The sequence below is a fragment of the Nocardioides sp. Root190 genome (assembly GCF_001428565.1).
In the GTDB taxonomy this organism is placed as follows: domain Bacteria; phylum Actinomycetota; class Actinomycetes; order Propionibacteriales; family Nocardioidaceae; genus Nocardioides.
Genome location: NZ_LMIA01000007.1, coordinates 168,926 through 396,748, shown reverse-complemented (window position 1 = coordinate 396,748; position 227,823 = coordinate 168,926). Strand labels below are relative to the sequence as shown.

Below are 227,823 nucleotides of genomic sequence, written 5' to 3'. Positions count from 1 at the left end.
CGACCACGTCGTCGTCGGACTCGCCGGTCGCACCGGTGGAGCCACCGGCGGCGGCGGCGTCCGCCTCGGCAGCGGCGTACATCGCGGCGCCCATCTTCTGGCTGGACTCACCGAGCTTGGTGATCGCAGCGGTCAGGGCGTCGGCCTCGGCCTCCGCGTCGGCGAGCACGGTCTTGAGCTCCTCGACGTCAGCAGCGACCTCGGCGTTGACCTCGTCCGGGAGCTTGTCGCCGTTGTCGGCCAGGAACTTCTCGGTCGTGTAGACGAGCTGCTCGCCCTGGTTGCGGACCTCGACGGCCTCGCGACGCTTGGCGTCCTCCTCGGCGTACTGCTCGGCCTCCTTGACCATGCGGTCGATGTCGTCCTTGGACAGCGCGCTGCCGCCGGAGATCGTCATCGACTGCTCGCGACCGGACGCCTGGTCCTTGGCGGAGACGTGCACGATGCCGTTGGCGTCGATGTCGAAGGTGACCTCGATCTTCGGGACCCCGCGCGGAGCCGGCGGGAGGCCGGTCAGCTCGAAGTTGCCCAGGCCCTGGTTCTGCGACCACATCTGGCGCTCGCCCTGGGCGACCTTGATCTCGACCGACGGCTGGTTGTCGTCGGCGGTGGTGAAGATCTCCGAACGCTTGGTCGGGATCGTGGTGTTGCGCTCGATCAGGGTGGTCATGACGCCGCCCTTGGTCTCGATGCCGAGGGAGAGCGGGGTGACGTCGAGGAGCAGCACGTCCTTGACCTCACCGGCGAGGACACCGGCCTGCAGGGCTGCGCCGACGGCGACGACCTCGTCCGGGTTGACGCCCTTGTTGGGCTCCTTGCCGCCGAGCATCTCCTTGACCAGCTCGGTGACGGCCGGCATGCGGGTCGAGCCGCCGACGAGGACCACGTGGTCGATCGCGGAGAGGGCCATCCCGCCGTCCTTGAGGACGTTCTGGAAGGGCGCCTTGGTGCGCTCGAGCAGGCTCGCGGTCAGCCGCTGGAACTCCGAACGGGTCAGCCGCTCCTCGAAGTGCAGCGGGCCGTTCTCGCCGTGGGTGATGTAGGGCAGGTGCACCGTGGTGTCGCTGGAGGACGACAGCTCGATCTTCGCCTTCTCCGCGGCCTCCTGGAGGCGCTGGGCGGCGATCTTGTCGGCGGCCAGGTCGACGCCGTTGGCGTCCTTGAACTTCTTGACCATCCACTCGACGACGGCGTTGTCCCAGTCGTCGCCACCGAGGTGGTTGTCACCGCTGGTGGCCTTGACCTCGACGACACCCTCGCCGATCTCGAGCAGGGACACGTCGAACGTGCCGCCACCGAGGTCGTAGACGAGGATCGTCTGGTCGTCGCCCTTGTCGAGGCCGTAGGCCAGCGCGGCGGCGGTCGGCTCGTTGACGATCCGGTCGACCTTCAGGCCGGCGATCTCGCCCGCCTCCTTGGTCGCCTGACGCTGCGCGTCGGAGAAGTACGCCGGGACGGTGATCACCGCGTTGGTGACCGTCTCGCCGAGGTAGGCCTCCGCGTCGCGCTTGAGCTTCTGCAGGATGAACGCCGAGATCTGCTGCGGCGTGAAGTCCTTGTCGACGGGGTCGCCGACGTGCTGGGTCCAGTCGGTGCCCATGTGGCGCTTGACGGACCGGATGGTGCGATCGACGTTGGTGACGGCCTGGCGCTTGGCGACCTCACCGACGAGCACCTCACCGCTCTTCGCGAAGGCGACGACGGACGGCGTGGTCCGGGCCCCTTCCGCGTTGGCGATGACCGTGGGCTCGCCGCCCTCGAGGACCGCGACGACGCTGTTCGTCGTACCGAGGTCGATGCCGACAGCTCGTGCCATGTGTATTTCCTCCGTGTTGATTGCTGTGCTCAGCTCGGCTGTGCTCAGGTGGTGGTTCAAGTTAGTTGAGCCGGATGGGCTCAAGTCTGACACAGGACACAACGGCAACGGCCCACCGGGTGTTCCCGGTGGGCCGAAGGAAGTTCTGGTGGAGCCGGATCAGCCGACCTGGACCCGGATCTCGTTGCTGACCGTGCCACTGTCGCGGTCGATCACCCGGAACCGGTTGACCCCGCTGACGCCGGTGAAGACGTAGCTGCTGAAGGTGCCGTTGGTGACGCCGACACTGGCCGGGAAGTCCGCCCACGCACCGTCCTGCCAGCGCTGGAGCCAGAGGATCGCGCCCTCGCCACCCGGGTAGACGCCGCTGAAGTAGATCCGCTCGCCGGAGCTCACCGACGAGTCGACGGCCTGGAGGGAGATGTCCCCCGCGTCCGGCGACTCGCTCTCCTCCGGGTCCTCCGACTCCTCCGACTCCTCGTCACTGGCGTCGTCGCTGGCGCCGTCGCTCGCGTCGGTGCTCTCGGCGTCCGGGTCCTCGGTGTTCAGCGTGATGAGCGGACCGCTGGACACCGCGGTCTCGACCGGGGTCGGCAGCACCATCGAGTCGCGCACGGTCGCCTCACCCGCAGCCGAACCCTCGGAGTCACCGAACCCGAGGACCTTGGATCCCATCAACGCCACGACCGCGAGGATCAGTCCGACACCGAGCCCCACGCCCACGAGCGCGACCAGACCGTTGAGAACGGGGCGTTCGGGCCGGGGGGCGTTGGGGTCACTCACCCCGCCATTGTCCTCCGAGGGGTGGGCAAATCAGAAACCGCGTGTCCAGACGACCTCTTCGTGCAGCTTGCGCGAGCGCCAGCCGGCGTCCGTGCGCACGAACGAGTGACGGTAGCGGCCACCGACCTCCACGATCCGCTCGCCGCCCTTGCCGTCCGCGATCCGCATCGGGTTGTCGAAGTACGCCGTCACCTCGGCCGCGTCGCCGCCCTCGGCGAACTCGAAGGCGACCTGGCCCACGGAGTGGAGCCGGTGCTGCGAGAACCCGGGAAGCGCCTCGGCCAGCCAGGCCTTGACGACCGGGTAGGTGTCGACGACTCCCCCGCTCTCGGTGTAGTCGATGTGCGCGTCGGGGGTGAAGACGGTGTCGAGACGGTCGAAGTCCCCCTCGTCGACGGCGAGGGTGTAGCGGGTGATCGCGTCGGTGATCTCGGCGCGGTCGCTCAGCTCCTGCAGGTCCATGTGTGCTCCTCAGCGGGGTTCCAGGACGACGACCGGGATCTCGCGGTCGGTCCAGGACTGGTAGTTGTCGAAGTCGGCGTAGAGCTCGACCAGGCGCGGCCAGAGCGCGGCGCGCTCCGTGGCATCGGCGATCCGGGCCCGCACGGCACGGCCGCGCTCACGCGGCAGGTCGACGGAGGTGTCGGGGTGCGCGACGAGGTTGTGGAACCACTGCGGGTTCTTCGGCAGACCGCCCTGCGAGGCGACGACCACCAGGCGTGGACCGTCCGGCAGGTAGAGCAGCGGCGTCGTGAACTCCTGGCCGCTCTTGCGCCCGACATGGTCGAGGAGCAGCACCGGCACGGGCTTCTTCCACCCGGCGCCGATCCGCCACTTCGCGCCGATCCGGCCGTTGGTCAGCTTGAAGAGCCGCACGTTCGCCTTGGCGCCGTACTTGATGATCTTCGCGACGATCGGCTTGTCGAGCCCCTCGGGCTTCTCCTTGGGAAGTGCGGCCATGGGACACACTCTGGCAGAAACCTAGAACACGTTCTAGTGTTGCGGGATGCGCTTCTCCTTCGCCGAGGGCATGACCCACGCCGACTACTACGCCCCCCTTGCCCAGGCCTGCGAGGCCACGGGCTACACCTCGATGACGATCGCGGACAGCCTGATCTATCCGCAGGAGTCCGACTCGAAGTACCCCTACACCGACACCGGGGACCGTGAGTTCCTGCTCGGCAAGGAGTTCATCGAGACGTTCATCATGTGCGCGCACCTGTTCGCGGTGACCTCGACGCTCCGGCTCACGCCGTTCGTGCTCAAGCTGCCGGTGCGTCCGCCGGTGCTCGTGGCCAAGCAGGCCTCGTCCCTCGCGTTCCTCTCCGGCAACCGGCTGGGGCTCGGCGTGGGCCTCTCGCCCTGGCCCGAGGACTTCGCCGCGCTGGGCGTGCCGTGGGAGAAGCGCGGCAAGCGGATGGATGAGTGCATGGACATCCTCAGCGGCCTGACCCAGCCGGGCGAGGAGCCGACCTTCTTCGGCTACCAGGGCGAGTTCTTCCAGATCGAGCCGCTCCAGCAGTGCCCCGCGCCGACCGAGAAGATCCCGCTGCTCGTCGGCGGCCACTCGGACGCCGCACTGCGGCGCGCCGTACGCAAGGGCGACGGCTGGATGCACGCCGGTGGCGACGGCGAGGAGCTCGACCGGCTGCTGACCCGCCTCGCCGAGATCCGCGCCGAGGAGGGGGACACCCGCGACGACTTCGAGGTGCACGTGATCTCGTACGACGCCTACACGACCGACGGCATCAAGCGGCTCGAGGACAAGGGCGTCACCGACTGCATCGTCGGCTTCCGCGTCCCCTACATCAAGGGTCCGGACACCGAGCCGCTCGAGACCAAGATCAAGCACATCGAGCAGTACGCCGAGAGCATCATCGCGAAGGTCAACGGCTGATGTCGGAGTCGCTCGGCCTCACCAAGCCGCTCCAGGACGCCATCGCAGAGGCGGAGGAGCTGATCGCCAACGCTCCGTTCATCCGGACCGAGGCAGACCGCCTGGAGGGCTACGACTACCTCTCCGGCCGGATCCGGATGGCGCTGCAGACGGCGTTCGACTACGACCTCGAGCAGCCGCTCTTCATCAACCCGACGCACCAGTTCTCGCGCCAGGGCCTCGACAACCCGGACGCCGTCTACTTCCACGCCTACCTGCGCGAGGGCGTCGAGTACGTCGTCCGCGGGCGCCGCGGCACGTCGGCGGACCTGTCCTTCCAGGTGATGGGCGGGACCTACAGTGCCGACTCGGCGGCGACCTCGCTGATGGCCTTCGACGAGCGCGAGCTGTCGGTCGATGCCGACGGTCACTTCGAGTTCACCTACGTCGCCGAGCCGGGCGCGAAGACCCTGATCGTGCGCGAGGTCTTCAACGACTGGGACACCGAGCTGCGCGGCACGCTGAGCATCGAGCGCACCGACACGATCGGCAAGGCCCGCCGGCCGTTGTCGGCCGAGACCCTGCGGAAGAAGTACGACGTCGCCGCCCGGTCGCTGACCGGATCGATCCAGACCTGGTTCGCCTTCCCCCAGTTCTTCCAGTACAAGGAACCGGTCAACACCCTGACCGCTCCCGCTTCCACCCCCGGGGGACTCTCCTCGCAGTTCTCCTCGATCGGGCACTACGAGCTCGGCGAGGACGAGGCGATGGTCGTCACCGTCCCGCGCTGCGACGACGCGACCTACCAGGCGATCCAGATCGGCTCGGACTGGTACGCCTCGACCGACTACGAGACCCACCAGACCTCGCTCACCAAGGCCCAGGCGAGCACCGACGACGACGGCCTCATGCGCTTCGTCATCTCCGAGCGCCCGCCCGGCCCCGACGGTGCTCCCGTCGCCAACTGGCTGGAGACCACGGGGCACCGCACCGGGCCGATCATGCTGCGCTGGCAGCAGCTCACCCGCGACCTCACCGCGGCCGACGGGCCGGTCCTCGAGATCGTCCCGGTCGCCGAGGTCGCCTCCCGCGTGCCGGGGCTGGTCGGGCTCACCGAGGAGCAGTACGCCGAGCGGATCGCTGCGCGCCAGCGGGCGGTCGCGCGCCGGATGATCTCCTGAACGAGTTGTCCACAGGCCACGGGTGCTCGGATCCGCGATCGGCCCTTCGGGGGTGATGCTTGGTCCATGTCTCGGGCCGGTGACACACTCGACGAATGGAGGCTGACGCGATGGCGACACTCTTGGAAGCGCACACCGGGGAATGGACCTCGGCGGACCTCGACCTGCTGCCCGACCACTGGAAGGTCGAGCTGCTCGACGGGACGCTCATCGTGAACGCCCAGGCGATGCCCGGCCACATCGTCGCGGCTCGCCGCCTCGTCCGGCTCCTCGAGGACTCGCTGGGCGAGGACCACGAGCTGCTGCCCGAGGTGATGGTCGATCTCGCAGGGGCCCACTTCGCCCCTGACATCGCCGTTGCCCACCGCGACCGCATCGACTGGAACGCGACGGAGCAGGATCCCGCCACCTTTGCGCTGGTCGTCGAGGTCGCCTCCCCCAGCACCGCTGCGTTCGATCGCACCATCAAGGCCGAGCGGTACGCCGCCGCGGGCATCCCCGGGTACTGGCGTGTCGAGCTCGACCCGATCACCGTGATCGCCCACGCCCTGCGCGGGCGCACCTACGCCGAGCTCGGCCGGTGGGGCGCGGGCGAGACGGTCGAGGTCGACGAGCCGGTGCGTGTCTCGTTCGACCCCGCCGTCCTGCTGCCCTGAGAGACGGCCTGTCTCAGGCGGGGATCCAGTCGAAGGAGTCCGGGTTCGGACCCTGGCGACCGTCCTCGCCCTTGTCGAGTGCAGCCAGGGTGGCGACCTCGTCGGCGCCGAGCGCGAAGTCGAAGACGTCGAAGTTCTCGGCAAGCCGCGCCTTGCTCAGCGACTTCGGGAAGACGATGTCGCCCCGGTCCAGCGCCCAGCGCAGGAGCACCTGGGCAGGTGTCCTGCCGTGGCGCTCCGCGAGCGCGACGACAGCGGGATCGGTCAGCTCGCCGCCGCCCTGCCCCAGCGGCGACCACGCCTCGACCACCGCGCCGTGGCGGACGGTCGCGGCCCGGGCCGCCTCGTTGGCGAAGTAGGGGTGCGCCTCGATCTGGTTGACCGCCGGTACGACACCGGTCGCCGCGACGACCCGGTCGATGTGCTCCGGCTGGAAGTTGGAGACGCCGACCGAGGTGGCCAGGCCCTCCTCGCGCAGCTCGAGCAGCGCCTCCCAGGTCGCGACGAAGTCGCCGTCGTACTGCGTGGGCAGCGGCCAGTGGATGAGGAGCAGGTCGACCCGGTCGAGCCCCAGCTTGTCGAGCGAGACCCGCGCGGAGTCCTTGGCGTCGGCGGGGCGGTGCCGGTTGTTGTTGACCTTCGTGGTCACGTAGAGGTCCCCGCGAGCGAGTCCGGAGGCAGCGATGGCCGCGCCGACGCCCTCCTCGTTGCCGTACATCTGGGCGGTGTCGACGTGGCGGTAGCCGATCTCGAAGGCCTCGGACACCACGCGCTCGGTGTCACCGGCCGGGACCTGCCAGACCCCGAGGCCGAACTGGGGGATGGTCGTCGCGTCGTTGAGGTCGATCGTGGGAGTGCTCATGAGCAATTGCAACGACCTCGGACGCTGACTATTCCGTGATCCCCACAACGGGAGGGAACCGACGGCGCCCTGTCCACCGTCGTAGGGTCATGCGGATCGTTGCGTGCACCATCCTCGCCCTCGTCCTGACCGCGTGCGGCCACGACGACAGCAGCGCCCCGGACGGCGACCCGGACCCGTCGGCGGCCGAGGCGTCGGTGACCGCGACGACATCGCACGGCAGCACGTGGAAGGGCGGGCCGCCGCCGTTCCGGATCCAGTACGACGGCAAGGAGCTCGAGCTCTCCGCGTACACCTACTGCTACGGCAACGCCTGTGTCGACGGCGTCATCCAGGAGCCCATCGACATCGGGTCGGCGGCCGAGCTGCGCGTGTTCGTACCAGTGCCGGAGTTCGACCTCTCCGTGCACCTGCGCGAAGCATCCGGATCGACCGCCGACCCGTGCCACGGGCGGGGCTTCGCCGCGCCTGTCGAGGACCTGGGCGGCGGTTGGTACCTCCTGCGACCGTTCGGCCCGGCCGGCTCGTACGACGTCGACCTCTTCGCAAGCGGCGGTGGCGACATGGCGGGCATCCTGCGCTGGACCACTCCCGTCGACGGCCCCCACCCGACCCCGTCGGCCCGACTGGCCCTGATCGCCGACCACGACGGACAGCCCGACAGCTACGGGCTCGAGCTCTCGATCGACGACCTCGAGTCCGCGCCGGCCAACGCGACGGCGAGCATCGAGGTGATCGCGGGCAACGGCCGCTCGCTGAGGATCGCCACCAAGCGAGCGCAGGACGGCTGCCAGCCAGCCGACTCGGTGCGCTTCGACGGCCCCGAGTCAATGGCGAAGCAGGCATCGAGACTGGGCGACTTCCCGTTCCGGACCACGGTGACCCTGATCCTGGACGGCGTCGTGCACACCGCCACGGCCATCTACCCCGACGACGAGATCGCGGGCAGCGAGCCGAGCGTGAGCCTCGACTTCCAGCCGGCGCTACCGGCTTGGGAATGACCGGATTCAGACAGACCCTTCCCCAAAACTGAAACACGTTCTAGTCTGTCCGGCATGGTGGATCTGCTGACCGACAAGGTCGTCGTGCTCTCCGGTGTCGGACCCGGCCTCGGCCGCTCCCTGGGCGAGGAGGCCGCCAAGATGGGCGCCGACCTGGTGCTCGTGAGCCGCACCCCGAAGCGGCTGGAGAAGATGGCCGAGGTCGTGCGCTCCCACGGGCGCCGCGCCCTCGTCGTCCCCATGGACATCACCGACGAGGACCAGCGCAAGGCACTGGTCGAGACCGCGCTCGCGGAGTTCGGCAAGGTCGACTGCCTGATCAACAACGCCTTCGGCATCCCGCCGATGGACCCGATCAGCACCCTCGAGCTCGAGGGCCTGCGCGCAGCCAACGAGACCAACGTCTTCGCCCCGCTGCGGCTCTCGGCGCTCTTCGCCGACGCCCTCGCCGAGACCGCTGACAAGCCCGGCGGCTCGATCATCATGGTCAACTCCTGCGTCGTCTACAGCAGCCAGCCGGAGTACTCCGGCTACAAGCTCTCCAAGGGCACCCTCAAGCACCTCGCCTCCTCGCTCGCCACCGAGCTCGGCCCGCGCGGCATCCGGGTCAACAGCGTCGCGCCGTCCTACATCTACGAGGACGTCAACAAGGCGTACTTCGACTGGATCGCCAGCGAGTCGGGTCGCACGCACGAGGAGGTGTACGCCGAGAAGGCGGCGCCGACCGACCTCAAGCGCCTCGCCACCCCCGAGGAGGTCGCCCGGGCGACCCTGTTCCTCGCCTCCGACCTCGCGGGGGTCGTGACCGGTCAGATGCTCAACGTCGACTGCGGCGAGTTCCATGTCGACTGAGCGGGAGCGCGCCGACGTCGGCACCTTCGAGGACATCTGCGCCGCCGCGACGCGCACCACGGGCCTGACCGACTTCGGCTTCGCCGACGCGCCCGGCAACGAGGAGGCCTTCCGGATCCTCGTGCAGGACCTCGGGTCCGCCGAGGCCGGCCTGACCGGTGTCGGCAACTACTTCATGCGCTCCCAGGTCAAGAGCGCCCTCGTCGCGCGGCTGCTGACCCAGGCGCGCTTCACCGAGTTCCCGCAGCACGCCGACGTCGTCATCGAGCGGCCGATCTTCGTGCTCGGCCTCCCCCGCACGGGCACCACGGCACTGAGCCGGCTCCTGTGCGCGGACCCGGCCAACCAGGGCCTGGAGATGTGGCTGACCGAGTTCCCGCAGCCCCGCCCGCCGCGCGCGACGTGGGAGGACGACCCGATCTTCAACGCGATGCAGGCGGCCTTCCGCGAGCACCACGTCACGAACCCCGAGTTCATGGGCATCCACTACTCCGACGCGACCGAGCCCGAGGAGTGCTGGCGCGTCCTGCGCCAGACCGGCAAGTCGATCGGCTTCGAGTCGCTCGCCCACCTGCCGGCGTACTCCAGCTGGCTGGCCACCCAGGGCTGGACCGACGCCTACGAACGGCACCGGCAGAACCTGCAGCTGATCGGGCTCAACGACACCGACCGCCGCTGGGTCCTCAAGAACCCGTCGCACCTGATCGCGCTCGACGCGCTCATGGAGGTCTATCCCGACGCGCTCGTGGTGATGACCCAGCGCGAGCCGGTCACCTCGGTCGCGTCCGCCTGTTCCCTGTCCGCCGAGGCCACCGCCGGCCACTCCACGACCTTCGTCGGCGAGACCCTGGGCCGCGACCAGCTCGGACACCTGACCCGGCAGTGGCACGCGTTCTGGCAGGCGCGGGAGAAGTACGACGCCAGCCAGTTCTTCGACGTCGACTATCGCGACTTCGTCACGAACCCGGTCGGCACCGTCGGCTCGATCTACGACGCCTTCGGCATCGACTGGAGCCAGCAGGCGCAGGACGCCGTGCACCACCTCGACGACGAGTCACGCAAGGGACCGCGTCGACCGTCGCACTCCTACGACCTGTCCGACTACGGCATCACCGAGGCGCAGGTCCACGAAGCGTTCGCGCGCTGACGGGAACCTCGCGAGGCCCTACGCGGGGGCGTCGGCAAGACAGAGGCAGAACGGGTGGCCCGCGGGGTCGAGGAACACCCGGAAGGACGTGCCCGGCTGGTGCTCGTGACGGGTGGCACCGAGGGCGATGACAGCGGCCTCTCCCTCGTCCAGGTCGTCCACGTCGACGTCGAGGTGCAGCTGCTGCGGGACGTCCTGCCCGGGCCACTCGGGTGCGCGGTAGTCGTCGATGCGCTGGAAGTGGAGGTAGTGGTCTCCCGAGAAGACGGTGGCCCAGGTGCCGTCGGGATCGGACTTCGCCGTCCAGCCGAGGAGTGCGGCGTAGAACTCCGCCATCCGGGTCGTGTCGGGGCAGTCGAAGACGAACTGGGGATTGCGTGCGATGGCCATGACCCGACGCTAGACGGCACCACCGACAGTCCTGCCGACCTCGATCCAGCGGTTCAGTGCCGCCACCATCTCGCGCGGCTCGTCCGCCCAGATCGACAGCGACGTTGCCTCGACCGGGCCCTTGCTCGTGCTGACCGTGAGCGGGTGCGTGAGCCGGACGAGCACGTTGACCCGGTCGTTGACCGGCATCTGCACGTCGATGCCGTCCGCGGTCGTCCGGGGCTGGAGCGAGCGCAGTCCCCCGTCGACATCACGGTTGTCGGTGCGGGCCGAGGCGATCTGGTCGCGTGGGACGTCGAGCCGGGCGAACTTCCCGAACCGCAGCACCAGCTCCTGGTCGCCGACGAGGTGGGGGTAGACCTTGATGCTGGCCAGCAGGCCGAGCATCCAGACCAGTCCCCAGATGCCGATCACGAGCAGGGCGATGCGTACCCCGTGCCACGGCACCAGCACGTGGGCGAGCGGGAGCTCGCACACCGACCCGAAGATCCACAGCCAGAGGACGGGGGTGACGAGCCGGCTGTAGCCCCAGGCGTCAGCACCCTCCGGCACCGCCGGTCGGCGTCCGACCCAGCGCCCGAGGGCGATGTAGAGCTGCACCTCGAGCACGACGAAGCGCCACCCGAGGCGGGCCGAGCGACGTACCACGCTCACCCCCACTCCTCCTCGAGGCGGCGGCGCAGGCGGTCGACGACACCGTCGAGCGTGCGGCGGAAGTCGCGCAGCTGTCGCTCGGAGAGTCCGCCGAACAGGACGTCGTGCATCTCGGCGTGACCGGCCACCATGGTGGCGAGCAGGGCCGCGCCCGCATCAGTGAGGGTGACCAGGACCGCGCGGCGATCCGTCGGGTGCGGGGCCCGGGCCACGTGCCCGCTCGCGACCAGGCCGTCGACCAGGCCGGTCACGTTGCGAGGCGTCACCGCGAGCGCGTCCGCGAGCACCCGCTGCGTCACCGGCCCACCACGCAGGACCCACAGCAGGTGAGCACGCGCCTCGGTCAGGCCGTCGCGCTCGAAGGACACCTGCATGTCGCGGTTCAGCAGGCTCACCAGCTCGAGGACACGGTCGAGGGCCGTGGGCTCACCGGTCTGCGCATCCGTCATGTCGTGAACATACTTCACAATGTTGTCACTTCTCGATATCGATCGTGCTCCGCACGAACGTGCAGGCGATCGAGGCGGCCGTCCACAGGCCGATGAGCCCGTTGTTTCAGACGTCGGCGACCGCACACGCTGCGGACATGACCTCAGCCGAGAACCCCGTCGACCAGCCGCTGCTCCCCACCCACGACCTCACCGTCGTCGTCCCACGCCAGTGGGTCACCCGGCGGGCTCCCGAGCGCGGCATCGCGGTCACCGCCCGCGCCCGGACCGTCCCCGCGAGCGGTTTCCCACCCGGCCTCGTGCTCCAGACGGCACCCCGTGCCGACGACCCGGTCGAGACCCTCCGCTCGCAGCTCACCGACCTGGAGGTGGAGGACTCCGACGCCTTCGACCTCGAAGGACGCCCGGTCACCTACCTCCGGTTCTCCCACCGGGTCGGCGTGAGCGACGTGATGTGCGAGCAGTGGCGCTGGGTCGTGGACGGAGCGGCGGTGACCCTCACCGCGTCGATGGCGCGCGACGACTACGCCGACTACTGCGACGTGTTCGAGGAGGTCGCGGCGAGTGTCGAGTTCAGGCCCGTACGACGCGCCGCGTGACCCGGACCCGGGCGCCCCGACGCGGGACGCTGGTGATGTTGCGGACCCGCGGCACGTCCGAGCCGACCGACGCGACGTCGTACCTGCTGAAGACCTGGCGCAGCACCTCGACGCCCTCCATCAGCGAGAAGCCGGCACCGATGCAGCGCCGGACCCCGCCGCCGAAGGGGATCCACACGTTCAGCGCCGGCACGTCGCCCGAGGAGGCGAGGAAGCGCTCCGGCCGGAAGACGTCCGGGTCGGGGAAGTTGTCCTCCTGCTGGTGGCTCAGGATGATCGAGGGCCCCACGGTGGCACCGACGGGAAGGTCCCAGCCGCCGACCGTGGTCGGCTCCATCAGCGTGCGCACCACCATCGGGATGATCGGGTGCAGACGCATCGACTCCTTGAACACCGCCTCCAGCCACGCGTCGTCGCCCTCGTCCACCGCCCGCTGCGTGCGGGCGAGCAGGTCAGGGCTGCGACCGATCTCGATCAGGGCCCAGGACAGTGCCGAGGCGGTCGTCTCGTGACCGGCCAGCAACAGGGTGACCAGCTGGTCGCGCAGCTCGGTGTCGTCCAGGCCGCTGTCCGGGTCCTCCGGGTCGGTCGCAGCGAGCAGCCGGGACAGGACGTCGGTGCGGCTTTCCAGGTCGGTCGCCGCCCGGCGCTCGCGGATCTCGGCGTACATCAGGCGGTCCAGGTCCACCTGGTTCTCGACGGTACGACGCCAGGGACCCATCTTCTGCAGGCGCGGGTACGCCCAGCCCAGCAGGATCGCGGGGTTGATGTCGACCGTGTGGTTGACGGCCGGACGCAGCCGGGCCAGGCGCTCCTCGTCGGTCACGCCGAAGACGACCCGGAGGATCACCTCCAGGGTGAGCGCGTTCATCCGCTCGAGCGAGCGGAAGGTCTCCCCCGCGCGCCAGCCCTCGACCTCGGCGCCGGCGACGTCGCCGACCAGCACCCGGTAGCCACGCAGGGCATGGCCGAGGAAGGCCGGCATCAACAGCTTGCGGGCGCGGTGGTGCTCACCACCGTCCTGCAGCAGCAGCGAGTGCTCGCCCATGATCGGCCCCAGGATCGCGTTGCCCTTGCCCGCGTGGAAGACAGCGGGGTCGCCCGCGAAGATCTCCTTGGTCACCTCGGGGCGGGCGAAGAGGACCAGCGGACGGTTGCCCGGGATCAGGTTGACCGTGAAGGCGTCGCCGTAGCGACGCTGCAGCCACGGGTGGAACTGGTGGCGGAACCTCATCAACGCCACGGTCTGCAGCAGCGCGGGCCACTTCGGCCCCGGCGGCAACGAGTCCATCGGGATGGGCGGCAGGCCACGACCGCCGAGCACGCTGGAGTTCCGGAACCTGCGCAGGGTGAGGTCGCGGGTGTCAGCCACCCGGTCCGCTTCGATGGTCACGACCCCGACGCTACGCCTCGCCCGAGCCCGCGACAGCCTCCCAGGGTAGGAGATCGGCGGGCCCGGTCCCGGCCCTCACCGACCTCACCCCTGGGGCAGGAGGTCGTCGCGGTGCGCGATCGCCGCCGCCTCGGTCCGACTCGCGGCACCGAGCTTCCCGAGGATGTTCGAGACGTGGACGCTGACCGTCTTGGTGCTGATGAACAGCTGCTTGCCGATCTCGCCGTTGGAGCGCCCCTCGGCGACGAGGGTCAGGATCTCGACCTCGCGAGCGGTCAACGCCGCAGCGCCTGCCTCAGCGGGCGCCCCGTGCCGCGACGACGCCGGGCGGACCTCCGGGACGCGGGGGTCGAGGGCGTCGAGGAGGACCAGGGCCGGCGCAGCGAGGCGGTCAGCGATCGCGCGTGCCGCATCGGCCTCCTCCCGGGCCCGGGCCGGATCGCCGGTGAGCCGCAGGATCTGGGAGTGCGCAGCGCGCACCCGCGCCTCCTCGGGGACGTGCCCGAACTTCGTGGCGGCATCGACCGTCGTCGCCCAGGCCGCGAGCAGCTCCTCCCGGTCGTTCGCGCCGGTGCCGGCGAGCCAGCGCACCCGCAGGTGCTCAGCGGTGAGCCGGACGTCCCAGAACCGACCCTCCGGACCCCACGGTCCGCCGTTCTCGCGGAACCACGCGACCACGGTGTCCCCGTCGGCCCGCAGTCGCTCGGCGCGCTCGGCCAACGACCTGCGCTCAGCAGCGCTCGCGGCCGGCAGCGCCCGGGCGATCGCGCCGAGGGTCTGGGCGGCGAGGCGGATCCGCGCCGCGAAGCGCTCCTGCCAGATCCGGGAGACCACCTCGACGACGTCGTCGTAGACCGCGATCGCCGCGGTCGCCTCACCCCGCGCGCCCAGGAGCTCGATCTCGACACCGGCGCTGTGGACGGCCACACCGCCCTCGTCGGCCCAGAGGGTCCGCAGACGGCGTACCCGGTCGATCACGTCCTCGCCGCGCGCTCCGAGCACCGCGAGGCGGACCGGCTCGACGATGCCGCGCGGGATGACCGGGCCGGACACGTCGTCGACGACGTCGGTCAGCCGGAGCACGTCGTCCCACTCGCCGAGGAGGTGCTGCACCAGGGTGAGCTGCCAGCGGGACTCGATGATGTACGGCGCCCACGGGAGCCCCGCGCGCTGCCCGCAGTCGACGCTGGAGCGGAACCAGCGGGTCGCGGCCTCCCACTCCCCCGAGTCCTGGTGCGAGCGGCCCAGCAGGAACCGGCCCCGGACCTCGGCCTGGAAGGCGCCCGCTTCCGCGGCCCGCTCGACGGCTGTCTCCAGGGCTGCGCGCAGGGCTTCCTGCTCGGAGCCGTCGACCCGCTTGACCCGCAGGCTGCTCAACGTGGTGACGACCTCGGAGACGAGCACCGGCATCGCCAGCCGCTCCGCCAGTCCGAGGGCCTCGGTGGCGAACCCCTCGGCCTCGTCCTCACGACTCAGGTTGGCCAGGACCCGGGCATGGGTGGCGAGGACCTTCGCCCGCAGCGGGCTCTCCCCCTCGGGCGCCAGCGCCACTGCCTCCGCCGACACCGCACCGGGGTCGAGGTCGGTCTCGATGATGCAGAGGAGGTAGGCGTGCTCGCTCAGCAGGCGGGCCCGTGCCGTTGCCGGGGCATCCGCCGGCAGCCTGTCGACCTGGTGGGCGAGCAGGTGGGCGGCGCGCAGGGTGTCGCCGCCAGTGGTCAACGCAGTCGCCGCCTTCACGACCAGCTTGGCGTGGTCGAGACCGAGACGTTGCGCCCGCTCGGGGTCCTCGAGCAGCTCCAGGGCCTGCTCGTAGTGGTGCGCGGCTTCGTCGGGTCCACCGACGGCCATCGCCTCGTCGCCCGCCTCGACGCTGGCCGACAGGGCACGATCGAGGTCGTTGCCGCGCCGGGCGTGGTAGGCGAGCTCGGCGGCCGTGCCGAGCGCCGAACCGTCGAGCAGGGCCGCGACGAACCGCGCGTGGAGCCGCACCCGCTCGCCGGGCAGGAGGTCGTCGTACACCGCCTCGCCGAGCAACGCATGACGGAAGGCATAGCGGTGTCCGCTGGCCTCGAGCACGTTCATCTCGATGGCCTGGCGCACCCCGGCCTCGAACTCGTCGACGGGCAGGTCCGCGGTCGCGGCGAGCAGGTCGTGGGAGATCCGCCGGCCCGCGACGCAGCCGACGCGCACCACGTGCCGAGCGTGGTCGGAGAGCCGGTCCAGGCGCACCAGCAGGAGGTCGGCGAGGTCGCCGGGCACGTCGTCGTCGGCCCCCGGGTCGGAGGCGACGAGCTCCTCGACGAAGAAGGCATTGCCCTCCGCGCGGCTGACGATCCGGTTGACGGAGCGCTCGTCGAGGGCGTCCGGGGACAGCTCGTCGACCAGGGCGCGCACCGCTGCCTCCTGGAGAGGTCCGAGCGCGAGCCGACCGACCTGGGGCAGCCGGGACCACTCGGCGACCTGGCGCCGCAACGGGTGGCGCCGGTGGAGGTCGTCGGAGCGGTAGGACCCCACGATGGCCACCGGCCGCGCGAAGGCCCGGGTGAACAGGAACCCGAGCATCTCGCGGGTCGACTGGTCGGCCCAGTGCAGGTCCTCGACGATCAGCAGGACCGGCGCCTCGGTCGCGGCCGTCTCGAGCAGCGCGTGGACCGCGACGAAGGTGTCGCCCCGATCGGTCGCGTGGCCGGGTTCGCCGGAGCCGTCGTCGCCGACGAGGCGGGTACGCCGTCCGGGCTGCAGCCGGGTCAGGGCCGGGTGGACCGCCGCGACGGCCTCGACGAGCTCCGGGTGCTCGTTGCCCAGCCGGCCGAGCACCTCGCTGAAGGGGAGATAGGGCAGTGCGCTGTCCCCGAAGTCGAGACAGTGGCCGGCGAGCACCTGCCAGCCCTCGGCGAGGGCGTGGTCGCGCAACGCACGCAGCAGGCGGGTCTTGCCCACGCCGGCGTCGCCCGAGAGCAGGACCGAGCGGTGGGCCGTGCCGGACCCCGCCGCGCTGATGGCGTCGGCGAGCACGGAGGTCGCCTCGGCGAGCTCGGTGTCGCGCCCGACCATGGTCAGGCTGCTGTGTGCGGGCACGGGCACCATCATGGCGCCCCGCGCCGACAGGGTGGTCACGTCCGAGGGGTCGGTCAGCGCGCGTGCCGCTCGATGGTCGGGTCGGCAGCGGCGAGCCGACGCAGCCAGGACGCCCTGGTGCGGCCCGCCCGGCTGGCGGCGATGCCGAGCATGGCGCGCTGACGACGGTAGGAGTTCTCTGCGTTGAAGAAGTAGTCATTGCTCATGACGTCGAGACTCGTCGTCTGAGGTAGGCACCCACATCGGGCAGCTGCCCTAGGTCGACCCCCCGCCTACCTCATTCCCCCGTCGGCACCGGGTGGAATGATCGCGGGGTGGAGTTCGCCGAGGTCGTCCGTCGCCGCCGGATGACGCGCGCCTACACGGCCGACCCCGTGGACCCCGCCGTGATCGAGCAGGCGCTCGACCTGGCGACCCGGGCGCCGAGCGCCGGCCACTCGCAGGGCTGGGCGTTCCTCGTGCTCGACACCCCCGAGAGCGTCCGCGGTTTCTGGACGGCCCAGAGCGACGCCGCCGCCGAGGGCGGCTCCCCGGACCGCTGGCTGGCGGGGATGATGAGCGCCCCCGTGGTGATCGTCCCGTGCAGCCGCCGCGCGGCCTACCTCGACCGCTACGCCGAGCCCGACAAGACCCGCGCCGGCCTCACCGACCACGACGCCTCCCGGTGGGCGATGCCCTACTGGCACCTCGACACCGCGATGGCCTCCCTGCTGATCCTGCAGTCGGTCACCGACGCGGGCCTCGGTGGCTGCTTCTTCGGACTCGTCCCCGGCAGGGTCGACGCCGTGAAGGCCGTCCTCGGACTGGTCGACTCCGCGACCGACGAGGCGCCCCACCCGATCGGCGCGATCACGGTCGGCCACCCGGCGCCCCGTTCCGAGGGAGCCCGCGGATCGGCGAGCCGCCGGCGTCGTACTCCGTGGGAAGAGGTGGCCCACCGGGGTCACTGGGGCGCGGGCTGGTCCGGCACCGACTCGTCCGGCACGGGCGGGGAGGTCTGACCGGATGCGGCCGAGCTCCACCATCACCCACCTGTCCCCCGACGAGCTGCGCGGCAACCAGGAGGTCCTGCCCCGCGTCGCTCTCCTGTTGCGGCCCTACCGCAGCAAGATCGCACTGGTGCTCGTGGCCGTCGTGGCGGCCGCGGCGCTGCAGTCCGTCGTCCCGTTCCTGACCCGCGCGGTCTTCGACGACGCGCTGTTCCCGCTCGACGGCGGCGACCCGCGCCTGCACCTCTTGGCCTGGCTGGTCGCCGGGATGTGCCTGATCCCCGTCGTCACCGCGCTGATCGGGATCGGCCAGAACTGGCTGACCTCCACGGTCGGGAACTCCGCGATGGCCGACCTTCGTGGCGATCTCTTCGAGCACCTGCAGAAGATGGAGCTCGCGTTCTTCACCGCGACCAAGACCGGTGCGATCCAGTCGCGGCTGGCCAACGACGTCGCGGGCGTGCGCACGGTCCTGACCGACACGGCGACCTCGATGGTGCAGAACTCCGTCACCGTGGCCGCCGCGTTCGTCTCGATGCTCGTGCTGTCGTGGCAGCTGACGATCCTGACCCTGATCGTGATGCCGCTGTTCGTCTTCCTCCAGCTGCGGGTCGGCCGACGTCGCCAGCGTCTGGCGCGGCGCACCCAGGAGTCGCTGTCGGAGATGACGGCGATCACCGAGGAAGCCCTGTCGGTGAGCGGGATCCTGCTCGCCAAGGTGTTCAACCGGTCCGAGTCGGAGGTCGAGCGCTACCGCCGGGCCAACGTCCGCCAGACCCGGCTCCAGGTCGAGCAGGCGATGACCGGCCGGACCTTCTTCGCCGTCGTGCAGACGTTCTTCGCGATCACGCCTGCCCTGATCTACCTCGTCGCCGGCTGGATCATCACCGGCTCGGCGCCGGTCGGGGAGGACGCCCTGACCGCGGGCACCCTGGTCGCGTTCACCACCCTGCAGGGCCGGCTCCAGATGCCGCTGCTCCAGCTGATGCGGGTGTCCCTCGACGTGCAGACCTCGCTCGCGCTGTTCCGCCGGATCTTCGAGTACCTCGACCTCGAGCCCGCGATCACCGAGCGACCCGGCGCCGTCGCCCTCGACGCCGACGGGCTGCGCGGCCGGGTGGAGTTCCGCGACGTCCGGTTCCGCTACCCCGAGCTGCGCTCGCTGTCCGGCGCGGCCGACCGGGACCGCTTCGGTGAGTCCGGCGTGCGCATCGACGACCCCGACGGCGCGGAGCGCACCCTGGGGCCGACCTGGGCACTCGACGGCGTCTCCCTCGTGGTCGAGCCCGGTCAGCTCGCCGCGATCGTGGGGCCCTCGGGCAGCGGGAAGACGACGGCGACGTACCTCGTCCCGCGCTTCTACGACGTCACCGAGGGCGCCGTCCTCATCGACGGGCACGACGTACGCGACCTGACGCAGTCATCGCTGGCCGACGCGGTCGGCATGGTCACCCAGGAGCCCTACCTCTTCCACGGGACGATCCGCGACAACATCGCCTACGCCCGGCCCGACGCGACCGCCGAGCAGATCGAGCAGGCCGCCCGCGACGCCAACATCCACGATCGGATCATGGGCTTTCCCGAGGGCTACGAGACGATCACCGGCGAGCGTGGCTACCGCCTCTCCGGCGGCGAGAAGCAGCGGCTCGCGATCGCCCGGGTGCTGCTGAAGGACCCCCCGATCCTGATCCTCGACGAGGCCACCTCGGCCCTCGACAACGAGACCGAGCGCCTGGTCCAGGAGGCCCTCGAGCGTGCCACCCGTGCCCGCACCACCATCGCGATCGCGCACCGTCTCTCCACGATCCGCTCCGCCGACGTCATCTTCGGCCTCGAGGACGGACGCCTCGTCGAGCACGGCACCCATGACGACCTGATCCGCGCCGGCGGCCTCTACAAGCGTTTGTACGACGAGCAGTTCTCCCGCGAGCCCCACGGCCGCCCCCACTGCGACGACCGCCGGGCCGACGTCCCCCTCTGACCCCGATGTGCGGTAGTCCCGGGTCAAAAGCACCGGGACACGCCGGTTGAGGGTGCTTTTGACCCGGGACTACCGCAAACCGGACCGCAACCAGGCGGACTGATCACCCGATCCGATACCTCAGGAACCTCTGTCGTTGGAGCTCGGACAACCCGCGCCGGGCGACGACGGTTCCCGTCGAGACCCACCAGCGCGGCGGCTCCACGACCCAGGAGCGAGGGCCAGCACGAAGCGCAGCCCGCTGATGGGCGGCGTACAGCCGGGCGAGGAAGTCGCCGGGCCGGTCCCCCGACAGCCAGCGCACCATCTCCACACCGTGGTCGGCGAAGACCTCGTCGCGCGTACGGTCGGCGCGCCGTTGATCCCGGCCGAGATGGACCACCCCGTCGTAGTCGGCCGCGACCCCGGCCGCCACGTCGATCAGGTCAGGGGTGCCGAGGTGCCGGCCCTCGTGGTCGAACAGCGGGAGGTTGCACCGCGGCCGGGCACCCTCGATCCCGGCCTGCCACAGGAGACGCATCGAGACCTCGCGGGGCGACCAGGCGTTCTCGTCGGCCAGCGCGAGCGCCTCCCGTGCCTGCGGCACCCCCGTCCACGAGGACTGGTGCGAGATGACCTCGCTGACCTCGGCGATGGACACCAGATCGGAGTACGCCGCCATGTCGAGCGCCACGACCGCCTCCCGCAACGAGTCGGCGCGCCGCATCAGGAAGGCGACCGTCCATGCCGGCACCGTCACGGGCACTCCGTCGACGACCGCGATGTTGTCGGGATGGGTCCCCTCGCCGCAGACGACGAACCCCGGCTGCGCCTTGACGTCCCGGGTGCTGATCAGGAGCTCGACCGGAAGCGCATTGCCTGCCGCATCCACGCCGCCGAACCACGCCCCGCCCCACCAGTGCAGTGCAGCCCAGCCGGTGATGGCCTGTCCCTCGGGCACGACGACCGAGGCCTCGACGATGCGTTGGTCTGCAGACTCACCGTCCACCGAGGTCGGCGTGTAGAAGCCGAAGCTCGACCGCCGGTAGTTCCGGCGGTTCCGGGCCGCGCTCCTGGTCGGGCCGTGCTGCCCCGTCGGGTCCAGACGGGCTGGTCGCACCAGCCCCGGTCTCGGCTCCTCCCACTGCACCATGCCCGGAAGGTTGCGTCGGACCGGTCACTCCTCGACACCCACCGAGAAACCGCCTGTGCAAGGACCACGTCGTCCACAGCCTTGGCGCACTCAGGTGGCTCCGCCCGCGGTAGTCCCGGGTCAAAAGCACCCGGAAACCGCGTGTCGCGGTGCTTTTGACCCGGGACTACCGCAGACGGTCAGGGTTCGATGAGTCCCGCGCGGATGGCATAACGGGTCAGCTGGGTGCGGTCGCTCATGCCGAGGCGGGCGAGGATGTTGGCGCGGTGGCTCTCGACGGTCTTGAGGCTGATCGACAGCAGCCGGGCGATCTCCTTGGACGAGCGGCCCTCGGCAATGAGCTTGAGCACCTCGTCCTCGCGGGGGGTCAGTACGGCGGGTGGGAGCCTCTCGCCCCGCGCGAGTCGGTCGAGGTAGTCGCGCACGAGCGCCCCCATCGCCCCCGGGTAGGCGAAGGCCTCGCCGCGCATGGCCGCCCGGCAGGCCTCGACGAGGTCCTCGTCGACGACGGACTTCAGTACGTAGCCGCTCGCGCCGAGCTTGAGGGCCTCGAAGAAGTACTGCTCGTTGTCGTACATCGACAGCATCAGGATCCGCGGTGGGTCGCGGCGGCGGTTGATCTCGCGCGCCGCCTGGAGCCCGGTCAGCACCGGCATCGCGATGTCGAGCACGACCAGGTCCACCTCGGTCTCGCGCAGCAGCGCCACCGCCTCCGCACCGTCGGCGGCCTCGGCGACGACCTGGAGGTCGGGTTGCTGCTCGAGGATCAGGCGGACCCCGCGTCGTACGAGCGCATGGTCGTCGGCCAGCAGGATCCGGATCACGCGCCCAGCCCCTGCCCGGGCAGGCCCGTCGGCACCCGCAGTCGTACGACGGTGCCGTGACCGCCCGACGAGACGATCTCGACCGAACCGCCCACGAGACCGGCCCGGTCTCGCATCCCGCTCACCCCGGCACCGGCCCGCACGGCTCCGTCGAACCCGATCCCGTCGTCCTCGATCTCCAGCTGCAGCTCGCCGCCCACGCGGAGGAGCGACAGGCCGACGCGGGTGGCGCGGGCATGCCGCACGACGTTCGTCAGCGCCTCCTGGGCGACCCGGTAGACCACGAGCTCCGTGTCGTGCGGCAGCTCGGGCAGCCCCGGCGCGAAGGTGCGCCGGACCACGGGTCCGCCATGGGCGGCCACGTCGGTCGCGAGTGCCGCGAGCGCGGCCTGCAGGCCGAGGTCGTCGAGGACTCCGGGACGCAGCTCGCGGGCGACCCGTCGTACGTCGTCCAGACCGGCACGGGCGCTCTCTCGCAACAGGTCGAGCTCGGCCGCGAGCTCGGCGGGCGCACGGTCGGCGACCTGCTTCAGCCCGAGCAGCACCACCGTCAGGCTCTGGCCCACCTGGTCGTGCAGCTCCCGCGCGATCCGGTGCCGCTCGGCCTCCTGCGCCGCGAGGGCCTTGGCGTTGCTCGTCGACCGCTCCGTCTCCAGCCGGTCGATCATCGCGTGATAGCTCCGGACCAGCCTGCTCCCCGCCCCGTCGCCGCCCGGGTCGCCGTCGCCGAGCCGGGCGACGGTGCCGTCGATCGGCGCGGTTCCCATCGCCCGGATCACCCGGTCGACGGGCGCGAGCGCGGTGTGGAGCAGGAAGGCGTTGGCGGCGAGGACGACGGCCAGCCCCACGACGAGGACGAGCACTTCGGACACCACGACCCTGGCGGAGATCCGCGCCGGGGACAGCACGAGGACGAGCGTGCCCGCCAGCAGGACGGCCCCGTTGATGAGGCAGACCTTCCAGTACAGGGAGGAGGTGGACAGGCGCACCCCCACACCTTCCCCGACCGGGGGCGCCGGGACCAGCGAACAGGCCCCGTCCGGCCACAAATGGGTGGAGGACCCCATACGCCCGCGGCGGGGCAGCGCCTTGACTTGAGGCATGCCCCGATGGACCGAACTGCGCCGCGCACTGGCCCGTGCCGTGACGACCGGAGGGACCCACGGCCACGTCACCGAGGCCGTGACGGTTCCCCTGGCCGTCCGCGGTCGTACGACGGACGGCGCCGACCTCCGCCTGCTGGTGGACGTGACCCTCGCACCGGATGCGCCCGCCGCCGGGCCCGATCTCGAGCGCATCGCGCAGGCACTCGTGCCTCCCGCCGTACGACGCTGGGTCGGCCAGCACGAGCTCGACCGCCTGCAGGCCGCACTGCCCACGGCGCGTGCCGGGCTCGAGGCCTCGGTGCAGCCCGAGATCGAGGCCCTCGGCGCGCGCCTCCTGCGGCTCGACGTCGTCGCCGTCGAGCACCTCCTCACCTCGCCCTCCGCCGAGCCGGACCACGGTGATGCGGAGTGAGCGACAACGGAATCCTCGAGGTGGCGGTGTCCGCCGGGATGATCTGCGCGGCCATCGGCTTCGCCGTCGGACTCGCGATCGGCCGCGGCCGCCAGCCCCGCTGGGCCGAGAAGGGCTCCTTCGTCCACAAGGTCTCGATCGGGTTCGCGACCCTCGACCGGATGGACGCCGTCCTGCTCCGCTTCGAGGTGGAGGAGGACTCGCGCCTGGCCGGTGTCGAGATCGGCGAGCTCCGGATGCCTCCCGGATCCGCGGTGTCGCTGGTGACACGCGGTCCGGTGGCTTTGGTCCCCGAGGAGCGCACCACGCTGCGTGTCGGCGACCAGGTCCTGGCCGTCGCCGCGCGTGGTCAGGTCGGAGAGGTCGAGGACCGCCTGCGGTCGGTGAGCCTGCACGGCCGCCTCGCCGGCTGGTACGAGCGACTCGACCCGGGCACCGCCGCCGAGACCCACCTCCCCCAGCGGAGGGCCGGGTGATCCTCACCTCCGCAGCCCTCTCGGTCTTCATCGTCAGCTACGCACTGATCGCGACCGAGCGGATCCACCGGGTCGCGGCCGCCCTCGGCGGTGTGGCCGCGATGGTCGTGATCGGCCTGGTCGATGCGAAGTCCGCCTTCTTCGACCACCACACCGGCATCGACTGGAACGTCATCTTCCTGCTGTTCGGGATGATGATCATCGTCGGCGTCCTCAAGCAGACCGGGCTCTTCGAGTTCCTCGCCCTCTGGGCGGCCCTCAAGTCCGGCGGAGATCCCTACCGCCTGCTGGTACTGCTGGTCCTGATCAGTGCGACGGTGGCGCCGATCCTCGACAACGTCACCTGCGTCCTGCTCGTCGCACCGGTCACCCTCTCGGTCTGCCGCCAGCTGGGACTGCCCTCGGCGCCGTACCTCATCTCGCTGATCCTCGCCTCCAACATCGGCGGTACCGCGACGCTCATCGGCGACCCGCCCAACATCATCATCGGCAGCCGGGCCAACCTGAGCTTCACCGACTTCCTCGTGCACTCGCTGCCGCTCACCGTGATCCTGCTGGCGCTGTTCGTGGTGATGGCGCGGTGGCTGTTCCGCAAGGACCTGACCGGTTCGATCGACGTCGGCAACACCCTCGGCGACCTGCGCCCGGTCGATGCGATCACGAACATGCGGATGCTGGTGCGCTGCCTGATCGTGCTCGGCCTGGTGATGGTCGCCTTCAGCCTCCACACCGTGCTCCACATCGATCCGTCGATGGTCGCGATGATGGGCGCCGGCGCGACGGTGCTGGTCTCACGCACCGAGCCGGAGGAGTTCCTGGAGGAGGTCGAGTGGGGCACCCTCGCCTTCTTCATGGCGTTGTTCGTGCTCGTCGGCGCACTGGTCCAGGTCGGGGTGATCGGCAAGATCGGCGAGGTCGCGGCCGAGGCCCTCGGCGATCGGGAGTTCCTCGCCTCGACGGTGCTGCTGTTCGGCTCCGGACTCGTCGGCGCCTTCGTCGACAACATCCCCTACACGACGGCGACCGTGCCGGTCGTGGAGGAGATGGTCGCGGCCAGCTCGTCCAGCGGCGCCGACAGTCCCCTGTGGTGGTCGTTCGTCTTCGGCGCCGACCTCGGCGGCAACGCGACAGCAGTCGCCGCCGGTGCCAACGTGGTCGTGCTCGGCATCGCGGCCAAGGCCGGCGAGCCGATCAGCTTCTGGCAGTTCACCAAGTACGGCGTCGTGGTCACCATCGCGACCCTGCTCGTCGCCTGGGGCTACGTCTACCTCCGCTACTTCGGCCTGTCCTGATCGCTCCCGGCCCCGGCAACCGGGCAACTGGGCGTCCCGGGCGTCAGCCCAGCCCGAGGATCCGGACGCACTCCAGCGCGACGTACAGCTCGGCGGCGTCGACCGGCCGCGCGAGGTCGCGACCGGTGACCTCCTCCAGCCGGCGTACGCGGTAGCGCACCGTGTTGCGGTGCACGTGGAGGGCCTGGGCGGCGGTCGAGGTCGAGCCACCCGCGGCGAGCCAGGCCCGCGCGGTGTCGATCATCACCACGCGGTCCTCGGGCGGCAGCGCCAGGACCGGCCCGAGCACGGCGTGCACGAGCACCCGCGCCTGGTCCGGGCTGCTCGCGAGGAGCACGGCGAGCGGGTCGGCGCCGAACCGACCGACCGCGACCGCGCTCGGTGACAGCGCGACACAGGCCACGCGAGCCTGCCGGAGCGCCTCCTGGATCTCGTCGAGCCGCGGGACGACGGCGCTCACCCCGACCCGCGCCCTGGCCAGCCCGGCCAGGACCTCGACGAGCTGGTCGACCCCGAAGCCGAGCCGCATCGCGACGACACCCTCCTGGTGGTCGTGGTCCAGGCGCCAGGCCGAGCGGACATTGGTACGCCGGAGCACGCGTTCGACGTCGGCGAGCCCCTCGGTGCCGGGCGTCGGCGACTCGGCCGACACCACGACGTACTCCGTCGCGCGCCCGAGGTCGAGCATCCCGGCGGCCTCGCCGACATGGGCGGTCGCGTCGGCGTCGCCGTCGAGCAGCGCGCCCACGAGCACCGCTCGCATCTGGCCGTCGCGGCGCACCCGATCGGCGAGCGCACGTCGGTAGGCGTCGGTCACGTCGGCGGCGAGCTGGTCGCTCACCGCCCAGATGTCGGCGGCCGCAAGGAGGAGGACGTCCCGGGCCTCGGGCTCGGCGCGCTCGACCAGCACCTCCCAGATGAAGCGGGACCCGACCCGGAACGCCTGGAGCACGGTCGCGTAGGGAACGCCCTGCTCGGCGCGGGCCGTGCCGGTCTCGGTCGGGGTGTCGCCGGCCTGCACGTCACCGGCCAGGGTCCCGAGGATGTAGCGGGCGTTGACGGTGCAGGAGGCGATGAGGTCCTCGAAGCTGACGAGGTCACCCTCGTCGTACCCCGGGATCTCCGAGCGGATCCGCGTGGCCATCGCGGCACCGAGCTGCCCGGCCTCGGGCAACAGCCGCGCGCTGAGCTTGCGCACCTCGGCGGCGACGTCGGGACCCTCCACGTCCTGCAGGGTATCGGCGGACGGACATCCTCTGTCCGCCAGCGGATCGCGCACTGGGCTGCGTGCCAGAATCGATGGATGGCGCAGTCCGAGGAGGAGCCGGAACGGCCCACGCCTGAGCAGGAGCGGGCAGCCGCGCGCGCCCGGATCGAGCACCAGCAGACCTGGGTCGACCTGCAGGTCCGCCAGGCGATGGAGCGGGGCGAGTTCGACAACCTCGCGGGCGCCGGCCAACCGATCGAGGGGCTCGGCGGGACCCACGACCCGGACTGGTGGCTGAAGCGCCTGGTCGAGCGCGAGCGGATCGCCGTGCTCCCGCCGGCGCTCCAGCTCCGCAAGGACGACGCCCAGCTCGACGAGCACCTCGACACCCTGGTCTCCGAACGCGAGGCCCGCGCGTTCGTCGAGGACTTCAACGCCCGCGTCATCCGCGCCCGCTACACACCGGTGGACGGGCCGCCCCTGATCACCATGCCGCGCGACGTCGAGGCCAGCATCCGGGCCTGGCGCGAACGGCAGGCCGCGCGGCGCGCGAGCAGACGGATCGCCGCGACCGACGCGGCCCGCGCGGCCGATTCCGGGACGCCCGTACGACGTCGCTGGTGGCGCCGCGCCCGCTGAGACGTCTCGGCGAGACATCCGTCATACCGAAGCACGTGACTCGCCGGTAAGTTGTCGGGACGTGAGCCACAAGAGCGCCAAGGACTTCTTCCGCCCGCTGGCCGTGGGCGCGCCCGCCCCGGTCCGTGAGATCCCCGCCCGGCCGAGCCGCGCGATCCACTTCTTCGATCCGAGCAACGAGAAGATGGCGGCCAAGATCCCCGCCATGATCGGCACGGTCGACGTGCTCCTCGGCAACCTCGAGGACGCCGTCAAGGCCGACAACAAGGTCGCCGCCCGCGAGGGCCTGGTGCGGATCGCCCAGTCGACGGACTTCGGCCCCACGCAGCTGTGGACGCGGATCAACTCGCTCGACAGCCCGTGGGTGCTCGACGACCTCACCACGCTGGTGCCGGCGATCGGCGACAAGCTCGACGTCATCATGGTGCCGAAGGTGCAGGGCGCCGAGGACATCCACTACATCGACCGACTGCTCGCCCAGCTCGAGGCGAAGGCCGGCATCACCAAGCCGATCCTCGTCCACGCGATCCTGGAGACCGCTCGTGGCGTGGCCAACGTGGAGGAGATCTGCGGTGCGTCGCCGCGCATGCAGGGCCTCTCGCTCGGCCCGGCCGACCTCGCGGCCGACCGCAAGATGAAGACGACGCGCGTCGGCGGCGGCCACCCCGGCTACCTCGTGCGCCAGGACCCGCCCCGCGACGCGGAGGGCAACAGCCAGATCGACGCCCAGCGCGCGATCTTCCAGCAGGACCTGTGGCACTACACGATCGCCAAGATGGTCGACGCCTGCGCGACGCACGGGATCTACCCGTACTACGGCCCGTTCGGCGACATCGCCGACGTCGTCGCGTGCGAGGACCAGTTCCGCAACGCGTTCCTGCTCGGCTGCGTCGGCACCTGGTCGCTGCACCCGAAGCAGATCGCTATCGCCAACCGGGTCTTCTCCCCCAGCGTCGAGGACATCGCCCACGCACGCCGGGTCGTGGCCGCGATGGGCGACGGAACGGGCGCGGTCATGATCGACGGGAAGATGGAGGACGACGCCTCCCTGAAGCAGTGCCTCGTGCTCGTCGCCCTCGCCGAGCAGCTCGCGGCGATCGACCCCGAGCTCAAGGCCACCTACGACGCCATCGAGACCCAGGAGGCCTGAGCCATGTCCACCGAGAGCACCTTCAAGCCCCTGCGCTCCGTCCTCTACATGCCCAGCTCCAACGAGCGGGCGCTGGAGAAGGCGAAGACGATCGCGGCCGACGCGATCATCTTCGACCTCGAGGACGCCGTCGCACCCGACGCGAAGCCCGCCGCCCGGGCCGCCGCCGCTGCCGCCGTCGAGTCCGGTGAGTACGGCAACCGCCACCTCATCATCCGGACCAACGGCATCGGCACCGAGTGGCACGACGCCGACATCGCCGCCGCGGCCGCCGCCGGCCCCGACGTCGTACTCGTCCCCAAGGTCAACTCCGCCGAGGAGGTCCTCCAGCTGGTCGCGGCCCTGGAGGCCGCTGGCGCACCCGAGAAGACCACCCTCTGGGCGATGGTCGAGACCCCGATCGGCATGCTCAACGCCCTGTCGATCGCCACCGCCTCGCCGCGCCTGACCGGCTTCGTGATGGGCACCAACGACCTCGTCAAGGAGCTGTACGCCGAGCACGTCCCCGGCCGCCAGCCCGTGCTCACCGGCCTGGGCCTCGCCCTGCTCGCCGCCCGCGCGGCCGGGATCGTGATCATCGACGGCGTCTACAACGACGTGAAGAACATCGACGGCTTCCTCGCAGAGGTCGAGCAGGGCCGCCAGATGGGCTTCGACGGCAAGACCCTGATCCACCCCGGCCAGGTCGAGGGAGCCAACGAGGGCTTCGCGCCCGACGAGTCGGCGGTCCAGGACGCCCGCGGCCTGATCCAGGCCTGGGAGGACGGCAAGGGCTCCGGCGTGGTGACCTACAACAACAAGATGGTCGAGAGCCTCCACGTCGAGTCCGCGGAGCGCACCCTGGCGATCCACGAGGCCATCCAGGGGTTGCAGGGCTGAGGGAGTGTCGTGGTCCGGGCAGCCCGCCTGAGACGATGAGCGGTGTGGACAGCGACACCCGCACCTACCGCACCGGCGACCGCGAGGTCGTGCTCGACCTGACCCGGGACGCGGCGGCGTACGTCGCCGAGCGGGGCGACGGGTTGCTGCACGTCTTCGTCCCGCACGCCACCGCCGGCATCGCGATCCTCGAGACCGGCGCAGGAAGTGACGACGACCTGCTGGCCGCGCTCGCCGACCTGCTTCCGGCCGACGACCGGTGGCGGCACCGCCACGGCAGCCCGGGCCACGGCCGTTCCCACGTGATGCCGGCCCTGGTGCCGCCGTACGCCACCGTGCCCGTGCTCGACGGTCGCCTTGCCCTCGGCACCTGGCAGAGCATCTGCCTGGTCGACCTGAACGTCGACAACGACGTGCGTGAGGTGCGGTTCAGCTTCCTCGCCGGCTGATCCGCTGCGCCTACTGGCCGTCCGCCCGGTCCGGCGTCTGGCCGCTCTCCCGTCGGGTGCCCTCCGGGTCGTCGACCCGCTCGTCGGACTCCTCGAGGATGGCCTCGGCCTGCGCCTCGGGATCGGCGCTGCCCGCCGCGACCTCCTCGGGCAACAGCCCGGCCCGCTCCGCGACCCGGTCGTCCTGCGGTGTCTCGCTCATGGGTACGCCGTACCCGCGGCCGGGGCGCTCAGACCTCGCCCTCGCCCCGGTGGGACGGGCAGTCGGGGTTGGTGCAGGTGCGCGCGTCGACGGTCGGGTCACCGCCCCCGACGACGCCGCCCTCGGGCCCGACGGGCGAGCCCCCCTCGTCGATCGACTCGGCCCAGCGCGCCTCGAGTCGCACCTCGGCCCCACAGGTCCGGCAGGGCTTGTCGTCGAAGTACATGTCGGCCTCCTTCGCCTCGCGTCGGCAGTACCCCGCGGCCACCCCGGGAGCCCCCTTCGCCGAGCCCGGGGTCCGCTCGCGTCCAACGACTGACGGGGGCCGCCCCTCAGCCGCGCCGGCGTGGTGCGCGCACCACGCCGGCGAGGATGTCCACGGCGTCACGGTCACGCACCCCGAGCGCGCGCACGCGCTCGACGTACTCGATCGCAGCCTCTCGCGCCGCCCGCTCCACCCCGGACCCGGTGACGAAGCTGCCCGCGCGACCGCGGGTCTCGATCAGACCCGTCGCCTCGAGCTCGCGGTAGGCACGGGCGGCGGTATTCACGGCGACACCGAGGTCCTGGGCGAGGCGCCGGACGGTCGGGAGCCGGTCGCCCGCCCTGAGCTCATTGCGGTCGATCTGTGCGGCGAGCTGGGAGCGGATCTGCTCGTACGGCGGCGCGGGCGCCTGCGGGTCGAGGACGATCATCGGGCTGCAGCGGCGGGCATGGCGCCGCCCACTTCGACCCACTCGTCGCGGGTCAGGTCGGGCCAGAGCCTGCGCCTGAAGTGCAGGCGACCCGCGTGAGTCACGACGATCGCGATGATCGGCGTGAAGGTCAGGGGCAGCAACCACAACGAGACGGAATCGGCGACCGGTAGCAACCCGTGCGCATAGGAGAGAAGGAAGGCAAGGGCCATTGACTGGAACTGCACCATCTGCCGAAGGCGCTCGACACGCCACGCATCCTGCAGGTAGAGGTGCGCGGCGTCGGATGCGGGCAACGGACGCGGGATGATGGCAACGGAAAAGACCGGGAGGAGCAGGCCAAGCGCGAGGCCTGCCGAGCCCGCGCCGAACACGAACCAAGCTCTCTCGATGTCGCCGACATCTCGCCGGACCGCATCCGCGCCGATGACCGCCGCGCCGAGCGCCAGCACAGGTCCGGCACCGAGGACGACCAGGCCTGTGGCGGACAGGTAGTCGCGAAGTCGGACCGTCCTGCTCCGCGCGACAGCTAGGGTCTCAGGAGGGGGCGTGAAGTCACGACCCGCCTGTCTTACTCGCAGTGCGGCGGCAACACCTGTGACGACGGAGATTGATGCCCACGACACCGTGAGGGCATCGGCGAAGAGTCGCGCAACCGCGTACGCCACCACACCTACGGTGAGCGCCGCAACACCAACGCGATAGTCCGCACGATGGGCGCGATTCACCGCCTCGACCTCGGCAGGCGCGATCCAGAGTCGGTAATCGCGAGCGAACCGGTTCCCGGACGCCACCAGACGACGCTTCGACGGCGCATCGGCCATCACGAAGAACGTCACGAAGAGAGTCACACACGTGACCTCGAACCAGATCTGCCCCATGCGCAAGATGCTACATAAATTAATTGTGTCGCAACCCAAAAGTCCTCAACGCAAGGCCACTGTCGGCGCTCTCCCCCACCATGTCCCCATGGACCCGCGGCACCGACTCGAGCAGCAACGCGACCAGACCCTGCGCCGCCTGGCCGACCTGACCGACGACTTCGACGCGGTGGTCGCGGCCTCCCGCGACACCAACGCCGACGACGAGCACGATCCCGAGGGCGCGACCATCGCCTTCGAGCGCTCGCAGGTCGACGCGTTGGTCCGCCAGGCCCGCCACCACCTCACCGAGATCGATGATGCGTTGGCCCGCCTCGAGGCGGGGACCTACGGGACCTGTGAGTCCTGCGGGCAGCCGATCGCGGCGGCGCGCCTGGAGGCCCGGCCAGCGGCCCGCACGTGCGTTCCCTGCACGACTACACGGCGCGCCTGAGACCTACTTCCTGTCCGATGCCTGCGCTGGCTCAGCCCACGAGCGTCTCGAGTGCGTCCGCCACGGCGACCTGGTGGGCGGCGTACGGGTGCAGTGGCGCGCCGGGCTCCTCGGGTTGCACGCCGGCGACCCACGGGTCGGCGGCGCAGGCGTCGTGTCCCTCGCTCGCGGCCCACATGTCGACGTACTCCACGCCTGCTGTGACAGCCCCGCGCCGCAGCGCGTCGGCCAGACGTCGGTTGACGTCGTGGACGAACACGACCTCGGCCCTGCTCATCGGGAGGCGGTCGCAGGTCCCTGCAGCCGGCACCAGCTGGGGGTAGCCGACAACGATCACCTGCGCCTTCGGTGCGCGCTTGCGGATCGCGGCCACCGAGCGCTCCGTCTGTACGGCGAGGGCGTCGAACCCACGCACCAGGCGGTCCTCGGCGAAGCGACCCTGCGCGAGGCAGAGCTGGTCGGTGGCGATCCCCGCGAACCCCGCACAGCTGCGGACCAGCGACCCGAAGAGCCCGTCGTCGTTGGCACCGATGCTCAGCGTCACCAGCCCGGTCCGGGCGTCGATCGCGTCGAGCTGCGGCGGCAGGCCGCGGTCCGGCGAGCCCTGGACCGCCCTCAGGTCGGCACTGGTCGCTCCCACGCAGCTCACGTCGACCAGGTCGAGGTCGAGCCGTTCGGCCAGCAGGTGCGGGTAGTTGCCGTCGGTGCGCAGGCAGTCCGCCGGGCCGCTGGCCTCGCCGACGCCGGGGGCTGCGGTGAACGAGTCCCCCAGCGCGACGTAGCGCGGCCCCGATGGCGGCGCCGGCTCGGAGGAAGGAGCGGCCGGGTCCGTCGTACCCACCGACTCAGCTGGTACGACGCCCGGCGACCCGTCCGACGAGGAGCACCCGGCCATGGCCACCAGCGCCACCAGGCCGGTCACGAGACGACGTACCGGCCTCCTCATTCAGGAGCCCAGAGAAGCGCCCGGGGCCGACACCAGCGCCTGCAGCTCCTCGACGACGGCCTCCTGGCCCGCGGCGTACGGGTGGTAGGCGATCCCGGCCTCCTGCGGCCTCACGCCCGCCACCCAGGGGTCCTCGCTGCAGATGTCGTGGCCCTCGGTGGCCGTCCACATGTCGAGGAACTCGGCCTTGGCCTCCTTGGCGGCCTCGGCCTGTGCCTTGTCGAACTGCTCCATCACGCCACGAGCGAAGGGATAGTCACCCTCGCCCAGGGGAAGGGCAGCGCAGGCACCGTCGGCGGGGATGATCTGGGGGTAGCCGATCACGACGATGCGGGCCTTCGGCGCCTTGTCGAGGACCGCGGCGACCGTCGCGACGATCGCGTCGGTCACGCCGTCGAAGACCTTCTTGAGCGCCGTGGGGTGCTTGCGGGCGAGGTCGGAGCACGGCGCACCGGTCGGGTCCTTGGCCCCGAGACGCACGCAGTTGAGGACCAGGCTCCCGTACACGTCACCGTCGTTGCCGCCGATGCTCAGCGTGACCAGGGCAGTGTCCTTGCGGATCGCGTCGAGCTGCGGAGGAACCTTGTCGCCGAGGGCGGTCTGCTCCTCGGTCATGTTCTCGGTCTTCGCGCCGCCGCAGCTCACGTCGACCAGGTCGAGGTCCATCTCCTCGGCCAGCAGGTGCGGGTAGTTGCCGATCGTCTGCTGACAGCCGGGCACGAAGGTGGGCGTGCCGAGTCCGGGACCCGAGGTGTTCGAGTCGCCGAGCGCGACGTAGGTGTCACCGGTCTCGATGACCCGGTCGCGGTTGGAGCTGGCGTCGGCCTTGATCTGCTTCTTCGTGCTGCAGCTGCCGGCCACCACCAGCAGCACGAGCAGGGCCAGGGACAGAGCGGTCACCGAACGCCACGTCTTCATCCGGATTCCTCCTCCACACCGAGCGCAAGGGTCAGGGCGAGGACGCTATCGGGGTCGTCCAAACGATCGCCGAACAGGTCCCGAAGTTGAGTCATCCTGTAGCGGACGGTCTGCGGGTGGACGAACAGCGCCGCGGCCATGTCGTCGCGCCGACCCTGGTGGAGCAGCCATGCCCGCAGGGTCTGGCGCAGCTTCGCAGCCGTCGCGGGCCGCAGCTCGTCGAGCGGCGCCAGCACGACCGACCGCAGGTCGGCGAGCGCGTCGGGGTCGGCAGTCAGCACCAGCCGCGGAAGGTGGAGCTCGGTGTCGCCGCTCAGGCCCAGCGCACGGGCCCGCAGCGCACGGTCGTACGACGCCCGCACGTCGAGCCACGGACGGGCCGGGCCGACGAGGGCATCACGGTCGCGCACCGCCCGCAGCAGCGTCGCTCGGCGCCGGTCGTGTGCGTCGGGCACCATCATCAGCGCCGCGCCGTCGAGCTCCGGGACGTCGGTCGTCAGCAGGGTGCCCCGGCGCAGGGTCTGCAGGACCGTGCCGGCCTGGTACTCCGGAACGATGACCACGGTGAGGGTGGTCGGGGGCGACCACTCGGCGCGCTCGGCCGAGGCGAGCACGGTCGCCTCGGGGGCGCCGGCGAGCAGGTGACGCGCGAGTCGCTCCGACATCCGCTGCCGGATCCGGCCCTCGCTGGCCGATTCGTCGCGGTGTCCCGCGACGCTCGCCGCGGAGAGCTCGTCGATGTAGGCGAAGACGAGCTCGGCGAAGGAGGCCATCGTCGCCGGATCGATGCCCTGCTCGACGGCCTTGGCCGACAGGTGCTGCCAGGAGACCCGCGCGCCGATCCGGTACGCCGAGAGCAGTGCGTCGGTCGTACGGCCGCTGCGGACCTCCCCGCGCCCCAGCTGGTAGGCGCCGTCGACGGCAGAAGCCCGCGGCGCCAGTGCGTCCGGTCCGCGGCGATCGCTGACGAGGGAGAGGAATCCACCGAGCGCGACCTGCACGGCGCCCCGGATGGTGCGGCCCATGGGGCCGCTGAAGGCGTCCTCGTACGGCGGGACCTCGCGAATGATCTGGTCGACCACGTCATCGGCGACGGCAGCCAGCTCCCCGCGGATCGCAGCGACCGTCGCGGGCGGCAGCAGGGCACTGCCCACCGACTGCGACCGCCTCGTGTCCCGACCCGACATGGCTCTCTTTTACTCTCTGCGAACAAAAACACCTGGAAGATTCACCGACTGTGGTCATGAGTTTAGCGCGCGATGTTGGGAGTCTTGATGGTGTGAGCACGACGACCGAAACGCCCCGCACAGGAGCCCGCAGCGGCCGCCTGACCTCGGGGCTGCGCAACCTCCTCGACTCCGCGGTCACCCCCCTGACCGTTGACGACCTGCTCGACCACTTCGCCCCGCTGCGCACCGGGGCGGCAGCCGGCCTGCAGGGCCGGATCGTGTCGGTCGAGTCCGAGACCGCTGACGCGGCGACCATCGTCATCAAGCCGGGCCGCGACTGGGCCGGTCACATCCCCGGCCAGTACGTCCGGGTCGGTGTCGACGTCAACGGCATCCGCCTGTGGCGCACCTACTCGCTGACCCACGGCCCGCGCCGCGACGGCCGGATCTCCATCACCGTGAAGGCGATCCCCGGCGGCGCCGTCTCACAGCACCTCGTGCGCAACGCGCGCGCCGGTCAGATGCTGCACCTCGCGCAGGCCGAGGGCGACTTCGTGCTGACGCCGGCCCGGGCGGGCCGCCGACAGAAGCTGCTGCTGGTCACCGCCGGCTCCGGCATCACGCCCGTCATCGGCATGCTGCGCAACCTCTACTCCCGCAACGAGTCCGCCCGTGATGCAGCCGTCGCCGCCTTCGACATCGTGCTCGTGCACTCGGCGATGAAGCGTGACGAGGTCATCTTCGGCGCCGAGCTCCGCGCCCACGCCGAGGCGGGGCGCCTGCGCCTCGTCGAGCGGCACACCGACACCGACGGCCTCCTCACGATCGCCGACCTCGAGGCCGAGGTCGCCGACCTGGCCGAGCGCACGGCGTACGCCTGCGGTCCGGCAGGCCTGCTCGACACCCTCGAGGAGTTCTACGCCGAGCGGCGCCTGACCCTGCACACCGAGCGCTTCCGCGCCGCCGTCGTCGACGTGGAGGCCGAGGGTGGCACGCTGACCTTCGGCGGCCCGAGCGACCGGGTCGTGGAGACCGACGGCTCCGTGCCCATCCTCGACGCCGCCGAGTCGGCGGGCGTCCTGATGCCGAGCGGCTGCCGGATGGGCATCTGCATGGGTTGCGTGCTGCCGATGACCTCAGGCGCCGTCCGCGACCTGCGCACCGGCGACCTCACCGTCGCCGTCCCCGGTGAGACCAACCCGGGCGGCGTACCCATCCAGACCTGCATCAGCGCCGCTGCCGGCGACTGCCACATCGACCACTGACCCTCCTCGACCGCCCCCTCGACGAAAGGCTGACGATGACCACGATCACGAAGAAGCCCGCGAACCCGATCGCCCACCTGAGCCCCGAGCAGATCGAGGCGCTCGGCGCCGAGCTCGACGCCATCCGCGACGAGGTCATCGAGACCCGCGGCGACCGCGACGCGGCCTACATCCGCAAGGTCGTCGACGTGCAGCGCAAGCTGGAGCTCGGCAGCCGCGCCGTGCTGCTGGCCAGCATCTTCCCGCCCGCCTGGATCCTGGGCACCGCCGGCCTGAGCGTCGCGAAGATCCTCGAGAACATGGAAATCGGGCACAACGTCATGCACGGCCAGTGGGACTGGATGCGCGACCCGAAGATCCACTCGACGACCTGGGAGTGGGACAACGCCACCCCCTCGGAGGCCTGGAAGCACTCGCACAACCAGGTGCACCACACGCACACCAACATCATCGGCAAGGACAACGACCTCGGCTACGGCATCATGCGCGTCGACGAGGAGCAGCGCTGGTACCCCCTCTACCTCGCCCAGCCGCTGTGGAACTTCATCAACGCCTGCCTCTTCGAGTACGGCATCGCGGCCTACGACCTCGAGCTCGGACGCAACCTGTCCAAGCCGAAGGACAAGCGCCCCGAGTCCTTCACGAAGGGCGTGAAGGACACGCTGAAGAAGATCCGCAAGCAGGCCACGAAGGACTACCTCGTCAACCCGGCGCTGTCGATCCCGACCGGCTCCTTCCTCCCGACCCTTGCCGCCAACGTCACGGCCAACGTCGTCCGCAACCTCTGGTCGCACTCGGTCATCATGTGCGGCCACTTCCCCGAGGGCGTCGAGACCTTCGAGCTGAAGTCGATCCCCGACAACGAGACCCGCGGTGAGTGGTACCTGCGCCAGATGCTCGGCTCGGCCAACTTCTCCGGGTCGACCGCACTGCACATCATGAGCGGCAACCTGTCCCACCAGATCGAGCACCACCTCTTCCCCGACCTCCCGAGCAACCGCTACGCCGAGGTCGCGCCGAAGGTGAAGGCCGTCTTCGACAAGTACGAGCTCACCTACCTGACCCGCCCCTTCGTCCCGCAGGTGGCCAGTGCCTGGCACAAGGTGATCCGCCTGTCCTTCCCCAACGGCTGGCTCGAGACCACCACGCCCACGAACCTGCCGACCCAGCTGGTCGCGCTCTACAAGATCACCACCGCCGACAAGCGCAAGCGTCGCGTGATGCTGAAGCTGCTCGAGCGCAAGGCCAAGCAGGAGTACGCCGAGGCTGCCTGATCCGGGCCGAGCTCGACTGAGCGGGGCTGAACCATCCCGCGGGATGTCATGCGATGCGGCTGCCCCGGCAGCCAGATCGCATGACATCCGACGGTTACCGACGGGTAGCATGCTCCCCATGAGCAACGTGACCTGCACGATCACCGACGGCATCGCCCACGTCCAGCTGGTCCGGCCGGACAAGCTCAACGCGCTGACGCTGGACGTCCTCGACGACCTGGTCGCGACGGCGAACCGGCTGCGCAGGGACAAGTCCCTGCGCGCGGTGATCATCAGCGGCCAGGGGGACGCGTTCTGCGCGGGCCTCGACTTCGCGTCGGTCATGCGCAACCCGGGTGGACTGGTGAAGGCGTTCGTCCCGCGTCCGCTCCGGGGCACCAACACCTTCCAGGAAGCCCCGTGGGCCTTCCGCCGGATCCCGGTGCCGGTGATCGCGGCCGTGCACGGGCACTGCCTGGGCGGCGGACTCCAGATCGCACTGGCCGCTGACTTCCGGATCGCGACGCCGGACTCGCGGTGGTCGGTGCTCGAGGGCAAGTGGGGCCTGATCCCCGACATGTCGGGCGTCCAGGCGCTCAAGGAGCTCGTCGGGATCGACCAGGCGAAGCTGCTGACGATGAGCGCCGAGGTGTTCGACGGCTCCCGCGCCAAGGAGCTCGGCCTGGTCACCCGCCTCGACAACGACCCGCTCACCGGTGCCCTCGCGCTGGCCAACGAGCTGTCGCGCAAGTCCCCCGACGCCGTCGCGGCGGCGAAGCGCCTCTTCAACGACACGTGGAACGCCTCCCCGCGCAGGACCTTCGCGCGCGAGCGGATCGAGCAGGCCCACCTGCTCGTCGCGCGCAACACGAAGGCGGCCCGCGAGGCGGCGTTCAAGAAGGCCGAAGCGGTGTACGGCCCGCGGGGCCGCTAGCCGGACCGGCGTCCGAAGAAACGGGACCACCAGCCGCCCGTTTGGTGCGGCGGGTACGCCGAGTGCGGCGGGTACGGCGACGACCCGCGCAGCAGGCCCTCGGGGTCACGCGCGATCCGGACGAATTCCTTGAGGAACGTGTCGACCTGCGCGATCGCGTAGCCCTCGCGGAGTCGGACCACCGGCAGATGGCTCTCCGCGACGGCCTTCTGCACGTCGCCGCCACTCGCCCCGATCACCACGAGGGAGTCCAGGAGGTCGTCGACGGCTGCCATGTCATAGCCCTCGCGGATGCGTACGGGAGTGAACCGGACCGCGGAGACATGGGCGTTGAAGGCGGCGAAGACAGCGGGGTCCATGGCGCCGACCCTACGGCTCACGACGGAAAGCCTCACCAGAATTCTCCTCCGGGGTCGTATCTGGCCGATCTGGTTCGTGGTCCCAGTGACGACACACCACGAGCCGACGAGGAGACCGGGCCATGTGGACCACCACCCCGAACCAGCACCACCTCAGCCACGACCTGCCGTGCCCGGCGTGCGGCCACGCGGTGCACACCTTCCTGGCGTGCAGCGACACCTGCGACTGCGAGCCCACCGTGATGCCGGGGACCTTCGCCGCCTGACGTGCGGAACGGCGAGCCTCAGAGGGTCTCCAGCGCATGCCGCATCAGCGTGAGCGCGATGACCAGTGCCACGGCTGCGCCGGCGCCGGTGATGGCGGCCGCCAGCTTCGGCCGACGCGCGTGGAGGTAGTCGCGCAGCGTCGCGACGGTCCCGATCCCGACCCAGCACAGGCCGAGGAACTCCTCGTGCCGCACCAGGTAGACCAGTCCGAGCAGCACCGAGGACGCGGGCACGAACCACAGCCACGACTCCGTCTTGCGCACCACTGCCATGGCGTCACGGTAGGGACCAACGTCCGCGGTGACCCGGGATCGGCGCGGGAGTGTCCGATCGGTCAGCGCCGATCCTCAGAATCAACCGGTCCGACCTGACCGTCCGTCTGTTCCGGAGGCGCACTCGCCTCGTCCTGGTGCTGACGGCGCCGCCTGATCTCGGCACGCGCGAGCACGAACGCGACCACGACCGGCACGACGTACTTCGCGGAGTCGGCGAGCGGCTCCACCCACCCCGGCAGCGCCACGTCCGGCCACGGGATGTCCGGCCAGGGGATGCTCGGCCACGGGATGCTCGGCAGGTCGGGCCACGGAATGCGCGGCAGGTCCGGCCACGGGATCCGGTCGGCCAGGCGCACGAGCAGGGCGATCAGGACGATGGGTACGACGACGCCGGCCGCGGCACCGCCGGTCTGCAGCATCGTGTGGCGCGTCGGGTGGGCCACCGCGGCGTCGAGATGGCGGGCCGCCGGCGAACCAGGTTCCGGCATCAGCTCGGTGCCGCCCAGGAGCTCGTCCTCGCCGAGCAGGTTCGCCCGGCGCGGAGCACCGAACCAGGAGGTCCGTACGACGACCCGGCCGAGGCCTTCGGCACTCAGTGACGCCTTCTGGTCGGCGACCTTGGCGGTCGCGACCTCCTCGCCGTCGACGTACCAGGTCGCCCTCGGAAGGAGGCCGGCGCTCAGCTCCACCCGGTGGGCGCGCTCCTCGACCCGCCCTTCCCACACCTGGACCGGCGGCTTCGTCTCTGGCATGCCTCCACGTTAGGAAGCCGGACCCGTCACGGCATCCTGCCCGGGTAGCGACTCCCCCGACCTTGGTAGGGGTCCTCAGGGGTACCGCAGGTCGACGGTCTCCTCGCTGATCTCCCACAGCACGCGAGAGGCGTTCTCGTCACGGGCCAGCTTGCTGCGCCCGACGATGCGCGGCGAACCGGACATCTGACCCGGCCCGCTGGGGCCGACGAAGGTGTTGCCGGGCAGGTCGTCGGTCGCGGCCATCAGGGAGGGCCAGGCGCCGGCCGCCGCAGACTGGGACACCGCCCTGACCCCGGCATCGAGGATCGTGGCGATGCCGCCTGCCGAGCGGCCGTACTGCCCGTTAGCGGCGAGGTGCGTGCCCGCGAACCCGGGGTGCGCGGCGAGGGCGTGCACCGGCAGGTTCGCCACCCGCAGGCGACGGTCGAGCTCGGCGGTGAAGTACAGGTTGGCCAGCTTCGACTGCCCGTAGACCTTCCACTTGCTGTAGCGGCCGTGCTGCTCGCGCGGGTCGCCGAGCGGCGCCTTGCCGGCGAAGTTGTGGAAGATCGACGACACGTTCACGACCCGCCCGCCATCGCTCTTCGCCAGTTGCGGCAGCAGCAGGCCGGTCAGCAGGAACGGCCCGAAGTGGTTCGTCGCCATCTGCAGGTCGAGGCCGTCGGCCGTGCGGGAGTACGACGTGCCCATCACCCCGGCGTTGTTGATCAGGACGTCGATCGGCCCGATCTGCTCGGCAGCCGTGGCGGCCGAGCGCACTGACGCGAGACTGGCCAGGTCGAGGTGCAGCGCCTCGAGCGCGGCACCCGGCACCTCGGCGCGGATCGCCCCGACGGTCTCCTCGACCTTCGCCGGGGTGCGCCCGGCCAGGACGACCCGGGCACCGTGGCGAGCGAGCTCGAGGGCGGTGTGGTGGCCGAGTCCGCCGAGCGTCGGACCGGTGAGCACGATCGTGCGGCCGGTCTGGTCCGGCAGGTCGGCGACGTTCCACTTCTCGGACATCAGGATCCCCTACGGAGCTACGGAGTGGTGGCGAGCTGGTCGACGATGCGGCGACCGAGGTCCTCGTCGCCCGAGACGACGACGGCGCCCGGCGCGGCCGCGCGGCGGCCGCCGGCGAGGACGATGAAGCTCTCGCGGTCCATCGCGACGCGCACGGTCGGGTCACTCGGCGTGACCTCGGCCCGACGGCCGCGACCGTCCGGTCCGATCTCGACCGTGATCGGGGGGCTGCCCTCGACCTCCAGGACGGCGGTCGTGCCCGCAGGCGGGCCGACCTTCTTGCCGACCACGAACCCGAACGCCTCCACGAGGTAGTCGGCCGTGTGTCGGGCACCCGGGGAGTCCAGGCCACCCGGCCGGTCCACCGCGCGCCGGATGTCCTGCTCGTGCATCCACACGTCGAGCGGACGGTTGCGCAACAGGGTGCGGGTGTTCCAGCCGATCATGCCGAACAGCCCGGGCGCGGGGGCCGCACCGTCGGTCGGCGGGTCCGCCTGCAGGGCGGCGTACCGCCGGGCGGTGACCTCGCGGATCTCCTCGACGATCGAGGCGGGCTCGCGCTCGCGCCGGGTGATCACGCCGATCTCGGTGAACTGACCCATCGGACTGGTGATGTGCGGGGCCTCGCCGACCTCGGCCGACTCGTCCGGGCCTCCGGCCAGCAGCGACTCGAGGTGGGCGGTGTGCGAGGCGACTGCCTTCACGTCCCAGCCCGCGAGGTCGGTGGGCCTGGCCCAGTCCTCCGGGGCGAGGTCCTCGAGCAGGACGAGGAAGTCCTGGATCGAGGTCCACCACGCGTCGACGTACCCGCTCAGCAGCTCACTGTCGCTCACCCGGCCGATGCTAGCGATCCTGGCCCGCTCGCGTGGGAGTCCTACGAGGCGGACACCTCGATGTGGTCGTAGGTCGCGGTGATCTCGTCGTAGCCGCGGCACTCGAGGTCCTCGGAGTTGCCGTTGCTGATGCTGCCGTCGCTGTAGCAGCTGATCTCGGCGACCTCCACGTCGTCGGCGGCGACGAAGGTGAAGGACAGGGAGACGTACTTGCTCGACCCGTCCTCGCGCTCGTTGGTCGCCGTCAGTCCGGTCACCGAGTGGCCGCTGTAGTTGTCGGCCGGCGGCTGGACGGACCAGCCCTCGGCGTACTCCACGCCGTCGATCTCGAACGCCTCGCCCATCTCCACGGTGATCGGGTTGTCGCGTCCACCGACCCGGTCGGCGTCCCACTCGTTGACCGAGTCCTCGACATTGCCGGCGATCCAGAAGATCAGCGCGATGATGCCGCCGCAGAACAGCAGCACCACCAGGATGATCGCCGCGACGATGATGGCGATCGCCTTGCCCGCGCCGCCACTGCTCGGCGGCTGCTGGAACGGCGGCTGGTAGGGCTGCTGACCGTAGGGCTGGCCGTACGGCGGCTGCTGCTGGTACGGCGCGCCGGACCCGCTGGCGTAGGGGTTCGGCGGCTGGGCAACCGGCGGCTGGGCGACCGGCCACTGCTGACCCTGCGGCTGCTGGGGAGGAACCGGCGGCCGCTGCGGGGCGTGCTGGGTGGGCTGCTGGTCGGGCGGTGGCTGCGTCACGGCACCTTCCTACCCCGTGCGGCCGGGCGTGAACCAGTCGCCGCTGCTGCCGGAAAGGCCGAACGGCCGCCCCGCGTGCGGGACGGCCGTTCGGGTCGCTCGGGACGACTCAGCTCGAGGAGCTCAGAAGGACGCCTCGTCGAGGTCCATGATCGCGAGGTTGGTGCCCTCGGCGATCCGGAGCTCGGCGGAGAGGCGCGGCAGGTTGAGCTGCGCGAACCACTGCGCAGCAGCGACCTTGCCCTCGTAGTAGGCCTTGTCCGCACCCGCGTCGCCGGCCAGCTTGCCCAGCGCCACCTCGGCGCCGCGGAGCAGCAGCCAGGAGCAGACCACGTCGCCGAGCGCCATGAGCACACGGGAGGTGTTGAGTCCGACCTTGTAGATGTTGCGGATGTCGTCCTGTGCCGACATGAGGTCGTTGATCATCAGGCCGACCAGCGCCTCGGCGTCGGCGAGGGCCGTTGCGAGGAGCTCACGCTCGGTCTTGAGCCGGCCGTTGCCGGCCTCGGACTCGATGAACGACTTGATCTCGGTCGCGATCTGGCCCAGTGCCTTGCCCTGGTCCTTGACGATCTTGCGGAAGAAGAAGTCCTGGCCCTGGATCGCGGTCGTGCCTTCGTACAGGGTGTCGATCTTGGCGTCGCGGACGTACTGCTCGATCGGGTACTCCTGCAGGAAGCCCGAACCACCGAAGGTCTGCAGCGACTCCGTGCCCAGCAGCACCCACGAACGCTCCGAGCCGTAGCCCTTGACGATCGGGAGCAGCAGGTCGTTGACCGCCTCGGCCAGCTCGTCGCGCTCGCCGGCGGCCTTCGCGATCTGGATCTTGTCCTGCCAGGTGGAGGTGTAGATGACCAGCGACCGCATCGCCTCGGCGAACGACTTCTGGGTCATCAGCGAGCGACGCACGTCGGGGTGGTGCGTGATCGTCACGCGCGGCGCGGCCTTGTCACCGGACTGGGTGAGGTCGGCACCCTGGACCCGCTCCTTGGCGTAGTCGAGCGCGTTGAGGTAGCCGGTCGACAGCGTCGCGATGGCCTTCGTGCCGACCATCATGCGGGCGTTCTCGATGACGTCGAACATCTGGCGGATGCCGTCGTGGACCTCGCCGAGCAGCCAGCCCTGGGCGGCCTCGCCGCCACCGACCTGGGAGTCGCCGAAGGTGAGCTCGCAGGTGTTGGACACCTTGATGCCCATCTTGTGCTCGACGTTGGTGACGTAGACGCCGTTGCGCGCGCCGGTCAGCTCACCGCTCTGGTGGTCGAAGTGGAACTTCGGGACGAGGAAGAGCGAGAGGCCCTTCGTGCCCGGACCACCGATGCCCTCGACGCCCTTCGGGCGGGCGAGGACCAGGTGCATGATGTTCTCCTGCAGGTCCGACTCGGCGCTGGTGATGAAGCGCTTGACGCCGGTGATGTTCCAGGAGCCGTCCTCGTTGGGCGTGGCGAACGTCTTGCCCGCGCCCACGTCGGAGCCCGCGTCGGGCTCGGTGAGGACCATCGTGGCGCCCCACATGCGCTCGACCATGATCTCGGCGATGCGGACGTCGCGCTCCACGCCGTTGGCGTTCTTGAACACGACCGAGCCCATCGACGGACCGGTGCAGTACATCCAGATCGGCGCCTGCGCGCCGAGCACCATCTCGCCGGTGGACCACACGAGGGACGGCGGCGCGGTGGTGCCACCGATCTCCTCGGGCAGGCCGAGTCCCCAGAAGCCGGACTCCATCCAGGCGTCGTAGGACTTCTTGAAGGACGCCGGAACCGGCGCCGTGTTCGTCGCGGGGTCGAAGACCGGCGGGTTCCGGTCGGCGTCGACGTACGACGCCGCCAGGTCCTCGCGGGCGATGCGTTCGATCTCGGAGAGGACCTCGCGGGCGGTGTCCGCGTCCATCTCCTCGTAGAGACCCGTACCCAGGTAGTCCTGCACGTTGAAGAGCTCGAAGAGGTTGAACTCGATGTCGCGCAGGTTGCTCTTGTAGTGGCTCACTGTCCCAACCGTTCTCGTCCGGGTGAAGTGACAAGGGTTACTTGTCAGTAACTTAATCGTACGGGGTGCGCTAGCAGCCTGCAAGCAGAACCCGACAACGAATGCCTCACACCTCCCCGTGGCACCGCGCCCGGCAACGCGGATCACGTCCATGACGGGTAGGTCGAGTGATTCGATCGAACTATCTGAGACACTTGCGACATGCGCGTCTCCGCGAAGTCCGACTACGCCCTGCGCGCCCTCATCGCGATGACTGGGCGCTCCGACGGCCGCGCCGTGAGCGCCGAGGAGCTCGGCCGGCTCCAGGACATCCCGCACGGCTTCCTCCAGGCGATCCTCGCCGACCTGCGCCGAGCCGGGATCGTGATGTCCCAGCGCGGCCAGTCCGGCGGATGGCGGATGGCCCGCGAGGCCGAGACCGTGTCGGTCGCCGACGTGATCCGCGCCGTCGACGGCCCGCTCGTCTCCGTCTACGGCCTGCGCCCCGAGGCCGTCGCCTACAACGAGTCCGCCGAGGTCCTCCAGCACGTCTGGATCGCCGCCCGCCGCGCCCTGCGCGAGGTCTTCGAGGACGTGACCATCCAGCAGCTGGCCGACGGCAAGCTCCCCGAGGCCGTCACCTCCCGCACCGCCGACGAAGACGCCTGGCAGCCTCACTGAGCTCCACGGTGCGAGCGCGCCGACCGTCTGGGACCCCCGCCTGACTTCGGGTGGACAGCTCAGACACGCACTGAGCGCACCGATCCACGGGACAACGGCCGTGCACCCCATCGGGGTGCGTTGGCGCAGGATGCGCCGGAGGCCTTGTTGCCAGGGAAGGTGACGTCGTGGCAGTTCGCCGTGTGGTCGTTGCGCTCGCACTCGGGGTCGCGGTCGTCGTACCGTCCGCGATGACGCAGTTCTCCGACGCTCCCGTCCAGGAGGAGCGCTGCCCCACCGGCGACACCCTGGGCTGGGTGCTGCCGGGGGCCTGCGAACACGTGGACGAGGCGCCGGCGGGGGTCGATCCCACCGAGCCGGTCACCACCGCCGAGCTCCGCTCGCGCGACGGCGGCAGTGCCGGGGCCTGGGCGGCCGCTGAGGACCTCGGCGTCCCCGCACCGGTCCAGGCAGCCGTCGCCAGCCCGGCCGTGGCCTGCGACGGCGACGGCACGTCGGGCTTCCGCACCCAGGCGATGTACGTCGTCGAGGCGGGCAGGACCAACCGGTTCGCCGCCCTGCAGTCGAGCTTCCAGCTGTGGGCCGCCGGCGTCGACGACGTCGTCAACCGGTCCGCTGCGCTCACCGGGGGCGTACGACGGGTCCGCTACGTCACCGACACGGCGGGCGGGAGCTGCGTGGCCAAGGTCCTCAACGTGACCGTGCCGGCGGGCTCGATGTCGTCCTTCAACGCCACCATCTCTGCCGTCCAGGCCCTCGGCCACACGGCAGCAAACCGCAAGTACCTCATGTGGACCGACGCGAGCGTGCTGTGCGGCATCGCGTCGATGTACCCCAACGACGGGCAGAGCCAGGGCAACCCGAACAACGGCAGCTACGCGCAGTACGCCCGGATCGACAGCGGGTGCTGGGGATTCGGCGACGGTGCCGCGCAGCACTCGGTCGAGGCGCACGAGCTGGTGCACACCTTCGGCGGGGTGATGAGCACGGCGCCGCACGGAACCCGCGCCGGTCACTGCTGGGACGAGTCGGACACCATGTGCTACGCCGACGGCGGCGGCTTCGCGATGCAGCAGATCTGCGTGCCACAGCGGGAGTACCTGCTCGACTGCAACAACGACGACTACTTCTCGACCTACCCCGACCCGGGCAGCTGGCTCGACGGCCACTGGAACGCGGCGGACTCGCGCTTCCTGATCGGTGGCGGCGACGGCTCCGGCGGGGGCAGCCTCGGCACACCGACCGTCCTCGGCGCCACGATCGCGGTCAACAATCCGGCCGTGCCGGGCCTGGCCACCCAGGCCTCCGTCGCACCGTCCCTGCCGTCGGGACGCACCGTCACCACCGTGGCGTGGAAGAGCGCCCGCAAGGACTGTTCCTTCTCCGCTCCCACGCAGCTGCAGACCGACGTCGTCTGCAATGCCGGCGCGGCGACTGCCACCACGGTCACCGTGACCCTGACCGACTCGACCGGGGCGACCCGCTCGGTGACCAGTCCGCTGACCTTCGCCACGGGCACGGCCCGAGCGGTGAGCATCAGCCTCGGCGCAGCCGGCCAGTCGCCGGCCGACGGAGGTACGGCGGCCGTCTGCACGGGCGCGTCCTTCCCGCTGACCGCGACGGTCGTGGACTCCGCCAGCGGCCAGCCCGTCAAGGGACTGACGACCTCCCTGACCAAGCAGACAGCGACGATGACCGCCCCGGCGAGCGCCGGCTCGGCCGTGACCGCGACGAGCGGCGTCGCGACCGTGTCACAGACGGCGACGACCAGCACGACGTACCGCGCCCGGACCGCCGCCGGCACGGTCTATGCCGCCGCAGGCCCTGTCGCCCTCGTGGCCGCACCGTCGAGGTGCACCACCTCGGTGGGCGCCGGGGTCAACCTCGACGAGCTCTACCACGCCGACCCGGTGACGGTGTCGGGCACCCTCTCCGCCACGATCGGCGCGACGACGGTCGTCCCGGCCGGCGTGAGCCTCGCGGTCCGCCTCACCACCCCGGCGGGCAAGGTGCTCACCCTGGGCTCGACGAAGACCACCGCCGACGGCAGCTACAGCGTGGTCGTGAAGCCGACCGCGAGCGGAACCGTCACCGTCGTGCTGGCCGCCGGCACGGCGTACACCGGAGCAACGGCGTCGGCCGGCGCGATCACGGTCGCCGTCCCCGCGACGCTGATCACTGGAGCCGTCGACAGGACCGCCGTGGCCCACGGACAGACCGTCGTGGTGAGCGGCACCCTTCGCCGGGACGCCGGCGGAAATGTCACGCCACTGGGCAGCAGGTCCGTGGCCCTCACGGTGACACCGGCAGGTGGCACAGCAGTGCGCGTGGGGTCCGCCACCACCAAGGCGGACGGGACGTTCAGCGCCTCCGTGGCACTGAAGGTGAGCGGCACCCTCGCCGTTGCGTACGCCGGGACGACTGGCCAACCGGCCGCCCGCACCGACGTCGGAGCCGTCACCGCGGCGACATGGAGCACGGCCGTGACGGCCTCGGCCTCCACCTCGAGCGTGGCCCCGGGCGGCTTCGTCACCCTCACCGGCTCCGCGACGCGGACCTGGAACGGGAGCACCGTTCCCGCGGCCGGCCTGCGGCTCAAGGTCACCTTCCGCGCGACCGGCAGCAGCACCACGGCCGTCGTCTCCTCGGCCACGACCACCACCAGCGGGACGTTCACCGCGCGGGTCTACCCGAAGGCGAGCGGCACCTGGACCGTCACGCTCAGCGACATCGCCGGGTACGCGCCCGCGTCGTCGGCGGCACTCCCGGTGTCCGTCAGCTGAGCCCCGGGACGGCCGCTGCTGTCAGGCAGCTGCGCCGAGCTTGCGCTTGAGCTTGCGGCGCTTGCGGTCGAGCTCCTCGAGGCGCACCTCGAGGGAGGCGTTGCGGCGAGCCAGGCGCTCCAGCTCACGCAGCGCGTCCGGCAGGGACTGGAAGACCGCGGCCGACTGGGGGACGTCGTCGAGGCGCAGCGACGACGTACCGAAGCCGACGAGCTTGCCGAACGCCTTCCATGCGTCCCGCGGCTCCATGCCGTCGGACTGCAGGACGTGCAGCCGCTCGGGCTTGCGGACGGCTGCGGACCAGCGGGCGATCGTGTCGGTCTCGTCATCGAGCCCGGTCGTGATCACCACGTTGACCTGATGGCCGACGAGGGCGTCGACCAGGAGCGCGATCTGCTCGGGGCTGGCGGAGGCGAGCAGGGGCTGGCTGAACACCAGGTCAGCCTTCGCCTTCTGCGCACGGCGGACCATGCGGGTCCACTGGCCCTCGACGTCGGAGCGCTTGATCCCCCAGTCCTTGTGGCTGCGCGTCATCTCCACGGCCGCACGGAAGCTCTCCGCCGAGGTCTGCGCGATGGAGGAGACACCGAGCTCGACCAGCGCCTGATGGTGATGGGCGAGCGCGGGCTCGATCACGTCGGCCACGCCCGCCATGCCGACGTGGATCCACACCTTGTGCTTCTTGGCCATGGCACGACGGTCGCAGCCTCGGGTGAGCGGAGCATGAACGCCCGGCGACGGGGCTTGTAACTACGTGTTCGTGTACCTACCCGGGTGCTGTGACCTGTGGACATCGACATGGACACGTAGTTACATGTTCGGGCTAGAACGTGTTCTAGATTTGGCCTACGCTGACCGCATGATCTCCTCCGACGCGATCGTGTGGAACGCCGCGAACGACCCGCACCCGGCCCGCGCCGCCTCCCAGCGCTCCTACTCCGCCGTCGCCAAGGGCGACCTCGCCGAGTGGCTCACGGTGTACGCCGAGGACGCGCTCCTCGAGGACCCGGTCGGCCCGTCGATGTTCGACCCGGAGGGCAAGGGCCACCGCGGCCACGCAGGGATCTCCGCGTTCTGGGAGAAGGCGATCGCACCCATCGGCACCTTCGAGTTCACCATCACCGACTCGTTCGCGAACCCCGGCAGCAACACCTGCGCCAACATCGGCCGGATCCGCACCGCCTTCGCGGACGGCTCGCACACCACCACCGACCTGATCATGGTCTACGTCGTCGATGACGAGGGCCGCGTGACGTCGATGAAGGCGTTCTGGGAGCCGGACCGGACCATGGCGAGCTTCACCTCGGCCTCCTGAGCCGCCCTACGCTGAGCCGTCCTACGCTGGGCCGATGACCGCCCTGCGCGAGGAGTACGTCGCCACCCCGCTCGGGCGGATCCGCCTGCAGGTCGGCGGCACCGGCCCGGTGATGGTGTTCTGGCCGAGCCTGCTGATGACCGGCGACCTCTGGTCCGGCCAGGCCCGACACTTCGCCCCGACCCACCGGGTGGTCCTCGTCGACCCGCCCGGCCACGGCGGCAGTGAGCGACTCGTCGCGCCCTTCACCTTCCGCGACTGCGCGGACACGATCGCCGCGATCCTCGACGCACTCGACGCGCCGGATGCCGACATCGTCGGGAACTCCTGGGGCGGCATGATCGGCGCGACCTTCGCTGCGTCGTACCCCGAACGGGTGCGGCACGCGATCCTGATGAACGCGACCGCGTCGCCGGCCGGTCGACGGCAACGCCTCGAGTTCGGCGCCCTGCTCGCCCTCGCGAAACTGCGCGGTGGCGTCCGTCCGCCCCTGACCTCGCGCGTGCTCGCGGCGTTCCTCGGTCCGACCACCTTCGCCAACCGCCCTGAGGTCGTGGCATCCGTGCGTCGCAGCGTCGAGTCCGTCGACATCTCCTCGGGCGCGCACGCTGTGCGCAGCGTCGTCCCCCGCCGCCCCGACCAGAGGGCCCTGCTCGCCCGGGTGAGCGCGCCGACACTCGTCGTCGCGGGCCGTGAGGACGCGACCTTCCCGGTGGCCGAGACGCGCGCGATGGCGGAGGCGATCCCGGGCGCGGAGCTCGTGGTCCTCGAAGGCGTCGCCCACCTCGCAGCGATGGAGGACCCGGCGCAGGTGAACGCGTTGATCGCCGACTTCATCAGCTGATCGCCGAAAAGGACTGGCGCCGGTTCGTAGGGTTGATCGACGTGGAACCCCTCACCGAAGCGCAGGTACGCGCGTCCTTCGTCAACTGCTCCAAGGGCGAGGCGAAAAGGCTCACCGTGCCCCGCGAGCTCGCGAACCACCCCTGGGACGATCTCGACTTCCTCGGCTGGCGTGACCCACAGTCGAAGGTCCGCGGCTACCTCGTCGCGATCCGCGACGGTGCGCCGTACGGCATCGTGCTGCGCGCCACCGACGGGTCTTCCGGAACGCCGCGCAAGAACCTCTGCACCCTCTGCCTCACCCCGCACGGTCCGGGCGGCGTGGCCCTGCTGGTCGCACCGCGCGCCGGCAAGGCCGGCCAGAACGGCGACTCCGTCGGCACCTACCTCTGCGCGGACCTGCAGTGCTCGTCGTACGTCCGGGGCAAGCGGGTCTCGGACGCAGGCCGGCTGCCCGAGTCCCTCAGTACCGAGCAGCGGATCGAGCGGCTGGCGACGAACCTCGCGACCTTCCTGGCGCGCGTGGGCTGAACCGGTCCGCGCGGCTGCCAGGATCAGGACGTCGCGTTGTTGATCCAGTTGACCAACGGGCGCAGCCGCCGCCAGTCCTCGCGGATCTCGCCGAGCAGGTCAGCGGTGTGCACGACCGGCTCGAAGCCGTAGGACCGCATGCCCAGCACCGTCTTCATCCGCAGGAGCTCGATCCGCGGGTGCTCCTTGTCGTAGCCGCGCGGCACGGTCTTGAGCCGCTCCCCCGCGATCTCGAACCCGCCCCGCTCCAGGTCGCGCAGGATCCGCTGCAGCGCCTTGCCCGTCTTCTCCTCGGCCATCGCCTCACGCATCGCTGCCAGGCGTTCGCCGCTGGCCTCGTAGACGCCAGCACCGACGCGCACGCCGGGCGCCGCCACCTCGACGTACCACCCCGTCGCCGGGCCGAGACCGACGAAGGCACCCTGGTGCGTCTTGTACGGCGTCTTGTCCTTGGCGAAGCGGACGTCGCGGTACGGGCGGAACACCTTCGCAGCGCCGAACTCCGGGGCGAGCGCATCGGTCAGCGCCACCATCGGCGCCTTCACGTGCTCGTCGTAGGTGGCCTTGTTGGCGTCCCAGAAGGACTTGGTGTTGTCCATCTCGAGGTCGTCATAGAAGTCGAGGGCGGCGACAGGAAACCCGGTGAACTCCACCAGAGGAGCCTACGGCGGGCGCATACTGCCGAGATGGACGGACCACCCGACGCCGACTTCTGGGCCGCGATGTTCGATGCCGTCGCGGACGACTACGACCAGTCGGGCGTCCCCTTCTTCGCCACCATCGCCGAAGGCCTGGTGGAGCGCCTGGCACCGACCCCCGGCGAGCACGTCCTCGACGTGGGCTCGGGGCGCGGCGCTGCCACGCTGCGTCTCGCCGAGCGGGTCGGACCGTCGGGCCGCGTGCGCGCGGTCGACGTGTCGAGCCGGATGGTCGCGCTGCTGCAGGAGGTCACCGCCGATCGCGGCCTGGCGCACGTCACCGTGTCGCGCGGCGATGCCGCGGCACCACCCGAAGGCCCCTACGACGTCGTCTGCGCCTCGCTGCTGCTGTTCTTCCTGCCCGACCCGGTCCAGGGCCTGGCCGCCTGGCGTGCGCAGCTGACGTCCGGTGGGCGGATCGGCATCTCTTCGTTCGCCCCGTGGCCGGCAGGGCTGGAGTCCGTCACCGACGTGCTCGACTCGTACCGGCCGACGGACGTCCCCAGCACGGCGCAGATGCCGCCCGCCTTCGCGACCGACGAAGCCGTCGAGGGCCTCTTCCGCTCGGCCGGGTTGTCCGGGGTGCGCACCGAGCGCGCGACGTACGACGTCCCGTTCACCGACGTGCACCAGTGGCGGGCGTGGTCGATGGGGACGGCACTTCGTGGACTGTGGATGCACGTGCCGCCCGCGAAGGTCGGCGAGGCACTCGAACGGGTCGACGCCGTCCTCACCGCCGCGGACCACCGCCTACCTGTCGACATCCGCTACACGCTCGCCGACACCTGAGGCACCGAAGCGAAGACCCGCTCGCGCCCCGACCACCACAGCCGTCTTGCCGCCAGACCAACCAGCCCCACACCCAAGCCAACCGCGGCGCGGCAGCGCACTCCAGATCGAGAGCGGATGACGAGATTCGAACTCGCGACATTCAGCTTGGGAAGCTGACGCTCTACCAACTGAGCTACATCCGCATGCCCGGTCTCCCGAGCGTGGAGGATGCTACCCGATGGGCGCGAGGGTCGGACGCTTCGGCTCCACCCCGTCCCCGGAGGAGCGGCCGGTGACGCGGCGGTGCACCCAGGGCGCGAGGTGGGCGCGGGCCCAGGCCAGGTCTGCGGCGCGTTGTTCGCGTGCCGAGAGCACTGGCGCAGCCACCGGATCGATGGGCTGGAGATCGTGGGCGACGCCGAGGGCGTCGAGGGCGGCGATCGCGATCGACTGGTGGCCGACGGCGTTGAGATGGAGTCGGTCCTCGTCCATGACCTCGGCGACCTTCCAGCCGCGCATCCGCCACATGTCGACGAGGGTCGCGCCGCGCTTCTCGGCAATCTCGCGAGCCCATTCGTTGAAGATCGCGGTCCGCCCGCGGATGACCTTCATGACGCCGCTGTCGCCGGTGTCGGCGATCGTGAACATCACCACGTGGGCGCCGCTGTCGGCCAGGCGGCCGATCGCCTCGTCGTACGACGCGGCGAGGGCGTCGAGATCGACCTTCGGGCGCAGCACGTCGTTGCCGCCGCCGTGGATGGACACGAGGTCGGGGGCGAGAGCCAGTGCCGCATCGACCTGCTGGTCGATGATGGCGGGCAGCTTGCGGCCCCGGATCGCGAGGTTGGCGTAGCCGAAGTCGTGGCCGGCGGCGCGTGCATCGACCGCGAGACCCTCCGCCGCCCGGTCAGCCCATCCCCGCAGGCCGCCCGGACGTGCGAGGTCGGGGTCACCGACCCCTTCGGTGAACGAGTCGCCCAGGGCGACGTACTTGCTGAAGGTCATTGCCTCATTGTGCGCCCGTGATCCGGGCCACGCAGTGCCGGGAGGCAGGACTGCGGCTAGGGTGCCGGACGTGCTGCTGAGCGACAGGGACATCACCGCCGAGATCGACGCCGGACGAATTGCCCTCGACCCCTATGACGGGTCGATGCTCCAGCCGTCGTCGGTGGACGTGCGACTCGACCGGTTCTTCCGGGTGTTCGACAACCACAAGTACCCGTCGATCGATCCGGCTGCGGACCAGTCCGACCTGACCCGCGTGGTGGAGCCGGAGGGCGACGAGCCCTTCATCCTGCACCCGGGCGAGTTCGTGCTCGGGTCGACGTACGAGGTCGTCAGCCTGCCCGACGACATCGCCGCTCGTGTCGAGGGCAAGTCGTCACTGGGTCGCCTCGGCCTGCTCACCCACGCCACGGCCGGCTTCGTGGACCCGGGGTTCTCGGGGCACGTCACGCTGGAGCTCGCCAATGTCGCGACGCTGCCGATCAAGCTGTACCCCGGCATGAAGATCGGCCAGTTCTGCTTCTTCCGCCTGTCCTCGCCGAGCGAGCACCCGTACGGCTCGGAGAAGTACGGCTCGCGCTACCAGGGCCAGCGGGGACCGACGCCGTCGCGCTCGTTCCAGAACTTCCACCGCACCGACATCTGACTAGTCAGGCTCTTCCTGCGCTTGTTCATTAGGTTAGCCTGACCTCATGACCGTCGAGCAGAACGAGTACATCGCGGCGCTTCCCATGATCCTCAGCGAGGTCGAGGTCGCGTCGGTGGCGCGGGTCTCCCCCTCCTTCGTGCGGATCGAGCTCAGCGGCCCGGTGCTGGCCGAGTTCGGCACGCCGGGTCCGGTGTTCGACCAGCGGATCAAGATCGTCTTCCCGAACGCCTCCGGCACCCTGCCGTCGTTCGCCGACGCGGACGAGTCCTGGTGGACCACCTGGATCGAGATCCCCGAGGACGAGCGCGGCTCGATGCGGACCTACACGGTGCGCGACGTCGTCGGCGAGGGGACCGACACCCGCCTGGTCGTCGACATCGTGGTCCACGAGTCCGACCCCCACCACACCGACGACACCGACCCGCTCGACGGCGCGGGCAACCGCTGGGCGCTCCAGGCCCAGGTCGGACAGCGCCTGATCGTCATGGCACCCCGCCGCGGCCACGAGTACGGCGGCATCGAGTGGGCACCCGGCCCGGCCAGTCGACTGCTCCTCGTCGGCGACGAGACCGCTGCGCCCGCGATCCGCGGCGTCCTGCGCGACCTCCCGGCGGACGCGACCGGCGCAGCCTTCCTCGAGGTGCCGCTCGACGCGGACGTGCTGGACGACGTCGCCGTACCTCCCGGCGTGGAACTGACCTGGCTGCCCCGCAACGGCGGCGCCCGCGGCGAGGACCTCCACGCCGCCGTCCTCGCGCACCTCACCGGCACCGTCCCGACGGAGAAGATCTCCGTGGCCGACGACGAGATCGACCCCGACCTGTGGGAGACGCCGGTCTACTCCTCCTCCGGCGAGGACCTCGCCGAGGCGACGGACGTGCCGACCGAGGGCGCACCGTACGCCGGCCTCTACGCCTGGATCGCCGGTGAGTCCAAGGTCGTGACCGGCCTGCGACGCAAGCTGGTCAACGACCTCGGCCTGGACCGCAAGCAGGTCGCGTTCATGGGGTACTGGCGCGAGGGCGTCTCGATGCGCTCGTAGCCGCGCCCTCCGCGCCCCACTCCAGCTCGGCTGGCCCGCTCAGAGGTGGTCGGTGGGACGTCGACCCGGACGCGCGGCCTTGACGCGCGCGACGAGGCGGCGACGGCTGGCGCGGCGGATGCGGTCATCGACGTCCTGGCGCACGCGTTGCTCACTCAGCATCTCGAACATGGCTCCTCCTCTCGCTCTCTGATGGCTCTCTGTCGGCCTCAGGCCGGGGCGAGCGCGATGTCACCCGAGACCGTGGTGACCCGCAGTTCGACGTGGTCGGCACCCGGCTCGGGCTGGCCGACGGATGGCAGGGTCGAGGAGACCCGGCCGGTCACGGTGGAGATGTCGGTCCACACCGCGATGCCGGCGGGGACGCCGACGATCACGTTGCCGGAGGCACCCTTGGCGCTGATCCGTCCGCGCCGTGCGCGCCGCACGGCCACCGAACCGGAGCCGGAGGTGCTGGCGACGTCGTCCTCGGACTCGAGGATCTCCAGGTCGCCGGAGCCCGTCTTCACCACGACCGGCCGGGCGGCGTACCCGATCCGGACGCTGCCGGAGCCGGTCGAGATCGACGCGGCACCCGATGAGGACTGCACCGAGACCGCCCCCGAGCCGCTGCGGATCCGCAGGTCGCCCGCGACCGCGCCGAGGGCCACGTCGCCGGAACCGGTGTCGATCACGGCACTGTCCCCGACCCGCTCGACACGCACGCCGGCGGAACCGCACTTGACCCGGACGGTTGCGACCTGACCGACGACGTCGACGTCGGCGCTGCCGGACTTGAGGACGAGGTGGCTGCCGTCGGGCACCTCGACCTCGATGTCGAGGGACTGGTTGCCCCCGAAGAAGCCGGTGCGCCACTTGGGCGCGATCACGCTGATCCGCTCACCGTCCTGGACGACCGTGACCTCCTCGGCGCGCGCGCCGGAGACCCGGACGGTGGTGGTGGCGCCTGCCGTGGCAGGAGCGGTGGCCGTGACGGCGATCCGGCCGGAGCCGTTCTCGACGTACAGGTGGACCGGAGCAGGCGTCGCGAAGGAGCGGCCCTGCGGATCGATGATGGTGGTGCGGCCCGTGCTGTCGGGGTCGGTCTCGTGGTTCATGTCGCGCTCCTCGCGGGGGTGGGTTCAGAGCCAGCCGGTCATGCGGCGGTTGCCGCGCTTGCCGCCGAACGGGAAGTCGCCGCCGAACGGGATGCTCGAGAGGTCGACGTCGATGTGGATGGCCTGGTCGCTCGTCGCGCTGCGGATCAGGTTGACCAGCCAGGTGTTGAGCGACTGACCGGCCTGCGCGGCCGCGTCGTCGGCGCGCGTCTTGAGCGACTCGGGCAGTCGCAGGCTGACCCGCGAGACACCCTCGTCCTCCTCGGCGGGCGGCGCCGGCGGCAGCGGTGGCGCAGGCGGGCTGGGCGGGTGCGGCGGCGCCGGCATGCCCACGTCGACGACGAAGGCCAGGTCGCGTCCGTCGAGCCGGACGTCCACGCCACCCGTCGCCATGGCCGCAGTGATCTCGGCAGCCGCTTGGCTGATCGCCTCCATGACAGCGAGCCGGACCGAGGGGTCCAGCGCGTAGCCGAGCCGGTCCGCGACCTGGCGGGCCTCGGGGCCGGCACTGTCCGCGGCGGCCAGGAGGTCGCGGCGGAGGCTGTCGACGTACGGCGTGATGTCCATGTGCATCACGATGACATCATCGTGATGTCAAATCAACCCCGCGTGGCGTCATTGCGACGCCAGAGCCACCAGCCGCGCCGCGTAGATCGTCCCGGTCTCGTCGATCCACAACTCCACGACCGCACCGTCCCCGCACCCGGTGACCCCCTCGACCTGGAGGCGTACGACATCGTCGGCAACGTCGAAGCGAGCCGGCAACGCCCGTTCGGCGGCGCTCGTCCACGCGCAGACGACCGCGCCCGCTGCCGCCACCATCGGCCGCTTCTCCTGGAGAACCGCGGCGACCGGGTCGATCCCGCAATCAGGGAAACCGAGGCCCGAACAGCCTGACCACCCGCTCCGGCTCGACGGGTTCTCGTTCCAGGGCGGGGCGAAGCCGGGCACGAAGTTGCGGACGCGGTCGGCGAAGTCCGGCGGCGTCGAACCGGTGCGAGCCCAATCCAGAAACCGCTCGGCCGACGCCCGCCGGGCGGGGGTGGGCGCGACCTGCGGCACGGGCACGTCGCCGGCGTCCTCGTGCAGGCTCATCGCGATGGCATCGATCAGCCCCCGTTCGTCGACCGACCACCAGAGCCCCACCCCCGGACAGGCCGTCACGCCGGCCCCGACCGTCATGACGTTCCCGCCCTGCACTCCGCCGCAGTCCACAGCCGACGAGCTCAGCACACGCGCGCCGACGACCTGACCGTCGAGGCGCCACGTGCGGGTCGCGAGCTCGCGCAGCAGCGCAGGAGCGGCATGGCACTCCTCGTCGCAGACCGTCCAGGCATCCGCCTCCGGGTCAGCCAGTGCGGACCCGTCCGTGCTGACCCTGGGTCCGCCGGCGATCGACAGCTCCACCCGGGCGGCCAGCGGCGGCGGCGCACCGAGGCCGCGGGCGAACCGGAGGAGCTCCCACGACTGCGTGCGGTGGCCGACGGCGCACAACCCAGCAGGCGGTGCGGTGGTCACCAGGATCGTGGCCGGCTGGTCGGACGGCAGGGGCGCGCCGGGCGCCGGGTCGGTCATCGCGACCAGCCCGGGCGGCGCGCAGGACGGCTCCGCCTCGATGGCGACGTGCTCGATGCGGCGGGCGTCGAGGTCGGCCTTCGCAGCCGCCCGATCGAGGCCGAGGTACGACGGCATCTGGTCCTGTGCGAACACGTGCTCCTGCTCGACCGGATCGCCGGCGGGCCGCGGCGCAGGCGCGGGCGTCTGCCCTGCCTGGCGGGAGAGCGCCCAGGCCGAACCGGCGACGATCAGCACCAGCACCGCTGCCACCACGGCGAGCCAGCGCGCAGCGGTCGGGCCGTCCGGCTCGGGCAGTCCGGTGAGTCGGAGCGGAGCGTCGTCGGCGACCTCGATCGTCGCCCCCGCGAGGCCCAACAGCCGGCGCGCCTCGGTCTCCACGATGCCCTCGATGTCCTCGCTCATGACGTCTCCTCCGCGGCGACCAGGGGCGCCAGTGCCTGCAAGGCGCGAGACGTCCGCGACTTCACCGTCCCGGGCGCCACGCCCAGGACCCGCGCGGTCTCCCGCTCACCCAGGTCGGCGAAGTAGCGCAGCACGAGCACCTCCCGGTGGTCCGGGCTCATCGTGGCGAGCGCACGGCGCACGGCCACGCCCTCGACCCAGGCCGCTTCGACTCCGGCCACCTCGACTCCGACCCCCTCGGGCAGGTCGTCGGTCGGCAGCTCGCCGTTCCAGCGACGCTTGCGGGCGTCGTACAGCGTCGTCACGAGGACCCGGTGCACGTAGGCGTCGGGCTCGTCGGCCGCGCTCACCCGGCGCCAGGACCGGTAGCACTTCAGCAGCGCGCTCTGGACGATGTCCTCGGCGTCGGCCGCAGGACAGCCCAGCAGGACGACGGTCCGCACCAGACGCGGACGCCGCTGGGCGACGTACGTGCTGAAGTCCATCGGGCTCCTCGGTTCGGTCTCACCCAGTGTGACCGGCGAGGGGCGCCGAAAGGTTCCGATCACGCCAGGCCGAGGACCTCCGTCGAGCGCTCCCGCATCTCGATCTTGCGGATCTTGCCCGTCACCGTCATCGGGAACTCCTCCACGATCATCACGTAGCGGGGGATCTTGTAGTGCGCGAGCCGGCCGTCGGCGAACTCCTTGACCCTCACCGCGTCGAGCGGTGCCGCGCCTGCGCGCATCCGGATCCAGGCGCACAGCTCCTCGCCGTACTTCGGGTCCGGCACGCCGACGACCTGGACGTCCTCGACGTCGGGGTGGGCGTAGAGGAACTCCTCGATCTCGCGGGGGTAGATGTTCTCCCCGCCCCGGATGACCATGTCCTTGATGCGGCCCACGACGAGGCAGTAGCCGTCGTCCCGCATCACCGCGAGGTCGCCGGTGTGCATCCAGCCGTCGCCGTCGACGGCCTCGGCCGTCTTCTCGGGGTCCGACCAGTAGCCGAGCATCACCGAGTAGCCACGCGTGCAGAACTCCCCCGTCACACCGCGCGGCAGGGTCTCGCCCGTCAGCGGGTCAACGATCTTGATCTCGACGTGCGGCGCGGCCCGACCGATGGTCGCAGTGCGGCGGTCGAGGTCGTCGTCGGCCCGCGTCTGGCAGCTCACCGGACTGGTCTCGGTCATGCCGTAGGCGATCGACACCTCGCCCATGTGCATGTCGTCCACGCACCTCTTCATCACCTCGACCGGGCAGATCGACCCGGCCATGATCCCGGTGCGCAGGGTGGAGAGGTCGTACGACGCGAAGTCGGCCGCGCTCTGCATCGCGATGAACATGGTCGGCACGCCGTACACCGCCGTGCAGCGCTCCTCCTGGACCGCGCGGAGCGTGATCGACGGATCGAAGCCGGGCGCGGGGATGACCATCGTGGCGCCGTGGGTGACGCACCCGAGGTTGGCCATCACCATCCCGAAGCAGTGGTAGAAGGGCACCGGGATGCAGAGCCGGTCGGTCTCGGAGAAGCCGATCAGCTCGGTCACGAAGAAGCCGTTGTTCAAGATGTTGCGGTGGCTCAGCGTCGCGCCCTTGGGGAAGCCGGTGGTGCCACTCGTGTACTGGATGTTGATCGGGTCCTCGGGCTCCAACGTCGCCTGTCGCTCGCCGAGGGCGTCCTCCGCAAGACCTGCACCCGCCTCGATCAGTGCCGCCCAGTCGGAGCTGTCGACGTAGACAGTGCGTTCGAGACCGGGCACCTCTCCGGCAGCGACGACCTCCTCGACCATCGCGCGGTAGTCGCTGGTCCTGAACCGGGTGGCGGCGAGCAGGAGGCGCAGACCCGACTGGTTCACGGCGTAGGCCAGCTCGTGGGTGCGGTACGACGGATTGACGTTGACCAGGACAGCGCCGGCCTTGGCTGCGGCAAACTGCACGATCGTCCACTCGGCACAGTTCGGCGCCCACATGCCGACCCGGTCCCCCGCAGCGATGCCGGCGGCGATCAGGCCGCGGGCGACGTCATCGACCGCGCGGTCGAACTCGCGCCAGGTCCATCGCCGCCCACTGGCGACCTCGACCAACGCCTCGCGCTCGGGCCAGCGCGCGACCGTGCGTTCCAGGTTGGCACCGATGGTCTCGTCCAGCAGTGGCGTGGTGGTCTCGCCCGCGGCGTAGGACAGCTCCGTCATGGGTCCATCGTGCCTCGCGGGTGAGCGGGGTCACAGCCCCCTTAAGGAGGGGGCGGGAAGCGCAGGAAGCCCCCTCCGCCGTGACGGAAGGGGCTCCTGCGGTGACGCGACTCAGAGGTCGAAGAGGGACTCCGCGGCGTTGATGTCCACGTCGGTGCTCGGCTGGTGGGCCTCGCCCGAGTACGACGCGGGAGCGGCCGCCTTCGCGGGCGCCTCCGGCTCGGGCTCGGCAGCAGGCTCAGGCTCGGGCTCGGCGGCTGCATCCGGCTCCGCAGCAGGCTCCGGCTCCGCAGCAGGCTCCGCAGCCTCGGGCTCCGGCGTGGCAGCCTCAGGCTCCGCGGCAGCAGGCGCAGCAGCGGGGCGCTCGACCGCGGCCGACTCCGGGGCGGCGAGGTCGAACAGCGAGCCCATCGCATTGATGTCGACGTCCGTGTGCGGCGCGCTTGCGGCACCCGACGCGGCGGAAGCGGCGGGCTCGGCCGACTCCGTCGCCTCGGCAGGCTCCGCCGGCTCGGCCGACTCGCTCTCGGCCACGGGCTCGGGAGCAGGCTCCTGCGCCGGCGCCGAGGCGTCGGCGAGCTTGGCGGCCTCATCGGCCACCCTGGCAGCCTCCTCGGCGACCTTGGCAGCGTCGTCGGCCACCTTCTTCGCCTCGGCGGCGACCGCGCTGGCGTCATCGTTCGACGCGGCGGGCCCGGGCTCCGGTGCAGCCTCGGGGGCAGCCTTCGGAGCGGGGGCAGGTGCCTCTGGCGCAGCCAGGTCGAAGAGGGATCCGCCCGCGTTCAGGTCCACCGCAGGCCGCCTTCGGGGCCTCCGCCTTCGGGGCCTCCGCCTTCGGGGCCTCCGCCTTCGGGGCCTCCGCCTTCGGGGCCTCCGCCTTCGGGGCCTCCGCCTTCGGGGCCTCCGCGGGTGCCTCGAGGTCGAACAGCGACCCACCGCCGCTCAGGTCCGCCGTCGGCGCGGGCGCAGCGGGCTCGGCCTTCGCCGCCGGCTCTTCCGCAGGCTTCTCCGCTGCAGGCTCCTCGGCTGCCTTCGCGGCAGGCTTCGGCGCCTCGGGGGCCGGGGTGTCGAACAGCGAGCCGCCGCCATCGAACAGCGAGCCACCCGACGTGTCCGGCTTCTCCGCAGCCTTCTCAGCCGGCTTCTCCGCCGACTTCTCGGCAGGCGCCGGGGAGTCGAAGAGCGAGCTGGAGTCGTCGAAGAGCGAGCCACCCTCGGCCGGCGCCGCCTTGGACTCCGCCGCCCCGGACTCCGCCGGCTCGGCCTTCTCCGCAGGAGCAGCCTTCGCCTCGGTCGGGCTGTCGAACATGGAGCCGGGGTCGTCGAACATCGAGGAGCCGCCCGAGGCCTTGGCGGCCGGACCGGCGTCCTCGGTCGCGACGACGGTGTCCTCGGTGATCGTGACGTCGCCCTGCTCGGGCTCGGCCTTCGTCTCGACGGACTGCTTCGCAGCGTCCTTCGCGGCGGGCGCGGCCTTCTTCGCCTGCGCGGGCGCTCCGGCACCGGGGGCCAGCTTGGTGGCCTGCACGCCCTTGACCGAGGCGAGCAGCATCTGCGCGACGTCGAGGACCTCGACCTCCTCGCGGGCGTCGCCGTCGGCCTGCATCTTGGTGAGGCCGTCGGAGAGCATCACCCGGCAGAACGGGCAGCCGACCGCGATCTGGTCGGCCTCGGTGCCGACCGCTTCCGCGGTGCGGTTGAGGTTGATCCGCTCACCGATGTTCTCCTCCATCCACATGCGTGCGCCACCGGCGCCGCAGCAGAAGGACTTCTCCTTGTTGCGCTCCATCTCGGCGAACTCGGCGCCGGGAAGGATCTCCAGGAGGTCGCGCGGCGGCGTGTAGACCTGGTTGTGACGACCGAGGAAGCACGGGTCGTGGTAGGTCACCTTGCGCGCGTGGGCGCCGGCACCCTGGTCGACCGGGGTCAGCTTTCCCTCCCGCACGAGGCGGTTCAGGAGCTGCGTGTGGTGGATGACCTCGAGCTCGATACCGAGGTCGCGGTACTCGTTGCGCAGGGTGTTCATGCAGTGCGGGCAGGTGGAGACGACCTTCTTGGCCTTCGCCTCGGTCAGGGTCTCGATGTTCTGCTGGGCCAGGCCCTGGAAGACGAACTCGTTGCCCGCCCGGCGAGCGGAGTCACCGGTGCAGGTCTCGCCGTTGCCGAGCACACCGAAGGAGACGCCGGCCAGGTCGAGCAGCTCGGCGACCGCGCGGGTGGTCTTCTTCGCACGGTCCTCGTAGGCACCGGCGCAGCCGACCCAGAACAGCCAGTCGACGGACTCGAGGTCCTCGATCTGGTCACCGACGACCTTGACCTCGAAGGGCAGGTCCTTGGCCCAGTCGAGCCGCGCCGTGGCGGACATGTTCCACGGGTTGCCCTTGTTCTCCAGGCCCTTGAACAGGCCGTTGAGCTCGGAGGGGAAGTTCGACTCGACCAGCACCTGGTAGCGGCGCATGTCGACGAAGTGGTCGACGTGCTCGATGTCGACGGGGCACTGCTGGACGCACGCACCGCAGTTCGTGCAACCCCACAGGGCGTCCTCGTCGATGACGAAGTCGGCGCCCTCCGGGTTGTAGAAGTAGTCGAGCACCCCGTCGGACTGGTCGTGCTCGGTCTTGCCGACCAGGGCGCGCGGCTCGGCGCCACCGGCGACGGCGAAAGCCTCTTCGCGCAGCGCCATCATCATCAGCTTGGGCGAGAGCGGCTTCTCGGTGTTCCAGGCGGGGCACTGGGACTGGCAGCGACCGCACTCGGTGCAGGTGGTGAAGTCGAGCAGGTCCTTCCAGGAGAAGTCCCAGATGGAGCCGGCGCCGAGGACGGCGTCCTCGTCGAGGTCGTCGATGTCGTCGAGGGTGATCGGCTTGCCACCGGAGGTCAGCGGCTTGACGGCGCCGAGCGCAGTGCCGCCGTCCTCCTCGCGCTTGAACCAGATGTTGAACCAGGCAGTGAAGCGGTGCCAGGCAACGCCCATGGTGAGGTTGCTGGAGATCACCATCAGCCAGATCATCGCCGAGGTGATCTTGATCATCGCGATGAAGAAGATGATGTTCTCGAGGGTCCCGATCGAGTCCTCGCCCGTCGGGAAGAGGCGGGCGAAGAACTGCGAGACGGGGAAGTGGAAGGCGTCGGCGTGCTCGGCGGCCTCGCCGCCGTGGGCCTTGGCGAGGTTGTACTCCGCACCGCGGATGAAGAGGATCGCGGAGCTCTCCAGGAGGACCATGCCCTCGACGAAGTACGCCTGCCACATGGTCGATCCGAAGAACCGGCTCTGGCGACCGTTGGCGGAGGGACGGTTCCGGACCCGGTAGATGATCAGCGGGATGATCGCGATCGTGCCGAGCAGGCCGAGCAGCTCGGCGACCCACTCGTAGATCCACCACTTCCCGAGGACCGGGATCGTCCACTCGGGGTCGAAGAGCTGCGGGAACGCGGCCGCGACGGCGGTGGAGAGTGCGATGAACGCAGCGAAGGCGAACCAGTGCAGGATGCCGACCCAGGTCCACTGGAGCATGCGCGTGTGGAGGAACGTCTCCTTGAGCATCGTCACCGTGCGACCCACCGGGTTGCCGGTGCGGCCGGGCGCCGGCTGCCCCTTCCGGAAGACGCCGAGCATCGCGACGACAGCGCGAGCGGTGAGGGCGATGGCGATGACCGAGATGGTCAGCGAAACCACGATCGCAACGATCTGCATTGGCGACATCTCCACTCGTCTGCAGGTTCAGGGTGCGCACACACGAATGCGCGGGCCGAGCCTAGGGCCAAGGTCCGGGTCAGCGAACCAAAGGCAAGCCTTACCGATTCCTGGACCAGAGGTCCGACTCCGTGAGCCTACCGGCAGGTAACTTCGATTGGGGGGTGATCAATCCCTCAGCCGATGCCCGTCTCAGGAGATGCGCAGTGCCGTGACCTTGCCCGCCGCGTTGAACGTGACCCGCACCGGAACCCTGGTCCGGGTCGAGGTCTTCGCACAGAACGTGTACGACGTCCCGAGCCGCTCGTAGGGCTGGCCCACCGCCCGCAGCACGGCCTGGGTGCTCATGCCGGTCCGGATGAGCCCGGTCACCGTCGAGGTGGCCTTGCGCAGCTTGGGGTTGCGGCACGAGTCGGCCTTGACGCCGTACGAGCGCTCCCACATCTGCAGGTAGGCCTCGGCGCCACGCGCCATGTCCTCGACGATCCGGACACCGTCGCCCTTGCGCTGGGCCTCGGCGACCTTGCGCAGGTCCTCGACCCAGTCGGGGTAGAGGCCGTACTGCGCGACGCCGTCGACGTTGATGTCCCAGGTGCGCTGCCCGGCCTTCTGCCTGTCGATGCGGACGCCGCCGAGGCCCGTGAAGGGGTACCTGACCGGGTTCGCGACGTCGGCTCCGCGCGGGTTGCCCTGGGCGCCGAGGCCGTTGATGTCGGCGCCGAAACCGAAGCCGAAGTAGTAGCGCGGGTCGGCCCAGCCCAGGTGGCGACGCCACTTCTGGACGAAACCGGTCGAGTCGCCGGCGTACGGCGTGATGAAGCCACCCGCCTGGTAGATCCGCGGATAGGTGTCGGGCGTGGACCAGGAGTGGCTCGAGATGACGCCGGGGTAGCGCAGGTCCTCGATGACGTCCATCGACGCAGCCCGGGCCTTCACCGACAGGTGGTCGGGGTCGAAGACCATGTTGCGCTCGGCGAGGGCTTCGATCGTGTGCACGCCGAGCTCGGTGAGTCCGCGGCGGTTGCAGTGGGCGGGCGGGCCGTAGAGGGGGACCGCCGGCAGCAGGCCGAGCACCTTGCCGATCGCGCCGAAGAGCGCGTCCTGCTGGCCCGCACCGAGATCGGGCAGCACCGCGAGCTGCGGGTTGTCGGCGGACTCGCCGTCGGCCGGCTCGCAGTGCTCCATCGCCCAGAAGGAGCCCGTCTCCAGGAAGTTCGCAGCGTTGACCAGCGGGCCGATCGCACCCGAGTCACCGGCGACACCGGCCAGCGCGTTGTCGAACTTGTTGACCAGCTCCATCTGACGCACGCCGAGCGCGTGCATCTCGTCGAGGTTGGCGTCGATCTCCGCCTTGGTGCAGGCGGGATAGTCCTTGCCGAGCAGCTTCTTGTACGTGCAGCCGAACGGGATCGAGGTCTCGATCCCCATCACCACGGCCATCTTGCCGCTGTTGATCACGCGTCGCGCCTCGAACGGATCCTCCACGATCCGGTAGAAACCCTTGCCCGGGCCACCGAACTGCGCGTCGATGTAGTCCTGCATCACCCGCATGTCCTTGGCCTGCAGCCGGATCGAGTCCATGTCGTCGCAGGAGTTCCGCTTGAGCGGATAGATCTGGCAGAGCTTGTTGTTCTCGACCAACAGGTTCACGAACAGGCGCTGGCCACCACGCCATGCGCGCTCCAGCCACCGGTAGTAGGTGCCCTCGTGGGTCAGCGACTCGGGAGCCGGCCAGTCCTTGAAGGTCGGCCAGCCGACCGGGTCGTGCGAAGCCTCGCCCGACAGGGCTGCCTCGAGCAGCGCTCCCTTGCCCTGGGTGAACGTGTGGTCGGGGCAGTCGACGAGCGCGTACGGCGCGCCGTACGCGTGCCACGGCCGGCCGCAGTGGACGCTGCCACCGAGGAACTCGAAGGCCATGCCGTGGGTGTGGGCGTCGACGAAGCCACGCACCTCCTGGTAGGTCGTCTCGCCGGCGAACGGGTCGCCGGTGACGTTGACCTGGGCCTCGGGGTACGACGGGCAGCCGGTCGCGACGCGCAGGGCGAAGGTCGTCCCGGCTCCCTTGACGAGCTTGCCGCCGACGACGGTCAACGCCTTGCCGGACCCGACGTCGAACCGGAAGCCGCCCGTGGCGACCCGCGCCGTCCAGTCCGCAGCAGCACTCGCCCTGGCGACGGCCTTGACCGTGCCGTTGCCCTGGAGGGCGAGCTGACCCTCGGGCGTGTGCAGGAGGTAGCCGCCCAGCCGGGTCGCCTTGAAGTAGTAGGGACCGAAGGCCCCGGTCGGCGCCTTCAGCGTGTAGCAACCGCCCGCCATCGCGTAGCGGTGGGCGGGGACGGACGTACGGACTGGATAGGGGCGCGCGGTGCGCAGGGGCGGGTCGGCCAGCGCCCGCTGCGAGTTCACGTAGCTCTCGGAGGCAGTGCGCTGCACCGCCGAGGTGGGGTCGACGACGTCGTCACCGACGGCGAGTCCGCGGGAGACGTCGTTCTTGGTGGCGGGGTCGTTGTGGTCGTGCGGCGGGAGCAGTGAGTCGTCGTGCGGGAGACCGCGGTCGGCCTTCTGCTGTTCCGCGGCCGCAGCCAGGCTCGGCGTACCAGCGCCGGCGCCACCACCCGGAAGGAGCGCGGCCACGCCGAGGATCGACAGGGCCGTGACGACGGCCAGCCCGATCCGTCGCGAGGTCCCGGTGTCCTGCAGTCTCTCCACGCCAACCTCCAGAGCAAGTGATCCCGGTCACTCAACGAGCGAGTCGGGCGAGGGTAACACCGGAAAGTGAGCAGTGTTCACATTCGTTCGCCGGGCATGATGACCGCACACCCCGGGAAGGAACCGACGATGACCCGCACCACTCGCGCACCCCGCCTCCTGACGGCGGCCGGAAGTGCCGCCCTCGCCCTGGCGCTGGCCGCGTGCGGCAACGACGGCGACCCCCGGTCCGACCGCGACGACGAGCCGACCCCGACGCCCACGGTGACCAGCACCCCGACCACCCCTGCCGACGGCGGGGAGTACGCCCTCGCCCGCAGCGAGACCCGTGAGGACTCGGTCTACCCGCAGATCGGCGACCCGCTCGTCGACGCCCTGCACTACGACCTCGACCTGACCTGGGACCCCGAGAAGGACGAGCTGACCGGCCGGCAGACGCTGACGTTCCGGGCCACGGGCGACGCCACCGCGATCCCGCTGGACTTCAACGAGCAGCTCGCCATCTCCGAGCTGACGGTCGACGGCGCCGAGGCCGGCCACCAGATCGACGGCACCCAGTTGAGCATCGCGCACCCGATCACGAAGGACCGTGAGTACGAGCTCGCGATCACCTACGCCGGAACCCCGGCGCCCGCGCCCGCCCCGAGCACCCGCTCGGACTTCACCCAGGGCGTCGGCTGGAGCATCACCGACGAGCACGAGACCTGGACCTTGCAGGAGCCCTACGGCGCGTTCACGTGGTACGCCGTCAACGACCAGCCCGCCGACAAGGCGTTCTACGACTTCGCCCTCACCGTCCCCTCCCCCTGGTCCGGCGTGGCCAACGGCCAGCTCACCGACACCACGGAGAAGGCCGGCTCGACGACGACCACCTGGCACCTCGCGGAGCCCGCGTCGTCGTACCTCGTCACGGTGGCCTTCGGGGACTTCCAGCACACGGACCTGGAGTCCAGCAGCGGCGTCCCGCTGCAGGTGTGGACCGACGCCGACGGCGGCGCGCTGCCCGGCCAGACGAACTACCTGCCCGAGGCCGTCGACTGGGTCGAGAACGTGCTCGGGCCCTACCCGTTCGACTCGCTGGGCATCCTCGTCGTCGACAACGACAGCGGCATGGAGACCCAGACCATGATCACCCTCGGCAACACGTCCTACAGCCTCTCGGCCGGGACGATCGTGCACGAGGTCGCGCACCACTGGTACGGCGACACCGTCACCCCCGCCGACTGGTCCGACGTGTGGATGAACGAAGGAATGGCGATGTACCTCCAGGGCATGTGGGAGGCCGAGCAGGAGGGCATCGAGGTCGCGGAGAAGATGGACCAGTGGGCCTCCTTCGAGACCCAGCTGCGGGCCGGCGCGGGTCCGCCCGCGACCTTCGACCCGAAGCAGTTCGGCGACGGCAACATCTACTACGGCCCCGCCCTGATGTGGCAGGAGCTGCGGGAGAAGCTCGGCGACGACGACTTCTTCAAGGTGCTGCGCGAGTGGCCGGCCTCGCAGGAGAACGGCACCGCCGACCGCACCGAGTACTGGGACTGGATCGAGAAGACCACCGGCGCGGAGCTCTCCCAGTTCTTCGACGCCTGGCTGCTGGGCAAGGAGACGCCCGCACGCTGAGCGACTTTGCCGAGCACCCCTTCCGCCGAGAATGAAACACGTTCTACTCTCGTCGGATGCGTCTCCGCTCCCTGGCCGCCGTCGCGGCTGCCGGCGTCCTCACCCTGACCCTTGGCACCGCGACGCCGACGGTCGCGGCCGACGACGGCGACTCCAGCAGCACCGGCACCACCAGCGGCTTCGCGCTGCCCGGCCTGCCCGCACTGCCGACCGTCCCGGGACTCCCGATCCCGCCGTTGCCGACCGACCTGCTGGTGCCCCGGTTCACCGGAGCCGCGGTCACGCCCCAACCCCTGCCCGCGCCGCCCGTGCCGCAGAACCCGTTCCTGGCGCCGAACGGCCGCAGCAGCATGCACAACGACGCCTACAGCACCGATGCGTACGCCGTCTCCGGCCCGACCGGTCGCGCACTGACGATGCGCACGGCGTCGTACGGCATCCGGGAGTGCGCCACGATGGCGTTCGACTCCCGCGGCCGGATCGTCGGACTGTGCGGCGGTCTCGAGGGCTTCACGATGATGGTCATCGACCCGGTGACGCTGCGCGCACTCTCCCAGCTCCAGCTGTCGGCGCGTGACTTCAGCAAGTCCGCCAACCCGTTCACCGACATCTGCGGTGGCACCTACTTCTTCCTCGACGGCCAGGACCGTGCCTACGCGACGACCACGGAGTCGGCCATTGCCGAGGTCCAGGTCACCTCTGACGGCAAGCTCGCGAAGGGGCGCACCTGGCCGCTCGCCTCGCACCTCGCCGACGGCGACTGCCTCGTCGCGACGGGTGTGGACTGGTCGGGCCGGCTCTGGTGGTTCAGCCAGCAGGGCACCGTCGGCACCCTCGACCGGGCGAGCGGGACGGTGCACGCCCTCGACCTCCCGGAGGGCGAGGGCATCTTCAACTCGGTCTCCACCGACGAGACCGGTGGCGTCTACTTCGTCTCGACCCACCAGTCCTACCGGCTCGACGCCGCCGCCGACGGCACCCCCGAGATCACCTGGGCGATCCCCTACGACCGCGGGACCGGGGTCAAGCCCGGGATGCTCTCGCAGGGCTCCGGCACGTCCCCGACCCTGATCGGCGAGCGCTGGATCGGGATCGCCGACAACGCCGAGCCGCAGAGCCACGTCATCGTCTACGACCGGCGCAAGGGCGTGCCCGACGCCGAGCGCGAGCACTGCTCGGTGCCGGTCCTGCGGAGTGGCGCGAGCACCACGGAGAACAGCCTCGTCGCCGCCGGCAACTCGCTGATCATCGAGAACAACCACGGGTACGCCGGCGTCCAGTCGACCCTGCTCGGCAGGTCGACGACGCCCGGCGTCTCGCGGGTGATGATCGAGCCCGACGGGTGCCACGTGGCGTGGACCAACCCGACCGTCGCACCGACCTCGGTACCGAAGGCCTCGCTCGGCAACGGGCTCGTCTACGTGTACTCCAAGCCGCCGCGCAAGGACCTCCTCGACGCCTGGTACGTCACCGCGATCGACATCCGCACCGGCGAGACCGCGTGGAGCCGTCTCACCGGGACCGGCATCCAGTGGAACAACCACTACGCGGCGATCTACCTCGGTCCGGACGGTTCCTTGTACGTCGCCACGATCCTCGGACTGATCCGGCTCGCCGACGGCTGAGGCCACCAGAGACAGGCAGCAACGGCGGCGAGGACGTCGTCGCGGTGCTCCGGACGGCGCCACCCCTCGACGCCGTGACGCTCGACGATCCGGTGCGCCGCGCAGGTGGCGCTCGTGTCGTCGAGGCCGGCCTGCTGCTGCAACGCTCGCGCCACCCGCGCCTCCGGACCGAGGTCGTCGGACGCCCCGCCGCCGGCCAGCACGCCCCCGACGCCCACGACGACGACGGCCGCCACCGCGACGCCCGCGACCAGGCGCCGACGACCCCGACGGCCCCCAGGTGGGACCGACCGGCGCCCGGTCCCCCACGAGCGCAGCCCGTCGCGGAGCTCGTCGGCCGACCTCGCAGCACCCACCACAGCGGCGAGCTCCCGGCCGACGCCGTCGGCCAGCACCGAACCGAGCAGCCGACCGAGAGCAACGACGTCCGCGGCCATCTCACCGGCGCTCCAGGCGTCCGCGATCCCGAAGTCGGCGAGCTGGGCGACGGTGTCGGTGCCGCGGTGGCGGAGCAGCACGTTGGACGCCTTGATGTCGCGATGCACCAGACCCGCGCGGTGCGCCGCGGCCAGCCCGTCCGCGACCTGCGCGACGAGGTCGGCGGCGAACCCCGGCTCGAGCGGGCCGTGGCGCCGCACGAACCGGCCCAGGTCGCCGTCGGGCACGAGCTGGGTGACGATGTGGAGTCGGCCGTCCACCTCGCCGTGCGAGAAGACCTGGACGACGTGCGGCGAGTCGAGCGACGCCTGCGCCCGGGCCTCGCGGACGAACCGCTCGCGCATCTGCGGGTCGTCGGCGAGCGCGGGCGTGATCACCTTGAGCGCGACGTGGCGATCGAGCGTGGTGTCGACGGCGTCGTACACGGCGCCCATGCCGCCCTGCCCGAGGCGACGCACGATCCGGTAGGGACCGAGCAGGTCGCCCGGTGCGGGCGGGTCACGACGATCTGGGGCGGGCACGTCCTCGTTTGTACCCGCAGCGCGCCGAGCCCGGGAGGTCTGTCCCCAGCCCGCTCAGAACAGCAGGGCCGAGCCCGGGTCGCTCACGATGCCCGCGACGTCGGTGAGGAACTGCGAGCCCGTCGCACCGTCGATGTGACGGTGGTCGAAGGACAGCGACAGCGTCATCACCTGGCGCGGGACGACCTGGTCCCCCACCACCCACGGCTGCGACTTGATCGCGCCCAGGCAGAGGATTGCCGACTCCCCCGGGTTGATGATCGGGGCGCCGCCGTCGACGCCGAGCACGCCGATGTTGGTGATCGTGAACGAGCCGCCGCTGAGGTCTGCGGGCTGCGTGCGGCCCACGCGGGCGGTGTCGGCGAGGGTCTCCAGCGCCTGGGCCAGCTCGACCAGGGAGAGGTCGTGGGCTCCCTTGATGTTCGGGACGATCAGGCCGCGGGGGGTCGCGGCCGCGATGCCGAGGTTGACGTAGTGCTTGACCACGACCTCCTGGGCCGCCTCGTCCCAGGTCGAGTTGACGAGGGGAGTACGCCGCATCGCGAGAACGCAGGCCCTCGCCACGACGAGCAGCGGGCTCACCTTGATCCCGGCGAACTCCCGCCGCTCCTTGAAGCGGGCGACCAGCTCCACGGTGGCCGTCGCGTCGACGGTCAGCCACTCGCTGACATGGGGCGCCGTGCTCATCGAGGCGACCATCGCGGCCGCCATCTGCTTGCGCACGCCCCTGATCGGCTCGCGGGTCTCCAGCTCGCCCGCCCGCGGCGCGGCCACGGGGGCGGTCCGCTCGATGATCGGGGAGGCGGCAGCGAGCACGTCGTCGCGGCTGACCGTCCCGTCCGGCCCGGTCGGGATCACGCTCGCCAGGTCGATCCCGAGGTCGCGGGCCAGACGGCGGACCAAGGGCTTGGCGAGGGCGCGACCGACCCGGGGGTCCGGGAAGGGCTGCCGCGCGGCCGGCTGGACCGGCGGTGCCAGCGGCGCCGACCGGACCTCGCCCTTGCGGGTCCGCCGCCGCAGGGTGCGCTGCTTGGGGCCGTAGCCGACCAGCGTCGCCTGGCCGGTGGGCGGGATGTTGGTGTCGATGATCTCCGGGCCGGTCCGCGGGGCGTCCGCGTCGTCGACCGGCTCGACCGGCTCGATGGGCGCTGCGGGCGCTGCGGGCGCGGTGGCGCCGGCGTCACCGATCCGAATGATCGGCGTGCCGACCTGGACCGTGTCACCTTCGGCGACGAGGAGCGCGAGGACCTCACCGGCGTACGGCGAGGGCAGCTCGACGATCGACTTGGCGGTCTCGATCTCGACGATGACGTCGTTGACGGCGACCGCATCGCCCACCGCGACCCGCCAGGCCACGATGTCGGCCTCGGTCAGGCCTTCGCCCGCGTCGGGGAGCTTGAACTCGTTGGCAGTCTGCACTGTCATGGCGGTGCTCCTCAGAACCCGACGGTCCGGTCGACGGCGTCCAGCACCCGGTCCAGGTCGGGGAGGTAGGCCTCCTCGATCCGGGAGGGCGGATAGGGGGTGTCGTAGCCGCCGACGCGGAGCACCGGGGCCTCGAGCGAGTGGAAGCACTCCTCGGTGACCCGGGCAGCGATCTCGGCGCCCATGCCCAGCGTCATGTGGGCCTCGTGCACGACGACGAGGCGACCGGTGCGACGTACGGACTCGTGGACGGGGCCGAGGTCGAGCGGCGAGAGGGTGCGCAGGTCGATCACCTCGATCGAACGCCCCTCCTCGGCTGCGACCGCAGCAGCGTCCAGGCAGGTCGAGACCGTGGGTCCGTAGCCGACCAGGGTGGCGTCGGACCCGGTGCGGACGACCTGCGACTTCCACAGCGGCGGGGGTGTCGCAGCCTCGTCGACGTCGGCCTTGGCCGAGTAGTAGAGCCGCTTGGGCTCGAGGAAGATCACCGGGTCGTCGGAGGCGATGGCCTGCTGGATCATCGTGTAGGCATCGGCAGGGTTGGAGCACGCGACGACCTTGAGGCCGGGCGTGTGGACGAACTGCGCCTCGGGCGACTCGCTGTGGTGCTCGACCGCGCCGATGCCGCCACCGAACGGAATCCGGATGACGATCGGCATCTTGATCCGGCCCTGGCTGCGGAAGTGCAGCTTGGCGACCTGGCACACGATCTGGTCGTAGGCGGGGTAGACGAAACCGTCGAACTGGATCTCCACGACCGGCCGGTAGCCACGCATCGCCAGACCCACGGCGGTGCCGACGATGCCGGACTCCGCGAGCGGGGTGTCGATGACGCGGTCGTCGCCGAAGTCCTTCTGCAGACCGTCGGTGATCCGGAAGACACCGCCGAGCGTGCCGACGTCCTCCCCCATCACCAGGACCTTGTCGTCGTCCTCCATCGCCCGGCGCAGGCCGTTGTTGAGCGCCTTGGCCATCGTCATGGTGGTCATCAGTGGACCTCCTCGAACGACGCGACGTGGGCGTCGTACGACGCCTGCTGGGCCACGAGCTCTTCGGTCTGCTCGGCGTGGACGAGATCGAAGATTCCACGGGGTTGCGGATCGGGCAGCGCCTTGCACTCGCGTCGCATCCGCTCGCCGAGCTCGTCGGCCTCCGCAGCGACCTCCTCGAAGAACGCCTCGTCGGCCAGGCCCTCGCGACGCAGGTGGGCCTCCACCCGCGTGATCGGGTCCTTGAGGCGCCACTGCTCGACCTCTTCGGCGTGCCGGTAGCGGGTCGGGTCGTCGGTGGTCGTGTGCGCGCCCATCCGGTAGGTGAACGCCTCCACGAGGATGGGCCCCTGGCCCTCGCGAGCATGCCTGAGGGCCGCCTGCATGACGGAGTACGTCGCCAGCACGTCGTTGCCGTCGACGCGGACGCCCGGGAAGCCGAAGCCCTGCGAACGTCGGTAGAGCGGGATCCGCGACTGGCGCTCGATCGGCTCCGAGATCGCCCACTGGTTGTTCTGGCAGAAGAACACGACCGGCGCGTTGTAGGACGCCGCGAACACGAAGGCCTCGCTGACGTCGCCCTGCGAGGAGGCACCGTCCCCGAAGTGCGCGACGACGGCGGTGTCGCGGGTCGGGTCGCCGGTGCCGACGGCACCGTCGCGCTGGACCCCCATGGCGTAGCCGGTGGCGTGCAGCGTCTGCGCGCCGATCACCACCGTGTAGAGGTTGAAGTTGTGCTCGGCCGGGTCCCAGCCACCATGGTCGACGCCGCGGTACATGCTGAGCAGCTGCACCGGATCGATGTCGCGGCACCAGGCGACCCCGTGCTCGCGATAGGTCGGGAAGACATAGTCCTGCGGCAGGAGCGCGCGACCCGCACCGATCTGCGCCGCCTCCTGCCCCAGCGACTGGACCCACAGGCCGAGCTCGCCGTGACGCTGCAGCGCGGTCGCCTCGATGTCGAGGCGTCGCACGAGGGTCATGTCGCGGTAGAAGCCGCGGACCTGCTCGGCGGAGAACTCGAGGTCGAAGCCCGGGTGGTGGACCCGCTCCCCCTCGGGGGTCAACAGCTGGACGAGCTCCGGATCGGCGTCGAGATCAGGAGCAGGGCCGAAAACGGGGTCAGTCATTGCCACTCCTAGGTCCGTGGCGACAGGGTCGCCGTGCCACGGGTCGGGGGTAGGTCGGCGGCCCGACTGTAACCACAAGGATGGGTGGCGTCAGGCGGAACGACGATTCCCTTCACGATACGCGTCACAGCGTCCGTGTGACGAGGACTTCGCCCCCCGCGGCTCACTCCGCGTAGGCACCGTGATCCTCGTCGTGGACGTACTCGCGACGCGGCCAGAAGGACCCGGCGAGGAGCACCAGACCGACCGGGAGAGCCAGCAGGAATCCCCGGGAGTACGGCGCCAACGACCCGAGCACCGCATCGAGCATGATCCGCACGAGCTCCTGGTTGGCCACCTCCGCGCGGTCCGCGGCCGCCTCGGCGAGCGGATCCGCGGCCAGCAGCAGGACGCCGCCTGCCAGGGCCACACCGAGCATCGCCAGACCGGCGGTGCGGACCCGGCCTCGCCACCCGACGGCGATCAGCAGCGCCAGGGCGACCAGGCCGGCCCAGACGACCGGCAGCCACTGCGCCACCTCGTGGGCGGAGCGGTAGGTCGGTCCGGCCTCGACGATCTTCGCTCGCTCGACGACCGGGACCTGGAGCGGGATCCGCGGCAGCAGACCCACGGGGATGCCTCGGTCCTCGAGCTCGAGGAGGATCTGGGCGACCAGCGGGCTGGCGTCCACGGTGAGCGAGCCGTCGGTGGGTGCGTCAGGGTCCTCCAGCAGCGCGAGGGCGTCACGGTGGACGTCCTCGTTGGCCTGACGCCAGAAGGTCGGGAACTCGGGGCTCTCGACGACCTGGGTGGCCGCGAGCTGCGCCCAGTCCGACACGGCACTGGGCAGCCCCACCGGGGAGTACCTCTCGAGCGCGGTCACCGACGCCGCTGCGGCGGCGTCGGCCATGACCTGTCGCACCCCCGCGTCGTCCGCGAGCGGAGCGATCGCGTCGAGGTACTCCTGCCGGTCATCGACACGGCCGGTGAGCCACGTCGTCCCGATGGCGAAGGGGGCGAGGATCGTGGCGACGATGACCAGCAGGAGTGCGGAGGACGACCTCACCGGCCGAGGGTCACTCGTCGCCGCCGGTGAACTCGACCTTCCAGTCGCCGTCCTCCTTGACGAGGTCCAGGGTGCCCTCGTCGGTGTTCTCGACGTCGCTGTCGTCACCGTCGCAGTCGGTGATGACGTCCTTGTCGCCGGTGAACTTGGTGGTGACCTCGTAGTCGGCGGTCGCCGTGTCGCCGTCCTCCTTGACGTCCTTCACCTCGACCTCGTAGTCGAAGTCGCCCTTCACGTCGTCGAAGGTCTTGTCGCACGAGTCGTTGTCGGACAGCTTGTCGTCCGTCTCGTCGTCGTACTCCTTCTGCTGCTCGTCGGCGTAGGCGTCGCAGTCCTTCGCGTCGGCGTTCTCCAGCAGCGACTCCCGCGAGTCCTTGGCGAGCAGCTCGCACTGCGCACTGAAGTCGGGGTCGAAGAAGTTCTGGGCCGCGAGGTACTCCTTGGCGACCGCCTCGGGGCTGTTGCCGCCCACGACCTTGAGCAGCACCACGACCAGGATCACCGCGATGATCACGACGGCGAGCAGGCCACCGATGATCGCGAACAGCTTGCCCTTGCCCTTGCCGCCGCCCGAGCCCGAGCCCTGACCGCCGTACGGCGGCTGGCCGTAGCCGCCACCCCCGCCGTAGGGCTGCTGCTGGCCGTAGCCCGGCTGTCCGGCCGGCTGGCCGTAGACGGGCTGGCCTGCGGGCTGACCCCACCCCTGCTGGCCCGGCTGTTGACCCGGCTGCTGCTGCGGCTGGCCGCCCTGAGGCTGGCCGCCCTGAGGCTGGCCGTAACCAGCCTGCGCGCCACCGGGGTTGAAGTCGGCCGCACGGTTCGGGGCGACGACCGTCGCCTGGTCACCGGGCACCGGCGAGGCCGGGGCTGCCGGGGCTGCCGGGGTTCCGCCGGCCGGGGGCTGGGTGTGCTCGGTCCACTGCGTGCCGTCCCACCAGCGCTGACCTCCCTGGCCGTCGGGGTACCACCCGGGAGGGGTCGTGGGCTGGTTCGGGTCAGACATGGGCAACTCCCTGGTCGCGCGAGTGGACTTCTCGTTCCGGAATGGCCCGCATCATTCCACGCTGGGCACGTTTCATGCCTCGGTGGCGCAGGTTGTGCGGCGCATCGTCAACCAGCGCCAACCAGCGTCAACCGGCGTCGACGCCGGCGACGCGCCAGGCGCCGTCGACGTCGACGAGCTCCACGGTTCCGCGGTCGAGTGCCCCACCGCCCTGCCAGAGCGCGTCGAAGCCCTCTCGGTCCGGGCCGTCGTACCTGAACTCGATGAGGTACTCCACCCGGGCACGCCCGTCGTCGTCGTTGACCGTCTGGACGGTGATGTCGATGTCGGTGTCGTCGGCGAAGTCGAGGAAGCCACCCTCACCGCTGGCCTCCTCGGCCGCGTCGGCGAAGGCCGCGCAGTCCGCGAACGGGTACCCGGCGAAGAGGTCGGCCCGCCGCCACTCCTTGGTGGCGAGGTCGCACTCCGTTCGCCAGTCGCCGTTCCAGCTCGACGCGAGGTAGTCCTCCGCGACCTCTGCCGGACCGGGGGCGCGCAAGGAGAGGACGGAGACCACGGCAGCGACCAGTGCCGTCAGCACGCCCAGCAGGACGGCTCCGACCAGCCATCGGCGACCGGGCCCGCTCACCTCAACCTCTCCGGGCCAGCCCGGCCACGAAGTCGAGCTTGTCGAGCACGGGATCAGGGATCACGAACGGGTAGACGTCGGCCTTGCCCATCGAACGGTTGATCTGGTTGAGCGCGACCGACAGCGGGACCCACACGGCGAGGACCAGGTCGCGGAACACGCTGAACGCCGACACGTCGACCGTGCCCAGGCCGTAGGCCGACGCGGTCTCACACGTGTCGCTGATGTGGAGGTAGTGCGCGAAGGTCTCCGCGAAGTCCTCGAACGGGTGCATCGTCGCGTAGGTCGTGATGTAGGAGTCCTCCCACCCCGACGGCGGCCCCTGCGAGTAGTGGCGGTCGATCTCGGCCTGGTAGTCGGCCGTCTCGTCGCCGAAGAGCTCCCGGCAGCGCGCGAGCAGGTCGGGGTCGGCCGGGGTGACCAGCTGGGACTGCAGGTAGTGCCCGACCTCGTGCCGGAGGTGGCCGAGCAGCGTCCGGTACGGCTCGCCGAGCTCCTGGCGGATCCGCTCGCGTCGCGCGTCGTCGGTCTCGGCGAGGTCGATCGTGATCACCCCGTCGGCGTGGCCGATCACGACGTCCTCACCGGCGGCCTCGCTGCTCGAGCGCATGTCGAAGACCAGTCCGGTGATGTCGAACCCGAGGGTGTCCAGCTCCACGACCAGGTGCCGCTTGGCCGATTCGGCCGCGGGGAACTGCGCCATGCCCACCAGGTCGGTCGCCGCCGGGCGGATCCGGGTGAGGTCGCACGCCTCGCACTGCTCGCCCTCGATGGCCGCGAGCCAGGTGCAGCCCGAGAGGTTGAGGTTGACGCAGACGTGCCACACCAGACCGGCGAGGTCGACGTACTGGCCCTCGGGGTCGACGGGAACGATGTCGCGCTCACCCCGCGAGAAACCGAGGGCGGTGCCACAGGAAACGCAGAGGGAGTTGTCGAAGAACAGGGGGCTGTCGCACAGGCGACAGGAGAAGGAACGCACCGAGTCGGACCGGCCCGCTCAGTTGTTCGCCGTGATGAGCCACACGAGCACGACGACCGCGATCAGCGCGAACGTCGTGATCAGGCCCATGACCAGACCGATGGTCCGGGTGGCCGACGCCGGGGGCGGCGGCAGGCCCGGTCCGCGGAAGCCGCCTCCCGGAGCGCCGTACTGCGGCGGGCCGCCGGGAACCGGTCCGGGAGCGCCACCCCCGAGGTAGGCGGGCGGAGGAGCAGCCTGCCCGTAGGGCGGCGGCTGCTGAGGCGGGACACCGTACGGCGGCTGGCTCATGGGCCCAGCCTAGGAGCCGAGGGGGTACGGCGTCGACAGATCCGTCACGGAGGTCGGGGCGACCCCCGATGGATGAGGTGCGAGGTCGCGCAGCGACCGAGCCTCGAAACCTCTGTCCCCGGTGCAACCACCTGCCGTCCCCAACGCCCCGCTGCGGCCCGTTCCTCCACAACCCGCTCGCATCGTAGGTCGTTGTGTCGGCCCTCCGTGATCCAATACGGGTATGAACAGGGGCGTGCTCGACGACATGACCAGGACCGACGTCCTGGCCTACGTCGAGACCTGCCACACCACGAGGTTGCAGGCCGAGCGGGACCTGCTCGCTGCCGCCCACCGGTGGGCCGTGCTGCACCACCCCGATCGCCACCAGAACCTGTCCCTGCGCGCCCGGGAGCGTGCCGTGCCCGCAGGAGCACCCGGGACCCCGCCGATCACCGAGTACGCCCCATCCGCATTCGGCGCCCGGATCCAGACCTCCCCCTACGGTGCGAAACGCCTGATCGCCGACGCCGTCGACATCCATCACCGCCTCCCACGACTGGCCGAGGGGTTGAAGGCCGGCACCACCCGGGCCGGACACGCGAGGCATGTTGCCGAAGCGACCCGCGAGCTCAGTGCCGACGAGGCCGCGTGGGTCGATGCCGAGGTCGTCGAGTCCGCCGACGGCCGCCTGGCGTGGAAACGCTTCGAAGCCCTCGTCGAGGGCAAGGTCGCCGCGGCAGCCCCCGAGCTCGCCAAGGCCAAGGAGAAGGCCTCGGCGCTCGAGTGCGGGATCCGGATGCGCCGGGTCAACAAGCACGGCATCGGCACCCTCATCATCCGTGAGCACATCGCATCCCTGCTCGGCTCCATCGGTGGCATCGATGCCGTCGCCCGGGCCTTGGAGGCCACGATGCCGGGTGTCGGCAAGGCCGAACGACAACTGGCCGCGTTCGCCCTGTTGACCAACCCCGACGCCCACCCCGATCTTCACGAACACGTGGACCTCGACGCCGGCCCCGTGAAGCCGAAGGTCAAGTTCACCCTGCACCTCACCCCCGACTCCCAGATCGCGCGGATGGAGGGCCACGGGCCCGTGAGCATCGCGTGGGTGAAGCACCTCATCGAACACATCGCCGGACAGGTCAAGGTCGCCCCCGTCATCAACCCCGCCAACCACGCGCCGGTGGATGCCTACGAGATCCCCGCCGCGATGCGCGAAGCCGTGCACGTGATGCACGGCGGCGACGTGTTCCCCTACGCCGCGAACACCACCCGCAAGGTCGATCTGGACCACACCATCGCCTACGCCCAGGGCGGACCCACCGCGGTCGGGAACCTCGCCCCGATGACCAGGGCCCATCACCGGATCAAGACCCACCACACCGAGGAAGACCGACAAGGCCAACGAACCGGCTGGGAGCTTCGACAACCCTTCCCCGGGATCCTCGTCTGGCGAGATCCCTACGGGGCCCACTACCTCATCGATCACAGCGGCACCCGACAGCTCACCAGCAACATGACCCCGTCCGGCGGCCACGAGCTCTCACCCGCAGAGATCTACACCACCCAGTTCATCGTCAAGTACCTCGCCGCCTGAACCCGCGGGCCGCCGAGCGTCAATGCGCGCTGACATGCCGATTGGCGCGCGGTCGAGCTGATGAGTCCTGGTCAGGGATCACGCGGGGCGTGCCCGTGCGGACGGACTGGCTCGCCGACACACTGCAGCGACCATTCGTCGGACCTGTCGGCGCTGCTCAGTAGCCAGAAGCGTTGAATCAAGCCCTCGGCAACGGTCACGGCGTCGGTGAATGCGTCGTCATCACGCGACTTCTGCACCGTGATGTAGCAGTCGGACGTCGGTAACTCGTTTCCACTTCCAGACCCGGCCAAAACTGACTCGACCAAACAGCCCGACCGGCCGATAGTGAACCCATGAACTCCGCGCCCACCTTCCCAGAGCAACGTCTCTATGACGTCGCCTCCCGGTGGATTTCCAACAGCGCCGCAGTCCTTCGCGTGTCCGACGGCACCACCGTCACGGCGACAGCCGAACTCATTGAAGTCGCCACCCATTGCCTCGTCGCCGGACTCGACAGCCCCACCCTCCGGGTACTTGCCGGACTCGACCCCGAACTCCGCAACGACGAGATCCGGCCAATCCTCGACTCGGCACTGTCCGAACTCGCCATACCGACCCCGAACTCCATCGAGCCATGGCGACAATTGGCAAGCGGTGGCCAGACCTACTCACGTCAGCCCACCGACACCATCCGTTTCGAGATCCAACCTGCCGACGGATCCGTCGGCGGACATGAGGTTCTCGTCCATGTCAACGACACCGAGATGACCTCCATGGGTGCCGGGATGGGCATGGATCCATTCGAGATCCTGATCCCAACCAACCGACTTGTGGCTATGGCCGAACCGACCCGGACGCCGATTGCGCGCTGCGACTGCGGGGTCTACGGATGCGGTTCCACCGACGTCACGATCGTCCGTGTCGGCGATGTCGTTCACTGGGAATGGCACATCGAGGTCCCAATGGGCCACGGCGTCACCTTTCCGGCAGACCTCTACGACGCCGAGGTCGCACGAATCGCAGCCGACCACTCGTGGGAACGACCTGAAGACACCACCGCACGAACGATCCTCGAAGCCATCAACCACGCCGCTCTGGCCGAACACGGACTCAAGGTCAGCTGGGCAGCCAGGCACCACGAGAACCACGACCTCTTCGGCATTGCCCTCTGGTACGGCAGTGGGGAGTACCCGAATGACGTCGGCTACCAGATCTTCCTGCGAGTTCCATGGCAGAACCGCAGCGCCCAACAAGTCGCCGAGGACGTGGCAGGCATCTTCGCGCTCCCACCCGAGAAATGGCCGGTCACCTTCCACAGCACCAAGCCGGGCATCACGACACCCCCGCCCATGGCTGGCGGTCGGTGGAAACGAGAGGTTCTCTAGTACATGCCGCTGTCGGAGCGGAATCCCCGACCATGCCGCTGGCGGGGCGGAGCGCCCGACTCTGCCGCGGAGCGCGCGGTCCATGCCGACCTTCGGGCTTCGGCCGCCGTACCGGTCACGGCTGGTAGACGAACCGGAAGCGATGGTCGGTGTGCTCGGCGAGAGCACGGACCAGACGGGCGGCCTCGGCGTCGAGCTCGGGGCTCTGCAGTCCGTCAGAGGACGTGCGACCCCACCGGACGATGTCAGCGGCGAGATCCTCGCTGATGCCCCACTCCGCGACGAGCTCGTCACCGTCGTTGAAGATCAGGCCGTCGGGACCCCACAGGGGGACGTCGACCGAGATCTCGGCCATGAAGCGGATCAAGGAGCCGTCGCGCGGACCTTCCCAGGACGCGTCGTCGTCGTCCGGTCGCGACCCGTCCGGCGGGAAGGCGAACCAGCCGCCCGTCTGGCCGTCGGGCGACAGCATCCGGTCCGGGAGGTCTTCGCTCATGACGTCATTCCATCACTGCCGCGACGGCCCGCACCTCACCCAGCGACGATCGGCGCGACGTCGACAGAGACGTCGAGGAGCGAGGTCTTCGCCTCGGTGAAGATGACGCCCTTCAGCGGCGGGACGTCGCCGTAGTCACGACCCCAGGCGAGGGTGACGTAGCGGTCGTTCTGCCACTGGTCGTTGGTCGGGTCGAGAGCGAGCCACTCCTCGCCCCCGAGCCAGACCGCCACCCAGGCGTGGGAGGCGTCGGCACCGACCACGCGCTCCTTGCCCGGCGGCGGCTCGGTCGCGAGGTAGCCGCTGACGTAGCGCGCGGCCAGCCCGTGGCCGCGCAGCGCGGACAACGTGAAGTGGGCGAAGTCCTGGCAGACCCCCGCACGCTTGGCGAGGATCTCCGGCACCGTGGAGGTGACCGTGGTGGCCGTGGCGTCGTAGTCGAAGTCCGCGTGGATGCGGTGCATCAGGTCGGTCACGGCCTCGCCGACCGGGCGGCCGGGAGTGAGGGAGCCGGCGGCGTAGTCGCGCGCTCCGCCGTGGAGCGGGACCGCCGCGCTGGCCAGGGCGAAGTCCGAGGCCCGCCAGGCGCCGGGAGCGCCGGGATGGACGAGCGGACGGACGTCCTCCCACGGGCGGGCCGCCGCCGTCTCGTCGATCGTCGGGAGGACGACGTCGACCTCGCCACCCCCGACCACGACGAGCTCGGTGTGGGGCGCGGTCACCTGGAAGTAGGTGACCGTGTTGCCGTAGTAGTCCTCGTCCCGGGTCAGGTCGCCGGGCGTCGGGGTCACCGCGACGTCGTACCCCGTCACCTGCTGCCACGGCAGCGCGCGCGGGACGAGGTGGCCGATGCCGAGGCTGTCGGTGACGTCGTCGTCATAGGTGTACGTCGTGCGGTGCTCCACCCGGTAGCGCGTCACAGCGACATCTCCGGCTCCGTGACGCTCGGCAGCACGCCGAAGCTGCGCGGGCGCGGTCCCGTCGCGAAGTGCTGCGCCCGGATCGCCTCGGCGAGCCGTTCGAGCTGAGCCCCGACGTCGTCGAGGAAGGCCATCAGGTGGGGGCGTTCCACGCCGCCGATGGCGACCAGGACCGACACGTCGGTCGCCTCGACCTCGGCGACCAGGTCGTCGAGGAGCCGCTCGGGGCGGGTCGATCCGGTCGACCCCTGCTGGGCCGCGAGGTGCTCGCGCAGCCGGTGCAGGCTGAACACGAGGGAGCGCGGGTTCTCGGGGTCCTTGAGGAGCAGGTCGAGAACGCCGGCGGGGCGCACGTAGTCGCGGTAGCGGCGGCGGTGGGTCACCGAGCTCTCGGCGGCGGTCAGGACCGCGGCGAGGACGTCCCGGTCGACGTCGAGCCCGCGACGCTCGCCGGTCAGCCGGAGCAGGTGGCAGACCTGGAGGCTCCGCTCGAGGTGCCGCCCGGCACCGGCCATGTGCCAGCCCGCGTCGCGGATCATGCTCGCCGTGACGCCCTGGAGCGCGAGGATGCCGGTGAGCATCCGCCCCGCGGACTCGGCGATCTGATGACTGTGGCTCGACTGCTCGAGCACCGCCGTCGCTCGCTCGACCGAGCCCATCGCACGCCACACGTCGGCGGACAGCTGGTCCCGGACCCCGGTCAGGGCATCGCGCAGACCGGCCATCGAGTGAGCCGCCGAACCGGTCCGGTCCTCGTCGAGCAGCACCGAGCGCAGGTCGAGGTCGTCGTCGTCCTCGGCACGCCCCGCGAGGCGGTGGACCGCCGACATCAGCACCTCGAGGCTGACGCCACCCGTGGAGCCGGGGCGGGAGCGGTAGTCGGTCACCAGGACGTGGGCCGTGAGGACCAGGCGCAGCATGTCCTCGGCACGCTCGGCGTAGCGGCCGAACCAGAACATGTCGTCCAGGACGCGCGGCACCGTCGCCGGCAGCGAGCGCACGGCCGTCATCGGCATCACGTCGTGGAGGCCCTGGTCGGGCTGCGACGCATCGTCCTTGAGGACCCACACGTCCTTGCTGGCCAGGGTCCGGTCACCCTCGCGGACGCTCGCGAGACCACCGAGGAGGGGCCGGTACGCCGACCCGTAGCGCAGGGTGAAGGTCCGCAGCGACACGTCGGCCGGTCGGGCCGTGCGTCCGCGCCACGTGGGCGACTGGGACAGCACGATCCGCTGCTGGCCGACGAAGGCGTGCGGGCGGGCCCGCACGGTCAGCCGGATCCGTTCGGGCGAGGCACCGGCGAGGGTGAGGTCGGACCCGTCGATCGAGCGCACCACCAGCTCGTCGAGGTGAGAGAGGACGTGGTCGAGGCTGTCGGGATCCCCGCACCACCAGGTCGACACCGAGGGCAGCCGCAGCGGCTCGCCGAGCAGGTGCTCGCAGGCAGCGGGCAGGAAGGGCATCAGGCCGGGGTTCTCGAGCACGGCGGCGCCGAGTCCGTTGACCACCCGGACCCGTCCACGGCGTACGGCCTCGGCGAGACCGGCCACGCCCAGCTGGGAGTCGCCGCGCAGCTCGAGCGGATCACTCCAGGCCGCGTCGACCCGGCGGAGGATGACGTCGACACGCTCCAGCCGCTGGGGTGTCTTCATCAGCACCCAGCCGTCGCGCACGGTCAGGTCGCTGCCCTGCACCAGCGGGAAGCCGAGGTTGCTGGCGATCGCCGCCTGGTCGTAGTAGGTCTCCGAGTGCAGACCCGGGCTGAGGACGACGACCCGCGGGTCCGGCAGGTCGCCGGTCGCGGACTGGAGGAGCGCGGAGCGCAGCGCCCAGAGGTACGGCGCCATCCGGTGCAGGTCGGCCTCGCGGTACAGCTCCGGCATCACCCGGCTCAGCACGCGCCGGTTCTCCAGCGCGTAGCCGAGCCCGGAGGGGGCCTGGGTGCGGTCGCCCAGGACCTTCCAGGAGCCGTCGGCGTCACGACCGAGGTCGGTGGCCGACAGCACCAGCGGGCGCGGGTCGGTCGCGGACGTACGGGCCACGATCCGCGCGAACCCCTTGTGCCCCAGGACCACCGGCGGCGGCACGATGCCCTCGGCGAGCAGGGTCTGCTCGCCGTACAGGTCGGCGAGCACGGCGTTGAGGAGCTCTGCGCGCTGGGCGAGACCGACCTCGAGGTGCTTCCAGGACGCGGCGTCGACGACCAGGGGCACCGGGTCGAGGCGCCAGCGACCGGGCCGTTCACCGGGACGCGAGTAGGTGACGCCGTCGTCCTCGAGGAAACGGGCGATCTCATCGGCCACCCGCCGCATGTCGTCGGCATCGATCCGGGTGGCGACCTCGGCGAGCCGCTTCCAGGGCGCGCGCAGCGAACCGTCCGGACCGACCACCTCGTCGTACCGGCTCGCGACGTCGTCGTCACCACCGCCGTCCCCGGTGCCAGCCGTCAGCGTCGGCTGGTTGAGTCCTGCGGCATAGTCCCGCAGCACCGTCACGGGCCGCTCCGGTGAACCCGGCGCAGGTCGAGGGTGTGCGGGTACTCGGTGGAGGCCAGCTCGCGGGCCGCCACCCGCAGGGCCGCGACGTCGACGGTTCCGGCGGTGTTCCGGCCGGACTCGAAGCGCGCCGCGCGGCGGGCCTCGGCCGCCTGGGCGTTGACGGGCGGGTGGTCGTAGCTGCGGCCACCGGGGTGGACGACGTGGTACGTCGCACCGCCCAGGCTCACACCCGAGGCGAGATCGACGACGTCGAAGGTGAGCGGCGAGTCGACCGGGATCGACGGGTGCAACCCCGACCACGGCTGCCAGGCCTTGTAGCGCACTCCGCCGTAGAAGGCGTCGGACGCCGGACCGGCGTCGAGGGCGGTGAGAGGCACGGGAACACCTTGGCACGTGACGAGGTGGCGGGCCGGGTCGATTCCACGGACCGTCACCTGGATCCGCTCGACCGACGAGTCGACGTACCGTGCCGTGCCGCTGCCGGTCGCCTCCTCGCCGAGGACGTGCCACGGCTCGACGCCCTGGCGCAGCTCCATGCTGATCCCGCGGCCCGCGCCCGGGCCGTCGGCGATCTGGGCGAAGCCGATCCGCGGGAACCGGAACTCGGTGAACGGCGCCAGCCAGGCGGCGTCGAAGTCGATGCCGGCGTCCTGGAGGTCGGCGACCACGGCCTCGATGTCGGCGATCGTTCCCTGGGGCAGCAGGAAGTCCTCGTGCAACCGGGTGCCCCAGCGGACCAGGGGCGCGGTCGACGGGTCGATCGGGTTCTCCCAGAACATCGCGACCAGGCTGCGGACCAGCAGGGCCTGCACCAGCGCCATCTGCGGGTGCGGCGGCATCTCGAAGCCGCGCAGCTCGAGCAGGCCGAGCCGGCCGCGGGTGGAGTCGGGGCTGTAGAGCTTGTCGATGCAGAACTCGGCGCGGTGGGTGTTGCCGGTCAGGTCGGTCAGCAGGTGCCGGAGCGCACGGTCCACCAGCCACGGGCGGGGCTCGTCGCCGTCGGCGACAAGCCTGGCCACCTCCGCGCACGCGATCTCCATCTCGTAGACCGCCTCCGGGCGGCCCTCGTCGAAGCGCGGCGCCTGGCTGGTGGGGCCGATGAACCGACCGGAGAAGAGGTAGGACAACGACGGGTGCCGCTGCCAGTAGGTGATCAGGCTGACCAGGAGGTCGGGCCGCCGCAGCATCGGGCTGTCGATCGGCTGACGACCACCGAGCGTGAGGTGGTTGCCGCCGCCCGTTCCCGTGTGGAGGCCGTCCAGGTCGAACTTCTCCGTCGAGAGCTGGGCGTGCCGCGCCTCGGAGTGGAGGGTGGTGGTGAGCTCGCGCAGCTCGGACCACGAGCCGCTGGGCTGGACGTTGACCTCGATCACGCCCGGATCCGGCGTCACGGAGAGCTGGACCAGACGCGGGTCCGGCGGCGGCTGGTAGCCCTCGAGCACGACGGGGACGCCGACGGCGGCCGCCGCGGTCTCGACGAGGTACAGCAGGTCGACGTAGTCCTCGAACCGGGTCGTGGGCGGCAGGAAGACGTGGACGTGGCCGTCCCGCTCCTCGAAGGCGAGCGCCGTGCGGTCCTGCTCCTCGGGGTCCACGAGGCTGACCGGAGGGATGCCGGGAGTGGCCGGCTCGCCCGCCTCGAGGTACGACGGCTGGGCGGGCGCCGCCGCGTCGACCCAGGCGATCGAGTCGAGCGGCAGGCGCAGGCCGACCGCACTGGTTCCGGGCGTCAGCACCAGCCGTCCCCGACGCAGGGACCACACCGGGCTGGTCCAGCCCTCCTCACCGGTGGTGAGCGGCAGCACCCAGCCGGTCGGGGTGAGGACCTCGGCGTCAAGGCGTGCGACGAGGGCCTCGTCAGGCTCTCCGGTCTCCTCGCTGCCCGGACGCCTCCCCGACGGCTTGCGGATGCGGTCCGCCAGGGCGGCGAAGGAGTCCTCGTAGGCGGCGCGGAGCTGGTCGGCGGGCAGGCCCAGCAGTCGGGTGGTCTCGGCGCCGAGCGCCTCGGCCCGCCGACCTGTCGTCTCGTCCGCCGGGCCGTCAGCAGTGGCCCACGGGTCGGCCAGCAGCGCGGGGTCCCGCCACAGCGCCTCCTTGTCGGCACGCCACTGCAACGAGATCGCCCACCTGGGCAGCGGTTCGCCCGGGTACCACTTGCCCTGGCCCCGGTGCACGACCCCGCCGTCGGCGTACAACACGCGCAGCCGGTCGGCGAGGACCGTCGCCAGCGCCCTCTTCTCCTCGCCGTCCGCGTCGGTGTTCCACTGCGGGGTGGAGGCGTCCTCGCGGGACACGAAGGTCGGCTCGCCACCCATCGTCAGCCGCACGTCGCCGGCCTCGAGCAGCTTGTCGACCGCCTCCCCCACCTCGTCGATGTGCGCCCACTGCGTCGGCGTGTAGGGCGCGGTCACCCGGGGGTCCTCGTGGACGCGGGTCACGGAGTTGCTGAAGCCGAAGGTGACCTCGACCGGCTCGGTCGCGCCCTCGATCGGCGCCGCCGAGCTCGGGTGCGGGGTGGCGGAGAGCGGGATGTGTCCCTCGCCCGCGAACAACGCGCTGGTCGGGTCCATCCCCACCCAGCCGGCGCCGGGCAGGAACACCTCGGTCCAGGCGTGCAGGTCGGTGAAGTCCTCGGTCGGCCCGGTGGGACCGGCGACGCCCTCGGTCGCATAGGCGTCCGGGGCCAGCTGGACGAGGTAGCCGGAGACGAACCGCGCCGCGAGTCCGTACTGGCGCAGCAGGCTCACCAGCAGCCACGCCGAGTCGCGGCAGGACCCGATGCCGAGAGCGAGCGTCTGGTCCGGCGTCTGCACGCCCGGCTCCATCCGGACCGAGTAGGCGACGTCGCGGTGGACGGCGCTGTTGAGGTCCGCGAGGAAGTCGACCGTGGGTACGCCGTCGGCCGGCAGCGCCGGCAGTGCCTGACGCCAGGTCGCGGCGGCAGCGGAGTCGTCGACGGGACGCAGGTAGGGCGACAGGTCGGCCGCGACCTGTGCGTCGTACGCGAACGGCACCCGCTCGGCGTACTCCTCGATGAAGAAGTCGAAGGGGTTGATGACCATCAGGTCGGCGACCAGACCGACCGTGATGTCGAGCCTGGTCACCTTCTCCGGGAACACCAGGCGGGCCAGCCAGTTGCCGAACGGGTCCTGCTGCCAGTTGACGAAGTGGTTCGCCGGCTCGACCGTCAGCGAGTAGGCCTCGATCGGTGTTCGGCAGTGCGGCGCAGGTCGAAGTCGTACGACGTGCGGGCCGACCGCGACCGGCTCGGCGAAGTCGTACGTCGTGCGGTGCTCCAGTGCAACCTTGATCGACATGCCGCCAGCCTAGAGAGCGGTCGTTTCGAGGAGGTCACACCGCGTGGTCGGCGGCTCTCACTCGGTGCCGTTGATGCGCCAGGTTCCGTCTTCCTTGACCAGCGTGAACGTGCCGTCCTCGGTGGAGCCGGCGACGGTGATCTCGACCGGGACGACGGCGGTGCCGGCGGCCTCGTCGATGTCGGGGGTGCCCACCTCGTAGGTCAGCTCGCTCGCGAACGGGGTCACCTCCGCCGGGTCGCAGTTGCCCTCCTCGGCGATGTAGGCCTCCGTCACCAGGTCCTCCGCCGTGGCGCAGTCACCGTTGACGAAGGACTCCATGAAGGCCTCGGTCACCGACTTCGGGTCGTTCGCGACCGCGTCGGCAGTGCTGGAGCCGCCCGGCGAGGGCACGTCGGTCGATCCGGTGCTGGGGGCGTCCGTCGTGGCGTCCGTCGGGAGGTCGGTCGCGCTCGGCTCGGAGGAGGCGTCGTGGTCGATGGCGTACGACGCCACCAGCCAGGCGCCGTCGACCTGCTCGAGGTTGAAGACGTAGTCCTCGCCGGTGCCCTGGTTGTCGAAGCGCACGGGGACGGTCGCCTCGGCGCCGTCGACGCTGGGGTCGCCGACCTCGGCGTCCACGTCACCGGTCGACAGGAGGCGGAACTCCGCCGACGAGCACGGGTCGGCGGCCTGGGCCGCGTCGGTCATGAACGTCTTGGCCTTGTCGCAGTCGTCGTCCTCGGCCGCGTCGATCAAGCCCTCGACGACCTCGTCGGGCGCGGCGCCGCTGGCGCTGGTGCCCGGGTCGTCGGCGTCCTTGTCGCCGTCCTCGTCGTCGCCGCCGGTCAGCACCAGCACGAGTCCGACGATGATGCCGACGAGCGCGAGCACGCCGGCGATGCCCAGGCCGATCCACAGGCCCTTGCCCTTGCCATCGGGGCCACCGGGGCCACCGACAGGCGTGCCGTACGGCGGGGTTCCGGGGGGACCGGACGGCGGCGCGCCCGGGGGCGGGAAGCCCGGCGGGCCGGGCGGCGGACCGGGCGGGGGCGGGAAGTTCGGCGGGACGGAGCCGTAGGGCTGGTTCGGGTCACTCATGGCTGCACCTCTTCGATGGAGTCGGAGAACCAGGCGTCCCAGCCGGCGGAGTCCGAGGGGAACTCCGAGGGAACACCGTCGCTCGGGAACGAGGTCGGGAACTCCGTGACGGACGACGGGAGGTCGGGCATCGTCGGCAGGTCGGTCGACGTCGGGAAGTCGGACGGGTCGACGGTGGGAACCTCGAGGGACGACTCGGGCGTGCTCGGTGTCGGGGCGTCCGACGGGCTGGTGGTCTCCTCGGTGGCGCCCTTCGTGGGCTCCTCCTCGTCGCTGCCGCCGGTCAGGACCAGGACGCCGGCGACGACGACCCCGATCAGCAGGAGCACGCCGACGACGGCGATCGCGATCCGCAGGCCCTTGCCGCCGCCGACCTTCAGCTGCGACTCGCCGGGGTCCGACGATGGGGTCGCTGGCTGGTCGGGGGTGGGACCGGACACCGGGTCTCCTGGGGAACGTGCGGGCGGGGATCGCGCCTACCGTAGCCGCTGACCGGCACCCTCGAGGGCACGGCCGCCGGATGGGTCAGGCAGCCGCCGTACCTGGAGCCACGACCAGGCCGCCGGACAGCACGTCGAGGTCACGACCGACCGTCAGGTCGAGGGGGTTGGTCAGGCAGCGGATCGAGCCGCCGCCCAGGTGGAACTCGGACACCTCGACCAGCACGACGTCGAAGCCGAGGGCGTCGAGCCAGTTCCGGACGCGACGCGGGCAGTCGGGCATCACGACGGTCCGGCCGACCACGACCGAGTTCGCGCACCAGCTGCCCAGGGCCTCCTCCTCGCTGAGGATCACCGGCTGCGGAACCAGGTCGAGCAGCGCCGTCGCTGACTCGTCGTCGAAGGCCGACGGGCAGACCAGCGCGTGGTCGTCGTCGAGCGGGCAGAAGGCCAGGTCGAGGTGGTACATCCCGGGATGCACGATCCGCAGCCCCCGCACCTGCACGCCGAGGTCGTCGGCGAGGTGCTTGAGGGCGAGCTCGTCGGTGCGCGGACCGTGGCCGACCACCAGGTCCCCACGGAAGGGGAAGGCGTCCCCGGCCTCGAAGTGCGCGCCGATCCCGTCGCGGCCGACGTACGACGGCGCGAAGCCCTGACCCTCGAACCAGGCTCGGGCGGCCGGGGTCTCGATCCGGCGCTGGGGGTAGCGCATGTGGGACAGCAGGACCGAGCGCCGGCCGGGTCCGGTCCACTCGGGTCGGAGCGCGACCAGCCCGAGGTTCATCGCGTAGACCATGTCGGGGGCGTCCGGCAGGGCCGGGATGACCTCCACGGTGGCACCGAGGCCCACCAGCGTGCCTCGCAGGGTCTCCCACTGGTCCCGGGCCCGCGCGGGGTCCGGCTGCACCGCGGGATCCATGTGGGGATTGATGGCGTAGTCGATCCGGTACGCCGACGGGTCCACCATCGCGTAGCGCCATCCCCACTCCAGCGTGCCCTGCACCATCGGCCCCTCCGTCGTCCACCGTCGCACGTCCCGATCGGCTGATTGTCAGACAATCTGACAGTGTCGAGAATAGCGGGTGGTCCGCTCGCGGTCACCCCGGGCGGCAGAATGGGCCCATGCCCGCCACCCCGACCGGCCCCAAGGCCCGCTTCGCCACGCTCAGCGTCGAGCACGCCTCGACCGTGTCGCGGGTGGCCGCCGAGCTGCGGCGGGCCGTCTTCGAGGGCGAGCTGGAGAGCGGCACCCCCCTGCGCGAACTGGCCCTCGCCGAGTCGCTCGGCGTCTCACGACCCACGGTGCGCGAGGCGCTGACCGTGCTGGTCGCCGAGGGCCTGGCGACCCGCGAGCCCAATCGTGGGGTCAGCGTCGCGACCCCCCGAGCGGACTCCGTGCGCGACGTCTGCCGGGCACGGTGGGTCCTCGAGGGCGCCGGCGTGCAGGCATGGACCGCCGCCGACGACGTACGACGCCAGCGGGTCCGCGCCACGCTCGAGGCCTACACGGAGGCGGTCCGCGGCGGCAAGGCGTCCTACGAGGAGCTCAACGAGCGGCACCTCGCCTTCCACGTCTCCCTCGTCGAGCTGACCGGCAGTGCCCGGCTGGTCCACATGGCCGAGGCCCTGATGGACGAGCTCAAGCTGGCGCTCGCCCAGGTCGACCGGCTCAGCCGCAACGCGCACGACGAGGCCGAGGCCCACGAAGGCCTGGTCGCCCTGCTCGAGGCGGGCGAGATCGACGGCCGCCACGGCGCCTACACGTTCCTGCGCAGGCACATCGACGACGCCGAGATCGAGATCATCGAGGCCCTCGGCCTGGAGTGACTGCCCGGGTGACGGATCGGCGCAGTCGTGCCGTGACCTGCCAGACTGAGCGCATGCTGGCCTTCCTCTCCCGCTGGGGCATCACCGCGGCCGCGCTGGCCGTGGCCGCGCAACTGATCGACGGCATCCGTTTCGAGGGCGTCAGGGACGGCGCCGCCGAGATCCAGGACAAGTTCATCCCGCTGATGCTGGTGGCGCTCATCTCGTGCGCGATCACGGCGTTCGTGAAGCCGATCCTGACGTTGCTCTCGATCCCCTTCATCCTGGTCACCCTCGGCCTGTTCCTGCTGGTGCTCAACGCACTGCTGCTGCGGCTCACCGCGTGGCTCGCCGATGGCGTCGACCTCGGATTCCACGTCGACGGGTTCTGGCCGGCCGTCGGGGGCGCGATCATCATCAGTGTCACGACCTGGATCCTCGACGCCTTCGTCGGCGTCGAGGACGAGTGACGACAGCACCCGCACCCCGCACGCCGGGGCGCTACCGGGTCGCCGTCGTCTGCCTCGGCAACATCTGCCGCTCCCCGATGGCCGACGTGGTGCTCAACGCCAGCGTCGCCGACGCCGGTCTCGACGACGTCGTCACGGTCGTGAGTGCGGGGACCGGCGGCTGGCACGCCGGCGACGGGATGGATCCTCGGGCGGCCCGCCTGCTGAGCGACGAGGGGTACGACGCCAGCCGGCACCGCGCCCAACAGGTGCAGGCGACCTGGCTCGAGGAGTACGACCTCGTGCTCGCCATGGACCGGGAGAACCTCCGCGACCTGCGGGAGCTCGGCGCGGCGGATCCGGAGCGGCTGCGGCTGTTCCGGGACTTCGATCCGGAGTCGCCCGGCGACGTACCCGACCCCTACTACGGCGGGGACGCAGGCTTCCGCGACGTCCTCGACATGGTCGAGCGCACCTCGTCCGCGCTGGTCGACCAGATCGCCCCTCTCGTCAGTTCCTGACAACGCCGGGCCGCCTTCTTTGTGAGGGCAGACGTGGCCCGCCGCGCGGGGGCGGCCTAGATTTACTAGGACGTCCTACTAATCTGGAGGGACGAGCAACGACGGGAGAGCGCAATGACGGACATCGCACGCGTGGGCGTGGTCGGCGGCGGACTGATGGGATCGGGCATCGCAGAGGTCTGCGCGCGCGCCGGCAAGGACGTGATCGTCGCGGAGTCCTCCGCAGCGGCAGCCGAAGCAGCACGCCATCGGCTCGAGGCCTCCCTCAAGCGCGCCGAGAGCCGCGGCAAGATCGATTCCGCCGAGGAGGTGCTGGCCCGGATCCGGGTCGTCGACGACCTCACCGCCCTCGCCGACCGCGACCTGGTCGTCGAGGCCATCCTGGAGGACGAGGACGCCAAGACCGCACTGTTCCGTCAGCTCGACCAGATCGTCACGAGCCCGGACGCGATCCTCGCCTCCAACACGTCCTCGATCCCGATCATGAAGCTCGCCGTCGCCACCCAGCGGCCCAGCCACGTGCTCGGCATCCACTTCTTCAACCCGGTGCCGGTGCTCAAGCTGGTCGAGCTCGTCCCGTCCCTGATGACCGCCGACGCGACCACCGAGCGCTCGCGCAGCTTCGTCCAGGACGACCTCGGCAAGCACGCGATCGACTGCCAGGACCGCGCCGGCTTCGTCGTGAACGCCCTGCTGATCCCGTTCATCCTCTCCGCGATCCGGATGCTCGAGTCCGGCTTCGCCACCGCCGAGGACATCGACCAGGGCTTCGTGCTCGGCGCCGCCCACCCGCAGGGCCCGCTCGCGCTCGCCGACCTGATCGGTCTCGACACCACCCGCGCGATCGCGGAGTCGCTCTACGAAGAATTCAAGGAGCCGCTGTACACCGCTCCCCCGCTACTCAACCGTATGGTCGAGGCCGGCCTGCTCGGCCGCAAGACCGGGCGCGGGTTCCACACCTACGCCTGACCGGGTCGCCCCGGCTCGCCCCGGGCTGGGCGCGAGCTCAGTCCGGGAAGTCGCCCGATGCCTTGCGCACGTTGCGCAGCAGGTCGTAGGTCTCGGCCTGCTGCCCGTCGTCGAGGCCGGTGATCGCGAAGTCGATCGCCGCGACCGCCTTGGTCGCCTTGCGCACCGTGGAGCGTCCGGCCGGCGTCAGCCGGGCGAGGGTACGACGACGGTCCTCCTCGTCGGCCACCCGCTCGACGAATCCCTGCGCCTCCAGTCGGTCGATGGCACTGGTGACCGAGGTGGGGTGGACCATCAGTCGCTCGCCGATCTTGCTCAGCGGCAGCGAGCCGCGCTTGCTGAAGAGCAGCAGCACGAGGACCTCGTAGCGCGAGAAGGTCAGGGCGAAGGGCTTCAGGGCGCCGTCGAGAGCTCCGATCATGAGCTGCTGGACACGCATCACCGAGGTGGCCAGACGCATCGACGTGGCGTCGCCGAAGTGTTCCTCCCAGTGGTCGCCGGCGCGCTCGATCGGGTCGAACGGCAAGCGGGGGGCGGGCATGGGGAGGACCCTACCGCTTCCCATATTTACTAGGACGTCCTATTATCGGAAGTCCGAAGACCATGGAAGGCCATCGCATGTCCGACAGCACCTTGCACGTTCCGCAGCACCCGGTCCGCTTCGTGACCGCGTCCAGCCTGTTCGACGGGCACGACGCGTCGATCAACATCATGCGGCGGATCCTGCAGAGCCAGGGCGCCGAGGTCATCCACCTCGGCCACAACCGCTCCGTCCAGGAGGTCGTCGACGCGGCGATCGAGGAGGACGTGCAGGGCGTGGCGGTGTCGTCGTACCAGGGCGGCCACGTGGAGTACTTCGAGTACCTCGTCGAGTCGCTCCGCGAGCGCGGCGCCGGGCACATCAAGGTGTACGGCGGCGGTGGCGGCGTGATCGTCCACGAGGAGATCGAGCGCCTCGCCACGAGCGGCGTCAAGATCTTCTCGCCCGAGGACGGCGTCGAGCTCGGCCTCGTCGGCATGATCAACTCGATGATCCAGGCGTGCGACGTCGACCCGTGGTCGCTCGGCAGCGTCGAGGCCGACGCCGTCGTGTCCGGCGACCGGTTCTCGCTCGCCCGTGCGATCAGCGGCGCCGAGTCCGGTCAGCTGCCCGCCGCGATGATGGCCCGCATCAAGGAGGTCGCGACCGGCCGCACCGTTCCGGTGCTCGGCATCACCGGCACCGGTGGCTCCGGCAAGTCGAGCCTCACCGACGAGCTGGTCCGCCGCTTCCGCATCGACCAGTCCGACAAGCTCCGTGTGGCCGTCATCGCGGTCGACCCGACCCGTCGCCGCGGTGGTGGCGCACTGCTCGGCGACCGGATCCGGATGAACTCCCTCGACGGCGACCGTGCGTTCTTCCGCAGCCTGGCCACCCGCGGCGCCCACGAGCTGCCCGAGCACCTGACCGACGTCATCGACGTCGTCAAGGCGGCCGGGTTCGACCTGGTCATCGTGGAGACCCCCGGCATCGGCCAGGGCGACGCGGCGATCGTGCCCTTCGTCGACGTGAGCATGTACGTCATGACGCCGGAGTTCGGCGCGGCCTCCCAGCTCGAGAAGATCGACATGCTCGACTTCGCCGACCTGGTCGCGATCAACAAGTTCGAGCGCCGCGGCGCGATGGACGCCCTGCGTGACGTCGGGCGCCAGATGGTGCGCAACCGCGAGGCGTTCGGCAAGAAGCCCGAGGACATGCCGGTCTTCGGCACCTCGGCCGCCCACTTCAACGACGACGGCGTGACTGCTCTCTACCAGGAGCTCGCCACGCAGCTCACCGCTCGCGGACTGGTGATGGACGAGGGCGCTCTTCCCCGGGTCGAGGTGCGCCACTCGACCGAGGCCGGCCACATCGTGCCGCCCAACCGGGTCCGCTACCTCGCCGAGATCGCCGACGCCGTCCGCACCTACCACCAGGACACCGACCGCCTCTCCGAGGCAGCGGTCCGTCTGCAGCGCCTCGAGTACGTCCAGGGCGAGGTCGTCTCCTCGGACCTCGACGAGCTGGTGCAGGGCGCCCGTGCAGCGCTCCCGACCGAGGTCGTCGACCAGATCGAGCGCTGGCCCGACGTGGTCGCGTCCTACGAGGGCGACGAGCAGGTCGTCACCGTGCGCGACCGCGAGATCCACACGGCCCTGACGCGGGAGTCGCTCTCCGGCAACAAGATCCGCCGCGTCGCGCTGCCGCGCTACACCGACCACGGCGAGCTCGTGAAGTACTGGCGCAACGAGAACCTGCCCGGCTACTTCCCCTTCACCGCAGGCGTGTTCCCGTTCAAGCGTGACGGAGAGGACCCGGCCCGGATGTTCGCCGGGGAGGGCGACCCGTTCCGCACCAACCGACGTTTCAAGGTGCTCTCCGAGCACGCCGACGCGACCCGTCTCTCGACGGCGTTCGACTCGGTCACGCTCTACGGCCGCGACCCGGACCCGCGCCCCGACATCTACGGCAAGGTCGGCACCTCCGGTGTGTCCGTCGCGACGCTGGACGACATGAAGGCGCTGTTCGACGGCTTCGACCTGGTCGCCCCGTCGACGTCGGTGTCCCTGACGATCAACGGCCCGGCCCCGACTGTGCTCGCGTTCTTCCTCAACACCGCGATCGACCAGCAGGTCGAGGCGTTCGTCGAGCGCGAGGACCGCCAGCCCTCGGTCTCCGAGCTCAACGAGATCAAGGCATTCGCGCTCGCCAACGTCCGCGGCACCGTGCAGGCCGACATCCTCAAGGAGGACCAGGGCCAGAACACCGCCCTGTTCTCCACGGAGTTCTCGCTGCGGATGATGGGCGACATCCAGCAGTACTTCATCGACAATGCGGTGCAGAACTTCTACTCGGTGTCGATCTCCGGCTATCACATCGCCGAGGCCGGGGCGAACCCCATCAGCCAGCTCGCCTTCACCCTGAGCAACGGCTTCACCTACGTCGAGTCGTACCTCGCGCGTGGCATGGACATCAACGAGTTCGCACCCAACCTGTCGTTCTTCTTCTCCAACGGCATGGACCCGGAGTACTCCGTGCTCGGCCGCGTCGCCCGCCGCATCTGGGCGATCACGATGCGCGACAAGTACGGCGCCAACGAGCGTTCGCAGAAGCTGAAGTACCACGTCCAGACCTCCGGACGGTCCCTGCACGCGCAGGAGATGGACTTCAACGACATCCGCACCACGCTCCAGGCGCTCATCGCGATCTACGACAACGCGAACTCGCTGCACACCAACGCGTACGACGAAGCGGTCACCACCCCGACCGAGGAGTCGGTGCGCCGGGCGCTCGCGATCCAGCTGATCATCAACCGCGAGTGGGGTCTCGCGATGAACGAGAACCCCCTGCAGGGCTCCTACATCATCGACGAGCTCACGGACATGGTCGAGGCGGCCGTGCTCACCGAGTTCGACCGGATCTCGGAGCGCGGCGGGGTGCTCGGCGCGATGGAGACCGGCTACCAGCGCGGCCGGATCCAGGACGAGTCGATGCTCTACGAGCACCGCAAGCACGACGGCTCGCTGCCCATCATCGGCGTCAACACCTTCCGCAAGCCTGCCGTCGAGGACGAGGAGCCGCAGTCGATCGAGCTCGCCCGGGCGACCGAGAGCGAGAAGGAGTCGCAGCTGACGCGGGTCCGTGACTACCAGGTGGACCACCAGAACGACGCGACCCGGGCGATCGCTGCGCTCAAGGACGCGGCCGTTCACGGCGAGAACGTCTTCGCCGTCCTGATGGACGCCGCCCGGGTCTGCTCGCTGGGCCAGATCACCGAGGCCTTCTTCGAGGTCGGCGGCCAGTACCGGAGAAATGTCTGAGATCGATGTCGAAGACCGGTCCGCCCGTTCGACGTAGGTTCGGAACCACTCACCTACAAGAACGAGAAGGACTGATCGAGATGCCGCGTTTCATGGGATTCGTACGCATGGAAGAGGGACAGGGCAACCCGCCGCAGGCGCTCTTCGACGCCATGGACAACTACATCGGGGAGCAGGCGCAGAACGGCCACTTCCTCGACGGAGGCGGACTGTTCGGCCTCGAGGACGCCGTGAACTTCGTGGTCCGCAAGGGCGAGGTCACCCGCGTCGACGGCCCCTACGCCGAGGCCAGGGAGGCCGTCGGCGGCTGGGCGCTGCTGCAGTACGACACCCTCGAGGAGGCGATCGCCGGCCAGCAGGAGTTCGCCGACCTCCACGCCAAGCACTGGCCCGAGTGCTCCATGGTCGCCAGCCTGCGCCAGGTCCCCGACGAGGGTCCCACCCCAGCCGACTCCTGACCGCGCGCGAAGTGCGCGGGTTTCTCCGCCGAAGTGGCAGGATTTCTCCGTCGAGGTGCGGCAGATGTCCCGCCCCCGAGGAGCATCCTGCGCACCTCGATGGAGAAAACCTCGCACTTCGCGCCCCCTAGGCTTGGCCGCATGGCCGATGTCACGACCGCCGACGCGATCACCGCCACCTGGCGGCTCGAGTCGGCCCGCCTCGTCGGAGCCCTGGCCCGGATGACCCGGGACGTGGAGCTCGCCGAGGACCTCGCGCAGGACGCGCTGGTCGCCGCCCTGGAGAGCTGGCCGACCAGCGGCGTGCCCGGGAACCCGGGCGCCTGGCTGATGACGACCGCCAAGCGCCGCGCCGTCGACACGTTCCGCCGCGCCGCGACGCTGCGGCGCAAGACCGAGGAGCTCGGCCACGCCGCGGAGGAGGTGAGCGCGATGCCCGACCTGGACTCGCAGGTCGACCACATCGAGGACGACGTCCTGCGGCTGGTCTTCCTCTGCTGCCACCCGGCCCTGACGCCGGAGTCGCGCGCCGCCCTCACCCTGCGCCTGGTCGGGGGCCTGACCACACCCGAGATCGCACGCGGCTTCCTGGTGCCCGACGCCACCATGGGACAGCGGATCTCACGGGCCAAGCGCACCCTCGTCGACGCCGGGGCCCAGCTGGAGCTCCCGACGGGCGAGGAGCGCACGCAGCGGCTCGACGACGTGATGGCGGTGGTCTACCTCGTCTTCACGGAGGGGTACGTCGCCACGGCGGGTGACGACTGGAGTCGACCCGACCTCGCGATGGAGGCCATCCGGCTCGCCCGGCTGCTGGCCGACGTCGCCCCCGACGAGCCGGAGGTCCACGGCCTCCAGGCGCTGCTCGAGCTGCAGGCCTCCCGCCTGCCCGCGCGCACCGACGCCGACGGCGAACCGGTCCTGCTCGACGACCAGGACCGCTCCCGCTGGGACGCCCTGCTCATCCGGAGGGGGCTCGCAGCGCTGACGCGGGCCGAGGAGCTCGCCCGCAGGGGCCTCCCGGTGGGTCGGTACTACCTGCAGGCGGCGATCGCGGCGGAGCACGCACGGTCCGCGAGCGCGGCGGCCACCGACTGGACCCGCATCGCGCGCTGGTACGACGTCCTCGCGACCGCTGCTCCCGGCCCCGTGGTGGAGGTCAACCGTGCCGTGGCCCACGGCCGGGCCGGAGGACCGGAGGCGGGCCTGGCAGTCCTCGACGCGATCGAGCCCGGCGCGCTGCGCGACTCACCGCTGGTGCCGAGCGTCCGTGGTGACCTGCTCGAGCGGGCGGGGCGCCACGAGGCGGCCGCGGATCAGTTCCGGACGGCCGCGGCTCGCTCACGCAACGCCAGCGAGGTCCGCCTCCTCGAGCGACGGGCTGCCGACAACCTGCGTCGCGACGGGTGAGAGCACCCAGTTGACGACGCCGGCGGCCAGCACGACCACAGCGGCACCGAACGGGACGAGGAGAGCCGCTCCGGTCCCGAACCGGTCCGCCAGCGTGCCGGTGACCACGGAGGCCGCTGCCTGCCCCACGATGACGGCCGAGCCGAGCATCGTCATGACCGTGGCGGAGCGACCGAACGGGCTGCGCATCGCGCCGAGGCTGTACTGGGTGACCATCGTGGGCCCGACGCCGATCCCGATCACGAGCAGCAGCGCGCACATCCCGGCCACGGAGTCGACCAGCGGGAGCACGGCGGTGCCGACGACCAGGACGCCGGCGAAGACCAGCCAGCGGGCCCGGAGGCTGAAGGCCGAGGGGAAGAACGCGACGCCCAGGGCGAAGGCGGCCGAGCCGATGCCCATCACGCCGTACACGAGGCCTGCACCCTCGGGGTTGCCGTGCCCACCCATGAAGGCGGTGAGCGAGGTCAGCATCGACCCGAAGAACAGGCCGACGCCGAGGATCCCCGCCACCACGACGACCAGCGCCGGGCGGCCGAGGTCCCGTACGGGTGCCGGCGCGAGCGCCTGGCCCCGGACGGAGCGCACGGCGACGGCGGTGGGGTGCAGGGCGAAGGCCGAGACGAACACGAGGGTGACGACTGCCGCGGCGGCCACGGGCGCCCACGGGTCCACGGCGGTGCCGAGGAGGCCGACGATGAACGGGCCGATGATGAACACCATCTCGTCGGCAGCCGACTCGTAGGCCATCGTCGCGTCGAAGGTGCGCTCGCGGCGGGCCGGGGAGATCCGGGCGGCGATGATCTCGACCAGGCGACTGCGCGACATGGGCGCGATCTGCGGCGCCGTGGCGCCGACCAGGAAGGCCACGGCGAGCACCGCGGCGGTCGGCAGCGGGCTGTAGACGACCCAGGCCATCAGGCCGAGGGCCGAGGTGGACGCGACGCCGGCGACCAGCAGCACCGGCCGCTGGCCGAACCGGTCGGCGGCCGCACCCAGCAGCGGCCCGAAGCAGGCGGCGCCGAGACCGACCATCGCGGAGTTGAGGCCACCCAGCGCCAGCGAGTCGCGCGCGGCCACGACGAGGGTGAGCACGCCCACGACCATCATCGCGTAGGGCAGTCGCGCCACCAGCGCGATGGGGAAGTACGTCGGTCCGGTCGCGTGCCGCAGTGTCGGCGCGTGGTCGGGCGCGTGAGCGATCAGCTGATCAGCCATGTCCTCGGTCCAGGGGTCAGGTGCCGCCTTGGACCACCGGTGGATCGACCGGCGCGAGGTAGTTGCACAGAAGCAATTCGTCGCCTCCATCGTACGACGCACGGACGGCACCGAACCAATTGCTGCCGACTGTCGATACCCTCCCAGCCATGAGCACGCAGCCGACGTACGACCAGCTCGCCACCCTCCCCGCCTTCGCGGTCCAGCCGGTGCCGACCGCGTTCGAGGACAGCAACGGCTTCCTCAACGTCCGGCACTACCTGGGCATCGGCAGCGAGGGACTCGACGAGTCCCTGCACGACATCGGCATCCCCTTCAACTGGCCGATCGTCAGTGGCTTCGCCTGCCTGTCCGCCGAGCACCACCTGACCTACCTGCACGAGCTGCGGACCGGCGACCAGATGTCGGTCCGGGTCCGCCTGGTCGGGCTGTCCGACCGCGCAGCCCACGCGGTGGTCTACGTCCTGGACGACACCAACCAGCGGATCGCCTGCGTCTTCGAGGAGATCTTCCTCTGCGTGAAGCTCGAGGACCGCAAGACCGCTCCGTGGCCCGCCGACGTGGCCGGTGGCCTGGAGCGACGCGTCGCCGAGCACGACGCGCTCGACTGGAAGCCCGCACTCTCCGGGAGCCTCGCGCTCCGCTGAGCGAGACGGTCGCGCGCTCCCGGGCCGGGCTCACTCCCGCTCGACGAGGATCCTGATGCTCGGGAGCAGCGCAAGGCCGTTGACGACGACGGAGAACACCAGCAGGGCCACCGCCCATGTCTCGTGGCCGGCGTCGGCCAGCGCGAGGACGGCGAGCGCGAAGACAGCGACTTTCGCCACCTCACGCACGGGCGTGCTCCCGTAGCGCGCCTTCGGTGAGGCGAACAGGAACCACACCGTCATCGCGACCACCGGCAGCAGCCACACCAGCAACCACCGGGGGTCGTGCTGCCACCCCCACACACCGAACGCCGCCATCGCCAGCAGCTCGTCGACGAACACCAGAGCAAGTACGCACCACCCGAAGATCGCGTTCACCGGTCCGATCATGCCGGTCCGACCCGGGCGTGGCTACGGTGTCGCCATGGCGCTGCACGACGATCTCGGCGATCCGGTCCCCCTGACGGCGCCTCCCCGGCGGATCGTCTCGCTGGTGCCCTCGATCACCGAGGCGCTCGCCACCGACGTCGCCGACCGGCTCGTCGGCGCGACCGACTGGTGCACCCACCCGGCCGGTCTGGACGTCGCGCGCGTGCGCGGCACCAAGAACCCCGACCTCGCTGCGCTGCGGGCCCTGGCGCCGGACCTGGTGGTCGCCAACAAGGAGGAGAACCGCTCGCTCGACGTACGCCGCCTGCGCGAGTCGGGCGTCGCGGTCTGGGTCACCGACATCGAGACGGTCCCCCAGTCCCTCGACTCCCTCGACCGCTTGTACGCCGTCGCCCTCGAACACCCGCAGCCCGGCTGGCTCGCCCGGGCCCGGGAGCGGTGGTCCGGCCCGCCGGCACAGGAGCGCGGCCGCGTCGCCGTCCCCATCTGGCGCGACCCGTGGATGGTCGTCGGCCCGCGGACCTACACCGGCGACCTGCTGCGCCGACTGGGCTGGGTCAACGCCCACGACCACGGCGAGGACCGCTACCCCGCGGTCGACCTCGCCGACCTGGACCGCAGCGACCTCGACCTGGTGCTGCTGCCCGACGAGCCGTACGTCTTCACCGCCGACGACGGCCCCGAGGCCTTCACCCGGGTCCCGACGCGACTCGTGTCCGGACGGCTGCTGACCTGGTACGGCCCGGCGATGGTCGAGGCGTACGACGTCCTGTCATCCTGACCGCATCAGTTCCTGAGCACCTCGCCAGACGCTGCCTCGCACGGTGTCGTGCGAGTCACACGCCGCGACACCGATCTGTAACCACTCAGCAGGATTGTCGAAACCTCACCACCTCACAGTTGAGTCATGAAGAAGACGACCTCTCCTGAGACCCAGACCGGCCGTCACCTCACGTCCGTCGACACCCACCGTGTCGCCGCCGTCGAGGATGCCGCCGCTCTCGCCATCGCCCGCCGTGCCGCTCTCCGTGACCGACACGCCCAGAGCCTGACCCGGCTCATGCACCAGCGCAGTGACCTGCGCGGCGTGAACTCGCTCGCTGACTTCGTCGACGACTCCGTCCGCTGGACGGCCTGACCCCCCAGAAAGGCAAACGGTTGCTCCCGGATCCCCGGGAGCAACCGTTTCGCTGTCGTGGGGCTACTTGCGACGGCGGGCCGTCCCGAACATTCCCCGGGCGATCTCGGCGGCCGCGGTGCGCATGAACTGCTTGAACGCCGAGGACTTCACGACGTCGCTGACCACACCACCGACACCGCCACCGTCGTCCTTGCGGACCCCGGAACCGGACGACTTCGGGCCGGACCGGGGCTTCTCGGCCGCCTTCGTCCCGGCCGCCTCGGCGTCGGCCCTGGCGCCCTCCTCGAGCTTCTTGGCCAACATCTCCCGGGCGGACTCGCGGTCGACGACCTCGGAGTAGGTCGCATGGCGGGGGCTGGCCTTGACGGTCGCCTCCATCGACTCGGGACTGCTCGGGGCCATCAACGACTCGGGAGCCCGCAGCCGGGTCCACGCGACCGGGGTGGGCGCGCCCTTCTCCCCCATCACCGTCACGATCGCCTCGCCGATGCCGAGCGTCGTGATGACCTCGCCGAGGTCGTCGTACGCGCTCTTGGGGTAGGTGTTCACAGTGGCCTTGAGGGCCTTGGCGTCGTTCGGGGTGTGGGCGCGCAGCTGGTGCTGGATGCGGGAGCCGAGCTGCGCCAGGACGGCGTCGGGTACGTCGGTCGGGCTCTGCGTCACGAAGAAGACGCCGACGCCCTTGGAGCGGATCAGCCGGACCGTCTGGGCGATCTGGTCCAGGAACGGCTTGGACGCGTCGTTGAAGAGCAGGTGCGCCTCGTCGAAGAAGAAGACCAGCTTCGGCTTGTCGACGTCGCCGATCTCCGGCAGGTCGTGGAACAGGTCCGCGAGCAGCCACATCAGGAAGGTCGAGAAGATCGCCGGGCGGTCCTGCAGGTTCGGCAGCTCGACGAGGTTGATCAGCCCCCGGCCGTCCGCCGCGAGCTGGAGCAGGTCGGCGGAGTTGAACTCGGGCTCGCCGAAGAACGCGTCGGCACCCTGGTCGGAGAACGCGATGAGCTCGCGCAGGATCACGCCCGCGGTGGCGGCCGACAGGCCACCGAGCTCCTTGAGCTCCGGCTTGCCCTCGTCGCTCGTGAGGTGCTGGACGACGGCACGGAGGTCGGGCAGGTCGAGCAGCGGCAGGCCGTGCTTGTCGGCGTAGTGGAACACCAGGCCCAGGCTCGACTCCTGGGTGTCGTTGAGCCCGAGCACCCGGCTGAGCAGGACCGGCCCGAAGGACGTCACGGTCACCCGGATCGGGATGCCGATGCCCTCGCCCCCGAGGGCGTAGTACTCGACGGGGAAGGCCGTCGCGGTCCAGGCCTGGCCCACGGACTTCGTCCGGGCGAGCAACTTGTCGCTGGCCTCGCCCGCCGTTGCCAGCCCGGACAGGTCGCCCTTGATGTCGGCGGCGAAGACCGGGACTCCGGCGGCGCTCAGCTGCTCGGCGAGGAGCTGGAGGGTCTTGGTCTTGCCGGTGCCGGTCGCTCCGGCGACGAGGCCGTGCCGGTTGAGCATGCCCAACGGGATCCGGATCGTGCTGCCGGTCAGGCTGTCCGGGCCGGCCATCAGTCCGCCCAGCTCGAGCGCGGCTCCCTCGAAGGCGTAGCCGGGAGCGATGGCCTGCTCGATGGGGTTGGGGGCTTCGGGGGTCTCGGCGGCCTCGGGGGCGGGCGTCTCCGGTGCGGGCGTCGGCTCCTGCGTCATGTCAGGAACTCTAAGCGGAACGCGGCGACGCACGTCAGACCCGTAGACTCCGAAGCCGTGATCTTCAAGCGTGTGGGGGTCGGGCGTCCCTACCCCGACCACGGCCTCACCTCCCGGGGGTGGGCAGCCGTGCCCCCACGCCAGGTCAGGCTCGACGACCTGGTCACGACCAAGGACACCCTGCAGCTCTCCTCACTGCTCGACGAGGACTCGACCTTCTTCGGTGACCTCTTCGCCCACGTGGTGTTGTGGAGAGACGACTACTACCTGGAGGACGGGCTGCACCGCGCCCTGCGCGCGGCCCTGCAGCAACGCAACGTCCTCCATGCCCGCGTGATCCGGATGGAAGGCTGACCTGCAGTGGAGCTCGACGTCAGGCAAGGCGGGCGCTCGGCGATGACCCTCGCCGTGCTCGCAGTGATCTTCCTCGCCGGCATCACCTGGGCGTGGTCGCGGGTGACCGAGCCCTTCCCCGAGAAGGTCGAGGCGGCCCCCTGCACGGACACGCTGATCCGGGAGGGTGAGGACGTCGCCCCGCCGCAGGTGATGGTCACCGTCCTCAACGCCGGCGGCGCCAACGGCCTGGCCAGCAAGACGATGGACCAGCTCGTCGGCTTCGGGTTCGGCGAGGGCGACACCGGCAACGGGCCCGCCAACTCCGGACCGGTCTCCGCCCAGGTCTGGGCGAAGGACCCCGGTGACCCGGCGGCGATCCTGCTGGCGTCCTACCTCGGCACGGACGTGGACATCGTCGACCAGGGCTCGGGCTACCCCGGCGTCACCATCGTCGTCGGCAAGCGCTTCAAGGGTGCGGTCGAGGGTCGCGAGACGGTCACCTCGCAGACGGACAGCTACGTCTGCACCCCGCCGCTCAGCAGCACCCCCGACGACCTGGGCTGAGCCCACGACCCGAGCAGACCACCCGAGCCGGGTCAGCCCGACGTGTCCTCGCCGAGCCACTGCGCGAGCCGGCCGCCCGCACTGACCTGGCGCAACCGCTGCTCGGTGGCCTCGCGGTGCTTGCGGGGCGTGACGATGATCAGGTCGTCGCCGTGGCGCAGGACGGTACGACGCTCGGGCACCTTGGCCTGGCCGTCCCGCACGATCATCGACACGTTCGCGCCCGGCGGCAGTCGGAGCTCGCCAACCTCCACGCCGTGCATCTGGGACGCCGGGCTGATGGTGATCTGCAGCAGGTCGGCGGCGACCCGCTCGAGCGGGGCCGCCTCGACCTCGATCCCCCGGGGTTCGGAGCGCCGGGCCACCCGCAGCACCCGGGCTGCGAAGGGCAGCGTCGGACCGGTGAGCAGGGTGTCGAGCACGACGAGCACGAAGACGATGTCGAACAGGCGCCCGGCCCCGTCGACACCCTCTGCCAGCGGGATGGTGGCGAGCACGATGGGGACCGCCCCGCGCAGCCCGGCCCACGAGAGGAAGCCGAGCTCGTTCCACGGCATGGGTCTGACCACCGAGCTGATCACAACCGACAGCGGTCGGGCGACGATGGTGAGCAGGCAGCCGGCGGCGATCGCGATCCCGACGGTCGCCCAGTCCAGCCGGCCGGGCGAGAGCAGCAGGCCGAGCATGACGAACAGCCCGATCTGGGCCAGCCAGGCCAGTCCCTCCACGAACGAGCGGGTGGTGGCGCGGTGCGGGAGGTCGGCGTTGCCCAGGATCAGCGCGGCGACGTAGACCGCGGCGAACCCGCTGCCGTGCACGGCCGCGGCGCCGCCGTACGCGATCAGGGTCAGGCAGAGGACCGCGATGGGGTACAGGCCGGACGAGGGCAGTGCGACGCGGCGCATGACCCAGGCACCGCCGAGACCCGCCGCGAAGCCGAAGGCGATGCCGACGACCAGCTCGTAGACGACGATGCCGGTGGTGCCGAGGAAGCCGTGCTCGCCGACGGCGCCCGAGGCGACGAGCGTGACCAGGACGACGGTGGGCGCGTCGTTGAGACCGGATTCGGCCTCGAGGGCGCCGGTGACACGTTTCGGCAGCGGGACGACCCGCAGGACCGAGAAGACGGCGGCGGCATCGGTGGGCGAGCAGATCGCGCCGAGGAGGATCGCCAGCTCCCACGACAGCCCGAGCAGGTAGTGCCCGCCGACGGCCATGACGGCCACCGAGACGACCACGCCGACGGTCGCCAGCGAGACCCCCATCCGCATCGCCGGACGCGCGTCGCGCCAGTTCGTCGTGAGCCCACCCTCGGCCAGGATGATCGCGAGCGCGCCGAACCCGATGGCGTGGGCCAGCTCCGCGTCGTCGAAGCCGATGCCGAACCCGGACTCGCCGAGCACGACCCCCATGAGCAGGTAGACCAGCAGGCTGGGGAGGCCGACGCCGGACGACAGACGCACCGCGAGGACGGCGAGAAATGTGACTGCGGCGCCGATCAGCAGGAAGGAATCGAGCTGGTGGACGTCGAAGGTCAAAGGTCACTCGGCTTTCGTCGGGTGGCGGGTACGTAGTCTATCGGTAGAACATGTTCTAAATTGATTCCATGAGTTCAACGCCCCAGGCCGGTCTGACCATTCCCGACGTGCTGCCGGCCAGCGCCCTGACGCCCGACACGGAGCACTTCGACGTCGTCGTCGCCGGCTTCGGGATCGCCGGCGGATGCGCCGCCCTCGAGGCCGCCCGCGCGGGTGCCCGGGTCCTGCTGCTCGAGCGGGCTGCCGTCCACGGCGGCACCTCCTCGATGTCCGGAGGTCACTTCTACCTCGGCGGAGGCACCGCGGTGCAGACCGCCACCGGGCACGAGGACTCGGTCGAGGCGATGGTCGGCTACCTGATGGCCAGCACCAAGGAGCCCGACGAGGTGAAGATCCGCGCCTACTGCGAGGGCTCGGTCGCCCACTTCGACTGGCTCGAGGAGCTCGGCTTCGAGTTCGAGCGGTCCTACTTCCCGGGCAAGGCCGTGATCCAGCCCGGCACCGAGGGCCTGATGTTCACCGGCAACGAGAAGGTCTGGCCCTTCCGCGACGAGGTCGCCCCCGCGCCGCGCGGTCACAAGGTGCCCGTCCCCGGCGACACCGAGGGCACCCGGATCGTGATGGACCTGCTTCGCGAGCAGGTCGAGAAGGCCGGCGTCGAGGTGCGCTACGAGACAGGCATGACCAACCTCGTCGTCGACGCCGACGCAGGGTCCGGGCGGGTCGTGGGCGTCGCGTGGAAGTCCTTCGAGAAGACCGGACTGGTCCGCACCGACGGTGTCGTCATCGCCGCGGGCGGCTTCGTGATGAACGCCGACATGGTCGAGCGCTACACCCCGGCACTGGGCGACAAGCAGCTCTTCACCCTCGGCTCGACCTATGACGACGGCCTGGGCATCCGCCTCGGCGAGTCCGTCGGAGCGGCCCTGGAGCACATGGACGAGCCGTTCATCACGGCGCCGTTCTACCCGCCGTCCTCGCGGTGCAAGGGGATCATCGTCAACAAGGACGGTCAGCGCTTCGTGGCCGAGGACAGCTACCACGCACGGACGTCGTACGAGGTCCTGCGCCAGGCCGACTCGACGGCGTACCTCATCGTCGACAGCGAGCACCTCGGCGAGGACCACATGCCGCTCGTGCCCCTCAAGGACGGCTACGAGACGATCGAGGAGATGGAGGCCGGTCTCGGCGTGCCCGCCGGATCACTGGTCGCCACCGTCGGGCGCTACAACGAGTACGCCGCCCGCGGCGAGGACCCCGACCTCCACAAGCACCCCGACTGGATCGCCCCGCAGGACCAGGGGCCGTGGGCCGTGCTGGACCTCTCGCTCGGCGTCGCGATCTATGCCGGGTTCACGATCGGCGGCATGGCGACCACCGTCGACGGCGAGGTCAGGCGCGAGGACGGCACCGTCGTCCCCGGCCTGTACGCCGCCGGCGCGTGCGCCTCCAACATCGCCCAGGACGGCGCGGGCTACTGCTCGGGCACCCAGCTCGGCGAGGGCTCGTTCTTCGGCCGCCGGGCCGGGCTCCACGCCGCTGCGCACGCCGCTGCCCACGCCGCTGGCTGACAGGATGGGCGCGTGATCGACCGCTTCGCCGCCGCGTCCCGCGCAGACGTCCCACCGTTCCACGTGATGGACCTGCTGGCGGGCGCGGCGGAGCGGCAGCGGACCCACGGCGACCTGCTCAACCTCGTCGCCGGACAGCCCAGCACGGGCGCTCCGGCTACGGTGACGGCTGAGGCGATCCGGCTGCTGGGCTCCGGGGACCCGCTCGGCTACACGACCTCGATCGGCATCGTCGAGCTGCGTGAGGCCATCGCTGGCCACTACCGCCGGTGGTACGACATCGAGGTGTCGGCTGCCGACGTCGTCGTCACGACCGGCTCCAGCGGAGGGTTCCTGCTGGCCTTCCTGGCCGCCTTCGACGCGGGCGCCCGGGTGGCGATCGCGCGCCCCGGCTACCCCTGCTACCGCAACGTCCTGGCGGCCCTCGGCTGCGAGGTCGTGGAGATCGCGACCGGCCCGGACGCCCGCTTCCAGCCGACGGTCGACCAGCTCACGGAGGCCCACGCCCGCTCCCCGATCGACGGCCTCGTGGTCGCGAGCCCGGCCAACCCGACCGGCACGATGCTCTCGCCCGAGGAGCTGGCCGCGATCGCGCGATGGTGCGAGGAGAACGGCGTCCAGCTGGTCTCCGACGAGATCTACCACGGCATCCAGTACGCCGGCGCCCGCGCCAGCAGCGCCTGGGAGACCTCGCGGGAGGCGGTCGTGTTCGGGTCCTTCTCGAAGTACTTCTCGATGACCGGCTGGCGCCTGGGCTGGATGCTCGCCCCCGAGCGGCTCCGGCGCCCGGTCGACGTGCTGACCGGCAACTTCAGCATCTGCCCGCCCGTGCTCGCCCAGCACGCCGCGATCGCAGCCTTCGACGACACCGCCTACGCCGAGCTCGACGCGCACGTCGAGCGCTACGCCCTCAACCGCAGCCTGCTGCTGGAGGGGCTCCCCCGGCTGGGGATCACCCGGCTCGCGCCCGCCGACGGCGCGTTCTACGCGTACGCCGACGTCGCGCACCTGACCAGTGACTCGATGGCCTTCGCCCGGGACCTGCTGGCACGCACCGGCGTCGCCGTGGCCACCGGCATCGACTTCGACACCGAGGACGGCGGCCACTTCGTGCGGTTCAGCTTCGCGGGCGCGACCGAGGACATCGTGCGCGCCCTCGACCGCCTCGACGGCGCGCTCTGACCTCGACGGGTCGCCGGACTCCCGGCTACTGCAGTCCGGCCGGGCAGGTCGTCGGCGGCGTCGCGGTGTAGGCGCACGCCGAGAAGCTGGGTAGCGCCGGCAGGACCTCGGGGAGCCGCACCTGCAGCCGTGGGTCGTCGAGCACGGCGAGCTGCGCGTCCACGGAGAGATCGCTCAACCCGATGAGCACCTCGGCGTCGGGATCGTCGTCGAGGCCGTTGACCGACTCCCCGATGCTGATGTCCGGACGGCCGGTCGCCGCGTCCCCCGGGATCCAGACGTAGTGCGTCCCCCCGCCGTCGTAGGTGTAGACCTGTTCGTAGGCCGTCTGCCCGGACGGGGTCGTGAGGACCTCGCAGAAGTCGGTCGAGGACACGTCGCAGGCCGGGGGCGTACGGACGGCCTCGTAGTCCGGAGCGACGTGCTCGACGTAGACCCAGTAGCTGTGGTCGCCGCTGGTGCTCCGCACCTCCCACTGGGTGGCGCCGAGGCGGTCGGGGCCGACGAGGTCGCGAGGCTGGTCGGCGGCCAGGTTGCCGGGCTCCACACTCCAGCTGTGGGCCAGGACGGGGCTGAGCGTCGCGCCGCTCGGGAACAGGTCGGTGGCCACGGCGACGAGGTCGGCATCGACCTGGTCCGGGTCGAGCGAGGCCGACACGTCCTCGCTGGGCGAGGACGACCCGCTCGACGAGGACGACCCGGAGGGATCCGCGGCAGCGTCGGACCCGTCGGGCTCGTCGTCGCTGCCGGCGAGCAGCAGGGCGGTGAGCCCACCACCCACCAGGACGGCCAGGGCCACGACGACGGCGACCGCGACCGCGATGGTGCGGCCGCTCCCGCCGCCCGACGTGGGCGGCTGGCCGTAGGGCGCCTGGGGTGGGTACTGCGGCGGGCACTGCTGCCCGTACTGCCCCGGTTGCGGGTACCGCGGCGGGGCCACCGGCGGCGGGACGTACGGCGGCGGGGCCGCCGCGGGAGGCGGTGGGCCCATCATCGTCGGTACAGCTGACGCGGGCGGCGGACCGTTCCCGTCCGGAGCGAGCGGCCGACCCTGCGGGGCCATCTGCGTGAGGTCCGGTTCGCCGGACTCGGCGGGCTCGACGGGGTCGGTCGGCTCAGGCATGGCCGATCATGGCACGCTGGACGTGGAGGACTCACGGGTTTGCAGGTTTGGACCGTCCACATCGGGGAAGGGCGCGAGACATGTACGGCGACACCGAACTGATCCGGCGCCGTGTCTCGGAGCTGCGGGACCAGGGTGCCGACGTCCGCGCCCTCGCCGACCAGCTGGTGGCGCGGGTCGAGGGCCTGGGCTGGGCCGGCCGGGCAGGCGAGGCGATGCAGGAGCGGGTCAGCGCACGGGCCGGCCACCTCCGCACGGCCGCCGACCAGCACGTCGCGGCCGCCGACGCACTCGCCGACCACGCCGAGGCCGTCGACGGCGCCGTCGAGGAGATCGCAGCGATCGAGGGACGGACCACCGCACGGATCGCCGACGCGCGCACCCGGGTCCGCGCGATCGAGGCGCGCAACGAAGGCGCCGACGGGGTGCAGGTCACCCCCGACCCGGCGGACGAGGCGCTCCTCGCCTTCGTCCCGCCGCCACCGGCCCACCGTGACTGGCTGACCGTCGAGATCCCCGGACCGGAGCGCTGATCGCACCGTGCCCCTCGTCGACCTCACCGCCGTCGCCGTGCGCTCCGCCGCCGCGGCAGCGCCCCGTGCCCCGCTCGACGCCGCGCCCCGCAGGATCGGGCTGACCCTGTCCGAGCTGCAGCACGCCGCCGCACTCGTCGGGAACGCCCCGCTGCCGTTCGACATCGCCCCGCCCGCGGCCACCGATGCCCTGCAGTCGCGGCTCGGCACCAGTCCCGCCACCACGGAGGACCAGGCCTACCGCGCCGTCATCGCCGCCCTGCACGATCCCGCCGACGCGCTCGAGCGCCGCGGACTGGTCGTCGACGGCGTCCTCGACGCCGGTCTCGCCGGCGCCGTCGGCCTGCTGGCCTCACCCCGGACCGCCCTGGACGTCGACGTCCGCATGGATGGCGTGCAGGCCAAGGTGTGGCACCGCCACGACGGTGGCGCGGTCGCCTCCCTCTCCACCGTCGACGGCATCGTCTTCGAGCTGGGCTGGTTCGCCGTGGATGCCTGGGCCGGGGAGCTCGCCCGCCTCGCCGCTCCGTCCGAGGACGTCACCCTCGGCACCTCCGCCGTGCCGTCGTACGTCGACCTGCCCTTCGAGCTCGCCGACACCGCGGCCGAGGCCAACCGCGTCGGCCGTGGCGACCTCCTGCCCGTCCTGGCCTCTCGGCACTCCGGCGCCGTCCGCGGCGCGCAGGGCGTCCTGTCCGACGACGCCGTCGCCCGGGTGCTGACCGCGCTGTCGGGCGAGGCCCAGGGCCGGTTGCGCGCACTGGTCGCCGACGTGTCCGGCGCGAGCGTCGACACCGTCGGCGTCGTCTCGTGGACGCTGCTCGCCGACGGCTGGCGGGTGCTGCGGCCCCACGACGAGGACGGCGTGCTGCGCCTGGAGATCCGCGCAGTGACGCCCGCCGACCTCGCCGCCGCACTCGCCCCGGTCCTGGAGGGGGCCCGATGAGCACCGGGGAAGGCACCGGGGACAGCACCGGGGACAGCGCCGACGAGGTGGTGGCCGCGGCCGCCGCCGAGCGACGCGAGCTGCCGGCGACGGCGGTCCAGGCCGCCGACATCGCCGACAAGTACGACCAGATGCTGCGCCTGGCCGACCTCTTCGACGACGCCGGTGCGCAGATGCGGGAGTGGGCCACACTGGGCCGCGACGTGCTGACCGACCCGGAGGTGGTCGCCTCCACGCCGCTCTCCGCGACGACCTGGGCCACCGCCGAGGAGGAGCTGCGCGGCCTCACGACCGGCCGCGACGGTCTGCTCAACCGGTCGATCGAGCTCGATGCCGATGCCCTCGTGCTGCGCGCGACGGTGCTCACCTACCGCTGGATCGACGAGCTGCAGGCTGCGGCGTACCAGACCCTCGGCACGATCGCCGGCAAGGCGATCGGCTACCTCGCACCCCAGGTCAGCCTCGGTGGCGCGATCGTCGCTGCCGGCCTGATCGAGACCGACAGCCTGGACCGCGACGGCGTCGCGGCCTACCTGGGCGAGCTCGCCGAGGCGAACCCTGACCTGATGGAGCACGTCACCACCGGTGGCGGACTGCTCGACAGCCTGCAGATGCGCGGCCTGCTGACGGCCGGCGTGCTCTCCGGCGACGGCGGCCACGCGGCGCGGGCCGGTGGCCTGAGGGCCGCGGGCATCACCCCCCTCGGCGACGACTGGGGAGCGGCCCTGCGCGACGTCGCGGTCGACCTGCCCGGCCCCACCGCCGCCCGGGAACCCACCCCGCCAGGCGTGCGCGAGCAGGCCGATGCCCCGTCTGGGCTCGGCGACCTGATGGAGATCCTCACCGCCGACGCGCGGGAGCCCGTGCGGGTCCTGCGGGTCGCGCCGGGCCGGCTCCTCGCGTTCCTCACCGGCGTCGCCACACCCGCCCCGGCGACCGGCCGGCTCCGGCTGGTGTCCGGCGATCCGTCGGCCCACGCCGCCGTCGTGGTCCGCGCGCTCGAGGCGGCCGTTGCCGCCGAGGGCGAACCGGACACCCGGGTGATGCTCATCGGACGCGGCCACGGCGGAGCGGCCGCCATCGAGATCGCCGGCCGGTCCGACCTGCAGGGCTTCGTCGTGGACCAGGTCGTGACCGCCCATGCGCCGTCCGCCCAGGTGCCCGTGCTGCCCGCGCACGTCCAGGTGCTCTCGCTGGAGGACCGCAGCGACCCGGTCGCGCTGCTCGGCTCCCTGATCAACGCGACCACCCTCAACCGCCTCACCGTCGTGTACGACGCCGGGGCGGATCCGGGACTCCACTCCCTCGTCGCCGGCGGTCGCACGGCGGACGTGGCCGACCACCCCGACCTGGTGGCGGCACTGGCCCGCTGGCAGGAGCTGGGCTACCTGCGCGCGTCGGCCTGATCGCGCTCGGCCCCCGGGAGACCGGAGAGCCGGACGACGCCGCCGAGGACGCACGCTGCGATCGGGACGAGCGGGAGGTACCAGAGGATCACGCCGTCGCGCGCGATCCCGAGGTAGGCGAGCGCACCCAGACCGGCGCACACACCGACCATCGCGAGCACCGGGCGCACCGCTGACGGAGCGGGCCGCGGGTCGGGAGCCGGCGACTCGAAGCGGCCGACGACCGCCACCGCGCCGGCGGTCAGCAGGGCGAGCACGAGGACGTACACCGGTCGGGTCGCCCACCACCCGGCGGTGTCCGGCACCGGGTGCAGGCCGAAGCCGTCGAGCGCCATCGAGCCTGCGACGAGGACGCCGAGCATGGTCAGGTGCCACAGGTAGATGCTCATGATCCGGGCGTTGACGAGCACCGTGGCGATCCAAATCCGGCGTCGGGCGACGAGCCGCTGGAGCAGCGGCTCGAGGGTGAGCACGACACCGGCCTGCATCAGCCCGAGGAACCCCTGGGTGACCCGGGTCGGGAACGCGTTGTCGATCTCGTCGGTACTGACGCCGACCATCGAGACGGCGTACGGACCACGCACCGTCAGCAGGTAGAGCGCACCGAGACCGACGACGAACAGGGCGACCCGACGCGCCACCGGAGCCAGCTGTCCGTCGAGCCAGGCGTAGCCGAGCATGTGCACGGTGCTCCACACGACGAGGTAGTTCAGGAAGCCGACCACCACGAGGTCCCGGCTGACGCTGACCCAGTCGACCAGGCCGCCGAGGGCGAGACCGGCGCCGATCGAGGTCCAGCCGAAGCGCTCCCACGCACGCAGGGTGAGCGGGGCGAGGGCCACCACGACGACGTACGCCGCCATGAACCACGTGGGAACGAGCGAGGCGCGGCTGGCGATGCGGAGCAGGTCGGAGTCGACACCGGCGGCGTGTGCCGTGGGCGCGAGGACGGCCCAGAACACCATCAGCGGGAGCACCGGCAGCACGAGTCGGCGCAGGCGCGCCCGCAGCCAGCCGCCGTACTCCTCACCGCGACGGCGCGCCGAGCGCCACGACAGAGCGTTGGAGTAGCCGCCCACGAGGAAGAAGACCGGCATCACCTGCAGCACCCACGTCAGCGGCTGGGTCCACGACGCCAGGTCGAGCAGGTCGCCGCGGTGCAGCGCGCCGTCGCCGTCGATGTGGACGGCCGCCATCAGCCAGTGGCCGAGGACCACGACCAGGATCGCGCTCGCCCGCAGCAGGTCGACGACCCGGTTGCGCTCGGCCGGGGTGTCATCGGCGAGGGAGGTGGCGCGGGGCAGCAGGCCGGCAGTGGAGCTCATGCAAGCGATCCTCGTCACTCATGAGGCGGCGTACCCGGGTGCACGTACTCAGATCTGTCGGGATTTGCTTGACAAAAGGGGGGTCAATGTATGCAACATGTTGTTGCGCTAACAAAGCGCATGCTCCGAATTTCGATGATGAAACGGATCGAGGACCCCATGACCGCCACCGCAGACCGCACCGCCGAGACCTTCCCGGAGACCCTTCCGGAGACCAGTGGGCTCAGCTACCAGGACACCCTGCGGGTGCTGTCGGAGGCCTCGGTGCACCAGCACTTCGACGCATTCCTCGACATCGCCTGGGACAGCCCCGAGTTCGAGGTCGTGCCGAACGACCCGCGCTGGGTGCTCCCGTCGATCGACTCCCTCGGCGGCACCGACTGGTACCAGTCGCTGCCCGTGGAGCGCCAGATCGAGATCGGCCAGTACCGCCTCGCCAACATCATGAAGGTCGGCCTCCAGTTCGAGCAGGTGCTGATCGGCGGCATCATGAGCCACCTCATCGGGATGGGCAACAACCGTGCCGAGTTCCGCTACTCGACGCACGAGGTCACCGAGGAGTGCCACCACACCCAGATGTTCCAGGAGGGTGTGAACCGGATCGGCGTGGACGTCAAGGGCGGCCCGAAGTGGTTCGTGAAGATCGCTCCCCTGCTCTGCCTGGCCGGCGGCCCGCTCCCCAACGTCTTCTTCTTCGGCATCCTCGCCGGCGAGGAGCCGATCGACTACCTGCAGAAGTCCGTGCTCCGCTCGGGCCACGACATGCACCCGATCATCGAGCGCGTGATGCAGATCCACGTCGCCGAGGAGGCGCGCCACATCGGCTTCGCGCACTCCTACCTGATCGAGCGCTCCAAGGACTACGGCCGGATCCAGCGCTTCGGCCTGTCGCTGGCCTTCCCCGTCATCATGCGCGCGCTGTGCGACGTGATCATGAAGCCCAGCCGCGAGATGCAGAAGGACCTGGGCATCCCGCGGTCCGTCATGCGCGAGGTCTACTGGAAGAGCCCGCAGTCGCAGAAGCTGCTGCGCGACACCTTCGGTGACGTGCGCATGCTGGCCGACGAGCTCGGCCTGATGAACAAGGTCTCGCGCCGGATCTGGCGCGCGCTCGGCATCGACGGCACCGCGTCGCGGTTCCGCAGCGAGCCGAAGTCCGCCGCGGTCTGACGACCGCGCGACCTCACCGATCCCATGGCCTACGTCGTCACGCAGTCCTGCTGCGCCGACGCCTCGTGCGTCGTCGCCTGTCCGGTCAACTGCATCCACCCCGCGCCGGGCGAGCCCGGCTTCGGCACCACCGAGATGGTCTACGTCGACGCCAACTCGTGCGTCGGTTGTGGTGCGTGCGCGACGGCCTGCCCGGTCGGCGCGATGGTGCCCGACGCGGCCCTGACCACCCGGCAGCTGCCGTTCGTGGAGCTGAACGCGTCCTACTACGACGCCTTCCCGCACGCCGACCGCACGCCCGTCGCCCTCGTGCCCGAGCAGCGCCGGCTGACCCGCCCCGGTCCGTTCCGGGTCGCGGTCATCGGCGCCGGCCCGGCCGGCCTCTACACGGCCGACGAGCTGCTCAAGCACCCCGAGGTCGCGGCGGTCGACGTCTACGACCGGCTCCGCACGCCGTACGGCCTGGTCCGGCACGGCGTCGCTCCGGACCACGCGTCGACCAAGCTGGTCACCCGGCTCTTCGAGGCGATCGAACGGCAGCCACGCTTCCGCTACTTCCTCGGCGCGAAGGTCGGCAGCGACGTGGCCGGCGAGGTGAGCCTCGCCGACCTCCGCGCCGGCTACCACGCCGTCGTGTACGCCGTGGGTGCGTCCTCGGACCGCTCGCTCGACATCCCCGGCGAGGACCTCGGTGGCTCGGTCGCAGCGACGGCACTCGTCGGTTGGTACAACGGCCACCCCGACCAGCAGGAGCTCGACGTCCCGCTCCAGCACGAGCGCGCGGTCGTCGTCGGCAACGGCAACGTCGCCCTCGACGTGGCCCGGATCCTGACCCGACCCCTCGACGTCCTCGAGCGCACGGACCTCGCGCCCGGCCCGCTCGAAGCGCTCCGCTCCAGCACCCTGCGCGAGGTGGTCGTCCTCGGCCGCCGCGGACCCGCCCAGGCAGCCTTCACCGTCCCCGAGCTCATCGGCCTGGCGGCGCTCGACGACGTCGACGTGGTCGTCGAGGCCGACCCGGAGCACCTCACCGGCACCGACCAGCGCACGCAGCTCCTGCGCGAGATCGCCGAGCGCCCTGCGTCCGGGGACCCGAGCCGTCGCCGGATCGTGCTCAGCTTCGCCGTCTCCCCCGTCGAGGTGCTCGGTGTCGACGGTCGGGTCAGCGGCGTGCGGGTCGCGCGCAACCGACTGGTCGAGACCGACGGTCAGATCCGCGCCGAGGCCACCGACGAAGTCTTCACCCTCGATGCCGGCCTGGTCATCCGCTCCATCGGCCACCGCGGCCTGCCCGTCGCGGACCTGCCCTTCGACGAGCGGACCGGCACCGTCCCCCACCACGAGGGTCGGGTCGAGCCCGGCGTGTACGTCGTGGGCTGGATCAAGCGCGGCCCGGTCGGTTTCATCGGCACCAACAAGACCTGTGCGCAGGAGACCGTCGAGACCCTCCTCGACGACCTCGACGCCGGCCTGCCCGAGCCCACCGACACGGCCGACGCGGCGGCCCGGCTGGTTCGCAGCCGCTGCCCGGAGGTCACCGACCTGTCGGGCTGGCAACGCCTCGACGCCGCGGAGCGCGAGCAGGGCGCGGCCCTGGGACGACCGCGCGCGAAGATCACCGACCCGGCGACCCAGCTGGCGGTCTCCACGACGCCGGTGAGCCCCCGCCGACGTGGTCTGCTTCGGCGTACGGTGTCGCTGACGTCGTGACGATCCGAGGGGGTTTGGCCATGGTGGCACCGAAGGGTGAGAGCACCGACGGCCGGAAACGGCGCTGGCAGCAGCACAACGCGGAGCGTCGCCAGTCGGTGATCGATGCCGCCCTCGTCGTCCTCACCCGCGACCTGGCACCCGGCGACGAGCTCAGCGTCCAGCAGATCGCCGACGAGGCCTCCGTGCACCGGACCGTGCTCTACCGCTACTTCGAGGACCGCACTGACCTCGACCTCGCCATCCAGCGCGAGATCTGCCAGCAGGCCGGTGAGGTCCTCCTCGCGACCGTGACCCTGGAGGGCACGCCGCGCCAGATCGTGGAGCGCGTGATCCGCGCCTACGTCGGCTGGGCGGTCGACAACATCGCCCTGATGCGCTTCGCCGAGCGCGACGTCGCAGGTGCTCCGACCAAGCCGCTGGACGACGCCATCGGTCAGATCGCCGAGCAGATCGAGCTCGTGATCGGCGGGTTCCTGGCGATCCTCGAGGCCGAGGTCACCGACGACGACCGCGACAGCCTGACCCCGTGGGTGTTCCTGCTCGTCGGAGGCGCGATGGCCGCCGTACGCAACTGGAGCTCGCGCACTCCCCTGCGGCCCGCTGCACCCGTCTTCACCCAGCTCCTCGCCGACGTCACCTGGCACCAGGTCGAGGGACTCGCCGCCACCCGCAACATCGAGGTGCCCGACCTGCCGGTCGAGCAGCTCCTGAACCTGAAGGAAGCACCATGAGCGACGCCACCAACGCGACCCCCGAGCACCTCGACCTGCTGGTCATCGGCGCCGGGCTCTCGGGCATCGACGCCGCCTACCACTTCTCCAAGGCCTTCCCGCAGAAGTCGTACGCCGTCCTCGAGATGCGCGGCTCCCTCGGCGGGACCTGGGACCTGTTCCGCTACCCCGGCATCCGCTCGGACTCCGACATGCACACGCTCGGCTTCGGCTGGAAGCCGTGGAAGGGCGCGAAGGCGATCGTCGACGGGCCCGACATCCTCGACTACCTCAAGGAAGCGGCCGCCGAGAACGGCATCGACCGCCACATCCGCCACCACCACAAGCTGGTGCACGCCGCGTTCTCCACCGAGGACGCCCGCTGGACGGTGACCGTCGAGCGCACCGACACCGGTGAGACGACCGAGCTCACGGCGAGCTTCCTCTGGTCGACCTCCGGCTACTACCGCTACGACGAGGGCTTCACCCCCGACTTCCCGGGCGTCGCCGACTACGAGGGCCAGCTGGTCCACCCGCAGCACTGGCCCGAGGACCTCGACTACGAGGGCAAGCGCGTCGTGGTCATCGGCTCCGGTGCCACCGCCGTCACCCTGATCCCCGCGCTCGCCAGCTCCGGCGCCGGTCACGTCACGATGCTGCAGCGCACGCCGTCGTACATCATCAGCCAGCCGACGTACGACAAGATCTCGGCGCGGATGTACCAGACGATGCCGGACAAGCTCGCGCAGAAGATCGTGCGCACCCGCTACCTGACGAGCCGGATCGCGTTCTACGAGTTCTGCCAGGCACGGCCGAAGGAGTCGCGCGCGCTGCTGCGCAAGCTGCTCGAGCGCCAGCTGCCGAAGGACGTGAAGTTCGACGACCACTTCAAGCCGCCGTACGACCCGTGGGACCAGCGACTGTGCGCCGTCCCCGGCGGCGACCTCTTCAAGGCCCTGCGCCACCACACCGTCGACATCGTGACCGACCACATCGACCGGTTCACCCCCAAGGGCATCCTGCTGACGTCCGGCCAGGAGCTCGAGGCCGACATCGTCGTCACCGCGACCGGGCTCAACCTGCAGATCTTCGGCGGCGCGACGCTGTCGGTCGACGGTGTCGAGAAGGCGCCGGCCGACACGATGGCCTACAAGGGCCTGATGCTCAGCGACATCCCGAACTTCGCGTTCATCATCGGCTACACGAACGCGTCCTGGACGCTGAAGGCCGACCTGGTGTGCGAGTACGTGGTGAAGCTGATCGCGCACATGGACCGCACCGGCACCCGGACCGTCGTCCCCCGCCGCGACCCCGCCATCACCGAGGAGCCCTTCCTCGACTTCGAGGCCGGCTACGTCATGCGCTCGATCAACGCACTGCCCAAGCAGGGCTCAGAGTTCCCGTGGCGGCTGAAGATGAACTACTTCAAGGACGTGCTGGTGTTCCGCAAGCCGGTCGAGGACAAGGCGTTGGAGTTCAGCAAGTAGGCCGTCCCGCCCGTTGGTCGAGGAGGCCGCCCGCGGCCGTCTCGTCCGTTGGTCGAGGAGGCCGCCCGCGGCCGTCTCGAGACCCGGCAGGAAGGTGCACCGGAGCCGGACGTCTCGAGACGGTCGCTGCGCGACCTCCTCGACGAACGAAGGGCTCACCACGCAAGGTCGTGCACGAACTCGCTCAGCTGCGTCAGGTTCCGACACTCGATCATCTGCACGATCTGGCTGTACGTCGGCGCAGCGGAGTCGCCGGTGCCCCAGTTGCGCTCGTGCTCGGGGTTGAGCCAGAACGCCCTCTTCACCGAACCCGCCAGCTGGCGCAGGGTGTCGTCGTGGAGGTCGCTGTAGTTCGAGCGCGCGTCGCCGAGGATCAGCAGCGTGGTCTTCGGGGTGAGGGCGTCGGCGTGGAGGTCGGCGAACTTCGTGAAGGCCCGGCCGTAGTTGGTGCGTCCCCACAGGGCGGCGTGCGAGGTGGAGGCGGCGAGGTCGGCGAGCACGTCGACGGGGTCGGCGCCGGGACGGAAGTGGCCGGTCACCTCGTGGACGTGGTCGATGAAGGTGAAGGCCCGCATGCTCTGGAAGACCTCGCGCAACGCGAAGACGAGGAGCAAGGTGAACTGGGCGAAGTTGGCGACCGAGCCACTCACGTCGCAGAGCACGACCAGGTCGGTGCGGTGCGGCCGCTTGGGGCGGTGATGGGTGGTCATGGGGACTCCGCCGGTCGCCATGGAGGCGCGGACGGTACGCCGGAAGTCGAGCGGCGCCGTGCGCGCGTGGCGTGAGTGCTGCTCCTTCGCCAGCCGGGTCGCGAGGCGACGGGCGAGCGGGAAGATCTCCTTGCGCATCTCGTCGAGGTCGGTACGACGCGCGGACATGAAGGCGAGCTTGTCGATACTGGGCCGGATCGCGACGTCGGCGACGTGGTCGGGCCCCTTCTCCTCGGCGATGCGGCGACGGGCGTCGTCCTCGACCATCGTGGTGAAGCCGCCGATGCGGCGGTTGGCCATCCGGCGGGCGTCCTCCTCCTCGACGCCCTCGGACATCAGCCCGGCGACGAGCCGGTCGATGAGCTCCTGGGGCGCGACCCGCTGCAGGGCGGTGTAGGCCGACCAGGACGACAGTCCGGGGCCGCGGCCGGGCATCGCACCGAAGACGCCGACCATCTCGGCGGCCAACCGGCGCAGCTCGGCGTCGTCCATCTCCTGCGCCTCGAGCATCTCGGCCAGGCGGTCACGGAAGTCCGACAGGGCGGCGGCGTTGTCGCGGACGTGCTCGCCCCCACCGTCAGCGGCACCCTCAGCCGCACCGTCCAGCCCCAGCGCCCGGGTGCCGTCGCCCACCATCGGCGGGAAGTAGACGTCGAAGAGCGAGTTGAACGTCGTACGCTGCGCCTGCTTCTTGACCATCGTCGCCGCGAACACGTCGCGCACGGTGGCGCGATCGCCCCACTGCACCGCACCGAGGGCGGCGAGCGAGTCGATGTCCTCGGCGAGCGACACCGACAGGCCGGCCCCGCGCAGCGCCTCGACGAACGCGAGGTGGCGGTCCAGCAGGCCGGAGCGGTCGATGTCATTCATCGAGGTCTCAAGCCCGGGCGAGCTTGAGCTCCTTGATCGCTCGCTCGTGGTCGGACTGGTGCTTGAGCACGGCACCGAGGGTACGAGCGATCGCGACCTCGTCGAGGTCGCGGATCTCGAGCGCGATCAGGGTGCGTGCCCAGTCGACGGACTCCGCGATCGACGGCGCCTTCTTCAGCTCCAGCTCGCGCATCCGGGCGACGGTCGTGACGACCTGCTCGGCGATGCGGTCGTCCAGACCGGGCACCTGCTGCTGGAGGATCTGGCGCTCGCGGTGCGCGTCCGGGTAGTCGAGGTGGAGGTAGAGGCAGCGTCGCTTGACGGCCTCGGAGAGCTCACGGCTGGCGTTGGAGGTGAGGACGACGAAGGGACGCCGGGTCGCCTCGACGGTGCCGAGCTCGGGGATCGTCACCTGGAAGTCGCTGAGCACCTCGAGGAGCAGGCCCTCGACCTCGATGTCGGTCTTGTCGACCTCGTCGATCAGCAGCACCGTGGGCTCGTCGCGACGGATCGCCGTGAGGAGCGGCCGGGTCAGCAGGAACTCCTCGGTGAAGATGTCGTCGTGGGTGGCGTTCCAGTCCTGACCACCGTTGTTGGCGGCGTTCGACGCCTGGATGCGCAGCAGCTGCTTCTTGTAGTTCCACTCGTACAACGCGCGGGCCTCGTCGAGACCCTCGTAGCACTGGAGCCGCACCAGCTCGGCACCCGTGGACCGGGCGACGGCCTTGGCGAGCTCGGTCTTGCCGACACCGGCCGGGCCCTCCAGCAGCAGCGGCTTCTCGAGCGCGCCGGCGAGATAGGTGGTGGTCGCCGTCGGGCTGTCCGTGAGGTAGCCCGTCGCGCCGAGGCGGGTCGCGACGTCGGCAGGTGAGTCGAACCAGGTCATGGCCCGATTGTGCCGGTACACCGCTCGGAAGGCGTCGGCCGGGCGTGGATCACATCCTCTGGTCGTGACCCCGGCGGCGTCCGGTCGTTGAGTTCGACAACGGGCACTGTCCGACCAACCGCACCATTCGACGCACCTGGGGGGCTGCTCATGACTGATCTCGCTGCGCCTCCGCGGTGGCTCCGGGTGGCCGTCCAGTCCGTTCGTACGGCGACCACGGTCGGTGCGCTGACCCTCCTGGTCGGCTTCGGCGCGGTCAACATGATCGCCGCACCCCAGCCGCCCGCCAGCGCCGACCGACTCGGCATGTCCTCGGGACCGCTCGATGCGATGATGCAGCAGAACCGCTGCTCGCTGACCGGGTTCGACCGCACGGTGATCCCGAGCACGGCCATCGTCCGCACCCCTGAGGGTGCCACCGAGCTGGTCTCCTTCGACCGCGGCTGGGCCGTCTTCAGCGGCGAGGTCGCCGGTGAGCTGGTCGCCGTCTGCCTCGGCCCGGAGAAGACGCACACCGTCTCCGCACCCTGAGCCTGCGGCTCAGCCCTCGAGCACGTCCGCCGGCGCGGTGGCCGCGACGAGCATCCGACGCAGCACCTTGCCCGTGGCATTGCGCGGCAGGTCCTCGACGAGCCACACCTCGCGCGGAACCTCGTGGCGTGCCAGCTGGTCGCGGACCAGTGACCTGAGCTCCTCCGGGTCCGGGCTCGCCCCGGGACGGGGCACGACGACGGCCCGCAGGCGCTGACCGAACTCCTCGTCCGGCACACCCACGACCACCACCTCGTCGACTCCGGCGTGGGTGGCGAGCACGTCCTCGACCCGCGACGGCACGACGTTCTCGCCCCCGGAGACGATCATGTCGTCCTCGCGACCGACCACGTGGAGCAGGCCGTGCTGGTCGACGTGCCCGATGTCGCCGGTGGAGACGTAGCCGTCCACGACCTCCTTGCCGGAGCCGTCGGAATAGCCCGTGAAGCTGAGCGCGCTGCGCACGAACAGCACGCCGTCCTCGCCCGGGCGCACCCGACGGCGGTCCGCGTCGAGCACCCGGACCCTCGTCGCGACCGGCGGACGGCCGACGCAGCCGGGCGCGAGCGCCAGGTCGGCCGGACTCGCCACCGCTGCCACCCCGACCTCGGTCGAGCCGTAGAGGTTGTGGAGGACGTCGCCGACCCGGTCACGGGTACGACGGCACAGGTCCGCGGACAGCGCCGCTCCGCCGACGTACACCCGACGTAGGCTGGCGAGGTCCTCGTCGTCGCTCTCCACGGCGAGGATCCGGTGCAGCATCGTCGGGACGAGGACCAGCACCTCGGCACGGGTGTCGCGGATGACCTGCACGACGCGGGCGGCGTCGAAGCGACCGGGGAGCACGATCCGGCAGCCGGCGGACAGGGCGAGACAGATCTGCGAGAGTCCCGTGCCGTGGAAGAAGGGCGCTGCCATCAGCACGGTCGCCCGGCGCGGGAACGGCAGGCGGTCGATCACCTGCGCGGTCTGCAGCGGGCTGACCCGTGGTCGCGGCGCGCCTTTCGGCACTCCGGTGGTGCCGCTGGTCAGCACCACGAGGCCACCCGACTTCTCGGGGAACGGCGGTGCATGGCGCGGTCCCTCCGCCACCCACCGGACCAGTGAGGTGGTGGCGCCGTCGAGGTCGTCCGCCGGGTCGAGCGCGTCGGCGAGCACGCGGGTGAGCGCTGCCCGCTCGGCAACCGGGACCGCCAGGGCAGCTGCGACGACGGGGCCGAACTCACGGTCGTGCACCACCACGTCGACCCCCTCGCGCTCCAGCACCGCGCCGAGCTGGGGGGCGGCGGAGCCGGTGTTGAGCAGCACCGCGCGGGCGCCGGCGTACCCGCACGCCGCCAGGGCCTGGACCGCCTGGGCGTGGTCACGGCAGAGCAGTCCGACGACCAGGGTGCCCCGGACACCGGGGCGGGCGGCGGCGAGGCGGCGCAGCCCGTGCGCCTGTGCCGCAGCACCGTCGTCGAGCTGGCGATAGGTCATCTCGCCGAGCACGTCCTGGATGGCGACCGCGTCAGGAGTACGACGCCGCGCGATCCGGATCGCAGCGGTCACCGGCCCGAAGCGCAGGGTCTCGCGGCTCGCACGCAGGGCACGGTCGGGCCGGGTCAGCTCGACCAGTCCCTCCCGGTGCAGCACCCGCAGCGCGCCGACGACGTCCCCCACAGCACCGACAGCGCCGACGGCACCCACAGCGCCCCTGGCGCCCAGCCGGGCGATCATCGACCGCTCCACTGGGGGGTGCGCTTCTCGGCGAAGGCGGCGACGCCTTCGCGGGCATCGTCGGAGAGGACGACGGGGCTGGCCAGCTCGCTCTGTCGGGCGAAGCCCTCCTCGAGCGTCCAGCCCGGGGCGGCCTCGACGATCTGCTTGCCGACCGCCACCGAGAGTGGGGCGTTCGCGGCGATCCGGCGGGCGAGGTCGAGCGCGGCGTCGAGCGTCGCGCCGGGCGCGACGACCGCATTGACGAGACCGAGCTCGGCGAGCCGGGTGGCCGGAAGCGGGTCCGCGACGAGCGCGAGCTCCAGCGCGATCGGGCGCGGCAGGCGGGTGGCGGTCCGCCACAGTCCACCGGCCGCGGCGAGCAACCCACGCTTGGCCTCGGGCAGCCCGAAGACGGCATCGTCCGCAGCGACGACGAGGTCGGCGCAGAGGACGAGCTCGAAGCCGCCCGCGAGAGCGGCGCCCTCCACCGCGGCGATCGTCGGCTTCGTCGGCGGCTCGGCCGTGAGGCCGAGCGGACCGCGCCGGTCCGTTACCGGGATCTCGCCGCGGTGCGCGCCGGAGAGGTCCATGCCGGAGCAGAACGTCCCACCCGCCCCGGTGAGCACGATGACGCGGACGGTCGGGTCTGCCTCGGCGTCGTCGATCGCCCGCTCCAGGGCCAGGGCCGTGGGCCGGTCGATCGCGTTGCGCACGTGCGGCCGGTCGAGGGTCACGACGAGGATGTCGCTTCCGTCGCGGTGGGTGCGCACGGTCGCCGACGGCGGGGCGGGCAGCGCAAGCGGCCCCTCCCCGGCATCGGGTACGACGACGAGTCGCTCACCGTCCAGACGCACCCGGCGTCGTACGGGATCGGAGGCGGTGAGCGCGGTGATCTCGTCGGCGTCCTCCCTGCGCAGCAGCACCCGGTGCCCGTCGTCGGTGAGCACGAAGAGCAGCAGGGCCTCGGGGTCACCGTGGCGGTCGTAGGGCACGGTGAAGGCCTCGACCACTCCCTCGCCGTGCAGGGCCGTGCCGACCGGGCGGCCGGGGGGTCGGTCGAAGGCCGGCTTGAGGTGGGCGAAGGGCCGCGTCGGCGGAGTCGCGGAGTAGACGCCGAGGGCGTGCTTGGTGGCGTACCAGCCGAGCGAGCTGGACAGCCCGTACTCCTCGGGTCGCTCGCGCAGCTGCTCGACCACGGTGGCGACGGCGTGCAGGCCGTAGTTGTTGCCCGGGCCGCCCGCGGAGGTCAGCCCACCGGTGACGGACAGCGGACGCTCGGGGTCCTGCCAGGGCAGCCCGAGCGCCTGCGCACCGAGCTGGACGGCGGCGGGGAAGCAGGAGTAGAGGTCGATCGGCCCCAGGTCGGCCGTCGTGATCCCCGCATGGTCGAGGACGGCCGCGCCGGCGGCGGCGATGGCGGGCGAGCTCGCCAGGTCGGCACGCTCGGAGACGAACCACTCGTCGGTCGCGGCGGCGCCGGCGTGCAGGAACACCCACTTGTCCTGCGGCACTCCGGCGGCGTGCGCGGCGGCGACACTGGTCACGATCACGCCGGCGGCGAGGTCGACCTGGAGGTTGGCGCACATCAGCTTCGTGTACGGCTCGCTCACCCGCCGGTTCTCGGGCGTCGGCGTCGCGATCTCCCCGGAGGTGCGTGCGGTCGGGTCCCAGGCGTACGGGTTCTCGGCCGCGACGGCCGAGCTGCGCGCCCACAGGTCCGCGATCGCGGCGCCGTGCTCGACGATCTCACGCCCGGACGCGGCCCGCAGTGCCGACTCGAGCAGGGCGTAGACGTAGATCGGCGCACCCAGCCCGATGCTGGTCTCCGCCTCGTTGTTGGCCGGGCGGTCCACGCCGATCACCCGGTCGGGCACGGCGTCGTCGGCCTGCCGGGTCCACTCCGGCTCCCGGCCGACCCGCTGGAGGGCGGCGACGGTGGAGCCCGCCTCGGCGCCGCTGACCAGCACCACCTGGGCGGCACCATCGGCGACCTGCTGGGCGGCCTCGTTGACGGCGAGCTGGGCGCCGTCGCCGCCGTACGGCGAGGTCTGCAGGGTGCTCGCCGCGGAGGCACCGACGAGCTCGGCGACCGCACCGGCCTGGTCGCCGTAGGTCCACGAGGCGCTCGGTACGGCGGCGACGAGGTCGGCGACAGCCAGCAGGTCGAGGGTCCCGCCGGCATCCGCGGCGGCCTCACGGAGTGCCTGCGCGGCCAGCCGCGCGGGCTCGGCGGGGTCGGTCAGGTCGGGGTCGCGCACGACGACCTGGCCGACACCGACGACGACCGGCGTGGAGGGCGCCAGCAGGACCCCGGTGCGCTCGTGGAGGACCGGCTCGTCCGGGACCCGCAGGCGCGTGGCTCCGCCGGTGCCCTCGAGCAGTGCGGCCAGGGAGGCGAGGGACTCGGTGAGTGCGATCTGGACGCTGCGGACGGCGGTCAGACCGATCGGTCCGCGAACAGGCGCCCCGTCGAGCGCGCCGTCGAGGCGCACGGCCGTGCCGCCGACGGTCGGCTGGAGGGTGCACCACAGGCCGACGGTGATGCCCATCGGCCCGGTGCCGCGCAGCTCGAAGCCGTCCGGCCCGGCCGCGACGACGGTCCAGCGCGCCTGGGCGGGGATGTCCATGAGGCTGATCTGCTGGACGAACTCCGCGCCGGCCTCGATCCGCTCGGGCCGCTCCCCGCGCCAGGACAGGTGCAGGCTCAGCCACTCGTGGGTGCGTCCGAGATCGAGCACCAGGTCGGCGACCGCCGCGGGGTCGGCGGCCAGCAGTCGCTGTCCGCTGACGTGGCGCGGGTAGCCGGCGACGCCGGACGGGACGGGGAGGTCCACGTCGGCGGGCGCGGCCTCCGGGCCGGGTCGCAGGCGTCGTACGGCGTCCTGGGCGGTGACCTGCGCCGTTCGGGCGAGCACCGGGGCCAGCGTGCGGGCGGTACGGACGGTGCGCTGGAGGCGGGAGGTCGGCATCGGAACTACTTTCCGTCTGATCGGACTGTTTTGTCCAGCATGGCTCATCACCTTCGGCCGCGCAAGCGATCGGCGCCCGGCCGGGCCCTAGGGTGACGCCATGCCCGGGCCCCGACGTACGCAGCAGGAACGGTCCTCGACGACCCGCGCCCTGCTGCTCGAGGCCGCGTTCGCCTGCCTGCTCGACGGCGGCTACTCCGCGACCACGGTGGGCGCGGTCCAGCAACGGGCCGGGGTGGCCCGCGGGACGTTGCTGCACCACTTCCCCACCCGCAGCTCGCTGATGGCCGGCGTGGTCGAGGACGTCGTCGAGCGACGCCTCGGCCTGCTGACCGCGAGCACGACGGACGCCGCCGTGCCGTGGGACGACCTGGTCGACCGCATCTGGCTGGAGCTGCAGGGGCCGGCCTACGCCGTGACCCTCGAGCTCTGGGTCGCCGCCCGCACCGACGACGACCTGCGTCAGGCCCTGTTGCCGCTCCAGGACCGGATCTTCCTCACGGTGCACCGCGGTGTGACCGCCCTGGTCGGCGAGGACAACCCCCGCGCGCCGCTGCTCGTCCAATTCACGATCGACCTGCTGACCGGCGCCCACCTGGCGGGCCTCCTGCAACGACGTGCCGGCACCGACCTGGTCGTGGATGCGTGGAAGCAGGCGTTGCGGTCGCTCGCGCAGGGGTGAACGTCGGCGGCTGGGTGGTCTCCGCGCCGGGCTGGTCCGCTGCAACACGCTGTCCACCCGACTACCTGACACCTGCCGTCGCCAGACCCGTGCTGCAACGGCGTGGTGGATACGCCAACCGGCGGGTGGTCGGGCGAACAGCGTGTTGCATCACCGCTCGGCGAGCCGATCTCAGCTCGCGAGCGCCTCGCCGAGGAACCTCAGCACGCCCGGCGCGATCCGGCGCCAGTAGCCGCTGTCGTGGTCGCCGAGCTCGAGACGCCCGGCCGGGCGACGTGCGAATCCCTCGACGTAGTCGCGGCACGTCGCGAAGAACGGGTCGCCCTTGCCGCAGTCGACCCGCACCGCGATCCCGTCGAGCTCGTCCTGTCGGCCCAGGACGGTGACCTGCTCGAAGTCGGAGGCGTCGTCGTAGGCGCCGGGCGCGGTGTCGGCGTACCGGTGCCACAGCGCGGGTGACATCGCCGCCACCGCGGCGACCCGGTCCGGGCCGAGCCGCGAGGCGAGGTGGAGGGCACCGAAGCCGCCCATCGACCAGCCCGTGAACGCGACCCGACTGGTGTCGAGCCCGCTCTCCTCCAGGCGCGGCAGGAGCTCGTCCACGACCATCGTCGCGGCCCGGTCACCGTCGGAGCGGTCGTGCCAGTACGACTCGTCGCCGTCGACGCTCGCGATCGCGAACGGCGGCACCCCGCGCGCCACGGCATCGGCGAGGAAGCGGTCGAGTGCGAGACGGGTACGTCGGAAGGCGGCCGTGTGGTCCTGGCCCCGACCGTGCAGGACGACCACGACGGGCAGGCCCGCGGGGGCGCCGGCGGGTCGGGCGAGCGCCCAGCCCACCCGCCGGCCCCGCGCCTGGGACCGGAAGGCCCGCCACTCGACGGTGGCGGGCTCCACGTCGGGCGCCTCGGCCTCGCCGCCGTCGAGCCCGAGGTGGTGGTAGGCGGACGACCGGCCCGGCAACACCTCGAGCTGGATGCCTGTGGCGACTGCGCCGCCCGCGGCCGCCGTACCTCCGCCCGCCCACAGCAGCGCGCGCCGGGACATCTTCTTCATGCAGCGATCCTCTCGTCCCCGGTGGGACGCGCGAGGGGCGGCCGAGGTTGTCAGCCCTGGGGAACGCCGCAGGTCCGGTCGATCTCGTCGGCCGCGTCCCGCACCTCGGCCATCAGGTCCTCGCTGCTGACGTAGGTCGTGACGTCGTCGAGGAAGTCGACCAGCTGGCCCGCCGGGTCGGAGAGCTCCGGTGCACCCTCGGAGACGACCTGGAACAGGCCCTGCTGGGTGGCCTCACGCTCGGCAACGGCGATGGCGTCCGTGCCGTCGGCGTGTGCGAGCGCCTGATCGACCAGACCGTCCTCACCGACGAGCAGCGCACAGTCCTTGGCCAGCGGATCGGAGTCGGCTGAGACCTCGTCGCGAGCAGGCTCCTCCTCGCTTCCACAACCCGTGGCGGCGAGCGCGATGCCCAGCACGAGCAGGGCACCCGCACCCTTCGTCGACGACCGCTTGGCAACCCGAAGAGCATTGCGCACCATGTGAATCAGTCCCATCCGTGAGTACGGCCAGCGGCAAGGGGGCCTGCTGGCCGGGAACCTCGAGGCTGTCAGCCGACGGGGGCGCGGCCGAGAGCACCGCTACTCAGCTCGGGCGGTGAGAACGCGGAAGCCCCCGCCGGGCTTGCGCTCGGCGGGGGCTCTCACGTTCAGCTGGCGGTGGCGGAGGGATTTGAACCCTCGGTGGACTTGCGCCCACAAACGCTTTCGAGGCGTTCTCCTTAGGCCGCTCGGACACGCCACCGCCGGGAACCTTACCGGAGCGGCGCGAGCCGCCGAAATCCGGCGCAGGCCCCGGTGGTGACGCTCGCCGGACGCCTGTGATCAGCCGTTGTTGCGCGGGTGGACCGGGCGCACGAGCGGCTCGTAGGCCAGGCCGCTGGTGACACCGGTGGCCGTGTAGATCGCGGTGATCTCGCCGCCGTACAGGAACGACCCGCCGCCGGCCTCGGCAACGACGACCTCGACCTTGTGGGTGCCCTTCGGGGCAGGGAAGGTCGCGGTGACCGCGCCCGACTCTCCTTCGCCGCTGCCGACGTAGCTCAGGCTCCGGCCGGCCACGTCGAGGATCTTGCCGTCGACGCTGGCAGCCAGCGCCCCCTCTCCGTCGCAGAACCGGTGAACCTTTACCGTTAGCGAGCGAGGCGAGCGTGCCGGCCCGGCGCCACGAGCGTTGCGTTGGTGCTGCCGGCGGCCGTCCACACCATGGAGAGCTCGGCGCCGTAGAGGACGAAGTCGAAGTCCCCGAGCTCGGCGGCATTGACGGCGTACAACTCCACCTTGTGGGCGCCGGCAGCGACCGGGACGACGGTGGTGAGGGCGCCGTTGGCGCTGGACCCGGAGGTCAGGTCGAGGGCGTGGACGATGTCGACCCGCTTGTCGTCGACGAAGAGCGCGAACAGCAGGTCGTCGACACCGGCGATCTCTGCGTCGTCTCCCGCATCGATGGTCGCGTTGATCTGCAGGAAGCCCTTGCCCGTCGTGACGGAGCGGGCGACGGCGGTGGTGGCGTTGGTGAAGCCGTAGGCGTCGTTCTCCACGGCAGCCCACATCCGGGCCTCGTCGGCGATGTCGGCTCCGGTGATGCCGGCCGTCCTGACGTCGGCACCGGTGATCGTTCCAGTGGCGATGTCGGCACCCGTGATGGTGCCGTCCTTGATCTGCTTGCCGGTGATCAGGGCGCCGGCGACGGCGCCGCCGGTCGTCCCCAGCAGGACGACGAGGACCAGGAGCGCGAGGCTGAGGGGGTTGATGGCGCCGGCGAACCGGCGGTTGTGCGTGGTGGACAAGGGGTTCCCTTCGAAGACGAGCAAAGCCCGAACCGTAGTTGTGGTCCGCCGACTTGTCAGAGGGTTCACCGAAAACTGTCCGATCGACCGAAGGTCGATGGAGACGCCGGCGATGCAACGTCGTTGCAACGTTGCGCGAGCATCGTCGGAGGACACGAGACGCTGGTCACACGGGGGACGACGTTGTCTACTGGACTCATGACGTACGAGCCCGCATCGATGCGGGCGGAGGTTGCCGCCTCCTGGGAGCGATCGGCAGCAGCTGGCGTTGACGTCGCTCAGACCGAGACACCTCTTGCCCTCGACGTCCCCGACCTGCGCGGGCAGCGCGAGGCCCACCCGTTGGCGCGGGTCTTCCCGCTGCTGGACGACGTGCTCGGCCGCGAGGTGCGCGACTGCGACGCGGTCATGGCGCTCGCGGATGCCGAGGGCACGCTGCTCTGGGTGTGCGGCAACACCGACAACCTTCGTCGCGCGGAGAGGATCGGCTTCGTCGAGGGCAGCAACTGGGACGAGCGCCTGGCCGGCACCAACGCGCCCGGTCTCGCCCTCGCCACCGGCCGCGACGCGTTCATCACCCGTGACGAGCACTTCCGCTCCTCGGTGCGCTCGTGGAGCTGTGCGGCGACGCCGATCCACGACCCCGGCACCAGCCAGATCCTCGGCGTCCTGGACGTCACCGGGGGCGACTCGCTCGTCGTACCCCAGACAATGGCGATGGTCCGCGCCGCAGCGCGCCTCGCCGAGGCGGAACTGGCCCGCCTGACCCCACCCCCGCAGCCGACCGGCGACCGGGCCACCGGTCTCCGGCTGCTGCTGGAGCTGCTCGGCCACAACGAAGCCCTGATCACCATCGACGACGGGCGCGGCAGGCTCAGCCGACTGCGACTGTCGCGACGCCACAGCGAGATCGTCGCGCTGCTCGCCTCCTCCCCGGGTGGGCTGACCGGCGACGAGCTCGCCGTCCTGCTCTACGAGGAGGACGGCGGAACGTCCACGCTGCGAGCCGAGCTCAACCGCCTGCGCGGCCTGCTCGGCGAGGAGCTGCTCGCGTCGCGGCCCTACCGGCTCACCGCCCCCGTCACCGGCGACTGGCTCGCCGTCGAGGCCCAGCTCGCAGCCGGGGACGTGCGTTCGGCGATGCGGGGGTACGGCGGACCGGTGCTGCCCAGGTCCACGGCACCCGGCGTCACCCGGCTCCGCGAATCGCTCGCCGCATCGATCCGGCAGGCGCTGCTGCGCTCCGGCGCGGCCGAGCTGATGTCGGCCTGGACCCGGTCGGGCTGGGGCCGCGACGACTACGACATGTGGTTGGCCCAGCAGGCCGTCGTACCCGTGTCGTCGCCGATGCGGGCGCTCGTGGACGGGCAGATCGCCCGGCTCGACGCGGAGCTGGCGTAGGGCACAAGCGCACAAGGTGTTGCGGTTTGGGACCAAACCGCAACATTTTGGCCCGCGCACGTGCGGTTTGTGACCAAACCGCATGGCTGGGGACTCGCGCAACCAACCTGCAACGTCTCGCTTCGTAGCGTCGTGATCGCCGTCACATCGCGGCGTCCACGACAAGCACTGGAGCACTCATGACCGTCTACGCAGCACCGGGACAGCCCGACTCCCTCGTCACCGTCGACAGCCGCTACGGCCACTACATCGGAGGCCAGTGGGTCGCACCGGTCAAGGGCGACTACTTCGAGAACATCTCGCCGATCAACGGCAAGCCGTTCACCGAGATCGCCCGCGGCACCGAGGAGGACGTCGAGGCTGCCCTCGACGCCGCCCACGCTGCCGCTCCGTCGTGGGGCAAGACCTCCACGACGGAGCGGTCCAACATCCTGCTCAAGATCGCCGACGTGATGGAGGCGAACCTCACCGCGATCGCCGTGGCCGAGACGTGGGAGAACGGCAAGCCGGTCCGCGAGACCCTGGCCGCCGACATCCCCCTCGCCATCGACCACTTCCGCTACTTCGCCGGCGCGCTGCGTGCCCAGGAGGGCTCGATCGGCGAGATCGACGAGAACACCATCGCCTACCACTTCCACGAGCCGCTGGGTGTCGTCGCGCAGATCATCCCGTGGAACTTCCCGATCCTGATGGCCGTGTGGAAGCTCGCTCCGGCCCTGGCCGCTGGCAACGCGGTCGTGCTCAAACCCGCCGAGCAGACCCCGTGGTCGATCCTCAAGCTCATCGAGCTGATCGGCGACCTGCTCCCCGCCGGCGTACTCAACATCGTCAACGGCTTCGGAGTGGAGGCGGGCAAGCCCCTCGCCTCGTCCTCACGGATCGCGAAGGTCGCCTTCACCGGTGAGACCACCACCGGCCGCCTGATCATGCAGTACGCCAGCCAGAACATCATCCCGGTCACCCTGGAACTCGGCGGCAAGAGCCCGAACATCTTCTTCGAGTCCGTCGCCAACGAGCGCGACGCGTTCTACGACAAGTCCCTCGAGGGCTTCGCGATGTTCGCCCTCAACCAGGGCGAGGTCTGCACCTGCCCGTCGCGTGCCCTCGTGCAGCGCAGCATCTACTCCGAGTTCGTGCACGACGCCGTTGCACGGGTGGAGGCGATCAAGCAGGGCAACCCGCTCGACGACACCACGATGATCGGCGCTCAGGCCTCCAACGACCAGCTCGAGAAGATCCTGTCCTACATCGAGATCGGCAAGGCCGAGGGCGCCAAGGTACTCACCGGTGGCGAGCGCGCGATCCTCGAGGGCGACCTCGCAGGCGGGTACTACGTGCAGCCGACCGTCTTCGAGGGCGACAACTCGATGCGGATCTTCCAGGAGGAGATCTTCGGACCCGTCGTCTCGCTGACCGCCTTCGACGACGAGGCCGACGCCCTCAAGATCGCCAACGACACGCTCTACGGCCTGGGCGCCGGTGTGTGGTCGCGCGACGGGTCGCAGGCCTTCCGCGCCGGCAAGGAGATCCAGGCCGGACGGGTGTGGACGAACAACTATCACGCCTACCCCGCGCACGCCGCGTTCGGCGGCTACAAGCAGTCGGGCATCGGCCGCGAGAACCACAAGATGATGCTCGACCACTACCAGCAGACCAAGAACCTGCTGGTCTCCTACAGCCCCGACGCACTCGGGTTCTTCTGAGCCGTGGAAGGGGCGCATCGAGCGCCAGTACGTCGAATGGCGAGCAACGATCCAGGAGATGCGATGAACGACGTACCGGCCCGGGTCGAGGTGACCGGTGAGGCCGCGGAACTGATCCGCGGCCTCACCGAGGCACACGGCCCGGTCATGTTCCACCAGTCCGGCGGGTGCTGCGACGGGTCCGCGCCGATGTGCTACCCGGACGGCGAGTTCCTGCTCGGTGGCGCCGACGTCCACCTGGGTGACCTCGACGTCGGGCTCGAGCGCGACGTACCCGTGTGGATGTCGAAGGCGCAGTTCGAGTACTGGTCGCACACCCACCTCACCATCGACGTGGTGAAGGGCCGCGGTGCGGGCTTCTCGCTCGAGGCGCCGCACGGCGTACGGTTCCTGATCCGCTCGCGCCTGTTCACCGACGACGAGGCCGCGGCCGTCGCGCCGGTGACCACCGGATGATCGCCCGGGAGCTGGCGATGCTCGTACGGGACGTGACGTCGTGGGCGGTACGACGGTCCTCCGTACGGCGGACCTCGGTCCGGCACGATTCGGGCGCGGCGGGCAGCGGCGCAGCAGCGATGTAACACGCTGTTCGCGGCACCACCCGACCGTTGCCGTCTGTCACACGCCGTCCCAGCGCCTGATTTCGTACGGGAACCGTCAGGTGGTCAGGTGGACAGCGTGTTGCAGCGCGCTCACGCAACCACCTACCGCTGGCCGATCTCGTGGATCCACAACGCATTGGTCGAGCCGGGCACTCCGGGCGGGCTGCCGGCGACGATCACCACGAGGTCGCCCTCGAGCACCCGGCCGCTGCGGAGCAGCTCGTGGTCGACCTGGGTGACCATGTCGTCGGTGTCGACGGGGGGTGCGGTCGTGTAGGCCTCGACGCCCCAGCTCAGCGCGAGCTGGGAGCGGACCTGCGGGTCGGGGGTGAAGGCGAGGGTGGGGATCCGGCTGCGCAGGCGCGCGACCCGGCGGGCCGAGTCGCCGGACTGGGTGAAGGCGACGACGTACTTCGCGCCGACCCGGGCGGCGACCTCCTCGGCGGCCTTGGTGATCACGCCACCGCGGGTGTGCGGGTCCCAGGTGATGCGGCCGAAACGGCCGAAGGTGTCGTCGACGAGGGCGTTGTGCTCGGTCGAGGCGATGATCCGCGCCATCGTCTCGACGGTCGTGATCGGGTGGGCGCCGACGCTGGTCTCGCCGGACAGCATCACGGCGTCCGCGCCGTCGAGGACGGCGTTGGCGACGTCGCTGGTCTCGGCGCGGGTCGGCGCCGGGTTGGTGATCATCGACTCGAGCATCTGGGTGGCCACGATGACCGGGCGGGCGGCGCGGCGGGCGGCGACGATGATCTGCTTCTGCAGGAACGGCACCTCCTCCAGCGGGCACTCCACGCCGAGGTCGCCGCGCGCGACCATCACGCCGTCGAACGCCTCGACGATGGCGTCGAGGTTGGCGATCGCCTGGGGCTTCTCGATCTTCGCGATGACCGGGACCGAGATCCCCTCCTCACGCATGATCGCGCGCACGTCCTCCGCGTCGGCGGCGTCGCGCACGAAGCTGAGCGCCACGACGTCGACGCCGAGGTGCAGCGCGAAGCGCAGGTCCGCGGCGTCCTTCTCGGACAGTGCGGGCACGGACACGGCCACGCCGGGCAGGTTGATGCCCTTGTGGTCGCTGACCGGTCCGCCGACGAGCACCTCGGTGATCACGTCGGTCTCGCTCACCTCGACGACGCGCAGGCGCACCTTGCCGTCGTCGATGAGCACGGGGTCGCCGGTCCTCACGTCGCCCGGGAGGCCGACGTACGACGTCGCGCAGGCCTCGCCGTCGCCGCTGATGTCGCGGGTGGTGATCGTCCACCGCTGCCCGCGGCGCAGGACGACGGGGCCGTCGGCGAAGCGGCGCAGCCGGATCTTCGGGCCCTGCAGGTCGGCCAGCACGGCGACCGCGTGACCGCTGGCCTCGGCGGCGTCACGGACGCGGCGGTAGACCTCGGCATGGTCGTCCTGGGTGCCGTGGCTCATGTTGAGACGGGCGACGTCCATGCCGGCGTCGACCAGGGCCTGGATCTTGGCCTCGGACGCGGTCGCAGGCCCGAGCGTGCACACCACCTTCGCGCGGCGCCCGCGCGGGAGCGCCGTGCGCTCGATGATCGGGTCGGGACGGTTGAGCAGGCCAGTCATGGGCGGGGCTCCTGGATGCGCAGCGTGGCGGACGAAGTGATGCGGAACACTCTATTGGATCGATCCAATAGAACTGAATCGCCACTCGATCCGATGGCGATAGGTCTCCCCCGGCCGCAGTACGGCGCTCGGCCAGCCGGGATGGTGAGGCGAGTCCGGGTGGAGCTGCGGCTCCAGCGCGATCCCCGCACAGCGCCCGAGCGGCACCCCGTCCCGGTCGACCTCCGAGCCGTCGAAACCGTCCGCGGTGAAGACCTGCAGGCCCGGCTGGTCGCTCCATATCTCGACCCGGGTCCGCGTGCCCGGAGCCTCCAGCGTCACGTGCCGCTGCCACCCCGAGCCGTCGGGGGCGAAGTCGTGGTCGAGGCCGCCGATGTCCCCGACCCGGACCGGCGTACGGAGGTCGAAGCGAGTGCCCTCGACGGACGCGAGGTCGCCGGTCGGGATCGCCACCTCGTCGACCGGAAGGTAGGAGCCGGCGGGCACCTGCACGACGTGGTCGTCGACCGGGCCGGCGCCGTGCAGGTTGAGGTAGACGTGGCTGGTCAGGTTGACGAGCGTCGGAGCGGTCGTGGTCGCGGTGAGCTCGAGGACGACGCAGTGCTCCGCGACGTCGTACGACGCTCGCGCGGTCACCTCCCCCGGGTAGCCCGCGTCCCCCGCCGGGCTGACCAGCTCGAAGGTCGCCGACGTCGCGGTGCGCTCGACCAGGGTCCAGGCACGCGTGTGGAACCCCTCGGGACCACCGTGGAGGTGGTGGCCGCGGTCGTTGAGCGGCAGCTCGTGCTCGATCCCGTCGAGCTCGAAGCGGCCGCGCGCGATCCGGTTGGCGTAGCGCCCGACGACGCTGCCGACGTACAGGCGCGACGCCCGGACGGCGGCACCGTCGGCCAGACCGAGCGCGACGTCCCGCCGCACGCCGTCGCCACCGGTCACGACGAGGCGCTGGACCGTCGCCCCCACCTCGAGCAGGTGCAGCTCCGGCCCCGGCGCACCGCCGAGGACGATCGCTCCGGGATCGGTCACCAGCGTGGGTGGATCGCGTCCCGCAGGCTGCGGTCGTAGATCGCGCGCACTCCGTCGAGGAACTCCTCGGGGAGCGGCGCGAGGACCCCGGCCGCGGCGTTCGCGGTGGCCTGGTCGACGTTGCGGGCACCGGGGATGACCGTCGTGACGCCGGACTGCTGCCAGCACCACGCGATCGCTGCCGCGGCGGGCGGGACCGAGCCGCCGAGGGTGTCGCGCACCAGCGCGGTGAACTCCGCAGCGGCGGCGACGCCGGTGCCGTAGTCCACACCCGAGAAGGTCTCGCCGACGTCGAAGGCGCTGCCGTCGCGGTTGTAGTTGCGGTGGTCGTCGGCCGCGAAGACGGTCGACTCGTCGTACCTCCCGGAGAGCAGGCCCGACGCCAGCGGGACGCGCGCGATGATGGCGACGTCGGCGGCCGCTGCCGCGGGGAGCACGTCGTCCAGCGGCTTGAGCCGGAAGCCGTTGAGGATGATCTGCACGGACTGCACGCCCGGTCGGCTGATCGCCGACAGCGCCTGTGCGCAGGTCTCGACGCTGACGCCGTACGCAGCGATGACGCCGTCGGCAACGAGCCCGTCGAGCGCGTCGTAGGTAGCGTCCGCGTCGATCACGTCCGAGGGCGGACAGTGGAGCTGGACCAGGTCGATCCGGTCGACGCCGAGGTTGCTGCGGGAGCGGTCCAGCCAGCTGCGGAAGTTGGCGGGCGAGTAGTTGGCGGCGACCTGGTCCAGTCGGCGACCCATCTTGGTCGCGACCGTGAACCCCGCGTCGGGATGGGCGGCGAGGAAGCCGCCGACGATCTGCTCGCTGCGGCCGTCGCCGTAGACGTCGGCGGTGTCGTAGAAGGTCACACCGCCTTCCGCCGAGGCCTCGAGGACGGCGCGCGCGTCCGACTCACTGACCGCCCCCCAGTCGGCGCCGAGCTGCCAGGTGCCGAGTCCGACGACGGAGACGTCACGACCGGTGGTGCCGAAGCTGCGCTGTTCCATGGGGGTCCTTCCGGGGATGCGGGTGGTTGTCAGGTGCGCGAGCGCGCCAGGCGCGCGTCGATCGCGGCGGGGCTGAGGACCTGGTCGAGCGCGTGGGTCGCGCAACCGACCAGACCGGCGCGGTCGCCGTACGTCGCGGGCAGGAACTGCAGCTCGCGGGTGGCCAGCGCGGATGCGCGCGCATAGACGGCCTCGCGTACGCCGGCGGCGTACACGTCGTAGGCAGCGGCCATGTCCCCGCCCAGGACGACGGCCTGGGGGTTGAGCAGGTTGATCGCGACGGCGAGCAGCTCGCCGACCTGACGTCCGCTCTCGCGCAACAGCTGCTTGGCCTCGGCGTCGCCGACGAGTGCCTGCGCGACGAGGTCGCGGATGTGCTCGACGGTGCGCCCCTCCTCACGCAGCCGCGCGACCAGGGCCCATCCGGCGGCGAGCGTCTCGAGGCAACCGACGTCGCCGCAGCGGCAGGGGCGACCGACCGCCTCCGGGACCTTGGTGTGCCCCAGGTCCCCGGCGCCACCCCGGGAGCCGCTGATGATCCGGCCGTCGGCGATGACGCCCAGGCCGATGCCGGTGGAGGCCTTGACCACGAGGACGTCGCGCACCGAGGACGCGTGACCGAGGAACTCCGAGCGGGCCATGGCGTCGGCGTCGTTGGCGAGGAAGAGGGGGGCCGCAGCGATCCCGTCGAGGTACGGCGCGAGGGGCACGCCGTCCCAGCCGGCCATCACCGGCGTGTCGACACTGACGCCCCGCTCGGGGTCCACGACGCCCGGCAACGAGACGCCGATGCCCAACACCGGCGGCAGGTCGGGGGTCAGCAACGTGCGCAGGTGCTCGGCGACGCCGGGCATGACGTCGTCGGGTCCGGCGCCGATCTCGTGGTCGACCGCCGACGCCGACAGCTCCGTGCCGCCGAGGTCGTAGATCGCGACCTGCGACCGCGATCGTCCGATGGCCGCCGTGAGCACGATCCCGGCCAGGTGGTTGACGACCAGGCTGCCCGCCGGTCGGCCACCCGTGGACGCGAGCTCGGCCCCGAGCAGGACCAGTCCGGACTCGGCAAGGGCATTGACCCGGGCGACCACGGCGGTGCGGGAAAGACCCGTGACGGCGCGCAGGTCGGAGCGGGTCGCGGCCCGGCCGGACCGGAGCAGCGCGAGCAGGTCACCGGCGGTGGCGGACTCCCGCACCACGGGCGGAACACGCACCTCGGCCATGGTCGGGGATCATAACTCCTTCGACTTCGATCTCAAAAAGACCTAAGTAGTGCTTCCGGTGAGCATCATTCCGCACTATCCTCGGGGAACGTGACCGCATCTCCGCCCGACCTCGCCCTCCCGGCCTGTGACTTCACCGTCTTCGGCGGCACCGGTGACCTGGCCCTCCGCAAGCTCCTGCCCGGGCTCTACCAGCGCGAGCGGCAGCGTCAGCTGCACCAGGACACCCGGATCATCGGCGTCTCCCGGCACGACCTCGACGACGCGGGCTACCGCCACCTGGTCACCGAGGCGCTCTTCGACCACGTCCCCGAGGACCACCTCGAGGCGGGTGCGGTCCACCGGCTCACCAGCCGCCTGCACCACGTCTCGCTCGACGCACACTCCCCCGAGGACTGGGACCTGCTGCACGGGTTGCTCAAGGAGCAACGGGGCGAGACCCGCGAGAGCGGCGAGGACGCCACCCGGATCTTCTACCTCGCCGTCGCCTCCGACCTGTTCGGACCGATCTGCGACCGTCTCGACGAGCTCGGCCTCGTCACGGCCGACAGCCGGGTGGTCCTCGAGAAGCCCATCGGGTCCGACCTCGCGTCCTCGCGGGTCGTCAACGACGCGGTCGGGCAGGTGTTCGAGGAGGGCCAGATCTTCCGGATCGACCACTACCTCGGCAAGGAGAGCGTGCAGAACCTCCTCGTCACCCGCTTCGCGAACATCTTCCTCGAGCCGATCTGGAACTCCCGCTGGGTCGACCACGTCCAGATCACCGTCTCCGAGACCCTCGGCGTCGCCGGCCGTGGGGAGTACTACGACCGGGCCGGCGCGATGCGCGACATGATCCAGAACCACCTGCTCCAGATGCTCTGCCTCGTCGCGATGGAACCGCCGACCTATGTCGGCGGTGACCCCGTCCGCGACGAGAAGCTCAAGGTCCTGCGCGCACTGACCCCGCTCACCGGCGTCGACGTCGACCGCAACACCGTGCGCGGCCAGTACACGACGTACGGCGAGGAGGTCGGGCACCCGAGCACGACCGAGACCTACGTCGCGCTCCGCGCCGAGGTGCAGAACTGGCGGTGGGCGGGCGTGCCGTTCTACCTGCGCACCGGCAAGCGGATGGCCCGCCAGGAGTCGACGATCGAGATCGTCTTCAAGGAGCCGCCCCACGCGATGTTCCCGCACAGCGAGGGCATCACCACCCCCAACCGGCTGACCGTGCGGATGCAGCCCGACGAGGGCATGCAGCTGCACCTGACCGCCAAGCACCCCGGCCCCGGTGGCATCCGGCTGCACCCCGCCTCGCTCGACCTCAGCTATGCCGACGCGTTCGACGAGCGCAGCCCCGACCCCTACGAGCGCCTGCTGATGGACGTCATGCGCGGCATCCCGACGCTGTTCATGCGCCGCGACGAGGTCGAGGCCGCCTGGACCTGGGTCGAGCCCATCCTCGAGCGGTGGCGCGACACCGGCATGGAACCGGTCCGTTACCACCCCGGCACCCACGGGCCCGCCGCAGCGACGAGGCTGCTGGCCAGGGATCGCCGCACCTGGCAGGAGAACGCCTGATGACCACCACTCCACTCCATCCGGTGCTGGCCGACGTCACCCGTCGACTCACCGAGCGCAGCGCCGCCACCCGCACGGCGTACCTCACGCGCACCCGGGCGGCCGCGGTGCGTGGACCCGCCCGCGGCCGCCTGGCGTGCGCCAACCTCGCGCACGGCTTCGCCGCCTCCGAGGGCAGCGAGAAGGCCGAGCTCGCGCGCGGCCAGAAGCCCAACATCGCGATCGTGACGAGCTACAACGACATGCTCTCCGCGCACCAGCCGTACGTCGACTACCCGCCCGTCCTCAAGGACACGGTCATCCGCACGGGCGGACTCGCCCAGGTCGCGGGCGGCGTGCCCGCGATGTGCGACGGCGTCACGCAGGGCCGCGACGGCATGCAGCTCTCGCTCTACAGCCGCGACGTGATCGCGATGTCGACGGCAATCGCGCTCTCCCACGACATGTTCGACGGCGCCCTGCTGCTGGGTGTCTGCGACAAGATCGTGCCCGGCCTGCTGATCGGCGCCCTGTCCTTCGGTCACCTGCCGTCGGTCTGGGTGCCCGCCGGCCCGATGGAGTCCGGCCTGCCGAACAAGGAGAAGGCCCGGGTCCGGCAGCTGTTCGCCGAGGGCAAGGTCGGTCGCGAGGAGCTGCTCGAGGCCGAGTCGGCGTCGTACCACTCGCGCGGCACGTGCACCTTCTACGGCACCGCCAACTCCAACCAGCTGCTGATGGAGGTGCTCGGCCTCCACCTCCCGGGCTCGTCCTTCGTCAACCCCGGGACGCCGCTGCGCGACGCCCTCACCCGCGAGGCAGCTGCTGTCGCCGTACGCCGCACGACGCAGTACGACGACGCGCCGGGCCTCGGCGAGATGGTCGACGAGAAGGCGATCCTCAACGCGTGCGTGGCGCTGCTCGCCAGCGGCGGCTCCACCAACCACACCCTCCACCTCGTCGCGATCGCCCGTGCCGCGGGCATCCTGCTCACCTGGGACGACCTCGCGGAGCTCTCCGCCGTCGTCCCGCTGATCGCCCGGATCTACCCCAACGGCGCGGCCGACGTGAACCATTTCCACGCCGCCGGTGGCATCGGGTTCCTGATCCGCACGCTCCTGGACTCCGGGCTGCTGCACGAGGACGTCGAGACGATCCTCGGGCACGGCCTGCGCCGCTACACCGAGGAGCCCGTGCTGGTGGACGGTGCCGTGACCTGGCGTCCCGGCACGCCGAGCAGCCTGGACCTCGACGTGCTCCGGCCGGCGACCGATCCGTTCTCCACCGACGGCGGCCTCAAGGTCGTCCGGGGCCTGCTCGGCATCGGCGTCGTGAAGACCTCGGCCGTCGCCGTGGAGCACCGCACCGTCTCCGCACCGGCCCGGGTCTTCGACGACCAGCACGACTTCCTGGCCGCCTTCGCAGCCGGCGAGCTCGACGGCATCGACCTGGTCGCGGTCATCCGCTACCAGGGCCCGGCGGCCAACGGCATGCCCGAGCTCCACAAGCTCACCCCTGCACTGGGCGTCCTGCAGGACCGCGGCCAGAAGGTCGCGATCGTCACCGACGGGCGGATGTCCGGTGCCTCCGGCAAGGTCCCAGCCGCCATCCACGTCACGCCGGAGGCCGCCCTCGGCGGACCGCTCTCCCGCGTCCGCGACGGCGACCTGATCACCCTCGACGCCGATGCCGGGACACTCGAGATCGAGGCCGACCTGGCGCACCGTACGCCGACGGGCGCAGCCCCCTCGGGCCAGGACTTCGCCGGCACCGGACGCGAGCTCTTCGCGGCCTTCCGCGCCACCGTCGGTCCTGCCGACGAGGGCGCCTCGATCTTCCCCGTACTCACCCCGACCGACGCGGAGACCTCCCTTGTCCACACCTGAGTCCCCGTCCCGGTTCGACAGCGTCCTCGACGCGGTCCCGGTCATGCCCGTCGTCGTCATCGACGACCTCACCACCGCCGTCCCGGTCGCCCGGGCACTGGTCGACGGCGGCCTGCCCGCCATCGAGCTGACGCTGCGCACCCCGGTCGCCCTCGACGCGTTGCGGGCCATCGCGGAGGAGGTCCCGGAGATCCTGCTCGGCGCCGGCACCATCACCACCCCGGCGCAGGCCGAGGCAGCCGTCGAGGCAGGTGCCCGGTTCCTCGTCTCCCCGGGCGCCACCCCGAGCCTGCTCGCCGCGATGGCCGGGACGGGTGTGCCCTTCCTGGCCGGCACCTCGACGGTCTCGGAGGTGCTCGCGGTGCTCGAGGCGGGGTTGACCGAGATGAAGTTCTTCCCGGCGGAGGCGGCCGGCGGGGCGCCGTACCTCAGGTCCGTGGCCGGCCCGCTCCCCCAGGCCCGCTTCTGCCCGACCGGCGGGATCACGCCGCAGTCCGCCCCCGGCTACCTCGCCCTGCCCAACGTGGGCTGCGTCGGCGGCTCGTGGCTCACGCCCGCCGATGCCCTCGCGGCCGGCGACTGGGAGCGGGTCACCAAGCTGGCGGCGGAGGCCGCCGCGCTGCGCTGATCCCTCAGCAGGCAGCCGTCAGCCGCGACGGCCGAGCAGGGCCAGCAGCTCCACCAGTGGTGCCCCAACTCATCGGCCCCGCGCGCGGTAGTCCCGGGTCAAAAGCACCGCGACACGCCGGTGAGCGGGTGCTTTTGACCCGGGACTATCCCCGCTGGGAGGTGAAGAAGGAGTCGAGGAGGGCGGCGGACTCCTCGGCCAGGATCCCGGCGACGACCTCGGGACGGTGGTTGAGGCGACGGTCACGGACGACGTCCCACAGCGAGCCGACGGCACCGGCCTTCTCGTCCCAGGCGCCGAAGACGACCCGCTCGACGCGCGACAGCACCGCGGCGCCGGCGCACATGGTGCACGGCTCGAGGGTGACGACGAGGGTGCAGCCGGCCAGGCGCCACTCACCGCGGGCCGTGGCCGCGGCGCGCAGCGCGACGACCTCCGCATGTCCTGTCGGATCTCCGTCACGCTCGCGGACGTTGCGGCCCGTACCGATGACGGTGCCGTCGGGATCGAGGACCACCGCGCCGATCGGTACGTCGCCCGTCCCCAACGCAGCGCGCGCCTCGTCCAGCGCGGCCCGCATCGGGCCGAGCCAGTCGGTCGCTCCGCTCACGCCGAGGTGAGACCGACGACGTCGTCGAAGAGCTCGCCGAAGCCCAGTCCGCGCGCGACCTCGGACAGCATCTCGTCGGGGTACAACTCGTCGTCGTCCATGATCTCGGCGAGGGACATCGCGTCGACGCCGAGGTCGCTGAGCAGCTCCAGGTCGCCGCCGGGCTCGGCGTCGTCCTCGTCCTCCACGCCGGGCAGACCGAGGTGCTCCACGACCGAGGCCGCGATCTCCCACTCGGTCGCCGCGCTCACGTCGGACAGCATCACCCTGGTCTGCTGGCCCGAGACCCGGACCACGACGAAGAAGTCCTCCTCCACCGCGACCAGGCCGACCGCGCCGCCGTCGCCGGGGAAACGGCGCAGCGCCGTGGCGAGCGTCTCGACGTCCACCGCGTGGTCGGGGGTGAGCTCCGCGACCTGCCAGACGCCCTCCTCGCGGTAGGCGGCCAGAGCGAAGTCGACTGATTCGATGGCAGGGCTGACCGCGGACATGCAGCAAGCGTGACACGCCTTGCCCCGTGGGGCCAGCGCATAAGGTTCTCCCATGCAGACGCTCGTCGTGGACCACCCGCTCGTCGCCCACAAGCTCACCGTGCTGAGGGACGAGAACACCGACTCCCCGACGTTCCGATCCCTCACCGACGAGCTGGTCACCCTCCTCGCCTACGAGGCCACCCGCGACGTCCGGGTCGAGCCCTGCGACATCGTCACCCCCGTCGCGCCCACCACCGGGATCCGGCTCGCGTCGCCCCGCCCGCTGGTCGTCCCGATCCTGCGCGCCGGGCTCGGCATGCTCGACGGGATGATGCGTCTGCTCCCGACCGCCGAGGTCGGCTTCCTGGGGATGGTCCGCAACGAGGAGACCCTCGAGGCGTCGACGTACGCCGAGCGGTTGCCCGACGACCTGTCCGGGCGCCAGTGCTACGTGCTGGACCCGATGCTCGCGACCGGTGGCACGCTCGCCGCGGCGATCCGCTTCCTCGTCGACCGGGGCGCCGACCACATCACCGCCGTCTGCCTGCTGGCCGCACCGGAGGGTTGCGCGCGGCTGGCCGAGGAGCTCTCCGACCTCGCCATCCCGGTCACGATCGTGACCGCTGCGATGGACGAGCGGCTCAACGAGCAGGGCTACATCGTCCCCGGCCTGGGCGACGCGGGCGACCGCCTGTACGGCATCGCGGGCTGAGCACCAGCCCGAGTCAAGGCCGACCCCGGCCCCACCCTGGCCCCACCCCGGCCCGAATTGGATCGATCGATCTTGGGCTACGCCCGCCCAGTAGACGTAGGTCACACGTAAGACGAGGCCGTGAAGCGGTGAGGTCTGTGTAGTTTGACCAGCGCTGTGCCCACGCTGGGCACTTGTTCACGAACGGCTGGAGGCTCCGTGCTCATCGGTATCCCCCGCGAGTCCAAAACGGGTGAAACGCTCGTTGCGGCGACCGCCAAGACGGTATCCCAACTGACCAATCTCGGCTACGACGTCATCGTCGAGTCCGGTGCCGGCGTCCACGCCGACCAGCCGGACCAGGTGTTCGTCGATGCCGGGGTCCGGGTGGGGTCGAGCGAGGAGGTGTGGGCCGCTGACGTCGTCGTCAAGGTCAACGCCCCCTCCGAGGAGGAGATCGGCCGGCTCCGCCAGGGCGCCACGATCATCTCCATGATGGCTCCCGGGCGCAGCCCCGAGCTGCTCGAGAAGCTCGAGGGCGCCGGTGTCACGGCGCTCGCCATGGACGCGGTGCCGCGGATCTCGCGCGCCCAGTCGATGGACGTGCTGTCCTCGATGGCCAACGTCGCGGGCTACCGCGCCGTGGTCGAGTCGGCGCACGAGTTCGGCCGCATGTTCACCGGGCAGGTGACCGCGGCCGGCAAGATCCCCCCGGCACGAGTGTTCGTCGTGGGTGCCGGTGTCGCCGGCCTCGCCGCGATCGGTGCGGCGTCCGCGATGGGTGCGGTCGTGCGCGCCTTCGACGTACGCCCCGAGGTCGCCGAGCAGGTCGAGTCGATGGGCGCCCAGTTCGTGCACGTCGAGATGGAGCAGGAGGTCTCCTCCGACGGCTACGCCAAGGAGATGTCCGAGGCCCAGGTCGCCGCGACCGCCGCGATGTACGACGAGGAGGCGCGTGCCGCCGACATCGTCATCACCACCGCGCTGATCCCCGGACGCCCGGCACCGAAGCTGCTGTCCGCCGAGACCGTCGCGGGCATGGCGAACGGCTCGGTCATCGTCGACATGGCAGCGGCCAACGGCGGCAACGCCGCCGGCACCGTCACCGACGAGAGGATCGTGACCGACAACGGTGTCACGATCCTCGGCTACACCGACCTCGCCGGCCGCCTCGCGGCCCAGACGTCGCAGCTCTACGGCACCAACATCGTCAACCTGCTCAAGCTGCTGACCCCCGAGAAGGACGGCAACCTCGCCCTGGACTTCGACGACGTCGTCCAGCGCGGCATCACCGTCGTCAAGGACGGGGAGTCGACCTGGCCGCCGCCCGCCGTGCAGGTCTCGGCCGCTCCCGCCGCGGCTGCGCCGGCTGCTGCCCCCGTCGCGGAGCCGAAGGCCCCGATGACCGCCGGAACGAAGGTCGGCCTCGTGCTCGGCGCGATCGGCCTGTTCTGGCTGGTCAACGCCCTCGCCCCGACCGACGACCTGCGCCGTCACTTCACGGTCCTGATGCTGTCGATCGTGATCGGCTACTACGTCATCGGCAAGGTCGCGCACGCGCTGCACACGCCGCTGATGTCGGTGACGAACGCGATCTCCGGAGTGGTGGTCGTGGGTGCACTGGTCCAGGTCGCCAGCGACGACAAGCTCATCGTCGGCCTGTCCGCGGCGGCGATCCTGCTCGCGTCCATCAACATCTTCGGTGGCTTCGCGGTCACCCGGCGCATGCTCGCCATGTTCAGCAAGGGAGCCTGAGCCATGGACATCATCTCCATCACCGGTGCGGCGTACATCGTCGCCGCGCTGCTGTTCATCCTGTCGCTGGCCGGACTGTCCCGGCACGAGTCGGCCAAGAGCGGCCTGACCTACGGCATGGTCGGCATGGGCGTGGCCCTCGTCGCGACCATCGCCCAGACCGTCGACGTCAGTGAGTACGTCGAGGACCGCAGCATGATCATCGCCCTGCTGCTCCTCGCCGTCTTCGCCGGAGCGGCGATCGGCCTGTGGCGCGCCCGGATCGTCGAGATGACCGGGATGCCCGAGCTCATCGCGCTGCTGCACTCGTTCGTGGGTCTGGCCGCCGTCCTGATCGGCGTCAACGGTCACCTCGCGGGCTCGCACTACTCGCTCGACAGCCTCAACAACATCCACGAGGCCGAGGTCTCGATCGGCATCTTCATCGGTGCGGTCACCTTCACCGGCTCGATCGTTGCCAACCTCAAGCTGTCCGCGAAGATCAGCTCCTCCCCGCTGATGCTGCCGGGCAAGAACCTCATCAACGTCGGTTCGCTGGTGCTGTTCGTGATCCTCACCGTCGTGTACGTCGCGGTCGACCCCGGCACCGGCCAGGACATCGTCCTCGCGATCCTGACCCTGCTGGCGCTCGCGCTCGGTTGGCACCTCGTCGCCTCCATCGGTGGCGGCGACATGCCGGTCGTGGTGTCGATGCTCAACAGCTACTCCGGTTGGGCCGCGGCCGCCTCGGGCTTCCTGCTCGGCAACGACCTGCTCATCGTCACCGGTGCGCTCGTCGGTTCCTCGGGTGCCTACCTGTCCTACATCATGTGCAAGGCGATGAACCGTTCGTTCATCTCCGTCATCGCGGGCGGGTTCGGCATCGCTGCCCCTGCCGGCGAGGACAAGGACTACGGCGAGCACCGCGAGATCCAGGCCGACGCCGTGGCCGAGCTCCTCGCGGGCGCGTCCTCGGTCATCATCACGCCGGGCTACGGCATGGCCGTCGCGCAGGCGCAGTACCCCGTCGCCGACCTCACCGCGAAGCTGCGCGCCAAGGGTGTCGAGGTCCGCTTCGGCATCCACCCCGTCGCGGGTCGCCTCCCGGGCCACATGAACGTCCTGCTCGCCGAGGCCAAGCTGCCCTACGACATCGTGCTCGAGATGGACGAGATCAACGACGACTTCGCCTCCACCGACGTCGTCCTGGTCATCGGCGCCAACGACACCGTCAACCCCGCCGCCAACGATGACCCCAGCTCCCCGATCGCCGGCATGCCGGTGCTCGAGGTCTGGAACGCCAAGGACGTCATCGTGTTCAAGCGCTCCATGGCGGCCGGCTACGCCGGTGTCCAGAACCCGCTGTTCTTCCGGGAGAACAGCCAGATGCTGTTCGGCGACGCGAAGGACCGCGTCGAGGACATCGTCCGAGCCCTGGGCTGAGCGAGGAACGAGCTCAGGCCAGGACCAGCGAGGAGGTTGAGGAGGCCCGCGGCTGAGGTACGAAGCCGCGACGGCCGTCTCGAAACCTACGAGCCCTGGGCTGAGCGAGGAACGAGCTCAACCGGAGCCCTGGGCTGAGCGAGGAACGAGCTCAACCGGAGCCCTGGGCTGAGCGAGGAACGAGCTCAACCGGAGCCCTGGGCTGAGCGAGGAACGTCATACGACGGAGGGCCGGGACCGCTGCGGCGGGACCGGCCTTTCGTCGTACAGGGCGAGACGGCAACGTCGCCGCAGCGTCCTCGCACCTACCGTCAAGGCAACCGCACCCGACTCGCGAAGGAACCACCCATGCGTCTCCTCCTGATGGGCCCGCCCGGCGCCGGCAAGGGCACCCAGTCCGCCGCACTCGCCGCCCGCTTCGACATCCCGGCGATCGCGACGGGTGACATCTTCCGCGCACAGGTCGCCGCGCAGACGCCGCTCGGCATCACGGCGCAGGGCTACATGGACCGCGGCGAGTACGTCGCCGACGAGGTCACCAACGCCATGGTCGCGGTGCGTCTGGCCGAGCCCGACTGCGCCGACGGCTTCCTGCTCGACGGCTACCCGCGCACGGTCGAGCAGGTCGCCGAGCTCGACACCATGCTCGCGACGGCCGATTCCACGCTCGACTCCGTCGTGGTGCTCACCGTCGACACCGACGAGCTGGTCGGACGACTCCTGCGCCGCGCCGAGATCGAGGGCCGTGCCGACGACACCGAGCCGGTGATCCGTCGCCGCCAGGAGGTGTACGCCGAGCAGACCGCTCCGCTCGTCGAGCTGTACGACGCCCGCAGCCTGGTCCGCGAGGTCGACGGCACGGGCACGGTCGAGGAGATCGGTGCGCGGATCGACGAGGTCCTCTCGCGCCCGGTCGTCTGAACCGACCTGTCCCTCAGAGGACCACGGACGCCAGCGTCTCGTACCTGGGCGTACGACGGGCGCCCTCACCCAGGTGCGAGGCGATGACCTCGACCGACTCGATCGTCCACTCCGGTCCGGTGTAGCCGTCGAAGAGCCGCACCCAGCTGGTCATCTCCACGAATCGGCCTCCCGTGCGGGCAACGGTCACGTGCGGGCGGAAGCGCTGGCCGTCGACCTCGATGCCACTGGCGACGGCGGCGTTGCGCGAGCGCAGCGCCAGCGTCTCGAGCAGGTCGACGCCCTCGCCGACGACCCCCGCAGCGAGCACACGCGCCTCGGCGACGTTGGGGAACACCAGGGATCCCGCCAGCGCCAGCGTGGCCGGGGCCAGTCCGTCGAAGGACTCGGCCAGCCGGTCGACGTACCCGTCGATCCGGCCGGAGGCCGCCGAGCCCATGAAGGCCAGGGTGAGGTGGAGGTGCTCGGGACGGGTCCAGCGGAACTCGGCGGAGTCCCGGCGCGGCTCGAGGAACGTCTCGAGGTGCTCGACGGCGTCCGGGGACGGGACGACGGCAGCGAAGACCCGCATCAGACCCGGGACCCGACCAGCTGGCCGATGCCGTGGGTGACCGCCATGGCGAGCAGTCCACCGAGGACGTTGCGCACGACCGCGAGCCGGGCCGACGCATAGCCGAACCTCGCGCTCCCCCAGCCGGTCACCACCAGCGCCAGGACCACGGCGAGCACCGTGACCGGCACGCGGAGGTCCGCCGTCACCAGCAGGATCGTGAGCAGCGGCAGGGCCGCGCCGAGGGTGAAGGAGATCATCGAGGCGAAGGCGGCGTTCCACGGGTTGGTGAGGTCGTCGGGGTCGATGCCCAGCTCGACCTCGGCGTGTGCCGCGAGGGCGTCCTTCTCGGTGAGCTGCCGGGCGACCTCGAGCGCGAGGTCGGGCTCGAGCCCCTTGTCGACGTACAGGCCGGCGAGCTCGGCGAGCTCGTCCTCGGGGTCCTCGCGCAGCTCGCGCCGCTCCTTGGCGAGCAACGCCTCCTCGGAGTCGCGTTGGGTGCTGACCGAGACGTACTCGCCTGCGCCCATGCTCATCGCGCCTGCAGCCAGTCCGGCGACACCGGCGATCAGGATCGCCGTGCGATCGGTGGTCGCGCCGGCGACACCGAGCACGATGCCGGCGGTCGAGACGATGCCGTCGTTGGCGCCGAGGACACCGGCCCTCAGCCAGTTCAGTCGATCGTTGAATCCCTGCTGGTGGGGCTCGTCGTCGTGGGGTCCCAGCTCCCCGATGGAATCGTCCTGCTGTGCGTTCACTTCAGCCACAGGGACGATGATCCCCGAGTCCGGGGCCGCGCGCGAGCGTGATTCACCGGCTCGGCGCCGAACCCACCACGATCACGTACAGGTGCCGCGGGCCGTGCACGCCCTCGACCCGGTCCAGCTCGATGTCACTGGTCGCACTCGGTCCACTGATCCAGGTCAGTGGGCGCACGGGATCCAGCAACGGGAAGGCGTCCGGGACGTCGGGGACGACCTGGTCGGCGCGCACGACGCAGACGTGGAGGTCCGGCACGAGGGTGATCGCGCGACGCCCCTGGTCGGGCTCGTGGTCGAGCACGATCGTGCCGGTCTCGGCGATGCCGACCCGGGCGCAGGTGACGACCGCGTCGACCAGGTCGAGCTCGGAAGCGGTCAGCCCGTCGTCGCGGACCGGGTGCGTGATCCCGGCGAGCACGGCCTCCGGCAGACCTGCGGGTACGACGACGCGGGAGCCGACCGGCAGCGCGGCGGCCACGGCGGTGGCGAGGCCGTCGGGCGCGCAGTGCACGACGGTGGCGCGGTAGTCGGCGACCCGTTCGGCGAAGTGGTCGATCAGTCCCAGTGCCTCCGGCACCCGGGCTCCGGGCGGGGAGAGCACCGGTTCCGCGTCCGGCTCGACGTCGCGCAGCGCGGTGCGGATGCGCCCGAGGATCTCGTCGCGGGCGCTAGCCATCGGCCTTGCCTCCATCGGTGCGATTCCACCACTCGCGGAAGGACTCGGTCGGTGGGGCCGGCAGGTCGCGGGCGTCGGTCCAGGCAGCACCGGGACCGGGGATGCGTCCGACGACCGGGCTGCGGCGGCGCAGGACCTTGCCCGCCACTCCGGAGAGCTTCTCGAGGCGGCCGAGGCGACGCTCGTCGGCGAAGGCCCAGGCTGCGCCCCGGAAGGCGATCGCCTCCGGCTTCGGGATCCGGTCCTCACGGTGCGAGTCGACGACCTTGGAGCGCAGGTGGACCAGCACCTCGGGGATGTCGATGCGCACCGGGCAGGCCTCGAAGCAGGCGCCGCACAACGAGGACGCGTAGGGCAGGGAGTCGGTCTGCGGGTCGCCCGTGCCCTTGAGCAGCGGGTTGAGGATCGCGCCGATCGGGCCGGGGTAGACCGAGCCGTAGGCGTGACCTCCGGTGCGCTCGTAGACGGGACACACGTTGAGGCAGGCCGAGCAGCGGATGCAGCGCAGCGCCTGGCGACCGACGTCGTCGGCCAGCGCACGGGTGCGGCCGTTGTCGAGCAGGACGACGTGCACCTCCTGCGGTCCGTCGCCCGGCGAGATGCCGGTCCACGTGGACGTGTAGGGGTTCATCCGCTCCCCGGTCGAGGAGCGCGGCAGCAGCCGGATCAGCGGGTCGAGCTCGGCCCAGCTGGGCACGACCTTCTCGATGCCCACGATGCTGACCAGCACCTCGGGCAGGGTCAGGCACATCCGGCCGTTGCCCTCCGACTCGACGACGACGAGGGTGCCCGTGTCGGCGATCGCGAAGTTGGCGCCGGAGACGGCCATGCGGGCGCGCAGGAACTTCTCGCGCAGGTGCTCGCGCGCGGCACCGGCCAGCACGGCCGGCTCGTCGGTGAGGTCGTCCGGAGCAGGCCGCCCCACCTCGCCCATGCGGCGGAGGAAGATCTCGCGGATCTCCGCACGATTGCGGTGGATGGCCGGGACCAGGATGTGGCTGGGCAGGTCACCGCCGAGCTGGACGATGAGCTCGGCGAGGTCGGTCTCCCAGGCGGCCACGCCGGCCGCCTCGAGGGCCTCGTTGAGGCCGATCTCCTGGGTGACCATCGACTTCACCTTGACGACCTCGTCGACGGCGTGGGCCCGGGCCACGTCGATCACGATGCGGTTGGCCTCCTCGGCGTCCCGCGCCCAGTGCACGACGGCACCCCGGGCGGTCAGGGACTCCTCGAGCCGCACCAGCTGCTCGTCGAGGTCGCGCAGGGCACGGTCCTTGACCGCGGCACCGGCGAGGCGCAGGTCCTCCCAGTTCTCGACCTCACCCACCACGGCGGCCCGCTTGCCCCGGATCACGCCGGTGGCGTGGGCGAGGTTGTGCCGCAGCTGGGTGTCGGCCAGGGCCTCGCGGGCAGCGGTGGGGAAGGCGGGCATGCCGACGAAGGTGCCAGTCATCGGGCGACCTCCGCGGGCTGGTCCTCGGTCGCGGCCAGGATCTCGGCAAGGTGCATGACCCGCACCCCGGCCCGGCCCCGACCGAGCATCCCGCCGATGTGCATCAGGCAGGAGTTGTCGCCGGCGACCAGCACCTCGGCGTCGGTGGAGCGCACGTGACGGGCCTTGTCGGTGCCCATCGCCACGGACGTGTCGGAGTTCTTCAACGCGAACGTGCCGCCGAACCCGCAGCACTCCTCGGCCTTGGGCAGGTCGACGAGACGCAGCCCGCGCACGGCCTGGAGCAGCCGGGTCGGCCGGTCGGCCACACCGAGCATCCGCAGCGAGTGACAGGTCGGGTGGTAGGTGACCGAGTGCGGGAAGTAGGCACCCACGTCGGTCACGCCGAGTACGTCGACGAGGAACTCGGTGAGCTCGTAGGTGCGCGGCGAGGTCTCCGCCACGGCCGCCACCAGACCCACGTCACCCGACCGCTTCGCGACGATCTGGTGCTGGTGTCGCGCGGACCCGGCACACGATCCCGACGGGGTGACGATGGCGTCGTACCCCTCGAAGGCGCGGGTGAAGGCGCGCACCGCCGGCACCGCCTCGTCGAGATAGCCGGTGTTGACCATCGGCTGCCCGCAGCAGGTCTGCGCCTGCGGGAAGTCGACCTCGACACCGAGACGGCGCAGCAGCCGGACGACCGCCTGCCCCGTTCCCGGGAACATGGCGTCGTTGACGCACGTGACCATCAGCGCGACGCGCACCGCTGACCTCTTCTCCTCATCCGCGGGGTCTCCCCCTGACACCCATCCTGCCCCCTCGTGGGGCCGGTCGGCCTCAGCCGGGGATCACCTTGTCGACGTACGGCACCAGGCGCACCGGTCCGACGAGTCCGTAGTTCTGACGGGCCGCGACGCCGTACACCGCGGGGGTGACGACGCGGAGCCGGTTGAGCAGTGTCGAGGCGACCTCCACCTCGATGACGTTCTTGCCGGGCCGGAGCCGGTGACCGAGGTCGACCGACGGGTCCATCGGGTCGCACGGGGGCAGCAGGGCACCGTTGACGCGCACCCGGAAGGTGTCGTTGACCTCGCCCAGCTCGAGGACGGCGCCGTCGTGGCCGGTCCAGTCCTTGCCGAGGTCGACGGTGGTCCGGTAGCGGCCGATCCCGGAGACGTCCTCGAAGCCGGCGACCTTCGACCACGAGTCCAGCGTGGTCAGTGCCGTGGCCTTGTGGGCCTGCTTCGTCGTGCGCAGGTCCTTCGGGTTCGCGGTGTTGGTCGGCTTCCAGTCCTCGAGCGCGAGGGTCCACGCGGTCGGCGTGATCGGCTCGCGGACCCGGGCCACCGTGACGGTGACCTTCTTGCCGCCCTTGCGGGTGATCTCGGTCGCCCCGGCGGTCGTGGTCCGCAGCGCGGCGTTGCTGCCCTGGAGCACGATCTCCTGGCCGGCACCGGAGACCGGCAGGACCGAGCGGTCCTGGGACAGTCCACGCGGCGCGAGGGCCACGATCATCGACTGGCCGGGCAGGAGGTCGACGCGGACCCGGATCCGGTCGCCGACCCGCTCGTGGGCGGGGATGCGTGCAGTGGTGCCGCCCCAGGCGTCGAGGAGCCACGGGACCGACGTCTTGTCGGTCGCGGTGAGCCAGACGTCCTGGGTCGCGCGGTTGAGACGACGGTTCTCGGCGTGCCGCGCGTTGGCGAGGTAGTAGAGGTCGACCTTGCCGCTGACCCGGCGCACGTGCATGACCGTGGAGTCGGCGTGCTCGACGTCGCGGACGACACCGAGGGCCGTGAGGGCGTTGCCGACCTCCGCCTCGGGCACCGTGCGGGTCGTTCCGAGGGCCGCCACCTGGCCCATCAGGCTGCGCACCTCGGCGAGCTCGGCCTCGTCGTACCGGCCGATGGGCGTCACCGCCGACCAGTCCCCGATGAGGACGATCGGCAGCCCGGCCCTGCCCAGCTTGAGGATCCGCCGCGCGCCGTCGAGGTCCATCGTGACGGCGTTGCTGCGCAGCGAGTCCGGGCCGACGACGAGCGCCTTGTACGCCGGACCGTCGGGTGCCAGGCGGCCGCCGCGCACCTTCTGGGCAGCAGGCAGGGCCAGGAGCGAGGCGCTGACGAACGAGTGCGACCAGCCGAACTTCGTGCCGTTGTTGGTGATCCACTGCGGACCGATCCCGGTCGACGCCCAGCCCTTGTGCCGCCAGAAGGCGATGTCGTACTTCGCCGCACCGCTCTGCAGCACCAGCTGGTTGCGCGACAGGTAGGCCGCGATGCCGGGGATGTGCTCCCACTGCGGCGTACGCGGACCCCATGCCTCGCCGTAGCCGATCGCGCCGTTGTAGTACGGCGAGAAGGCCGCGAAGCCGGGCCAGGTGACGTCCGGCGCCTGGGCGTAGGGGAAACCGTGGATCATCAGCTGGTTCACGCCGGCCGCGAAGATGCTGTTGATCGTGAACAGCGCCTGGTTCTGGGCGGTGACGCTGACGCTGTTGGCGCCCCAGGTCGTGTTGTAGGCCGCGCCGTTGTAGCAGATCGCCTCGCAGGACAGCACCGTGTGACCGGCCATGTCGCGCCCGGCCGCCATCACGCGGTAGTCGTCGAGGTTCTTGAAGCCCAGCGACTCCGTCTCGGGGACGTCGACCACCGCGGAGTGCTCCATGGTGTCGGTCTCGAGGCCGTACGGCTGGATCCGGATGCCCATGCCGAGCGTCCGGGCGAAGTCCTGGATCGGGCGCAGGTGCTCGTCGCGGTACAGGTCGGAGAGGACCTGGTTGTAGTCGTCGCGGACCTCGTTGGTGCGCAGCGTGTCGGCGGTCGCCGGGTCGGCAGCAGCCATCACGAACTGGTACTTCTCGTCCTTCTCGAGCACGAGCGGCAGCCACGGACGCAGGTCGTAGCCGCGCGACTTCTGGAAGATCGCGAGGAAGTCGCGGGTCCAGATCGTCGCCTCGGTCTCGATCTCGAGGGAGTCCTCGAAGAGGTAGCCGCCGGCCTTCTTGAGCAGTCGCCGCATCTCGGCGTCGAGGATGCGCGACTTCCACAGGTCGATGACGGCCTGCGCACCGCGCTTGCTGAAGTGGTCGACGACGTAGGAACGCGGCGTGGTGTGCGGGCCTGCCTCGGGCTCCTGGCCGGAGCCACGCTGCCAGGTGGCGAGGACGATCCAGCTGCCGCCGGCCGGCTCGGCCGGGGCCGTCCAGGTGAGGTGCTCGCCGGTGACGGAGCCGGTCAGGTCGAGGTGTGAGGTCGGGTCGAGGATCGTGCTGGTGACGACACCGTTGCGGTCCTTCACGGTCCCGGTGATCCGGTGCGCCTGGACGGTCACGAGCGTGGAGGTGATGACCCCGCTCGCGGCCTCGACGACCGGCTCGGGCAGCGCGGCGTCGTACGACGCTCCGGCCGCGACGACCGCCTGACCGTGCACCAGCTCGGTGCAGGCCGCGTCGTCGTCGGGCGTGATCGTCGGGACGGCTGCAGGCCAGGACGGCCCGACCGTGATGTCGACACGGACGTCGCGCTTGGCCGCCTGGGCCAGCGCGGCCTTCACACCGGCCACCCACGCAGGGGTTCCCCATCCGTGCTTCGAGGTGTCGATGTCGATGTTGCGGGCGCGCAGACTGTGCGTCACGTCGGCGACCTCGAGCACGCCGAACCCTGCGGCGGCGACCTGGTCGACCTCGCGGGCGATCTCCTTCGGGTCGACCAGACCGTGCGGCCACCACCAGCGGAAACCGGCCGCGGTGGCGGTTCCCGGCTTGCGGAAGGCCCGCTCCAGCTGGGCCGGGAGTGCGCCGGTCAGGGTGGCCGAGGCGGGCGCCGGGACGAGGGCGTCGGTGGCGGCAGCACCGACCGCGGCAGCGCCGACGGTGGCGGCAGCTGCGCCGAAGAGCGAGCGGCGGTTGAGGCGGGCGCCGGGAGTGGGGTCGGTCATCGTGCAGCCTTCCGGGAGGGGGAGAGGGGAGCGATCAGACGGGGAGCAGTACGGCGGTGCAGTGGGGTGTGCAGCGGCTGGGATCAGCGCCGGGCGCGGGCCTCGGCGCCGTCCCAGTCGAGTCCGTCGCGCGGTTCGAAGCGGCGGACGTCGTACGAGCGGGCGACCAGGTCACGCATGGCGGCGAGGTCGGGCAGGTCGGCGCCGAGGGCGCGGCCCTGGACGAGGACGTTGCCGAGGGCAGCGGCCTCGACCGGACCGGCGAGCACGGGCAGGCCGCAGGCGTCCGCCGTGAGCTGGCAGAGCACCTCGTTCTGGGAACCACCACCGACCACGTGGACGACCTCGAGAGGGACGTTCGCCAGGGCGGCCGCGGTGCGGACGTGGCGGCGGTACGCGACGGCGAGGCTGTCGACGATCGTGCGGGTGATCGCGACCGGGGAGTGCGGCACCTGCTCGCCGGCCTCGGCGGCCAGCGCAGCGACCCGCTCGGGCATGGGATCGGCCGCGGTGCTGGGGAAGAGCAGGCGCGGGTCGTTGATGTCGATGATCGTGCGCAGCGGCTCGAAGTTTTCGGCGGCACCGATCAGCGAGCGGAGCTCGACGTCCTTGTAGCGACGCTCGCTCCACGACCGCAGGCACTCCGAGAGCACCCACAGGCCCATGACGTTCTTGAGGAAGCGCACCGTGCCGTCGACGCCGAGCTCGTTGGTGAAGTCGGCGAGCCGGGCCTCCTCGCTCAGCACCGGCTGGTCGAGCTCGAGCCCGACGAGCGACCAGGTGCCGGAGGAGATGTAGGCGAAGTTCTTGGTCGACGCAGGGACGCCGACCACGGCCGAGGCCGTGTCGTGCGAGCCGACCGCGACCACCGGGACGTCGCCACCGACACCGAGGTCCTGGGCGACCTCGGGCAGCAGGTTGCCGAGCACCGAGCCAGGCTCGCGCAGCGGCGGGAGGACCGACCACGGCAGCTCGAGCTCGCGGCACAGGTCGCGGGCCCACTCCCCCGAGCGGATGTCGAGCAGCTGGGTGGTGGAGGCGTTCGTGCGCTCTGCGCCGACGACACCGGTCAGCCAGTAGCCGAGCAGGTCGGGCAGCAGCAGCAGGGACTCCGCCGACTCCAGCGCAGCGGTGCCACGCGCGGCGACCAGCTGGTAGAGCGTGTTGAACGGGAGCTGCTGGATGCCGGTCGTCGCGTAGAGCTCGGCGGCACCGATCTCGGCGACGACCTTCTCCGCGATCCCGTCGACGCGCGTGTCACGGTGGCTGAAGACCTGACCGAGCAGCTGGCCGTCGCGGTCCAGGAGGCCGTGGTCGATCGCCCATGAGTCGATGCCGATGCCGTGCAAGGGACCCGTCCGGGCGACCTCGCGGATACCGACCAGGCTCTCCCGGTGGATCCCGAGGACGTCCCAGAAGAGTGAACCCCGCGCCCGCACCGCCCCGTTGGGGAAACGGTGCATCTCGTTGATCTCGATGCGCTCGCTCGAGATCCGGCCGGACATGACCCGGCCCGAGGTGGCGCCGAGGTCGACCGCAGCGACCCGGACGTTGTTCATCGCAGCCTCATCGCAGGAAGGCGGCAGCCACCCCGGCGTCGACCGGGATGTGCAGGCCAGTGGTGTGCGAGAGCTCGGCGCTGCAGAGGACGAACACCGCGTTGGCGATGTTCTCCGGCAGCACCTCGCGCTTGAGGATCGTGCGCTGGGCGTAGAACTTGCCCAGGTCCTTCTCCTCGACGCCGTAGACCGCGGCGCGGTTGGCGCCCCAGCCACTGGCGAAGATGCCCGATCCGGCGACGACCCCGTCGGGGTTGACGCCGTTGACCTTGATGCCGTGCTCACCGAGCTCGGCCGCGAGCAGCCGGACCTGGTGGGCCTGGTCGGCCTTGGCGGCGCCGTACGCGACGTTGTTGGGGCCGGCGAAGATCGAGTTCTTGCTGGAGATGTAGACGATGTCGCCGCCCATCTGCTGCTCGATCATGACCTTCGCGCTCGCCTTGGCGACCAGGAACGAGCCCTTCGCCATGACGTCGTGCTGGAGGTCCCAGTCCTTCTCGGTGGTCTCCAGCAGCGAGCGGGAGAGCGAGAGGCCGGCGTTGTTGACGATGAGGTCGAGACCACCGAAGGCCAGGACCGCAGCGTCGATCGCGGCCTGCACGGCCGCCTCGTTGCTGACGTCGACCTGGACGCCGACGGCGACATCGCTGCCCCCTCCCACGGATCGAGCAATGTCGGCGGCCGTCTCCTGCGCCTTCTCCAGCGACAGGTCGGCGATGACGACGCAGGCGCCCTCGGCGGCGAGCTTGGCCGCGGTGGCCTTGCCGATGCCGGAGGCGGAGCCGGTCACGAAGGCGACACGCGTGGCGAGGGGCTTCGGCTTCGGCATCCGCTGGAGCTTGGCCTCCTCGAGCGCCCAGTACTCGATGCGGAACTTCTCCGCCTCGTCGATGGGGGCGTACGTCGACAGGCCCTCGGCACCGCGCATCACGTTGATGGCGTTGACGTAGAACTCACCGGCCACGCGGGCGGTCTGCTTGTCCTTGCCGAAGCTGAACATGCCGACGCCGGGGACCAGCACGATGAGCGGGTCCTTGCCACGGATCGCCGGCGACTCCGGGGTGGCGTTGCGGTCGTAGTAGCCCTGGTAGTCCTCGCGGTAGGAGACGGCGAGCTCGCCGAGACGCGCGATGCTCTCCTCGATCGTGGCGGCCGGGGGCAGGTCGAGCACGAGCGGCTTGACCTTCGTGCGCAGGAAGTGGTCCGGGCAGGACGTGCCCAGCGCGGACAGGCGCGGGTGCTCGCTGCTGGCGAGGAACTCGAGGACGACGTCGGCGTCGGTGAAGTGGCCGACCATGGGGCGATCGGCGCTCGCGATGCCGCGGATGGTCGGGGCCAGTGCAGCGGCGCGGGCCCGACGCTCGTCGGCAGGCAGGGCGGCGTACCCGTCCAGTGCGGGGCCGAACGGCTCCGCCTTGGTGTTGGCCTCGATGTACGACGCAGCAGTGTCGATGATCCAGAGTGAGTTGGCCTCGGCCTCCTCGCTGGTGTCACCCCACGCGGTGATGCCGTGGCCGCCGAGGATGCAGCCGATGGACTGCGGGTTCTGCTCCTTGATCGCGGCGATGTCGAGGCCCAGCTGGAAGCCGGGACGACGCCACGGGACCCACACGACCTTGTCGCCGTAGATCTTGGAGGTCAGCGCCTCGCCGTCGGCGGCGGTCGCGATGGCGATGCCGGAGTCGGGGTGCAGGTGGTCGACGTGCGCGGCGTCGACGAGCCCGTGCATCGCAGTGTCGATCGACGGTGCAGCACCGCCCTTGCCGTGCAGGCAGTAGTCGAACGCCGCGACCATCTCGTCCTCGCGGTCCAGACCGGGGTAGACGTCGACGAGGCTGCGCATCCGGTCGAGGCGGATGACGGCCAGGCCGGCCTCCTTGAGGGTGCCGAGGTCGCCACCGGATCCCTTGACCCAGAGCAGCTCGACGGGCTCACCGGTGACCGGGTCGGTCTCGGTGCCCTTGGCGGAGGTGTTGCCACCGGCGTAGTTGGTGTTCCTGGGGTCGGCGCCGAGGCGGTTGGAACGCGCGATCAGCGCGGCGGCTGCGGGGTTCGTCATCGTCTCTCTCAATTCCACGAAAGCTGGGTGCCGCCGACACGGGCGGCTTCGATCTCGGACTGGTGGCCGGACTCGGCGTAGGCACGCATCGGCTCAGCCGGCAGGCCTCGCTCCTCGCGCCATCCGGCCAGGTCGGCCCGGACGTCGGTGTAGAACGCGTCCATCAGGATGCCGTTGGCACCGAGCACGTCACCGGCCGTCTGCGCCGCGTCGAGCGCGTCGCGGTCGACCAGCAGTGCGCGTGCGGTCATCTCCTGCACGTTGAGCACGGAGCGGATCTGGCCGGGGATCTTGTCCTCGACGTTGTGGCACTGGTCGAGCATGAACGCGACCTCGCTGTGCCCGTCGGGGTTCGCCGGTCCGTAGCCGCCGCCGCGGATCACCTCGAAGAGGATGCGGAAGAGCTGGAAGGGGTCCGCCGAGCCGACGATCAGGTCGTCGTCGGCGTAGAAGCGGGAGTTGAAGTCGAAGGAGCCGAGCTTCCCGAGGCGCAGGAGCTGCATCACGATGAACTCGATGTTGGTGCCGGGCGCGTGGTGGCCCGTGTCGAGGCAGACCGTCGCGCGCTCGCCGAGGGCGCTGACCTGGGCGTACGACGTGCCCCAGTCCGGGACATCGGTGTGGTAGAACGCCGGCTCGAAGAACTTGTACTCGAGCACGAGGCGCTGCTCCTCGCCGATCCGCTCGTAGATCGCGGCGAGGGACTCGGCGAGCCGGTCCTGGCGACCGCGGAGGTCGGCCTGGCCGGGGTAGTTGCTGCCGTCGGCGAGCCAGATCTTCAGGTCGCGCGACCCGGTCGCGTCCATCACGTCGATGCACTCGAAGTGGTGGTCCACCGCCTTCTGGCGGATCTTCGGGTCGACGTGGGCGAGCGAGCCGAACTTGTAGTCGTCGTCCTGGAAGGTGTTGGAGTTGATCGTGCCGAGCGCGACGCCGAGACCCTCGGCGTGGGTGCGCAACGCGGCGTAGTCGTCGACCTTGTCCCACGGGATGTGCAGCGCCACCTTGGGCGCGAGGCCGGTGAACCGGTGCACGGTCGCGGCGTCGGCGATCTTCTCCTCGATCGAGCGCGGGGTCCCCGCGCTGCCGAAGACCTTGAACCGGGTGCCGGAGTTGCCGAACGCCCAGGAGGGGAGCTCGATGGCCTGGCCGTCGAGCTTGGCCGCGATGGCGGCGAAGTCGTTCATCAGAGGTTGCCTTCGAGAGAATCCGGCACGCCTGAGCGCGCCGAGGTGAGCTGGGTGATCTGGTCGTCAAGGTTGAAGACCTCGCGGAGCGGGACGTTGCCCTCGTCGGGGGCGCCCTCGAGCTGGGTGAAGTACGGCGCCATGTCGGCCTGCCACCGGGCGTTGACCTCGGTGGCGGCCATGGCTGCCTGGGCTGCGACCAGGTCGTCGGACTCGACGTACCCGATCAACAGCCCGTCCTCCCGCAGGAACAGGGAGTAGTTGCGCCAGCCCGTCTCCTCGAGTGCGGCGAGCATCTCCGGCCAGACGGCGCGGTGTCGCTCGACGTACTCGTCCATCCGGTCGGGACGGACCTGGAGACTGAAGCAGTAGCGGGGCATGGGTGACCCTCCTCCCTGTTCCTGCGGTGCGGATGTGCGTTGCTAAAGGTCGATCAACAGGCGGGTTCGACTCAGAAGTCGAAGTCGCCGATGTTGTCCTTGTTGAAGCGGTACGGGTCGCCCAGCAGGACGGTGCCGTTCTCGCCGACCGTGAACTCGCCCAGGTCACCGGCGGTGAACGTGTCACCCTCCTTGCCGGTGATGTCGCCGTCAGCCAGCGCCTTGCCGGCGTAGGCGGACAGGAAGCCGAGGTCCTCGGGGTTCCAGAGGGCGAACTCGGTGACGGTGCCGTCCTCGATGTAGTCACGCATCTGGTTCGGGGTGCCGAGACCGGTCAGCGCGACCTTGCCCTTGGCGCTGGAGGTGGAGAGGTAGCGCGCGGCGGCGGAGATGCCGACCGTGGTGGGCGAGATGATGCCCTTCAGGTTCGGGTGGTCGGCCAGCAGGGCAGCCGTCTTGTCGAACGAGGTCTGGTCGTCGTCGTCGCCGTACACGGTGTCGACGAGCTCGATGTTCGGGTGGCTCGCCTCGAGCTCCGCCTTCATCATGTCGATCCAGGCGTTCTGGTTGGTCGCGTTGGCCGCGGCCGACAGGATCGCGACCTCGCCCTCGTCGCCGATCTGCTCGGCGATCATCTCGACCTGGACCTTGGCGATGCCCTCGGCGGTGGCCTGGTTGATGAACAGGTCGCGGCACTCGGGGTCGGTGTCGGAGTCGAAGGTGACGACCTTGGTGCCGGCCTCACGAGCAGCGTTGAGCGAGTCGCACAGCGCCGTCGGGTCGTTGGCGGACACGATGAGGGCGTTGACGCCCTGCGCCGCGGCGGTGTCGATGTAGGTCACCTGGGCGTCGGGACCGGCCGTGTCGGGGCCGACCTCGTCGTAGGTGCCACCGAACTCCTTGACGGCCTTCTCGCCGCCGGCGTCGCTGGTCTCGAAGTACGGGTTGCCCAGGTTCTTGGGCAGGAAGGTGACCGTGGTGGCGTCGCTGTCGCTACCGCCGCCGCCGTTGTCGTCGCTTCCGCAGGCTGCGAGGCCGAGCGAGGCGACCATGGCCAGCGCTGCCCCGGCGGCGAACCGCTTGGTGTGGATCTTCATTGAAACTACCTTTCGGATGACTCGCCGGCGCCCGGCGTCTGAGGTGTGACCGATGGGGGTGCGTCGATCACTTTCCGCCGCGGCAGCAGGGCCCGGACCCGCGGCAGGAAGTTGGAGGCGATCACGGAACCGACCAGCAGGAGGCCGATGATGATCTGGATGACCTCGGAGCCCTGCCCGTCGAGCTGGAGCGCCGAGTTGAGGACGGCGATGAGGAGCACACCGGCGACGACGCCGTGCAGGGCTCCGCGCCCGCCGAAGATGGAGACCCCGCCGAGCAGGACACCGGCGATGACCTTGAGCTCGAAGCCCGTGCCGGTGTCGGTCGCCACGGAGTTGGCCTTCAGCGCGACGTAGACGCCGGCGAAGGCGGCGACCGCACCGCTGAGGACGAACAGGATCATCTTGGTGCGAGCGACGTTGACGCCGGAGAAGTGCGCCGACTCGTCGCTGAGGCCGATCTCGAAGATGCCGCGCCCGAAGCGGGTGAAGTGCAGCAGCACGCCGAAGGCGACGATGAGGACCGCGGTCGGGATCAGGATGTTGGGGTACTGCGTGTCACCGATCCGCTCGGTGGGCCAGTCCTGCCAGCCCTCCGGGAACCCGGAGATCCGCTTGGCCTGGATCAGGCCCTCGGCGAGACCCCGGTAGAGCGCGAGGCTTCCGATGGTCACGGCCAGCGACGGCAGTCCGACGTAGGCGATGAAGAAGCCGTTGAGCGCTCCGAGCAGGGAGCCGACGACGATCGCGATGATGGCGGCGACCGGGACGGAGACGTCGTGCTCGACCACCAGGACACCGGTGACCGCGGCGCTCGCACCGAGGGTGCTCGCGACCGAGAGGTCGATCTCGCCGGTGATGATGATCAGCGTCATCGGCAGCGCCATCAGCAGGATCGGCGCGTACTCCTTGCTGAGGTTGAAGATCGTCAGCGGGCCGTCGAAGAACGGGATGTTGCCCATCGAGTAGATGAACACGACGACCAGGGCGAGGATGACGGCCGCTTCGCGGGTCAGCAGGGCGCGGGCGAGCGGGTTGCGCGAGTACGCCGGGTAGGTGCGCTCGGCGCCGTCGGGCTTCGTGAGCGTCGGGGTGCTCATGCGTGATCCCTCGCTTCGATCAGCTTGTGGGTTCGTCGGATGCTGAGCACCCGGTCGAGGACGATCGAGCCGATGATCAGTGCGCCGACCACGGCGCCCTGCCAGAACTCGCTGATGCCGAGGATCGGCAGCGCGCGGTTGATCGTGACGAGCAGGAAGGCGCCGATGGCGGCTCCCCAGACGGTGCCGCTGCCACCGAAGATGGCGACACCGCCGATGACGACGGCCGCGACGGCCTGGAGCTCGATGCCCGACCCGGTGCCGGAGAAGGCGGTGGCGTAGCGGGCGGCGGAGAAGACACCGGCCAGGCCGGCGAGGGCACCGCAGAGGACGAAGGCGCCGAAGACACGACGAGCGGAGGGCAGGCCGTACAGGTCGGCCGCGTCCGGGTCGGAACCGATCGCGTAGAGCTCGCGGCCACCCCGTGCGGTGTGCAGGTAGTAGCCGACGGCCGCGACGACGACGAGGGCGATGATCGTCAGCACCGGGATCGTGAGGACCTGCTGGGTGCCGAGCTTCTCGAAGTGTGCGGGGAAGTCCTGGGCGTTCATCCGCTCGCTGCCGACCTCATGGGTCAGCGCGCCGCGCAGGACGTACATCGTGCCGAGGGTGATCACGAGCGCCGGGACCCTGAACACCGTCACCAGCAGTCCGTTGAGGGCGCCGACCACGGCGCCGACGCCCAGACCGGCCAGGAACACCACGATCACGGGGGTGTCGGGGTTCGCGACGAAGATCTTGCCGGTCACGTACGCCGCGATGCCGAGCGTCGAGCCGACCGACAGGTCGACGTTGCGGGTGACCACGACGACCATCTGGCCGACGGCGAGCAGCAGGAGGATCGAGGGTGCGAGCAGGGTGTCGCGCCAGCCGTCAGCGCTGAGCAGGAACGAGCTACGCCGGGTCGTGGCGACGAGGACGATGAGGGCGAGGACGATCACGATCGCCAGCTCGCGCGAACGCAGCAGGTTGCGCGCGACGCGGGTGGCCGTGCTCTCCGCCAAGGGGGCGAGGGTGGACGCGCTCATCGGACGGGCTCCTTCTCGGAGTCACGCTGGGCGGACCGGGTCGCGGCCGCCATGACGTTCTCGGGGGTGGCCTCGGCGCGGGAGAGCTCGGCCGTCAGCCGGCCCTCGCACACGACCAGGACGCGGTCGGCCATGCCGAGCACCTCGGGCAGCTCGGAGGAGATCATCAGGATCGCGAGACCCTGGCCGGCGAGGTCGGACAGCAGGCGGTGGACCTCGGCCTTGGTGCCGACGTCGATGCCACGGGTGGGCTCGTCGATGATCAGCAGCGACGGGTTGGTCGCGAGCCACTTGGCGATGACGACCTTCTGCTGGTTGCCACCGCTCATGGTGGCGGCACGCATGTCGAGCGCGCTGGTCTTGACCTGCAGCTTGGCGGCCCAGGGTCCGGCGGCCTTGTTCTCGGCGCCGGCGGTCAGCAGACCGAGGCGGCTGAGCCGGCCCCGGATCACGGAGGCGACGTTCTTGGCGACCGAGCCCTCGATGACCAGGCCCTGCTGGCGGCGGTCCTCCGGGACGAAGGCCATGCCGGCGCGGATGGCGCGGCTGGGCTTGCCCTGGCGAACGGGTACGCCGCCGAGGGTGACCGATCCGGCGTCGTACTTGTCGACACCGAAGACGGCGCGTGCGATCTCGCTGCGGCCCGCTCCGACGAGGCCGGCCAGACCGACGATCTCACCGGCGCGCACCTGGAAGGAGATGTCGTGGAACTCGCCGGTCGAGTTGAGGCCCTGCACGTCGAGGACCACGTCGCCGATCGGTGCGACGGTCTTCGGGAAGAGCTCGGCGACCTCGCGGCCGACCATCTTCGAGACGATCTCGGACTCGCTGGTCTCGGCGATGAGGTGGGTGGAGACGTAGGCGCCGTCGCGCATCACGGTGACGACGTCGCAGAGGTCGAAGACCTCGTCGAAGCGGTGGGAGATGAACACCAGCGCCCGGCCCTCGTCGCGCAGGCTGCGGGCGACCGCGAACAGGCGAGCGACCTCGTTGCCGCTGAGCGCCGCGGTGGGCTCGTCCATCACGAGGAGCTTGGCCTCGAGCGAGATCGCCTTGGCGATCTCGATGAGCTGCTGGTCGGCGATCGAGAGGCCGTTGGCGGTGCGCCGGGGGTCGATGTCGACGCCGAGCCGGGCGAACAGCGCCTCGGACTCCGCGAACATCCGGGTCCGGTCGATCCGGCGGCCGGCACCGAGGGGGTGGCGGCCCATGAAGATGTTCTCGGCGACCGAGAGGTCGGGGAAGAGCGTCGGCTCCTGGTAGATCACGGCGACGCCGGCCGCCTTGGACTCGGCGGTGGACCCGAAGTCGACGGGTTCGCCGGCGAGCTCGAAGTAGCCGGTGTCGCGGCGGTGGACGCCCGCGACGATCTTGACCAGCGTGGACTTGCCGGCGCCGTTCTCACCCACGAGTGCGTGGATGGATCCGGGCGCCACCTCGAGGGTGCCGGACTTCAGTGCCTGGACGGCGCCGAAGGACTTCGCGACACCGCGCAACGCCAGGGTCAGCGGCTGTGCCGCGGCCTGGTGGGCTGCTGTCGACATCTCACTCCTTGTACTCGATCGCCGATTGAAAGGTTTCAATCGGCGAATGTCTGGACAGTAGGTGACCGCCATCACAGCAGTCAAGAGCACGGACGAAACTTTATTGAAACGAATCAAAACAGGTGCGGGGGCACCTCGTGGTCCTAGGGTGACCCCACAACGAAAGAAGGAACAGTGACCACCAGTGACACCGCACGCACCGGCGAGCCCGGCCGGAGCGTCTCGGTCAAGGACGTCGCGTCCACTGCCGGCGTCTCCGTCGGCACGGTGTCCAACGTCCTCAACCGCCCCGAGAAGGTCTCCCCGGCGACCCTCGAGCACGTCCAGCGGACGATCGAGCAGATGGGATTCATCCGCAACGACGCGGCCCGTCAGCTGCGAGCCGGCACCAACCGTGCCGTGGGCATGGTCGTGCTCGACGTCCGCAACCCCTTCTTCACCGACGTCGCCCGCGGCGTCGAGCTGCGCCTTGGCACCCGTGGCCGACCGCTGATCCTGGGCAGCTCGGGCCAGGACGCGGAGCGCGAGTCGACGTACCTCGACCTCTTCGAGGAGCAGCGCGTCAGCGGTCTGCTCATCACGCCCGTCGGCAAGGTCCTGCCGCGGCTGCGCCGCCTGCGCGAGCGCGGGACCGCCGTCGTGGTGGTCGACCGCCGCACCGGCAGTCGCGAGTTCTCCTCCGTCGCCGTCGACGACGTGCGTGGCGGTCGCCTCGGCGCGGCCCACCTCGTCGAGTCGGGGCGCCAGCGGATCGCCTTCATCGGCGGACCACGCGGCCTGACCCAGATCCGGCACCGCCTGCGCGGCATCGAGGAGGTCATCGAGGCCCATCCCGGGCACAGCGTCCAGCTGGTGGAGACCGCCACCATGGACGCCAGCGCCGGACGGCTCGCCGCGGAGGAGCTGCTCGCCCTGCCCCGCAAGGCCCGCCCCGACGCGATCTTCGCCGCCAACGACCTCGTCGCCCTCGGCGTCCTGCAGGCCCTCACCTTCGCTGGCGTCCGCGTCCCTGACGACGTCGCCATCCTCGGCTACGACGACATCGACTTCGCCGCCTCCGCCGCCATCCCGCTCAGCTCCATCCGCCAGCCCCGTGAGGAGATGGGCGAGGTCGCCACCGACCTCCTGCTGGCCGCGATCGAGGACCCCACCGCGGGCGTGCGTGACATCGTGCTCGAGCCCGAGCTCGTCGTACGGCGCTCGACGGGGGGCTGAGCCGCCCCGCGCGCTTGTAACTACGTGTTCATGCGCGAAAACCGGCCCCACACCGCCCGGGTAGCTGCCACAACACCCGGGTAGGTGGGCCGGTCGGCCCTCACCACCTGTCGCACCGAGGGGCTGCGATGGCAGCCCCTCCACGATGAGCCGGCGGTCGCCCGAACCGCACTACCCGGGTGCTGTGGCAGCTACCCGGGCGCTGTGACGCGCAAAATCGTGCACGAACACGTAGTTACAAGCGCGGCGCGGGAGGGGGTTACAGCCCCAGGTCGCGCCCGATCAGCTCCTTCATGATCTCGTTGGAGCCGGCCCAGATCTTGGTGACCCGGGCATCACGCCACGCACGAGCCACGCGGTACTCGTTCATGAAGCCGTAGCCACCGTGGATCTGGACGCAGTGGTCGAGGACCTCGGACTGCACCTGCGAGGAGAACCACTTCGCCTTGGCGGCGTCGATCGCGGTGAGCTGCTTCTGGCTGTGGTTGAGCACGCACTTGTCGATGTACGCCTCGGCGGCCTCGATGCGCGTCACCAGGTCGGCGAGCAGGAACTTGTTGTGCTGGAAGGTGCCGATCGGGACACCGAACGCGTGCCGGTCCTTGGCGTACTGGATCGTCTCCACGAGGATCTGCTTGGCGTGCGCGATGTTGGCGACGGCGCACCCCAGGCGCTCCTGCGGGAGCTTCTGCATCATGTGGATGAAGCCCATGTTGAGCTCGCCGATGACCTCGGCGTCGGTGAGCCGGACGTTCTCGAAGAAGAGCTCGGCGGTGTCGGACTCCTCCATGCCGACCTTGTCGAGCTTGCGGCCGCGGGAGAAGCCCTCCGCGGTCGCCTCGATGCCGAACAGGGTGATCCCCTTGGGGCCCTTCTCGGGGTCGGTGCGCACAGCGGTGACGAACAGGTCGCCGGAGTAGCCGTTGGTGATGAAGGTCTTGGAGCCGTTGATGACCCACGAGTCGCCGTCACGCACGGCGGTGGTCTTGAGCGCCGCGAGGTCGGAGCCGCCGGAGGGCTCGGTCATGCCGATACCGAGCAGGATCTCGCCGGAGGCGACGCCGGGCAGCCAGCGCTCCTTCTGCTCGTCGGTACCGAGCTCGACGATGTACGGCGCCGTGATGTCGGCGTGGATGCCGTGGCAGGTGGGGTACGCCGCACCGACCTTCGCGAGCTCCTCCTGCAGGACCGCGTTGAACCGGAAGTCGCCGGCCTCGGCGCCGCCGTACTGCTCCGGCACCTCGAGGCCGAGCAGGCCCTGCTTGCCGGCCTCGATCCAGAACTCGCGCGGCAGCGCCTTCGCGGCGATGTGCTCCTCGGCATGAGGCAGGACCGACCGGTCCACGAACTCCTTCACGGACGTCCGGAATGCCTCGTGGTCCTCGTCATAGATCTCACGCTTCATGGGTCCATGCTACTCACCGGTCACATAGCGCGTCGTTGTCGTCGAGCACAACGATTCCGGCCACCGAGTTGGTCAGTCGGCACCTGGCTCGATGCGCTTCGGCATGACCAGACCGGCCACCACCAGGGCGATCGAGGTGACCGCGACGGCGACGAAGACGGCGTGCAGCGCCGGGTCGAGTACGTCGATCGGCAGGTTCTCGAGGTCGACGTCACCTGCCCGCTGTCCCCCTCCGAGACGAGCGGCGACGACCCCGTTGGCGATCGCACCGAAGATCGCGACACCGACAGCACTGCCGAGCGAGCGGGAGAACATGTTCGCTCCGGTCGCCACGCCGCGGTCGCGCCACGCCACCGCCGACTGCGCGGCGACGATGCCGGGACTGGCGACGTACCCGAGTCCCAGCCCCAGGACCAGGCAGCCCAGCGCCAGCACCCAGACCGGCGTGCCGGGTCCGACGGTGGCGACGATCGTGGTCCCCACGACCCCGAACGCCGCGCCGGCGAGCAGGCAGGGCCGGAAGCCGTGGCGGAGGTAGAACCGGCCGGCGGTGCTGGCTGCGATCGGCCAGCCGATGGCGAGGGCGGCGACGGACAGGCCGGCCGTGACCGCTCCCGCACCCAGCACCTGCTGGGCGTAGACGGGCACGTAGGACGTGACGCCGAGCATCGCCATCCCCACCACGAAGGCGCCGAGCATGGCCGAGGTGAGCACCCGGTTGCGGAACACCCACAGCGGCAGCACGGGGTCGGGCACCCGGCGCTCGACGAGGACGAACCCGACCAGGAGGGCGAGCGCAGCCGCGAAGATCCCCACGCCGGCTGGCGACCACCACGCCCAGCGCAGGCCGCCCTCGAGCAGTCCGAGCAGCAGGAGTCCGGCAGCACCGGCGAGGAGCAGCGCGCCACCGATGTCCAGGGAGCGGCGTTCCTCGCGGGCTGCCTTGCCGGCCGTCTCGTGGAAGCGGCGGGCGAGCACGACCGCGGCCAGCAGGCCCAGCGGCACGTTGATCCAGAAGATCCACCGCCACGACGCGTGATCGGACAGCAACCCGCCGAGGCTCGGCCCCACGACCGCGGACACCGCCCACACCCCGGCGACGTAGCTCTGCGCCACGGCGCGCTCCGCCATCGAGTAGATGTCGCCCATGATCGTGATGCCGGCGGGCTGGATCGCGCCCGCGCCCAGGCCCTGGACGGCGCGGAAGACGATCAGTGCGGTCATGCTCCAGGCCACGGCGCACAGCACCGATCCGAGCACGAACAGGCCGATCCCCAGCAGCATCAGCGGCTTGCGGCCGAACACGTCGGCGAGCTTGCCGTAGATCGGCGTGGTCACCGCCTGGGCGAGCAGGTACGCGGAGAACAGCCACGGGAACTGCGTGAACCCGCCGAGGTCGTCCACGATCGCCGGGACGGCCGTCGCCAGGATGGTGGTGTCGATGGCGACGAGCGCGGTGCTGAGCATCACCGACGCGAGGATCGGTCCCCGCTCGCTGCGCAGACCGACGCTGGCGCGCGGGACGGGAGCGGCGGACTGGGTCACGTCAGGCGGCAACCACCCGGCACCGCCAGGCATTCCTCCGCGCGCGCCCACCGATGACTTCCCGGTCCTCAGGCAGTCTGTCCGGGCGTGCCGCACACGCACGGCACGGGCCACAACGACACGGGGAGACGCACCGATGATCGAAGCACGAGGACTCGTGCAGACCTTCCACACCGGGCGGGGCAAGCAGAAGCGAGAGGTCCACGCCGTCAGCGGAGTGGACCTCGAGGTCGCCGAGGGTGAGGTCGTGGGCTTCCTCGGCCCCAACGGCGCGGGCAAGACCACCACCTTGCGCATCCTGACGACGCTGCTGCAGCCGACGGCCGGCACGGCGAGGGTCGCGGGGTACGACGTCGCGACCCAGTCCGTCGACGTACGGCGCAGCATCGGCTACTGCTCCCAGACGGGCTCGACCTTCTCGAGCGCCTACGCAGGTGACGAGGTCGTCGACCACGGGATGCTCTACGGGATGTCGAAGGCGGCGGCCGTCGCCAAGGGCCGCGAGCTGTTCGACCAGCTCCAGCTCGAGGGGCTGTGGCGTCGGATGCCGAAGAACATGTCGGGTGGCCAGAAGCGCCGTCTGGACATCGCGATGGCGCTGATCCACTCGCCGTCCCTGGTCTTCCTCGACGAGCCGACGACCGGTCTCGACCCCCAGGCGCGGATCAACCTGTGGCAGCACATCGCCGACCTCCGTACCCGCGAGGGAGCCACGGTCTTCCTCACCACGCACTACCTCGACGAGGCCGATGCCCTCGCCGACCGGATCGTGATCATCGACCGCGGCCGGATCGTCGCCAGCGACACCGCCGACAACCTGAAGGCCGCCGTGTCGGGCGATCTGGTCGACCTCGAGGTGGCCACCGACGAGCAGGTGACGATCGCCCGCGACAAGCTCGGCTCGATCAGCAGCGACCTCACGATCGAGGGTCACCACGTCCGCGGCCGCGTCCCCCGGGCCGGCAGGGCCGTCCCCGGCCTCCTGCGCGACCTGGAGAACGCCGGCGTCCAGCTCGAGTCGGTCGAGGTCGTCCGGCCCACCCTCGACGACGTCTTCCTCACCCTCACCGGCCGCTCGTTGCGGGACGCCGAGGCGGCCGCCGGGACAACTGACTCCGCTGCCCCGACCGAGGAGGTCCTGTCATGACGTTGTTCCTGCGTGAGTCCTGGATCGTGTTCAACCGTCAGCTGCGGATGAACCTGCGCAACCCCGCCTGGGTGATCATCGGCATGCTCCAGCCAGTGCTCTACCTGCTCCTCTTCGGCCCGCTGCTCAGGCCGGTGATCGAGCAGCTCGGCGGCAACCAGTACACGTGGTTCGTGCCGGGAATGCTGGTCCAGCTGGGCATCTTCGGAGCCTTCTTCGCCGGGTTCTCACTGATCGGCGAGTGGCGCGAGGGCGTGATCGAGGCGGAACGGGTGACTCCTGCGCACCGCTCGGCACTGCTGTTCGGGCGGCTCTACCGTGATCTGCTCCAGCTGCTCGTCCAGGCGGTGATCCTCGTGGGGCTGGGCCTGTCCCTCGGGATGGACGCGTCCGTCGGCGGGATCGTGGTCGGCGTCGTCCTCACCCTGTTCCTCGGTGGCGCCTGCGCGGCTGCCTCGAACGCTCTCGCCCTGACCACCAAGAGCGAGGACGTGATGGCGCCGATCATCAACGTCGTGATGATGCCGGTGCTGCTGCTCAGCGGGATCCTGCTCCCGATGAGCTTCGGTGCGGGCTGGCTGGAGCGGCTGAGCGACTTCATGCCGATCCGCCACGTCGTCGACGCCGTTCGTGGGGCGTTCTTCGGCGACTTCGACAGCTCCATGCTGTGGGGGGTCGGCTGGACCTTCACGCTCTTCGGCCTCGCCGTGTGGTGGGGCACGGCCGTCTTCCGCAAGGAGAACTCCTGACCGCCCCCGCCTGACCCGAATGCCCCGCGAAGTGCGCGGGTTTCTCCGCCGAAGTGCGCGGGTTTCTCCGCCGAAGTGCGCGGGTTTCTCCGCCGAAGTGTCCCAGCGGCTCCAAGGGGGAGCGGCACACGGCGTACCTCGGCGGAGAGAACCACGCACTTCGCAGGAGAAAACCGCGCACTTCGCGGCCAAAACGAACGTCACTCCGAGGGGGGCTCCTCGGCTCCCGGGAGTGCACCGAGAGCCTTCCCGATCGTGTCGAGGTACTCCCTGAGCGGTACGACGTCGCCGTCCGCGGGGGCCTTGATGTCGACGTCTGCGTCGAAGTCGGAGAACTCGAAGCGGTCCTCACCGGTCTCCTCGACGGCCAGCAGGTAGTGGGGTTCGGCGACCCGGACGTCGAGGACCTCGCGCTGCGATCCATCGGTCTGCTCGATGCGGACGGTCTCCTGGCCGCCGACCTCGCCCGCGCCGAGGTCCGTGGACTCAGCGTCCTCGCGACCGTCGCGCTCGAGGAACTCGTCGAGGTCGCAGAAGGCCTCGGTGCTCTCGAGCAGGCTGTTCTCGATGACCCAGCTGTCACCCAGGACGGCCAGGATGATGGTCGTGGTGTCGGGGTCGCCGGAGGCGTTCCAGAACTTGCGGTCGGCGCGCAGGTAGACGTTGTCGTCGACCCGTAGCACCTCGGCCGTGCCGCCTGACTTCCCCGACTTCATCGTGCCCGTGCAGTCGCCGCTGCTCGTGGCGACGACGTCGACCGTGATCGTGTCGCCGGCGTCGTCGGAGAACTGGCCCTTGATCCGGGCGTTGTCGAGGACCGCCATGTCCTTCTCGGCGGCCTTCACGATCGCCTTCGGGTCGAGGGCGAGGAAGTCGTCGCTGTCGGGCTCGTCCTCTCCGCCGCTCGCCAGCGCCGCCACGACACCCGCGACCAGCGCGAGCGCCGCGGCGGACCCGCCGACGATCCACCAGCGCCGCGCCGTACGACCCGGACCTGCGGGGGCACCCGGGCCACCCATCGGGGGCGCGCCCGGCGGCCGGGTGAGGAAGGCCGGCGGGGGCGGGGCGGAGACAGCAGGTGTGTACGCCGTCGCCGGCGCCGGGCGCGAGGACGGCGGGACCGGCGCGACGGGACGCCCCGAGGGCGCGGGCGTCGGAGTGGGCGTCGGAGTGGGCGTCGGGGTGGGGATCGGCGTCGGCGTCGGCCCAGCGGTCGGGCGCAGGGCCGGACGCAGCGCCGTACCCCCCTTGACCTCGGGTACCGCGGAGCCGGGCGTCAGCGGCAGCCGGAGCGCGGCCTGCAGGTCCGAGCCCATCTCGCGCGCGCTCTGGTAGCGCTCGGTCGCGTCCTTGGCCATCGCGGTCCGCAGGATCCGGTTGGTGGCGTTGATCATCGGGCTCGCGCCCGCCAGCTGCGGCACCGGCTCACGGACGTGCGCCGCGACGAGCTGGTACTCCGAGACGCCGCGGTAGGGCGGCACGCCGGTCAACGCGACCCAGAGCAGGCATCCGAGGGCGTAGATGTCGGTGGACGGGCTGGCCTTCGCGCCGCCGTGCAGCTCGGGAGCCATGTAGGAGGGCGTGCCGGCCGTGGAGGAGCTGAAGCGGGTGGCGTCGGCGTTCATCCGCCGCGCGATCCCGAAGTCGGCGAGGTAGGCGCGGATCGAACCCGGTCGACGGCGCACGAGCACGTTGCCGGGCTTGATGTCGCGGTGGACCAGCCCTGCCTCGTGGGCATCGTCGAGACCGCTGGCCACCTGCTCGATGATCTCCAGCGCCTCGACCAGCGCGGGCGTGCCCTCCGTGCGGATCAGGTGCCCGAGATCGCCTCCCGGGATCAGCTGGCTGGCGATGTAGAGGTAGCCGTCCTCCTCGCCGTGGGCATGCACGGCCACGACGTGGGCGGACTCCAGCGATGCCTGGGCCCGCGCCTCGCGGATGAACCGCTCGCGGAACTCCGGGTCGTGCGCGAACAACGGCGCGATCACCTTCAGCGCGACCTCGCGACCGAGGTTCTCCTCCATGGCCCGGTAGACCACGCCCATGCCGCCCTGCCCGAGCTGCTCGACGATCCGGAAGCGCCCGATGCGGGAGCCGGGCACCGGATCGGGCGGGGAGGACGACGGGGACACAGGTCTGTTCTACCCGACGCGCGTGACGATCATGTCCTCCCGGGCGGCGAACCCGGGACTGGAAGAGAGAGGTGCGCCGCGCCCGGCCACCGGGTCTAACCCCCCAGGCCGTCCCCGGTGTGCGGTCGTCGTCAAAGCGGCAGACATCAGGCGCGGCACGCCTCTCAACGGACCACTCCCCCACGGCGCGGTCCGAGCCGAATTCTGACGGTCCCGGCGCTCGGGCGAAACCAGAGGATCAGAGGACAGTCCCCGAAGGGCCCCGCCGAGGCCACACGGGCGGCTAGCGTGACCCGAATGGGGGCCCGAGCTCGTCACGACCGACCGGCGACGCGACCCTTCGGCGTCTCCGTCGAGCGTGGCCTGCGGCTGGCCATCGGGATCCTCCTCCTGGCCAGGACGGTGGACTTCGCCTTCCAGTTCGTCACGACGGGCGCCACCGAAGAGGTCGCGGTCGGGTTCGGCGCGATCGTCGTGATCTGCACCGCCGCGGTGGCGATCCGCTGCCTGGCTGGCACGCCCAGCGGCTTCGACGTCGTGCTCTGCACCCTGGCACTCGTCGCCGGGGCGCTCAGTCCCCGCTCCGAGGTGCCCCTCGCCGGCGCCGCGGACTCACCGGTGGTGCACCTGATCGAGCCGATGCTGCTGGTGATTGCCGTCCGACGACGGCAGGCCGTCGTACCCATCCTCGCGCTGGCGGCACTCCACGTCGCGCTGCGCTGGACGACCGGCGACCTCGAGGGCCTGCGCTTCGGCGTCCAGGAAGCGGTGTTCGCGACGGGTACGGCGTTCGGGGCGCTGTTCCTGGTGACCCAGATGCGACGGGCCTCTGCGCGGGCCGAGACCGTGATCGCCGGTCAGCGTGCGGCTCGCGACGAACAGATGTCCGCGGCCGAGGTGACGAGCACCGCCTTCCTGCACGACGAGCTCATCCCGACCCTGCTGTCGATGGACAGCATCCCCGACGCACCACAGACGCGCACTGCCGCGAAGGCGGCGCTGGCGCGGATCACGGGACCGGACGCCACCGACGACACCACCGACATCGTCGGCTCGATCCGCGCCGTCGGAGTCCGGGAGGACCTCGACCTGGAGGTGGTCGTCAGCGGTCCCCGCACCCCGGTGCCCGACGCCGTGCTCGATGCCCTGGTGGGAGCGACCGCTGAGGCACTGCGCAATGTCGCACGGCACAGCGGTCAGCGACGTGCCACCGTGAGCGTCGTACGACGCCCGACGGGCCTGCGCATCACCATCGAGGACCCGGGCAAGGGCTTCAACGGCACCCCCGGGGTCGGCATGCGGGTCGCCATCATGGGCCGGGTCGAGGCCGTCGGCGCGACCGCCCGCATCGGTGCCGCTCCCGGCAACGGGACCGTCGTCTCCCTGGTGTGGCGCGCGCGATGGGCGGCCCGGGTCCTGGGGATCGCTCCGGACCACGACCGACTCATCCGGGCGGCCGTCCTCGTCCCGGGTCGGATCGCCCGCCAGGCCTGCGGCGTGCTGGCGGTCGGGTACCTCGGCACCGCCGTGCTGATCGGCCTGGACGCACCCCAACCGGCGTCCTACGCGGGGGCCGCAGCGATCACCGTCCTCGTCCTGGCCGTCACGATGGCGATGAGCCGTGGCCCGATGCCGCCGCTCCTGCTCGGCGCGATCGCCGCCGTGCCCGCGGTGGTGCTGTGGTTCGCGCTGCCGACCCTGTCCCGCGAAGGGATCGGTGGCGTGGAGTCGTGGCTGATCGAGTTCAGCGCGCTCCCGGCGCTGGCCATCGCCTGGGTGGTGTCCGTGCGAGCCGTGCTGGCGGTGCTCGTCCCCAACGCGGTGGTGATCCTGGTCGCGGCCCGTGACCTCGGCATCGCGGGGAGCGACCTCCCGCACCTGCTGCTCTCCCAGCCGGCGACGGCACTCTTCGTCGCCGTGATCGTGTCGGTCTGCCGACGGGCCGGGAGTGTCATGTCGGAGCCGGTCGGCACACAGGACTCGGCTCGCACGAAGACCCTCGAGGACTCCCTGGCCGCGACCCTCGAGCCGGTCGTCGCCGCACTCCGCGCAGCGAGCGAGCCGGGCGGGGCCAGGGACCACGCGCCGCGGGAGCTCGCCCTCGCGGTGCGCGACTGTCTCTACCTGCCGGGTCCGAACCACGCGCCGTTGCGGGCCGAGCTGGACGAGCTGCGGCGCGTCGGCACGCGGGTCGTGACCATCCTCCCGGATCCCCCGAGCGCGAGCCGGACGCTGGCCACCAGCATCGGGACCCTGCGGTTCCACAGTCCGGCCCAGGTCACGCTGTCGGCCAACATCGAGGAGGCGACGCTGGTCGTCGTCCCCGGCCTGACCGAGGATCAGACGGCGCTGATCAAGCGCGCACTACCCGTCGCGTGGAAGGTCGAAGGCGACGAGGACGCCTCGATCCTGACCGGCCCGACGGACCTGGCCACCCTCATTCGTCGAGGTGGCCGTCGGCACGTGCCCGGCTGATCAACCCGTGCACGTTGCCGATGTCCACACCGTCGTCGCGGTAGGAACGGGCCGCGCGGGCCAGGTGCTCGCGGACCGTGACCTCGCTGATGCCGAGCTGGCGGGCGACGAGCCGGTACGGCAGGCCGGTGCTGACGGACTGCAGGATCTCGATCTGCCGGTGTGAGAGGCGCGCGCCGATCGTGTCGTCGGTGAGCAACGCCGCCGCGAGCTGTCCCGAGCAGGCCAGGTCGCCGTTGACGGCGTCCCGGATCGCCTGCGCGATCGTGTCGACCGGGTCCACCTTGAGCACCAGTCCCGCCGCGCCGGCAGCGACACCGCGACGCACCGGGACGGGGCGGTCCTCGGCGGTGAAGAGCAGGACGACGACGCCCAGCGCCACCAGGCGGGCCACCGTCTCCTCGACGGGCGGCTGGCCGGGCATGTGCACGTCGAGCAGGACCGCGTCGACCCCGTCGGGTGCTGCGGCCAGCAGGTCGTCGAGCGACTCGGCGATCGCCACGAGGGCGAGGTCGGTCGCCGACTGTGCCAGGGCGGCACCCACACCGGCCAGGACGATCGGATGGTTGTCGATCGCGCCGACTCGAATCACACGGCTCACCTCTGCAGTATGGCGAGATCGATCGGCAACCCGTGGGTTTTCCGGCAAGTCGCCGCCTCAGACCGGGGTCGTGACCCTGTCCCCCTCGGCGGGCTCCGGGGCGTCGTACTCCTCCCGGAAGCCGTGGCGATCCCACCAGCGGGCGAGCGGAGCCGGCGCCCACCAGTTCCAGCGACCGAGGAGCTTCATCGTCGCCGGGACCAGCAGCGCCCGGACGATGGTCGCGTCCACCAGGATTGCGACGAGCATCCCGATGCCCATCATCTTCATGAACACCACCCCGCTCAGGCTGAAGGCACCGATGACCACGGCCAGCAGCAACGCGGCGCTGGTGATGATCCGGCCCGTCTTCTGCACGCCCGTCTCGACCGCGAGGTCGTTGTCACCGGTCGCGTCCCACTGCTCGCGCACCCGGGAGAGCAGGAAGACCTCGTAGTCCATCGAGAGCCCGAACAGGACGGCCAGCATCACGATCGGGTTGGTGAGGTCCAGGAATCCCTGCGGGGTGAAGCCGAGCAGGTCGGCGAGGTGGCCGTCGCTGAAGATCCAGGTCACCACACCGAAGGATGCCGTGATCGACAGCGCGTTCATCGCCACGGCCTTGAACGGCAGCACCACCGAGCCGAAGGCGAGGAACAGCAGCACCAGCATCACGCTGATCACGATCAGGCCCATCAGGGGCAGGTGGTCACCGATCGACTCGGCGAGGTCGACGGTCTCGGCGGTGAGACCGCCGACGAGTGCGTCCGCGCCGTCCGGGCTCGCGACGTCGCGCAGGTCGTGCAGGACCTCCTGGGAGGCCTCGCTCTGGCTGTTGCCCTCCCACGAGACCCGCAGCAACGTCGCGTCGCCCTCGTTCGCGACCGTCTGGACGTCGACGACCCCGTCGACGCCCTCGACGCCCCGGACGTACGACGCCACGCCGGCCTCGTCGCTGCCGGTGACCATCACGTTGGCACTCGAGCGCTCCGGGCCGAAGTCGGTGTTGAGGCGTTCGGAGGCCATGTGCGAGTCGGTGTCGGCCGGGAGCACGCGGTAGTCGACGCTGCCCCACTTCACGCCGAGGAACGGCGAGGCCACGAGCAGCAGCAGGGCGACCACGGCCGCCGCGACGACGACGGGGCGGCGCATCACGGCCCGGGCCAGCCGGGCCCAGGCGCCGTGGTCGCTCTCGATCGGCGTGGGCCGCTGCAGGAACGGGATCCGCAGCGCGTCGATCCGGGTGCCCAGCAGTGCCAGCGTGGCGGGCAGGACGGTCAGCGCCGCGAGCATCGCGATCAGCACGGCCGCGATGCCGCCGTACCCGATCGACTTGAGGAAGGTCTGCGGGAAGACGAGGAGGGAGCTCATCGCCGCAGCGACGGTGAGGGCCGAGAAGGCCACGGTCCGACCCGCGGTCGCCATCGTGCGGACCAGCGCCCGGCTGGTGTCGTCCGGAGTGCGCGCGATCTCCTCGCGGAAGCGGGACACGACGAAGAGGGCGTAGTCGATCGCCAGCCCCAGGCCGAGCAGCGTGATGATGTTGGGGGCGAAGATCGACACCTCGACGATCTCGTTGAGCCCGGCGACGGTGGCCCGGGCGCCGAGCACGGCGGCGAGACCGACCAGGACCGGCATCAGGGCCGCCACCACGCTGCGGAAGATGATCAGCGACAGGATCAGCACGATCGGCAGCGAGACGATCTCGGCCCGCAGCAGGTCGGACTTCGTCTCCTCGTTGACGTCGGTGTACACGGCGTAGGCGCCCGCGAACTCGGTGTCGAGCGAGCTCTCCTCGATCACCGGCCGGAAGGCCTCGAAGGAGTCGCTGAAGTCGTTCTGGGTCTCGCCGACCAGCGACACGTAGACGGCGGTCGCCCGGCCGTCCTTGCTGAGCATCGAGGGGTCCTGGGTGTCGTACCAGGTCGAGGACGACACGACGATGCCGTCGGGGACCGAGGCCAGCGCGCGGTCGACCTCGGCCTGGAACTCCGGCGCGGAGGCCGCCCGGTCGTCGCTGGAGAAGATCACGATGGCGTCGATCGAGCGGTTGCCGAAGGTCTCCCGCTCGACCACCAGCTCCCGCGCCGAGTCCGTGCCCGGGTCGTCGAAGCCACCGGCGCCGAGCTTGTCCTCCAGGCCGATGCCGGCCATCGCGGCAGCCGCGAGGATGCCGAGGCCGACCAGCAGCACTGCGACTGCGCGGCGCACGACCAGTGCGCCCCATCGCTCGATCATGGTGACTCCTCCGGGAGGCGGGGGTGAAACTCCATCAGTTTCGTTAACACCATTAACGGTAAACGGTGTAAACTTTCCTCGTCAAGTGTTCACCGCATGTCATCTCGAGGAGTCCCGTGGCCCAGCTCCGCGTCCCCGTCACCCGACGCGAACGACAGCGCGAGGCGACGTACGACGAGATCGTGGCCGTCGCCGCTGCGCTGCTCGACGAGGGCGCCGACCTGTCCCTGCGCGCCGTCGCGGCCCGGATGGGGATGACCGCGCCGGCGCTCTACCGCTACGTCGCCAACTACCAGCAGCTCGTCGACCTGGTGGCCTTCGAGCTCGACCGCGAGGCCACCGCCGAGTGGGCCGAGGCGGCCGAACGGTTCGCCGAGGACGACCCGGCCGCACGACTCGTGGTGGCCTGCGTCCGGTTCCGCCAGTGGGCGGTGTCCAAGCCGCGTCGCTTCGCCCTCGTCTTCGCGAACCCGATCGCCGAGGAGGACACCGAGCGCCGTGAGCTGCTCACCGTCTCGACGTCGGGCCACTACTTCACCGACCTGCTCTGGGAGGTCTGGGACCGTTACCGGTTCCCCTTCCCGACCCTCGACGAGCTCGACCCGGTCATCCGCGAAGCCTGCCTCGATCCACTGATCCCCGCCAAGGCCGAGCGCATCGCCCACGAGGACCGCGGACTGATGTGGATCTACATGCGCTCCTGGTCCGCCCTGTACGGCGTCGTGACCCTCGAGTCGACCGGCCACTGCGACCCGCGCGTGATCGAGTCCGGCCAGCTCTTCCGGGCCACGCTGCTCGACTGGATCGGCCCGCTCGGGCTCGAGGCCGAGCGCCAACGTCTCACCGGGATCCTCGACGAGGAGCTGGCGCGGCGCTGAGCGTCGTACGCGGCGACTGCGGGCCGGCGGGCTGCACGGCCGGGCGGCGCTGTGACACGCCGTCCACCCGACTACCGGGCACTTGTCGTCTGCAACACGCCGTCCCAGCACGGCATTTGCGACGGCAACGGCCGAGTAGTCGGGTGGACGGCGTGTTGCAGCGGAGCCCCGGCGACCGACCCGGCAACCAGACCGGCGTACCCGCTCAGTGCCAGAGCATCTCGCGGGTCCACACAGGCACGAGGTCACCGGCGCGGCCCTGGCGCGACTCGTGGAAGAAGTGCGAGCCCTCGCTCGGATCGAGGTTGAGCTCCAAGGTGCGTGCGCCGTGGCGACGGGCGTGCTGCACGAACCCGGCGGCGGGATAGACGGCGCCCGACGTTCCGATCGACACGAAGTGGGTGGCATCGGCGAGGGCGTCGGTGATGCGGTCCATCTCGTAGGGCACCTCTCCGAACCAGACCACGTCCGGACGCAGCTCGTGCACACCGCAGAGCGGGCAGGCCGGCTCATCGAGGAGGGTCGAGTCCCAAGTGGATGCGCTGCCGCACGACTGGCACAACGCCTTGAGCAGCTCGCCGTGCATGTGGATCACGTTGCGGGAGCCGGCCCGTTCGTGCAGGTCGTCGATGTTCTGGGTGACGATCAGCAGGGCCTCGCCCATGGTCTGCTCGAGCTCGGCCAGGGCCAGGTGGGCCGGGTTGGGCTCGACGTTCAGCAGGGCGGCGCGGCGCTCGTCGTAGAAGCGCTGCACCATCGACCGGTCCCGCGCGAAGCCTTCGGGCGTCGCGACGTCCTCGACGTGGTGGCCCTCCCAGAGGCCGTCGGCGTCCCGGAAGGTCGGCACCCCGCTCTCGGCGGAGATGCCGGCACCGGTGAGGACGACGATCTGGGGCACGAGCGGAGGCTACCCGTCGAGCCGGTGACCGTCGTCACCCGTCCACGTCGCTGGCTGCCAGTCCCTGCTCGCACCACGTGACGTTCGCGCGCAGCCGCTCGTCGTCGGGCCGGGCTGCCACCGCCCGTCGGGCGGCGACGAGGCCCTCCGCGAAGCGGCCGGTCCAGTAGCAGCTGACGGCGACCTCGTCCCAGGCCCGCCACGAGTAGGTGGCGGCGTCGACGAACAGTCCCCTGCCGTCGGGCAGTGGCAACGCTGCAGCGGTCCTGGCATAGAGGAGCGCCACCTCGTAGCGCTCGCGCGAGCGCTCGATCCGCGCCGCCTCGACCAGGGGCTCGGCCCGCCACGGGCAGTGCTGGTACGCCGCCAGATGGGCGTCGAGCACGTCCTCGACCGGACGACCGAGGCGCTCCAGCAGGCGCGCGGTCTGGAACCTCGCCTGCCACCGCTCCTGGTCCCACCCCGCAGGGTTGGCGATCCGGACGGCGTACGCCGCCAGCGCCCGGTCGTGCTCGCCGGCGTCGCGCAGGGACTGGGCCAGGTAGAACTGCAGTCGGGGGTCGTCCGGGTCCGCGACGAGGGCGCGCTCGATCAGCGCGGCGTCCTTGCGATAGGTGTCGGGGTCGCTCGAGCGGGCGCCGTCGTGGGTGACCAGGACGGTCGGCGCCTCGAGGGAGCCGAGGCTCGCTCCGGGGAGGTCGAGGTACTCGTGGATCGGGCCGCGCCAGCGCCAGGCGTCGGCGAGCCGGACCAGGCACAGCCGGGCGTAGCGGGTCTCGCCGTACTCCACCTGGAGGTGGTAGCCCGATGCCACCAGGTCGGGGCGCTCCCGGGGCAGCGAGCGGAGCTGCTCGTCGGCGTCGATCCACAGCGCATGGTCGTCGGCGCCGCGGTGGGCGGAGGCGCGCGCCAGGTCGAGCACCTCCTGGCGGTTGTGGCCGAAGTCCACCCAGGGGCGCTCAACGAGCTCGCCCGGCAGTCCGGCGAGGGCCTCGCGGACCAGGTCCTGGGTGCCGTCGCTCGACCCGGTGTCGGCAATGACCCACCAGTCGACGAAGGGGCGGACGCTGTCCAGGCAGCGCCGGATCACGTGCGCCTCGTCCTTGACGATCATCATCAGGCCGATGCCGGGCACGGTGGTCCTCTCCTCGGGGTGGTCAACGCATTCTGGCGGGGAGGATCGCTCCTCCCCGCCAGGACGCTACGTGCTGTGGTGCGCGGCTGAGATCAGCCAACCCGGAGGACGGAGAGCGAGGCTCCCGCGCCACCGTCGAGGGTGAGCACCCCGAGCAGGCCGTAGGCCTCGAGGTCCAGCACGTCACCGGCCGCCAGGGAGACCGTCGCCGTCGCCGACCAACCGGTGGTCGACACCCCGGCGAAGTCGTCGAGCAGCGAGTTCGGGGCACCGTTGACCCCGACGCGCACGCCCATCAGCAGTCCTACCGTGGACTGCACCTGGAACGAGACTTCGTAGACGCCGGTCGTGTCGACCGTGAACTGGGTGTTGCCGCCGTTCGCGGTGACGCCCGAGGTGGCTCCGACCGCGGGCAGCGCGATGTCGGTGCCGCCGAGGACGACAGCGACGAGCGCGCCGCTGTTGTTGGCGAAGGAGCCGTACGCCGGAGCGACACCGGCGCCGTCCGCGCCCGTCGCACCCGTGGCGCCGGTCGCGCCGGTCGCACCCGTCGGGCCCGTGGCGCCGGTGGCGCCGATCGCGCCGTCCGAGCCGTCGGACCCGTTCGAGCCGGTGGCACCGTCGGAACCGTTGGAGCCGTCCGAGCCCGTCGCGCCCGTCGCGCCGGTCGCACCCGTGGGGCCGGCCGGGCCAGTCGCGCCGATCGCGCCATCAGCGCCGTCGAGACCGCTGGCACCCGTCGCGCCGGTGGCACCGGTGGCGCCCGTGGCACCGTCGGCGCCGTCGAGACCGCTTGCGCCGGTGGCACCGGTGGCGCCCGTCGCGCCGTCGGCACCGTCCGCACCGCTGGCACCCGTCGCACCCGTGGCGCCGTCAGCGCCGGCAGTGCCGTTCGTACCCGCGGCGCCGGTCGCGCCCTTGGCGCCCGTCGCGCCACGATCACCCTTCACACCCTGGAGACCGACGATCGACCCGCCCATGCTCCAGCGGATCCGGCGCTCGCCCGTCGCGCAGGTGCGCTGACCGGCCGGGACCAGCCAGACGTTGCCCCGCGAGACCAGGCGGAGCTCGCCGCTCGAGCGGTCGTAGCAGCCGACGAGGCTGGTGCCCTTCGCCTTGGCCGCGACGTCCGGGGCCGCGGTGGCCGGGACCTGCGGGAGAAGGGTGGCCGCGGTCGTGGCCATCACCGACACGGAGTAGAGACCGACCTGGCGCCATTTCTTGTTCATGTGCATCCATTCCTCGACGAAGCGGGCACGGATCCGGCCCGGGGGGTGTGGCCAGCACGTGCTGGCATCGTTCTCCCGTTTCGGTCGGCAGCGCACGCTCCTGAGGAGTCCGGAAGCACTCAGGACGGGGTCCCGGTGACCGATGGGTACGACGATCACCCACCTCGTCGCCCCCGAAGGACGCTCTCGTGCACCGACGCCCCGCCTTGCCCCGCCGTCTCCCGCTCCGCCTGGTCGCCCTGGCGCTCGGTGGCGCCGTCCTCCTCGGAGGGTGCGGCGGTGGCGAGGACGAGCCGACAGCCGAGCCGAGTGCCAGCCAGTCGACCAGCGCCGTCGACCAGCTCGTCTCCGACGGGCTCGCGCAGCTCGAGGCAGGAGACCTGGACAAGGCCGGACGGACCTTCGAGGCAGTGCTCCTCATCGAGCCCGACAACGCCTACGCGCACTACAACCTGGGCTTCCTGGCACAGCAACGTGGCGACAAGGCAACGGCGATCGGTGAGTACACCGACGCCATCTCGTCCGACCCCGAGATGGCACCTGCGCTCTACAACCTCGGCCTGCTGACCGAGAACGCCGATCTCGACGCCTCCGTCGACCTCTACCGTCGGGTGCTCGCGGTCAAGCCGGACGACGCCGCGACCCACATGCGCCTGGGCTTCGCCCTGCGGCACCTGGGCCACGAGGCCGAGGCGAAGGAGTCCCTGGCGAAGGGCGTTGACCTCGACCCCGCGATGGCGGACGTGACGCCCCCGACGTACGCCGGCTGAGTACCGTCACTCAGGCGCGGGTACTCACCCCGCTGGGACGGTGGAGCCATGAAGTCGACACTGCTGCTCGCCGCCGTCCTGTGCTCCACGATCCCGCTGGCTGCCTGTGCCAACCAGAGCCGGGCGAGCGAGGCCGACGAGCTGCGTGAGCACCTCGCCTCGCTGCCGGGCGTCGCCTCGGCCGACCTCGACTACACCGAGCCGGTGACCCTCGACTCCGGCAAGCTCACCCTCACCGTGGCGCTCGAGCCGGAGGCCACGGCCGACGACTTCGTCACCGTCGTCGAGGTGACGTACGACGCCTTTGCCGACGTCCACCGGGGCGAGGAGGGCGACCTCGAGATCACGTGGGGTGACGACAGCGCCCACCTGCGCAGCTTCGAGCCCGACGCCGACACTGCTGCGGTCGCCGCCGCGGCCGAGGCGGCGGTGCCGGTGCTGACCGAGGCCGTCACCCGCGCCGAGATCAACACCCAGGACGTCGCCGCCAAGCCCCACGTCGAGACCCGGTTCACCGTCACGGTCGCGGAACCCGGCATCGAGGGCGTCCTGGCGGCGCTGCCGGACCTCGACCGGCGCTTCGGCTCGATCGAGCACGCCGGGTGGACGGTGCAGACCGCCGCCGAGAACAGCTGGGCCCTCAACTCCTCCGACGGCCTCCCCGACGCCGCCCAGCTGGACCTCCTGGCCGAGCTCCGTCAGGGCCTGCCGAAGGGCGCCGCGCTCTGGCTCGGCGACGACGCGTCGATGTCCGTCTTCCTCGCTGCCGGTACGACGCCGGACGACGCCTCCGCGATGGTCGGACGCCACCTCGCGATCCTCGGTGGCGCGGGCAAGGCGTTCTACGACATCCAGCAGGAGTGGGATTTCGTCGGCTCGATCATCAACGGTGAGTGCTACTTCGACTCCGGCGAGCTCGGCGCCCGCATCGAGAAGGACCACGCCGACGGGTGCACGAAGGTCGACCACGACGTGGAGACGAGCTGAGTCACCCCCCCGGGACGTGGCGTCCGAGGAACTCGACGTAGTCGGCGACCGCACGTTCGAACGCGTCGCCGACGTAGATCTCGAAGTGCCCCACCGGGTAGGTCCGGACCTCGGCCCGTGGCGCGCGTCGTACCTGTCGCTCGGCGGTCCTGCTCGGAGCGACCGTGTCCGGGCCGCACAGTGCGACGAAGAGCGGAACGGCGATGCGACGGGTACGCCGGCCGGGCGCGTAGCGCAGGACGTCGAGCGCCGAGCGGGCGGTGAGCCGGTTGTCCGACGCAGTGGCACCGAGAGCCATCAGGCCCGGGAGCGCGTCGGGGGAGGTCATGAAGGCCGGCGTCCCCGGAGCGGCGGCGTTGGGGAGGTAGATCGGCTCCCGACCGCGCAGTCCCCTGATCTTGTCGCGCAGCGCCGCGACGGTGACCCGGGCGCTGGTGACGGTGTCGACGGCCAGTGCTGAGGCGATGCCGTCGGTGAACGGGCACTGCGCGATCGCTGCCGCCAGGCGCGGGTCACGGGCCGCCATCGTGAGGGCGTGGCCTCCCCCGAAGCTGGTGCCCCACACCACCACCCGGTCGGGATCGACGCCCTCGAGCGTGCGGGCGTGGGCGATCGCCGCCTCCCAGTCCGCGACCTGCTCGCGCACGGAGAGGAGCTGGCGGGGCTCGCCGCCGCTGTCGCCGAAGTGTCGGTAGTCGAAGACCAGGCAGGCATACCCCGCCGCCGCGAAGCGCTCCGCGAAGGCATCCAGCCGCATGGTCCTCGTGCCCCCGAGGCCATGGGCCATCACGATGACCGGGACGGAGATCGCGAGGTCGGGTTCCTGCTCGGGGCGGTACAACCAGGCGGCGCAGCGAGTGCCCCCGCTGAGGAACTCGACGTCCTGACGTCCCATGGGCACTCACATCCTGGTCGCGGTGGCTGGCCGTCCAGCGTGACAGACGGCCGGACCCGACCGTCAGTGGAACACCCGACTCGTCACCGTGGCGGTCGCCACCAGCCGCTCCTCGGCGTCACGGACCTCGACCTCGGCATGGGTGCCCGACCTGGTGCGGTGCCGCACCGTCGCAGCAACCGTGAGGCTCGACGTCGCCGGCGCGAGGTAGGCGACCGACAGGTGCGAGGTCGCGCCGCCGGTCGCTCCGTCCCCGGCCGTCAGGCCCGACGCGGACGCGGACGCTCCTGCGACGTCGATCAGCGTCGCGACCACCCCGCCGTGCAGGACGCCTGGCACGGTCGTGAGGTCGTCACGGAACGCCAGTCCCAGGCGCACCCGATCGACCCGCACCTCCAGGACCTCGATCCCGAGGCTCCGCGCCACGGGCGAACCAGCCAGCACTCCCTCGATCCAGTCGCGGGCGACGCCATCCGGTGCTGCGGACTCGCTGACAGACATGGGGACCTCCTCGGGCAGACGTCAGTGACGGGTCCGATCCTGTCCGCCCGAGTGCTCGCCGTCGATGACCCCGGAGGTCATGCACAGCGACCCGGGACTTCAGACGTGGCCGCTCAGCTGGGCCAGCCGGACCGCCAGTGCATCCACCAGCACCGCGCTCCGCTTCGCCGACACGGCCGCGTTGCGGTCGCCGCCCTGGCTGCTCACGGGCAGCACGTCGACGGAGAGGCGGGCACCGCCGGCCAAGGCGCGCAGCTCGTCGAGCTTCGCCCCGAAGGGCGACCCGCTGCCGGGTGAGTAGTAGTGCACGGCGGCGTCGATGTCGTCGGGGTAGAGATCGACCTTCGACACCGCGATCACCAGCCAGACCGGCTTGTCCCGACGCACCGCCATGCTCGCGACCCGATGGGCCGTGATGGCGAAGTCCTCCAGCTCGGCCGCGAGCTGCTGCTCCCTCGTGGCGGAGCCTGCGCCCGTCGTGCCCGCGGCGCGTCGGGCGGTCGCGTACCCGTTGGCGACCACGTGCAGGACACCGTCGACGGGCTCGTCGTGGAAGACCTCGTCGAGCGCGCCGAGCCGGGTCGCAGCGTTGTCGCCCGGCACGACGAGGAAACGGAAGCCGTGCAGGCCGCTGGTACGACGGGTCCGGCGCTCCATCACCGCCGATCCGACATCGGCGGTCGTGCTGCCCGGCGATCGGCCGGCCAGGCGGTCGGCCAGCTGGCTCTTGCCGACGCCGGTCATGCCCGTCACCGCGACGGTCGGGTAGCGACGGCGGAAGAACTGCGACACGCGTTCGGGCGCGGTGGCGGCCGCACTCAGCAGACCGCCCGCCACGGTGGCGCCGAGCGCCGCGCGGCCGGTGCGGCCCCGGGGCAGTGAGCGCGGGAACCGGTGGGACGTCCTGGCCATGACACCTCCTGGTAGCGACCGCGGGCTCGCGACCGCACGCCTCCCACCCTAGGTCGGCGGTCGGCGCCCGGACTCTCGCCGGTCAGTGAGGAACCTCATCGGCCGGGCACTACTGAGGGTCGGCGTCCCCCGCGTCGGTGTCGGTCGCCGGGCCGTCGCTGGTCGCGCCACCTTCGTCCGTCCAGTCGGAGGCGCCGTCGTCCTTGGCCGGGTCCGACTCCTCGTCCGGCCGCGGCGCGTCGCTGTTGTGGACGACGTCGTCCGGCCCGTTCATCAGGTCGTCGACGTTGAAGGGCTTCTCCGGGCTGGGCTCCGATGCGTCAGCTGCTGCGGCGGCCTGGGACTGCGTGTCGCTGGGTTCCGGGGTGTTCTCGCTCATCGATCTCTCCATTCATCGGGATCGGTCGACCCGAACGCGGGCCATGGCAGAGCCGTACCCGCAAGCTGCCTGTGCACTCGGCCGAACGCGCAGAACCCGGTGCCGGACGACACGGACCTGCGAACACACAGGGCAGTGCGGCGGATCTCGGGCGTCAGGCAGCACGTCGCGTCACTTGCGCCACGCGCATCGCCTCCAACTGTCCACAGGTCCGCTCCTGCACGTCCTCCGAGCCCGCGCCTGTGGACAGGAAAGTCGATCTGTCGGGACCGCCGCCGAGCCTGAGTTCCCCCCGACGAAACGAGGAACTCATGTGCTGGAAGTGCGCCAACCCCGAGGCAACCGAGGCGGACTACCTCAATCTGATCCGGAGGAAGATCGCCACCCACGGCTGGTTCATCCAGTACGTCACGAAGGACCGCTTGCGCCCTTCGTTCGCCTACACGGTCGGTCTCACTCCGACCGGACATCCAGAGCTCCTCGTGACAGGACTGTCCGCCCGCAGGTCCGCTCACTTCCTCAACTGGATCGCCGACCAGCTCGCCCTCGGAGCTGAGGCCTACGCCGCTGGCCAGGTCCATGTGTGGCCCGACCAGGTTGCGGCCGAGGTCGTGGACGTCGCCGAGCCGACCGTTCACCTGGTCATGGCGACAGCGATCTACGGCCCCCACGTGCGTGCCGTGCAGCTCGTCTACACCGACGACCGGGGGCGATGGCCGTGGCAGGTGGGCTTCCGCGGCGATCAGCCGGTTCTGGGCACGAGCGAGGTGCCCTGGACCAACCGATGACGCTGGAAATGTGGGCTCGACGACGTGGCAGGCCCAGCCCCTCAGGGCCCATCCTTCGTCACCTCGGTCGCTCACCTGCCGGGGCGTGGCCTGTTCGTGCGTGCGGTGGCAGGTGCGCTCCGGGGATCCTCCGGCCAGGCGTGCTTGGGATAGCGGCCACGCAGATCGGCGCGTACGCCCGGATAGCCGTTGTCCCAGAAGGACTCCAGGTCTGCGGTCACAGCTGCGGGGCGTCGCGCGGGTGAGAGCAGGTGCAGCAGGAGGGGGACGCGTCCGCCGGCAAGGGCCGGTGCTGCGGTCCAGCCGAAGACCTCCTGCAGTCGCACGGCGAGCACGGGTTGCTCCGCGGAGTAGTCGATCCGCACGATCGACCCGCTGGGGACCTCCACCCGCTCGGGCGCCAGCTCGTCGAGCCTGCCTGCCTGCGGCCATGGCAGCAGAGCCCGCAGCGCGGCGACCACGTCGATGCGGCGCAGGTCCTGGGCCGTGCGGACCCGCGCCAGCTGCGGACCGAGCCAGGACTGGAGGTCCTGCGTGAGGGCCAGGTCGCTCACGTCGGGCCACGGGTCACCGAGCGCGCGGTGCAGGAAGTCGAGACGAGCGCGGAGCGCCGTGGCCGCCTCCGACCAGGTGAGCAGGGCGATCCCCTCGCTCGCGACGGCCTCCCGGATCGCGTCGGCCACGGCCTGCGCCGGTGGATCGCTGATCGGGACGGAGCTGAGCTCGATCGCCCCCAGGAGGGTACGACGGCGGGCCAGCACCCGCCCTCCGGTCCAGCTGACCTCGTCCACCTCGGTCCACCGGGAACCTGCCGCCTCCAGGGCGAGGTCCTCGGTCAGGGGCGCCGCTGCCCGGATCCGGGCTTCACGTTGGCCCGGCCGCCGCTCCGCGTCACCGACCGCCAGCCACTCCAGGCCCGCCAGGGGTCCGGGGTCGCGCGGATCGAGGCTCGCGCCCGTCCCGGACGTCATCAGGTAGGTGGAGGAGCCGGGGCGCTTGCGCGCAATGCGGTCAGGGTGTGCCAGGGCCACGACCAGCCCCACCGCCACGTCATCGGTGAGTGCTCGCGCGTGGTCCGACGAGCCACGTCTCTCGACCATCCCCTCCAGCCGGGTGACCTGGGTTCGCCACGAGCCAGCCCCCTGGCCGGCACGCAGGGAGCGCAGCGCGGCAACCAGGTCTCCTCCGGGAGCCCGCACGCCCTCACTCAGCATCGCGACCACCTCTGCGGCACGCCGAGGCCCGACGAGCTCGGCTCCGTCGATGAGGGCCCGTGCCAGCCGAGGATCCGTCGGCACCGCGGCGATCGCCCGGCCCCGCGGGGTGATCGTCGGGGTGGCCCGCCCGTCGTCGGTCATCGCCCCCAGGTCCACCAGCACTGCGGTGGCCGCCGTCAGCGCGTGCGCCGGTGGTTGGTCGAGCAACGCCAGGTCGCGCACGTCGTGAGTCCCCCAGCACGCCAGCTCCAGGGCGAAGGCCGTCAGGTCGGCGGTGGCGATCTCGGGCTCGGGATGAGCGGCCAGGTGTGCGTGCTCCGCCTCCGACCAGCAGCGCAGCACAGCGCCCGGCCCCAGCCGTCCGGCCCGTCCCGCCCGCTGGTCGGCCGCCGCCCGGCTCACCGCGACGGTGACCAGCGAAGCCAGTCCGCGACGGTGGTCGGTACGAGGCTCACGCGAGAACCCGGCATCCACGACGACCCGCACCCCGGGCACCGTCAGCGATGACTCAGCGACCGCGGTCGAGACGATCACTCGTCGCCGCGGGCCCTCGCTGAGCGCACGATCCTGCTCGGCGCCGGGCAGCCGACCGTGCAGGGCGTGCACGGCCGCATCGACACCGGCGAGACGGCGTACGGTCCCCTCGACCTCCGCCACGCCCGGCACGAAGACGAGGACGTCACCCTCGTGCTCGGCGAGGGCCCGACGGACCGTTGCTGCGACGTGGTCGTGGAAGGCCGGGGTGATCCCCCGGTCGTCGGTACGACGTACCCCCGCGGACGGCGGGCACCAGACGGTCTCGACCGGATGCAGGGCACCCGGGACGCGGACCACCGGCGCATCGCCGAGCAGGGCTGCCGTGCGTTCGGCCTCCACGGTGGCCGACATCGCCACGAGCGACAGGTCCTCACGCAGGTTGGTCCTGATGTCGACGAGCAGCGCCAGGGTCAGGTCCGCGTCGAGGTGGCGCTCGTGCACCTCGTCGAGCACCACCGCCCCGACGCCGGCCAGCTCGGGATCGTGCTGGATCCGCCGGAGCAGCAGGCCGGTCGTGACGATCTCGACCCGCGTACGTCGACTGGTGCGCCGATCACCGCGGACGGAGTAGCCGACCGTCTCCCCCACCGGTTCGCCGAGCAGGTGCGCCAGCCGACGGGCAGCCGCACGGGCCGCGATCCGACTGGGCTGCGTGACCACGACCCGTCCGGTGACGACCACCGCGACCGCGGGCGGGACCAGCGTCGTCTTGCCGGTGCCGGGCGGTGCGTGGACCACCGCGACTCCGCGTGAGCGAAGGGCCTCGTCCAGCGCGGCCAGTCCCGCGGTGACCGGGAGGTCGGGCGGCGCGGCGAGCAGGCTGCGCAGCGGGTCGGACACTCCTGCAGTGTGCCCGACGACACGAGTGGGGACCGACGCTCAGCACGTCGGCCCCCGCCTCGGTCGGTCTCGATCTAGTCGAGGTCCTTGACGTTCCCGAACAGCTGGAGCACACCGGTGGCGGCGAGGTAGTCGTTGCCGACTGTCTTCTCACCGAACACCGTCTCCCCGGGTGCGACGGGCACCAGCGGCGGGAGCTGGAAGGCGTCCTTCTCCCCGGCCCGGTAGTAGTCGGTCACCGGCGCCACGATCGACTCAGCCACCGCGAAGTCCTTGGTGAGGACAGCCTCGGGTGCCAGCGTCTGGAACGGGAGCTCGACGCCCTTCTCGACGGCAGCAGCCATCGCCATCAGGTACTGGCCCCAGTGCCCGATGAACATGTCGCCCTGGGCCACCCAGCTCGGGTTGGACCGCAGTTCCTCCAGTGCCTCAGGCGACCCCCCGAGGCCGGCCGTCAGGGTCGCCTCTGCCCGACCCGACTGCTCCACGGCCTGCCACGCCCCGAGCGTGGAGTCGTCGGCCACCGAGTACACGACGAGGTTGCGGTCCTCGGGGATGCCGGAGAGTGCGCGGCGGACAGCGTCGTACGACGGCCCCCGCTGGGCCTGGCCGTCCACCTGGACCATCGAGTCACCGAGCGTGGAGGTGGTGGTGGTCAGGTCGTCCACGTCGTCGATGGTCTCGAGCCCGGGGATCCACTGGGCGATCTCCTTGTAGAAGTAGGCGTTGCAGTTGTTGATCTGCTCGCCGAAGCTGGCCGCATTCACCAACAGCACCGTGGTGTCCTCCCCTGTCCACCCCCGCTCCCTGGCAACCGTGCCGACGGCCTTGGCGGTGTCGGTGCACAGCTCTGGATTGCTCAGGTTGAACCACTGGCAGTGGTCCTTGCCGGGGGTGTTCACCGCGATGCAGGGGACACCCGCCCTCTCATAGATCCGCTCGATGGAGCCGTAGACGCCCTCGACCGGGTTGTAGGAGAGCACGAAGTCGGGCTTGCTCTGGGCGATGAGGGTCGCGTTCTGCGACACCGTGGCCGCGTCCAGCTTGTTGTCGTAGGTCTCGAGCGCGACTCCGGTCGTCTTCGCGGCGGCCTTCACCCCGTCCCGCATCGTCACGTACAACGGTGCTGCATCGGTGGCGTTGGTGTAGGCCATCGTCGTGCCCGCCAGGAGGCCTTCCCCCGAGCCGCTCTCGTCCGGGTCCGATGCGCAGCCGGCGGCGGCGACTGCGACAACGAGCAGCGTCGCTGTCGCGATCCGGCGCCTTCGGGTCCCGCGTGGACCGGTCGTCATGGATGGGATGTGCATTCGTCCTCCAGGGTTGGTCCGCGGCAGGGTGCCGTCGGAAGTCATCGCACGCCACCGCTGACGGCACCCCGGAGCTGGCTGAAGCCGACAGCCACGAGGAGCACCACCCCGGTGGCGATCTGTTGGTAGAAGGTCGACACGTGCATCAGGGTCAGCCCGTTCGCGAGCGTGCCGAGCACGAGCACACCGGCGGCTGTCCCCAGCGCTCCGCCGGCCCCACCGAGCAGCGACCCGCCGCCGAGGACCACGGCGGCGACCGAGAGGAGCGCCGCGTCCTTGCCGAGGTTCCCGTCGCCGGCGAGCAACTGGCTGGCCAGGATCACCCCGCCCAGCGCGGCGAAGGTGCCACTGGCGACGTAGGTGCTGATCGCGAGCGCGTCGGTCCGCATTCCCGCCAGTCGTGCGGCCTCCTTGTTGCCACCCAGTGCGTAGAGCGAGCGGCCGTACACGGTGAAACGCAGGACGAAGGCGAGTGCGAGCGCGGCAAGCGCGAAGAGCCAGACCTGGTTGGGCACCCACAGCAGATCCGTCTCTGCCATGAAGCCTGCGGAGAAGTTCTCGATGGGAACGCTCTGCCCGTCGACGAGCGTGAAGGCGACGCCACCCGAGACGGACAGCATGCCGAGTGTGGTGATCAGCGGGTTGATCCCGCCCTTCGTGACGATCAGGCCGTTGACCGTCCCCACGATGGCGCCGGCGACCAGCGCCAGCAGGAGAGCGACCACGACAGCACGGCCGTCGTTGACCTGCTGTGCGAACACGACCGCCGACAGCGGAGCCACACCAGCAACCGAGAGGTCGAACCCCCCACCGACGATCACCACGGTCTGACCGAGGGCGACGACCCCGATGAACGCGACGCTGGCGAGGATCCCCGCCAGGTTGTCCCCGGTCAGGAATCTCGGTGTCGAGGCCGAGAACACCAGGACCAGCACCAGCAGGAAGCCGGCGATCCCCAGCGACTGGACGGCTCCTGCTCTCAGCGCTGCCGCGTGCGATGCCCGCGCGGGGCTGGACGACGGCGCGAGATCGTCGTGATCGGGCGCGGCGGACTTGTGGATCTCTGTGGTCACGTCTTCTCCTATGCGGCCGCGTGGCGTACGGCGTTGTCCTGGGTGATGTGTTCGCCGATCAGCTCGCCGACGATCCGGCCGTCACGGATGACGAGCACGCGATCGCTGACGTCGACGACCTCCTCGACGTCCGAGGTGACGACGAGGACCGCAGTCCCCGCGTCGGAGAGGGCCCGCAGCGCGTCGTGGATCTCGCGGCGTGCTCCGACGTCGACGCCACGGGTCGGCTCGTGCGCGACGAGCACTCGGGGGTCGGTGGCGAGCCTGCTCGTCAGCAGTACCTTCTGCTGGTTCCCTCCGGAGAGCTGGCCGACCGGCTGGTCCAACGAGGAGTGCCGCAACCGAAAGCGTCCGGCGCTGGCGCCTGCGACCGCCCGCTCCGCACTGGCGCTCAGCAGGCCCCATCGGGAGATCCGGCCCAGCACCAGCATCGCGGCAGCAGTGCGGATCGGCTGGGAGAGGACCAGTCCGTCACGTTTGCGGTCCGCAGGCACGTAGGAGATGCCCGCCCGGATGGCTGCACGCGGGCTCGCCATGGCGGGCCGGCTCCGACCAGAGATGGTCACCGTTCCGTGGACGTCTCGCCGACGTCCTCCGAGCCCCTCGGCGAGCGCAACGACGCCGGATCCACGGAGGCCGTAGACCCCGACGACCTCGCCCTGCCGCACGTTGATCGACACGTCCCGCAGTCCAGAGCGGCCTGGGGTCGACCAGCCGGTGACGTCGAGGATCGAGGGTCCGGGGCTCCCCGTACGGCGGGCCGGACCCGCGTCCTCGACGCCCGGACCCAGCATGTGCGCGATGAGCTCCGCCGGGCCGGCCGCGGACGGCGGGCCACTGAACACCCGGGCACCGTCGCGAAAGACGTCGATCCGGTCCACGAACCGTCTCACCTGGTCGAGGTGGTGGGAGACCACGACGATGCCGATGCCTTGGGCACGCTGCTCGCCCAGAAGGCGGTAGAGCTGGGCCGCCTCATCCTCGGTCAGCGCAGCGGTCGGCTCATCCAGGATGAGCAGCCGGGACTCGCGACCGAGAGCCTTCACGATCTCGACGATCTGCTGGTCCGAGACCCCGAGCCGTGCCATCGGCGTACTCGGGTCGACCCAGAGGCCGAGCCGTTCCATCAGGGCCGCAGCTGCGGCCACGACTGCGCGACGAGACGTCAACCCATGACGTCCCGGGAGCCGGTTGAGCATGACGTTCTCGGCGACCGTGAGCTGAGGGACGTAGGCGAGCTCCTGAGGGATGAGCGCGATACCCCGGAGCAGCGAGTCGCGAGGCGAACCGGGCGCGATCTCGCGCCCAGCGACGCTGACGGTGCCGCAGTCGGGCCTCGTGGCCCCTGTGAGGATCTTGGCGAGGGTCGACTTGCCGGCGCCGTTCTCACCGAGCACGGCGACCGCCTCCCCGGGCCCCACGCTGAAGTCGGTGGGCGCGAGGGCCACGTTGGCGCCGTAGCTCTTCGTGATGCCCTCTGCGACCAGTAGAGGTACGGGACCACCCGCCTGGTCGTTCACAGCGACCCACCCCGACGTCCCACGAAGGCGCGGATCACGTTCTCCGTCATCCGGGACACCCCGTTGTCGCCGTCGGCGTGGAGGAGTGAGCCCGACCAGGCGATCGATCCGGTCGAGAAGACCTCGCCGCCCCCCGGCGTCCGGAAGTACACGATGTCCGCGTGGACCTCCGGGTCCTGCTCGCCGCCCCCGTGGTTCGGGAGGTTCATGGCGATCTCCTCCACCACCCGCTGGTAGAAATTCGAGTGCCCTCGAGACGAGGCCAGCACGACTGCCCCGGGCGGGGTACCCAAGGAGACGTCCGCGCGGTCGATCTCGTCGCCGGCCGCTCCGCCCATCACGGCGCCGTAGGCACCGATCGGGTCCTCGTCGACGCCGTCCATCAGCCAGGCCATCTCGGGATCCTTGGCGGCCTCGGTCGGGTGATAGGGCTCCGACCTTCCCCAGCCCTGTGCTGCGAACCCGACCCCTGCCAGCTGCTGCGGCGCCCGCCCACGGTGACGCCACAGGCCGCCCGGAAGGCCGGTGGACATGAGCGTGACCTCGCCGGGAAGCGACTCCCAGCACCGCACTCCTGCCTGACCGCGCCTGATCTCGACGACCAGCGGCTGGTCGCTGAGGACGCCGGTCACCCAGTACCACCCGTTGCCCCCCAGGTAGAGCAGGCCACCGCCGCCGTCGCGGTACGCCGTCAGCGCGTCGAGCATCTCCTCGGAGGTGTACTCAGGATGCGAGCCCGAGATCACGGCGGCGTACGGCTGCAGGTAGTCCGCGCCCCGGAGGTGCAGCTCGTGGTCGGTGATCACGTCGACGTCGATGCCGCGGCGGGCGAGCCACTCCAGCAGGTACATGTCGGAGGAGAACGCCCGACCCGCGTCGACGATCCACATCCGGTATCCGCGGCGCATGTTGACGATCTGGCGGCGAGCGGCCGAGAGCATCACGCCACTGCCATCGAGATGGTGGTCGTACATCGACAGCCCGTAGGACCCGTCACCGACGTGGGCGAGGTCCTCCTCGGCGACCACGACCTCCTGGTCGGTCATGGCCGAGGCGTCGAGGCCGTTGAAGAGTGCCTCGTTGGCGTAAGCGAGATAGGTGAAGGTGGGAAGCACCACCGCCACCCTCCTTCGCGGGTCGGTGTCCCTGGGGACGACGGTGATGGGGACGACGTCCTCGCCTTCCGCGTTCGAGACCACGACGCCGTAGACACCGCTGGGCAGGTCCTCCGGAAGCGGCGCCGTGACGACGGCGTCCCACCTGGCGTCGAGCAGATCCGTGGCATGGAAGTGGGTGGCGGCGTACTCGTCCGGGACCTGGGTGAAGTCGAGCGAGCGTCCCGTGAAGAGCCGGCCGGTGACCCCCCGTGCGGGACCGTTCGCCAGCACACCCGCCGGCTGGCCCTGGGCGAGCGGCCGGGCAGCAGTCGGATCGTCGCCGTGCTGGAAGGCGAGGTCCCATCCCGCGACGAGGTCGCGGACGTCCGCGCCTCCGAGGGCAAGCTCGTCGAGCTCGGCCCGGGACAGGCAGACGCGGGCCACGAAGGGCATCTCGACCTTCCCGGTGAAGTGCGCGTCGGCGAGGCCGCACGTCCCCTCGTCGATGGTCTCGACCGAGCGACCGTGCCGCGCCGCGACGGTCACGGCCCCGGTCAGGTCGACCTCGCGCCCGCCGGTGTCCTGCGTCGCGGACCCAGCGGTCCCGCGGATCGGGTCGACCGGCACCACCTCGACCCTGACGGCGGAGCCGTCCACGATCCCCGCCACGAGGTGCCACTGATGACCCTCCAGCCGGAGCTCCGACTCGACCAGGATCTGATCGCCGTCAACGAGCGCAGGACGGCCGTCGATCAGTTGCAGGGCCAGTCCGTCCTCGAGAGCAACGAGGGTCTGGACTCGTGAGGCCGCGACATTGCCCGACCACAGGAAGGCCCCGAGGGTGACCTGTTGCGAGCCGGGAACGCCGAGGAGACCCGGCTCGCCCCACAGGAAGGAGCCAACGCAGGTCGCTCGGGTGCCGACGTCGTAGGTGCCGGCGGCCGACCAGTCGATGTCGAGGTCCAGCGAGGTGTCCTCGGCCGAGGAGCTGAGCAGGCGCACGAGCCGCAGGTCGACCGAACGGGCCGCCTGGACGTGCACGCTGACCTGGTCGCCGCGCTCGTACGAGAGCTGGTCGGTGTAGGCGCGAACGGGCATCGTCGTCATGGTCATCCTTCTGGGGGTCAGATCGGTCCGGCGGCGAGGTAGCCGCCGTCGACGGGCAGGTTGACGCCGTGGACGTAGTCCGCGAGCGGGGAGGAGAGGAACAGCACCGCGTCCGCGATCTGTTCGGGCGTGGCCCACACCCGGGCGGGAATGGCAGCGGCGATCGTGGCCTTGGCCTCGTCGTCGTAGAGGTCGGCCAGCTCGGTGCTGGTGAAGCCGGGGAGGACCGAGTTGACGTTGATCCCTCGGGCAGCACAGTCCAGCGCCATCTGACGAACGAGATTGGCCCACAGGCCCTTGGACGCGCAGTAGGCGGCGAAGCCGGCGTTGCCGACGATGCCGGACACCGATCCGATGACGACGATCTTGCCCCCGCCTCCGCGCGCCGCCATCGCACGCACTGCCGCGCGGGCACAGGCGAAGATTCCGTCCACGTTGACATCCATGTGGCGACGCCAGAGGTCGTCGTCACAGTTCTCGACCGAGGCCGGCTCGATCACTGCGGAGCTGAGGACGACGATGTCCAGACCGCCATCGGCCACCAGCTCTGCGAAGACCCGTTCCACGTCGTCCCGCCTGGAGATGTCGAGGGCGCGGTGGGTGATCCGGTCGGCCACCTCCGCGGGCCCCTCGATCCCTGCAGATCGATCGCGGCGCGAGAGCGTCACCACCTCGGCACCTGCGTGGGCGAGTGCGTAGGCACTCGCTCGCCCGATCCCCGTTGCTCCTCCGACGACGACTGCGCGTCGCCCCTCCAGCTCGATCGTCCGCACCCTGTACTCCTTCGTCTCGTCCGGTGATCGGTGAGCGTAGGTAGCCGGGACGGGTGCGCGACATCGGCCGATCTACGTATCCGGGCCGAGCGAGATTCGAGAGAGAACGGGAAGATTTGTCACACAGGGGACTAACGGTCGAAACATTAGTCCTATAGGTTGGGTGACGTGGATCACGCGACGTCGAGCCCCCTGGAGTCCGCACTGGAGGTACGTGCCAGCGAGCGCTGCCGACTGCTCGCAGAGACGCTCGTTCGGCGCACCGGGGCTCACGCAGTCGGGTTGATGGGCATCTCGGCCGAGGACGGAACCCATCTGGTCCTGCTCAACGTCGACTACGCACCCGAGACCCTCGACCACCACGCCACTCGTCACTACACGGTGCACACCCCTGGCGTACGACAGATCCTGCAACGTCCGGGCGCACTCCACTCCTGGGACGACATCGCGGATTTTCGCAGGACCCCGCTCGCCCAAGCCGTCTACGAGCCCGCCGGATTCCGCAACGGAATGTCAGTCGCGCTGGCCACGCCGGGCCGTCCGGCCATCGGCATGCTGCACGTCAGCACCCGGGAGGACCGGATGGATCCCGACACCCTCAACCTCGTCGAGCGCTCGAGCCACGTCCTGGCGGAGTGGGTCGACGCGATGACCCGCTTCCGGCTGGCCCGGCTGAGCGAGCGTCAGGCCCAGATCCTCTGCCGGGTTCGCGAGGGGCTCTCCAACGCGGAGATCGCCACGGAGCTGGTGATCTCGCCCCGGACCGTGACCACCCACGTCGAGCACATCCTGCGCAAACTGGGCGTCGCCAACCGCACGCAGGCGGCCGTGCTCGCCGAGCGCTACGGCCTGGTGGCCCCCGCGCTCATCGACGCGTGACCGGCGCCCCGGCAGGAGCATCGGCACCGACATCGGTCCACGCGTGGGCCGGGGTCGCGGCCGGGTCCTTGTAGATGGACCACGTGCAGGTCGCACGCCCTGGCGCGCGCCCCGTCGCCCGCACAGGGGGCTCGATGACACGCAGCGGGAATCCGAGGGCCTGGATCGGCGCTCGCTGCTGGAGCTGGCAGCAGTGTGCGCAGTACAGGCACACGCCTTCCGTCCGCCAGGCCCAGTCGTGCTTGCCCTGGGTGAACTCGCGCGGGTCCCGCTCCCCAGCGGTCGACCCCGGATAGGTCCGGCCTCCCGAGCCGCAGGGGGCGAACTCGAGCACCCATCGGTCCGGCTCCTCGCGGACGGCGAACGAACCGTCGCGCAGGGGACCCGTCAGGTGACCGCGGACCGCCTCGAAGATGTCGAGGCCCAGGCGCTCGACCGACCTCGACCACGGCACCGTGGCGGGGTCGTACTTCTCGGACACCGCGTCGTAGTAGTCGACGAGCAAGGCATCCCACAGCCGTCCCACGACGGCCTCGCCGATCGTGTCCGCGGCCAGGGCCAGCAGGCCGGCCAGGCGGTCGGTGGCCGGGTCGTGGGCGGCGAGCCAGCTCGACCGCGCGTCCTCGAGCAGGCCACGCGCCACGGGTGCGTCCTCGGCCCGTTGGGCGAAGAGCTCGATCAGCTCAACGTAGCGGTTCCAGCCGACCTCCAGCCCCTCCGCCACCTGCGCGGTGGCCAGCGACGACTCGGCCAACGCGTGCTCGGGCACGCCGAGATCGACCATCAACGCCGGCAACCGCCCCAGCCACGACCGGTAGAGGTCATGGGCCTCCTGCGCCTCCTGGACCGTCATCCGGGCCAGTGCGACCGCGTCGTCCACTCGCCCCTGCTCCAGGGCCTGCGTCGCCAGACCGTACGACGACCTACCCTGCTCAGGCCACGGATCCGATCGGACGTCGTGACCCAGCAGGTCGCTGGCCCGGGTGGCCGGTCCGCTGATCATGCACGCTCGAAGAGCCGGCGCTTCTCCCAGTCGGTCACCGTCTCGGTGAGGAACGCCAGCTCCTCCTCGCGCCCGAGGGTGAGCAGGTGTCGGTGGACCTCCTCGCCCAGGCCCTCCCGGAGGCTGCTGCTCTCCGCGAAGAGCTCGAGCGCCACCGGCAAGGAAGTCGCGAGCGTCGGGATGTCGGTCCGGTCGTACATGTTGCCGGTCTCCAGCGGCGGCATGGACAGGCCCGCCGCGATGCCGTTGGCACCGGACGCGGCCATCGCCCCGAGGGCGACGTAGGGATTCACGTCTGCCCCGGGAACGCGGTTCTCGACACGACGCGTCGCTCCACCACCGACCAGACGGAGGGAGCAGGTGCGGTTCTCGTCACCGACCGCGATCACCGTCGGGGCGAAGGAGTGAGCCTGGAAGCGCCGATAGGAGTTCAGGTTGGGTGCATACATGAGGGTGGCGTCAGCCATTCCGGCGGCGACGCCTGCGACGTACCCGTCGAACTCGCGCCCGTCGCCCATCGCCATGGTCCCGGTGACGTCCCAGAGACTGGTGTGGATGTGACACGAGCTGCCATCACCGTCGATCGCCCACTTGGCCATGAACGTCGCCGAGACCCCCGTGCGAGCCGCGATGCTCTTGACGCCGAACTTGTAGAGGAAGTGCCGGTCAGCCATCTCGAGCGCGCCGGCGTGCGACAGGTTGATCTCCTGCTGGCCGAAGCCGTACTCGTGCGCGTAGCCCTCGGTCGCGATCCCCGCGAGGTCCATCTGGCGGATCACCTCGTTGACGAACGGCTCTGCCTTGATCGCCGCGATGGCGTCGTAGGCCGCGTGGTAGCGGCTCGCAGCAGTGAGGCCCTTGTGGTCGGAGTTCCAGGCCGCCTCGTAGGACTCGTCGAAGAGGTAGAACTCCAGCTCCGTCGCGGCCTGGATCGTGACGCCGAGGGCGTTGAGCCGCTCGAGCTGGCGCTTGAGGATCTGCCGAGGAGCGAACGGCAGCGGCGTGCCGTCATGCAGGAAGGGATCGCAGATCACGATCGGCGTGCCCGGGAGCCAGGGCAGTCGGCGGATCGTCGTCAGGTCCGGGAACAACGGTACGTCGGGCACCCCACCGCCCATTCCCCCCACGTGGTCGAGACCGGCGCGGACGTTCTGCTCGATGTCGACTCCCCACAGCATCAGCGGGACCTTGAAGGCGCCGAGCTCGTCGTGGTGGGCGAGGAAACGCTCGGTCGGGACCCTCTCGGCGAGGCACCTGCCACTGTTGTCCGGGGTGACGAGCATGATCGCGTCGACCAGGCCGGCATTGGCCTCCGCGCGCAGCTGGTCCAGCGACATCGGGCCGTACGTCAGGCCCGGTACCGCGACCGGACCGGCGATCGACGAGGACGTGAGTGTCATGGGTGCTCCTCAGCAGTGTGCGGACTCGCATGTTTGGTCCAGCAAGTAGACCTAAACGGTAGGTCGCTCGCACTCCGGTGTCAACGGGTGGGCAAGAGATTGTCGCCAATTGGTCGACTAACCTGATCTTTAGTCCTAATCTGTCGGAGTCGCGGCACAGCTCGGCCGCCAGCAGACGAGGGCCACCCATGACGCCATCACCACACCTGGGGCCGGTGCGACAGATCGCCGCCCACGAGCTCGTTGTCGACGAGCTGCGCCGCTCACTGGACCAGGGGCAGTTCCGGCCCGGCGACCGCCTGCCCTCGGAGCGGGAACTGGCCGAGATCCTGTGCGTCTCCAGGACGACCGTCCGCTCGGCCGTGTCCGTGCTCGAGGCAGAGCGGAGACTCTCCGTGCGCCGGGGACGCGGCGGCGGGTTCACCGTCCTCGCCCCGCCACACGACCAGCGCGCGACGGGCGAGCGGGCTCAGACCGGACTTCGCGCTCTTCGCGACCTGTTCGACCTTCGCCTGGTCGTCGAGACCGGAGCAGTGCAGCTCGCCGCAGCGCGTCGTACCGCGGAGGACCTGACCGACCTCGAGAACCTCCTCGGCCGGATGCAGCAGGTGATCCGCGAGGAGCGCCGTCGGCCGAGCACCGCGCTCGTCTACGAGTTCCAGGCCCTGGACAACAGATTCCACCTCGATCTCGCTCGATGCTCACGCAACGCGCACCTCGTGGCACAGGTGGCGGCGGCCCGCGGTGCGATGTGGGGACCCGTGGGCTCGGTCTTCCGCAACCTCGAGCCGAACGCGAATGACCTCCACGCCGACATCCTCGCCGCAGTGCGCACCGGGGCTGGCGAACGCGCGTCCTCGCTGATGGCCGACCACATCGACGACACACACAGGACCCTCGCGTCCTGGCTCACCGACTCTTGACAGACCACCCTAAAGGCTTGAAGATCAAACCAATAGGTCTATTGGGTGTCGGACGGCTCACACCCACTGCCTGGTCCCCGGTTCTGGCCGCTCGGGCGGACGACCATCCACCGACTCCGCACGGAGCAGGATCAAGGAGAGAACAACGACATGTCCGCAACAAGAGGCCACCAGGCGCCGGTCGATCCATCGATCGGCAAGGCAGAACTTCTCCACCGCGGGCTGGGAGTCGGCTCGGTCGTCTTCATGGTCGTCGCCGCCGTGGCACCCCTCGGCGCCGCCTGCGCCGTCATTCCGCTCGTCTTCGCCCTCAGCGGCAACACCGCAGCCCCGCTCTACTTCGTGGGTGCGGCCGTCGTACTGTCGGTCTTCGCGGTCGGCTTCACCCTGATGAGCCGGCACGTCCGCAACGCCGGTGCCTTCTACTCCTACGTCCAGGCAGGACTGGGGAAGGTCCCGGGCGCGGGTACTGCTTCGCTGGCACTGGCGTCGTACGTCGTCCTCCTGATCGCGCTCTACGCACTCCTCGGCGTGTCCACCTCGGCAGCCGTCGAGCAGTACCTCGGGATGGAGGTGTCGTGGTGGCTGTGCGCGTTCGCCTTCCTCGCCGTCATCTCACTTCTCGGCTATCGCGACATCGAGGTGAGCGCCAAGGTGCTCGGGGTCGCGCTCGTGCTCGAAGGGCTGGTCGTGATCGTCGTCGACCTGGCCATCCTGTTCCAGGGTGGCGACGACGGGCTCTCGGCAGAGCCGCTGAATCCGGGCAACCTGTTCGATGGAGCTCCCGGACTCGGCCTCATGTTCGCCTTCTTCGCCTTCGTCGGCTTCGAGGCCACCGCCGTCTTCCGCAGCGAGGCCAAGGACCCTGAGCGGACCATCCCGCGCGCGACCTACATCGCGATCGCCATCATCGGCACGCTCTACGCCTTCACCTCGTTCGCGATGGCGAACGGATTGGGCGCCGGCAAGGCGGCGGCCGCGGCAGGTGCCGACCCGTCGAACGTCATGCAGGGCCTCGCCAACCGGTACGCCGGCACCGTCGTCGAGGACGCCGTCATCATCCTGCTGGTCACCAGCGTGTTCGCGTGCTGCCTCTCCTTCCACAACGTGGTCGCCCGCTACCAGTTCAACCTGGCGAACGGCCGCGTGCTGCCAGCCGCACTCGGCGAGGTCCACCCGGCACATCGCGCACCCTCACGCTCGTCCGTGGTCGTCAGCGCGATGACCGCCGGGATCCTCGGAGCGCTCGCCGCCGCAGGCCTCGACCCGATCCTGGAGATCTACACCTGGCTGTCCGGCGCCGCGACGCTCGGCATCCTGATGCTCATGCTCCTGACCAGCGTCGCGGTGGTCGCCTTCCACCAGCGAGGTGACGGCACGGACCCCATCTGGAACTCGGTGATCGCGCCGATCCTGTCGTTCACGGCACTGGCCTTCGTCGTCTACATGGTCCTGGACAACCTGGACCTCCTCGTCGGAGGCCAGACCGCCGCCAACTGGGTGTGCATCGGTCTGGCGATCGCCTTCGCCGTCGGCGCGGGCACCGCCGCCCTGGCTCGGGGGACGTCACCGCAACGGTATGCCGAGATCCTCGAGGACTGAGTTCCGTCGTACGTGAGGGGCCGGATCGCCACAGGCGGTCCGGCCCTTCTCGCGTCAGCCCGGTGAACGGTTCAGCGAAGAACGCATCGAGCTCACCCGGACGAAGCCGGTCAGCAGGTCCAGGGAGCTCTGCTCGGTGGACCAGAGGATCTCCGGATGCCACTGCACCCCGACCAGCAGGCGTCCTCGGAGTTCCACCGCCTCGACGAGGCCGTCTGGCGAGTGGGCGACGGCACGCAGCCCCGGCGCGAGCACGTCCAACCCCTGGTGGTGCTCGCTGTTGACCGCGATCCGACCTTGCCGACCCATCCAGGCCGACAACAGCGTGTCAGCCTCGACGTCGACGCCGTGGCAGGATCGGTCGAGCAGTTCCTTGCCCGGGCGGTGCACCACCTCACTCGGACGGTCCCGGGCGAGGTCGGCATGGAGAGTCCCGCCGAGAGCGACGTTCACGAACTGCATGCCACGACAAATGGCCAGCACAGGGACCGTTCCGTCGATGGCGGCCTGGAGCGCCACCTCCTCGATGGCATCCCTCGACGGATTCACACCCCACAGCAGCTCGTCGGCGACGGCACCGCCGTACCGAGCGGGGTCGACGTCACCACCTCCTCCTACCACCAGTCCGTCCAACCGACCGACCACGGAGGCGATCAGTGGCTGGTCGACGGCGCAGTCGATACCCACTGGGGTGGCGCCGGCTGCGACGAAGCCGTGGAACATGTGGCGCCACAGTCCGAACTCCTCGAGATCCTTCGAGGAGTAGGTGATCCCGATGACGGGGCGGTCGAGATGGTGGTTCACGGGCTTCTCCTGAGTGGATGGCTAGAAGACGGACCAGCCGGACGTCCGCGCGAAGTGCTCGAGCGCCGCCACGCCTCCGACCGAGTTCCCCTCGAGATCGAGAGGCGGACTCCAGGCACAGACGGTGCCGACGCCGGGCAGAGCCGCGAGGATTCCCCCGCCGACACCGCTCTTGGCGGGCAACCCGATCCGGTAGGCGATGTCTCCGGCCGCTCCGTACATGCCCGAGGTCAGCAGCACCGCATTGATCCGGCGGATGTTGTCGGAATCGAGTACGAGGCGATGCAGTCGACGGTCGGCGAGGAAGCGGGCGCCCCGGGCCAGACCGAGGACCGAGCCGGTGATCGCGCATTGCGCGTAGTACTCCCCAAGCACGTCCTCCACCGGGTTGAGGAGTCGGCCGTGCTCGGCGAGTACGTGGGCCAGCGCCCGGTTGCGGTGGTCCGCCGCGGCCTCTGACGCCGCCACCGCCGCGTCGGAGTGCGTGGCACTGTCGCCTGAGAGCTCGCGGAGGAGGGTGCTCACCCTCCCGACCGCCGAGCCAGTGTGCCGCAGCAGCCGGTCGGTGACGATCAGGGCACCGGCGTTCACGAAGGGGTTGCGTGGTCGACCCGCGGCGCGCTCGAGCTCGGTCACCGAGCCGTAGCCGAGCTCGGTCGGCGCCCAGCCGACGTGCTCCCAGGCCGTGGGCTCGATCTGGAGCAACGCGACCAGGGCGAACAGCTTCGTGATGCTCTGCAGGGAGAACTGGACATCACTGTCCCCGACCCCGAGCTCGGTCCCCTCGACAGTCGCGACGGAGAACCCGAAGGCGCCGGCGTCGACCTTGGCCAGCTCCGGGATCTTGGCCGTCACGGCTCCCGTGCGGGCCACCGACCGTCCCAGCTCCGCGGCGCGCTCGGCGTGACGCATCAGAGCGGGGCCGGTGAGGTCCCGGGTTGCCGCCGGTCCGTCGATCGTCGGCGTTGTCACGAGGAACACCGTACTAAGGGTCAAAGGTCTATGCAATACACCATTATTTGCGAGGCCCTCGACGCCAGTTGAACGAGCGCCGCTGGACTAATGGTCGAGAGATTAGACCTTGAGGTACAGTGACGTCATGACACCACACCTGAACCGCCGGCTGCTGCTGGGGCGCCGGCCCACCTGGACCGCCACACTCGACGACTTCGTCCTCGACGAGTTGCCCTCCCCGAGTCCCGTCGAGGGCGAGGTGCTGGTTCGCGTCCTGTGGGTCGCCTTCGACCCGGCGATGCGCGGTTGGATGAACGACGGCCCTTCCTACGCGCCGCCCGTTCCGCTGGGAGCGGTGATGCGTGGTCACGGCGTCGGCGAGGTGGTGGCCTCCGGCGTCGACTCCGTGGCCGTCGGCACCCTCGTCACCGGCAACTTCGGGTGGCAGACCCACGCCGTCGCCCGCTTCGAGGAGGGCACTCACAGCCACCTCGAGCACGTCAGCGATCCGAGCGCGAGCCGTCCGGTCGCCCGGCGGGTCCCTGACGGAGTGCCGCCGACCTCGGTGCTGGGCGTCCTCGGAACCACCGGCCTCACCGCGTACTTCGGCATGCTGGAGCTCGGGGCACCGCGCCCGGGCGACGTCGTTCTCGTCTCCGGAGCGGCGGGAGCCACTGGCTCGGTCGCGGGTCAGCTGGCCAAGCTCGCCGGCGCGACGGTCATCGGCATTGCCGGCGGTGCCGAGAAGGGCACCTGGCTGAAGGAGGTGGCGGGCTTCGACCACGTCGTCGACTACAAGTCCGAGGACGTTGGTGCGCGACTTGCCGAGCTGGCGCCCACTGGCGTCGACGTCTTCTTCGACAACGTCGCCGGCAAGGTCCTGGAGGCCGGCATCAGCAACATCGCGCAGCGGGGAACCGTGGTGCTCTGCGGAGGCATCTCCAGCGGCTACTCCGACGAGGCCGTGGCCTACGGGCCGACGAACCTGTCGACGATCACGGTGCGGAGCTGCACGGTGAAGGGCTTCATCGTCACCGACTTCGCCGACCAGTTCGACGAGGCGACACAGCGTCTTTCGCGTTGGGTCCAGGACGGCTCCCTGGTGTGGGCCGACGACATCGTCGAGGGCGAGGTCACCGACGCCGTGGCCACCATGAATCGCCTCTTCGACGGGAAGAACCTCGGCAAGCAGATCCTCCAGCTGTCACCACCATCGGCCTGAACGCGAGAGGCAATGACGAAGGGCCCGACCGCCGTGGCGGTCGGGCCCTTCCTTGTCGCTGCTGCGCCGTGGGCTTGTCGCTGCCCTAGTCCTCAGGGGTGACATAGGCAGCGGAGATGCCACCATCGACGACCAGCTCGAATCCGTTGACGAAGCTCGAGGCATCACTGAGCAGGAACAGCGCCGCCTCCGCCATCTCGGCTGCGGTCCCGAACCGTCCGGCGGGCACATGCACCATCCGACGAGCAACCTCGTCGGCGCTGAACAGCCCCTCGAGCATCGGGGACTGCACAGGCCCCGGGCTCAGGCTGTTGACCCTGATGCCCTTTCTCGCGAGCTCGACCCCCATCTCGCGGGACATGGCGACCACGGCGCCCTTCGAGGCCGTGTAACCGATCTGGGACACGGCCGAGCCCATCCGCGCCACCAACGAGGCCGTGTTGACGACCGAACCACCACCCCCGGCGATCAGGTGCGGGATCCCGTACTTGCAGCACAGCAGCACGCTCTCGACGTTGATTGCCATGGTCCGGGCGAAGACCGAAAGGTCGGCGTCCAGGGTCGAGCTGTCGGCGGGGAGCGCCACACCCGCGTTGTTGAACAGGGCGTCGATGCGACCGAGGCGACGGACGACGCCGTCGTAGAGGTCCTTCACCTGCGCCTCGACGGTGAGGTCGCAGGCGACGAAGGAGTCCGCGCCGGTGTCGTCGACGTCGCGCAGGTCGACTCCGACCACCGTGGCGCCCTCACGTCGCAGGACCGTGACGGCGGCACGACCGATCGAACCTGCCGCCCCGGTCACCACGACCACCTTGCCGTCCATCGAGCCGCTCACTTGGCATCGACCCCGAACCAGCGGGCCAGGCGCAGTCCCACGATGTACGACGTCGGGCTGAACGGCCACTGACTGATGACCTTGCCGCTCGTGCCCTGGAAGTAGTTGGCGACCTCGCCCCACACGGTCTTGTCGAGGCGGCGCTGGAGTCGGCGGTTGTAGAAGTCGTGGACGTAGGACTTGACGGTGATCTTGCTGGCCCTGCCATCAGCGAGACGCTTGGCGGTCTTGGCGGCGAACCTCGCCTGCGCCTCGTAGTAGGTCACGAGCGGGATCCCGCTCGTGTTGGGGCCGAAGATCATGAAGAAGTTGGGGAAGTTCGGCGTCATGACACCGAGGAACGCCTCCGCGCCACCCTCCCACTGGTCGCGGAGGACCACGCCGTTCTCGCCGGTGGTGCGGTAGGTGCTGATGAAGTTCGCGGCGTCGAAGCCCGTGGCGAGCACGATCATGTCCAGCTCGTGCTTCTCTCCCGTGGCATCGACGACCCCCGTCGGCGTCACGTCGGCGACAGCATGGGGAACGAGCTCGACCTTCGGCGACCTCAGGCTCCGGTAGTAGGTGTCGCTGACGACGGTCCGTCGGGCCTCGACCGAGAACTCCGGCGTCAGCAGCCTCTCCAGGTCGGGCTGCGATCCCATCTCCCGATGCAGGTACTCACGCGCGGCCACCAGGCGCTGCTTGTTGACCCGGCCGCCCACCCGTGCGTGACTGGCGCGGTACTGGCGCAGGTCGTAGTCGAGGTAGAGGCGATACCGGCGGAAGTAGTAGACCGGCTTCAGCTTGTTCCAGCGTCGCTCACTCGGCGTGAAGTCGCGTGCCCCCTTCGGGAGCAGCCAGTTCGGTTCGATCTGGAAGACCTTGACCGAGCTGCCCTGCCGCTCCGCCTCGGTCACGACCTGGACCGCGGAGGACCCTGTGCCCAGCACCCCGACGGCCTTGCCTTCGAGAGTCAGCTCGTCGCGCCAGGTGGAGGTGTGGCAGAGGTCCCCCTCGAACACGGTGTCGCCGCGCAGGAACGGCGGGACCAACGGCGTGTTGAGGAAGCCGACCGCAGAGATCACGGCCTTGAAGGGTCCATGGGACCGACCGGCCTCGTCCTCGATGGTCCAGGTCTTCGACGGCTCGTCCCAGGTGACCTCAGCGACCCCGGTGCCGAGCAGCGTCCGCTCGTAGAGCCCCCACTTGCGCGCGACGCCCTGGAGGTAGGCGAGGAGCTCGCGCCAGTCCGCGTGCGTCCGCGTCCAGTCGTGGGGCTCGAAGGAGAAGGAGTAGATGTGCGACTCGAGGTCGACCTCCGCTCCGGGGTACCGGTTCACCAGCCAGGTTCCACCGATGTCCTCAGAGCGTTCGAACATGACGAAGTCACGGACGCCCTCCTTGAGCAGGGCGGTGGCTGCGGCGATTCCGCTGAATCCCGATCCGATGATCGCCACGTCGTGCGGTCCGGCAAGGGGTGCAGAGGTCGGGGTGGGTGGCTTCACTGTGGACACCGTCTCGTCGTAGTTGGTTGTTTGGTCTAGTCTTTCGACCTTATGAGAAGTTGTCAACACCCTCAGCGGAAACCGAGGTGTCGCTGGAGCTCGAACTCGGTGATGTGGGTGCTCATCCACGCCTCGTACCGGGCCAGCTCGGAGCGCCGCGTCGCGGAGAAGGCCTCCGCAAAGCGGCGCGGAAGCAGGTCGTCGATGAGGGGAGACCCCTCGAACTCGGTGATCGCCTCGGCGAGGGAGGCCGGCACCGTACGACCCCCGGGGCTGCGCGGCGGCGGCAGACGTGCGCCGCGCTCGATCCCCCAGATCCCGCCCGCGAGGACCGCTGCGCCGCTCACGTAGGGATTCGCATCGGCTCCGCCGCGGCGGTGCTCGACCCGGGCGAGCGCCCGCGCCGACGTCACCACACGACAGGCCGAGCGCCGGTCGTCGTACCCCCAGGACGCACGCGTCGGCACCCACTGCCGCGGGTCGATGCGCTTGAACGAGTTCACGTGCGGGTTGAACATCAACGTGAGCTCGGGCAGTGACTGCACCAGGCCCGCGACGAAACAGGCACCGACGGCGCTCAGGCCACCGTCGCCTGCGAAGACATTCACTCCGTCCCGCTCGAGACTCGCGTGAACGTGCCCACCGGCTCCTTCCCGGTCGCCGTAGGGCTTGGCCATGAAGGAGGCGACGAGACCGTGCTCGGCACACAGGTCGATGAGGCACTGCCGAGCACGAGCCGCGCCGTCCGCTGCCCGCAGTGCGGGGGCGGGTGCGATGGAGAACTCGACATAGCCGGCCCCGCCGTCGCAGCGCACGGCCTCGAGTGGGTGTCCGATCGAGGCCGTGCGTCGCGCGAGCTCCGACATCAGCGAGGCCACCGTTCCCGGTGGTGCGAGCCGGCCAGGGCCGGCATTGCCGACAACGTCGGCGGCGGCAGCCTCGAAGACCCACGCCTCGTACTCGAAGCCCAGCACCGGGACCAGTCCCGATCTGGCGAAACGGCCCACGAGATGGGCGACCATTCCCCGGGGCGAGGCCCCGAACGGGTCTCCGTTGGTGTCGACGAGGTCCCCAATGACCGACTCGATGCCACGCCACGGCAGCTCGACCCGGGTGGACTCGTCGAGCTCGACAGGCGCATCGGGATAACCGTTGCCGGCGTGGCTCAACGCCGTGTCCGTCAGGTCGTCAACGAGCGAGAGTCCGTACAGGCTGGTTCCGTGGGCGGCTCGGGAACCCGGACGGAGCCTGTCCGCGCTGACCAGCTTGTGGCGCAGCCCGAGGTCGAGGTCAGGAATCTCCAGGCGCACCAGGGAGGGCGCCACCGTCAGGCCGATGTCTCGAGCGCAGCGAGGGCCAGCTCGAAGCACTCCCGTGGTGCCCGGATGATGCCCGCACCGATCTGGCCGCCGTCGCGACCGGCGAGACCGACGTCCATGACGGGGGTGATGCCCGTCGCCAGGACCTTGCGCGCGTCCACGGCGGTCGGCGTCCCGCGGAAGTCGAAGAGCGGGATCCGGTAGCTGGAGCTCTCGCCGTGGGTGATCGCGTACATCTGGAGATTGCGCTCGATCATCACCTCGGCCGAGCCGCCCTGGTACTCCTGGAGGGTGAGGGCACAGGCCTGCGCAAAGCCGCCGAGGCCCACCGTCTCGGTGATCGGCGACTCCCCACCCATCCAGGTGATCTCGTCCTCGGTGTGGCCCGCGAAGAGCTTGCCCTCGTGGATAGGCGGCGGCCCCTCGAACCACCGTCCGCCGAGTCCGGCGAGCCTGATCGCGAAGCCCCGGCAGCTGAAGGCCATGGCGGACACCAGCGTCGATCCAGGGACGACCATCGCATCGGCAGAGACCTTCGCGGCCGCCATGGAGAGCCGGAGGAAGAAGTAGTCGTTCTCGGCGAGGTGCACCATCGTCTCGCGGACGCCGGGGACGTCGTCGTGCACCATGTCCAGGACGGCCGGGAGGATCTCGCGGTTGAAGAGCATCGACGCCGCCGCGTTGCGGCTGTGCACCTCGTCGCCCATTCGAAGGGCGCGGGCGATCAGCGACTTCAGCGGGATGCCGCCCCGACGTCGGATCGCCTCCCCCACCACGGGAGCGAGCACCGTGTTGACGTGCAGCAGACGCTCGTGGACGCCCTCGTCGTAGCAGCCGTAGTTGAGCCGCCGCGGCTCCTTGCCCTCGTAGAAGTTGCAGAAACCGACATTGCCCAGGTCCCGGTTCTCCACCACGAACACGGGCATCGATGCTGTGTAGATCCCAGCCAGTGAGCCGACGGCGTCGTAGTCGTGGCACGCGCCGATCCGGATCGCACCGGAGGCGAAGCCCGCGATCGCCTCCTCGCGGGTCTCAGCGAGTCCCTCGAACAGGGCACCGCCGATGAGCGCCTCCCGCTGTCCACCGACGTACTCCTCCCAGGCCATCGGGGCGCCTGAAGTGAGGACGAGGTTGGCGTCGTACCCGGGAATCACGTCGCGGGCCGGCGCCACGTCGACCACCCAGGGGTCGGCCGCGTCCAGTCGCCGGAAGGACTCGGCATTGGCCTCCTCCACCGTGGTCGCCGTTTCGGTCGCGGTCGCGGTCACCATGCGACGACGCCACCGTCGACCAGCAGGGTCTGGCCCGTCACGAAGGAGGAGCGGGGAGAGACGAAGAACTCGACGACCTCCGCGACCTCATGAGGCTCGCCGATCCGCTTGAGCATGGCGTGGGCCGCCGAGGCCTCCTCACCACCTGAGACCCTGGCCATGGAGGGACTCATGGGGGCACGGATGACACCGGGCGCGACGTTGTTGACGCGGATACCGCGGGGAGCCAGCTCGGCGGCGAGGTAGCGGGTGTACGCCGCGATGCCTGCCTTCGTGGCGCCGTACACCGATGCTCCGGTGAAGCGGCCGAAATGCCCGGTCAGGGACCCGACATTGACGATCGAGCCGCCCACACGAATCAGGTCCGCGGTCGCCTCCACCACCCTGGCCATCCCGGCGATGTTCACCTGGAACATCAGATCGAGCTTCGCCTCATCGAGCTCACCGACGAAGGAGTCGCGCAGGATTCCGGCGCAGTTCACGACCCCGGCGATGGTCTCGTCTTCACGCACCACCGCCGCGACGGCGGCGCGGATCGACTCGGTCGAGGTGACGTCCATGACGACGAAGTCGTGCTCGAAGGACGAGGCGCTCTCGGGCACTGCTGCCTCGAGATCGGCGGCGACGGGCGTGTAGCCACTCCCCGCGAGTCGCGCGCAGATGGCGCGGCCGATGACCCCGCCGCCGCCGGTGACGATGACTGTGCCAGTCACTGTGGTGCCTTTCTGTAGAGTGATGCCGTCGGGCATAGGTCTGTTGACTCGTTCAACAGACCTTTTTCGCGCTGCCGCTCCGCCACAGCTCGACGAGCAGTTCGACGGAGGCTGAGTGCCTTGGGGGACGAGAGCCCTAGTTGACTTGCCTGTCCCGATCGCTCCAGAAGTCCTGGCGCAGCTTGAACTTCTGCAGCTTTCCGGTGGCGGTCCGCGCCAGCTCGGCCCGGAAGTCGATGCGCTTCGGCGTCTTGTAGCCGGCGAGCCGCGCCCTGCAGTGCGCGATGAGCTCTTCCTCGCTCACGTCAGCGGTGGTGACGACCAACGCGGTGACGAGCTCGCCCCACTTCTCGTCCGGGATCCCGATGACGGCCGCCTCCGCCACCGCCGGGTGGCTGGCGAGGACGTCCTCGACCTCGATCGACGACACGTTCTCGCCGCCCGTCACGATGACGTCCTTCTTGCGGTCCTTGATCGTCAGACAGCCGTCAGCGAACGATCCGCCGTCACCGGTGTGGAAGACGCCACCCTCCTGGGCCCGCTCCGTCTCCTCGGGGTTCTGCCAGTAGGCCTCGAGGTTGTGGTTGCTGGCCACGAGGACCTCGCCGTCGCCTGCGATGGCGACGCGTACGCCGATCGCAGGCGCTCCCGCACGGCCGAGGAGACGCGCCTGCTCCTCGCCCGGCAGTGGCCGCCACTCCTCACGCATGCGCGACATCGTGAGAAAGGGCGAGGTCTCGGTGAGACCGTAGATCTGGATGAACTCCCACCCGAGATCGTTCCGGATCCGTTCGATCAGGCGCGTCGGAGGCGGCGCCCCTGCGACGACGACGCGGACGCGTTGGCGTCCGGGGATCTCGCCCTCCCAGCCGCGTGCTGCCTCGAGCACGGCGGAGAGCACTGCCGGAGCCGCGCACATCAGGGTCACGCCGTGCTCGGCGACCCGGCGGAGGATCTCCGCACCGTCGACCTGGCGGAGGACGACGTGGGTGCCGCCGAAGCCGGTGATGGCGTACGGCATTCCCCAACCGTTGGCGTGGAACATGGGGAGCGTGTGGAGGTAGACCTCGGACTCGGCGACACCCAGGTGCCATCCGAAGGTGACGGCATTGAGCCAGAGGTTGCGATGAGTGAGCTGGACGCCCTTGGGCCGCGCCGTGGTGCCTGACGTGTAGTTGATCGTCGCCGTGGCCGACTCGTCGCCGTCCCACGGCCGGGGCGCGTCTGTACGCGTCCACAGCTGTTCGTCGTCCTCGCCGAACACGAACGTGTGGCGGCAGCCGACCTGCTCGGCGACGTCACGCAGCGAGGGGTCGACGAGGAGCACCTCGGCGCCGCTGTGCTCGACGATGTACCTGACCTCGGCAGCCGTGAGCCTGAAGTTCACGGGCACCAGGACCCGCCCGAAACCGCTCACGCCGTAGAAGCTGGTCAACAGGCGCGACGAGTTCTGGGACAGAACGGCCACCCTCGCCCCGACCGGAAGCCCCAGTGCGTCCAACGAAGCAGCAAGGGAACGTGCACGCTCCGCGACCTGGCGGTAGGTGAGCGGCTCCCAGCCGACCGGAGCCAGCGGGTCGTCGTGGACCGCCGTGCGGTCAGGGAAGACCGTGACCGCACGATCGATGAAGTCATTGATCGTCAGTGGATAGAACATCGCATCTCCGCGGGGCCGATTCGAACCTTGCTGGTCTGACGCTACGGAGTTATTGGACTAAAGACAAGACCCATAGACCTTATTCGCAACAGACGCCCGCAGAGGCGCAGCCCGAGACCTCTCATGCAGTAGCCTGCGCATGACGAGGAGGTGTCAGTGTCCGAGCACCCGAACCTGGGGCCGATCCGGCAGATCGCCGCGCACGAGCTGGTCCTGGACCAGATCAGGCGTTCCATGGACTCCGGGCAGTTCCGCCCCGGCGATCGGCTGCCCGCCGAGCGGGACCTCGCCGAGATGCTCGATGTCTCGCGCACCACGGTGCGCGCTGCCATCGCCGTACTCGAGCGCGAAGGCCGCATCTCGGTGCGCCGCGGCCGGGGTGGCGGGTTCCTGGTCCTCGAACCCACCTACAACGCCGCCGAGGCCCGCCTGGAGCTGAAGCGCAACAAGGTGGCCGTGCGGGACGCGTTCGACTACCGGGTCATCGTCGAGACGGGCGCCGCCAAGCTCGCCGCCGAGCGTCGCAAGGCGGCGGACCTGCCGAAGCTGGCCGACCTCGTCACCCGGATGGACGACGCCATCAAGGCGGGGCGCGAGGACGAGTCGACGGGCCACGTCACGGAGTTCCAGCTGCTCGACTCCGCGTTCCACCTCGGCATCGCCGAGGCCTCGGGGAACCAGCAGTTGCTGGAGGCCGTCGCCCAGGGCCGGCAGCGGATGTGGCTGCCCGTCGGCGCGATCTTCGGCCACATCGAGGACAACGCCAACGACCACCACGCCGAGATCCTGAGCGCGGTTCGCGCCAAGGACGCCGACGCTGCCGCCTCAGCCATGGCCGCGCACATCAACGAGACGCGACACACGATCGAGTCGTGGCTGAGTCGCTGACAGCGTCGCAACTCGCCCATCCGTCGGGACCCAGACCCTCATCCCATGTTGGTGAGCCAGCCGCCGTCAACAACGAGGTCGGTGCCCGTCACGAATGAGGCGCCGTCCGACAGCAGGTAGCGGACCGCCGAGCACACGTCGGCCGTCGTACCCACCCGCCGAAGGGGCACGCGGGACGCCATCGAGGCCTCCCGTCCGGGATCGTTCTCATACATTCCGGCGATCATGGGCGTCACGATGGCCCCGGGGCACACCGTGTTCGAGCGAATGCCGTCGGGACCGTACTGCGCGGCCAGCGCCCGGGAAAGACTGATCAACCCGGCCTTCGAGACCTGGTAGGCATCGAGTGAGCCGTCAGCGAGGCGGAGACCCGCGATGCTCGCGATGTGGACCATGACGCCAGAACCATGAGCGCGCATCACCGGTAGAGCGGCTCGTGCCATGAGCATCGAGCCCGTCAGGTTGATGTCCAGCACGCGCTTCCACGCCTCAGGAGTGATGTCGGCGATGGACCCGTCTGCCAGGGGCGGCGGCGGGAGACCGGGATCCGTGAACCAGGCCACGCCTGCAGCGTTGACGAGCATGTCGACCGTGCCATCGAGCGACGCCTCCTGCGCGATGGCCACGGCCCGCGGGCCCGCCGTCGGATCAGAGATGTCGGCCTGGACATAGGTCACGGCATGCGGAAGCCCGGCCGGCGGCTCCTTCACGTCAACCGCCACCACGTGGGCACCCAGACCAGCCAGGTCCTGCGCGATGGCGAGACCCATCCCTCCGCCTGCGCCCGTGACAACGGCGGTTCGCCCCGCGAACTCGTTCATCGGCCACCGCCGAGGTGACGACGCAGGTGGTCTGCGATGCCGGACACCGCCGTGGAAGCATCGTCGAACAGTTGAGGGAACTGGATGAAGCCGTGGATCATCCCCTCGAAGTGCTGGTGCCCCGTGAGCACTCCGTGCGCCTCGAGCCGATCCACCAGGGCGGTCCCCGATGCAGCCAAGGGGTCGTAGCCAGCGGTGATCACGAGAGTCGGTGGCAGTCCGGCCAGGTCTGCGTCGAGCGGTGACGCATAGTCGGACGCGGCGTCCTCGGGAGTGACGAAGTAGGCGTCCTTGTGCCACTGGACCTCGTCACGGAAGAGGACGTAGCCCTCCAGATCCAGATCGAACCCGCGTTCCAGGTCGAAGGTCGTCGCCGGATAGATGAGCGCCTGGCAGGCGAGCCGCGGACCGTCGTCGTCCCGAGCCAGCAGGCTGACGGCGGCCGCGAGGTTGCCGCCTGCACTGTCACCGGCGACGGCGATCCTGGAGCCGTCAACCCGGAGCTCGTCGGCGTGCGCGACGGCCCAGGTCAACGCCGAGTAGCAGTCGTGGGGGGCGACGGGGAACTTGAACTCCGGCGGGCGACGGTAGGCGACACTGAGCACCGCACACCCCGCGGCATTGGCGATCGCCCGGCACAGTCCGTCGTGGGAGTCGATGCTTCCCATCTGCCAGCCTCCGCCGTGGAGGTAGACGAGGATCGGCAGCAGGCCATCGACCTGCGGCCGGTAGAGACGCACCGGGATCTCATGGTCACCTGACACAGCGAGGTGGTCCTCCACCGAAGCGATGGCCTCGACGGGGAGCGCGGCGAAGAGCCGTTCGAAGTTCTCGCGCGCCACCTCGATGGGAAGAAGGTGACTGTTGGGCTGGTCGCTCGACGCAGACTCATCGAGGAGCTGACGGGCGGTGGGGTGGAGCGGCATGCGAACCTCAATCACTGCGAGACCTTGAAGCCTGTTGGTCCAGACTATAGACCATTGGCCTGAGTTCGGCGACCCCGCCCGTCGCACCCTCAGCGGGCTCGCCGGATGTGCAGCCCTCGGAGAAGTCTTCTTCCTCGTCTCCTGGAATCGTCTGCGCGACAACGCCTCCGGAACTCGGAATCGGTAGCGCCAGGCGGTTCTGCGGACTTTGCGTGGACTGAATCCTCCTGTCCAACCACTCATCGGCCCCAGCCGAGGTCAGACGGCTTCGCCCTCCTCGCACGCGGTGCAGTCCCACCACTGGACCAGCAGTCCTCCTTGCCGGTCGTGGGTGACCCTGCCCTTGACGTGGACGGTCGCGGAGCCGCACGAGAGACACTCGACCGTGCGGGTCACGACGCCTGGGTCCGAAAACGCACGGGAGCGCTGGGGCATCGCTTCGGGGGTGGGGCTGTCCCGTCTGTCCATGGTGATCGGCACTTCCACGATGGCCTGGCCGGTGGCGACCGTGGTCGACATCGGCGCGACAGGGGGCCGGCGTGGCGTGCACACCGGCCCCCTGCACGTCCGGCCTCAGGCCTCGATGGCCTCCCGAGAGGCGAGGTTGCCGCCGACCTCGATCTTGCGGGGCTTGGCCCTCTCGGCCACGGGGATCACCAGGCGCAGCACGCCGTTGTCGTAGGCGGCCTCGATCCGCTCGAGGTCGAGGTTGTCGCCCAGGACGAGCTGGCGGGTGAACTGGCCATGGGTGCGCTCCGAAGCCAGGCACTGCCAGTCACCGTTGCCGGCGACTCGCTCGGCCCTCACGGTGAGCACGTTGCGCTCGACATCGATGTCGATGCTTTCCCTGCTCGCACCCGGCAGGTCGAGCTCCACGACGAACTCGTCGCCCTGGCGCCAGGCATCCATCGGCATCACGGCGGGACGGTTGGTCGTCCCCGACCCGGCGCCCAGGAGCTGGCTGGCGAGCCGGTCGAAGTCGCGGAACGGATCGGTGGTACGCAGCAACATGACATTTCCTCCTCTGGATCGCCGGCCATCGGCCGGTCGTACTGGATCTGCAATGAATGTTATAGATAATCTGATCCCATGAATCAAGTCCCGAGCGACAAGGATTTTCGTCGCGGCGTCTTCGCGATCTCGGTCGCGGCCGACATGACGGCACTGCAGATCCAGAACATCCGCGTCTACGAGCGACGCGGACTCCTCGAGCCGGACCGCAGTGCCGGAGGAACCCGCCTCTACAGCCGCGCCGACATCGAGACGCTCCTGCGCATCCGCGACCTCCTGGCCGAAGGCCTCAACATCGCCGGCATCGCGCGGGTCATCGCGCTCGAGGCAGAGGTGACGCGCCTTCGGAGAGAGATCGACCTGAACCCACCGACACGGCGACGCGGGCCTCAGGGTGCGAGTCAGCGTTGACGACGCCGTAGCTGGTCAGGCGGCGGCCGCGACCCCGCGGCGCCGAGATCCGCGTCGCGGCGTCGAGGACACCGTCGACTCCTTCGGCACGGGACGACCGGCGGACTTCTCGACGAACGGGAGGACTAGTGCAGCGAAGTCGTCGGGGCACTCGATCTGCGGCATGTGGCCGATTCCGGCGAACATCTCGGCCTCGGCGTGCGGGAACAACCGTCGTGCCGCGTCGAGATGGTGCGGCGGCAGCACGCGGTCCCGGTCGCCCCAGATCACCAACGTCGGCCGAGTGTGCTCGGCCGCTGCAGTCGTCAATCGCCGGCGCCATCCCGACTTGATCCGGCGGGGAGTGGCCAGCGCACGCACGGTCTCCAGCAGGACGGCGCCCGTGTCGGGTTGAGCAGCGATCGCCAGGGCGTGATCGATGCGCGCAGTCGTTGCCAGGCTCGGGTCAGCGAAGCTGAGGCGTTCGGCCATCCGTGCGCTGCCACGCGTGGTGTGCCGCACGGCCAGGTCACCGAGCACCGGGACCGCCAGGAGACGAAGCGGCAGGGCGACCTCGGCCCCGAGCCCTGCGCTGTTGACCAGCACCAGGCTGGCCACCCGCTCCGGCGCCGCGATGAGCAACTGCAGCGCCACGGCACCGCCGAGGGAATTCCCGATGACCTGCGCGGGGCGTCGTTCGCCGAGCACGTCGAGAGTGGCGAGCACCTCGCGGGCCAGCACCTCCAATGTGGTCGACTCGGGGGCGCGGGCCGAGAAGCCCGAGCCCGGGAGGTCCAGCGCGATCACCCGGTGGGCCCCTCGCAGCCTCGAGAACTGGGGGCCCAGTCCTCGAGGCTGCGACCGATCCCGTGCAACAGCAGCAGCGGTGGGTTCGCCGGGTCGCCCTCGATCCGCACCCAGGTACGGCGACCGGCGACGGTGACGTAGCTCGGCGTGCTCATCGGGCGCTGCTCGCAGCGAGCGGGGCGAGGTCAGCGACGGCGGCGATCCCCGGGCGAGGCTCGGCGAACACCAGCGCGGAGTCCTCGATCGGGCCACCTGTGGCCGACGGCGGAGGACCGGACGCGAGCGGCCGCAGCGGATCTCATGAGGGACTCGCTGATGACGTGAGGTTCAATTCGTCGATCGGATCGGCTCCGCAAGGCCGCGAGTGAGCGCCTGGATGATCTCCAGTCGACGAGGCAGTGGGTGCGTCCTTTGGGAAGCAGCGGGGATCACGAAGTTCTGGACCAGCATCTCCATGTTGCCCGGCCAACGTCCGAGCAGTTCGGCGAGCCGCACAGGCCCGATGAGATCGGCGACGTCGGCGCCCAGCAGGCGGGCCGCTGCACGCGGGACATCGGCTTCCTCGGCAATGAGGAGCTGCTGGCCCGCAGGCGTCTCGTAGAGCCGGTTGTCGAGCTCCGGCGACTCTGCGTACCAGTACGTGCTCAAGGCGAGGTCGTTGGCGTCCTTCGCCTCGCGCCATTCCGATCGGTCCAGCCAAGCGGCCAACTTCGCTGCCGTGTAACCGGGCACCGTCGGGCATCGGATCGTCAGGGAAGGATGGAGCACCAGGGACTGCGAACTGTCGAAGATTTCCGTGAATGCCCAGACCGGGATGCCGTCGTCCCGCTGTGGCGGACGGACGACTCCCTCGGGATCTTCCAGTTCGCCGAAGGGGAGCAGGTCGACCACCAGCCCCGCGATCCGAAAAGCCACGCCAGTGTCTGCCGCGGCCGGGAAGACCGCTGCGAGGCGTTCGTAGACCTTCCAATTCGAGAGGGCCAGCGCGAGGTCGACATCGCGTGTCGCTCGGGTGTCGAAGTCATGTCCGAGAGCAGCGTGCAGGGTGTCACGGCACCAGGCGCCCACCAGCATGACCTGACCTGGGTCCAGGTCCGGGGCCTGCTCAAGCATCTGCTCGACCACGCGGATGATCGGATCGAGGAATCCCTCAGCGATCAGATTCGTGTCGATCAAGACGTCCCCTCCACTCTGGAGCCACGCCACGAACGCGGGGATCGTCGCTTGCCATGAGGTCGGCGTACACCAGGACGGCTGGTGCATTGCGCAGACCCGTGAGCGGGCCGTCGTGGTCCTGCGACTCGTGGGGTGGCGTCGTCCAGAACCTGCGTCGCACGGTGATGTTGCCATCGCCGTCCGAGCGCCAACGGTTCTTCACGGGCAGCATCGGGTCGAGCCCCGCCACGTAGATCGTCAGCGAAGCGGGTCGAAGCAAGTCGTCGGCGGCAAGTTCCCCGGACAGCGCAGGACCTCCGAGGAAGACTGGATCCTCCGCGTCGACCTTCCTGAACTCGTCGACCGAGCCACGGTAGGTGGCGAGCGTGAGCTTTTGGCCCAGTCCCTGCGGGAACGACGCGACCCAGAGGTCCAAGAGTTCGGAGTCGCTTCTGTTCCCCCCCGGCCCGAATCCGGACTGACGAAACATCCTGAGGGCGTCATTGGCTTGGCCGAGTGAGACGCCGGCAGCCTCGGCGATCTCGCGCTGCGGCCTCTTCCACAACCTCGGCCACTGAAGCAACGCGAAGGCGACCTGGGAGCGCGCCGTGCTGAAGAGGTTGCCGCCTCTCTCGCGCTCGGGGTGCGGGGGCTCGATGTCAGCGCGACGACCCCGAACGTCGATGAGCACATCACCGAAGCGGATCGAGGCGTTGCCTGCCGCATCGATGAACTGGATCCCTGCGCGCCTGAAATTGTCGGCAGAACGCGCCGAGACTGAGGTCGCTCCGACCAGCAGAGGGACCGATCCGCTCCCATGCGTGCGAAGCGGAGCGAGGTTGGAGAGCGTCGGGCGAGCTTTGAGCTGCATCGCAAACGCTTGGTGTGCGCCGCCTCGTGACAACACCAGGTCCAAGTCGTAGCCGGCATCGTGCATGCGCGGCTGGTGGGCGTCGACGCGGAGTCCGTACTCCTCGAATCGAGGCGCAAGTTCGGCCAGCAGGTCATTCACGAGGCGCTCCGTTCAGTTCTGGCTGACGTTCAGGTTACTCGAACAGTTCCAAAAACTGAACAGCATGAGCGTTTGGCTCGCGCCTCAGTGTCAGACAAGGTGGCCGGCTGTCTGTTTGTCTCTTAATAAGGGACAAACAGACACGTCGTTCCCGCGCGCCCGAAGAGGACGAAGAGGACGAAGAGGAGCAGCAAGCAGAGCAGCCGCATCGTCCGCGAGAGTGACCCCCCGGGGCTTAACCCCAGAAGATCGGGTCGCCCGAGTCCTCGATGTGGTCGAGCAGGGCCTGGGTGTTCTTCGTTGGGCGCTTCCGCTTGTACTCGTGGAACTTCAGGTTCCGGTCGCGCCAGTAAATCGCCCACAGGCCCGTCGTCTTGGTGTAGCGCAGCCTGGCGATCGGGAAGCGCGTGGGCTCCCCGACGCCGTCCCACGGCGGCCGGACCTCGACGATGTCGACGTGCCGATCAGCAACGTCCGCCTCGACCTTGAGCTCGTCCCAGAGGTGCTCCGGCACGCGCCCGCGCGCCCAGAGGCGGATCCGGTGAAGGTCGGTCTCAGGAAGCACGATCAACCCCGGGTCTGGATGGCTGCGGTCGGATTCTTGCGGACTGGATGCGGACTGTTCGCCTCTAAACCCCGTCTGACCTGCGGAAACTCTTCGGATCAGTAGTACCAGGGGTACGGCGACCAGTCCGGCTCACGCTTCTCGAGGAACTGGTCGCGCCCCTCCTGCGCCTCGTCGGTCATGTAGGCCAGGCGCGTGGTCTCGCCGGCGAAGAGCTGCTGGCCGACGAGGCCGTCGTCGAGGAGGTTGAAGGAGTACTTCAGCATCCGCTGGGCGGTCGGGCTCTTGCCGTTGATGATCCGGCCCCACTCCAGCGCGGTCGCCTCGAGCTCGGCGTGGGGGACGGCGCGGTTGACGGTGCCCATCCGCATGCCGTCCTCGGCGCTGTACTCCTCGGCGAGGAAGAAGATCTCGCGGGCGAACTTCTGACCCACCTGGCGGGCGAGGTACGCCGACCCGTACCCACCGTCGAACGAGCCCACGTCGGCGTCGGTCTGCTTGAAGCGGGCGTGCTCCTTGCTGGCCAGCGTCAGGTCGGCGACGACGTGCAGGCTGTGCCCGCCGCCGGCGGCCCAGCCGGGGACGACGCAGACGACGATCTTCGGCATGAACCGGATCAACCGCTGGCACTCCAGGATGTGGAGACGCGCCATCCGGGCCTTGTCGATCGGGCTCGGCTGCTCGGCGCCGGTGTCAGCGGAGCCGATCTCCTTGTCCTCGTACTGGTAGCCGGCCTTGCCGCGGATCCGCTGGTCACCGCCGGTGCAGAAGGCCCACTTGCCGTTCTTGGCGCTCGGGCCGTTGCCGGTGAGGATGACGCAGCCGACGTCGCCCTGGGTGCGCGCGTGCTCGAGGGTGCGCAGCAGCTCGTCGACGGTGTGCGGTCGGAAGGCGTTGAGCACGTCGGGGCGGTCGAAGGCGATCCGGACCGTGCCGTGGCCCTTGGCGCGGTGGTAGGTCAGGTCGGTCAGGTCGTCGAACCCGGGGACGACGTCCCACTGGCTCGCGTCGAACGTCTCGCTCACACCTTCGATCGCACTCATGCACCGAACGGTAGTGGCACTGGAATATCGCCGGGCGGCGTGGTCTTGTGGAGGACATGACTCTTCAAGGCGAGTACGAGCCCAGCAGCCAGAAGTGGGTCCGCGACCAGGTGGCGGCGTACGAGGCGTCGGGCGGTCGCGAGGCCAACACCCTCCAGGGCGGCAAGGACCCGATCGTGGTGATCACCTCGGTCGGCGCCAAGTCCGGCAAGCTCCGCAAGAACCCGGTGATGCGCGTCGAGAAGGACGGCACCTACGTTGCGATCGCGTCCAAGGGCGGCGCCCCCGACAACCCCAGCTGGTACGACAACTTCGTGAAGCACCCCGTCGTCGACCTGCAGGACGGCCCGGAGCCGAAGGCCTACCAGGCGCGCATCGCCGAGGGCGACGAGCGCAGCAAGTGGTGGGCGCACGCCGTCGCGACGTGGCCGACCTATGCGTCCTACCAGGAGAAGACGGACCGGGAGATCCCGGTGTTCATCCTGGAGCCGGTCACCGCCTGAGCAGACGCTCGCTCAGGCGTTCGCGATGGTGATCGCCAATCCGCAGAGGTGCCCGAGCCGGGCGATCTCTGACTCGGCGAACTCCGGTCCGCCACGACGACCGATGACCACGATCTCGTTGCCGTCGAGGCGGGCCGCCGCGAAGAGGGTGACCTCGTCCTCGGGCGACTCCAGGCGGCTCGGCGCCTCGATCTCGACGAACTCGAACTCCTCCGGCGCTGCGCTCGTGCGTTGTACGACGCCCTTCGCCCGGTGCACACGCGCAGCCCAGTCGACGCGGAAGGTCGCCGGCAGCAGGCCGATCAGCCGGTCGATGGCCTCCGCGGGCGAGGCGGTCAGCTCCTCGACCGCCTCGAGATCCATGACCAGGTTGCCGCCGGCCGGGTAGCGGCTGATCCACACGACCTCGACGCCGTCGAGCAGGTTGCAGGCCGACACGACTGAGTCGGGCATCATCCCCTGCTCGAGCTCGAGCAGGACGTCGTCGACGACCGTGCCGTCGTCGCGCTTCTCGACGATCTCGATCGCCTCGATGTCGCCGCCCGCCATACCGATGGCCGTCGCGACGCGACCCAGCGAACCGGGCACGTCAGGGAGCAGCACACGCAGCAGGAACGGCATGATCTCGACACTAACCCGAGCGCGTTTCACCCTCGTTGCAGGCCCACCGGTTGAGCCAGGCGCTGGCGCAGGCCCGTCGCGCGCTGCGCGGTGGTGTCGACGGCCGCGCGGACCGCTGCCTCGGAGCCGACCACGAGCACGCTCTCCTCGGCGCGGGTGACGGCGGTGTAGAACAGCTCGCGCGTGAGCAGGCGTGAGTCGGCGGCCGGCAGCAGCACGGCGATCCGCTTCGCCTGGCTGCCCTGGCTCTTGTGGATCGTCATCGCGTGCATGGTCTCGACGGCGCCCAGGCGGGCGGGCGCGAAGGGCCGCGGTCGACCTGCGCCGGCGATCCACGCGCGCGGCCGGCCGGAGGCTTCGGGCACGACGACGCCGGTCTCCCCGTTGTAGACGTCGAGCGCGTAGTCGTTGCTGGTCACCAGGAGCGGACGGCCGGCGTACCAGCCCGAGCCGAGGGGTGTGCCGAGCGCGGCGGACAGCCACTGCTCGGTGTGGTGGTTCCATGCGCGCACGCCGTGCGGGCCTTCGCGGTGCGCACACAGCAACCGGAACCGGTCCATCGCCTCGATCGCGGCGTCCGCGCCCGAGGAGACCGCCGCCTCCCGGACGGCCAGCGCGGCCAGGGTGCAGGCCTCGCGCAGCGCGACCACGGGGTCGTCGGTCTCGACGTACTCGACCTCGCCGGTGCCGGCGCGCAGCACCTCCAGCACCCGGTCGGCCGCCTCCGGTCCGTCGTCACGCAGGGCGGCGGCCAGCGCCTTGATCTCCTCGGTGGAGCGGTGGTTCTCGGTCAGGGCGACGACCGGCGAGTCGTCGTGGTCGGCGAACCCGGCGACGAGGTCGGAGAGCACGGCACCGGCGCCGACGGACGTGAGCTGGCGAGGGTCGCCGACCAGCACCAGTCGGGTCTCGGGGCGCACGGCGTCGAGCAGTCGCGCCATCATCGTGAGGTCCACCATGGACGCCTCGTCGACCACGACGAGGTCGTACTTGAGCCGATTGGTGCGGCCGTGCCGGAAGCGCGTGGTGGTGTCCGGCCGCCAGCCGAGCAGACGGTGCAGGGTCATCGACTCGGGCGCGGGAACCTGTCCGGGGCCGCTGCCCAACGCGCCGAGCGCACCCAGCTCCTGGGTCACCGCCTCCTGCAGCCGGGTGGCGGCCTTGCCGGTCGGCGCGGCCAGCGCGATCGACATCGGACGCTGGTGGGCGAGCGCGAACTGGTCGGCGACGGCGAGCACCAGGCGGGCGACCGTGGTGGTCTTGCCGGTGCCGGGCCCGCCGGTCAGGACCGTGGTGTGGTGCTGCACGGCGTGGACGACGGCCCGCGCCTGCTCGTCGCTGAGGTGCGATCCGCGGACCCGGTCCAGGGTCGCCCCGAGGACGGCCGCGTCGGCGTCCGGTGGGGCGAGCGCGATGCGTTCGGCCAGGTCGTCGGCGACCTGGCACTCGAGGCGGTGGTAGCGGTCGAGGTAGACGAGATCGTGCTCGAGGTGGAGCACGCCGGCCGCGAGGAGGGCGGAGCCGCGCAGCGCTGCGGTCCACTCGGTCAGCTCGGGCCAGGCGAGGTCGTCGAGGTGGGGCAGGGCGTCGAGGTCGAGCCCGACAGATCCGCCACGCACCGAGCGCGACGCCAGTGCCACGGCCAGCAGCACCCGCTCGTCGGTCTCCTCGCCCAGCGCACCCACGCGCTGCGCGACCTGCACGTCGGCCGCGTCGACGACCCCCGCGAGGTTGAAGTCGGCGAGCAGTCCGGTGGCCCCGCGGGCCAGGCGCGCGTCGTGCGGTGAGGTCGGGACGAAGAGATCCATCAGGCGCGTCCGTCCAGCAGGTCGGAGAGGTCGGTGACGAGCGCGGCGGGCGGCTGCCACGTGAAGACGCCGCTGGGCGAGCCGTCGACGACCGGGCTGTCCGGGCCGCACATCCCGCGCAGGTAGAGGTAGGCGACGCCGCCGAAGTGCCGCTTCGGGTCGTAGCCCGGCTGGCGCCACCGCAGGAAACGGTGCAGCACCACGGCGTACAACAGCGCCTGGAGCGGGTAGTCGGAGTGGCCCATGGCGTCCACGAGCGCCGTGCGGTCGTACGACGCCGCGGTCAACGGCTCCTCACGGGAGCCGAGCCAGTTGGTCTTGTAGTCGACGATGACGTAGCGAGGATCCGCCTCGCCGGCGCCGCGGACCCGCAGCACCACGTCGACCGATCCGGTGAGGTAGCCGCGCAGCACCTGGCCGCCGAGCAGCGGGTTGTCGAGTGCGTCGGCGTAGGCCCGGACCGGATCCCCGTCGGGCAGGTGGCGACGCAGCAGTGCGGAGATGTCGCCGAGCAGGACGGTGTCGTCGGCGCCGCCGGCGCGGTCCCCACCGGCGAGCGGCAGCTCGAAGTCGAGCTCGCAGAGCCGGTCGCGGGTGCCGACCCGGCGCAGGGTCGCATCGTCCATCAGCGGACCGAGCGGCGAGTCGAGGACGGCCACGAGCGCCGTGGCGAGCTGGTCGCGGTCGAGCTCGACCGGCCACCAGGTCAGCTGTTCGTCGATGTGCGCGGCGAGCTCGGCGTGCAGGTCCTCGACCGTCGGGTCGGCGTGCTCCAGCACGGCGTGGACCAGCGAGCCGAAGGTCGCGCCGACCGGGAGGTCCGCCATCGGCGAGGCCATCGAGTCGGGCCGGGTGCCGGTCGCTCCCCCGGCCTGGTCGTCGAGGACCGCCTCGATCACCTCGTCGTCCTTGACCTCCACCTCGGGCTCGCTCACCACGCCGGGCTGCCCGGCCGCGAGGTCGACCTTGCTGAGGGCGGAGTACGACGTGCGCCGCCACTCGGTGTCGACCGTGCGCGTGAAGCTGCGGGCTCCCAGCACGGCAGGGACGGCGGGAGGCAAGGGTTCCGACGCCTCGGCGGGCACGGCCACCTCCGGGGCGGGACCGCCGCGGTCGCGCCAGGTCGCGAAGAGCGCGGTGACGGCGTCCTCGTCAGGAAGGGGCGGCGCCGGCGGCACCTCCGGGCGCAGCCCGGAGCCGTCCGGGGTCGCGCCGCGCAGCAGCAG

Annotated in this window: 214 protein-coding genes and 2 tRNA genes (2 of these 216 only partly in view); 81 read left to right on the top strand and 135 right to left on the bottom strand. The window is 70.7% G+C overall.

The features are described 5' to 3' along the window. The 4 genes from dnaK to ASE01_RS06135 all read right to left on the bottom strand — a co-directional run. Positions 1–1,816, bottom strand: the 5' portion of a protein-coding gene (dnaK, locus tag ASE01_RS06150; RefSeq protein WP_056749283.1) for a molecular chaperone DnaK. The gene continues 35 nt to the left of window position 1, outside the view; the window shows 1,816 of its 1,851 coding nt (coding positions 1–1,816); its start codon is at positions 1,814–1,816; the stop codon falls past the left edge of the window. Positions 1,817–1,975: 159 nt separating this feature from the next. Continuing rightward, positions 1,976–2,599: a hypothetical protein gene (locus tag ASE01_RS06145; RefSeq protein WP_056749282.1), complete on the bottom strand. Its 624-nt coding sequence runs from the start codon at positions 2,597–2,599 to the stop codon at positions 1,976–1,978. Positions 2,600–2,629: 30 nt separating this feature from the next. Then, the gene (locus ASE01_RS06140) at positions 2,630–3,061 is read right to left on the bottom strand and encodes a nuclear transport factor 2 family protein (RefSeq protein ID WP_056749281.1); all 432 of its coding nucleotides are present in this window, start codon (positions 3,059–3,061) and stop codon (positions 2,630–2,632) included. 9 nt (positions 3,062–3,070) lie between these two features. Continuing rightward, a complete protein-coding gene (locus ASE01_RS06135; protein WP_056749280.1) occupies positions 3,071–3,559 on the bottom strand; it encodes a nitroreductase family deazaflavin-dependent oxidoreductase in 489 nt (162 codons plus the stop codon). 46 nt (positions 3,560–3,605) lie between these two features. Between ASE01_RS06135 and ASE01_RS06130 the strand changes: the two genes are divergently transcribed. The 3 genes from ASE01_RS06130 (at position 3,606) to ASE01_RS06120 (ending at position 6,312) form a co-directional block, all read left to right on the top strand. Then, positions 3,606–4,496: a TIGR03619 family F420-dependent LLM class oxidoreductase gene (locus ASE01_RS06130; RefSeq protein ID WP_056749279.1), complete on the top strand. Its 891-nt coding sequence runs from the start codon at positions 3,606–3,608 to the stop codon at positions 4,494–4,496. Then, positions 4,496–5,656, top strand: a complete 1,161-nt coding sequence (locus ASE01_RS06125) for a hypothetical protein (protein WP_056749278.1) — start codon at positions 4,496–4,498, stop codon at positions 5,654–5,656. Before ASE01_RS06130 ends, ASE01_RS06125 begins: the two co-directional genes overlap by 1 nt. 110 nt (positions 5,657–5,766) lie before the next feature. After that, the gene (locus tag ASE01_RS06120) at positions 5,767–6,312 is read left to right on the top strand and encodes a Uma2 family endonuclease (RefSeq protein ID WP_162260270.1); all 546 of its coding nucleotides are present in this window, start codon (positions 5,767–5,769) and stop codon (positions 6,310–6,312) included. A 13-nt stretch (positions 6,313–6,325) separates the two neighbouring features. Here the strand turns inward: ASE01_RS06120 and ASE01_RS06115 are convergent, their stop codons facing one another. Beyond that, positions 6,326–7,174: an aldo/keto reductase gene (locus ASE01_RS06115; RefSeq protein ID WP_056749276.1), complete on the bottom strand. Its 849-nt coding sequence runs from the start codon at positions 7,172–7,174 to the stop codon at positions 6,326–6,328. A gap of 89 nt (positions 7,175–7,263) precedes the next feature. Between ASE01_RS06115 and ASE01_RS06110 the strand changes: the two genes are divergently transcribed. The 3 genes from ASE01_RS06110 to ASE01_RS06100 are packed head-to-tail and all read left to right on the top strand — an operon-like array spanning position 7,264 to position 10,174. Then, positions 7,264–8,175, top strand: coding sequence for a hypothetical protein (locus ASE01_RS06110; RefSeq protein WP_056749275.1), 912 nt, complete (start codon positions 7,264–7,266; stop codon positions 8,173–8,175). A 54-nt stretch (positions 8,176–8,229) separates the two neighbouring features. After that, on the top strand, positions 8,230–9,027 hold the full coding sequence (locus ASE01_RS06105; protein WP_056749274.1) for an SDR family oxidoreductase: 798 nt from the start codon (positions 8,230–8,232) through the stop codon (positions 9,025–9,027). After that, positions 9,017–10,174: a sulfotransferase family protein gene (locus ASE01_RS06100; protein ID WP_056749273.1), complete on the top strand. Its 1,158-nt coding sequence runs from the start codon at positions 9,017–9,019 to the stop codon at positions 10,172–10,174. The genes ASE01_RS06105 and ASE01_RS06100 overlap by 11 nt, the downstream gene beginning before the upstream one ends. A gap of 18 nt (positions 10,175–10,192) precedes the next feature. Here the strand turns inward: ASE01_RS06100 and ASE01_RS06095 are convergent, their stop codons facing one another. The 3 genes from ASE01_RS06095 to ASE01_RS06085 are packed head-to-tail and all read right to left on the bottom strand — an operon-like array spanning position 10,193 to position 11,667. Beyond that, complete coding sequence (locus ASE01_RS06095; RefSeq protein WP_056749272.1) at positions 10,193–10,564, bottom strand: VOC family protein; 372 nt, start codon at positions 10,562–10,564, stop codon at positions 10,193–10,195. 9 nt (positions 10,565–10,573) lie between these two features. After that, the gene (locus ASE01_RS06090; protein ID WP_056749271.1) at positions 10,574–11,218 is read right to left on the bottom strand and encodes a hypothetical protein; all 645 of its coding nucleotides are present in this window, start codon (positions 11,216–11,218) and stop codon (positions 10,574–10,576) included. Further along, a complete protein-coding gene (locus ASE01_RS06085; protein ID WP_056749270.1) occupies positions 11,215–11,667 on the bottom strand; it encodes a MarR family winged helix-turn-helix transcriptional regulator in 453 nt (150 codons plus the stop codon). Before ASE01_RS06085 ends, ASE01_RS06090 begins: the two co-directional genes overlap by 4 nt. 137 nt (positions 11,668–11,804) lie before the next feature. On the opposite strand from ASE01_RS06085, the gene ASE01_RS06080 reads away from it, so the two are divergent. Further along, positions 11,805–12,266 (top strand): hypothetical protein, encoded by a 462-nt coding sequence (locus ASE01_RS06080; RefSeq protein WP_157537121.1) that lies wholly within the window; start codon positions 11,805–11,807, stop codon positions 12,264–12,266. Here ASE01_RS06080 and ASE01_RS06075 read toward each other — a convergent pair. From ASE01_RS06075 to ASE01_RS24320, 3 genes are all read right to left on the bottom strand, one after another. Then, positions 12,241–13,659, bottom strand: a complete 1,419-nt coding sequence (locus ASE01_RS06075) for a cytochrome P450 (RefSeq protein WP_235535883.1) — start codon at positions 13,657–13,659, stop codon at positions 12,241–12,243. The two genes, ASE01_RS06080 and ASE01_RS06075, sit on opposite strands and share 26 nt — an antisense overlap. An 84-nt stretch (positions 13,660–13,743) precedes the next feature. Beyond that, positions 13,744–16,740, bottom strand: a complete 2,997-nt coding sequence (locus ASE01_RS06070) for a helix-turn-helix transcriptional regulator (RefSeq protein ID WP_162260269.1) — start codon at positions 16,738–16,740, stop codon at positions 13,744–13,746. A 53-nt stretch (positions 16,741–16,793) separates the two neighbouring features. Then, positions 16,794–16,946 (bottom strand): hypothetical protein, encoded by a 153-nt coding sequence (locus ASE01_RS24320; RefSeq protein WP_157537120.1) that lies wholly within the window; start codon positions 16,944–16,946, stop codon positions 16,794–16,796. Positions 16,947–17,054: 108 nt separating this feature from the next. On the opposite strand from ASE01_RS24320, the gene ASE01_RS06065 reads away from it, so the two are divergent. Then, a complete protein-coding gene (locus ASE01_RS06065; protein ID WP_056749267.1) occupies positions 17,055–17,741 on the top strand; it encodes a nitroreductase family protein in 687 nt (228 codons plus the stop codon). 4 nt (positions 17,742–17,745) lie between these two features. Continuing rightward, entirely contained in the window at positions 17,746–19,710 is a 1,965-nt protein-coding gene (locus ASE01_RS06060) for an ABC transporter ATP-binding protein (protein WP_056749266.1), read from the top strand. 103 nt (positions 19,711–19,813) lie between these two features. Here the strand turns inward: ASE01_RS06060 and ASE01_RS06055 are convergent, their stop codons facing one another. From ASE01_RS06055 to ASE01_RS06045, 3 genes are all read right to left on the bottom strand, one after another. After that, positions 19,814–20,842, bottom strand: coding sequence for a hypothetical protein (locus ASE01_RS06055; RefSeq protein WP_056749265.1), 1,029 nt, complete (start codon positions 20,840–20,842; stop codon positions 19,814–19,816). Between the two features lie 179 nt (positions 20,843–21,021). Then, complete coding sequence (locus ASE01_RS06050) at positions 21,022–21,666, bottom strand: response regulator (protein ID WP_056749264.1); 645 nt, start codon at positions 21,664–21,666, stop codon at positions 21,022–21,024. Further along, positions 21,663–22,655, bottom strand: coding sequence for a sensor histidine kinase (locus tag ASE01_RS06045; protein WP_235535882.1), 993 nt, complete (start codon positions 22,653–22,655; stop codon positions 21,663–21,665). The genes ASE01_RS06050 and ASE01_RS06045 overlap by 4 nt, the downstream gene beginning before the upstream one ends. 112 nt (positions 22,656–22,767) lie before the next feature. Here ASE01_RS06045 and ASE01_RS06040 point away from each other — a divergent pair, with 112 nt between their 5' ends. The 3 genes from ASE01_RS06040 to ASE01_RS06030 are packed head-to-tail and all read left to right on the top strand — an operon-like array spanning position 22,768 to position 24,952. Beyond that, on the top strand, positions 22,768–23,184 hold the full coding sequence (locus ASE01_RS06040; protein ID WP_056749262.1) for a hypothetical protein: 417 nt from the start codon (positions 22,768–22,770) through the stop codon (positions 23,182–23,184). After that, the gene (locus ASE01_RS06035) at positions 23,181–23,660 is read left to right on the top strand and encodes a TrkA C-terminal domain-containing protein (protein ID WP_056749261.1); all 480 of its coding nucleotides are present in this window, start codon (positions 23,181–23,183) and stop codon (positions 23,658–23,660) included. The genes ASE01_RS06040 and ASE01_RS06035 overlap by 4 nt, the downstream gene beginning before the upstream one ends. Continuing rightward, a complete protein-coding gene (locus ASE01_RS06030) occupies positions 23,657–24,952 on the top strand; it encodes an ArsB/NhaD family transporter (protein WP_321164118.1) in 1,296 nt (431 codons plus the stop codon). Before ASE01_RS06035 ends, ASE01_RS06030 begins: the two co-directional genes overlap by 4 nt. 43 nt (positions 24,953–24,995) lie before the next feature. Here the strand turns inward: ASE01_RS06030 and ASE01_RS06025 are convergent, their stop codons facing one another. After that, complete coding sequence (locus tag ASE01_RS06025) at positions 24,996–26,177, bottom strand: PucR family transcriptional regulator (RefSeq protein ID WP_056749260.1); 1,182 nt, start codon at positions 26,175–26,177, stop codon at positions 24,996–24,998. A gap of 78 nt (positions 26,178–26,255) precedes the next feature. Between ASE01_RS06025 and ASE01_RS06020 the strand changes: the two genes are divergently transcribed. The 4 genes from ASE01_RS06020 (at position 26,256) to ASE01_RS06005 (ending at position 29,276) form a co-directional block, all read left to right on the top strand. Further along, positions 26,256–26,798: a DUF1992 domain-containing protein gene (locus tag ASE01_RS06020; protein ID WP_056749259.1), complete on the top strand. Its 543-nt coding sequence runs from the start codon at positions 26,256–26,258 to the stop codon at positions 26,796–26,798. A 61-nt stretch (positions 26,799–26,859) separates the two neighbouring features. After that, complete coding sequence (locus ASE01_RS06015; RefSeq protein WP_056749258.1) at positions 26,860–27,948, top strand: HpcH/HpaI aldolase/citrate lyase family protein; 1,089 nt, start codon at positions 26,860–26,862, stop codon at positions 27,946–27,948. 3 nt (positions 27,949–27,951) lie between these two features. Beyond that, entirely contained in the window at positions 27,952–28,827 is an 876-nt protein-coding gene (locus ASE01_RS06010) for an HpcH/HpaI aldolase/citrate lyase family protein (RefSeq protein WP_056749257.1), read from the top strand. A gap of 44 nt (positions 28,828–28,871) precedes the next feature. Further along, positions 28,872–29,276, top strand: coding sequence for a secondary thiamine-phosphate synthase enzyme YjbQ (locus tag ASE01_RS06005; RefSeq protein WP_235535881.1), 405 nt, complete (start codon positions 28,872–28,874; stop codon positions 29,274–29,276). A gap of 10 nt (positions 29,277–29,286) precedes the next feature. On the opposite strand, the gene ASE01_RS06000 is transcribed toward ASE01_RS06005, so the two are convergent. The 4 genes from ASE01_RS06000 to ASE01_RS05985 all read right to left on the bottom strand — a co-directional run bounded on the left by ASE01_RS06000 (position 29,287) and on the right by ASE01_RS05985 (position 31,054). After that, on the bottom strand, positions 29,287–29,478 hold the full coding sequence (locus ASE01_RS06000; protein WP_056749255.1) for a hypothetical protein: 192 nt from the start codon (positions 29,476–29,478) through the stop codon (positions 29,287–29,289). A 28-nt stretch (positions 29,479–29,506) separates the two neighbouring features. Further along, positions 29,507–29,704, bottom strand: a complete 198-nt coding sequence (locus tag ASE01_RS05995) for a hypothetical protein (protein WP_056749254.1) — start codon at positions 29,702–29,704, stop codon at positions 29,507–29,509. A gap of 106 nt (positions 29,705–29,810) precedes the next feature. Then, positions 29,811–30,173: a GntR family transcriptional regulator gene (locus ASE01_RS05990; protein WP_056749253.1), complete on the bottom strand. Its 363-nt coding sequence runs from the start codon at positions 30,171–30,173 to the stop codon at positions 29,811–29,813. Continuing rightward, the gene (locus tag ASE01_RS05985; RefSeq protein WP_056749252.1) at positions 30,170–31,054 is read right to left on the bottom strand and encodes a hypothetical protein; all 885 of its coding nucleotides are present in this window, start codon (positions 31,052–31,054) and stop codon (positions 30,170–30,172) included. The genes ASE01_RS05990 and ASE01_RS05985 overlap by 4 nt, the downstream gene beginning before the upstream one ends. An 88-nt stretch (positions 31,055–31,142) precedes the next feature. On the opposite strand from ASE01_RS05985, the gene ASE01_RS05980 reads away from it, so the two are divergent. Beyond that, the gene (locus tag ASE01_RS05980) at positions 31,143–31,487 is read left to right on the top strand and encodes a TraR/DksA family transcriptional regulator (protein ID WP_056749251.1); all 345 of its coding nucleotides are present in this window, start codon (positions 31,143–31,145) and stop codon (positions 31,485–31,487) included. Positions 31,488–31,518: 31 nt separating this feature from the next. Here the strand turns inward: ASE01_RS05980 and ASE01_RS05975 are convergent, their stop codons facing one another. The 3 genes from ASE01_RS05975 to ASE01_RS05965 are packed head-to-tail and all read right to left on the bottom strand — an operon-like array spanning position 31,519 to position 34,505. Beyond that, complete coding sequence (locus ASE01_RS05975; RefSeq protein WP_082605841.1) at positions 31,519–32,433, bottom strand: SGNH/GDSL hydrolase family protein; 915 nt, start codon at positions 32,431–32,433, stop codon at positions 31,519–31,521. After that, entirely contained in the window at positions 32,434–33,351 is a 918-nt protein-coding gene (locus ASE01_RS05970; RefSeq protein ID WP_056749249.1) for an SGNH/GDSL hydrolase family protein, read from the bottom strand. Further along, a complete protein-coding gene (locus tag ASE01_RS05965; protein WP_235535880.1) occupies positions 33,348–34,505 on the bottom strand; it encodes a PucR family transcriptional regulator in 1,158 nt (385 codons plus the stop codon). Before ASE01_RS05965 ends, ASE01_RS05970 begins: the two co-directional genes overlap by 4 nt. A gap of 125 nt (positions 34,506–34,630) precedes the next feature. Between ASE01_RS05965 and ASE01_RS05960 the strand changes: the two genes are divergently transcribed. From ASE01_RS05960 to ASE01_RS05950, 3 genes are all read left to right on the top strand, one after another. Beyond that, positions 34,631–35,785 carry a ferredoxin reductase gene (locus ASE01_RS05960; RefSeq protein WP_235535879.1) on the top strand — a complete coding sequence of 385 codons (1,155 nt, stop codon included), beginning with the start codon at positions 34,631–34,633 and terminating at the stop codon, positions 35,783–35,785. 35 nt (positions 35,786–35,820) lie between these two features. After that, positions 35,821–37,059 (top strand): fatty acid desaturase family protein, encoded by a 1,239-nt coding sequence (locus tag ASE01_RS05955; RefSeq protein ID WP_056749247.1) that lies wholly within the window; start codon positions 35,821–35,823, stop codon positions 37,057–37,059. A gap of 118 nt (positions 37,060–37,177) precedes the next feature. Next, positions 37,178–37,972, top strand: coding sequence for a crotonase/enoyl-CoA hydratase family protein (locus ASE01_RS05950; RefSeq protein ID WP_056749246.1), 795 nt, complete (start codon positions 37,178–37,180; stop codon positions 37,970–37,972). Here ASE01_RS05950 and ASE01_RS05945 read toward each other — a convergent pair. Beyond that, positions 37,969–38,352, bottom strand: a complete 384-nt coding sequence (locus ASE01_RS05945; protein WP_157537119.1) for a DivIVA domain-containing protein — start codon at positions 38,350–38,352, stop codon at positions 37,969–37,971. The genes ASE01_RS05950 and ASE01_RS05945 overlap by 4 nt on opposite strands. A 101-nt stretch (positions 38,353–38,453) precedes the next feature. Here ASE01_RS05945 and ASE01_RS24935 point away from each other — a divergent pair, with 101 nt between their 5' ends. Continuing rightward, a complete protein-coding gene (locus ASE01_RS24935; RefSeq protein ID WP_200958763.1) occupies positions 38,454–38,597 on the top strand; it encodes a hypothetical protein in 144 nt (47 codons plus the stop codon). 18 nt (positions 38,598–38,615) lie between these two features. On the opposite strand, the gene ASE01_RS05940 is transcribed toward ASE01_RS24935, so the two are convergent. From ASE01_RS05940 to ASE01_RS05915, 6 genes are all read right to left on the bottom strand, one after another. Next, positions 38,616–38,870: a hypothetical protein gene (locus ASE01_RS05940; protein WP_056749244.1), complete on the bottom strand. Its 255-nt coding sequence runs from the start codon at positions 38,868–38,870 to the stop codon at positions 38,616–38,618. A 62-nt stretch (positions 38,871–38,932) separates the two neighbouring features. Next, the gene (locus ASE01_RS05935; RefSeq protein WP_056749243.1) at positions 38,933–39,625 is read right to left on the bottom strand and encodes a hypothetical protein; all 693 of its coding nucleotides are present in this window, start codon (positions 39,623–39,625) and stop codon (positions 38,933–38,935) included. Positions 39,626–39,700: 75 nt separating this feature from the next. Continuing rightward, positions 39,701–40,630, bottom strand: a complete 930-nt coding sequence (locus ASE01_RS05930) for an oxidoreductase (protein ID WP_056749242.1) — start codon at positions 40,628–40,630, stop codon at positions 39,701–39,703. A gap of 17 nt (positions 40,631–40,647) precedes the next feature. After that, the gene (locus tag ASE01_RS05925; protein WP_056749241.1) at positions 40,648–41,463 is read right to left on the bottom strand and encodes a maleylpyruvate isomerase family mycothiol-dependent enzyme; all 816 of its coding nucleotides are present in this window, start codon (positions 41,461–41,463) and stop codon (positions 40,648–40,650) included. 41 nt (positions 41,464–41,504) lie between these two features. Next, entirely contained in the window at positions 41,505–42,212 is a 708-nt protein-coding gene (locus ASE01_RS05920; protein ID WP_056749240.1) for a hypothetical protein, read from the bottom strand. Positions 42,213–42,335: 123 nt separating this feature from the next. Then, entirely contained in the window at positions 42,336–44,201 is a 1,866-nt protein-coding gene (locus ASE01_RS05915) for an acyl-CoA dehydrogenase (protein ID WP_056749239.1), read from the bottom strand. A gap of 201 nt (positions 44,202–44,402) precedes the next feature. On the opposite strand from ASE01_RS05915, the gene ASE01_RS05910 reads away from it, so the two are divergent. Together ASE01_RS05910 and ASE01_RS05905 are read left to right on the top strand one after the other, a co-directional pair. Next, positions 44,403–44,861 (top strand): RrF2 family transcriptional regulator, encoded by a 459-nt coding sequence (locus ASE01_RS05910; protein ID WP_056749238.1) that lies wholly within the window; start codon positions 44,403–44,405, stop codon positions 44,859–44,861. Positions 44,862–45,028: 167 nt separating this feature from the next. Next, complete coding sequence (locus ASE01_RS05905) at positions 45,029–47,644, top strand: hypothetical protein (RefSeq protein ID WP_157537118.1); 2,616 nt, start codon at positions 45,029–45,031, stop codon at positions 47,642–47,644. Positions 47,645–47,665: 21 nt separating this feature from the next. Here the strand turns inward: ASE01_RS05905 and ASE01_RS05900 are convergent, their stop codons facing one another. Further along, a complete protein-coding gene (locus ASE01_RS05900) occupies positions 47,666–48,334 on the bottom strand; it encodes a hypothetical protein (protein WP_056749236.1) in 669 nt (222 codons plus the stop codon). Between the two features lie 169 nt (positions 48,335–48,503). Here ASE01_RS05900 and ASE01_RS05895 point away from each other — a divergent pair, with 169 nt between their 5' ends. The 3 genes from ASE01_RS05895 to ASE01_RS05885 are packed head-to-tail and all read left to right on the top strand — an operon-like array spanning position 48,504 to position 50,333. Then, positions 48,504–48,959 (top strand): nuclear transport factor 2 family protein, encoded by a 456-nt coding sequence (locus ASE01_RS05895; protein ID WP_056749235.1) that lies wholly within the window; start codon positions 48,504–48,506, stop codon positions 48,957–48,959. A gap of 34 nt (positions 48,960–48,993) precedes the next feature. Next, positions 48,994–49,803, top strand: a complete 810-nt coding sequence (locus tag ASE01_RS05890; protein WP_056749234.1) for an alpha/beta fold hydrolase — start codon at positions 48,994–48,996, stop codon at positions 49,801–49,803. 41 nt (positions 49,804–49,844) lie between these two features. Beyond that, positions 49,845–50,333 carry an FBP domain-containing protein gene (locus ASE01_RS05885; RefSeq protein ID WP_056749364.1) on the top strand — a complete coding sequence of 163 codons (489 nt, stop codon included), beginning with the start codon at positions 49,845–49,847 and terminating at the stop codon, positions 50,331–50,333. Between the two features lie 23 nt (positions 50,334–50,356). Here ASE01_RS05885 and ASE01_RS05880 read toward each other — a convergent pair whose 3' ends face one another. Then, complete coding sequence (locus tag ASE01_RS05880; RefSeq protein ID WP_056749233.1) at positions 50,357–50,986, bottom strand: DUF2461 domain-containing protein; 630 nt, start codon at positions 50,984–50,986, stop codon at positions 50,357–50,359. Positions 50,987–51,019: 33 nt separating this feature from the next. On the opposite strand from ASE01_RS05880, the gene ASE01_RS05875 reads away from it, so the two are divergent. Continuing rightward, positions 51,020–51,820: a class I SAM-dependent methyltransferase gene (locus ASE01_RS05875; protein WP_056749232.1), complete on the top strand. Its 801-nt coding sequence runs from the start codon at positions 51,020–51,022 to the stop codon at positions 51,818–51,820. Positions 51,821–51,932: 112 nt separating this feature from the next. On the opposite strand, the gene ASE01_RS05870 is transcribed toward ASE01_RS05875, so the two are convergent. Both ASE01_RS05870 and ASE01_RS05865 read right to left on the bottom strand, forming a co-directional pair. After that, positions 51,933–52,005, bottom strand: a tRNA-Gly gene (locus tag ASE01_RS05870). A gap of 28 nt (positions 52,006–52,033) precedes the next feature. After that, a complete protein-coding gene (locus ASE01_RS05865) occupies positions 52,034–52,807 on the bottom strand; it encodes an SGNH/GDSL hydrolase family protein (protein ID WP_056749231.1) in 774 nt (257 codons plus the stop codon). A gap of 70 nt (positions 52,808–52,877) precedes the next feature. On the opposite strand from ASE01_RS05865, the gene dcd reads away from it, so the two are divergent. Next, a complete protein-coding gene (gene dcd / locus ASE01_RS05860; RefSeq protein ID WP_056749363.1) occupies positions 52,878–53,453 on the top strand; it encodes a dCTP deaminase in 576 nt (191 codons plus the stop codon). 46 nt (positions 53,454–53,499) lie between these two features. Then, positions 53,500–54,498, top strand: coding sequence for a siderophore-interacting protein (locus ASE01_RS05855; RefSeq protein WP_235535878.1), 999 nt, complete (start codon positions 53,500–53,502; stop codon positions 54,496–54,498). Between the two features lie 39 nt (positions 54,499–54,537). On the opposite strand, the gene ASE01_RS25405 is transcribed toward ASE01_RS05855, so the two are convergent. The 9 genes from ASE01_RS25405 to ASE01_RS05815 form a co-directional block, all read right to left on the bottom strand. Continuing rightward, positions 54,538–54,669, bottom strand: coding sequence for a hypothetical protein (locus tag ASE01_RS25405; RefSeq protein ID WP_268788659.1), 132 nt, complete (start codon positions 54,667–54,669; stop codon positions 54,538–54,540). Between the two features lie 38 nt (positions 54,670–54,707). Then, on the bottom strand, positions 54,708–55,595 hold the full coding sequence (locus tag ASE01_RS05850) for a DUF4097 family beta strand repeat-containing protein (RefSeq protein WP_056749230.1): 888 nt from the start codon (positions 55,593–55,595) through the stop codon (positions 54,708–54,710). 24 nt (positions 55,596–55,619) lie between these two features. After that, complete coding sequence (locus ASE01_RS05845) at positions 55,620–56,168, bottom strand: pilus assembly protein HicB (protein ID WP_235535892.1); 549 nt, start codon at positions 56,166–56,168, stop codon at positions 55,620–55,622. 42 nt (positions 56,169–56,210) lie between these two features. Further along, positions 56,211–57,575: a PASTA domain-containing protein gene (locus ASE01_RS05840; protein WP_056749229.1), complete on the bottom strand. Its 1,365-nt coding sequence runs from the start codon at positions 57,573–57,575 to the stop codon at positions 56,211–56,213. Then, positions 57,572–58,060: a SigE family RNA polymerase sigma factor gene (locus ASE01_RS05835; protein WP_056749228.1), complete on the bottom strand. Its 489-nt coding sequence runs from the start codon at positions 58,058–58,060 to the stop codon at positions 57,572–57,574. Before ASE01_RS05835 ends, ASE01_RS05840 begins: the two co-directional genes overlap by 4 nt. Before the next feature lie 59 nt (positions 58,061–58,119). Further along, positions 58,120–59,748 (bottom strand): AMP-binding protein, encoded by a 1,629-nt coding sequence (locus tag ASE01_RS05830; RefSeq protein ID WP_056749227.1) that lies wholly within the window; start codon positions 59,746–59,748, stop codon positions 58,120–58,122. Positions 59,749–59,859: 111 nt separating this feature from the next. Continuing rightward, positions 59,860–60,390, bottom strand: coding sequence for a hypothetical protein (locus tag ASE01_RS24315; RefSeq protein ID WP_157537117.1), 531 nt, complete (start codon positions 60,388–60,390; stop codon positions 59,860–59,862). Positions 60,391–60,421: 31 nt separating this feature from the next. Beyond that, complete coding sequence (locus ASE01_RS23885) at positions 60,422–63,424, bottom strand: (Fe-S)-binding protein (RefSeq protein ID WP_321164117.1); 3,003 nt, start codon at positions 63,422–63,424, stop codon at positions 60,422–60,424. Between the two features lie 210 nt (positions 63,425–63,634). Further along, entirely contained in the window at positions 63,635–66,151 is a 2,517-nt protein-coding gene (locus ASE01_RS05815; RefSeq protein WP_056749225.1) for a hypothetical protein, read from the bottom strand. A gap of 129 nt (positions 66,152–66,280) precedes the next feature. On the opposite strand from ASE01_RS05815, the gene ASE01_RS05810 reads away from it, so the two are divergent. Next, complete coding sequence (locus ASE01_RS05810; RefSeq protein ID WP_056749224.1) at positions 66,281–67,768, top strand: M1 family metallopeptidase; 1,488 nt, start codon at positions 66,281–66,283, stop codon at positions 67,766–67,768. A gap of 56 nt (positions 67,769–67,824) precedes the next feature. Further along, positions 67,825–69,393, top strand: a complete 1,569-nt coding sequence (locus ASE01_RS05805; RefSeq protein WP_235535877.1) for a hypothetical protein — start codon at positions 67,825–67,827, stop codon at positions 69,391–69,393. Here the strand turns inward: ASE01_RS05805 and ASE01_RS05800 are convergent. From ASE01_RS05800 to ASE01_RS05760, 9 genes are all read right to left on the bottom strand, one after another. Continuing rightward, positions 69,324–70,352, bottom strand: a complete 1,029-nt coding sequence (locus tag ASE01_RS05800; protein WP_056749223.1) for a serine/threonine-protein kinase — start codon at positions 70,350–70,352, stop codon at positions 69,324–69,326. The two genes, ASE01_RS05805 and ASE01_RS05800, sit on opposite strands and share 70 nt — an antisense overlap. Before the next feature lie 54 nt (positions 70,353–70,406). Beyond that, positions 70,407–71,777: a dihydrolipoamide acetyltransferase family protein gene (locus ASE01_RS05795; RefSeq protein ID WP_056749222.1), complete on the bottom strand. Its 1,371-nt coding sequence runs from the start codon at positions 71,775–71,777 to the stop codon at positions 70,407–70,409. Positions 71,778–71,788: 11 nt separating this feature from the next. Further along, a complete protein-coding gene (locus ASE01_RS05790; protein WP_056749221.1) occupies positions 71,789–72,766 on the bottom strand; it encodes an alpha-ketoacid dehydrogenase subunit beta in 978 nt (325 codons plus the stop codon). Then, entirely contained in the window at positions 72,766–73,896 is a 1,131-nt protein-coding gene (gene pdhA, locus ASE01_RS05785; protein ID WP_056749220.1) for a pyruvate dehydrogenase (acetyl-transferring) E1 component subunit alpha, read from the bottom strand. Before pdhA ends, ASE01_RS05790 begins: the two co-directional genes overlap by 1 nt. Before the next feature lie 163 nt (positions 73,897–74,059). Beyond that, positions 74,060–74,941 carry a hypothetical protein gene (locus ASE01_RS05780; protein ID WP_056749219.1) on the bottom strand — a complete coding sequence of 294 codons (882 nt, stop codon included), beginning with the start codon at positions 74,939–74,941 and terminating at the stop codon, positions 74,060–74,062. 10 nt (positions 74,942–74,951) lie between these two features. Next, positions 74,952–75,944, bottom strand: a complete 993-nt coding sequence (locus ASE01_RS05775) for a DUF2510 domain-containing protein (protein WP_056749218.1) — start codon at positions 75,942–75,944, stop codon at positions 74,952–74,954. 127 nt (positions 75,945–76,071) lie between these two features. Continuing rightward, positions 76,072–76,572, bottom strand: a complete 501-nt coding sequence (locus ASE01_RS05770; protein ID WP_056749217.1) for a hypothetical protein — start codon at positions 76,570–76,572, stop codon at positions 76,072–76,074. A gap of 1 nt (position 76,573) precedes the next feature. Then, positions 76,574–77,551 carry a putative zinc-binding metallopeptidase gene (locus ASE01_RS05765; protein ID WP_056749216.1) on the bottom strand — a complete coding sequence of 326 codons (978 nt, stop codon included), beginning with the start codon at positions 77,549–77,551 and terminating at the stop codon, positions 76,574–76,576. An 18-nt stretch (positions 77,552–77,569) separates the two neighbouring features. Further along, a complete protein-coding gene (locus tag ASE01_RS05760) occupies positions 77,570–77,842 on the bottom strand; it encodes a hypothetical protein (RefSeq protein ID WP_056749215.1) in 273 nt (90 codons plus the stop codon). Positions 77,843–78,065: 223 nt separating this feature from the next. Between ASE01_RS05760 and ASE01_RS05755 the strand changes: the two genes are divergently transcribed. Both ASE01_RS05755 and ASE01_RS05750 read left to right on the top strand, forming a co-directional pair. Then, positions 78,066–79,421, top strand: coding sequence for an HNH endonuclease signature motif containing protein (locus ASE01_RS05755; RefSeq protein ID WP_157537116.1), 1,356 nt, complete (start codon positions 78,066–78,068; stop codon positions 79,419–79,421). A gap of 335 nt (positions 79,422–79,756) precedes the next feature. Then, positions 79,757–80,788 carry a hypothetical protein gene (locus ASE01_RS05750; RefSeq protein ID WP_157537115.1) on the top strand — a complete coding sequence of 344 codons (1,032 nt, stop codon included), beginning with the start codon at positions 79,757–79,759 and terminating at the stop codon, positions 80,786–80,788. Between the two features lie 115 nt (positions 80,789–80,903). On the opposite strand, the gene ASE01_RS05745 is transcribed toward ASE01_RS05750, so the two are convergent. The 7 genes from ASE01_RS05745 to ASE01_RS05715 all read right to left on the bottom strand — a co-directional run bounded on the left by ASE01_RS05745 (position 80,904) and on the right by ASE01_RS05715 (position 90,545). Further along, positions 80,904–81,284 carry a hypothetical protein gene (locus tag ASE01_RS05745; RefSeq protein ID WP_056749212.1) on the bottom strand — a complete coding sequence of 127 codons (381 nt, stop codon included), beginning with the start codon at positions 81,282–81,284 and terminating at the stop codon, positions 80,904–80,906. A gap of 35 nt (positions 81,285–81,319) precedes the next feature. Further along, a complete protein-coding gene (locus ASE01_RS05740) occupies positions 81,320–82,204 on the bottom strand; it encodes a transglutaminase family protein (protein WP_056749211.1) in 885 nt (294 codons plus the stop codon). Next, positions 82,201–84,699, bottom strand: coding sequence for a circularly permuted type 2 ATP-grasp protein (locus ASE01_RS05735; protein ID WP_056749210.1), 2,499 nt, complete (start codon positions 84,697–84,699; stop codon positions 82,201–82,203). The genes ASE01_RS05740 and ASE01_RS05735 overlap by 4 nt, the downstream gene beginning before the upstream one ends. Further along, positions 84,696–88,019 carry a DUF2126 domain-containing protein gene (locus ASE01_RS05730; RefSeq protein WP_056749209.1) on the bottom strand — a complete coding sequence of 1,108 codons (3,324 nt, stop codon included), beginning with the start codon at positions 88,017–88,019 and terminating at the stop codon, positions 84,696–84,698. Before ASE01_RS05730 ends, ASE01_RS05735 begins: the two co-directional genes overlap by 4 nt. A gap of 57 nt (positions 88,020–88,076) precedes the next feature. Beyond that, positions 88,077–89,099 (bottom strand): DUF4878 domain-containing protein, encoded by a 1,023-nt coding sequence (locus ASE01_RS05725; protein WP_056749208.1) that lies wholly within the window; start codon positions 89,097–89,099, stop codon positions 88,077–88,079. Continuing rightward, a complete protein-coding gene (locus tag ASE01_RS24310) occupies positions 89,096–89,539 on the bottom strand; it encodes a hypothetical protein (protein WP_056749207.1) in 444 nt (147 codons plus the stop codon). Before ASE01_RS24310 ends, ASE01_RS05725 begins: the two co-directional genes overlap by 4 nt. 85 nt (positions 89,540–89,624) lie before the next feature. Beyond that, positions 89,625–90,545 carry a dimethylarginine dimethylaminohydrolase family protein gene (locus ASE01_RS05715; RefSeq protein WP_056749206.1) on the bottom strand — a complete coding sequence of 307 codons (921 nt, stop codon included), beginning with the start codon at positions 90,543–90,545 and terminating at the stop codon, positions 89,625–89,627. Between the two features lie 116 nt (positions 90,546–90,661). Here ASE01_RS05715 and ASE01_RS05710 point away from each other — a divergent pair, with 116 nt between their 5' ends. The 4 genes from ASE01_RS05710 (at position 90,662) to ASE01_RS05695 (ending at position 93,284) form a co-directional block, all read left to right on the top strand. Then, complete coding sequence (locus tag ASE01_RS05710) at positions 90,662–91,366, top strand: GntR family transcriptional regulator (RefSeq protein ID WP_056749205.1); 705 nt, start codon at positions 90,662–90,664, stop codon at positions 91,364–91,366. Positions 91,367–91,419: 53 nt separating this feature from the next. Next, positions 91,420–91,815: a phage holin family protein gene (locus ASE01_RS05705; protein WP_056749204.1), complete on the top strand. Its 396-nt coding sequence runs from the start codon at positions 91,420–91,422 to the stop codon at positions 91,813–91,815. After that, the gene (locus ASE01_RS05700; protein WP_235535876.1) at positions 91,812–92,315 is read left to right on the top strand and encodes a low molecular weight protein-tyrosine-phosphatase; all 504 of its coding nucleotides are present in this window, start codon (positions 91,812–91,814) and stop codon (positions 92,313–92,315) included. Before ASE01_RS05705 ends, ASE01_RS05700 begins: the two co-directional genes overlap by 4 nt. 114 nt (positions 92,316–92,429) lie before the next feature. Continuing rightward, the gene (locus tag ASE01_RS05695) at positions 92,430–93,284 is read left to right on the top strand and encodes a 3-hydroxybutyryl-CoA dehydrogenase (protein WP_056749203.1); all 855 of its coding nucleotides are present in this window, start codon (positions 92,430–92,432) and stop codon (positions 93,282–93,284) included. A 37-nt stretch (positions 93,285–93,321) separates the two neighbouring features. Here the strand turns inward: ASE01_RS05695 and ASE01_RS05690 are convergent, their stop codons facing one another. After that, entirely contained in the window at positions 93,322–93,825 is a 504-nt protein-coding gene (locus ASE01_RS05690; RefSeq protein ID WP_056749202.1) for a MarR family winged helix-turn-helix transcriptional regulator, read from the bottom strand. A gap of 77 nt (positions 93,826–93,902) precedes the next feature. On the opposite strand from ASE01_RS05690, the gene icmF reads away from it, so the two are divergent. The 3 genes from icmF to ASE01_RS05675 all read left to right on the top strand — a co-directional run bounded on the left by icmF (position 93,903) and on the right by ASE01_RS05675 (position 98,992). Further along, positions 93,903–97,124, top strand: coding sequence for a fused isobutyryl-CoA mutase/GTPase IcmF (gene icmF, locus ASE01_RS05685; RefSeq protein WP_056749201.1), 3,222 nt, complete (start codon positions 93,903–93,905; stop codon positions 97,122–97,124). Positions 97,125–97,231: 107 nt separating this feature from the next. Next, positions 97,232–97,582, top strand: coding sequence for a YciI family protein (locus ASE01_RS05680; protein ID WP_235535875.1), 351 nt, complete (start codon positions 97,232–97,234; stop codon positions 97,580–97,582). A gap of 141 nt (positions 97,583–97,723) precedes the next feature. Continuing rightward, positions 97,724–98,992: an RNA polymerase sigma factor gene (locus tag ASE01_RS05675; protein ID WP_056749199.1), complete on the top strand. Its 1,269-nt coding sequence runs from the start codon at positions 97,724–97,726 to the stop codon at positions 98,990–98,992. On the opposite strand, the gene ASE01_RS05670 is transcribed toward ASE01_RS05675, so the two are convergent. Beyond that, complete coding sequence (locus ASE01_RS05670; RefSeq protein ID WP_056749198.1) at positions 98,924–100,210, bottom strand: MFS transporter; 1,287 nt, start codon at positions 100,208–100,210, stop codon at positions 98,924–98,926. The two genes, ASE01_RS05675 and ASE01_RS05670, sit on opposite strands and share 69 nt — an antisense overlap. Before the next feature lie 149 nt (positions 100,211–100,359). Here ASE01_RS05670 and ASE01_RS05665 point away from each other — a divergent pair, with 149 nt between their 5' ends. Continuing rightward, complete coding sequence (locus ASE01_RS05665) at positions 100,360–100,857, top strand: thioesterase family protein (RefSeq protein ID WP_056749197.1); 498 nt, start codon at positions 100,360–100,362, stop codon at positions 100,855–100,857. Positions 100,858–100,887: 30 nt separating this feature from the next. Here ASE01_RS05665 and ASE01_RS05660 read toward each other — a convergent pair whose 3' ends face one another. Next, positions 100,888–101,235, bottom strand: a complete 348-nt coding sequence (locus ASE01_RS05660) for a YrdB family protein (protein WP_056749196.1) — start codon at positions 101,233–101,235, stop codon at positions 100,888–100,890. A 46-nt stretch (positions 101,236–101,281) separates the two neighbouring features. Between ASE01_RS05660 and ASE01_RS05655 the strand changes: the two genes are divergently transcribed. Further along, positions 101,282–102,028, top strand: a complete 747-nt coding sequence (locus tag ASE01_RS05655) for a helical backbone metal receptor (RefSeq protein WP_056749358.1) — start codon at positions 101,282–101,284, stop codon at positions 102,026–102,028. 126 nt (positions 102,029–102,154) lie between these two features. Beyond that, on the top strand, positions 102,155–102,385 hold the full coding sequence (locus tag ASE01_RS05650; protein WP_056749195.1) for a hypothetical protein: 231 nt from the start codon (positions 102,155–102,157) through the stop codon (positions 102,383–102,385). A 63-nt stretch (positions 102,386–102,448) separates the two neighbouring features. Here ASE01_RS05650 and ASE01_RS05645 read toward each other — a convergent pair whose 3' ends face one another. Beyond that, positions 102,449–104,080 carry a helicase HerA-like domain-containing protein gene (locus tag ASE01_RS05645; protein ID WP_082605838.1) on the bottom strand — a complete coding sequence of 544 codons (1,632 nt, stop codon included), beginning with the start codon at positions 104,078–104,080 and terminating at the stop codon, positions 102,449–102,451. A gap of 57 nt (positions 104,081–104,137) precedes the next feature. Here ASE01_RS05645 and ASE01_RS05640 point away from each other — a divergent pair, with 57 nt between their 5' ends. Then, positions 104,138–104,434 carry a type II toxin-antitoxin system VapB family antitoxin gene (locus ASE01_RS05640; protein WP_056749194.1) on the top strand — a complete coding sequence of 99 codons (297 nt, stop codon included), beginning with the start codon at positions 104,138–104,140 and terminating at the stop codon, positions 104,432–104,434. A gap of 6 nt (positions 104,435–104,440) precedes the next feature. Further along, the gene (locus ASE01_RS05635) at positions 104,441–104,980 is read left to right on the top strand and encodes a LytR C-terminal domain-containing protein (RefSeq protein ID WP_056749193.1); all 540 of its coding nucleotides are present in this window, start codon (positions 104,441–104,443) and stop codon (positions 104,978–104,980) included. A gap of 32 nt (positions 104,981–105,012) precedes the next feature. Here the strand turns inward: ASE01_RS05635 and ASE01_RS05630 are convergent, their stop codons facing one another. Then, complete coding sequence (locus tag ASE01_RS05630) at positions 105,013–106,518, bottom strand: potassium/proton antiporter (RefSeq protein WP_056749192.1); 1,506 nt, start codon at positions 106,516–106,518, stop codon at positions 105,013–105,015. Positions 106,519–106,586: 68 nt separating this feature from the next. Between ASE01_RS05630 and ASE01_RS05625 the strand changes: the two genes are divergently transcribed. Both ASE01_RS05625 and ASE01_RS05620 read left to right on the top strand, forming a co-directional pair. After that, positions 106,587–108,089 (top strand): FAD-binding protein, encoded by a 1,503-nt coding sequence (locus tag ASE01_RS05625; RefSeq protein WP_056749191.1) that lies wholly within the window; start codon positions 106,587–106,589, stop codon positions 108,087–108,089. Between the two features lie 12 nt (positions 108,090–108,101). Beyond that, positions 108,102–109,271 (top strand): pyridoxal phosphate-dependent aminotransferase, encoded by a 1,170-nt coding sequence (locus ASE01_RS05620; RefSeq protein ID WP_056749190.1) that lies wholly within the window; start codon positions 108,102–108,104, stop codon positions 109,269–109,271. A gap of 25 nt (positions 109,272–109,296) precedes the next feature. Here the strand turns inward: ASE01_RS05620 and ASE01_RS05615 are convergent, their stop codons facing one another. Then, positions 109,297–110,394 (bottom strand): hypothetical protein, encoded by a 1,098-nt coding sequence (locus tag ASE01_RS05615; protein WP_056749189.1) that lies wholly within the window; start codon positions 110,392–110,394, stop codon positions 109,297–109,299. A gap of 80 nt (positions 110,395–110,474) precedes the next feature. Here ASE01_RS05615 and ASE01_RS05610 point away from each other — a divergent pair, with 80 nt between their 5' ends. From ASE01_RS05610 to ASE01_RS05600, 3 genes are read left to right on the top strand one after another with little or no spacing between them, the layout of a single operon-like run. Beyond that, entirely contained in the window at positions 110,475–110,927 is a 453-nt protein-coding gene (locus tag ASE01_RS05610; RefSeq protein WP_056749188.1) for a putative T7SS-secreted protein, read from the top strand. 7 nt (positions 110,928–110,934) lie between these two features. Further along, positions 110,935–111,873 (top strand): hypothetical protein, encoded by a 939-nt coding sequence (locus ASE01_RS05605; protein ID WP_056749187.1) that lies wholly within the window; start codon positions 110,935–110,937, stop codon positions 111,871–111,873. Further along, on the top strand, positions 111,870–113,279 hold the full coding sequence (locus ASE01_RS05600) for a hypothetical protein (RefSeq protein ID WP_056749186.1): 1,410 nt from the start codon (positions 111,870–111,872) through the stop codon (positions 113,277–113,279). Before ASE01_RS05605 ends, ASE01_RS05600 begins: the two co-directional genes overlap by 4 nt. Here the strand turns inward: ASE01_RS05600 and ASE01_RS05595 are convergent. Then, positions 113,258–114,604 (bottom strand): acyltransferase family protein, encoded by a 1,347-nt coding sequence (locus tag ASE01_RS05595; RefSeq protein WP_056749185.1) that lies wholly within the window; start codon positions 114,602–114,604, stop codon positions 113,258–113,260. The genes ASE01_RS05600 and ASE01_RS05595 overlap by 22 nt on opposite strands. 159 nt (positions 114,605–114,763) lie before the next feature. Here ASE01_RS05595 and ASE01_RS05590 point away from each other — a divergent pair, with 159 nt between their 5' ends. The 4 genes from ASE01_RS05590 to ASE01_RS05575 are packed head-to-tail and all read left to right on the top strand — an operon-like array spanning position 114,764 to position 119,684. Beyond that, positions 114,764–115,774: an AurF N-oxygenase family protein gene (locus ASE01_RS05590; protein ID WP_056749356.1), complete on the top strand. Its 1,011-nt coding sequence runs from the start codon at positions 114,764–114,766 to the stop codon at positions 115,772–115,774. 24 nt (positions 115,775–115,798) lie between these two features. Beyond that, positions 115,799–117,484 (top strand): FAD-dependent oxidoreductase, encoded by a 1,686-nt coding sequence (locus tag ASE01_RS05585; protein WP_056749184.1) that lies wholly within the window; start codon positions 115,799–115,801, stop codon positions 117,482–117,484. A gap of 20 nt (positions 117,485–117,504) precedes the next feature. Then, positions 117,505–118,218, top strand: coding sequence for a TetR/AcrR family transcriptional regulator (locus ASE01_RS05580; RefSeq protein ID WP_056749183.1), 714 nt, complete (start codon positions 117,505–117,507; stop codon positions 118,216–118,218). Continuing rightward, positions 118,215–119,684 carry a flavin-containing monooxygenase gene (locus ASE01_RS05575; RefSeq protein WP_056749182.1) on the top strand — a complete coding sequence of 490 codons (1,470 nt, stop codon included), beginning with the start codon at positions 118,215–118,217 and terminating at the stop codon, positions 119,682–119,684. Before ASE01_RS05580 ends, ASE01_RS05575 begins: the two co-directional genes overlap by 4 nt. A 155-nt stretch (positions 119,685–119,839) precedes the next feature. Here ASE01_RS05575 and ASE01_RS05570 read toward each other — a convergent pair whose 3' ends face one another. Beyond that, the gene (locus ASE01_RS05570; RefSeq protein WP_056749181.1) at positions 119,840–121,264 is read right to left on the bottom strand and encodes a VWA domain-containing protein; all 1,425 of its coding nucleotides are present in this window, start codon (positions 121,262–121,264) and stop codon (positions 119,840–119,842) included. Positions 121,265–121,271: 7 nt separating this feature from the next. Continuing rightward, positions 121,272–122,150 (bottom strand): AAA family ATPase, encoded by an 879-nt coding sequence (locus ASE01_RS05565; protein ID WP_056749355.1) that lies wholly within the window; start codon positions 122,148–122,150, stop codon positions 121,272–121,274. A gap of 150 nt (positions 122,151–122,300) precedes the next feature. On the opposite strand from ASE01_RS05565, the gene ASE01_RS05560 reads away from it, so the two are divergent. Further along, positions 122,301–122,681, top strand: a complete 381-nt coding sequence (locus ASE01_RS05560; protein ID WP_157537114.1) for a hypothetical protein — start codon at positions 122,301–122,303, stop codon at positions 122,679–122,681. Between the two features lie 9 nt (positions 122,682–122,690). Here ASE01_RS05560 and ASE01_RS05555 read toward each other — a convergent pair whose 3' ends face one another. Both ASE01_RS05555 and ASE01_RS05550 read right to left on the bottom strand, forming a co-directional pair. Further along, positions 122,691–124,400, bottom strand: a complete 1,710-nt coding sequence (locus ASE01_RS05555) for an AMP-binding protein (protein ID WP_056749179.1) — start codon at positions 124,398–124,400, stop codon at positions 122,691–122,693. After that, the gene (locus ASE01_RS05550; RefSeq protein ID WP_056749178.1) at positions 124,397–127,351 is read right to left on the bottom strand and encodes a crotonase/enoyl-CoA hydratase family protein; all 2,955 of its coding nucleotides are present in this window, start codon (positions 127,349–127,351) and stop codon (positions 124,397–124,399) included. The genes ASE01_RS05555 and ASE01_RS05550 overlap by 4 nt, the downstream gene beginning before the upstream one ends. A gap of 100 nt (positions 127,352–127,451) precedes the next feature. On the opposite strand from ASE01_RS05550, the gene ASE01_RS05545 reads away from it, so the two are divergent. Beyond that, the gene (locus tag ASE01_RS05545) at positions 127,452–128,033 is read left to right on the top strand and encodes a TetR/AcrR family transcriptional regulator (RefSeq protein WP_056749177.1); all 582 of its coding nucleotides are present in this window, start codon (positions 127,452–127,454) and stop codon (positions 128,031–128,033) included. Positions 128,034–128,204: 171 nt separating this feature from the next. On the opposite strand, the gene ASE01_RS05540 is transcribed toward ASE01_RS05545, so the two are convergent. The 5 genes from ASE01_RS05540 to ASE01_RS05520 all read right to left on the bottom strand — a co-directional run bounded on the left by ASE01_RS05540 (position 128,205) and on the right by ASE01_RS05520 (position 130,878). Beyond that, positions 128,205–129,089: an alpha/beta hydrolase gene (locus ASE01_RS05540; RefSeq protein ID WP_056749176.1), complete on the bottom strand. Its 885-nt coding sequence runs from the start codon at positions 129,087–129,089 to the stop codon at positions 128,205–128,207. 50 nt (positions 129,090–129,139) lie between these two features. Continuing rightward, positions 129,140–129,571: a hypothetical protein gene (locus tag ASE01_RS05535; protein ID WP_056749175.1), complete on the bottom strand. Its 432-nt coding sequence runs from the start codon at positions 129,569–129,571 to the stop codon at positions 129,140–129,142. Between the two features lie 172 nt (positions 129,572–129,743). Further along, positions 129,744–129,833 (bottom strand) — tRNA-Ser (locus tag ASE01_RS05530). 80 nt (positions 129,834–129,913) lie between these two features. Next, positions 129,914–130,150, bottom strand: a complete 237-nt coding sequence (locus tag ASE01_RS05525) for a hypothetical protein (protein ID WP_056749174.1) — start codon at positions 130,148–130,150, stop codon at positions 129,914–129,916. 71 nt (positions 130,151–130,221) lie between these two features. Beyond that, complete coding sequence (locus ASE01_RS05520; RefSeq protein WP_157537113.1) at positions 130,222–130,878, bottom strand: hypothetical protein; 657 nt, start codon at positions 130,876–130,878, stop codon at positions 130,222–130,224. A gap of 198 nt (positions 130,879–131,076) precedes the next feature. Here ASE01_RS05520 and ASE01_RS05515 point away from each other — a divergent pair, with 198 nt between their 5' ends. From ASE01_RS05515 to ASE01_RS05505, 3 genes are all read left to right on the top strand, one after another. Further along, positions 131,077–132,279, top strand: coding sequence for a GAF domain-containing protein (locus ASE01_RS05515; RefSeq protein ID WP_056749172.1), 1,203 nt, complete (start codon positions 131,077–131,079; stop codon positions 132,277–132,279). A gap of 179 nt (positions 132,280–132,458) precedes the next feature. Continuing rightward, complete coding sequence (locus ASE01_RS05510) at positions 132,459–133,982, top strand: aldehyde dehydrogenase family protein (RefSeq protein ID WP_056749171.1); 1,524 nt, start codon at positions 132,459–132,461, stop codon at positions 133,980–133,982. 63 nt (positions 133,983–134,045) lie between these two features. Further along, complete coding sequence (locus ASE01_RS05505; protein WP_056749170.1) at positions 134,046–134,438, top strand: DUF779 domain-containing protein; 393 nt, start codon at positions 134,046–134,048, stop codon at positions 134,436–134,438. A 248-nt stretch (positions 134,439–134,686) separates the two neighbouring features. Here the strand turns inward: ASE01_RS05505 and pyk are convergent, their stop codons facing one another. The 4 genes from pyk to ASE01_RS05485 are packed head-to-tail and all read right to left on the bottom strand — an operon-like array spanning position 134,687 to position 139,409. Then, positions 134,687–136,171, bottom strand: a complete 1,485-nt coding sequence (pyk, locus tag ASE01_RS05500; RefSeq protein ID WP_056749169.1) for a pyruvate kinase — start codon at positions 136,169–136,171, stop codon at positions 134,687–134,689. 51 nt (positions 136,172–136,222) lie between these two features. Next, entirely contained in the window at positions 136,223–137,197 is a 975-nt protein-coding gene (locus ASE01_RS05495) for an aldose epimerase family protein (RefSeq protein ID WP_056749168.1), read from the bottom strand. Then, complete coding sequence (locus ASE01_RS05490; RefSeq protein ID WP_056749167.1) at positions 137,194–138,189, bottom strand: aldo/keto reductase; 996 nt, start codon at positions 138,187–138,189, stop codon at positions 137,194–137,196. Before ASE01_RS05490 ends, ASE01_RS05495 begins: the two co-directional genes overlap by 4 nt. Before the next feature lie 29 nt (positions 138,190–138,218). Next, positions 138,219–139,409 (bottom strand): ROK family protein, encoded by a 1,191-nt coding sequence (locus ASE01_RS05485; protein ID WP_056749166.1) that lies wholly within the window; start codon positions 139,407–139,409, stop codon positions 138,219–138,221. A gap of 90 nt (positions 139,410–139,499) precedes the next feature. Between ASE01_RS05485 and zwf the strand changes: the two genes are divergently transcribed. Genes zwf through eda form a run of 3 tightly spaced genes read left to right on the top strand, consistent with a single transcriptional unit; the run spans position 139,500 to position 143,462 of the window. Next, a complete protein-coding gene (zwf, locus tag ASE01_RS05480) occupies positions 139,500–140,972 on the top strand; it encodes a glucose-6-phosphate dehydrogenase (RefSeq protein ID WP_056749165.1) in 1,473 nt (490 codons plus the stop codon). Continuing rightward, complete coding sequence (gene edd / locus ASE01_RS05475; RefSeq protein WP_056749164.1) at positions 140,972–142,834, top strand: phosphogluconate dehydratase; 1,863 nt, start codon at positions 140,972–140,974, stop codon at positions 142,832–142,834. The genes zwf and edd overlap by 1 nt, the downstream gene beginning before the upstream one ends. Further along, entirely contained in the window at positions 142,821–143,462 is a 642-nt protein-coding gene (gene eda / locus ASE01_RS05470; protein ID WP_235535874.1) for a bifunctional 4-hydroxy-2-oxoglutarate aldolase/2-dehydro-3-deoxy-phosphogluconate aldolase, read from the top strand. The genes edd and eda overlap by 14 nt, the downstream gene beginning before the upstream one ends. A 145-nt stretch (positions 143,463–143,607) precedes the next feature. Here the strand turns inward: eda and ASE01_RS05465 are convergent, their stop codons facing one another. Then, positions 143,608–144,072, bottom strand: coding sequence for a nucleoside deaminase (locus ASE01_RS05465; RefSeq protein ID WP_414858528.1), 465 nt, complete (start codon positions 144,070–144,072; stop codon positions 143,608–143,610). Continuing rightward, on the bottom strand, positions 144,069–144,563 hold the full coding sequence (locus ASE01_RS05460; RefSeq protein ID WP_056749162.1) for a tRNA adenosine deaminase-associated protein: 495 nt from the start codon (positions 144,561–144,563) through the stop codon (positions 144,069–144,071). Before ASE01_RS05460 ends, ASE01_RS05465 begins: the two co-directional genes overlap by 4 nt. Before the next feature lie 52 nt (positions 144,564–144,615). Between ASE01_RS05460 and upp the strand changes: the two genes are divergently transcribed. The 4 genes from upp (at position 144,616) to ASE01_RS05440 (ending at position 149,334) form a co-directional block, all read left to right on the top strand. Further along, the gene (gene upp / locus ASE01_RS05455; protein ID WP_056749161.1) at positions 144,616–145,257 is read left to right on the top strand and encodes a uracil phosphoribosyltransferase; all 642 of its coding nucleotides are present in this window, start codon (positions 144,616–144,618) and stop codon (positions 145,255–145,257) included. Positions 145,258–145,455: 198 nt separating this feature from the next. Then, positions 145,456–146,991, top strand: coding sequence for a Re/Si-specific NAD(P)(+) transhydrogenase subunit alpha (locus ASE01_RS05450; protein WP_056749160.1), 1,536 nt, complete (start codon positions 145,456–145,458; stop codon positions 146,989–146,991). Positions 146,992–146,994: 3 nt separating this feature from the next. Continuing rightward, the gene (pntB, locus tag ASE01_RS05445; protein ID WP_056749159.1) at positions 146,995–148,413 is read left to right on the top strand and encodes a Re/Si-specific NAD(P)(+) transhydrogenase subunit beta; all 1,419 of its coding nucleotides are present in this window, start codon (positions 146,995–146,997) and stop codon (positions 148,411–148,413) included. A gap of 348 nt (positions 148,414–148,761) precedes the next feature. Beyond that, positions 148,762–149,334, top strand: a complete 573-nt coding sequence (locus ASE01_RS05440) for an adenylate kinase (RefSeq protein ID WP_056749158.1) — start codon at positions 148,762–148,764, stop codon at positions 149,332–149,334. Between the two features lie 13 nt (positions 149,335–149,347). Here the strand turns inward: ASE01_RS05440 and thpR are convergent, their stop codons facing one another. The 14 genes from thpR to ASE01_RS05370 all read right to left on the bottom strand — a co-directional run bounded on the left by thpR (position 149,348) and on the right by ASE01_RS05370 (position 166,652). Next, positions 149,348–149,905: an RNA 2',3'-cyclic phosphodiesterase gene (gene thpR / locus ASE01_RS05435; RefSeq protein ID WP_056749157.1), complete on the bottom strand. Its 558-nt coding sequence runs from the start codon at positions 149,903–149,905 to the stop codon at positions 149,348–149,350. Beyond that, complete coding sequence (locus ASE01_RS05430; protein ID WP_082605835.1) at positions 149,905–150,651, bottom strand: VIT family protein; 747 nt, start codon at positions 150,649–150,651, stop codon at positions 149,905–149,907. The genes thpR and ASE01_RS05430 overlap by 1 nt, the downstream gene beginning before the upstream one ends. A gap of 43 nt (positions 150,652–150,694) precedes the next feature. Beyond that, positions 150,695–151,321 carry a LutC/YkgG family protein gene (locus ASE01_RS05425; RefSeq protein WP_056749156.1) on the bottom strand — a complete coding sequence of 209 codons (627 nt, stop codon included), beginning with the start codon at positions 151,319–151,321 and terminating at the stop codon, positions 150,695–150,697. Continuing rightward, positions 151,314–152,774, bottom strand: coding sequence for a lactate utilization protein B (locus ASE01_RS05420; protein ID WP_056749155.1), 1,461 nt, complete (start codon positions 152,772–152,774; stop codon positions 151,314–151,316). The genes ASE01_RS05425 and ASE01_RS05420 overlap by 8 nt, the downstream gene beginning before the upstream one ends. Continuing rightward, the gene (locus ASE01_RS05415) at positions 152,771–153,508 is read right to left on the bottom strand and encodes a (Fe-S)-binding protein (RefSeq protein WP_056749352.1); all 738 of its coding nucleotides are present in this window, start codon (positions 153,506–153,508) and stop codon (positions 152,771–152,773) included. Before ASE01_RS05415 ends, ASE01_RS05420 begins: the two co-directional genes overlap by 4 nt. Positions 153,509–153,596: 88 nt before the next feature. Further along, complete coding sequence (locus ASE01_RS05410; RefSeq protein WP_056749154.1) at positions 153,597–156,698, bottom strand: glycosyl hydrolase; 3,102 nt, start codon at positions 156,696–156,698, stop codon at positions 153,597–153,599. Between the two features lie 83 nt (positions 156,699–156,781). After that, positions 156,782–158,257: a rhamnulokinase gene (locus ASE01_RS05405; protein WP_056749153.1), complete on the bottom strand. Its 1,476-nt coding sequence runs from the start codon at positions 158,255–158,257 to the stop codon at positions 156,782–156,784. A 7-nt stretch (positions 158,258–158,264) separates the two neighbouring features. Beyond that, positions 158,265–160,316, bottom strand: a complete 2,052-nt coding sequence (locus ASE01_RS05400; RefSeq protein WP_056749152.1) for a bifunctional rhamnulose-1-phosphate aldolase/short-chain dehydrogenase — start codon at positions 160,314–160,316, stop codon at positions 158,265–158,267. 8 nt (positions 160,317–160,324) lie between these two features. After that, positions 160,325–161,503, bottom strand: a complete 1,179-nt coding sequence (gene rhaI, locus ASE01_RS05395; RefSeq protein WP_056749151.1) for an L-rhamnose isomerase — start codon at positions 161,501–161,503, stop codon at positions 160,325–160,327. Continuing rightward, positions 161,503–161,883 carry an L-rhamnose mutarotase gene (locus ASE01_RS05390; RefSeq protein ID WP_056749150.1) on the bottom strand — a complete coding sequence of 127 codons (381 nt, stop codon included), beginning with the start codon at positions 161,881–161,883 and terminating at the stop codon, positions 161,503–161,505. Before ASE01_RS05390 ends, rhaI begins: the two co-directional genes overlap by 1 nt. Before the next feature lie 71 nt (positions 161,884–161,954). Next, positions 161,955–162,980 (bottom strand): rhamnose ABC transporter substrate-binding protein, encoded by a 1,026-nt coding sequence (rhaS, locus tag ASE01_RS05385; protein WP_056749149.1) that lies wholly within the window; start codon positions 162,978–162,980, stop codon positions 161,955–161,957. A gap of 5 nt (positions 162,981–162,985) precedes the next feature. Further along, entirely contained in the window at positions 162,986–164,080 is a 1,095-nt protein-coding gene (locus ASE01_RS05380; RefSeq protein WP_056749148.1) for an ABC transporter permease, read from the bottom strand. After that, positions 164,077–165,108 carry an ABC transporter permease gene (locus ASE01_RS05375; RefSeq protein WP_056749147.1) on the bottom strand — a complete coding sequence of 344 codons (1,032 nt, stop codon included), beginning with the start codon at positions 165,106–165,108 and terminating at the stop codon, positions 164,077–164,079. Before ASE01_RS05375 ends, ASE01_RS05380 begins: the two co-directional genes overlap by 4 nt. Beyond that, the gene (locus ASE01_RS05370) at positions 165,105–166,652 is read right to left on the bottom strand and encodes a sugar ABC transporter ATP-binding protein (RefSeq protein WP_056749146.1); all 1,548 of its coding nucleotides are present in this window, start codon (positions 166,650–166,652) and stop codon (positions 165,105–165,107) included. The genes ASE01_RS05375 and ASE01_RS05370 overlap by 4 nt, the downstream gene beginning before the upstream one ends. Before the next feature lie 174 nt (positions 166,653–166,826). On the opposite strand from ASE01_RS05370, the gene ASE01_RS05365 reads away from it, so the two are divergent. After that, entirely contained in the window at positions 166,827–167,867 is a 1,041-nt protein-coding gene (locus tag ASE01_RS05365; protein WP_056749145.1) for a LacI family DNA-binding transcriptional regulator, read from the top strand. A 259-nt stretch (positions 167,868–168,126) separates the two neighbouring features. Here ASE01_RS05365 and ASE01_RS05360 read toward each other — a convergent pair whose 3' ends face one another. Together ASE01_RS05360 and ASE01_RS05355 are read right to left on the bottom strand one after the other, a co-directional pair. Next, the gene (locus ASE01_RS05360; RefSeq protein ID WP_056749144.1) at positions 168,127–169,272 is read right to left on the bottom strand and encodes an acyl-CoA dehydrogenase family protein; all 1,146 of its coding nucleotides are present in this window, start codon (positions 169,270–169,272) and stop codon (positions 168,127–168,129) included. A gap of 72 nt (positions 169,273–169,344) precedes the next feature. Beyond that, positions 169,345–170,817 carry an MDR family MFS transporter gene (locus ASE01_RS05355; protein WP_056749143.1) on the bottom strand — a complete coding sequence of 491 codons (1,473 nt, stop codon included), beginning with the start codon at positions 170,815–170,817 and terminating at the stop codon, positions 169,345–169,347. Between the two features lie 136 nt (positions 170,818–170,953). Here ASE01_RS05355 and ASE01_RS05350 point away from each other — a divergent pair, with 136 nt between their 5' ends. Both ASE01_RS05350 and ASE01_RS05345 read left to right on the top strand, forming a co-directional pair. Further along, the gene (locus tag ASE01_RS05350; RefSeq protein ID WP_056749142.1) at positions 170,954–171,964 is read left to right on the top strand and encodes an ATP-binding cassette domain-containing protein; all 1,011 of its coding nucleotides are present in this window, start codon (positions 170,954–170,956) and stop codon (positions 171,962–171,964) included. Next, the gene (locus tag ASE01_RS05345) at positions 171,961–172,713 is read left to right on the top strand and encodes an ABC transporter permease (RefSeq protein ID WP_056749141.1); all 753 of its coding nucleotides are present in this window, start codon (positions 171,961–171,963) and stop codon (positions 172,711–172,713) included. The genes ASE01_RS05350 and ASE01_RS05345 overlap by 4 nt, the downstream gene beginning before the upstream one ends. Before the next feature lie 200 nt (positions 172,714–172,913). On the opposite strand, the gene ASE01_RS05340 is transcribed toward ASE01_RS05345, so the two are convergent. Next, the gene (locus tag ASE01_RS05340) at positions 172,914–174,845 is read right to left on the bottom strand and encodes a serine/threonine-protein kinase (RefSeq protein ID WP_056749140.1); all 1,932 of its coding nucleotides are present in this window, start codon (positions 174,843–174,845) and stop codon (positions 172,914–172,916) included. Between the two features lie 297 nt (positions 174,846–175,142). On the opposite strand from ASE01_RS05340, the gene ASE01_RS05335 reads away from it, so the two are divergent. Continuing rightward, complete coding sequence (locus tag ASE01_RS05335; protein ID WP_056749139.1) at positions 175,143–177,320, top strand: hypothetical protein; 2,178 nt, start codon at positions 175,143–175,145, stop codon at positions 177,318–177,320. Here the strand turns inward: ASE01_RS05335 and ASE01_RS05330 are convergent. Together ASE01_RS05330 and ASE01_RS05325 are read right to left on the bottom strand one after the other, a co-directional pair. After that, a complete protein-coding gene (locus ASE01_RS05330; protein ID WP_162260268.1) occupies positions 177,283–177,921 on the bottom strand; it encodes a LuxR C-terminal-related transcriptional regulator in 639 nt (212 codons plus the stop codon). The genes ASE01_RS05335 and ASE01_RS05330 overlap by 38 nt on opposite strands. Positions 177,922–177,978: 57 nt before the next feature. Next, the gene (locus ASE01_RS05325) at positions 177,979–180,138 is read right to left on the bottom strand and encodes an MMPL family transporter (protein WP_056749137.1); all 2,160 of its coding nucleotides are present in this window, start codon (positions 180,136–180,138) and stop codon (positions 177,979–177,981) included. Positions 180,139–180,254: 116 nt separating this feature from the next. Here ASE01_RS05325 and ASE01_RS05320 point away from each other — a divergent pair, with 116 nt between their 5' ends. After that, positions 180,255–181,016, top strand: coding sequence for a TetR/AcrR family transcriptional regulator (locus ASE01_RS05320; RefSeq protein ID WP_056749136.1), 762 nt, complete (start codon positions 180,255–180,257; stop codon positions 181,014–181,016). A 205-nt stretch (positions 181,017–181,221) separates the two neighbouring features. On the opposite strand, the gene ASE01_RS05315 is transcribed toward ASE01_RS05320, so the two are convergent. The 3 genes from ASE01_RS05315 to ASE01_RS25490 form a co-directional block, all read right to left on the bottom strand. Then, positions 181,222–181,914, bottom strand: coding sequence for an NAD-dependent deacylase (locus ASE01_RS05315; protein ID WP_056749135.1), 693 nt, complete (start codon positions 181,912–181,914; stop codon positions 181,222–181,224). A gap of 34 nt (positions 181,915–181,948) precedes the next feature. Continuing rightward, the gene (locus ASE01_RS25400; protein WP_056749134.1) at positions 181,949–183,049 is read right to left on the bottom strand and encodes a hypothetical protein; all 1,101 of its coding nucleotides are present in this window, start codon (positions 183,047–183,049) and stop codon (positions 181,949–181,951) included. A 92-nt stretch (positions 183,050–183,141) separates the two neighbouring features. Further along, positions 183,142–184,278 carry a BclA C-terminal domain-containing protein gene (locus ASE01_RS25490; protein ID WP_056749133.1) on the bottom strand — a complete coding sequence of 379 codons (1,137 nt, stop codon included), beginning with the start codon at positions 184,276–184,278 and terminating at the stop codon, positions 183,142–183,144. A gap of 188 nt (positions 184,279–184,466) precedes the next feature. Here ASE01_RS25490 and ASE01_RS05300 point away from each other — a divergent pair, with 188 nt between their 5' ends. Together ASE01_RS05300 and ASE01_RS05295 are read left to right on the top strand one after the other, a co-directional pair. Then, positions 184,467–185,048 (top strand): tetratricopeptide repeat protein, encoded by a 582-nt coding sequence (locus tag ASE01_RS05300; protein WP_056749132.1) that lies wholly within the window; start codon positions 184,467–184,469, stop codon positions 185,046–185,048. A gap of 48 nt (positions 185,049–185,096) precedes the next feature. Continuing rightward, on the top strand, positions 185,097–186,035 hold the full coding sequence (locus tag ASE01_RS05295) for a hypothetical protein (protein ID WP_056749131.1): 939 nt from the start codon (positions 185,097–185,099) through the stop codon (positions 186,033–186,035). 1 nt (position 186,036) lies between these two features. On the opposite strand, the gene ASE01_RS05290 is transcribed toward ASE01_RS05295, so the two are convergent. The 4 genes from ASE01_RS05290 to ASE01_RS05275 all read right to left on the bottom strand — a co-directional run bounded on the left by ASE01_RS05290 (position 186,037) and on the right by ASE01_RS05275 (position 188,722). Next, entirely contained in the window at positions 186,037–186,930 is an 894-nt protein-coding gene (locus tag ASE01_RS05290; protein ID WP_056749130.1) for an alpha/beta hydrolase, read from the bottom strand. Between the two features lie 63 nt (positions 186,931–186,993). Next, entirely contained in the window at positions 186,994–187,431 is a 438-nt protein-coding gene (locus tag ASE01_RS05285) for a PaaI family thioesterase (protein ID WP_056749129.1), read from the bottom strand. 99 nt (positions 187,432–187,530) lie between these two features. Continuing rightward, entirely contained in the window at positions 187,531–188,343 is an 813-nt protein-coding gene (locus ASE01_RS05280) for a GTPase (protein ID WP_056749128.1), read from the bottom strand. Positions 188,344–188,452: 109 nt separating this feature from the next. Further along, positions 188,453–188,722 (bottom strand): hypothetical protein, encoded by a 270-nt coding sequence (locus ASE01_RS05275; protein ID WP_056749127.1) that lies wholly within the window; start codon positions 188,720–188,722, stop codon positions 188,453–188,455. Between the two features lie 311 nt (positions 188,723–189,033). Here ASE01_RS05275 and ASE01_RS05270 point away from each other — a divergent pair, with 311 nt between their 5' ends. Further along, positions 189,034–189,510, top strand: a complete 477-nt coding sequence (locus ASE01_RS05270; RefSeq protein ID WP_056749126.1) for a DUF4262 domain-containing protein — start codon at positions 189,034–189,036, stop codon at positions 189,508–189,510. 71 nt (positions 189,511–189,581) lie between these two features. Here the strand turns inward: ASE01_RS05270 and hrpB are convergent, their stop codons facing one another. The 6 genes from hrpB to ASE01_RS05240 all read right to left on the bottom strand — a co-directional run bounded on the left by hrpB (position 189,582) and on the right by ASE01_RS05240 (position 198,981). Then, complete coding sequence (gene hrpB, locus ASE01_RS05265) at positions 189,582–192,104, bottom strand: ATP-dependent helicase HrpB (RefSeq protein ID WP_235535873.1); 2,523 nt, start codon at positions 192,102–192,104, stop codon at positions 189,582–189,584. 74 nt (positions 192,105–192,178) lie between these two features. Continuing rightward, positions 192,179–193,396: a sugar ABC transporter substrate-binding protein gene (locus ASE01_RS05260; protein ID WP_056749125.1), complete on the bottom strand. Its 1,218-nt coding sequence runs from the start codon at positions 193,394–193,396 to the stop codon at positions 192,179–192,181. Positions 193,397–193,452: 56 nt separating this feature from the next. Further along, positions 193,453–194,484, bottom strand: coding sequence for an ABC transporter permease (locus ASE01_RS05255; RefSeq protein WP_056749124.1), 1,032 nt, complete (start codon positions 194,482–194,484; stop codon positions 193,453–193,455). An 8-nt stretch (positions 194,485–194,492) separates the two neighbouring features. After that, positions 194,493–196,004: a sugar ABC transporter ATP-binding protein gene (locus ASE01_RS05250; protein WP_056749123.1), complete on the bottom strand. Its 1,512-nt coding sequence runs from the start codon at positions 196,002–196,004 to the stop codon at positions 194,493–194,495. After that, the gene (locus ASE01_RS05245; protein ID WP_056749122.1) at positions 196,001–198,208 is read right to left on the bottom strand and encodes a N,N-dimethylformamidase beta subunit family domain-containing protein; all 2,208 of its coding nucleotides are present in this window, start codon (positions 198,206–198,208) and stop codon (positions 196,001–196,003) included. Before ASE01_RS05245 ends, ASE01_RS05250 begins: the two co-directional genes overlap by 4 nt. Positions 198,209–198,225: 17 nt before the next feature. Continuing rightward, positions 198,226–198,981 carry an SDR family NAD(P)-dependent oxidoreductase gene (locus ASE01_RS05240; protein WP_056749121.1) on the bottom strand — a complete coding sequence of 252 codons (756 nt, stop codon included), beginning with the start codon at positions 198,979–198,981 and terminating at the stop codon, positions 198,226–198,228. 168 nt (positions 198,982–199,149) lie between these two features. Here ASE01_RS05240 and ASE01_RS24930 point away from each other — a divergent pair, with 168 nt between their 5' ends. Further along, entirely contained in the window at positions 199,150–199,860 is a 711-nt protein-coding gene (locus tag ASE01_RS24930) for a helix-turn-helix transcriptional regulator (RefSeq protein ID WP_200958761.1), read from the top strand. Here ASE01_RS24930 and ASE01_RS05230 read toward each other — a convergent pair. After that, the gene (locus ASE01_RS05230) at positions 199,847–200,740 is read right to left on the bottom strand and encodes a hypothetical protein (RefSeq protein WP_157537112.1); all 894 of its coding nucleotides are present in this window, start codon (positions 200,738–200,740) and stop codon (positions 199,847–199,849) included. The genes ASE01_RS24930 and ASE01_RS05230 overlap by 14 nt on opposite strands. A gap of 119 nt (positions 200,741–200,859) precedes the next feature. Beyond that, positions 200,860–202,263, bottom strand: a complete 1,404-nt coding sequence (locus ASE01_RS05225; RefSeq protein WP_056749118.1) for a glutamine synthetase family protein — start codon at positions 202,261–202,263, stop codon at positions 200,860–200,862. Positions 202,264–202,451: 188 nt separating this feature from the next. Between ASE01_RS05225 and ASE01_RS05220 the strand changes: the two genes are divergently transcribed. Continuing rightward, a complete protein-coding gene (locus ASE01_RS05220) occupies positions 202,452–203,186 on the top strand; it encodes a FadR/GntR family transcriptional regulator (protein WP_056749117.1) in 735 nt (244 codons plus the stop codon). 150 nt (positions 203,187–203,336) lie between these two features. Next, positions 203,337–204,788: an APC family permease gene (locus ASE01_RS05215; protein WP_082605828.1), complete on the top strand. Its 1,452-nt coding sequence runs from the start codon at positions 203,337–203,339 to the stop codon at positions 204,786–204,788. 54 nt (positions 204,789–204,842) lie between these two features. Here ASE01_RS05215 and ASE01_RS05210 read toward each other — a convergent pair whose 3' ends face one another. Both ASE01_RS05210 and glsA read right to left on the bottom strand, forming a co-directional pair. Beyond that, on the bottom strand, positions 204,843–205,592 hold the full coding sequence (locus ASE01_RS05210) for a gamma-glutamyl-gamma-aminobutyrate hydrolase family protein (RefSeq protein ID WP_056749115.1): 750 nt from the start codon (positions 205,590–205,592) through the stop codon (positions 204,843–204,845). Between the two features lie 21 nt (positions 205,593–205,613). After that, a complete protein-coding gene (glsA, locus tag ASE01_RS05205) occupies positions 205,614–206,564 on the bottom strand; it encodes a glutaminase A (protein ID WP_200958760.1) in 951 nt (316 codons plus the stop codon). Positions 206,565–206,691: 127 nt separating this feature from the next. Here glsA and ASE01_RS05200 point away from each other — a divergent pair, with 127 nt between their 5' ends. Next, positions 206,692–207,768, top strand: coding sequence for an NADP-dependent oxidoreductase (locus ASE01_RS05200; protein ID WP_056749114.1), 1,077 nt, complete (start codon positions 206,692–206,694; stop codon positions 207,766–207,768). Between the two features lie 85 nt (positions 207,769–207,853). On the opposite strand, the gene ASE01_RS05195 is transcribed toward ASE01_RS05200, so the two are convergent. From ASE01_RS05195 to ASE01_RS05170, 6 genes are all read right to left on the bottom strand, one after another. Beyond that, a complete protein-coding gene (locus ASE01_RS05195) occupies positions 207,854–208,603 on the bottom strand; it encodes an SDR family oxidoreductase (protein WP_056749113.1) in 750 nt (249 codons plus the stop codon). Continuing rightward, a complete protein-coding gene (locus tag ASE01_RS05190) occupies positions 208,600–210,096 on the bottom strand; it encodes a flavin-containing monooxygenase (protein WP_200958759.1) in 1,497 nt (498 codons plus the stop codon). Before ASE01_RS05190 ends, ASE01_RS05195 begins: the two co-directional genes overlap by 4 nt. Positions 210,097–210,158: 62 nt before the next feature. Beyond that, positions 210,159–211,412 (bottom strand): hypothetical protein, encoded by a 1,254-nt coding sequence (locus tag ASE01_RS05185; RefSeq protein ID WP_200958758.1) that lies wholly within the window; start codon positions 211,410–211,412, stop codon positions 210,159–210,161. A gap of 2 nt (positions 211,413–211,414) precedes the next feature. Continuing rightward, positions 211,415–212,677 carry a DUF1116 domain-containing protein gene (locus ASE01_RS05180; protein ID WP_056749111.1) on the bottom strand — a complete coding sequence of 421 codons (1,263 nt, stop codon included), beginning with the start codon at positions 212,675–212,677 and terminating at the stop codon, positions 211,415–211,417. After that, entirely contained in the window at positions 212,671–213,390 is a 720-nt protein-coding gene (locus ASE01_RS05175) for an SDR family NAD(P)-dependent oxidoreductase (RefSeq protein ID WP_157537111.1), read from the bottom strand. The genes ASE01_RS05180 and ASE01_RS05175 overlap by 7 nt, the downstream gene beginning before the upstream one ends. A 136-nt stretch (positions 213,391–213,526) precedes the next feature. Continuing rightward, complete coding sequence (locus ASE01_RS05170) at positions 213,527–215,047, bottom strand: AMP-binding protein (protein ID WP_056749109.1); 1,521 nt, start codon at positions 215,045–215,047, stop codon at positions 213,527–213,529. A 156-nt stretch (positions 215,048–215,203) separates the two neighbouring features. Here ASE01_RS05170 and ASE01_RS05165 point away from each other — a divergent pair, with 156 nt between their 5' ends. Beyond that, complete coding sequence (locus ASE01_RS05165; RefSeq protein ID WP_056749108.1) at positions 215,204–215,935, top strand: FadR/GntR family transcriptional regulator; 732 nt, start codon at positions 215,204–215,206, stop codon at positions 215,933–215,935. A 38-nt stretch (positions 215,936–215,973) separates the two neighbouring features. Here the strand turns inward: ASE01_RS05165 and ASE01_RS05160 are convergent, their stop codons facing one another. The 4 genes from ASE01_RS05160 to ASE01_RS05145 form a co-directional block, all read right to left on the bottom strand. Further along, on the bottom strand, positions 215,974–216,756 hold the full coding sequence (locus tag ASE01_RS05160) for an SDR family NAD(P)-dependent oxidoreductase (RefSeq protein WP_082605827.1): 783 nt from the start codon (positions 216,754–216,756) through the stop codon (positions 215,974–215,976). Beyond that, positions 216,753–217,682: an alpha/beta hydrolase gene (locus ASE01_RS05155; RefSeq protein ID WP_056749106.1), complete on the bottom strand. Its 930-nt coding sequence runs from the start codon at positions 217,680–217,682 to the stop codon at positions 216,753–216,755. Before ASE01_RS05155 ends, ASE01_RS05160 begins: the two co-directional genes overlap by 4 nt. Positions 217,683–217,940: 258 nt before the next feature. Then, on the bottom strand, positions 217,941–218,201 hold the full coding sequence (locus ASE01_RS05150) for a hypothetical protein (RefSeq protein WP_056749104.1): 261 nt from the start codon (positions 218,199–218,201) through the stop codon (positions 217,941–217,943). A 54-nt stretch (positions 218,202–218,255) separates the two neighbouring features. Then, positions 218,256–218,693, bottom strand: coding sequence for an Hsp20/alpha crystallin family protein (locus tag ASE01_RS05145; RefSeq protein WP_056749103.1), 438 nt, complete (start codon positions 218,691–218,693; stop codon positions 218,256–218,258). A gap of 78 nt (positions 218,694–218,771) precedes the next feature. On the opposite strand from ASE01_RS05145, the gene ASE01_RS05140 reads away from it, so the two are divergent. Next, complete coding sequence (locus ASE01_RS05140) at positions 218,772–219,104, top strand: MerR family transcriptional regulator (RefSeq protein WP_056749101.1); 333 nt, start codon at positions 218,772–218,774, stop codon at positions 219,102–219,104. A 15-nt stretch (positions 219,105–219,119) separates the two neighbouring features. On the opposite strand, the gene ASE01_RS05135 is transcribed toward ASE01_RS05140, so the two are convergent. The 6 genes from ASE01_RS05135 to ASE01_RS05115 form a co-directional block, all read right to left on the bottom strand. After that, positions 219,120–219,890: an alpha/beta fold hydrolase gene (locus ASE01_RS05135; protein ID WP_200958757.1), complete on the bottom strand. Its 771-nt coding sequence runs from the start codon at positions 219,888–219,890 to the stop codon at positions 219,120–219,122. Then, positions 219,887–220,045, bottom strand: coding sequence for an alpha/beta fold hydrolase (locus tag ASE01_RS24925; protein ID WP_200958756.1), 159 nt, complete (start codon positions 220,043–220,045; stop codon positions 219,887–219,889). Before ASE01_RS24925 ends, ASE01_RS05135 begins: the two co-directional genes overlap by 4 nt. A 172-nt stretch (positions 220,046–220,217) precedes the next feature. Continuing rightward, positions 220,218–221,066: a hypothetical protein gene (locus ASE01_RS05130; RefSeq protein ID WP_157537110.1), complete on the bottom strand. Its 849-nt coding sequence runs from the start codon at positions 221,064–221,066 to the stop codon at positions 220,218–220,220. Continuing rightward, a complete protein-coding gene (locus ASE01_RS05125) occupies positions 221,041–222,057 on the bottom strand; it encodes a type IV toxin-antitoxin system AbiEi family antitoxin (RefSeq protein WP_056749096.1) in 1,017 nt (338 codons plus the stop codon). The genes ASE01_RS05130 and ASE01_RS05125 overlap by 26 nt, the downstream gene beginning before the upstream one ends. A 235-nt stretch (positions 222,058–222,292) precedes the next feature. Then, positions 222,293–222,622, bottom strand: a complete 330-nt coding sequence (locus tag ASE01_RS05120) for a DUF3024 domain-containing protein (RefSeq protein WP_235535872.1) — start codon at positions 222,620–222,622, stop codon at positions 222,293–222,295. 98 nt (positions 222,623–222,720) lie between these two features. Continuing rightward, a complete protein-coding gene (locus tag ASE01_RS05115) occupies positions 222,721–223,665 on the bottom strand; it encodes a 1,4-dihydroxy-2-naphthoyl-CoA synthase (RefSeq protein WP_056749095.1) in 945 nt (314 codons plus the stop codon). 56 nt (positions 223,666–223,721) lie between these two features. Between ASE01_RS05115 and ASE01_RS05110 the strand changes: the two genes are divergently transcribed. Further along, positions 223,722–224,168 carry a nitroreductase family deazaflavin-dependent oxidoreductase gene (locus ASE01_RS05110; RefSeq protein ID WP_056749347.1) on the top strand — a complete coding sequence of 149 codons (447 nt, stop codon included), beginning with the start codon at positions 223,722–223,724 and terminating at the stop codon, positions 224,166–224,168. A gap of 12 nt (positions 224,169–224,180) precedes the next feature. On the opposite strand, the gene ASE01_RS05105 is transcribed toward ASE01_RS05110, so the two are convergent. The 3 genes in view from ASE01_RS05105 to ASE01_RS05095 are tightly spaced (at most 26 nt apart) and all read right to left on the bottom strand, a layout consistent with a single transcriptional unit that may run on beyond the window. Beyond that, a complete protein-coding gene (locus ASE01_RS05105; protein ID WP_056749093.1) occupies positions 224,181–224,789 on the bottom strand; it encodes an ACT domain-containing protein in 609 nt (202 codons plus the stop codon). 26 nt (positions 224,790–224,815) lie between these two features. Beyond that, on the bottom strand, positions 224,816–226,597 hold the full coding sequence (recD, locus tag ASE01_RS05100) for an exodeoxyribonuclease V subunit alpha (protein WP_056749091.1): 1,782 nt from the start codon (positions 226,595–226,597) through the stop codon (positions 224,816–224,818). Further along, positions 226,597–227,823, bottom strand: the end of a protein-coding gene (locus ASE01_RS05095) for a UvrD-helicase domain-containing protein (protein WP_056749090.1). The gene runs 2,124 nt beyond the window's last position; the window shows 1,227 of its 3,351 coding nt (coding positions 2,125–3,351); its start codon lies beyond the right edge, outside the window; the stop codon is at positions 226,597–226,599. Before ASE01_RS05095 ends, recD begins: the two co-directional genes overlap by 1 nt.

Bases quoted from the DNA above. Each gene is read 5' to 3' on its own strand.
- ASE01_RS06140 (WP_056749281.1), bottom strand. From the start codon at position 3,061: ATGGACCTGCAGGAGCTGAGCGACCGCGCCGAGATCACCGACGCGATC.
- ASE01_RS06135 (WP_056749280.1), bottom strand. From the start codon at position 3,559: ATGGCCGCACTTCCCAAGGAGAAGCCCGAGGGGCTCGACAAGCCGATC.
- ASE01_RS06130 (WP_056749279.1), top strand. From the start codon at position 3,606: ATGCGCTTCTCCTTCGCCGAGGGCATGACCCACGCCGACTACTACGCC.
- ASE01_RS06125 (WP_056749278.1), top strand. From the start codon at position 4,496: ATGTCGGAGTCGCTCGGCCTCACCAAGCCGCTCCAGGACGCCATCGCA.
- ASE01_RS06120 (WP_162260270.1), top strand. From the start codon at position 5,767: ATGGCGACACTCTTGGAAGCGCACACCGGGGAATGGACCTCGGCGGAC.
- ASE01_RS06115 (WP_056749276.1), bottom strand. From the start codon at position 7,174: ATGAGCACTCCCACGATCGACCTCAACGACGCGACGACCATCCCCCAG.
- ASE01_RS06110 (WP_056749275.1), top strand. From the start codon at position 7,264: ATGCGGATCGTTGCGTGCACCATCCTCGCCCTCGTCCTGACCGCGTGC.
- ASE01_RS06105 (WP_056749274.1), top strand. From the start codon at position 8,230: ATGGTGGATCTGCTGACCGACAAGGTCGTCGTGCTCTCCGGTGTCGGA.
- ASE01_RS06100 (WP_056749273.1), top strand. From the start codon at position 9,017: ATGTCGACTGAGCGGGAGCGCGCCGACGTCGGCACCTTCGAGGACATC.
- ASE01_RS06095 (WP_056749272.1), bottom strand. From the start codon at position 10,564: ATGGCCATCGCACGCAATCCCCAGTTCGTCTTCGACTGCCCCGACACG.
- ASE01_RS06085 (WP_056749270.1), bottom strand. From the start codon at position 11,667: ATGACGGATGCGCAGACCGGTGAGCCCACGGCCCTCGACCGTGTCCTC.
- ASE01_RS06080 (WP_157537121.1), top strand. From the start codon at position 11,805: ATGACCTCAGCCGAGAACCCCGTCGACCAGCCGCTGCTCCCCACCCAC.
- ASE01_RS24320 (WP_157537120.1), bottom strand. From the start codon at position 16,946: ATGAGCAATGACTACTTCTTCAACGCAGAGAACTCCTACCGTCGTCAG.
- ASE01_RS06060 (WP_056749266.1), top strand. From the start codon at position 17,746: ATGCGGCCGAGCTCCACCATCACCCACCTGTCCCCCGACGAGCTGCGC.
- ASE01_RS06055 (WP_056749265.1), bottom strand. From the start codon at position 20,842: ATGGTGCAGTGGGAGGAGCCGAGACCGGGGCTGGTGCGACCAGCCCGT.
- ASE01_RS06040 (WP_056749262.1), top strand. From the start codon at position 22,768: ATGCCCCGATGGACCGAACTGCGCCGCGCACTGGCCCGTGCCGTGACG.
- ASE01_RS06020 (WP_056749259.1), top strand. From the start codon at position 26,256: ATGGCGCAGTCCGAGGAGGAGCCGGAACGGCCCACGCCTGAGCAGGAG.
- ASE01_RS06010 (WP_056749257.1), top strand. From the start codon at position 27,952: ATGTCCACCGAGAGCACCTTCAAGCCCCTGCGCTCCGTCCTCTACATG.
- ASE01_RS06000 (WP_056749255.1), bottom strand. From the start codon at position 29,478: ATGAGCGAGACACCGCAGGACGACCGGGTCGCGGAGCGGGCCGGGCTG.
- ASE01_RS05995 (WP_056749254.1), bottom strand. From the start codon at position 29,704: ATGTACTTCGACGACAAGCCCTGCCGGACCTGTGGGGCCGAGGTGCGA.
- ASE01_RS05990 (WP_056749253.1), bottom strand. From the start codon at position 30,173: ATGATCGTCCTCGACCCGCAGGCGCCCGCGCCGCCGTACGAGCAGATC.
- ASE01_RS05985 (WP_056749252.1), bottom strand. From the start codon at position 31,054: ATGGGGCAGATCTGGTTCGAGGTCACGTGTGTGACTCTCTTCGTGACG.
- ASE01_RS05980 (WP_056749251.1), top strand. From the start codon at position 31,143: ATGGACCCGCGGCACCGACTCGAGCAGCAACGCGACCAGACCCTGCGC.
- ASE01_RS05975 (WP_082605841.1), bottom strand. From the start codon at position 32,433: ATGAGGAGGCCGGTACGTCGTCTCGTGACCGGCCTGGTGGCGCTGGTG.
- ASE01_RS05970 (WP_056749249.1), bottom strand. From the start codon at position 33,351: ATGAAGACGTGGCGTTCGGTGACCGCTCTGTCCCTGGCCCTGCTCGTG.
- ASE01_RS05955 (WP_056749247.1), top strand. From the start codon at position 35,821: ATGACCACGATCACGAAGAAGCCCGCGAACCCGATCGCCCACCTGAGC.
- ASE01_RS05950 (WP_056749246.1), top strand. From the start codon at position 37,178: ATGAGCAACGTGACCTGCACGATCACCGACGGCATCGCCCACGTCCAG.
- ASE01_RS24935 (WP_200958763.1), top strand. From the start codon at position 38,454: ATGTGGACCACCACCCCGAACCAGCACCACCTCAGCCACGACCTGCCG.
- ASE01_RS05940 (WP_056749244.1), bottom strand. From the start codon at position 38,870: ATGGCAGTGGTGCGCAAGACGGAGTCGTGGCTGTGGTTCGTGCCCGCG.
- ASE01_RS05935 (WP_056749243.1), bottom strand. From the start codon at position 39,625: ATGCCAGAGACGAAGCCGCCGGTCCAGGTGTGGGAAGGGCGGGTCGAG.
- ASE01_RS05930 (WP_056749242.1), bottom strand. From the start codon at position 40,630: ATGTCCGAGAAGTGGAACGTCGCCGACCTGCCGGACCAGACCGGCCGC.
- ASE01_RS05910 (WP_056749238.1), top strand. From the start codon at position 44,403: ATGCGCGTCTCCGCGAAGTCCGACTACGCCCTGCGCGCCCTCATCGCG.
- ASE01_RS05900 (WP_056749236.1), bottom strand. From the start codon at position 48,334: ATGGCCAAGAAGCACAAGGTGTGGATCCACGTCGGCATGGCGGGCGTG.
- ASE01_RS05895 (WP_056749235.1), top strand. From the start codon at position 48,504: ATGATCTCCTCCGACGCGATCGTGTGGAACGCCGCGAACGACCCGCAC.
- ASE01_RS05890 (WP_056749234.1), top strand. From the start codon at position 48,994: ATGACCGCCCTGCGCGAGGAGTACGTCGCCACCCCGCTCGGGCGGATC.
- ASE01_RS05875 (WP_056749232.1), top strand. From the start codon at position 51,020: ATGGACGGACCACCCGACGCCGACTTCTGGGCCGCGATGTTCGATGCC.
- ASE01_RS05865 (WP_056749231.1), bottom strand. From the start codon at position 52,807: ATGACCTTCAGCAAGTACGTCGCCCTGGGCGACTCGTTCACCGAAGGG.
- ASE01_RS05855 (WP_235535878.1), top strand. From the start codon at position 53,500: ATGACCGTCGAGCAGAACGAGTACATCGCGGCGCTTCCCATGATCCTC.
- ASE01_RS25405 (WP_268788659.1), bottom strand. From the start codon at position 54,669: ATGTTCGAGATGCTGAGTGAGCAACGCGTGCGCCAGGACGTCGATGAC.
- ASE01_RS05850 (WP_056749230.1), bottom strand. From the start codon at position 55,595: ATGAACCACGAGACCGACCCCGACAGCACGGGCCGCACCACCATCATC.
- ASE01_RS05845 (WP_235535892.1), bottom strand. From the start codon at position 56,168: ATGCACATGGACATCACGCCGTACGTCGACAGCCTCCGCCGCGACCTC.
- ASE01_RS05840 (WP_056749229.1), bottom strand. From the start codon at position 57,575: ATGAGCGAGGACATCGAGGGCATCGTGGAGACCGAGGCGCGCCGGCTG.
- ASE01_RS05835 (WP_056749228.1), bottom strand. From the start codon at position 58,060: ATGGACTTCAGCACGTACGTCGCCCAGCGGCGTCCGCGTCTGGTGCGG.
- ASE01_RS05830 (WP_056749227.1), bottom strand. From the start codon at position 59,748: ATGACGGAGCTGTCCTACGCCGCGGGCGAGACCACCACGCCACTGCTG.
- ASE01_RS05810 (WP_056749224.1), top strand. From the start codon at position 66,281: ATGACCCGCACCACTCGCGCACCCCGCCTCCTGACGGCGGCCGGAAGT.
- ASE01_RS05805 (WP_235535877.1), top strand. From the start codon at position 67,825: ATGCGTCTCCGCTCCCTGGCCGCCGTCGCGGCTGCCGGCGTCCTCACC.
- ASE01_RS05795 (WP_056749222.1), bottom strand. From the start codon at position 71,777: ATGACAGTGCAGACTGCCAACGAGTTCAAGCTCCCCGACGCGGGCGAA.
- ASE01_RS05790 (WP_056749221.1), bottom strand. From the start codon at position 72,766: ATGACCACCATGACGATGGCCAAGGCGCTCAACAACGGCCTGCGCCGG.
- pdhA (WP_056749220.1), bottom strand. From the start codon at position 73,896: ATGACTGACCCCGTTTTCGGCCCTGCTCCTGATCTCGACGCCGATCCG.
- ASE01_RS05775 (WP_056749218.1), bottom strand. From the start codon at position 75,944: ATGTCTGACCCGAACCAGCCCACGACCCCTCCCGGGTGGTACCCCGAC.
- ASE01_RS05760 (WP_056749215.1), bottom strand. From the start codon at position 77,842: ATGAGCCAGCCGCCGTACGGTGTCCCGCCTCAGCAGCCGCCGCCCTAC.
- ASE01_RS05755 (WP_157537116.1), top strand. From the start codon at position 78,066: ATGAACAGGGGCGTGCTCGACGACATGACCAGGACCGACGTCCTGGCC.
- ASE01_RS05750 (WP_157537115.1), top strand. From the start codon at position 79,757: ATGAACTCCGCGCCCACCTTCCCAGAGCAACGTCTCTATGACGTCGCC.
- ASE01_RS05745 (WP_056749212.1), bottom strand. From the start codon at position 81,284: ATGAGCGAAGACCTCCCGGACCGGATGCTGTCGCCCGACGGCCAGACG.
- ASE01_RS05730 (WP_056749209.1), bottom strand. From the start codon at position 88,019: ATGTCGATCAAGGTTGCACTGGAGCACCGCACGACGTACGACTTCGCC.
- ASE01_RS05725 (WP_056749208.1), bottom strand. From the start codon at position 89,099: ATGAGTGACCCGAACCAGCCCTACGGCTCCGTCCCGCCGAACTTCCCG.
- ASE01_RS05715 (WP_056749206.1), bottom strand. From the start codon at position 90,545: ATGGTGCAGGGCACGCTGGAGTGGGGATGGCGCTACGCGATGGTGGAC.
- ASE01_RS05710 (WP_056749205.1), top strand. From the start codon at position 90,662: ATGCCCGCCACCCCGACCGGCCCCAAGGCCCGCTTCGCCACGCTCAGC.
- ASE01_RS05705 (WP_056749204.1), top strand. From the start codon at position 91,420: ATGCTGGCCTTCCTCTCCCGCTGGGGCATCACCGCGGCCGCGCTGGCC.
- ASE01_RS05695 (WP_056749203.1), top strand. From the start codon at position 92,430: ATGACGGACATCGCACGCGTGGGCGTGGTCGGCGGCGGACTGATGGGA.
- ASE01_RS05690 (WP_056749202.1), bottom strand. From the start codon at position 93,825: ATGCCCGCCCCCCGCTTGCCGTTCGACCCGATCGAGCGCGCCGGCGAC.
- icmF (WP_056749201.1), top strand. From the start codon at position 93,903: ATGTCCGACAGCACCTTGCACGTTCCGCAGCACCCGGTCCGCTTCGTG.
- ASE01_RS05680 (WP_235535875.1), top strand. From the start codon at position 97,232: ATGGAAGAGGGACAGGGCAACCCGCCGCAGGCGCTCTTCGACGCCATG.
- ASE01_RS05675 (WP_056749199.1), top strand. From the start codon at position 97,724: ATGGCCGATGTCACGACCGCCGACGCGATCACCGCCACCTGGCGGCTC.
- ASE01_RS05670 (WP_056749198.1), bottom strand. From the start codon at position 100,210: ATGGCTGATCAGCTGATCGCTCACGCGCCCGACCACGCGCCGACACTG.
- ASE01_RS05665 (WP_056749197.1), top strand. From the start codon at position 100,360: ATGAGCACGCAGCCGACGTACGACCAGCTCGCCACCCTCCCCGCCTTC.
- ASE01_RS05655 (WP_056749358.1), top strand. From the start codon at position 101,282: ATGGCGCTGCACGACGATCTCGGCGATCCGGTCCCCCTGACGGCGCCT.
- ASE01_RS05650 (WP_056749195.1), top strand. From the start codon at position 102,155: ATGAAGAAGACGACCTCTCCTGAGACCCAGACCGGCCGTCACCTCACG.
- ASE01_RS05645 (WP_082605838.1), bottom strand. From the start codon at position 104,080: ATGACGCAGGAGCCGACGCCCGCACCGGAGACGCCCGCCCCCGAGGCC.
- ASE01_RS05625 (WP_056749191.1), top strand. From the start codon at position 106,587: ATGAGTTCAACGCCCCAGGCCGGTCTGACCATTCCCGACGTGCTGCCG.
- ASE01_RS05615 (WP_056749189.1), bottom strand. From the start codon at position 110,394: ATGCCTGAGCCGACCGACCCCGTCGAGCCCGCCGAGTCCGGCGAACCG.
- ASE01_RS05610 (WP_056749188.1), top strand. From the start codon at position 110,475: ATGTACGGCGACACCGAACTGATCCGGCGCCGTGTCTCGGAGCTGCGG.
- ASE01_RS05600 (WP_056749186.1), top strand. From the start codon at position 111,870: ATGAGCACCGGGGAAGGCACCGGGGACAGCACCGGGGACAGCGCCGAC.
- ASE01_RS05595 (WP_056749185.1), bottom strand. From the start codon at position 114,604: ATGAGCTCCACTGCCGGCCTGCTGCCCCGCGCCACCTCCCTCGCCGAT.
- ASE01_RS05590 (WP_056749356.1), top strand. From the start codon at position 114,764: ATGACCGCCACCGCAGACCGCACCGCCGAGACCTTCCCGGAGACCCTT.
- ASE01_RS05585 (WP_056749184.1), top strand. From the start codon at position 115,799: ATGGCCTACGTCGTCACGCAGTCCTGCTGCGCCGACGCCTCGTGCGTC.
- ASE01_RS05580 (WP_056749183.1), top strand. From the start codon at position 117,505: ATGGTGGCACCGAAGGGTGAGAGCACCGACGGCCGGAAACGGCGCTGG.
- ASE01_RS05575 (WP_056749182.1), top strand. From the start codon at position 118,215: ATGAGCGACGCCACCAACGCGACCCCCGAGCACCTCGACCTGCTGGTC.
- ASE01_RS05570 (WP_056749181.1), bottom strand. From the start codon at position 121,264: ATGAATGACATCGACCGCTCCGGCCTGCTGGACCGCCACCTCGCGTTC.
- ASE01_RS05565 (WP_056749355.1), bottom strand. From the start codon at position 122,150: ATGACCTGGTTCGACTCACCTGCCGACGTCGCGACCCGCCTCGGCGCG.
- ASE01_RS05560 (WP_157537114.1), top strand. From the start codon at position 122,301: ATGACTGATCTCGCTGCGCCTCCGCGGTGGCTCCGGGTGGCCGTCCAG.
- ASE01_RS05555 (WP_056749179.1), bottom strand. From the start codon at position 124,400: ATGATCGCCCGGCTGGGCGCCAGGGGCGCTGTGGGTGCCGTCGGCGCT.
- ASE01_RS05550 (WP_056749178.1), bottom strand. From the start codon at position 127,351: ATGCCGACCTCCCGCCTCCAGCGCACCGTCCGTACCGCCCGCACGCTG.
- ASE01_RS05545 (WP_056749177.1), top strand. From the start codon at position 127,452: ATGCCCGGGCCCCGACGTACGCAGCAGGAACGGTCCTCGACGACCCGC.
- ASE01_RS05540 (WP_056749176.1), bottom strand. From the start codon at position 129,089: ATGAAGAAGATGTCCCGGCGCGCGCTGCTGTGGGCGGGCGGAGGTACG.
- ASE01_RS05535 (WP_056749175.1), bottom strand. From the start codon at position 129,571: ATGGTGCGCAATGCTCTTCGGGTTGCCAAGCGGTCGTCGACGAAGGGT.
- ASE01_RS05515 (WP_056749172.1), top strand. From the start codon at position 131,077: ATGACGTACGAGCCCGCATCGATGCGGGCGGAGGTTGCCGCCTCCTGG.
- ASE01_RS05510 (WP_056749171.1), top strand. From the start codon at position 132,459: ATGACCGTCTACGCAGCACCGGGACAGCCCGACTCCCTCGTCACCGTC.
- ASE01_RS05505 (WP_056749170.1), top strand. From the start codon at position 134,046: ATGAACGACGTACCGGCCCGGGTCGAGGTGACCGGTGAGGCCGCGGAA.
- pyk (WP_056749169.1), bottom strand. From the start codon at position 136,171: ATGACTGGCCTGCTCAACCGTCCCGACCCGATCATCGAGCGCACGGCG.
- ASE01_RS05490 (WP_056749167.1), bottom strand. From the start codon at position 138,189: ATGGAACAGCGCAGCTTCGGCACCACCGGTCGTGACGTCTCCGTCGTC.
- ASE01_RS05485 (WP_056749166.1), bottom strand. From the start codon at position 139,409: ATGGCCGAGGTGCGTGTTCCGCCCGTGGTGCGGGAGTCCGCCACCGCC.
- edd (WP_056749164.1), top strand. From the start codon at position 140,972: ATGACCACCACTCCACTCCATCCGGTGCTGGCCGACGTCACCCGTCGA.
- ASE01_RS05460 (WP_056749162.1), bottom strand. From the start codon at position 144,563: ATGTCCGCGGTCAGCCCTGCCATCGAATCAGTCGACTTCGCTCTGGCC.
- upp (WP_056749161.1), top strand. From the start codon at position 144,616: ATGCAGACGCTCGTCGTGGACCACCCGCTCGTCGCCCACAAGCTCACC.
- pntB (WP_056749159.1), top strand. From the start codon at position 146,995: ATGGACATCATCTCCATCACCGGTGCGGCGTACATCGTCGCCGCGCTG.
- ASE01_RS05440 (WP_056749158.1), top strand. From the start codon at position 148,762: ATGCGTCTCCTCCTGATGGGCCCGCCCGGCGCCGGCAAGGGCACCCAG.
- thpR (WP_056749157.1), bottom strand. From the start codon at position 149,905: ATGCGGGTCTTCGCTGCCGTCGTCCCGTCCCCGGACGCCGTCGAGCAC.
- ASE01_RS05425 (WP_056749156.1), bottom strand. From the start codon at position 151,321: ATGGCTAGCGCCCGCGACGAGATCCTCGGGCGCATCCGCACCGCGCTG.
- ASE01_RS05420 (WP_056749155.1), bottom strand. From the start codon at position 152,774: ATGACTGGCACCTTCGTCGGCATGCCCGCCTTCCCCACCGCTGCCCGC.
- ASE01_RS05415 (WP_056749352.1), bottom strand. From the start codon at position 153,508: ATGGTCACGTGCGTCAACGACGCCATGTTCCCGGGAACGGGGCAGGCG.
- ASE01_RS05410 (WP_056749154.1), bottom strand. From the start codon at position 156,698: ATGACCGACCCCACTCCCGGCGCCCGCCTCAACCGCCGCTCGCTCTTC.
- ASE01_RS05405 (WP_056749153.1), bottom strand. From the start codon at position 158,257: ATGAACAACGTCCGGGTCGCTGCGGTCGACCTCGGCGCCACCTCGGGC.
- ASE01_RS05400 (WP_056749152.1), bottom strand. From the start codon at position 160,316: ATGACGAACCCCGCAGCCGCCGCGCTGATCGCGCGTTCCAACCGCCTC.
- rhaI (WP_056749151.1), bottom strand. From the start codon at position 161,503: ATGAACGACTTCGCCGCCATCGCGGCCAAGCTCGACGGCCAGGCCATC.
- ASE01_RS05390 (WP_056749150.1), bottom strand. From the start codon at position 161,883: ATGCCCCGCTACTGCTTCAGTCTCCAGGTCCGTCCCGACCGGATGGAC.
- rhaS (WP_056749149.1), bottom strand. From the start codon at position 162,980: ATGAAGATCCACACCAAGCGGTTCGCCGCCGGGGCAGCGCTGGCCATG.
- ASE01_RS05380 (WP_056749148.1), bottom strand. From the start codon at position 164,080: ATGAGCACCCCGACGCTCACGAAGCCCGACGGCGCCGAGCGCACCTAC.
- ASE01_RS05375 (WP_056749147.1), bottom strand. From the start codon at position 165,108: ATGAGCGCGTCCACCCTCGCCCCCTTGGCGGAGAGCACGGCCACCCGC.
- ASE01_RS05370 (WP_056749146.1), bottom strand. From the start codon at position 166,652: ATGTCGACAGCAGCCCACCAGGCCGCGGCACAGCCGCTGACCCTGGCG.
- ASE01_RS05360 (WP_056749144.1), bottom strand. From the start codon at position 169,272: ATGAAGCGTGAGATCTATGACGAGGACCACGAGGCATTCCGGACGTCC.
- ASE01_RS05350 (WP_056749142.1), top strand. From the start codon at position 170,954: ATGATCGAAGCACGAGGACTCGTGCAGACCTTCCACACCGGGCGGGGC.
- ASE01_RS05345 (WP_056749141.1), top strand. From the start codon at position 171,961: ATGACGTTGTTCCTGCGTGAGTCCTGGATCGTGTTCAACCGTCAGCTG.
- ASE01_RS05335 (WP_056749139.1), top strand. From the start codon at position 175,143: ATGGGGGCCCGAGCTCGTCACGACCGACCGGCGACGCGACCCTTCGGC.
- ASE01_RS05325 (WP_056749137.1), bottom strand. From the start codon at position 180,138: ATGATCGAGCGATGGGGCGCACTGGTCGTGCGCCGCGCAGTCGCAGTG.
- ASE01_RS25490 (WP_056749133.1), bottom strand. From the start codon at position 184,278: ATGAACAAGAAATGGCGCCAGGTCGGTCTCTACTCCGTGTCGGTGATG.
- ASE01_RS05295 (WP_056749131.1), top strand. From the start codon at position 185,097: ATGAAGTCGACACTGCTGCTCGCCGCCGTCCTGTGCTCCACGATCCCG.
- ASE01_RS05290 (WP_056749130.1), bottom strand. From the start codon at position 186,930: ATGGGACGTCAGGACGTCGAGTTCCTCAGCGGGGGCACTCGCTGCGCC.
- ASE01_RS05285 (WP_056749129.1), bottom strand. From the start codon at position 187,431: ATGTCTGTCAGCGAGTCCGCAGCACCGGATGGCGTCGCCCGCGACTGG.
- ASE01_RS05280 (WP_056749128.1), bottom strand. From the start codon at position 188,343: ATGGCCAGGACGTCCCACCGGTTCCCGCGCTCACTGCCCCGGGGCCGC.
- ASE01_RS05275 (WP_056749127.1), bottom strand. From the start codon at position 188,722: ATGAGCGAGAACACCCCGGAACCCAGCGACACGCAGTCCCAGGCCGCC.
- ASE01_RS05270 (WP_056749126.1), top strand. From the start codon at position 189,034: ATGTGCTGGAAGTGCGCCAACCCCGAGGCAACCGAGGCGGACTACCTC.
- ASE01_RS05260 (WP_056749125.1), bottom strand. From the start codon at position 193,396: ATGACGACCGGTCCACGCGGGACCCGAAGGCGCCGGATCGCGACAGCG.
- ASE01_RS05245 (WP_056749122.1), bottom strand. From the start codon at position 198,208: ATGACGACGATGCCCGTTCGCGCCTACACCGACCAGCTCTCGTACGAG.
- ASE01_RS05225 (WP_056749118.1), bottom strand. From the start codon at position 202,263: ATGACACTCACGTCCTCGTCGATCGCCGGTCCGGTCGCGGTACCGGGC.
- ASE01_RS05220 (WP_056749117.1), top strand. From the start codon at position 202,452: ATGACGCCATCACCACACCTGGGGCCGGTGCGACAGATCGCCGCCCAC.
- ASE01_RS05215 (WP_082605828.1), top strand. From the start codon at position 203,337: ATGTCCGCAACAAGAGGCCACCAGGCGCCGGTCGATCCATCGATCGGC.
- ASE01_RS05200 (WP_056749114.1), top strand. From the start codon at position 206,692: ATGACACCACACCTGAACCGCCGGCTGCTGCTGGGGCGCCGGCCCACC.
- ASE01_RS05180 (WP_056749111.1), bottom strand. From the start codon at position 212,677: ATGGTGACCGCGACCGCGACCGAAACGGCGACCACGGTGGAGGAGGCC.
- ASE01_RS05170 (WP_056749109.1), bottom strand. From the start codon at position 215,047: ATGTTCTATCCACTGACGATCAATGACTTCATCGATCGTGCGGTCACG.
- ASE01_RS05160 (WP_082605827.1), bottom strand. From the start codon at position 216,756: ATGAACGAGTTCGCGGGGCGAACCGCCGTTGTCACGGGCGCAGGCGGA.
- ASE01_RS05155 (WP_056749106.1), bottom strand. From the start codon at position 217,682: ATGCCGCTCCACCCCACCGCCCGTCAGCTCCTCGATGAGTCTGCGTCG.
- ASE01_RS05150 (WP_056749104.1), bottom strand. From the start codon at position 218,201: ATGTCGACCACGGTCGCCACCGGCCAGGCCATCGTGGAAGTGCCGATC.
- ASE01_RS05145 (WP_056749103.1), bottom strand. From the start codon at position 218,693: ATGTTGCTGCGTACCACCGATCCGTTCCGCGACTTCGACCGGCTCGCC.
- ASE01_RS05140 (WP_056749101.1), top strand. From the start codon at position 218,772: ATGAATCAAGTCCCGAGCGACAAGGATTTTCGTCGCGGCGTCTTCGCG.
- ASE01_RS24925 (WP_200958756.1), bottom strand. From the start codon at position 220,045: ATGAGCACGCCGAGCTACGTCACCGTCGCCGGTCGCCGTACCTGGGTG.
- ASE01_RS05115 (WP_056749095.1), bottom strand. From the start codon at position 223,665: ATGAGTGCGATCGAAGGTGTGAGCGAGACGTTCGACGCGAGCCAGTGG.
- ASE01_RS05110 (WP_056749347.1), top strand. From the start codon at position 223,722: ATGACTCTTCAAGGCGAGTACGAGCCCAGCAGCCAGAAGTGGGTCCGC.
- ASE01_RS05105 (WP_056749093.1), bottom strand. From the start codon at position 224,789: ATGCCGTTCCTGCTGCGTGTGCTGCTCCCTGACGTGCCCGGTTCGCTG.
- recD (WP_056749091.1), bottom strand. From the start codon at position 226,597: ATGGATCTCTTCGTCCCGACCTCACCGCACGACGCGCGCCTGGCCCGC.